The 225,330-nt window shown below is 63.3% G+C and carries 218 protein-coding genes, 1 tRNA gene and 1 riboswitch (2 of these 220 only partly in view); of the genes, 135 read left to right on the top strand and 84 right to left on the bottom strand.

Annotated elements, in window-relative coordinates; translation table 11 throughout:
- The 4 genes in view from NCS00_RS01075 to NCS00_RS01090 are tightly spaced (at most 34 nt apart) and all read right to left on the bottom strand, a layout consistent with a single transcriptional unit that may run on beyond the window.
- A protein-coding gene (locus NCS00_RS01075) for an acetyl-CoA C-acetyltransferase (protein ID WP_250438851.1) crosses the window boundary here: on the bottom strand, positions 1-1,145 show its 5' portion. It extends 49 nt beyond the left edge of the window; 1,145 of the gene's 1,194 nt are visible here — the first part of the coding sequence; it begins with the start codon at positions 1,143-1,145; the stop codon falls past the left edge of the window.
- Entirely contained in the window at positions 1,138-1,917 is a 780-nt protein-coding gene (gene can, locus NCS00_RS01080) for a carbonate dehydratase (RefSeq protein WP_008351926.1), read from the bottom strand. Before can ends, NCS00_RS01075 begins: the two co-directional genes overlap by 8 nt.
- Before the next feature lie 30 nt (positions 1,918-1,947).
- Positions 1,948-3,750 (bottom strand): bifunctional isocitrate dehydrogenase kinase/phosphatase, encoded by a 1,803-nt coding sequence (gene aceK / locus NCS00_RS01085; protein ID WP_008351924.1) that lies wholly within the window; start codon positions 3,748-3,750, stop codon positions 1,948-1,950.
- 34 nt (positions 3,751-3,784) lie between these two features.
- Positions 3,785-4,207 carry a MerR family transcriptional regulator gene (locus NCS00_RS01090; protein WP_008351922.1) on the bottom strand — a complete coding sequence of 141 codons (423 nt, stop codon included), beginning with the start codon at positions 4,205-4,207 and terminating at the stop codon, positions 3,785-3,787.
- Positions 4,208-4,312: 105 nt separating this feature from the next.
- Here NCS00_RS01090 and NCS00_RS01095 point away from each other — a divergent pair, with 105 nt between their 5' ends.
- Entirely contained in the window at positions 4,313-5,386 is a 1,074-nt protein-coding gene (locus NCS00_RS01095) for an MBL fold metallo-hydrolase (RefSeq protein WP_250438853.1), read from the top strand.
- A 6-nt stretch (positions 5,387-5,392) separates the two neighbouring features.
- Here NCS00_RS01095 and NCS00_RS01100 read toward each other — a convergent pair whose 3' ends face one another.
- Positions 5,393-6,988: an ABC transporter substrate-binding protein gene (locus NCS00_RS01100; RefSeq protein WP_250439060.1), complete on the bottom strand. Its 1,596-nt coding sequence runs from the start codon at positions 6,986-6,988 to the stop codon at positions 5,393-5,395.
- 163 nt (positions 6,989-7,151) lie between these two features.
- Positions 7,152-7,327: riboswitch (yybP-ykoY riboswitch) on the top strand.
- 88 nt (positions 7,328-7,415) lie between these two features.
- Here NCS00_RS01100 and NCS00_RS01105 point away from each other — a divergent pair.
- Positions 7,416-8,426: a sodium:calcium antiporter gene (locus NCS00_RS01105; protein ID WP_034470401.1), complete on the top strand. Its 1,011-nt coding sequence runs from the start codon at positions 7,416-7,418 to the stop codon at positions 8,424-8,426.
- Positions 8,427-8,570: 144 nt separating this feature from the next.
- Here NCS00_RS01105 and NCS00_RS01110 read toward each other — a convergent pair whose 3' ends face one another.
- The 7 genes from NCS00_RS01110 to NCS00_RS01140 form a co-directional block, all read right to left on the bottom strand.
- A complete protein-coding gene (locus NCS00_RS01110) occupies positions 8,571-9,422 on the bottom strand; it encodes a class I SAM-dependent methyltransferase (protein WP_250438855.1) in 852 nt (283 codons plus the stop codon).
- Positions 9,419-10,540, bottom strand: coding sequence for an ATP-grasp domain-containing protein (locus NCS00_RS01115; protein ID WP_250438858.1), 1,122 nt, complete (start codon positions 10,538-10,540; stop codon positions 9,419-9,421). Before NCS00_RS01115 ends, NCS00_RS01110 begins: the two co-directional genes overlap by 4 nt.
- Positions 10,541-10,573: 33 nt before the next feature.
- Complete coding sequence (gene vioA / locus NCS00_RS01120) at positions 10,574-11,722, bottom strand: dTDP-4-amino-4,6-dideoxy-D-glucose aminotransferase VioA (protein WP_250433479.1); 1,149 nt, start codon at positions 11,720-11,722, stop codon at positions 10,574-10,576.
- Between the two features lie 2 nt (positions 11,723-11,724).
- Complete coding sequence (locus tag NCS00_RS01125) at positions 11,725-14,079, bottom strand: tetratricopeptide repeat protein (protein ID WP_250438864.1); 2,355 nt, start codon at positions 14,077-14,079, stop codon at positions 11,725-11,727.
- 169 nt (positions 14,080-14,248) lie between these two features.
- Complete coding sequence (locus NCS00_RS01130; RefSeq protein WP_250433483.1) at positions 14,249-14,548, bottom strand: flagellar protein FliT; 300 nt, start codon at positions 14,546-14,548, stop codon at positions 14,249-14,251.
- Positions 14,549-14,566: 18 nt separating this feature from the next.
- The gene (gene fliD, locus NCS00_RS01135) at positions 14,567-16,129 is read right to left on the bottom strand and encodes a flagellar filament capping protein FliD (protein ID WP_250433492.1); all 1,563 of its coding nucleotides are present in this window, start codon (positions 16,127-16,129) and stop codon (positions 14,567-14,569) included.
- A 202-nt stretch (positions 16,130-16,331) separates the two neighbouring features.
- Positions 16,332-17,492: a flagellin gene (locus NCS00_RS01140; protein ID WP_250433509.1), complete on the bottom strand. Its 1,161-nt coding sequence runs from the start codon at positions 17,490-17,492 to the stop codon at positions 16,332-16,334.
- A gap of 243 nt (positions 17,493-17,735) precedes the next feature.
- Between NCS00_RS01140 and NCS00_RS01145 the strand changes: the two genes are divergently transcribed.
- Together NCS00_RS01145 and rpsU are read left to right on the top strand one after the other, a co-directional pair.
- A complete protein-coding gene (locus NCS00_RS01145) occupies positions 17,736-18,686 on the top strand; it encodes an aldo/keto reductase (RefSeq protein WP_250433518.1) in 951 nt (316 codons plus the stop codon).
- Positions 18,687-19,035: 349 nt separating this feature from the next.
- Complete coding sequence (gene rpsU / locus NCS00_RS01150) at positions 19,036-19,248, top strand: 30S ribosomal protein S21 (protein ID WP_008351904.1); 213 nt, start codon at positions 19,036-19,038, stop codon at positions 19,246-19,248.
- Between the two features lie 114 nt (positions 19,249-19,362).
- Here rpsU and NCS00_RS01155 read toward each other — a convergent pair whose 3' ends face one another.
- The 3 genes from NCS00_RS01155 to NCS00_RS01165 form a co-directional block, all read right to left on the bottom strand.
- Complete coding sequence (locus tag NCS00_RS01155; RefSeq protein WP_239294315.1) at positions 19,363-19,740, bottom strand: hypothetical protein; 378 nt, start codon at positions 19,738-19,740, stop codon at positions 19,363-19,365.
- Between the two features lie 16 nt (positions 19,741-19,756).
- Positions 19,757-20,182 (bottom strand): hypothetical protein, encoded by a 426-nt coding sequence (locus NCS00_RS01160; RefSeq protein WP_250438874.1) that lies wholly within the window; start codon positions 20,180-20,182, stop codon positions 19,757-19,759.
- A gap of 461 nt (positions 20,183-20,643) precedes the next feature.
- Positions 20,644-21,249, bottom strand: coding sequence for a DNA-3-methyladenine glycosylase I (locus NCS00_RS01165; protein WP_034470421.1), 606 nt, complete (start codon positions 21,247-21,249; stop codon positions 20,644-20,646).
- Between the two features lie 114 nt (positions 21,250-21,363).
- On the opposite strand from NCS00_RS01165, the gene NCS00_RS01170 reads away from it, so the two are divergent.
- Complete coding sequence (locus NCS00_RS01170; protein ID WP_250438876.1) at positions 21,364-22,281, top strand: glucosamine kinase nucleotide-binding domain-containing protein; 918 nt, start codon at positions 21,364-21,366, stop codon at positions 22,279-22,281.
- 33 nt (positions 22,282-22,314) lie between these two features.
- Complete coding sequence (locus NCS00_RS01175) at positions 22,315-23,151, top strand: Cof-type HAD-IIB family hydrolase (protein WP_008351897.1); 837 nt, start codon at positions 22,315-22,317, stop codon at positions 23,149-23,151.
- Between the two features lie 46 nt (positions 23,152-23,197).
- On the opposite strand, the gene NCS00_RS01180 is transcribed toward NCS00_RS01175, so the two are convergent.
- From NCS00_RS01180 to NCS00_RS01190, 3 genes are all read right to left on the bottom strand, one after another.
- The gene (locus tag NCS00_RS01180; RefSeq protein WP_008351896.1) at positions 23,198-23,485 is read right to left on the bottom strand and encodes a hypothetical protein; all 288 of its coding nucleotides are present in this window, start codon (positions 23,483-23,485) and stop codon (positions 23,198-23,200) included.
- A gap of 339 nt (positions 23,486-23,824) precedes the next feature.
- A complete protein-coding gene (gene aqpZ, locus NCS00_RS01185) occupies positions 23,825-24,523 on the bottom strand; it encodes an aquaporin Z (RefSeq protein WP_008351895.1) in 699 nt (232 codons plus the stop codon).
- 246 nt (positions 24,524-24,769) lie between these two features.
- A complete protein-coding gene (locus NCS00_RS01190) occupies positions 24,770-25,834 on the bottom strand; it encodes a glycosyltransferase family 4 protein (protein WP_250438878.1) in 1,065 nt (354 codons plus the stop codon).
- Positions 25,835-26,471: 637 nt separating this feature from the next.
- Here NCS00_RS01190 and flhD point away from each other — a divergent pair.
- The gene (gene flhD / locus NCS00_RS01195) at positions 26,472-26,795 is read left to right on the top strand and encodes a flagellar transcriptional regulator FlhD (RefSeq protein WP_008351892.1); all 324 of its coding nucleotides are present in this window, start codon (positions 26,472-26,474) and stop codon (positions 26,793-26,795) included.
- An 18-nt stretch (positions 26,796-26,813) separates the two neighbouring features.
- Entirely contained in the window at positions 26,814-27,368 is a 555-nt protein-coding gene (gene flhC / locus NCS00_RS01200; RefSeq protein WP_008351890.1) for a flagellar transcriptional regulator FlhC, read from the top strand.
- 19 nt (positions 27,369-27,387) lie between these two features.
- Here flhC and NCS00_RS01205 read toward each other — a convergent pair whose 3' ends face one another.
- Complete coding sequence (locus tag NCS00_RS01205) at positions 27,388-27,798, bottom strand: hypothetical protein (protein WP_502801568.1); 411 nt, start codon at positions 27,796-27,798, stop codon at positions 27,388-27,390.
- 310 nt (positions 27,799-28,108) lie between these two features.
- Here NCS00_RS01205 and motA point away from each other — a divergent pair, with 310 nt between their 5' ends.
- The 13 genes from motA (at position 28,109) to NCS00_RS01270 (ending at position 41,338) form a co-directional block, all read left to right on the top strand.
- A complete protein-coding gene (motA, locus tag NCS00_RS01210; protein WP_008351887.1) occupies positions 28,109-28,969 on the top strand; it encodes a flagellar motor stator protein MotA in 861 nt (286 codons plus the stop codon).
- Positions 28,970-28,994: 25 nt separating this feature from the next.
- On the top strand, positions 28,995-29,993 hold the full coding sequence (motB, locus tag NCS00_RS01215) for a flagellar motor protein MotB (protein WP_250433526.1): 999 nt from the start codon (positions 28,995-28,997) through the stop codon (positions 29,991-29,993).
- A 67-nt stretch (positions 29,994-30,060) separates the two neighbouring features.
- Positions 30,061-30,438 carry a response regulator gene (locus tag NCS00_RS01220; RefSeq protein ID WP_008351883.1) on the top strand — a complete coding sequence of 126 codons (378 nt, stop codon included), beginning with the start codon at positions 30,061-30,063 and terminating at the stop codon, positions 30,436-30,438.
- A 51-nt stretch (positions 30,439-30,489) separates the two neighbouring features.
- A complete protein-coding gene (gene cheA, locus NCS00_RS01225) occupies positions 30,490-32,790 on the top strand; it encodes a chemotaxis protein CheA (RefSeq protein WP_250438889.1) in 2,301 nt (766 codons plus the stop codon).
- Positions 32,791-32,807: 17 nt separating this feature from the next.
- Positions 32,808-33,326: a chemotaxis protein CheW gene (gene cheW / locus NCS00_RS01230; protein WP_008351879.1), complete on the top strand. Its 519-nt coding sequence runs from the start codon at positions 32,808-32,810 to the stop codon at positions 33,324-33,326.
- Positions 33,327-33,354: 28 nt separating this feature from the next.
- Positions 33,355-35,175 carry a methyl-accepting chemotaxis protein gene (locus tag NCS00_RS01235; RefSeq protein WP_008351877.1) on the top strand — a complete coding sequence of 607 codons (1,821 nt, stop codon included), beginning with the start codon at positions 33,355-33,357 and terminating at the stop codon, positions 35,173-35,175.
- Between the two features lie 138 nt (positions 35,176-35,313).
- Positions 35,314-36,237: a CheR family methyltransferase gene (locus NCS00_RS01240; RefSeq protein WP_033536589.1), complete on the top strand. Its 924-nt coding sequence runs from the start codon at positions 35,314-35,316 to the stop codon at positions 36,235-36,237.
- Entirely contained in the window at positions 36,234-36,959 is a 726-nt protein-coding gene (gene cheD, locus NCS00_RS01245; protein ID WP_033536555.1) for a chemoreceptor glutamine deamidase CheD, read from the top strand. Before NCS00_RS01240 ends, cheD begins: the two co-directional genes overlap by 4 nt.
- Positions 36,956-38,047, top strand: coding sequence for a protein-glutamate methylesterase/protein-glutamine glutaminase (locus tag NCS00_RS01250; protein ID WP_008351872.1), 1,092 nt, complete (start codon positions 36,956-36,958; stop codon positions 38,045-38,047). The genes cheD and NCS00_RS01250 overlap by 4 nt, the downstream gene beginning before the upstream one ends.
- A gap of 49 nt (positions 38,048-38,096) precedes the next feature.
- Entirely contained in the window at positions 38,097-38,492 is a 396-nt protein-coding gene (gene cheY, locus NCS00_RS01255) for a chemotaxis response regulator CheY (protein WP_008351870.1), read from the top strand.
- Between the two features lie 2 nt (positions 38,493-38,494).
- Positions 38,495-39,211 carry a protein phosphatase CheZ gene (cheZ, locus tag NCS00_RS01260; RefSeq protein ID WP_008351868.1) on the top strand — a complete coding sequence of 239 codons (717 nt, stop codon included), beginning with the start codon at positions 38,495-38,497 and terminating at the stop codon, positions 39,209-39,211.
- A gap of 256 nt (positions 39,212-39,467) precedes the next feature.
- Entirely contained in the window at positions 39,468-40,001 is a 534-nt protein-coding gene (locus NCS00_RS01265) for a DUF2844 domain-containing protein (protein ID WP_239294313.1), read from the top strand.
- 17 nt (positions 40,002-40,018) lie between these two features.
- The gene (locus NCS00_RS01270; RefSeq protein ID WP_034470435.1) at positions 40,019-41,338 is read left to right on the top strand and encodes a DUF3443 domain-containing protein; all 1,320 of its coding nucleotides are present in this window, start codon (positions 40,019-40,021) and stop codon (positions 41,336-41,338) included.
- Positions 41,339-41,399: 61 nt separating this feature from the next.
- On the opposite strand, the gene NCS00_RS01275 is transcribed toward NCS00_RS01270, so the two are convergent.
- The 4 genes from NCS00_RS01275 to argS form a co-directional block, all read right to left on the bottom strand.
- On the bottom strand, positions 41,400-42,173 hold the full coding sequence (locus NCS00_RS01275; protein ID WP_250438901.1) for an SDR family oxidoreductase: 774 nt from the start codon (positions 42,171-42,173) through the stop codon (positions 41,400-41,402).
- A 15-nt stretch (positions 42,174-42,188) separates the two neighbouring features.
- On the bottom strand, positions 42,189-42,836 hold the full coding sequence (locus tag NCS00_RS01280) for a thiol:disulfide interchange protein DsbA/DsbL (protein ID WP_034470441.1): 648 nt from the start codon (positions 42,834-42,836) through the stop codon (positions 42,189-42,191).
- A 124-nt stretch (positions 42,837-42,960) separates the two neighbouring features.
- A complete protein-coding gene (locus tag NCS00_RS01285; protein WP_008351857.1) occupies positions 42,961-43,722 on the bottom strand; it encodes an SPOR domain-containing protein in 762 nt (253 codons plus the stop codon).
- Positions 43,723-43,851: 129 nt separating this feature from the next.
- Positions 43,852-45,636, bottom strand: a complete 1,785-nt coding sequence (gene argS, locus NCS00_RS01290; protein ID WP_008351855.1) for an arginine--tRNA ligase — start codon at positions 45,634-45,636, stop codon at positions 43,852-43,854.
- Between the two features lie 259 nt (positions 45,637-45,895).
- Between argS and NCS00_RS01295 the strand changes: the two genes are divergently transcribed.
- Positions 45,896-46,222 carry a DUF1840 domain-containing protein gene (locus NCS00_RS01295; protein ID WP_008351853.1) on the top strand — a complete coding sequence of 109 codons (327 nt, stop codon included), beginning with the start codon at positions 45,896-45,898 and terminating at the stop codon, positions 46,220-46,222.
- Positions 46,223-46,325: 103 nt separating this feature from the next.
- Here NCS00_RS01295 and NCS00_RS01300 read toward each other — a convergent pair whose 3' ends face one another.
- The 7 genes from NCS00_RS01300 to NCS00_RS01330 all read right to left on the bottom strand — a co-directional run bounded on the left by NCS00_RS01300 (position 46,326) and on the right by NCS00_RS01330 (position 54,053).
- Positions 46,326-46,532, bottom strand: coding sequence for a hypothetical protein (locus NCS00_RS01300; protein ID WP_008351852.1), 207 nt, complete (start codon positions 46,530-46,532; stop codon positions 46,326-46,328).
- Positions 46,533-46,678: 146 nt separating this feature from the next.
- Complete coding sequence (gene metH / locus NCS00_RS01305; protein ID WP_275445841.1) at positions 46,679-49,420, bottom strand: methionine synthase; 2,742 nt, start codon at positions 49,418-49,420, stop codon at positions 46,679-46,681.
- The gene (locus tag NCS00_RS01310) at positions 49,417-50,478 is read right to left on the bottom strand and encodes a homocysteine S-methyltransferase family protein (protein ID WP_008351850.1); all 1,062 of its coding nucleotides are present in this window, start codon (positions 50,476-50,478) and stop codon (positions 49,417-49,419) included. The genes metH and NCS00_RS01310 overlap by 4 nt, the downstream gene beginning before the upstream one ends.
- A 222-nt stretch (positions 50,479-50,700) precedes the next feature.
- Positions 50,701-50,958 (bottom strand): BTH_I0359 family protein, encoded by a 258-nt coding sequence (locus NCS00_RS01315; RefSeq protein WP_008351849.1) that lies wholly within the window; start codon positions 50,956-50,958, stop codon positions 50,701-50,703.
- A gap of 137 nt (positions 50,959-51,095) precedes the next feature.
- Positions 51,096-51,884: an alpha/beta fold hydrolase gene (locus NCS00_RS01320; RefSeq protein ID WP_008351848.1), complete on the bottom strand. Its 789-nt coding sequence runs from the start codon at positions 51,882-51,884 to the stop codon at positions 51,096-51,098.
- 55 nt (positions 51,885-51,939) lie between these two features.
- On the bottom strand, positions 51,940-53,142 hold the full coding sequence (locus NCS00_RS01325; protein ID WP_250438902.1) for a DUF3108 domain-containing protein: 1,203 nt from the start codon (positions 53,140-53,142) through the stop codon (positions 51,940-51,942).
- 98 nt (positions 53,143-53,240) lie between these two features.
- Complete coding sequence (locus tag NCS00_RS01330; RefSeq protein WP_250438904.1) at positions 53,241-54,053, bottom strand: IclR family transcriptional regulator; 813 nt, start codon at positions 54,051-54,053, stop codon at positions 53,241-53,243.
- A 109-nt stretch (positions 54,054-54,162) separates the two neighbouring features.
- Here NCS00_RS01330 and NCS00_RS01335 point away from each other — a divergent pair, with 109 nt between their 5' ends.
- From NCS00_RS01335 to rfaE2, 7 genes are all read left to right on the top strand, one after another.
- On the top strand, positions 54,163-55,149 hold the full coding sequence (locus tag NCS00_RS01335) for a fumarylacetoacetate hydrolase family protein (protein ID WP_175979741.1): 987 nt from the start codon (positions 54,163-54,165) through the stop codon (positions 55,147-55,149).
- Positions 55,150-55,246: 97 nt separating this feature from the next.
- Positions 55,247-56,425 (top strand): ABC transporter substrate-binding protein, encoded by a 1,179-nt coding sequence (locus tag NCS00_RS01340; protein ID WP_250438915.1) that lies wholly within the window; start codon positions 55,247-55,249, stop codon positions 56,423-56,425.
- An 18-nt stretch (positions 56,426-56,443) separates the two neighbouring features.
- On the top strand, positions 56,444-57,271 hold the full coding sequence (locus NCS00_RS01345) for an enoyl-CoA hydratase/isomerase family protein (protein ID WP_250438924.1): 828 nt from the start codon (positions 56,444-56,446) through the stop codon (positions 57,269-57,271).
- A gap of 36 nt (positions 57,272-57,307) precedes the next feature.
- Positions 57,308-58,078: a PhaM family polyhydroxyalkanoate granule multifunctional regulatory protein gene (locus NCS00_RS01350; RefSeq protein ID WP_250438926.1), complete on the top strand. Its 771-nt coding sequence runs from the start codon at positions 57,308-57,310 to the stop codon at positions 58,076-58,078.
- A 238-nt stretch (positions 58,079-58,316) separates the two neighbouring features.
- Entirely contained in the window at positions 58,317-59,318 is a 1,002-nt protein-coding gene (locus tag NCS00_RS01355) for a MerR family transcriptional regulator (protein ID WP_250438935.1), read from the top strand.
- 395 nt (positions 59,319-59,713) lie between these two features.
- On the top strand, positions 59,714-60,589 hold the full coding sequence (locus tag NCS00_RS01360; RefSeq protein WP_250438937.1) for a ferritin family protein: 876 nt from the start codon (positions 59,714-59,716) through the stop codon (positions 60,587-60,589).
- A 119-nt stretch (positions 60,590-60,708) separates the two neighbouring features.
- Positions 60,709-61,191 carry a D-glycero-beta-D-manno-heptose 1-phosphate adenylyltransferase gene (gene rfaE2 / locus NCS00_RS01365; RefSeq protein ID WP_034470462.1) on the top strand — a complete coding sequence of 161 codons (483 nt, stop codon included), beginning with the start codon at positions 60,709-60,711 and terminating at the stop codon, positions 61,189-61,191.
- Positions 61,192-61,206: 15 nt separating this feature from the next.
- Here the strand turns inward: rfaE2 and NCS00_RS01370 are convergent, their stop codons facing one another.
- The 5 genes from NCS00_RS01370 to relB are packed head-to-tail and all read right to left on the bottom strand — an operon-like array spanning position 61,207 to position 63,712.
- Entirely contained in the window at positions 61,207-61,446 is a 240-nt protein-coding gene (locus NCS00_RS01370) for a hypothetical protein (RefSeq protein ID WP_008351832.1), read from the bottom strand.
- 34 nt (positions 61,447-61,480) lie between these two features.
- The gene (locus NCS00_RS01375; protein WP_008351830.1) at positions 61,481-62,302 is read right to left on the bottom strand and encodes a type III pantothenate kinase; all 822 of its coding nucleotides are present in this window, start codon (positions 62,300-62,302) and stop codon (positions 61,481-61,483) included.
- On the bottom strand, positions 62,299-63,195 hold the full coding sequence (locus tag NCS00_RS01380) for a biotin--[acetyl-CoA-carboxylase] ligase (RefSeq protein WP_175979745.1): 897 nt from the start codon (positions 63,193-63,195) through the stop codon (positions 62,299-62,301). Before NCS00_RS01380 ends, NCS00_RS01375 begins: the two co-directional genes overlap by 4 nt.
- 51 nt (positions 63,196-63,246) lie before the next feature.
- Entirely contained in the window at positions 63,247-63,564 is a 318-nt protein-coding gene (locus tag NCS00_RS01385) for a type II toxin-antitoxin system RelE/ParE family toxin (protein WP_350029715.1), read from the bottom strand.
- The gene (gene relB, locus NCS00_RS01390; RefSeq protein WP_008351825.1) at positions 63,521-63,712 is read right to left on the bottom strand and encodes a type II toxin-antitoxin system RelB family antitoxin; all 192 of its coding nucleotides are present in this window, start codon (positions 63,710-63,712) and stop codon (positions 63,521-63,523) included. The genes NCS00_RS01385 and relB overlap by 44 nt, the downstream gene beginning before the upstream one ends.
- A 182-nt stretch (positions 63,713-63,894) precedes the next feature.
- On the opposite strand from relB, the gene NCS00_RS01395 reads away from it, so the two are divergent.
- From NCS00_RS01395 to NCS00_RS01425, 7 genes are read left to right on the top strand one after another with little or no spacing between them, the layout of a single operon-like run.
- A complete protein-coding gene (locus NCS00_RS01395; RefSeq protein WP_008351824.1) occupies positions 63,895-65,022 on the top strand; it encodes an MlaE family ABC transporter permease in 1,128 nt (375 codons plus the stop codon).
- Between the two features lie 5 nt (positions 65,023-65,027).
- A complete protein-coding gene (locus NCS00_RS01400; protein ID WP_250438941.1) occupies positions 65,028-65,906 on the top strand; it encodes an ABC transporter ATP-binding protein in 879 nt (292 codons plus the stop codon).
- Positions 65,907-65,936: 30 nt separating this feature from the next.
- A complete protein-coding gene (locus tag NCS00_RS01405) occupies positions 65,937-66,896 on the top strand; it encodes an MlaD family protein (protein WP_175979746.1) in 960 nt (319 codons plus the stop codon).
- Between the two features lie 13 nt (positions 66,897-66,909).
- Entirely contained in the window at positions 66,910-67,536 is a 627-nt protein-coding gene (locus tag NCS00_RS01410; protein WP_008351820.1) for an ABC-type transport auxiliary lipoprotein family protein, read from the top strand.
- 34 nt (positions 67,537-67,570) lie between these two features.
- Complete coding sequence (locus tag NCS00_RS01415; protein ID WP_008351818.1) at positions 67,571-68,743, top strand: VanZ family protein; 1,173 nt, start codon at positions 67,571-67,573, stop codon at positions 68,741-68,743.
- A 58-nt stretch (positions 68,744-68,801) separates the two neighbouring features.
- Complete coding sequence (locus NCS00_RS01420) at positions 68,802-69,131, top strand: (2Fe-2S) ferredoxin domain-containing protein (RefSeq protein WP_008351817.1); 330 nt, start codon at positions 68,802-68,804, stop codon at positions 69,129-69,131.
- Complete coding sequence (locus NCS00_RS01425; protein WP_008351815.1) at positions 69,128-69,754, top strand: alpha/beta hydrolase; 627 nt, start codon at positions 69,128-69,130, stop codon at positions 69,752-69,754. The genes NCS00_RS01420 and NCS00_RS01425 overlap by 4 nt, the downstream gene beginning before the upstream one ends.
- A 12-nt stretch (positions 69,755-69,766) precedes the next feature.
- Here the strand turns inward: NCS00_RS01425 and NCS00_RS01430 are convergent, their stop codons facing one another.
- A complete protein-coding gene (locus NCS00_RS01430; protein WP_144403732.1) occupies positions 69,767-70,090 on the bottom strand; it encodes a hypothetical protein in 324 nt (107 codons plus the stop codon).
- 33 nt (positions 70,091-70,123) lie between these two features.
- On the opposite strand from NCS00_RS01430, the gene NCS00_RS01435 reads away from it, so the two are divergent.
- Genes NCS00_RS01435 through NCS00_RS01445 form a run of 3 tightly spaced genes read left to right on the top strand, consistent with a single transcriptional unit; the run spans position 70,124 to position 72,568 of the window.
- Positions 70,124-71,326 carry a D-alanyl-D-alanine carboxypeptidase family protein gene (locus NCS00_RS01435; protein ID WP_033536586.1) on the top strand — a complete coding sequence of 401 codons (1,203 nt, stop codon included), beginning with the start codon at positions 70,124-70,126 and terminating at the stop codon, positions 71,324-71,326.
- A 10-nt stretch (positions 71,327-71,336) separates the two neighbouring features.
- Positions 71,337-72,248 carry a D-amino acid aminotransferase gene (locus NCS00_RS01440; protein WP_008351813.1) on the top strand — a complete coding sequence of 304 codons (912 nt, stop codon included), beginning with the start codon at positions 71,337-71,339 and terminating at the stop codon, positions 72,246-72,248.
- A gap of 11 nt (positions 72,249-72,259) precedes the next feature.
- Positions 72,260-72,568: a DUF493 family protein gene (locus NCS00_RS01445; protein ID WP_034470775.1), complete on the top strand. Its 309-nt coding sequence runs from the start codon at positions 72,260-72,262 to the stop codon at positions 72,566-72,568.
- On the opposite strand, the gene NCS00_RS01450 is transcribed toward NCS00_RS01445, so the two are convergent.
- The gene (locus NCS00_RS01450) at positions 72,552-73,505 is read right to left on the bottom strand and encodes a transcriptional regulator GcvA (RefSeq protein WP_008351810.1); all 954 of its coding nucleotides are present in this window, start codon (positions 73,503-73,505) and stop codon (positions 72,552-72,554) included. The two genes, NCS00_RS01445 and NCS00_RS01450, sit on opposite strands and share 17 nt — an antisense overlap.
- A 123-nt stretch (positions 73,506-73,628) precedes the next feature.
- On the opposite strand from NCS00_RS01450, the gene NCS00_RS01455 reads away from it, so the two are divergent.
- From NCS00_RS01455 to NCS00_RS01480, 6 genes are all read left to right on the top strand, one after another.
- Positions 73,629-73,955 carry a DUF2917 domain-containing protein gene (locus tag NCS00_RS01455; protein WP_033536549.1) on the top strand — a complete coding sequence of 109 codons (327 nt, stop codon included), beginning with the start codon at positions 73,629-73,631 and terminating at the stop codon, positions 73,953-73,955.
- Positions 73,956-74,038: 83 nt separating this feature from the next.
- Positions 74,039-74,803, top strand: a complete 765-nt coding sequence (gene lipB, locus NCS00_RS01460) for a lipoyl(octanoyl) transferase LipB (protein ID WP_175979751.1) — start codon at positions 74,039-74,041, stop codon at positions 74,801-74,803.
- Positions 74,800-75,801, top strand: coding sequence for a lipoyl synthase (gene lipA, locus NCS00_RS01465; protein WP_008351805.1), 1,002 nt, complete (start codon positions 74,800-74,802; stop codon positions 75,799-75,801). The genes lipB and lipA overlap by 4 nt, the downstream gene beginning before the upstream one ends.
- A gap of 408 nt (positions 75,802-76,209) precedes the next feature.
- Positions 76,210-77,499 carry a dicarboxylate/amino acid:cation symporter gene (locus tag NCS00_RS01470; protein ID WP_008351804.1) on the top strand — a complete coding sequence of 430 codons (1,290 nt, stop codon included), beginning with the start codon at positions 76,210-76,212 and terminating at the stop codon, positions 77,497-77,499.
- Positions 77,500-77,524: 25 nt separating this feature from the next.
- Positions 77,525-79,519: a sensor histidine kinase gene (locus NCS00_RS01475; protein ID WP_034470486.1), complete on the top strand. Its 1,995-nt coding sequence runs from the start codon at positions 77,525-77,527 to the stop codon at positions 79,517-79,519.
- Positions 79,520-79,539: 20 nt separating this feature from the next.
- Positions 79,540-80,883 carry a sigma-54-dependent transcriptional regulator gene (locus tag NCS00_RS01480; protein WP_008351801.1) on the top strand — a complete coding sequence of 448 codons (1,344 nt, stop codon included), beginning with the start codon at positions 79,540-79,542 and terminating at the stop codon, positions 80,881-80,883.
- A gap of 49 nt (positions 80,884-80,932) precedes the next feature.
- Here NCS00_RS01480 and NCS00_RS01485 read toward each other — a convergent pair whose 3' ends face one another.
- Entirely contained in the window at positions 80,933-81,469 is a 537-nt protein-coding gene (locus tag NCS00_RS01485) for a peroxiredoxin family protein (RefSeq protein ID WP_008351800.1), read from the bottom strand.
- Positions 81,470-81,607: 138 nt separating this feature from the next.
- Here NCS00_RS01485 and NCS00_RS01490 point away from each other — a divergent pair, with 138 nt between their 5' ends.
- Complete coding sequence (locus tag NCS00_RS01490; RefSeq protein ID WP_034470777.1) at positions 81,608-82,210, top strand: hypothetical protein; 603 nt, start codon at positions 81,608-81,610, stop codon at positions 82,208-82,210.
- Positions 82,211-82,590: 380 nt separating this feature from the next.
- On the opposite strand, the gene NCS00_RS01495 is transcribed toward NCS00_RS01490, so the two are convergent.
- Both NCS00_RS01495 and NCS00_RS01500 read right to left on the bottom strand, forming a co-directional pair.
- A complete protein-coding gene (locus NCS00_RS01495) occupies positions 82,591-84,135 on the bottom strand; it encodes a YifB family Mg chelatase-like AAA ATPase (protein ID WP_034470488.1) in 1,545 nt (514 codons plus the stop codon).
- 94 nt (positions 84,136-84,229) lie between these two features.
- Positions 84,230-84,493 carry an accessory factor UbiK family protein gene (locus NCS00_RS01500; protein WP_008351796.1) on the bottom strand — a complete coding sequence of 88 codons (264 nt, stop codon included), beginning with the start codon at positions 84,491-84,493 and terminating at the stop codon, positions 84,230-84,232.
- Between the two features lie 393 nt (positions 84,494-84,886).
- On the opposite strand from NCS00_RS01500, the gene NCS00_RS01505 reads away from it, so the two are divergent.
- From NCS00_RS01505 to ptsP (NCS00_RS01535), 7 genes are all read left to right on the top strand, one after another.
- Positions 84,887-85,225, top strand: a complete 339-nt coding sequence (locus NCS00_RS01505) for a P-II family nitrogen regulator (protein WP_008351794.1) — start codon at positions 84,887-84,889, stop codon at positions 85,223-85,225.
- Between the two features lie 31 nt (positions 85,226-85,256).
- Positions 85,257-86,717, top strand: coding sequence for an ammonium transporter (locus tag NCS00_RS01510; RefSeq protein ID WP_034470490.1), 1,461 nt, complete (start codon positions 85,257-85,259; stop codon positions 86,715-86,717).
- 275 nt (positions 86,718-86,992) lie between these two features.
- The gene (gshA, locus tag NCS00_RS01515) at positions 86,993-88,282 is read left to right on the top strand and encodes a glutamate--cysteine ligase (protein ID WP_033536547.1); all 1,290 of its coding nucleotides are present in this window, start codon (positions 86,993-86,995) and stop codon (positions 88,280-88,282) included.
- Positions 88,283-88,334: 52 nt separating this feature from the next.
- Positions 88,335-89,291 carry a glutathione synthase gene (gene gshB / locus NCS00_RS01520; protein ID WP_008351790.1) on the top strand — a complete coding sequence of 319 codons (957 nt, stop codon included), beginning with the start codon at positions 88,335-88,337 and terminating at the stop codon, positions 89,289-89,291.
- 297 nt (positions 89,292-89,588) lie between these two features.
- A complete protein-coding gene (locus NCS00_RS01525; RefSeq protein WP_008351788.1) occupies positions 89,589-90,077 on the top strand; it encodes a PTS sugar transporter subunit IIA in 489 nt (162 codons plus the stop codon).
- A gap of 37 nt (positions 90,078-90,114) precedes the next feature.
- A complete protein-coding gene (locus tag NCS00_RS01530; protein ID WP_008351787.1) occupies positions 90,115-90,384 on the top strand; it encodes an HPr family phosphocarrier protein in 270 nt (89 codons plus the stop codon).
- 221 nt (positions 90,385-90,605) lie between these two features.
- Complete coding sequence (gene ptsP / locus NCS00_RS01535; RefSeq protein ID WP_008351786.1) at positions 90,606-92,366, top strand: phosphoenolpyruvate--protein phosphotransferase; 1,761 nt, start codon at positions 90,606-90,608, stop codon at positions 92,364-92,366.
- 372 nt (positions 92,367-92,738) lie between these two features.
- On the opposite strand, the gene NCS00_RS01540 is transcribed toward ptsP (NCS00_RS01535), so the two are convergent.
- From NCS00_RS01540 to gpmA, 3 genes are all read right to left on the bottom strand, one after another.
- Entirely contained in the window at positions 92,739-93,509 is a 771-nt protein-coding gene (locus NCS00_RS01540; protein ID WP_034470779.1) for a HesA/MoeB/ThiF family protein, read from the bottom strand.
- Positions 93,510-93,611: 102 nt separating this feature from the next.
- On the bottom strand, positions 93,612-95,195 hold the full coding sequence (locus NCS00_RS01545) for a S41 family peptidase (RefSeq protein WP_008351783.1): 1,584 nt from the start codon (positions 95,193-95,195) through the stop codon (positions 93,612-93,614).
- Between the two features lie 248 nt (positions 95,196-95,443).
- On the bottom strand, positions 95,444-96,190 hold the full coding sequence (gene gpmA, locus NCS00_RS01550; protein WP_008351782.1) for a 2,3-diphosphoglycerate-dependent phosphoglycerate mutase: 747 nt from the start codon (positions 96,188-96,190) through the stop codon (positions 95,444-95,446).
- A gap of 182 nt (positions 96,191-96,372) precedes the next feature.
- Here gpmA and NCS00_RS01555 point away from each other — a divergent pair, with 182 nt between their 5' ends.
- From NCS00_RS01555 to NCS00_RS01575, 5 genes are all read left to right on the top strand, one after another.
- The gene (locus NCS00_RS01555) at positions 96,373-96,798 is read left to right on the top strand and encodes a rhodanese-like domain-containing protein (protein WP_008351781.1); all 426 of its coding nucleotides are present in this window, start codon (positions 96,373-96,375) and stop codon (positions 96,796-96,798) included.
- Positions 96,795-97,055, top strand: a complete 261-nt coding sequence (gene grxC / locus NCS00_RS01560; protein ID WP_008351780.1) for a glutaredoxin 3 — start codon at positions 96,795-96,797, stop codon at positions 97,053-97,055. The genes NCS00_RS01555 and grxC overlap by 4 nt, the downstream gene beginning before the upstream one ends.
- A 70-nt stretch (positions 97,056-97,125) precedes the next feature.
- Positions 97,126-97,596 carry a protein-export chaperone SecB gene (gene secB / locus NCS00_RS01565; protein ID WP_008351779.1) on the top strand — a complete coding sequence of 157 codons (471 nt, stop codon included), beginning with the start codon at positions 97,126-97,128 and terminating at the stop codon, positions 97,594-97,596.
- Between the two features lie 27 nt (positions 97,597-97,623).
- Positions 97,624-98,622 (top strand): NAD(P)H-dependent glycerol-3-phosphate dehydrogenase, encoded by a 999-nt coding sequence (locus tag NCS00_RS01570; RefSeq protein ID WP_250438963.1) that lies wholly within the window; start codon positions 97,624-97,626, stop codon positions 98,620-98,622.
- Positions 98,623-98,634: 12 nt separating this feature from the next.
- Positions 98,635-99,156, top strand: a complete 522-nt coding sequence (locus tag NCS00_RS01575) for an O-acetyl-ADP-ribose deacetylase (protein ID WP_034470502.1) — start codon at positions 98,635-98,637, stop codon at positions 99,154-99,156.
- Here NCS00_RS01575 and trmL read toward each other — a convergent pair.
- Both trmL and NCS00_RS01585 read right to left on the bottom strand, forming a co-directional pair.
- Complete coding sequence (gene trmL, locus NCS00_RS01580) at positions 99,153-99,623, bottom strand: tRNA (uridine(34)/cytosine(34)/5-carboxymethylaminomethyluridine(34)-2'-O)-methyltransferase TrmL (protein WP_008351775.1); 471 nt, start codon at positions 99,621-99,623, stop codon at positions 99,153-99,155. The two genes, NCS00_RS01575 and trmL, sit on opposite strands and share 4 nt — an antisense overlap.
- Positions 99,624-99,645: 22 nt before the next feature.
- On the bottom strand, positions 99,646-100,431 hold the full coding sequence (locus NCS00_RS01585; protein ID WP_034470781.1) for a ComF family protein: 786 nt from the start codon (positions 100,429-100,431) through the stop codon (positions 99,646-99,648).
- Positions 100,432-100,580: 149 nt separating this feature from the next.
- Between NCS00_RS01585 and NCS00_RS01590 the strand changes: the two genes are divergently transcribed.
- The 8 genes from NCS00_RS01590 (at position 100,581) to NCS00_RS01625 (ending at position 107,569) form a co-directional block, all read left to right on the top strand.
- On the top strand, positions 100,581-101,561 hold the full coding sequence (locus tag NCS00_RS01590; protein ID WP_034470505.1) for a methyltransferase domain-containing protein: 981 nt from the start codon (positions 100,581-100,583) through the stop codon (positions 101,559-101,561).
- A 232-nt stretch (positions 101,562-101,793) separates the two neighbouring features.
- Positions 101,794-102,267: a DUF2244 domain-containing protein gene (locus NCS00_RS01595; protein ID WP_008351769.1), complete on the top strand. Its 474-nt coding sequence runs from the start codon at positions 101,794-101,796 to the stop codon at positions 102,265-102,267.
- A gap of 42 nt (positions 102,268-102,309) precedes the next feature.
- Positions 102,310-103,923 (top strand): cytochrome c oxidase subunit II, encoded by a 1,614-nt coding sequence (gene coxB, locus NCS00_RS01600; RefSeq protein ID WP_008351767.1) that lies wholly within the window; start codon positions 102,310-102,312, stop codon positions 103,921-103,923.
- Between the two features lie 97 nt (positions 103,924-104,020).
- Complete coding sequence (ctaD, locus tag NCS00_RS01605; protein ID WP_008351764.1) at positions 104,021-105,631, top strand: cytochrome c oxidase subunit I; 1,611 nt, start codon at positions 104,021-104,023, stop codon at positions 105,629-105,631.
- A 63-nt stretch (positions 105,632-105,694) separates the two neighbouring features.
- A complete protein-coding gene (locus tag NCS00_RS01610; protein WP_008351762.1) occupies positions 105,695-105,835 on the top strand; it encodes a cytochrome oxidase small assembly protein in 141 nt (46 codons plus the stop codon).
- 9 nt (positions 105,836-105,844) lie between these two features.
- Entirely contained in the window at positions 105,845-106,417 is a 573-nt protein-coding gene (locus NCS00_RS01615; RefSeq protein ID WP_008351760.1) for a cytochrome c oxidase assembly protein, read from the top strand.
- 5 nt (positions 106,418-106,422) lie between these two features.
- A complete protein-coding gene (locus tag NCS00_RS01620; protein ID WP_008351758.1) occupies positions 106,423-106,626 on the top strand; it encodes a DUF2970 domain-containing protein in 204 nt (67 codons plus the stop codon).
- Between the two features lie 85 nt (positions 106,627-106,711).
- Positions 106,712-107,569: a cytochrome c oxidase subunit 3 gene (locus NCS00_RS01625; protein WP_008351755.1), complete on the top strand. Its 858-nt coding sequence runs from the start codon at positions 106,712-106,714 to the stop codon at positions 107,567-107,569.
- A 206-nt stretch (positions 107,570-107,775) separates the two neighbouring features.
- Here the strand turns inward: NCS00_RS01625 and NCS00_RS01630 are convergent, their stop codons facing one another.
- A complete protein-coding gene (locus tag NCS00_RS01630) occupies positions 107,776-107,985 on the bottom strand; it encodes a twin transmembrane helix small protein (protein WP_034470507.1) in 210 nt (69 codons plus the stop codon).
- A gap of 125 nt (positions 107,986-108,110) precedes the next feature.
- Between NCS00_RS01630 and NCS00_RS01635 the strand changes: the two genes are divergently transcribed.
- The 5 genes from NCS00_RS01635 to NCS00_RS01655 are packed head-to-tail and all read left to right on the top strand — an operon-like array spanning position 108,111 to position 112,203.
- The gene (locus NCS00_RS01635) at positions 108,111-108,863 is read left to right on the top strand and encodes an SURF1 family protein (RefSeq protein ID WP_034470509.1); all 753 of its coding nucleotides are present in this window, start codon (positions 108,111-108,113) and stop codon (positions 108,861-108,863) included.
- Positions 108,864-108,893: 30 nt separating this feature from the next.
- Positions 108,894-109,544 (top strand): SCO family protein, encoded by a 651-nt coding sequence (locus NCS00_RS01640; protein WP_034470511.1) that lies wholly within the window; start codon positions 108,894-108,896, stop codon positions 109,542-109,544.
- A gap of 32 nt (positions 109,545-109,576) precedes the next feature.
- Entirely contained in the window at positions 109,577-110,701 is a 1,125-nt protein-coding gene (locus NCS00_RS01645; protein ID WP_008351746.1) for a COX15/CtaA family protein, read from the top strand.
- A 9-nt stretch (positions 110,702-110,710) separates the two neighbouring features.
- Positions 110,711-111,616 (top strand): heme o synthase, encoded by a 906-nt coding sequence (gene cyoE / locus NCS00_RS01650; protein ID WP_008351745.1) that lies wholly within the window; start codon positions 110,711-110,713, stop codon positions 111,614-111,616.
- Positions 111,613-112,203, top strand: a complete 591-nt coding sequence (locus tag NCS00_RS01655; protein WP_008351744.1) for an SCO family protein — start codon at positions 111,613-111,615, stop codon at positions 112,201-112,203. The genes cyoE and NCS00_RS01655 overlap by 4 nt, the downstream gene beginning before the upstream one ends.
- Before the next feature lie 34 nt (positions 112,204-112,237).
- Here NCS00_RS01655 and NCS00_RS01660 read toward each other — a convergent pair whose 3' ends face one another.
- On the bottom strand, positions 112,238-112,537 hold the full coding sequence (locus NCS00_RS01660; protein ID WP_034470513.1) for a YciI family protein: 300 nt from the start codon (positions 112,535-112,537) through the stop codon (positions 112,238-112,240).
- Between the two features lie 201 nt (positions 112,538-112,738).
- Here NCS00_RS01660 and NCS00_RS01665 point away from each other — a divergent pair, with 201 nt between their 5' ends.
- Positions 112,739-113,551, top strand: a complete 813-nt coding sequence (locus NCS00_RS01665) for a MetQ/NlpA family ABC transporter substrate-binding protein (RefSeq protein ID WP_034470515.1) — start codon at positions 112,739-112,741, stop codon at positions 113,549-113,551.
- Between the two features lie 58 nt (positions 113,552-113,609).
- Here NCS00_RS01665 and NCS00_RS01670 read toward each other — a convergent pair whose 3' ends face one another.
- Positions 113,610-114,536, bottom strand: coding sequence for a bifunctional helix-turn-helix transcriptional regulator/GNAT family N-acetyltransferase (locus NCS00_RS01670; protein ID WP_008351741.1), 927 nt, complete (start codon positions 114,534-114,536; stop codon positions 113,610-113,612).
- A gap of 315 nt (positions 114,537-114,851) precedes the next feature.
- On the opposite strand from NCS00_RS01670, the gene NCS00_RS01680 reads away from it, so the two are divergent.
- The 5 genes from NCS00_RS01680 (at position 114,852) to nagE (ending at position 122,331) form a co-directional block, all read left to right on the top strand.
- Complete coding sequence (locus NCS00_RS01680) at positions 114,852-115,586, top strand: GntR family transcriptional regulator (protein WP_008351740.1); 735 nt, start codon at positions 114,852-114,854, stop codon at positions 115,584-115,586.
- Positions 115,587-115,748: 162 nt separating this feature from the next.
- Positions 115,749-116,852: an N-acetylglucosamine-6-phosphate deacetylase gene (gene nagA, locus NCS00_RS01685; RefSeq protein WP_008351739.1), complete on the top strand. Its 1,104-nt coding sequence runs from the start codon at positions 115,749-115,751 to the stop codon at positions 116,850-116,852.
- Positions 116,845-117,852, top strand: a complete 1,008-nt coding sequence (locus tag NCS00_RS01690; protein ID WP_008351738.1) for an SIS domain-containing protein — start codon at positions 116,845-116,847, stop codon at positions 117,850-117,852. Before nagA ends, NCS00_RS01690 begins: the two co-directional genes overlap by 8 nt.
- Positions 117,853-117,864: 12 nt before the next feature.
- Positions 117,865-120,453: a phosphoenolpyruvate--protein phosphotransferase gene (gene ptsP / locus NCS00_RS01695; protein WP_167561842.1), complete on the top strand. Its 2,589-nt coding sequence runs from the start codon at positions 117,865-117,867 to the stop codon at positions 120,451-120,453.
- Between the two features lie 87 nt (positions 120,454-120,540).
- Positions 120,541-122,331 (top strand): N-acetylglucosamine-specific PTS transporter subunit IIBC, encoded by a 1,791-nt coding sequence (gene nagE / locus NCS00_RS01700; RefSeq protein ID WP_034470518.1) that lies wholly within the window; start codon positions 120,541-120,543, stop codon positions 122,329-122,331.
- 131 nt (positions 122,332-122,462) lie between these two features.
- Here the strand turns inward: nagE and rpoH are convergent, their stop codons facing one another.
- Positions 122,463-123,398: an RNA polymerase sigma factor RpoH gene (gene rpoH / locus NCS00_RS01705; RefSeq protein ID WP_250439062.1), complete on the bottom strand. Its 936-nt coding sequence runs from the start codon at positions 123,396-123,398 to the stop codon at positions 122,463-122,465.
- 363 nt (positions 123,399-123,761) lie between these two features.
- On the opposite strand from rpoH, the gene NCS00_RS01710 reads away from it, so the two are divergent.
- On the top strand, positions 123,762-124,328 hold the full coding sequence (locus NCS00_RS01710) for an acyloxyacyl hydrolase (protein WP_034470522.1): 567 nt from the start codon (positions 123,762-123,764) through the stop codon (positions 124,326-124,328).
- Positions 124,329-124,373: 45 nt separating this feature from the next.
- Positions 124,374-124,757 (top strand): nuclear transport factor 2 family protein, encoded by a 384-nt coding sequence (locus NCS00_RS01715; protein WP_008351729.1) that lies wholly within the window; start codon positions 124,374-124,376, stop codon positions 124,755-124,757.
- A gap of 16 nt (positions 124,758-124,773) precedes the next feature.
- Here the strand turns inward: NCS00_RS01715 and leuA are convergent, their stop codons facing one another.
- The gene (gene leuA / locus NCS00_RS01720) at positions 124,774-126,426 is read right to left on the bottom strand and encodes a 2-isopropylmalate synthase (protein ID WP_008351725.1); all 1,653 of its coding nucleotides are present in this window, start codon (positions 126,424-126,426) and stop codon (positions 124,774-124,776) included.
- Between the two features lie 417 nt (positions 126,427-126,843).
- Positions 126,844-127,836, bottom strand: a complete 993-nt coding sequence (gene ybiB / locus NCS00_RS01725) for a DNA-binding protein YbiB (protein WP_034470525.1) — start codon at positions 127,834-127,836, stop codon at positions 126,844-126,846.
- Positions 127,837-128,162: 326 nt separating this feature from the next.
- Here ybiB and NCS00_RS01730 point away from each other — a divergent pair, with 326 nt between their 5' ends.
- From NCS00_RS01730 to NCS00_RS01740, 3 genes are read left to right on the top strand one after another with little or no spacing between them, the layout of a single operon-like run.
- Positions 128,163-128,861 carry a fumarylacetoacetate hydrolase family protein gene (locus NCS00_RS01730; protein WP_008351720.1) on the top strand — a complete coding sequence of 233 codons (699 nt, stop codon included), beginning with the start codon at positions 128,163-128,165 and terminating at the stop codon, positions 128,859-128,861.
- A 10-nt stretch (positions 128,862-128,871) separates the two neighbouring features.
- Entirely contained in the window at positions 128,872-129,516 is a 645-nt protein-coding gene (gene maiA, locus NCS00_RS01735; RefSeq protein WP_008351718.1) for a maleylacetoacetate isomerase, read from the top strand.
- Positions 129,513-130,130: a LysE/ArgO family amino acid transporter gene (locus tag NCS00_RS01740; RefSeq protein WP_008351716.1), complete on the top strand. Its 618-nt coding sequence runs from the start codon at positions 129,513-129,515 to the stop codon at positions 130,128-130,130. The genes maiA and NCS00_RS01740 overlap by 4 nt, the downstream gene beginning before the upstream one ends.
- 32 nt (positions 130,131-130,162) lie before the next feature.
- Here the strand turns inward: NCS00_RS01740 and ftsY are convergent, their stop codons facing one another.
- Positions 130,163-131,398 (bottom strand): signal recognition particle-docking protein FtsY, encoded by a 1,236-nt coding sequence (gene ftsY, locus NCS00_RS01745; RefSeq protein WP_034470527.1) that lies wholly within the window; start codon positions 131,396-131,398, stop codon positions 130,163-130,165.
- Between the two features lie 231 nt (positions 131,399-131,629).
- Here ftsY and rsmD point away from each other — a divergent pair, with 231 nt between their 5' ends.
- The 3 genes from rsmD (at position 131,630) to NCS00_RS01760 (ending at position 133,200) form a co-directional block, all read left to right on the top strand.
- On the top strand, positions 131,630-132,256 hold the full coding sequence (gene rsmD, locus NCS00_RS01750; protein ID WP_034470529.1) for a 16S rRNA (guanine(966)-N(2))-methyltransferase RsmD: 627 nt from the start codon (positions 131,630-131,632) through the stop codon (positions 132,254-132,256).
- Between the two features lie 99 nt (positions 132,257-132,355).
- A complete protein-coding gene (coaD, locus tag NCS00_RS01755) occupies positions 132,356-132,862 on the top strand; it encodes a pantetheine-phosphate adenylyltransferase (RefSeq protein WP_008351711.1) in 507 nt (168 codons plus the stop codon).
- A 77-nt stretch (positions 132,863-132,939) separates the two neighbouring features.
- Positions 132,940-133,200 carry a YfhL family 4Fe-4S dicluster ferredoxin gene (locus NCS00_RS01760; protein ID WP_008351708.1) on the top strand — a complete coding sequence of 87 codons (261 nt, stop codon included), beginning with the start codon at positions 132,940-132,942 and terminating at the stop codon, positions 133,198-133,200.
- Here the strand turns inward: NCS00_RS01760 and hisC are convergent.
- The 8 genes from hisC to NCS00_RS01800 all read right to left on the bottom strand — a co-directional run bounded on the left by hisC (position 133,197) and on the right by NCS00_RS01800 (position 140,286).
- Entirely contained in the window at positions 133,197-134,264 is a 1,068-nt protein-coding gene (gene hisC, locus NCS00_RS01765) for a histidinol-phosphate transaminase (RefSeq protein ID WP_008351706.1), read from the bottom strand. The two genes, NCS00_RS01760 and hisC, sit on opposite strands and share 4 nt — an antisense overlap.
- A gap of 13 nt (positions 134,265-134,277) precedes the next feature.
- Positions 134,278-134,880, bottom strand: coding sequence for an aminoacyl-tRNA hydrolase (gene pth, locus NCS00_RS01770; protein ID WP_008351704.1), 603 nt, complete (start codon positions 134,878-134,880; stop codon positions 134,278-134,280).
- A gap of 105 nt (positions 134,881-134,985) precedes the next feature.
- Positions 134,986-135,603 (bottom strand): 50S ribosomal protein L25/general stress protein Ctc, encoded by a 618-nt coding sequence (locus NCS00_RS01775; RefSeq protein WP_034470532.1) that lies wholly within the window; start codon positions 135,601-135,603, stop codon positions 134,986-134,988.
- A 151-nt stretch (positions 135,604-135,754) separates the two neighbouring features.
- Positions 135,755-136,708 (bottom strand): ribose-phosphate pyrophosphokinase, encoded by a 954-nt coding sequence (locus NCS00_RS01780; protein ID WP_008351701.1) that lies wholly within the window; start codon positions 136,706-136,708, stop codon positions 135,755-135,757.
- Between the two features lie 50 nt (positions 136,709-136,758).
- Positions 136,759-136,835: transfer RNA gene (locus tag NCS00_RS01785), tRNA-Gln, on the bottom strand.
- Between the two features lie 53 nt (positions 136,836-136,888).
- Complete coding sequence (gene ispE / locus NCS00_RS01790) at positions 136,889-137,770, bottom strand: 4-(cytidine 5'-diphospho)-2-C-methyl-D-erythritol kinase (protein WP_034470535.1); 882 nt, start codon at positions 137,768-137,770, stop codon at positions 136,889-136,891.
- Positions 137,771-137,800: 30 nt separating this feature from the next.
- Positions 137,801-138,430 carry a lipoprotein insertase outer membrane protein LolB gene (gene lolB / locus NCS00_RS01795; protein ID WP_008351698.1) on the bottom strand — a complete coding sequence of 210 codons (630 nt, stop codon included), beginning with the start codon at positions 138,428-138,430 and terminating at the stop codon, positions 137,801-137,803.
- Positions 138,427-140,286, bottom strand: a complete 1,860-nt coding sequence (locus tag NCS00_RS01800; protein WP_008351697.1) for a tetratricopeptide repeat protein — start codon at positions 140,284-140,286, stop codon at positions 138,427-138,429. The genes lolB and NCS00_RS01800 overlap by 4 nt, the downstream gene beginning before the upstream one ends.
- Positions 140,287-140,371: 85 nt before the next feature.
- Here NCS00_RS01800 and mutM point away from each other — a divergent pair, with 85 nt between their 5' ends.
- Both mutM and mutY read left to right on the top strand, forming a co-directional pair.
- The gene (gene mutM, locus NCS00_RS01805; protein ID WP_034470538.1) at positions 140,372-141,202 is read left to right on the top strand and encodes a bifunctional DNA-formamidopyrimidine glycosylase/DNA-(apurinic or apyrimidinic site) lyase; all 831 of its coding nucleotides are present in this window, start codon (positions 140,372-140,374) and stop codon (positions 141,200-141,202) included.
- 6 nt (positions 141,203-141,208) lie between these two features.
- Positions 141,209-142,270 (top strand): A/G-specific adenine glycosylase, encoded by a 1,062-nt coding sequence (gene mutY / locus NCS00_RS01810; protein ID WP_034470540.1) that lies wholly within the window; start codon positions 141,209-141,211, stop codon positions 142,268-142,270.
- Here mutY and NCS00_RS01815 read toward each other — a convergent pair.
- The 11 genes from NCS00_RS01815 to kdsD form a co-directional block, all read right to left on the bottom strand.
- Positions 142,267-142,899 carry an LON peptidase substrate-binding domain-containing protein gene (locus tag NCS00_RS01815; protein ID WP_008351694.1) on the bottom strand — a complete coding sequence of 211 codons (633 nt, stop codon included), beginning with the start codon at positions 142,897-142,899 and terminating at the stop codon, positions 142,267-142,269. The genes mutY and NCS00_RS01815 overlap by 4 nt on opposite strands.
- A gap of 57 nt (positions 142,900-142,956) precedes the next feature.
- Positions 142,957-143,829, bottom strand: a complete 873-nt coding sequence (rapZ, locus tag NCS00_RS01820; RefSeq protein WP_008351693.1) for an RNase adapter RapZ — start codon at positions 143,827-143,829, stop codon at positions 142,957-142,959.
- A 63-nt stretch (positions 143,830-143,892) separates the two neighbouring features.
- Positions 143,893-144,861 carry an HPr(Ser) kinase/phosphatase gene (gene hprK / locus NCS00_RS01825; RefSeq protein ID WP_008351692.1) on the bottom strand — a complete coding sequence of 323 codons (969 nt, stop codon included), beginning with the start codon at positions 144,859-144,861 and terminating at the stop codon, positions 143,893-143,895.
- A 174-nt stretch (positions 144,862-145,035) separates the two neighbouring features.
- The gene (gene ptsN, locus NCS00_RS01830) at positions 145,036-145,491 is read right to left on the bottom strand and encodes a PTS IIA-like nitrogen regulatory protein PtsN (RefSeq protein ID WP_008351691.1); all 456 of its coding nucleotides are present in this window, start codon (positions 145,489-145,491) and stop codon (positions 145,036-145,038) included.
- A gap of 414 nt (positions 145,492-145,905) precedes the next feature.
- Positions 145,906-146,265 (bottom strand): ribosome hibernation-promoting factor, HPF/YfiA family, encoded by a 360-nt coding sequence (gene hpf / locus NCS00_RS01835; RefSeq protein WP_008351690.1) that lies wholly within the window; start codon positions 146,263-146,265, stop codon positions 145,906-145,908.
- Positions 146,266-146,449: 184 nt separating this feature from the next.
- Positions 146,450-147,967, bottom strand: a complete 1,518-nt coding sequence (locus tag NCS00_RS01840) for an RNA polymerase factor sigma-54 (RefSeq protein ID WP_034470542.1) — start codon at positions 147,965-147,967, stop codon at positions 146,450-146,452.
- Between the two features lie 153 nt (positions 147,968-148,120).
- Entirely contained in the window at positions 148,121-148,888 is a 768-nt protein-coding gene (gene lptB, locus NCS00_RS01845; protein WP_085955336.1) for an LPS export ABC transporter ATP-binding protein, read from the bottom strand.
- A gap of 11 nt (positions 148,889-148,899) precedes the next feature.
- On the bottom strand, positions 148,900-149,586 hold the full coding sequence (gene lptA, locus NCS00_RS01850) for a lipopolysaccharide transport periplasmic protein LptA (protein WP_033536543.1): 687 nt from the start codon (positions 149,584-149,586) through the stop codon (positions 148,900-148,902).
- A gap of 30 nt (positions 149,587-149,616) precedes the next feature.
- Positions 149,617-150,219 carry an LPS export ABC transporter periplasmic protein LptC gene (gene lptC, locus NCS00_RS01855; protein WP_008351682.1) on the bottom strand — a complete coding sequence of 201 codons (603 nt, stop codon included), beginning with the start codon at positions 150,217-150,219 and terminating at the stop codon, positions 149,617-149,619.
- 4 nt (positions 150,220-150,223) lie between these two features.
- On the bottom strand, positions 150,224-150,763 hold the full coding sequence (locus NCS00_RS01860) for a KdsC family phosphatase (protein ID WP_034470545.1): 540 nt from the start codon (positions 150,761-150,763) through the stop codon (positions 150,224-150,226).
- Positions 150,763-151,746 carry an arabinose 5-phosphate isomerase KdsD gene (gene kdsD / locus NCS00_RS01865; protein ID WP_008351678.1) on the bottom strand — a complete coding sequence of 328 codons (984 nt, stop codon included), beginning with the start codon at positions 151,744-151,746 and terminating at the stop codon, positions 150,763-150,765. The genes NCS00_RS01860 and kdsD overlap by 1 nt, the downstream gene beginning before the upstream one ends.
- A gap of 160 nt (positions 151,747-151,906) precedes the next feature.
- On the opposite strand from kdsD, the gene NCS00_RS01870 reads away from it, so the two are divergent.
- Genes NCS00_RS01870 through purU form a run of 5 tightly spaced genes read left to right on the top strand, consistent with a single transcriptional unit; the run spans position 151,907 to position 156,888 of the window.
- On the top strand, positions 151,907-153,904 hold the full coding sequence (locus NCS00_RS01870; RefSeq protein WP_008351676.1) for a monovalent cation:proton antiporter family protein: 1,998 nt from the start codon (positions 151,907-151,909) through the stop codon (positions 153,902-153,904).
- A gap of 60 nt (positions 153,905-153,964) precedes the next feature.
- Positions 153,965-154,531 carry an adenine phosphoribosyltransferase gene (locus tag NCS00_RS01875; protein WP_008351675.1) on the top strand — a complete coding sequence of 189 codons (567 nt, stop codon included), beginning with the start codon at positions 153,965-153,967 and terminating at the stop codon, positions 154,529-154,531.
- A gap of 1 nt (position 154,532) precedes the next feature.
- Positions 154,533-155,147, top strand: coding sequence for a LysE family translocator (locus NCS00_RS01880; RefSeq protein WP_008351673.1), 615 nt, complete (start codon positions 154,533-154,535; stop codon positions 155,145-155,147).
- A gap of 3 nt (positions 155,148-155,150) precedes the next feature.
- The gene (locus NCS00_RS01885; protein ID WP_034470547.1) at positions 155,151-155,996 is read left to right on the top strand and encodes an NUDIX hydrolase; all 846 of its coding nucleotides are present in this window, start codon (positions 155,151-155,153) and stop codon (positions 155,994-155,996) included.
- A 22-nt stretch (positions 155,997-156,018) separates the two neighbouring features.
- The gene (gene purU / locus NCS00_RS01890; protein ID WP_008351670.1) at positions 156,019-156,888 is read left to right on the top strand and encodes a formyltetrahydrofolate deformylase; all 870 of its coding nucleotides are present in this window, start codon (positions 156,019-156,021) and stop codon (positions 156,886-156,888) included.
- A gap of 52 nt (positions 156,889-156,940) precedes the next feature.
- On the opposite strand, the gene NCS00_RS01895 is transcribed toward purU, so the two are convergent.
- Complete coding sequence (locus NCS00_RS01895; RefSeq protein ID WP_008351668.1) at positions 156,941-158,032, bottom strand: AI-2E family transporter; 1,092 nt, start codon at positions 158,030-158,032, stop codon at positions 156,941-156,943.
- Positions 158,033-158,144: 112 nt separating this feature from the next.
- A complete protein-coding gene (gene uvrA / locus NCS00_RS01900) occupies positions 158,145-161,018 on the bottom strand; it encodes an excinuclease ABC subunit UvrA (protein WP_034470549.1) in 2,874 nt (957 codons plus the stop codon).
- Between the two features lie 342 nt (positions 161,019-161,360).
- Here uvrA and NCS00_RS01905 point away from each other — a divergent pair, with 342 nt between their 5' ends.
- The 6 genes from NCS00_RS01905 to NCS00_RS01930 all read left to right on the top strand — a co-directional run bounded on the left by NCS00_RS01905 (position 161,361) and on the right by NCS00_RS01930 (position 167,822).
- Positions 161,361-162,563, top strand: coding sequence for an MFS transporter (locus NCS00_RS01905; protein ID WP_075583486.1), 1,203 nt, complete (start codon positions 161,361-161,363; stop codon positions 162,561-162,563).
- Between the two features lie 118 nt (positions 162,564-162,681).
- Complete coding sequence (locus NCS00_RS01910; RefSeq protein WP_008351662.1) at positions 162,682-163,212, top strand: single-stranded DNA-binding protein; 531 nt, start codon at positions 162,682-162,684, stop codon at positions 163,210-163,212.
- 562 nt (positions 163,213-163,774) lie between these two features.
- Entirely contained in the window at positions 163,775-165,112 is a 1,338-nt protein-coding gene (ltrA, locus tag NCS00_RS01915) for a group II intron reverse transcriptase/maturase (RefSeq protein ID WP_186215135.1), read from the top strand.
- A 546-nt stretch (positions 165,113-165,658) separates the two neighbouring features.
- The gene (locus NCS00_RS01920) at positions 165,659-166,306 is read left to right on the top strand and encodes a response regulator (protein WP_034470552.1); all 648 of its coding nucleotides are present in this window, start codon (positions 165,659-165,661) and stop codon (positions 166,304-166,306) included.
- 125 nt (positions 166,307-166,431) lie between these two features.
- Entirely contained in the window at positions 166,432-167,112 is a 681-nt protein-coding gene (locus tag NCS00_RS01925) for a response regulator (protein WP_033536541.1), read from the top strand.
- 59 nt (positions 167,113-167,171) lie between these two features.
- The gene (locus NCS00_RS01930; RefSeq protein ID WP_008351659.1) at positions 167,172-167,822 is read left to right on the top strand and encodes a response regulator; all 651 of its coding nucleotides are present in this window, start codon (positions 167,172-167,174) and stop codon (positions 167,820-167,822) included.
- Between the two features lie 134 nt (positions 167,823-167,956).
- On the opposite strand, the gene NCS00_RS01935 is transcribed toward NCS00_RS01930, so the two are convergent.
- Positions 167,957-168,124 carry a hypothetical protein gene (locus tag NCS00_RS01935; protein ID WP_160172875.1) on the bottom strand — a complete coding sequence of 56 codons (168 nt, stop codon included), beginning with the start codon at positions 168,122-168,124 and terminating at the stop codon, positions 167,957-167,959.
- A 90-nt stretch (positions 168,125-168,214) separates the two neighbouring features.
- Between NCS00_RS01935 and NCS00_RS01940 the strand changes: the two genes are divergently transcribed.
- Positions 168,215-171,373 (top strand): ATP-binding protein, encoded by a 3,159-nt coding sequence (locus NCS00_RS01940; protein WP_034470558.1) that lies wholly within the window; start codon positions 168,215-168,217, stop codon positions 171,371-171,373.
- 12 nt (positions 171,374-171,385) lie between these two features.
- Here the strand turns inward: NCS00_RS01940 and NCS00_RS01945 are convergent, their stop codons facing one another.
- Positions 171,386-172,321 (bottom strand): LysR family transcriptional regulator, encoded by a 936-nt coding sequence (locus NCS00_RS01945; protein ID WP_008351657.1) that lies wholly within the window; start codon positions 172,319-172,321, stop codon positions 171,386-171,388.
- Between the two features lie 440 nt (positions 172,322-172,761).
- Here NCS00_RS01945 and NCS00_RS01950 point away from each other — a divergent pair, with 440 nt between their 5' ends.
- The 3 genes from NCS00_RS01950 to NCS00_RS01960 all read left to right on the top strand — a co-directional run bounded on the left by NCS00_RS01950 (position 172,762) and on the right by NCS00_RS01960 (position 175,509).
- Positions 172,762-173,925 (top strand): porin, encoded by a 1,164-nt coding sequence (locus NCS00_RS01950; protein WP_034470561.1) that lies wholly within the window; start codon positions 172,762-172,764, stop codon positions 173,923-173,925.
- A 180-nt stretch (positions 173,926-174,105) separates the two neighbouring features.
- Positions 174,106-174,552: a CHRD domain-containing protein gene (locus NCS00_RS01955; RefSeq protein WP_008351655.1), complete on the top strand. Its 447-nt coding sequence runs from the start codon at positions 174,106-174,108 to the stop codon at positions 174,550-174,552.
- Positions 174,553-174,564: 12 nt separating this feature from the next.
- Positions 174,565-175,509: an alpha/beta hydrolase gene (locus tag NCS00_RS01960; protein WP_034470564.1), complete on the top strand. Its 945-nt coding sequence runs from the start codon at positions 174,565-174,567 to the stop codon at positions 175,507-175,509.
- On the opposite strand, the gene NCS00_RS01965 is transcribed toward NCS00_RS01960, so the two are convergent.
- The gene (locus tag NCS00_RS01965) at positions 175,479-176,327 is read right to left on the bottom strand and encodes an EcsC family protein (protein ID WP_008351653.1); all 849 of its coding nucleotides are present in this window, start codon (positions 176,325-176,327) and stop codon (positions 175,479-175,481) included. The two genes, NCS00_RS01960 and NCS00_RS01965, sit on opposite strands and share 31 nt — an antisense overlap.
- Positions 176,328-176,432: 105 nt before the next feature.
- On the opposite strand from NCS00_RS01965, the gene NCS00_RS01970 reads away from it, so the two are divergent.
- Positions 176,433-178,028 carry an MFS transporter gene (locus NCS00_RS01970; RefSeq protein ID WP_034470566.1) on the top strand — a complete coding sequence of 532 codons (1,596 nt, stop codon included), beginning with the start codon at positions 176,433-176,435 and terminating at the stop codon, positions 178,026-178,028.
- Positions 178,029-178,040: 12 nt separating this feature from the next.
- Positions 178,041-178,511 (top strand): MarR family winged helix-turn-helix transcriptional regulator, encoded by a 471-nt coding sequence (locus NCS00_RS01975; RefSeq protein ID WP_008351651.1) that lies wholly within the window; start codon positions 178,041-178,043, stop codon positions 178,509-178,511.
- Here NCS00_RS01975 and NCS00_RS01980 read toward each other — a convergent pair.
- Positions 178,508-179,782 (bottom strand): amino acid deaminase, encoded by a 1,275-nt coding sequence (locus NCS00_RS01980; protein WP_034470788.1) that lies wholly within the window; start codon positions 179,780-179,782, stop codon positions 178,508-178,510. The two genes, NCS00_RS01975 and NCS00_RS01980, sit on opposite strands and share 4 nt — an antisense overlap.
- 134 nt (positions 179,783-179,916) lie before the next feature.
- Between NCS00_RS01980 and NCS00_RS01985 the strand changes: the two genes are divergently transcribed.
- From NCS00_RS01985 to NCS00_RS01995, 3 genes are read left to right on the top strand one after another with little or no spacing between them, the layout of a single operon-like run.
- A complete protein-coding gene (locus tag NCS00_RS01985) occupies positions 179,917-180,804 on the top strand; it encodes a MurR/RpiR family transcriptional regulator (RefSeq protein WP_034470568.1) in 888 nt (295 codons plus the stop codon).
- 2 nt (positions 180,805-180,806) lie between these two features.
- Entirely contained in the window at positions 180,807-182,291 is a 1,485-nt protein-coding gene (locus tag NCS00_RS01990; RefSeq protein ID WP_250438966.1) for an N-acyl-D-amino-acid deacylase family protein, read from the top strand.
- A gap of 34 nt (positions 182,292-182,325) precedes the next feature.
- On the top strand, positions 182,326-182,706 hold the full coding sequence (locus NCS00_RS01995) for a RidA family protein (RefSeq protein ID WP_008351642.1): 381 nt from the start codon (positions 182,326-182,328) through the stop codon (positions 182,704-182,706).
- 56 nt (positions 182,707-182,762) lie between these two features.
- Here the strand turns inward: NCS00_RS01995 and queF are convergent, their stop codons facing one another.
- The 3 genes from queF to ilvA are packed head-to-tail and all read right to left on the bottom strand — an operon-like array spanning position 182,763 to position 186,025.
- Entirely contained in the window at positions 182,763-183,587 is an 825-nt protein-coding gene (gene queF, locus NCS00_RS02000; RefSeq protein WP_034470572.1) for an NADPH-dependent 7-cyano-7-deazaguanine reductase QueF, read from the bottom strand.
- On the bottom strand, positions 183,584-184,495 hold the full coding sequence (locus NCS00_RS02005) for a 5'-nucleotidase (RefSeq protein WP_008351638.1): 912 nt from the start codon (positions 184,493-184,495) through the stop codon (positions 183,584-183,586). Before NCS00_RS02005 ends, queF begins: the two co-directional genes overlap by 4 nt.
- A 6-nt stretch (positions 184,496-184,501) precedes the next feature.
- Complete coding sequence (ilvA, locus tag NCS00_RS02010; protein ID WP_008351636.1) at positions 184,502-186,025, bottom strand: threonine ammonia-lyase, biosynthetic; 1,524 nt, start codon at positions 186,023-186,025, stop codon at positions 184,502-184,504.
- Between the two features lie 494 nt (positions 186,026-186,519).
- Between ilvA and NCS00_RS02015 the strand changes: the two genes are divergently transcribed.
- The 18 genes from NCS00_RS02015 to NCS00_RS02100 all read left to right on the top strand — a co-directional run bounded on the left by NCS00_RS02015 (position 186,520) and on the right by NCS00_RS02100 (position 208,970).
- The gene (locus NCS00_RS02015; RefSeq protein WP_034470575.1) at positions 186,520-190,614 is read left to right on the top strand and encodes a DUF3683 domain-containing protein; all 4,095 of its coding nucleotides are present in this window, start codon (positions 186,520-186,522) and stop codon (positions 190,612-190,614) included.
- A gap of 36 nt (positions 190,615-190,650) precedes the next feature.
- Complete coding sequence (locus NCS00_RS02020) at positions 190,651-191,085, top strand: HIT family protein (protein WP_008351633.1); 435 nt, start codon at positions 190,651-190,653, stop codon at positions 191,083-191,085.
- 9 nt (positions 191,086-191,094) lie between these two features.
- On the top strand, positions 191,095-191,502 hold the full coding sequence (locus tag NCS00_RS02025) for a gamma-butyrobetaine hydroxylase family protein (protein ID WP_008351631.1): 408 nt from the start codon (positions 191,095-191,097) through the stop codon (positions 191,500-191,502).
- 84 nt (positions 191,503-191,586) lie between these two features.
- Entirely contained in the window at positions 191,587-192,318 is a 732-nt protein-coding gene (ubiE, locus tag NCS00_RS02030; RefSeq protein WP_175979785.1) for a bifunctional demethylmenaquinone methyltransferase/2-methoxy-6-polyprenyl-1,4-benzoquinol methylase UbiE, read from the top strand.
- A 25-nt stretch (positions 192,319-192,343) separates the two neighbouring features.
- Entirely contained in the window at positions 192,344-193,354 is a 1,011-nt protein-coding gene (locus tag NCS00_RS02035) for a Tim44 domain-containing protein (protein ID WP_008351625.1), read from the top strand.
- A gap of 125 nt (positions 193,355-193,479) precedes the next feature.
- Complete coding sequence (locus NCS00_RS02040; protein WP_051996412.1) at positions 193,480-194,184, top strand: ubiquinone biosynthesis accessory factor UbiJ; 705 nt, start codon at positions 193,480-193,482, stop codon at positions 194,182-194,184.
- A 22-nt stretch (positions 194,185-194,206) separates the two neighbouring features.
- Positions 194,207-195,778: a ubiquinone biosynthesis regulatory protein kinase UbiB gene (gene ubiB / locus NCS00_RS02045; RefSeq protein WP_008351622.1), complete on the top strand. Its 1,572-nt coding sequence runs from the start codon at positions 194,207-194,209 to the stop codon at positions 195,776-195,778.
- Positions 195,779-195,789: 11 nt separating this feature from the next.
- Positions 195,790-196,407, top strand: a complete 618-nt coding sequence (locus NCS00_RS02050) for a methyltransferase (RefSeq protein WP_034470581.1) — start codon at positions 195,790-195,792, stop codon at positions 196,405-196,407.
- A gap of 149 nt (positions 196,408-196,556) precedes the next feature.
- A complete protein-coding gene (locus NCS00_RS02055) occupies positions 196,557-196,928 on the top strand; it encodes an FmdB family zinc ribbon protein (RefSeq protein ID WP_008351617.1) in 372 nt (123 codons plus the stop codon).
- Positions 196,929-197,062: 134 nt separating this feature from the next.
- A complete protein-coding gene (locus NCS00_RS02060; protein WP_008351614.1) occupies positions 197,063-197,725 on the top strand; it encodes a DUF502 domain-containing protein in 663 nt (220 codons plus the stop codon).
- 91 nt (positions 197,726-197,816) lie between these two features.
- Entirely contained in the window at positions 197,817-199,619 is a 1,803-nt protein-coding gene (gene aspS, locus NCS00_RS02065) for an aspartate--tRNA ligase (protein ID WP_008351612.1), read from the top strand.
- A gap of 109 nt (positions 199,620-199,728) precedes the next feature.
- Positions 199,729-200,205 (top strand): dihydroneopterin triphosphate diphosphatase, encoded by a 477-nt coding sequence (nudB, locus tag NCS00_RS02070; protein ID WP_250438987.1) that lies wholly within the window; start codon positions 199,729-199,731, stop codon positions 200,203-200,205.
- Positions 200,202-201,491: a phospholipase D-like domain-containing protein gene (locus NCS00_RS02075; RefSeq protein ID WP_034470584.1), complete on the top strand. Its 1,290-nt coding sequence runs from the start codon at positions 200,202-200,204 to the stop codon at positions 201,489-201,491. Before nudB ends, NCS00_RS02075 begins: the two co-directional genes overlap by 4 nt.
- 272 nt (positions 201,492-201,763) lie before the next feature.
- Positions 201,764-202,438, top strand: coding sequence for a TetR/AcrR family transcriptional regulator (locus NCS00_RS02080; protein WP_008351607.1), 675 nt, complete (start codon positions 201,764-201,766; stop codon positions 202,436-202,438).
- A 69-nt stretch (positions 202,439-202,507) separates the two neighbouring features.
- Positions 202,508-204,295 carry an acyl-CoA dehydrogenase C-terminal domain-containing protein gene (locus tag NCS00_RS02085; protein WP_034470792.1) on the top strand — a complete coding sequence of 596 codons (1,788 nt, stop codon included), beginning with the start codon at positions 202,508-202,510 and terminating at the stop codon, positions 204,293-204,295.
- A 221-nt stretch (positions 204,296-204,516) separates the two neighbouring features.
- Positions 204,517-206,937, top strand: coding sequence for a 3-hydroxyacyl-CoA dehydrogenase/enoyl-CoA hydratase family protein (locus tag NCS00_RS02090; protein ID WP_034470587.1), 2,421 nt, complete (start codon positions 204,517-204,519; stop codon positions 206,935-206,937).
- 15 nt (positions 206,938-206,952) lie between these two features.
- Positions 206,953-208,152 (top strand): acetyl-CoA C-acyltransferase, encoded by a 1,200-nt coding sequence (locus tag NCS00_RS02095; RefSeq protein ID WP_034470589.1) that lies wholly within the window; start codon positions 206,953-206,955, stop codon positions 208,150-208,152.
- 53 nt (positions 208,153-208,205) lie between these two features.
- Complete coding sequence (locus NCS00_RS02100) at positions 208,206-208,970, top strand: enoyl-CoA hydratase (RefSeq protein ID WP_008351601.1); 765 nt, start codon at positions 208,206-208,208, stop codon at positions 208,968-208,970.
- Positions 208,971-208,976: 6 nt separating this feature from the next.
- Here the strand turns inward: NCS00_RS02100 and fdhD are convergent, their stop codons facing one another.
- On the bottom strand, positions 208,977-209,804 hold the full coding sequence (gene fdhD, locus NCS00_RS02105; protein ID WP_034470591.1) for a formate dehydrogenase accessory sulfurtransferase FdhD: 828 nt from the start codon (positions 209,802-209,804) through the stop codon (positions 208,977-208,979).
- 190 nt (positions 209,805-209,994) lie between these two features.
- On the opposite strand from fdhD, the gene NCS00_RS02110 reads away from it, so the two are divergent.
- A complete protein-coding gene (locus NCS00_RS02110) occupies positions 209,995-210,474 on the top strand; it encodes a nitrate reductase associated protein (RefSeq protein WP_008351596.1) in 480 nt (159 codons plus the stop codon).
- A 176-nt stretch (positions 210,475-210,650) separates the two neighbouring features.
- Positions 210,651-213,773 carry a sensor domain-containing protein gene (locus NCS00_RS02115; RefSeq protein WP_034470593.1) on the top strand — a complete coding sequence of 1,041 codons (3,123 nt, stop codon included), beginning with the start codon at positions 210,651-210,653 and terminating at the stop codon, positions 213,771-213,773.
- 10 nt (positions 213,774-213,783) lie between these two features.
- On the opposite strand, the gene NCS00_RS02120 is transcribed toward NCS00_RS02115, so the two are convergent.
- Positions 213,784-214,179 carry an acyl-CoA thioesterase gene (locus NCS00_RS02120; RefSeq protein ID WP_008351593.1) on the bottom strand — a complete coding sequence of 132 codons (396 nt, stop codon included), beginning with the start codon at positions 214,177-214,179 and terminating at the stop codon, positions 213,784-213,786.
- A gap of 237 nt (positions 214,180-214,416) precedes the next feature.
- Between NCS00_RS02120 and NCS00_RS02125 the strand changes: the two genes are divergently transcribed.
- Entirely contained in the window at positions 214,417-216,300 is a 1,884-nt protein-coding gene (locus tag NCS00_RS02125; protein WP_008351592.1) for an ABCB family ABC transporter ATP-binding protein/permease, read from the top strand.
- Positions 216,301-216,310: 10 nt separating this feature from the next.
- Here the strand turns inward: NCS00_RS02125 and NCS00_RS02130 are convergent, their stop codons facing one another.
- Positions 216,311-217,699: an MFS transporter gene (locus tag NCS00_RS02130; protein WP_034470596.1), complete on the bottom strand. Its 1,389-nt coding sequence runs from the start codon at positions 217,697-217,699 to the stop codon at positions 216,311-216,313.
- A 275-nt stretch (positions 217,700-217,974) separates the two neighbouring features.
- On the opposite strand from NCS00_RS02130, the gene NCS00_RS02135 reads away from it, so the two are divergent.
- From NCS00_RS02135 to NCS00_RS02160, 6 genes are all read left to right on the top strand, one after another.
- Positions 217,975-218,946, top strand: a complete 972-nt coding sequence (locus NCS00_RS02135) for a LysR family transcriptional regulator (protein ID WP_034470598.1) — start codon at positions 217,975-217,977, stop codon at positions 218,944-218,946.
- 108 nt (positions 218,947-219,054) lie between these two features.
- Entirely contained in the window at positions 219,055-220,368 is a 1,314-nt protein-coding gene (locus NCS00_RS02140; protein WP_008351589.1) for a Glu/Leu/Phe/Val family dehydrogenase, read from the top strand.
- A 273-nt stretch (positions 220,369-220,641) separates the two neighbouring features.
- A complete protein-coding gene (locus NCS00_RS02145; protein ID WP_008351588.1) occupies positions 220,642-221,535 on the top strand; it encodes a glutamate/aspartate ABC transporter substrate-binding protein in 894 nt (297 codons plus the stop codon).
- 68 nt (positions 221,536-221,603) lie between these two features.
- Positions 221,604-222,344, top strand: coding sequence for an amino acid ABC transporter permease (locus NCS00_RS02150; protein WP_008351587.1), 741 nt, complete (start codon positions 221,604-221,606; stop codon positions 222,342-222,344).
- On the top strand, positions 222,345-223,022 hold the full coding sequence (gene gltK, locus NCS00_RS02155; protein ID WP_008351586.1) for a glutamate/aspartate ABC transporter permease GltK: 678 nt from the start codon (positions 222,345-222,347) through the stop codon (positions 223,020-223,022).
- Entirely contained in the window at positions 223,019-223,744 is a 726-nt protein-coding gene (locus tag NCS00_RS02160) for an amino acid ABC transporter ATP-binding protein (RefSeq protein ID WP_033536539.1), read from the top strand. Before gltK ends, NCS00_RS02160 begins: the two co-directional genes overlap by 4 nt.
- Positions 223,745-223,794: 50 nt before the next feature.
- Here the strand turns inward: NCS00_RS02160 and NCS00_RS02165 are convergent, their stop codons facing one another.
- Complete coding sequence (locus tag NCS00_RS02165; protein WP_075583487.1) at positions 223,795-224,697, bottom strand: class II glutamine amidotransferase; 903 nt, start codon at positions 224,695-224,697, stop codon at positions 223,795-223,797.
- A gap of 180 nt (positions 224,698-224,877) precedes the next feature.
- Between NCS00_RS02165 and pyrC the strand changes: the two genes are divergently transcribed.
- Positions 224,878-225,330, top strand: partial view of a dihydroorotase gene (gene pyrC, locus NCS00_RS02170; protein ID WP_034470601.1) — the 5' end (the start) only. It continues 612 nt past the right edge of the window; only the first 453 of its 1,065 coding nucleotides appear in the window; the start codon lies at positions 224,878-224,880; the stop codon falls past the right edge of the window.

Consider the following 225,330-nt stretch of genomic DNA (forward strand, 5'->3'; position numbering starts at 1 on the left):
AAGCTCGCCACCCCGCGTTTCAGCCCACGCGCCCTCAACGCACCGAGCAGCGTCACAAGAATCCGCGCGCCCGACGCACCGATCGGATGCCCGAGCGCGCACGCGCCGCCGTTCACATTGACCTTGTCATGCGGCAGATCGTGCTCACGCATCGCGGCCATCGTCACGACGGCGAATGCTTCGTTGATTTCATACAGATCGACATCGCCCGCGCGCCAGCCGTTTTTCTCGAAGAGCTTGCTGATCGCGCCGACGGGCGCCGTCGTGAACAAGGCCGGTTGTTGCGCGAACGTGCTGTGTCCGGCGATACGCGCGATCGGCGTGACGCCGAGCCGCATCGCGGTCGATTCGCGCATCATCACGAGCGCCGCCGCGCCATCGGAAATCGACGACGAATTCGCGGCCGTCACCGTGCCGTCCTTCGCGAACGCGGGCTTGAGCGACGGAATCTTCTCGATGTTCGCCTTGAACGGCTGCTCGTCGCGCCCGATCACCGTATCGCCCTTCCTGCCCTGTTCCGTCACGGGCGCGATTTCCCAGTCGAACGAGCCATCGTCGTTCGCTCGCTGCGCGCGCCGCAACGATTCGACCGCGAACGCATCCTGCGACTCGCGCGAGAACGCATACGACGAAGCGCATTGCTCCGCGAACGCGCCCATCAGACGGCCTTTTTCGTAAGCGTCTTCGAGGCCGTCGAGGAACATGTGATCGAGAACCTGACCGTGACCCATGCGCATGCCGCCGCGCGCTTTCGGCAGCAGATACGGCGCGTTCGTCATGCTTTCCATGCCGCCCGCGACGATCACGTCGACCGATCCGGCCAGCAGCATGTCGTGCGCGAACATCGCCGCGCGCATGCCCGAGCCGCACATCTTGTTGATCGTCGTGCAGCCGGTGGATAGCGGCAAGCCCGCGCCGAGCGCCGCCTGACGCGCGGGCGCCTGACCCTGACCGGCGGGCAGCACGCAGCCCATGATGGCTTCGTCGATCTGCTCGGGTTTCAATCCCGCGCGTTCGACCGCCGCCTTCACCGCAGCAGCGCCAAGCTGCGGCGCGGTCAGCGACGCGAAATCGCCCTGAAACGCGGCCATCGGCGTGCGCGCCGCCGACACGATGACGATCGGATCGTTCCTTGTCTCACTCATGTTTCAGCTCCTTGATGACGCCCTTGATCACTTCGGGAACGTCGCCCAAGCGTTCGGCAAGTGCCGCATCTGACGCGAGGACATCGTTTTCCGCGGAATGCGCGCCGCTGCGAGTCATCGCGGCAACGCACGACTGATAAACCGGATCGATCTCGGCCGGTGCGCCGATCATCATGCCCATGTTGCGCAGGCGGCCGTCGTGCACGCCGTAGGTCCAGCCGTGCACGGTGAGCTCCTGTCCGCGCGCCCATGCGTCCTGAACGACGGTCGTGCGGCACACGTTGATGGTCTGCTCGATCGTGTTCAGCTCCACGAGACGGCGATGGCGCGCGTCGCCCATCGGCCATTCGTCGAGCAGCGCGCCGTGCTTTTCGCGCACGTCTTCGACATGGCGCAGCCAGTTATCGGCGAGACCGACGCGCCGCCCGACGAGCGCCGCGCCCACGCCCGAGCAGCCGTAATGGCCGACGACCATGATGTGCTTCACCTTCAGCAGATCGACGGCGAACTGGATCACCGACAGACAATTGAGATCGGAGTGCACGACGACGTTCGCGATGTTTCTGTGCACGAAGACTTCGCCCGGCGGCAAGCCGATGATCTCGTTGGCCGGCACGCGCGAGTCCGCGCAGCCGATCCACAGATATTCGGGCGTCTGCTGATGCGCGAGGCGCTCGAAGAAAGCGGCGTCTTCGGCGAGCTTGCGTTCGACCCATTCCTGATTGTTTGCGAACAGGTGAGCAAGCGGCGTTTTATCGTCAATGTGGTTCATGTTCGAAAGTCAAAAGCCGGACCGCGCGCTTCACGCGGCGCGCGCGTCCGATCGGCCGGGCTCGTCGAAACGCTCCGGATAACGGATGCAGAATCGGACGTCCCGGTCATAGGGAAAGAAATCGGCGAGTTCGCCGCGCAGCAGTTGTTCCTTGTGATGCTGCCAGAACGCGGGATCGAAAAAATCCGCGTGATGACGCATGAACGCTTCGCGCACGCGCGGATCGCCGAGCAAAAATGTGCCGTACGTTTCGGGAAAGATATCGTGCGGCCCGACGGTATACCACGGTTCGCCGGACAGCTCGTCCTCTTCCGTGCGCGGCGCAGGGACGCGGCGCACGTTGCAATCGGTCAGATACTCGATTTCATCGTAGTCGTAGAACACCACGCGACCGTGCCGCGTCACGCCGAAGTTCTTGTACAGCATGTCGCCGGGGAAGATGTTCGCCTGAATCAGCTGTTTGATCGCGTCGCCATATTCCTTGATGCCGTGATCGACGTCGTCGGCGTTCCCGTTCTGCAGGAAGAGATTGAGCGGCACCATGCGGCGCTCGATATACACATGCCGGATGACGAGCTTGTCGCCTTCGTATTCGATCATCGAAGGCGCTTCCTTTTCGAGTTCGCGGATGAGCGCGTCGTCGAGGCGCGCGACCGGCAGCGCGACGCTCGAATATTCGAGCGTATCGGCCATTCGGCCAACGCGATCGTGCCGCTTCACGAGTTGATATTTGTCCTGAATCTTCTGCCGCGTGGTTTCCTTCGGCGGCGGAAACGCGTCCTTGATGAGCTTGAACACGTAAGGAAACGACGGCAGCGTGAAGACGATCATCACGAGTCCCTTGATGCCCGGCGCGACGATGAACTTATCGCTCGAATGCGACAGATGATGCAGCAAGTCGCGATAGAAATCGTTCTTGCCCTGCTTCTGCAAACCGACCGACGTATAGATTTCGGCCTTCGGCTTGCGCGGCATGATCGTGCTCAGAAATTGCACGAACGCCGACGGCACTTCCATATCGACGAGAAAGTACGAATGCGAGAAGCTGAAGATGATGAGCACCTGCTCGCGCGAGAGCAGCACGGTATCGAGCGCGAGCAGGCCGGGCTTCGTATGCCGGATCGCGATGGCGAAGGGCAGCAGCGCATCGCCGTTGATGATCCGCCCGACGACATACGCCGCCTTGTTGCGAAAGAACAGCGACGAAAGCACATGAATCTGAAAGTTCGGCGCCGGCGTGATATCGCCGAAGGCTTCGCGCAGCGCCTGCATCACGCATTGCACGTCGCGCGGCAAATCCTCGAACGGCGGTTCCAACTGAAAGTTCGTGACGATGCGTTCGAGCGTCGCGGCGAGGCCGTCCTTTTCCGGGTAATACGCGCGATACGTCGGCTTTGCGGCGGGCTCGTCGTTCTCGATGTATTCCGTCGAAATGGCCGGCCGCACAAAGATGAAGTCATTGTTGAAGTACGAGCGATGCAGGATCTTGCAGCACACGGAATTGAAGAACGTTTCCGCGCATTCCGGCTGACGATGCGTCGTCAGCAAGCCGATGTAATGCAGCTTGATCTGCTGCCACACGTCGTCCTCGATATTCTCCGCGTCGTATTCGTCTTCGAGCGCCGTCACGCATTCCGTGACGCGATCGTCATACGACGCGATGCGATCGCGCGCCAGTTGTTGCAACGCGAGCCAGTCGCCGCGCTCGAATAGCTCCTTCGCCTTGATCGCGGCTTCGCGGAACACGCGGTAATGATGCTCGAAGCCTTCGAGTATCGTCTTGGCGACATCGAAGCCGATTTGCGACGAGAGCAGCTTGGGGAAATGATTCATATCGACCCTGCGCTTCCTGTGCGGGCGTCACGCGTTATGCCGCTTTGGGTTTGCGCGCACGCTTTTCCGCGCCCGCCGCGAGCAGCGCGCGGCCCTGTTCCTCATACGCGGAAAGTTCGGCGAGCGTCGTGTTCAAGTCTTCGAGCTGACGCTGCAGCACTTCGCGATGCGCCGCGATCGTATCGACGAAAGCCTGTAGCTGCGTCGCGGTGCCGGTAGGCGAGTCATACAGATCGAGCAGCGTGCGGATTTCCGACAGCGTGAAACCGAGCCGCTTGCCGCGCAGCGTGAGCTTGAGGCGCGTGCGATCGCGCGCCGAATACACACGCCGCAGGCCGTTCGAGCCTTCGCGCTTCGGCGCGAGCAGCCCCTGATCTTCGTAAAAGCGAATGGCGCGCGGCGTAATGTCGAACTCGCGCGCCAGTTCGGTGATCGTGTAATGCGTCGGTTGGGTCATTGCCGGCCGGCAGCGCAAATGCGCGCGCAACGTTAGAATGGACGTTTACGTTATCGTCAACTTGGCCAAATTGCAACGCGGCGCAAACCCGGAGACAGGCACCGAATGAACGCACTCGAACACCAGCTCGACTATGTTTTCGCGGACCGGCTGCCCGAATCGGGCGGCGTCATGGAAGTGGCGCCGGGCGTGTTCTGGCTGCGCATGCCGCTGCCGTTCGCGCTCGATCACATCAATCTGTGGCTGCTCGCCGATGAAATCGACGGTGTGAAAGGCTGGACCGTCGTCGATTGCGGCATTTCGAGCGATACGATCCGCGCGAACTGGGAGCGCGTGTTCGATTCCGTGCTCGATGGAAAGCCGGTGCTGCGTGTGATCGTCACGCATTGTCATCCGGATCATCTGGGACTTGCCGACTGGATCTGCACGGGCGGCGACAAGAATCGATGGAACGTGCGCCTGTGGATGTCGCTCGGCGAATACGCGATGGGCCGCGTGATGGCCGCCGGCGACGGCTCGAACGCGGGCGGCGAGCGAGCGGCGGCGCATTTCGCGGCGCACGGCCTGTCCGACGAAGCGTCGCTCGATGCGCTGCGCAAGCGCGATAGCTATTACCCGACGCTCGTGCCGTCGATTCCGCCGGAATATCGGCGTATCCGCGATGGCGATGTCATGCGTATCGGCGCGCGCAATTGGGAAGTGGTGTCGGGCTACGGCCATTCGCCGGAGCACAGCGCGCTTTTCTGCGCCGCCGACAAGTTGCTCATTTCCGGCGACATGGTGTTGCCGCGCATTTCGACAAACGTGTCGGTGTTCGCGGTCGAGCCGGAAGGCAATCCGCTTGCGCTGTATCTGGAATCGCTCGGCCGCTACGAAACCATGCCCGCCGATACGCTCGCGCTGCCCTCACACGGCAAGCCGTTTCGCGGCGTGCAAACGCGCATCGGGCAATTGCGCGAGCATCATCGCGCGCGGCTGGCGGAAGTGCGCGACGCGTGCGCTCAAAAGCCATGCAGCGCCGCAGACATCGTCCCTATCATGTTCAAGCGCAAGCTCGATATCCATCAGATGACGTTCGCGCTCGGCGAAGCGCTCGCGCATCTGAACCTGCTTTGGCTCGATGGCACGCTGAAACGTCAGACCGGCGCTGACGGCGTGATCCGCTTCACGCCGGCCTGACTTCGCTTACTGCACGGAAACAGCGCCGAAATTCACGCGCCCGAACGGACTCACGTTATAGCCGCTGACGTTCGCGCGCGTGAGCGCCGCCGCCGTCGGATAGACGAGCGGAATCCACAGCGCCTGATCGTGGATGATCTTCTGCCCGTCGACATACGCCTTCGTGCGTTTGGCGACATCGGCGGTCGACTTGCCATCGGCGATGAGCTTGTCCAGTTGCGGATCGCAATAGCGCGCGAAGTTGATGCCCGACTTCACCGCGTTGCAACTGAAAAGCGGCGACATGTAGTTGTCCGGGTCGCCGTTGTCGCCGGCCCAGCCCATGAACAGCATGTCGTGCTGACCCTGCTTCGCCTGCTTGATGAGTTCGCCCCATTCGATCACTTTCACCTGCGCCTTCACGCCGATTTTCGCGAGATCGGCTTGCAGCAATTCCGCGCCCGCCTTCGGATTCGGATTGAGCACGCTGCCGTTCGGGCGTACCCAGATCGTCGTGTCGAAACCGTTCGGAAAGCCCGCATCGGCGAGCAGCTTCTTCGCATCGGCGGATGAATATTTGTACGCCTCGATGCTCTTGTCGTAACTCCACGTATTCGGCGGATACGGGTTCACCGCTTGCGTCGCCGTGTTGTCGAACACGGTCTTCATGTAGGTCGTGCGATCGAAGGCCATGTTGATCGCCTGACGCACCTTCGGATTGTCGAGCGGCTTCTTCTGCGTGTTGAGCGCGACGAACGCCGTCATGAATGCGGGCGCTTCGCTCACCTTCAGCGACTTGTCCTTCTTCGCGTCGATGACGTCCTGCGGCTTCGGCGACAGCGCGATCTGGCATTCGCCCGCCTTGATCTTCTGCGCGCGCACGGCGGCGTCGGGCGTGATCGCGTAGATCAGCCGGTCGATCTTCGGTTTCGCGCCCCAGTACGACGGATTCACGTCGTAGCGGATGACCGAATCTTTCGTGTAGCTCTTCAGCACGAACGGGCCGGTGCCGATCGGCTTGCTGTTCAGATCGACCTGCTGGTTCGCCTTCAGCAGCTTGTCCGCATATTCGGCCGAATAGATCGATGCGAAGCCCATCGTGAGGATCGGCACGAAGGTCGCGTTCGGCTCGTTGAGCTCGAACTTCACGGTATGGTCATCGACTTTCGATACGGCCTTGATGAGCTTCACGAGGCCCATCGACTGCGCGTGCGGAAAGCCGCTCGCGCCCGCGATCTTGTGCCACGGATTGTCGTCCGAGAGCATGCGCGAGAACGTGAACACGACGTCGTCGGCACTGAGCGGACGCGTCGGCTTGAAGTAATCGGTCGTCTGAAACTGAACGTTCGGACGCAGATGGAATGTGTACGTGAGCCCGTCGCTCGTCACGTCCCACTTTTCCGCGAGCGAGGGCACGACCTTCTTCGCGGCTTCGTCGTAGGAGACGAGCGTATTGAAGATGACATCCGCCGATGCGTTGGTCGTTACGAGCGAATTGAATTGCACGACATCGAAGCCGTCCGGGCTCGATTCGGTGCAGACGGTGAGCGGCTTGGACATCGCGAGCATCGGCGCGGCGAACATGGCCATCGCGGCGGCCGCGGCGAAGAGTTTCAGACGCATGAGATCTCCCGTGATCTTCATTTTTGTTCGTGGATGAGCTTGAGCACGCGCAGCAAGCGACGCGCCCGGCGCGGCCAGATTAGCGGATGCATCCGTCGACGACAACGATCCGATCGGCATACGCTTATTCCGCGGGTTGCCGAAACGGGGCGCATCGGGCTAAACTTGCGCCTTCTTTGGGGAGTAGCCTTCCTTCGCGAGCGAAGGAGAACGCGTCAACATCCTCGGCCCTGCTGCCGTGGCGCGTTCGACCGGAACGGTTTGGCGAGACCATCGATGCGCTATGTCGTTCCTGGCCGGACGGCGCGTGGCGCATCGTGGTTCGCTCGACGTCCGGCCGTGGAATCATCGTGTCCCCACAACTACAACATCCCCGTTTCCCGCGCACGCTCGCGCACCCGTCGCATGTTTCGATGCGAGGTGCCGCATGACGATGCTCTTTCTCGAACTCGCGCTGATGCTCGCGATCATCCTGGTCGCGGCGGAGCTATTCACGAATGCGCTCGAACATCTCGGCGAACGGCTCGGCATTTCCGAAGGCGTGACCGGATCGCTGTTCGCGGCGGTCGGCACGGCATTGCCCGAGACGACGGTGCCGATCATCGCGCTGCTCGGCGGCACGACGAGCCGTGCGGTCAACGAAGAGATCGGCGTCGGCGCGATTCTCGGCGCGCCGCTTATGCTCGCGACGCTTTCGACGTGTCTGATGACGTTCGCGATCCTCAAGTCGCGCGGCATGAGCGGGCGCATCGTGCCGGAGCGCAGCGGCTTCGTGCGCGATCTGAACTTCTTTCTGGTCGCGTTTCTCATCGCGTGCGCCGCGATGTTCGTGCCGCATCACGCGTGGCAAGTGCGCGCGTTGTTCGCGGTCGGGCTCGTCGCGCTCTATATCGTTTATGTGATTTCGACGTTCAAGGCTTCGGCGAAGCTCGTCGAGGGCGGACACGGAACGGAAGCGCCCGAGGCCTTGTTCGCTTCGCGTCTCGGTTTGAAAACGTCGCTCGGCACGATCATGCTGCAGTTTTTCTTCGGCATCGTGCTGCTCGTCGGCGGCGCGAAGGGCTTCATTCACGGCGTCGAGGGCGTGTCGCATGCGCTGGGAATTTCGGCGCTGCTGCTGTCGCTCATCATCATTCCGATCGCGACGGAACTGCCCGAGAAAGTGAACAGCATTCTGTGGGCGCGCCGAGGAAAGGACACGCTCGCGTTCGGCAACATCACCGGCGCGATGGTGTTTCAAGGGACGTTGCTGCCGGCCATCGGCATCATGCTGACGCCGTGGGAGCCGCGTATCGAAGTGCTGACGGGCGTGCTCATCACGCTCGCGGCGGCGGCGTGGCTGCGCTTCAATGCGAAGGAGAACGGCGTCGTGCTGTGGGCGCTGCTCGGCAACGGCGTGCTGTACGCGGCCTATCTCGCGTTGACGCTCGGGCGCTGACAAAGCTGCGGCACAAAGAAGAATGCCCGCGCGAGGCGGGCATCGAAGAGCGAAGCAGCGCGCCGAGAAAACCGGCACGTCGTTCTTGTTGTTCTTATAGGGGTTATCGGCACGTGCGCCGATAACTTTAGTGCCGTCCGTCAATTAATCGACGATGTAAATCGCGCGCCGATAAAACTCGCCGATGTGCTGTTCCAGCGCATACGGCGCGAGCGCGTCGGCGAAGAGGCGCAGTTCGGCTTGTCCGTGCTGGCCGTTCAGCGCTTCGATGACGTCCTTGCCGAGATCGGCATAGGCGATCGGCGCGTCGGTCGTCTTCTTCGCGTACGCGAGATCGCGAATGCGCCAGCCGGCGTCCGTCAGCAGCTTCGACACATACGCGAGACGCTCCGCATCGGTCGCGCCCGGCTGCAGCGGATGCGTCTTGTCGCCCCACAGATTGCAGCCGAGCTGGAACACGAGCGAGCGCGACGCCTGACGCAGCTTCTTCAGATAAGCGACCGCATACGCCGGAAAATCGTGCGCGCCGGTCACATATTCGCGGTCGAAATCCGCGCCCGCGTGATGCAGCACATTCAGATGCAAAAGCACGTCGATGTCCGACAGCTTGTCGAGGCCATCGAAGGGCAGCGCTTCGTGATGCACGTCGACATTGCCGATCGAGAAGGCATCGCCGAGTTCGCGCAGGAACTTCGCGTGTTCGGCGTTCGCTTCGATCGCCGTCACGCGCGCATCGGGATGCGCATGCGCGATCGTGTACGTGAAGAAGCCCGTATTCGCGCCGAAGTCGGCCCAGCGCTCGCCGGCTTGCGGCGCGCGATGCGCGAGAATCCAGTCGAGGCGGTTGCGGTCGCCGCGCCATTGGCTCTGAATGGTCTCCTGATAACCGAGCGTACTCGCGACGAAGTCGGGGATCGTCTGATACCCCGAGTGCTTGGAGACTTCTCCGTAGAGTTGAGCGAGCCGCTCCTTGACTGCGGTGGCGCCAGAGGTCATTTCCATAGTTCCTTGTAAAAGATTCGCCAGCTGTCGCTTGCGAGATAGACGTCGCCGGCCAGGGCGCGCAACGCAGCGCCCGCGAGACGCGCTTCGCTGCCATAGCGATGCACGGTCGTCCGGCGCCGGCGCCATGTGTTCACGATGCCGCCCGTCCACAGATACGTGGCGTGGCGTGCGCGCGAAAGGCGCCGGCCTTGATAAGCGGTTGCATCTTCCGTCGCCCAGTCGCCCACGAAAGCTTCGACGATGCCGCAGTCGTGGTTCAGGCACAGGTCGAGCGGTCCCCACGGACGGGGATTCATTTCGATGAAGTACGCGCCGTCGTCCCCGACGATGCATTCGATCATCGCGAAGCCGAAATAGCCGCATTGCGAAAGCGCCTGCCGCAGCTTCACGCCGATATCGCTCGCATGAAAATCGGCGGTGCGCGCGAGCACGATCGACTTGCCGCCGGGCTGCTGCGCGAGGTTTTCCTGCGACGAGCAGAAGACTTCGCCCGTGCGCGCGAAATAGGCGAGCAGATAAAAGCTGCGTCCCGTCACGAAGTGCTGAAAGAAATAGTGCGACGGATCTTCGCTCGCCTTGAAAGCGGCGAGGTCCGCGTCGCTTTTCACGAGCACCGGATAAAGCACGCGCTTGCCGTCGACGTTGCATTTCGGCTTGGCGACGAAAGGCACCACGGCATCGTCGATGCCCGCGTATTCGGGCGGCGGCGCGATGCCTTCGCGCGCGAAGAACTCGGTGGCGCTCGCCTTGTTCGTGAGCTTCGCGTACAGCGACGGATCGACGAGCGGCACATGCACGCCGTCGATGGATTCCAGCGCTTCCTTGTGATCCAGCAGGAAGGTGTTGAAGAATTCGGAGATCGGCACGAGCGTCACGCGGCGCGCGCCGAACTTCGCCTTCGCCTGCGCGATATAACCGGCGAGCAGCGGGACCGAGAGCGTGTCGTTTTCGCGCACGGCGACCACGAGATCGCGATACGCGCTCGACAGAACCTGATCGGCGGCCGAACGCGCGATCACCGCCGCCTGTTGCCCGAGCTTGCCGATCGCGCGCAGCAGCGCGACGACGGCGCGATCGTTGGTGCCGCTGAAGAGAAGAAACACGTGCATGGGTCGATCCTGCGTGCGCCGGGCTGCCGGGCCTTAGACGTTGGCCGCGCGGATCACGTCCACGACGCGCTCGACGTCGCGGTCCGCGAGCGCCGGATAGATCGGCAGGCACAGCACCTTGCGCGATGCTTCCTGCGCGTTCGGCAGTCGGCTCGGCTGCGCGGAGGGCAGGCCGCGATACATCGGGAAATCCGAAATCAGCGGATAAAAATAGCGGCGGCCGAAAATCTCGTGATCGCGCAGACGCTGATACAGCTCGTCGCGCGTCAGCTTGTAGTCGCTTTGCACGAGCACCGGGAAATACGAGTGGTTCGTCGCGCCGCCCGCGAGACCGGGCAGTGGCACGATGCCGTCGACGTCGGCGAGCAGGGTGCGATACAGCGCGTCGATCTCCTGACGGCGCGCGAGCGCGCGATCGATGTGCTGAAGCTGCAACAGGCCGAATGCCGCATTGATTTCGCTCATCTTGCCGTTGATGCCGGCCGCGACCACGGTCGTCTCGTTGACGAAGCCGAAGTTCTTCAGATGGTCGATGCGCTGCTTCACCTTCGCGTCCGGGCAGACGATCGCGCCGCCCTCGAACGTGTTGAAGACTTTCGTCGCGTGGAAGCTCAGCACCGACAGGTCGCCGTGCGTGAGGATGCTGCCCGCCTCGTTGCGCACGCCGAACGCGTGCGCGGCGTCGTAGATCACCTTCAAGTTGTAGTTGTCGGCGATCGCCTGGATCGCTTCGACGTCGCACGGCTGGCCGTAGCAGTGCACCGGCATGATCGCGGTGGTCTGCGGCGTGATGGCGGCTTCGATCTGACGCGGATCCAGATTCAGCGTGACCGGGTCCACGTCGACGAACACCGGCTTGATGCCGTTCCACAGCAGCGAATGCGCGGTCGCGACGAACGAATACGGCGTGGTGATCACTTCGCCCGTGATGCGCAGCGCCTGCAGCGCGGTGACGAGACCCATCGTGCCGTTCGAGAACAGCGCGAGGTGCTGCACGCCGAGGTATTCGCACAGCGCCTGTTCGAGCTGCTGATGAAACGGGCCGCCGTTGGTCAGCGTCTTGTTTTCCCAGATCTTCTCGAGATACGGAACGAATTCGTCGAGCGGCGGCAGATGCGGCTGCGTGACGAAGATACGCTCGTCGATGGCGGGCTGCTCGCGAAAGAGAGGAATGGCGCTCATGATCAACCTTGCGTGGTGGCTGCTGAATTCGCTGCGGCGGGCGCGGCGGCGAGGAGTTCGGTATCGAAAGATTCGGCGGGCAGGCCGGCGCACCAGCGCTGCCACATGTGACGAAGCGCGTGGCTCATGCTCGCGGCGATCACGTCCGGACGGAAGCGCGCCGATTCCGAGCAGCGCTCGCGCATGCCGGTGCGCAGGGCCGCGAGCGCATTCAGATCGCTTGCGTACGCGACGCCCTTCGCGACGAATTCATCCGCGTCGCGTGCGATGAACGATTCGAGTCCGACCTGGCTCATCAACGTGCCGCCCGCGCGGCCGGGCATCGTGTCGCCGAGCAGCGTCAGCGTCGGCACGCCCATCCAGAGCGCGTGCAGCGTCGTCGTGCCGCCCGCATACGGGAAGGTGTCGAGACACAGATCGACCTGATGATGCTGCTGCAGATACACCGACACGTTCGAGCGCTTGAGCAGCGCAAGCCGGTCCGCGGCGATGCCTTCTTCGGCGAACCACTTGCCCAGTTCGGCGACGGCGCTGTCGTCGGGCATCGCGCCCATCAGCATCTTCGAATCCGGCACGGCGTGCAGCACGCGCGCCCACAGCGCGATTACCTCGCGGCGCAGCTTCGACACGCGGTTGAAGCTGCCGAACGTGACGTAGCCCTTGTGGAGCGCGGGCAGCAGATTGACCGGCGGCGAATTCGCATCGGGCAGGAACGGCGCCGCCGCCGGCAGGTACGCGATCTTTTCGACGAACTGGTCGTCGATCGGCGAGAAATGCGGCGTGCGGTTCGCGAAGTAATAGTCGATGGCGCTGACGCCGGTCGTCTGCGGATAGCCGATCCACGACGCCTGGACCGGCGCGGGCTTGCGTGCGAAGGCGCGCAGGCGGTTGCGGCCGGTATGGCCCGACAGGTCGATCAGGATATCGATGCCGTCGGCGCGCACTTTCTCGACGAACGCATCGTCCGACAAGCCCGAGACGACGTTCCAGCGTGGCGCGTGGCCGCGCAGGCGCTGCGTCGTCGAATCCTCGCGCGCATGGGTGCTGTAGACGTGAATCTCGATGCCCGGATCCTTCGCGAGCAATGCGAGCACGGGTTCCAGAAACGATGCGACGGCGTGGCGGAACAAGTCGCCGGACACGAGACCGACGCGCAGCGTCTTGTGCGGATCCTTCGCGTTCTCGTGCGCGCGCCACAGGCGGCGCGCCGGATCGCCGTGACGGCGGTCGAATTCGCGATGTTCGTCGAAGAGCGCGACGGGCGTCAGATCGGTACGGTGCGTGAGGCAGAACAGCAGATTGCTGTGCGAAATGAAGTCGATCGGGTTGCACTCGAGCGCCTTGCGGAAGGTGCCTTCGGCGCGCGCGATCTGACCGTCGTCCATCAGCACGACGCCGAGCGCGCCGTGCATGTCGCCGTTTTTCGGCGCGAGCTCGATCGCCCGTTCGCAGGCTTCGATGGCTTCGGCGTGACGGCGCATCGCCGACAGCGACACGCCGAGCACGCGATGCGCTTCCGCGTGATTCGGGTCGCGCGCGATCACCAGACGGCACTGCCGCTCGGCGCCGACGTTGTCGCCATGAACCTGCAGCGCGCTCGCGAACAGCATGCGCGAATGCTGGTCCGCGGGCTCCAGCTCGACCGTGCGGCCGAGCGGCTCGATGGCTTCGACGAAGCGGCCGTGCGAGTACAGCGCCAGGCCGAGCGAACGCTGCGCGCCGACGTGATGCGGATAACGTTCGACGAGCACGCGCGCCAGCTTGATCGCTTCGTCGTGGCGGCCCTTGTTGTAAAGCGACGCGAACTGGTTCAGGTCCTGCGGCGTGGGATTGCCGCGCTTGCCGGCGGTCGATTGCGACGCGTCGTCCGCGCTGCCATCGACGGTCTTCGGCGCGAGGCGCGCGAGCTGCGAGGCCTCGGCGAGCACGGCCGCCGCGTAGCCATTCGGGTGCGACAGGCGCTCGATCAGGCCGTCCATCGCCGGACCGCGCGCGCCGCGCTGCTGCGCCATTTCAACCGCGAACCAGGCAGCCTGCGTCTGATTGGTGCGCGCGAGCGCGTCGATGTACGAGACCCAGTACTGGCCGTTGTCCGGACGCAGGCCGAGCACGGATTCGAACAGCGGCACCGCGTCGTCCGGACGTTGCGTCTGGATAAAGAGAACCGCGAGGTTGTACAGCACGTCCGCGTGATCCGGCTTGTGATCGAGAATCGCGCGATAGAGCGCTTCGGCGTCGGCATGATTGCCGGCGTGATGATTCTCCAGCGCCGACTGCATGACGGTCGCGATGTCCTGCTCGAACTGTTGCTCCGGCGTCAGCGTCGTGGCGTCCGGAACCTGTAGGGAAATGCTCATGATCTTCGGCGTGCTCCTTGCGATTGAACTGATTATCCAAGCGAGGCCGCCAAACCGAAGCGCGGAGATGAGCGGGAAAGCCGCCGTAATTCGGGGGATCGCCAGCGGGCGAAAAAATGCCCGCGTGAAGCGGGCATCGGGGGAAAACTGAAGCGAAAGCGCGGTGTTTCTAGAACCGCGCGCCTTGCTGGTAGCGGTTGACGGCGTTCACGCGCTTCATCGCCGCGTGATATTCGGCGGCGAGACCGGTGCGGGTCGCGCTCGCGTCCGCGAGCACGGCAGCGTCGATACCCTGGATTTCGCGGATTTTCGCGAGCGCCTGCGGGCTCTGCTCGCGCGTCAGCGCCTGCAAAAGCGGCGTGCGCGCGGCATCGAGCTCCGCTGCGCGCGGCCAGTCCGCGAGCGTGGCCGCCGTTTCCATGTCTTTCGTCAGTGCGAACAGTTGTTCGACGAGAGCGTCCTGGTTCATCGTGCCGGTTCTCCGCTTTTAGGACTTGTTGGTCGCCATCGCGCCTGCGCTGTTCGTGCCGCCGAAGAGCGCCGTCAGATATTGCGTGTTCTGGTTCATGCTCGCCATCAGCGTATTGAGCGCCGTGAACTGCGCGTTGTAGTCCGACGTGAGCTGCGCGGCGTAGTTGGTCAGCGTCGTCTGCTGCGTCGAGATGTTGGCGAGATCCTTGTTGATCGAATCCGTCTCGGACGTGAGCAGGCCGCCCGTGCTCAGATAGCTCGAAATCTTGTCGGTCAGCTGCGCGCCGACGCCGTTGATCGCGTTGAAAAGCTGCGACACGCCGGTTGCGTTGTTCGTCAGCGCGTCGGTGAGCTTGTCGCTGTCGATGGTCAGCGTGCCGGCCGGCTGCTCCGCGGTCGCATCGAGCGACGAAACCTGGCTGATGCCGAGCGACGCCAGCGAGATCGAGCCGCTGCCCTTGCCGACCGCGCTGCCGATGATCGCGGAAAGCTGATTCTTGATCGTGTTGACCGCCGAGTTGCCGAGCAGCACGCCGCCCTGCGAGCCCGCGGACGCGCTGCTGTTGAACGACGTATAAGAGTTGATCGTCGAGACGACCGTGTTGTAGAGGCTGACGAAGTTCGAAATCGCGCTCGAAATCGACGACGTGTCCTGCGAGATCGTGACCGTCTGCGTGCTCGCCGGGGTCGTCACCGCCGCCGCCGTCAGGTTCAGCGTCACGCCCTTGATCGCGCTCGTGACCGTGTTGCTCGAACTCGTGCCCGCGACGCCGCCGACCTTGTACATCGCGTCCTGCGCGGTCGCGCTTTGCGACCAGCCGTTGGTGACGGAATCGTCGGAAATCGTGGACGCCGCGCCGTTTGCGCCGGCCGTCGACGAGACCCCGAGCTTGTTCAGGTCGCTGCCGCTGGCCGCGCCGGTGATCGTGGTCGAGATGACGTTCGACGCGCCCGTCGTCGTGGAGTTGAGCACCAGATGCTGGCCGTCCGTGCCGGTCACGATCGTCGCGCTCACGCCCGGATTGCCGGACGCGTTGTTGATCGCGGCGGCGATGCCCGAAAGCGTGTTGTTGCTGCTCGTGATGTTGATCGACATCGACTTGGAGCCGACGCTGATCTGCATCGTGCCGGTGCCGAGCTTTTCGTCCGTCGCGAAGCCGGTCGACGTCAGCGATTGCGCCTTCGCGATCTGCGAGACCGTCACGTCGTAGCTGCCCGCCACGGCGCCGGCGGCGCCCGATGCGGTGATGCCGGTGCCCGTCACGTTGGTCGTGAAGGTCGACATCAGCGAGCCGTCGGTCAGGCTCGTCATCGTAGTTTGCAGCGTCGAGAGCGCCGACGACAGCGTGCCGATCGCCGAGAGCTTCGTGTTGTCGTTCGATTGCGCGGCGGCGAGCGATGCGCTCTGGCCGGCCGTTTTCGCGTTGACCATCGCGGTAACGAGCGCGTTGACGTCCATCGACGAGTTGCCCGTCGCGCCGCTGATGATGGATTGCGCTGCTTCGGCAAGCGCCGCGTTCGCGGACGCCTGGGTCTGCGCGGCGGTCGCCGCCGTGGTGGCCGTACTGATCGTGGACATCGGGTAACTCCGTGTATCGCGCTGTCGCCTGATTGCGCGTGATCGCAGTCAACTGCTCGTTGCGGGAAACAAACTCTTGCGTGTGCGCTCGTGAACGCGGGCGCACACGCAAGAGATCGAAACGTGGTTTCGTCGCCGGGACGGCCCGACGCCGGATCTTCGGGATGAAGATCCGGCGTCGGGTGCTACCTTGGCGTACCGCTTAGCCGAGGAGCTTCAGAACTTGCTGCGGCAGGGAGTTCGCTTGCGCGAGCACCGAGATACCAGCCTGTTGCAGCACTTGAGCCTTGCTGAGGTTCGCCGTTTCCTGCGCGAAGTTCGCGTCGGTGATCTGCGACTGAGCCGACGACAGGTCGGTCGATTCAGCTTGCTGCGACGAAGCGATTGCGCTCAGACGGTTCTGGGCTGCACCCAGCGTTGCCTGCACGTTGTTCAGCGTCTGCAGTGCGTTGTCGATCGAGACCAGCGCGACGTTGGCGCCCGTCGTGGTGCTGATGTCGAGGTTCGCGACCGTGTCCGGCTTGTTGATCTTGTTGATCGACGCGTTGAGGGTGGTGATCGCGGAGCTCACGGATGCGCCCATCGAACCGGCAATGCTCGTGCTGAACGTCAGCGTGTTTTCGTGCGGTGCTGCAGCCGTGCCCGTGCCTGCGGTGCCCGAGCCGAAGATGGCCGTGACGGCCGTCGAGCTCAGCGCGACGTTGTTCTGGTCGGTGAACGAGAAGCCGCCCTTGCCGTCCGACAGCACGTTGATCGAGGTGATCGTCGCGCCGGAAGAGGCGTAGGCGCCGCTCGACGACAGCGACAGGTTCGAGAACGTGCCGAGCGTGTTGCCCTTCTGCACCATGCCGCCGCCGAGCGAGTTCGCGCCCATGTCTTGGCTCAGGTCCAGATTGATCGTCTGACCGACGTTCGCGCCGACCTGGAAGCTCAGGCTGCCAGCCGAACCGTCAAGAATGTTGCGGCCGTTGTACGTCGTTTGCGAAGCGATACGGTTCACTTCGGCGATCTGCTGCGAAACTTCCTTCTGCAGCGAAGCCTGGTCGCTCGACGAGAGCGAGCCGCTCGCGGCTTGCACGGCCAGCGTACGGATACGCTGCAGGCTGGAGGTCATCGACGAAAGCGCGCTCGAAGCCGTCTGGGCAATCGACACACCGTCGTTCGCATTCGAAACGCCCTGGTTCAGGCCGTTGATCTGCGTTTGCATCCGGTTCGAGATCGCGAGACCTGCTGCGTCGTCAGCAGCGCTGTTGATGCGCTTGCCCGACGAGAGGCGGGTGATCGCCGAAGACAGCGCGCTTTGCGTGCCGTTGAGGTTCTGCTGTGCAACCAGCGAGTTGATGTTGCTGTTGATACCGATCATTTTGTTCTCTCCTGGGAGACTGTATCTGGCTTTGGCTAAAGCACCGAGTAAGTTGCCTGGCGGTCCTGCGCTCGGTGATAGCCGGCCGCCTACTTGTGGTTATCGGGCCCCTCGAAAAAAACTTAAGGCCCGCGCAAACGATTTGTGTAACGAATTCTGTTGCGAGGCCGCGAAGCCTTGCCCGGCAAGGCGCCGATTTCGCGCGTATGCTTTTTGGTCCCTCTAGACGCATTCGGAGCGCACATGCAGACACGCAATATCGGCACATCGGAACTGAAAGTTGCGCCGCTCGTCTTCGGCGGCAACGTGTTCGGCTGGACTGCCAACGAGCGCACGTCGTTCTCGATCCTCGACGCGTTCGTCGACCACGGCCTGAATTTCATCGATACGGCCGACGTCTATTCCGCCTGGGTCGACGGGCATCAGGGCGGCGAATCGGAGACGATCATCGGCAAGTGGTTCAGGGAAAGCGGCAAGCGCCACCAGGTCGTGCTCGCGACGAAAGTCGGCAAGCTGTCCACGCGCGCCGGGCTCTCGGCGGCGAACATCGCGGCGGCCGTCGACGATTCGCTGCGGCGTCTCAAGACCGATTACATCGACGTCTATTTCTCCCATTACGACGACGAAACCACGCCGCTCGACGAAACCCTCGACGCGTATCAGACGCTCATCAAGGCGGGGAAGGTGCGGGTGATCGGCGCGTCGAACTACACGGGCGAGCGGCTCGAAGAGGCGTTGAAAGTCGCGAAGGATTCGGGCTTGCCGGCGTATCAGATTCTGCAACCCGAATACAACCTCTACGACCGCGAGGGCTACGAGACCGGTCTCGAACCGGTGGCAGAACAGCACAAGATCGCCGTCGTGCCGTATTACGCGCTCGCGAGCGGCTTTCTGTCGGGCAAATATCGGTCGAAGGCGGACACGCAGCACAAGGCGCGCGGCTCGCGCGTCGAAAAGTATCTGACGCCGCGCGGCCTCGAGATTCTCGACGCGCTCGACGAAGTCGCGAAACGCAACGACACGACGCCCGCGACGGTCGCGCTCGCGTGGATGATCGCGCGCCCGAGCGTGACGGCGCCGATCGCCAGCGCCACGTCGGTCGCGCAACTGGAGAGCTTGGCCGCCGCGACGCGCCTGCAACTCGCAGCCGACGATATCCATCTGCTCGACGAAGCCAGCGCGTGGCAGAAATAGTTCTGTTGCATCAATGAGTTGGCCGGCGCGCGGGAGTTGGCAATGGCGCGGTGTTCTGGTAACATCGCGCCCGAATCGAGAAATGTGCCCGATTTCCTGCCTTCGCCGCTGAAAATGACAACGTCAACCAACAGCGGCGAACGGCTCTGAAACGCGCCTTCGTGTGGTTCTTTCGAAAGCGCCTGCCGCTTCCGCGGCTGAATCTCAACGCTCTCTTTTCCGGCCTCCGTGGCCGCTTTGCTCGTGTCCGTCGCGCCGTTCTCACGTCCGGCGGACGATCGGAGTGCCGGGGCGCGGCAACTCGCAGTCGTCGCGCGCTTGAAAATACGTTTAGCAAACCAGGATTTACATGACCACTATCGTCCTCAAAGAAAACGAGCCGTTCGATGTCGCGATTCGGCGTTTCCGCCGCACCATCGAGCGCAATGGCTTGATCGCCGAACTGCGCGAGCGCCAGTCGTACGAAAAGCCGACCACCGAGCGCAAGCGCAAGAAGGCCGCCGCTGTCGCGCGCCTGCGCAAGCGCCTGCGCAGCCAGATGCTGCCGAAGAAGATGCACTAAGCGTCTTGTTCGGGCGAGGGTTTTCGGATCCTCGCGCCGAACGGCAAAACGGCGGTGCGACCCGTAAGGGCGCACCGCCGTTTTCGTTTCTATTGCCTTTTTTAGCGAGGGCGTTCAGACGAACGCGTGACGCCTGCCAAGCGCCGCGAGCAACGCCGGCCACTCTTCGATTTCGGCGTAGTCGTGAACTTCCTCCAGCTCGATCAGCAGATCGATGATGTTCGGATCGTAGGCATTCACGTTCGATGCGTAGAGCGCCCGCAGCAGACCGCCGTCCCGCGCATGCCGATAGTAGGAAATGCCGACGCCTTCCAGCTCCGGCTCGTACACATCGTCGCGCACGAGCGACCCGATCGCGCACTTGCGGCCTTCCGGACTGCGAAGCCTGCACGAACCGTTGTCGTCTTCCGAGACCGCGCGCTGCGTCAGCAAGTGCTCGCTGACGCGCTCGTAAATGTCCTTCGGGCTCAACATCGTAATAGGGCTCAACATCACAGCACCTGCAATATCACGCGGCCGTTTTAAGAAGTTCGGCTGACAACCCGAACTGACGCGCGATCGACGTCAAACGCTCGCGCCATTCCCGTTTGCCGAAGACGTCATGCACGTTCTGCAGGCACGACAACAACTCGACGGTGTTGGGATCGAACACGTTGATGCGCGAACGGAGCAGCGCGCGCTTCAGCGCCACGACGCCGACATCCATGTACGCCGGCACCTGCTCGGGCGGCTTCGCGATGAAGCGAATGGGCACGCCTTCCATCGCGGTGACATAGTCGCGCGGCTTGATGAAGCTCCCGACAGGGCAGCCGCCGCAGTATCCGCGATAGGCGCCGCCGCCCCGCGGCAGCAAAGCCGCTTGCCCTTGTCCGAAAAGATGCTGGACTGCGCTGTTGAAAATCTCCTGATGCGTCAGGAAGTTCAAGCTTTTCATGATCTTCTCCCCTGCGCCCCTGCGCAGCGGCCATACGTTTAAGTATTCGAGAACCTGCACCTGCTTACCGAAAGCGGCAGCGTCGTTGCAAATATGGCGCAACAGAATCGACGCTCGCCGCCCGGCCTCTGCTCCGAGCACGGCGGTTTTCCCGGCCTGGGCGTGTGGTCTGACTGCGCCCTGTGTGCTCGCGTCGGATTTCTACACTCAGTGACGATCCGTACACCGTCAGTTATAACGGTTCGGAACGGTAAAAAGGTGCGCCAGCGCACGCGAGGAAGCCATTTTTACACGGCTCGTACGTTCGTGCAGTGCGGAAAACCCGGCCAAAAGCCTTGCAGTTCGGGCAATTGCGCGTGCTTCACTGCAAAAAAACGTCATCTATAAGGATTTACCCTAGATCGCGTAAATTACGCTATACGATGTTGTCAAAAGGCAAAATTTTTCCGCATAGGAATCGATCAAAGCGGGGTTTTTGCAACGGTCTTCCGTTTTGTCTTAGGTTTTTCTCGCGACATGCAACCCACGGCGTGATCGTTGACCATGCCGGTGGCCTGCATGAACGCGTAGCAAATCGTCGTGCCGACGAACTTGCAGCCGTATTTCTTGAGCGCCTTGCTGAGCGCGTCCGATTCCGGCGTGGACGCGGGCGTGGGATTTTTCGCATCGCGCGGCGTGTCGATCGTTTTGCCGTCGACGAACGACCAGACGAAATCCGCGAACGAGCCGTGCTCCTGCTGGATCTGCTTCACGGCGCGTGCATTGAGCACCGCCGATTCGATCTTCGCCCGGTTACGCACGATGCGCGCGTCCTGCACGATCCGCTCGACGTCCTTCTCGGTGAAGCGCGCCACCTTGTCGATGTCGAAGCCCGCGAAGAGCGCGCGATAGCCCTCGCGCTTGTTGAGGATCGTCGACCAGGAAAGGCCCGCCTGCGCGCCTTCCAGCACCAGCATTTCGAACAGATGCCGGTCGTCGTGCGACGGCACGCCCCATTCGCCGTCGTGATATTCGATCATCGCGTCGGTCGTGGCCCAGGCGCAGCGGGTGTGTTCGGCGTCTGCCATTGCGAGTCCTCATCATTATTTTGAATCGCGTCAGCATAGCGGATCGCCCGTATCGCGCCATCTATGCCATTCGGCCAATTGGCGCGCGTCGCGGCCGCCGGTAAGCTTGCGCCCATGACTACATCTTCGACTTCGGCATTTGACGGCTTCCTGCTCGGCATCGACGGCGGCGGGAGCGGCACACGCGTGATTCTCGCCGACGCGCACGGCAACGAACTGGCGCGCGCGAGCGGCGGACCTTCGGGGCTCGGGCTCGGGGTGGCGCGCGCGTGGCAATCGATCGGCGACGCGTGCGCGTGCGCATTCGAGGCCGCCGCGCTGCCGTTCGACTGGCGCAACTGCGCACTCGGCTGTGGCCTGGCGGGCGTCAACAACGCGGACTGGCTCACCGCGTTTCTCGGCGCGGCGCCGGACGTGCGCGCGTTGAGCGTGGAAAGCGACGCCTATACGACCGTGCTCGGCGCGCACGGCGGGGAATCCGGCGTGATCGTCGCGCTCGGCACGGGCAGCATCGCGGCGTCGCTGGACGAATCGGGCGTTTGCCGAATCGCGGGCGGCTACGGCTTTCCGAGCGGCGATGAAGCCAGCGGCGCGTGGCTCGGCCTGCGCGCGGTGGTGCATCTGCAGCGCGTGCTCGACGGCCGCGCGCCCGAAGATGGCTGGTCGCGCGCGATGCTCGCCCACACTGGCGCGACGGATCGCGACAGTCTCGTCGTCTGGCTGTGCGCCGCGAATCAAACCGCTTTTGCGACGCTTGCGCCCACCGTGTTCGAGTTCCGCGACCATCCCGAGGCCGCGCGTCTGCTGGATCAGGCGGGGCAGGAAATCGCGAAATTCGTCGCGGCGCTCGATTCCGCCGGCGTGCTGCCCGTCGCGCTGTGCGGCGGGCTGGCCGCGCCTTACGAGCCATTCGTGCCGGCCATGTTGCGCGAACGCATGCGTGCGCCACGCGCCGATTCCGCAGCGGGCGCGCTCGAACTGGCGCGACGCGCGGCGTCCGCTTTCGCGGCTGCGGACGGTGCGGCGCGATAAAATACCGACCTTCGCGGCACCACAAAGGCAGTCATGTATTCGGTTATCGCTACTGATCTCGACGGTACGCTTCTCAACAGCGACCACCAGCTCGATCCCTTCACCGCCGAAACCGTGCGCGCGCTCGCGGCGCGCGGCGTGCCTATCGTCATCGCGACGGGCCGGCATTATCGCGACGTCGCCGGCATTCGCGATGTGCTCGGCGTCGACGCGTATCTCATCACGTCCAACGGCGCGCGCGTGCATACGCCGGCCGACGAGCGCATTTATTCGCGCGACCTCGAGCCCGCCGCCGTGCGCCGTCTCGTGCAGCCCGAGATCGCGGGCAGCGAGCGCGTCATCGTCAATCTTTTTGCCGACGACGCCTGGCTCATCGACCGTCACGCGCCCGAGTTGCTGGTCTTCCACCAGGATTCCGGCTTCAAGTACGAAGTGATGGATCTGCGCGAGCATGATGGCGAGAACATCGCGAAAGTGCTGTATATCGGCGATCCGGCCGATCTGAAGGTGACCGCCGCGAACCTCGAACGGGAGTTCGGCGATTCGCTCTACGTCACGTATTCGCTGCCGGACTGTCTGGAAGTGATGACGTCGGACGTATCGAAAGGGCGCGCGCTGCGTTTCGTGCTGGAGCGGCTCGATGTCGATACCGCGCAGTGCGTCGCGTTCGGCGACAACATGAACGATATCGATCTGCTCGAAACCGCCGGGCATCCGTTCATGATGAACAACGCGAACCCCGATCTGATCAAGCGCCTGCCGAACGTGCCGCGTATCGGGTACAACTTCGAGGCGGGCGTCGCGCATCAGCTGCGCAAGCTGTTCGACATTCGCGACGAACTCGCGTCGCCGGGACAGACGCCCGACTGATATCCGTCACGGCGGGCCGCGGACCTCGATCCGCGGCCGGTCCCGCTTATCCGCGATGGCCCCAGTTGTTGCCGTAGCCGCCGTGGTTCCAGCCCGCGCGGTCGTATCGGCCATAGTCGCGATGATCGCGGCCATACCAGCGCGGCGCTTCGTGGCGATAGTACGGCGCGCGATACGCCGGAACCGCCGGACGCACGTACACCGGAGCCGGCGCCACATAAGCCGGCGCGCCGAGCGAGACGCCGATGTGCAGATCGCTGTGAGCCTGAGCCGCGCCGACAGCACCGATAGCAAGACCAGTCGCGACAAGCATGTGGGTGACGATGCGCTTCATTGTGTTTCTCCTTTAAGGCGACGTGTGTCGCATGAGTCCAATTTAAGCGCCCGCCGTCTTACATGCTTCGAGGACTTGTTACCGTGTGCAAGGACGGCGTAAGGGAGTTCGCAAGCGCGGCGGCGCCGTCGACATCGCTGGAAGCCTTATCCTTCAAGCCTTCGGCGGCGCGCGAAATGATCCTTGACATCGCGTGACGCAAATTCATAAGCAGGCTGCGTAATTCGGCATTACATTTGTCGCGCGCGTTTAATCTTTCGTATGCGCGCTGTGGCGCAAAAACAAAAACGGGCGCATTTCGCGCCCGTTTTGCTTGCCGCCGTTTGCTGCCGCCGTGACTTACTTCTGACGCGTCAGCAACGGATAAAGCACGCCCGCGAGAATCGCGCCGACGATCGGCGCAATCCAGAACAGCCACAGCTGATCGAGCGCCCAGCCGCCGACGAAGAACGCCTGGCTCGACGAGCGCGCCGGATTCACCGACGTATTCGTGACCGGAATCGAGATCAGATGGATGAGCGTCAGGCACAGGCCGATGGCGAGCGGCGCGAAGCCTTTCGGCGCGCGCTCGTCGGTGGCGCCGAGGATCACGAAGAGGAAGAAGAACGTCATCGCGATTTCGGCGATGAGCGCGGCGGCCATCGAGAAGTGCCCCGGCGAGTGCTCGCCGAAACCGTTCGCGGCGAATGCGCTCGACGCGAAGTCGAAGCTCGGATTGCCCGTGGCGATCAGATAGATTACCCACGCGCCTAGCGTCGCGCCGATCACTTGCGCCGCGATGTACGGCACGAGATCGCGCACCGGAAAGCGGCCCGCCGTCGCAAGCCCGATGCTCACGGCCGGGTTCAGGTGGCAGCCCGAGACGTGGCCGATGGCGTAGGCCATCGTCAGGACGGTGAGACCGAATGCCAGCGAAACGCCGGCGAATCCGATGCCGAGTTCAGGAAAGGCCGCGGCGAGCACGGCGCTTCCGCAGCCGCCCAGCACGAGCCAGAAAGTACCGAAAATTTCAGCGCCGAGACGCTTCGACAAATGCATGATTCTGCCTTCGTGAAAAAGATGAAAAGCCGTTGATTTCAAACAAGAACGCGTGACGCGCTTTTGCGCAGCGCAGTTTAAGCGCGGTGTCTTTGGCGAACTGTCAAAAATGGTCGATCGGCTCTCAATTCACGGGCATTGCACCGAAACTTCGGATCATTCCTTAGCGAATGTCTTAACAAGCGCGCAAAAAAATGCCGCCCGGCAAGCGGGCGGCAGTTCCAGCAATTCTGGTCAGGAAGGCAATCAGCCCACCGCGACCTGACGCAACACCGGGCGCTTCGCGGCCTGAAGCATCGCCGTGTAGCTTTCGACGTAGTTCTGCGCCATCGTCTGCGCGCTGAAGCGGCGCTCGAACTGCGCGCGGATTTCCGTGCGCGACAGCTCGTCGAGACGTTGCAGCGCGCCGACCGCGCCTTGCACGTCCTCGCAGATGAAGCCCGTCACGCCGTGGTCGATCACTTCCGGCACCGAACCGCGATTGAACGCGATCACCGGCGTGCCGCAGGCCATCGCCTCGATCATCACGAGGCCGAACGGCTCGTTCCAATCGATCGGGAAGAGCAGCGCCTTCGCGCCCGACAGAAATTCCGGCTTCTGCGCTTCATTGATCTCGCCGATGAACTCGACGTGCGCCTGCGAAAGCAGCGGTTCGATCGTCGACTTGAAGTATTCCTGGTCGACCTTGTCCACCTTGGCGGCGATCTTCAGCGGCAGACCGCTCTGGGCCGCGATCTTGATTGCGAGATCGGCGCGCTTTTCCGGGCAGATGCGGCCCAGGAACGCCAGATATTCCGGCTTCTTGTGGGGCTGCGGCGTCAGCAACTGGCTCGGCAGACCGTGATAAACGGAGTTCAGCCAGTTCGCCTGCGGCAGCGGCCCGCGCTGATTATCCGAGATCGAAATGACGTTCGCCTTCGTGAACGTGTTGAAGATCGGCTGCAGTTCCGGCAGATCGAGCCGGCCGTGCAGCGTCGTCACGAACGGCGTGTCCATCTGCGTGAACAGCGGGAACGGCATGTAATCGAGGTGGAAGTGCAGCACGTCGAACTCGTGCGCGCGCTGGCGGACGGTTTCGAGCAGCAGCATGTGCGGCGCGAGCGCGTCGCGCACGGTCGGATCGAGACGCAACGCACGCGGCCACACGGGTTCGAGCGTCGCCTTGGTTTGCGAATCGCCGCTGGCAAACAACGTTACATCGTGGCCGAGTTCGACGAGCGCATCCGTCAGATAAGACACGACGCGCTCAGTGCCGCCGTAAAACTTCGGAGGAACTGCTTCGTGCAACGGTGCAATTTGTGCGATTCGCATAACGTGACTCTCCATGTAGGTAAGGCATTGCAGTCACGCTCCGGTCGAGCGCTCAACGCATGCCATTCGGGCGGGCCGCGTGTGGTTGGACGCCGCCCGAGACAGGCCCGGAGATGAAAAAACATCGCGACCGGGTTATCCCTTACCGATCATTATCGGGATCGAGACCGGCATTTCACTTCATTTTTCAATCGCTTATCGTTGTTACAGCGCGATACATGTGCTGTTACGAAGTCAGAAATTGCATCGATGGCGGCGATGAGGGCGGATTTGAAGCGTCGGACGCGCCGGGCGGCATGAATGAGCAATTCGCGTTCCTGCGGCCTGAAAGGCGCGACAGCGCGCGCCCGTCGTAAAAATACGGGGCGCGGCTATTAAGTCAGACGAATACGTGCCGATAACGCATGTCTGCCGAGCGGCATCGAAGCGGCCGGCTTGTAAGAAATTTTCCTACACGATTCTTCGCGAAACTCCGTCGCAGCGTCGGATGCTTTGTCCGACAGGCGCGGCCGCGGGCATCGGCGACAATCGAATCGACAACAGACAACACGCGCGGGGCCGCATTCGCGTTTCTTTGCGAATTCGAGCAAACGTTCCCGCCGGGCCTGACCAGCCACGTTTCGATTCGGGGAAAAAGATGACGACCAGCACTACGAGTACGCTCGCGGAAATCCGCGAGGTGAACCTGTCGTACTTGCTCCTCGCTCAGCGGCTTCTTCAGGAAGACCGCATCTCGGCGATGTATCGCCTGGGCCTTTCGGAGCAGGTTGCGCAAGTTCTGGCTTCGCTGACGCTCGCGCAGGCAGTGAAAGTGGCGTCGTCGAGCCATTTGCTGTGCCGCTTTCGTTTCGATGACCACGCGATCCTTTCGTCGCTCGCCGACAAGGACCGCAGCGCGGCGCTCGCGCACGCCCACGCGGCGATTGTGCTGGCGGACAGTCCCGTCGAGCAGATCGGCTGACGCCGCGCGCGAAGCCCGATGGCGACGAAAAGCGTGGTCGCGGAGGTCCGCGAAATCACTTTGGCGATCGAGCTGATCGAGCTCGGCGCGCGCCTGCAACTGCTCGAAGCGGAAACGAGCCTGTCGCGCGACCGTCTCATCAAGCTCTATAAGGAACTGAAAGGCGTGTCGCCGCCCAAGGGCATGCTGCCGTTCTCGACGGACTGGTTCATGACGTGGCAGCCGAACATCCATTCGTCGCTGTTTCACGGCATTTATCGCTTCATGGCGGCCAACGACAAGAGCCAGCCGACGATTCACGCGATCGTGAAAAGCTACCGCCTCTATCTCGAACACGCGGCGCTGTACGGCGACGAACCCGTGCTGTCGCTCACGCGCGCGTGGACGCTCGTGCGCTACTTCGAATCCGGCATGCTCCAGACCAACGTCTGCACGCGCTGCCGCGGACGTTTCGTCGCACATGCGTACGAACTGCGCGCCGGTTACGTGTGCGGCCTCTGCCAGCCGCCATCGCGCGCGGGCAAGACGCGCAAGGCGGGCGCGGACCGCGAAGCGGGGCGGATCGCCGCCTGATCCGCGCGCCCGCGTCCGTCTAAAAGCGATCGTGGTACGAAAGCCCGACGGTCATCCCGTGCGGCGTGCGCTGATACGGGATCGCCCAATGCGTCACCGATGCGCCGATCCACGCACCGAGCGCGTCGGCGGCCAGATCCTTGTAGGAGAAGCCGTCCGTGCGGCAGGTTCCGTCGACGATTTCCTTCACCAAGCCCGGCGCAGTGCCGATCAACGTGCCGTAGACGACCGGATGGTCCGAGCCGCGCGTCAAATAGGCGCCGAGCGCGCCGAACGGCGCGGACGCGGCCACGTGGGCAAGTTTGTCGGAGCCGGTCCAGCTATCCGATGTCTGCATACGCCAGCCGCCGCGCGAACCGCTGCAGTCGAAACCCGCATGGGCGAATGAACTCGCGGTCACTGTCAGCGCGAGCGCGCTGGCCTGTTTCATTGCTCTTGTCATCGTTCTCTCCGATTTCACGACTTCGCGTCTCCAACAAAACTGAACGCGCGTTCGTATTATCGGCAGGAAATGTGATGTTTCGTGTCGAACGGGAAAATTTTGTTTCGCCGTTAGGAAAAGTTCGATATTTGGTTGCCGTAAATCAGCGATTGAGACGCAGATTTTGCGAAACAGCGAGAAGGTCGCGCGGCAAACCGCACGGAACGTACAGTGGTTTGACCGTGCCCCAAAGTTTTCCAGTCGAGTGCCGTAAACCACTTAACGGCGGTCTTACCGCATCAAACGTGAGGACTCGACTGTGCTGATTTTCATTGGATCGCTCGTGACATTGCTGTCCGTCTTCGGCGGCTATGCCATCGAAGGCGGCCACCTTGGCGCGCTCATGCAGCCGGTCGAAATTCTGATGATCGCGGGCGCGGGCGTCGGCGCGTTCATCCTCGGCAACAACGTCAAGACCATCAAGGCGACGATTCAGGTGCTGCCGACGCTCTTCAAGGGCGCGAAGTACGACAAGAGCATGTACATGGAGCTGATGGGCCTGCTCTACGTGCTGCTCGCGAAAGCGCGCAAGGAAGGCACGCTCGCGCTCGAAGCGGATATCGAAGATCCGGCGAAGAGCCCGGTGTTCAGCCAGTACCCGAAGATTCTCGCGGACCATCACATCGTCGAATTCCTGACGGATTACCTGCGCCTCATGGTGAGCGGCAATATGAACGCGTTCGAGATCGAAAGCCTCATGGACGAGGAAATCGAGACGCATCACGTCGAAGGCGAAGCGCCGGCGCACGCGCTCACCAAGGTCGGCGACGCGATGCCCGCGTTCGGCATCGTCGCGGCGGTGATGGGCGTCGTGCACACGATGGCCTCCGCCGATCAGCCGCCCGCGATTCTCGGCGAGATGATCGCGCAGGCGCTCGTCGGCACCTTCCTCGGCATTCTGCTTTCGTACGGCTTCATCGGACCGCTCGCGAACGTCGCGGAACAGCGCGTCGCGGAGCAGACCAAGATGTTCCAGTGCATCAAGGTGACGATCCTCGCGAGCCTGAATGGCTACGCCCCCGCGATCGCGGTGGAATTCGGCCGCAAGGTGCTGTTCTCGACGGAGCGCCCGTCGTTCTCCGAGCTGGAAGAACACGTGCGCAAGGTCAAGTCGAAGTGACTTCCGCCATAGTCGAGACACAGCGATGAGCAACGATACCGATCGCCCGATATTCATCAAGCGCGTCGTCGCGGGCAAGAAAGGCCATCACGGCGGCGCGTGGAAACTCGCCTACGCGGACTTCATGACCGCGATGATGGCGTTCTTCCTGCTGATGTGGCTGCTTTCATCGACGTCGCCGGTGCAGCGGCGCGGCATCGCCGAATATTTTCAGATGCCGCTCAAGGCCGCGATGGTCGGCGGCAAGACCGTCGGCATGGACAACAGCATCATCATGGGCGGCGGCCGCGACATTTCCAGCACCGACGCAGGCGCCGCGCGCAAGACCGATGGCGCCACGCAGCTCGCGCAGCGCGCCTCGTCCGACACCGACGAGGAACTGCTCAAGTCCGCGCAGGGCGAGCTCGAACGGCGCGAGCAGGTGCGCCTGCACGATCTTCAGGTGAAGCTCATGGCCGCGATCGAGGCCAATCCGACGCTGCGCCAGTTCAAGCAGCAGATCCGCATCGAATCGACGCAACAGGGCTTGCGCATCGAAATCGTCGATACCCAGAAGCGCCCGATGTTCGCGCTCTCCAGCGACGCCGTGCAGCCGTACATGCGCGACATCCTGCGCGAGATCGGCCGCTCGCTCAACGACGTGCCGAATCACATCGTCGTGCAGGGACATACCGACGCCGTGAAGTACGCGGGCGGCGACAAGGGCTACAGCAACTGGGAGCTGTCCGCGGACCGCGCGAACGCGTCGCGGCGCGAGCTGGTCGCGGGCGGCATGGACGAAGGAAAGGTGATGCGCGTGCTCGGACTCGCATCGACGCAAAACCTGAACAAGAAAGATCCGCTCGATCCGGAGAACCGGCGCATCAGCGTGATCGTGCTCAATCGCAAGACGGAGCTGTCGATGCTGCGCGACGACGGCTCACGCGGCGCGACGCTCGACAACGGCACGGACGCGAACGGCAATCCGTCGTCGGCGCTCGGCCAGCTCATTCCCGGCGTCGCGGTGAGACCCGTGGCGAAGTGAGCAAAAACCTCGAAAAAGACGCTCAAGTGTCGACACGTTTCGACCGTCATCCCGGCAAGAGACAAACATGATCAAACACATTCTGGCAATCGACGATTCAGCCGCGATGCGGCAAATCCTCTCGGCGACGCTGGCGGCGGCGGGTTACCAAGTGACCGTTGCGTCGGACGGCGACGAGGGGCTGGAGTGGGCGCTCGCGGAGCGCTTCGATCTCGTTCTGACCGATCAGCACATGCCGGGCAGAAGCGGGCTCGATCTGATCGTGGCGCTGCGCGGAAATCCCGCATACAAGGCGACGCCGATTCTCGTGCTGACGACCGAAGGCGGCGAGCCGTTCAAGGACGCGGCGCGCTCGGCGGGCGCGACAGGCTGGATCGAGAAGCCGCTCGATCCGGACCTGCTGACGGAACTGGTCGCCGCGCTCTCCGAAGAAACGCAGCACTAAAGCGAACGCACAAGACAACTCGCGCACGCACGCGCCGATGGTGACTCAAGCATGACACTCGACATTACCCAGTTCTACCAGACCTTCTTCGACGAAGCAGACGAACTGCTCGCGCAGATGGAGCAACTGCTGCTCGTTCTGGACATCGCGAATCCCGATCCGGAAGACCTCGCGGCGATCTTCCGCGCGGCGCACTCGATCAAGGGCGGCGCGGCGACGTTTGGTTTCACCGCGCTCACCGAAACGACGCACATCCTCGAATCGCTGCTGGACCGCGCGCGCAACAACGAACTCGTCCTGCGCCGCGACATGATCGACACGTTCCTCGCGACGAAGGACGTGCTGTCGGATCAGCTCGCCGCGTATCGCGCGAGCGCGGAGCCGGATGCGGCCGCGGCCGCCGCGATCTGCGCGAAGCTCGAGCGTCTGAAGAACGAACAGGCCGAAGGCGCACCGTCCGGCCGGATCGAGCCGCCCGCGCTGCCGGGCGCCGACGCGAACGTCGCGTCCGCCGCGAGCGCGAACGCCGCGCCGGCCTACGACGGCCCGAATGCGCCGCCCGCCCACGTGCTTTCGCAGGCGATGGACGCGATCGAGGACGACGGCAACTGGGACGGCGCGTTCGAGCTCGCCGATGGAACGAATGCAGGAACCGCTGCCGCGACGCCGGGACACACCGGCGCGCCGCACGCGGAAGTTGGACCCCACCTGAAAATTACGCTACGGGGGGTGGGCGAGAAGGACCTGGCGACTCTGATCGAGGAGCTGGGGAACCTGGGAAGCATCGTCGGAGAAAAGAAAGCGGACGCCGAGTACGTGGTATGGCTCGACTCGGACGTCCCCGCCGACGATATCGTCGCTGTGTGCTGCTTCGTGATCGATGAAAAGCAGATCACGATCGGCCGCGGCGATGCAGCGGCGCAATCCGCAGAAGCCCAGCCGGCGCGCCTGGAAGCGACGGCCACGCAGATTGCGCAACCCACGATACACGAAGAGCCGAAGCAATCGCAGGCGCACGCGGCGCCCGCATCCGCCGCTGGCAAGGAAGCAGTGAAGGAAGAAGCGGCGACGGCGGCGGGCTCGAAAGACCCGTCCGCCGCTCAGCCGGCAAAGTCCGCAGCAAGCGACGCCGACAAGAAAGCGCGCACCCAGGCTGCGGCATCGGCGGAAGGCAGCTCGATTCGCGTCGGCGTGGAGAAGGTCGATCAGCTCATCAACCTGGTGGGCGAACTCGTCATCACGCAGGCGATGCTCGCGGAAACCACGAGCACGTTCGATCCCGCGTTGCACGACCGCCTGTTCAACGGCATGGCGCAGCTCGAGCGCAACGCGCGCGATCTGCAAGAGGCCGTCATGTCCATCCGCATGATGCCGATGGATTACGTTTTCAGCCGCTTCCCGCGCCTCGTGCGCGACATCGCCGGCAAGCTCGGCAAGGAAGTGGAACTCGTCACGTTCGGTCAGGCGACCGAACTCGACAAGAGCCTGATCGAGCGCATCATCGATCCGCTCACGCACCTCGTGCGCAACTCGCTCGATCACGGCATCGAGACCGTGGAAGCGCGCCGCGCGGCGGGCAAGTCGACGACCGGCCAGCTCGTGCTCTCGGCGGCGCATCACGGCGGCAACATCGTGATCGAAGTGAGCGACGACGGCGCGGGCCTGCGCCGCGACAAGATTCTCGCGAAGGCGCAGAAGCAGGGCATGCAGGTTTCCGAATCGATGAGCGACGAAGAAGTCTGGCAACTCATCTTCATGCCGGGCTTCTCGACCGCCGAACAAGTGACGGACATTTCCGGCCGCGGCGTCGGCATGGACGTGGTGAAGCGCAACATCCAGTCGATGGGCGGCCACGTCGAAATCATGTCGCGCCAGGGCGCGGGCACGACGACGAAGATCGTGCTGCCGCTCACGCTCGCGATTCTCGACGGCATGTCGGTGAAGGTCGGCAACGAGATCTTCATTCTGCCGCTCAACTTCGTGATGGAGTCGCTGCAACCGGTCGCCGAGGACATCTACACGGTCGCGAACGGCGAGCGCGTCGTGCGCGTGCGCGGCGAATATCTGCCGCTCGTCGCGCTGCATCGCGTGTTCGATGTCGAAGGCGCGCGCACCGAGCCGACGCAGGGCATCGTCACGATCATGCAGACGGAAGGACGCCGCTTCGCGATGCTGATCGACGAGCTCGTCGGCCAGCAGCAAGTCGTCGTCAAGAACCTCGAAACGAATTACCGCAAGGTGCACGGCATTTCCGCCGCGACCATCCTGGGCGACGGAAGCGTCGCGCTGATCGTCGACGTGGCCGCGCTCAACCGCGAATCGCGCGCACAGCACGGCGCGCACGCTCACTAATACCGAAGGAGTCTTTCATGGCAGACGTTCAATCGATTCAAACCGCTGCGCCTTCGCGTCGTGACACGCAAAACACGGAAGCAGCCGGACAGGAATTCCTCGTGTTCACGCTCGGCGCCGAGGAATACGGCATCGACATCCTGAAAGTGCAGGAGATCCGCGGCTACGACAACGTTACACGCATCGCGAATGCGCCCGGGTTCATCAAGGGCGTGATCAATCTGCGCGGCATCATCGTGCCGATCGTCGACATGCGCATCAAGTTCAATCTGGGCCGCGTCGAGTACGACAACCAGACGGTCGTCATCATCCTGAACGTCGCGCATCGCGTGGTCGGCATGGTCGTCGACGGCGTGTCGGACGTGCTCACGCTCACGCAGGAACAGGTGATGCCCGCGCCGGAATTCGGCGGCACGCTCGCGACCGAATATCTGACGGGCCTCGGCACGGTCGACGGCCGCATGCTGATCCTGATGGACATCGAGAAGCTCATGACGAGCCGCGAGATGGAGTTGATCGACTCCGTCGGCGCATAAAAACGTATTCAGGAAGCAGGAAGAAGCCATGCTGAAGAAGTTGTCGATCCGCACGACGCTCACGCTCGTCGGCTTGTTGTTCGTCGGTTGCGCGGCGCTCATCGGCGCACTCGCGCTCGTCGGACTGAACTCGGCCAATGCGTCGCTCGCGTCGCTCGCGCAGGAAGACATGGTCGCGATGCGCGCGCTTTCAGAAACGTCGTCGTATCTGCTGCGCTCGCGCGTGACGCTCGACCGCGTGCGTTCGCTCGCCGAAGCGGGCAATACGGAAGAAGCGAAGAAGGCGATCGATCGCGGCCAGTATCTGCTCGACAAGAGCAACGAGAACTGGAAGCTCTATCTCGATACGCCGAAGCCGATGCTCCCGAAGGACACGCTCGATGCGCTCGTCGCCCAGCACGAGACGCTCGTGAAGACCGGCGTGGAGCCGGAATTCACCGCGATCCGGGCGAACGACCTGGCCGCGTATCACGCGATCGCGGACACGAAGATCAGCCCGATGTTCGTCGCGTTCGATCAGGCCGTGACGGCTGCGGTCGCGTCGCATCAGGCGCACGCGGAAAGCTCGCGCGTCAGCACGTCGTCGAATATCGCGGCGCTCAACATGACGATCGGCGCGGTGCTCGTGCTCGCGGTGCTGATGCTGATCGGCACGCGCATGGCGCTCTCCAGCCTGATCGTGAAGCCGATCAACGAGGCCGTCGATCACTTCGACCGCATCTCGCGCGGCGATCTCACGCAGTCCGCGCAGAGCGAAAGCGGCAACGAAATCGGCCGCCTGTTCGCGGGTATCGAGCGCATGCGCGGCAATCTGACGACGATGGTCGGCGCGGTACATCGCGGCGCGGAATCGATCGATGTCGGCGCGCATGAAATCGCGAGCGGCAACACGGATCTGTCGCAGCGCACGGAAGAGCAGGCGGCGTCGCTGCAGGAAACGGCGTCGAGCATGGAAGAGCTCACGAGCACGGTGAAGCAGAACGCCGACAACGCGCGCCAGGCGAGCCAGCTCGCGGTGAACGCGTCGGATATCGCTTCGCGCGGCGGTGAAGTCGTCGAGCAGGTCGTCGAAACGATGCACGCCATTGCATCGAGCTCGAACAAGGTCGTGGACATCATCGGCGTGATCGAAGGCATCGCGTTCCAGACCAACATTCTCGCGTTGAACGCGGCCGTGGAAGCGGCGCGCGCGGGCGAGGAAGGGCGGGGATTCGCGGTCGTGGCGGGCGAAGTGCGCTCGCTCGCGCAACGCAGCGCGGCGGCGGCGAAGGAAATCAAGGCGCTCATCGGCGATTCGGCCGCGAAGGTCGACAGCGGCACGGAACTCGTCGCGCGCGCCGGTCAGACGATGAGCGAGATCGTGCAGGCGGTGCGCCGCGTGACCGACATCATGGGCGAGATCAGCGCGGCGTCGGAGGAACAGTCCGATGGCATCGAGCAGGTCAATCGCGCCGTCACGCAGATGGACAGCGTGACGCAGCAGAACGCCGCGCTCGTCGAGCAGGCGGCCGCCGCTGCGGCATCGCTCGAAGAGCAGACGCGTCAGCTGAAGGACGTGGTCGCGCAATGGCGCGTGCAAGGCGCGGCGGCAGCGCCGGCGCGCACGAGCGCATCGACGGCCGTGGCGCGTCTTGCGCCGGCGGCGCGCGTCGAACCGTCGACGTCTTCGGTTGCAGCGAAAGCGAAAGCTGTCGAGACGCCAAAAGTTGCGCCGGAAGCGGCCGTTAATAAGGAAGCAGTCAAGGAAACGGTCAAGCCGGCGATCAAGCCGGCGAGCGTTGCCAAGCCCGCTGCGGCACCGCGTGCGAAAGCGACGACCGCCGACGACGGCGACTGGGAAACCTTTTAACCGGACCGGAACGAAAACGGCCATGCAGGCATCGCGCACCACGATCGACACGCAGGAAAAGCGCGAGTCCGCATGGTCGAGCGCGACGAACACGCCACATCGGACGTCGGGGACGACGTCAAGGAAGCACGAAACATCATGATGGCAACGCGCAACGCGCGCGTCGACTTGCCCGCCAATGTGCGCGGCACGGAAGTCGAGCGCGATTTCGAATTCACATCGGCGGATTTCGCCCGCATTCGCGAGCTGATTCATCGCCGCGCAGGCATCTCGCTGTCGGACCACAAACGCGACATGGCGTACAGCCGCCTCGCGCGCCGGCTGCGCGCCTGCGGCATCGATACGTTCAAGCAGTATCTCGACCGTCTCGAAACCAACGACGACAACGCCGAATGGGAAGCGTTCGTCAACGCGCTGACCACGAACCTGACGGCGTTTTTCCGCGAGTCGCATCACTTTCCGATTCTCGCGGACTTCGTGAAGCGCCGGCAGCAGCCGTTCTCGGTGTGGTGCTCGGCGGCGTCGACCGGCGAGGAGCCGTATTCCATCGCGATGACGCTCGTCGAAGCGTTGGGCGAACACGCCGCGCGCCAGTGCACGGTGTTCGCGAGCGACATCGACAGTCAAGTGCTCGCGAAAGCCGAAGCGGGCGTGTATTCGCTCGATCAGGTGAAGGCATTGCCCGTCGAGCGTCTCAAGCGCTTCTTCCTGAAGGGCACGGGCGCGCACGCGGGTCTCGTCAAAGTGCGCCCCGAGTTGCGCGCGATGGTGAACTTCGGCCGCGTGAATCTGACCGAAGCGCGCTACGACGTGAAAGGCCCGTTCGACGCGATCTTCTGCCGCAACGTGATGATCTACTTCGACAAGCCGACGCAGGGCCAGGTGCTCACGCGCTTCGAGCCGCTGATGAAGCCGGGCGCTCTGCTCTTCGCGGGGCATTCGGAGAACTTCACGTATGTGTCGCAGGCGTTCAGGCTGCGCGGCCAGACCGTGTACGAACTCACGCGCGATACGAAGGTTGCGAGCGGATCGAAGCGCGCGCTCGCGGGAGAGCCGGCATGAGCGGTCTGCCAATGGCGTCGAATCTCTATTTCGACAATCACTTCAAGAAGCAGGGCGTGAAGCTCCTGCCGAACGAGTTCTACATGACGAGCGAAGACATGGTGCTCGTCACGGTGCTGGGTTCATGCGTGGCGGCGTGCATCCACGATCGCACGGCGGGCATCGGCGGCATGAATCACTTCATGCTGCCCGATGACGGTTCCGACGCGTCGCACGCATCGTCGGATTCGATGCGCTACGGCGCGTACGCGATGGAAGTGCTCATCAACGAGCTCATCAAGCGCGGCGGACGGCGCGAGCGCTTCGAAGCGAAGGTGTTCGGCGGCGGCGCGGTGCTCGCGGGCATGACGACCATCAACATCGGCGATCGCAATTCGGAGTTCGTGCGGCGTTATCTCGCGCTGGAAAAGATTCGCATCGTCGCCGAGGACTTGCAGGGCGCGCATCCGCGCAAGGTCGCGTTCATGCCGCGCTCGGGTCAGGTGATGGTCAAGAAGCTGAAGACGGCGCATGACCCGGTGGTCGTCGAGCGCGAGCAGGCGCTCGTGCAGCGCACGCCGGAAGAGCGCGCGGAGCGGCTCGCGAAAGCGCGTGCGCGCGTCGAGCTGTTTCAGTCGAACGCGAAACCGCGTGCGGAGTCGTTCACGACGAATGCATCGGCGGCGAAGCGCCCGCGCGTCGAGTTGTTCACGTCGCGTCTCAAGACCGTGGAGGAAGCATGAACACAGCGCCAAAGATCAAAGTGCTGTGCGTCGACGATTCGGCGCTCGTGCGCAGCCTGATGACCGAGATCATCAACGCACAGCCCGACATGCACGTCTGCGCGACCGCGCCCGATCCGCTCGTCGCGCGCGAGCTCATCAAGCTGCATAACCCGGACGTGCTCACGCTCGACGTCGAAATGCCGCGCATGGACGGCCTCGACTTCCTGGAAAAGCTGATGCGCCTGCGACCGATGCCGGTCGTGATGGTGTCGTCGCTGACCGAGCGCGGCAACGAAATCACGCTGCGCGCGCTGGAACTCGGCGCGGTCGATTTCGTCACGAAGCCGAAAGTCGGCATTCGCGACGGCATGCTCGATTACGCGGAAAAGCTCGCCGACAAGGTGCGCGCCGCATCGCGGGCGCGCGTGAAGCAGACGACGCACGCGGCGAGCGCGCCGGCGAACGCGGCGACGCACAAGCCCGCGCCGCATTTCAACAATCCGCTCGTGTCGACGGAAAAGCTCGTGATCGTCGGCGCTTCGACGGGCGGAACGGAAGCGATCCGCGAAGTGCTCGTGCCGCTGCCGCCCGATGCGCCCGCGGTGCTCATCGCGCAGCACATGCCGCCGGGCTTCACGAAGTCGTTCGCGCAGCGCCTGAACGGGCTGTGCCGCATCACCGTGAAGGAAGCCGAGCACGGCGAGCGCGTGTTGCCGGGCCACGCGTACATCGCGCCCGGCCACGCGCATCTGGTGCTCGCGAGGAGCGGTGCGAACTATGTCGCGCATCTGTCGGATGCGCCGCCCGTGAACCGGCATCGGCCTTCGGTCGACGTGCTGTTCCGTTCGGCGGCGCAGCACGCGGGCAAGAACGCGATCGGCGTGATCCTGACCGGCATGGGCCGCGACGGCGCCGCCGGTCTTCTGGACATGCAGCAGGCGGGCGCTTACACGCTCGCGCAGGACGAAGCGAGTTGCGTGGTGTTCGGCATGCCGCGCGAAGCGATTGCAATGGGCGGTGCGAGCGAAATCGCGCCGCTCTCTGAAATGAGCCGGCGCGTGATGGCGCGGCTTGCCTCGATGGGCGAACGCGTACAGCGCGTCTGAACTTTGGATTTAAGCGGCGCCGCCGCATTGAGAACACACTGGAGTCATGATGGACAAGAACATGAAGATCCTCGTCGTCGACGATTTTCCGACGATGCGCCGTATCGTGCGTAACCTGCTCAAGGAGCTGGGCTACGGCAACGTCGACGAAGCCGAAGACGGCGCGGCGGGCCTCGCGCGTCTGCGCGGCGGCGGCTTCGACTTCGTGATCACCGACTGGAACATGCCGAACCTCGACGGCCTGTCGATGCTTCAGCAGATCCGCGCGGACGCGACGCTCTCGCATCTGCCGGTGCTGATGGTGACGGCCGAGTCGAAGAAGGAAAACATCATCGCGGCGGCGCAAGCGGGCGCGAACGGTTACGTGGTGAAGCCTTTCACGGCCGCCACGCTCGACGAGAAGCTCACCAAGATTCTCGAGAAGATGGCCAAAGCGGGGAGCTGATCTTGAACGATCTGACCACTGAACTCGCAGCCGCGGTCGCCGCGGTTGCCGAAAGCGAAGGCGATCCGTCGAGCGACCGCATTCTCGCGCGCATCGGCCAACTGACGCGCACGCTGCGCGATTCGATGCGCGAGCTCGGCCTCGACAAGCAGGTCGAAGCCGCCGCGCAAGCCGTGCCCGACGCGCGCGACCGCCTGAAATATGTCGCGACGATGACCGAGCAGGCCGCCGAGCGCGCGCTCAACGCGATCGAGCTTGCCAAGCCGATGCAGGAATCGCTGCAAACCGAAGCGCAGGCGCTCGACGCGCGCTGGGCGAAGTGGTACGGCGCGCCGCTCGCGCAGGGCGAGGCGGGGGAACTGCTCGCGCAGACGCGCTCGTTCCTGCAGAGCGTGCCGGAGCGCACGCAGGCGACCAATGCCCAATTGCTCGAAATCATGCTCGCGCAGGATTTCCAGGATCTGACCGGCCAGGTCATCAAAAAGATTACGGACGTCGTGTATCTGATCGAGCAGCAATTGCTGGGCGTTTTGCTCGAGAACATCGCGCCGGAACGCCGCGAGCAGTTCGCTGCATCGGCGGCGGCGCTGATGTCGGCAGTGTCGACCGGCAGTCCGGAAAGCCTGCTGAACGGTCCGCAAATCAATCCCGAAGGACGCAGCGACGTCGTGCAGGATCAGTCACAAGTGGACGATCTGCTCGCCAGCCTGGGATTTTGAGGGTGATTTTGTAAGCCTTCGTAACTTAGGCCGGCCTCGAAGTTGCGAGATGACGCGAAGCGCATACCATTGCGCTTCGCGTTTTTTATTTCGTGCGCTTGCGAACGTTAGGACGGTTCCACCTGGCTGGCATACTGACGATGTTCGCGCCCGCACGATTTTGGGGCGAAAGGCGGTGGCGCATCTGTCACTCAATCGTCAAGCACCGGTCTCTGAATCAAGTGGCGGGGCCGGCGGATAACCGATAGGAGGCCCAGTGAAGGCACCGAAGCAATCCCGTCATGGGCATCTCATGAGCGCGTTGGCAATCGTTGCCGGCGCGCTCGGCGTGAGCGCGGCAGCGCCCGCCTACGCCGTGCTCGGCGGCCAGCCGATGGCAGCGCCGCAAGGCGCCACGGCGGAATCATCCACGGCCGCGGTCGCGCGTGCGGCCGTCGCAAGCGGCGCATCGAGCGCATCGACGACATCGGCGTCGAACTACACCGTTCGCACGACCACGCTCGCGAGCGGAACGGTCATCAACGAATATTTGTCGACGGAAGGCGTCGTGTTCGGCATCGCGTGGCACGGTCCCCGCATGCCGGATCTCGCCAGCCTGCTCGGCAGCTATTTCCCGCAGTATCAGCAGGGCCTGAAGGCGCAACGCGCCGCGCGCGGCGGCCGCGGGCCGGTCAGCGTGCAGGATTCCGGACTCGTCGTGGATTCGGGCGGTCACATGGGCTCGTTCGCGGGCAGCGCGTATTTGCCGCAATCGTTGCCTGCCGGCGTGTCCGCCAGCGACATCCAGTAAGCGACGGGAGACTCAGTATGCATAGAACGACACTCGGCCATCCCGCTCTCTCTTCGTCCCGGCGCGGCGGGCTTGCCCGCTGGCTCGGCGTGCTCTGCCTTTCCGTCATGCTCGCGGCCTGCGGCGGTGGCGGCGGCGACGACTCCAGTTCCAGCAGCGGCGGCGGTTCGTCGGGCGGCTCCGGCGGCTCGGGCGGTTCCAGCGGCGGCGGCTCGACCACCAGCACCGCGAACGCGCAGCCGATCGCGCCCAACGGCACGAACGCGGTGGCGATCAACGTCAACTCCGGCGCCGCGGGCTTCGTCAACATTCCGAACGTATCGGTGACGGTGTGCGCGCCGGGCTCGTCGGTGTGTCAGACGATCGACAACATTCAGGTCGACACGGCGTCCTTCGGCCTGCGCATTCTCGGATCGGCGGCGCAGAACGTGCTCGGCAGCCTGCCGACCTCGCGCGCGTCGAACGGCGGGCAGCTCGCCGAATGCGCCGGTTTCGCCGACGGCTACACGTGGGGCACCGTCCGCACGGCCGACGTGAAGATGGGCACGGAAGTGGCGTCGGGCGTGCCGATTCAGATCATCGGCGATCTGAGTGCATCCGCGGCGCCGACCGGCGACAACGGCTGTCCGTCCGGCAGCGACGAAAATTCGACCGCCGACATCGGCGCGAACGGCATTCTCGGCATCGGCCCGCAGGCCTACGACTGCGGCGACGGCTGCGCGAGCACGGCGCTCAACGCGATGTACTTCTCGTGCACCAACGGCGCGAATTGCTCGGGTGTCGCGGTGCCGCTGGCGCAGCAAGTGACGAATCCGGTCACCAAGTTCGCGGTCAACAACAACGGCGTGATCGTGCAATTGCCGCCCGTTGCCGATAACGGCGCGGCCACCGCGACCGGCGTGCTGATATTCGGCATCGGCACGCAGAGCAACAACGGGATCAGCAACGTGACGAAGTACGGCACCGATCCCTATGGCGACCTGACCGGCACGTACAAGGGCAAGACGTACAAGACGTTCTTCGACACCGGGTCGAACGGCAACTTCTTCCAGGATAGTTTTCCGCTGTGCAACGGATCGTCGGCGTTCTATTGCCCGAGCGCGACGCAGTCGCTGTCGACCACGATCAAAGGCAGCGAAGGCAACAGCGCCACCGTGCCGTTCCTGCTCGCCAACGCGAGCACGCTGACGCAAGGCAAGAACAAGTTCGCCTTCAACAGTCTCGGCGGTCAGTTGGGCATGTCGAACTTCTTCGACTTCGGCTTGCCGTTCTTCTTCGGCCGGCATGTCTACGTCGGATACCAGTTGCCGAACAGCTCGGCCTACGTGGCGTTCTGACCGTTCGGACGTTCGCCCGATAAAAAACCGGCTGCGTTTGCGCGCAGCCGGTTTTTTTACGTCATTCGTCCGCGCGTGGTTTGCGTGGCGCGCGTTCGGCGAGCGCGTCGTAGAGCCAGCGCGGCAGGACGTGCATCAGCATGCCCGCGACGCGCATCTGCCATGGAAACGTCGCGTAGCGCACCTTGCGTTCGATCGCGTCGGCGGCTTTCGCGGCGAAGCGGTCGGCGTCCATCAGGAACGGCATGCGATACGGATTGTGCGCGGTCATCTCCGAGCGCACGTAGCCCGGCGCGATCGTGACGACGGCCACGCCGAGCGGGCGCATCTCCACGCGCAACGATTCCAGATATTTCGCCACCGCCGATTTCGACGCGCTGTACGCGCCGCCGCCGGGCAGCCCGCGCACGCCCGCGACGCTCGCGATGCCGACGAGCGTGCCGCGCCGCGCGGCCGTCATCGACGCGACGAACGGCTCGAACGTCGCGACCATGCCGAAATAGTTCACGTCCATCACTGCACGGAAGGTGTCGAGATCGCCGTGGCCCGTCAGCGCGCCGCGGCTCATGCCCGCGTTCGCGATGACGACATCCGCCGTGCCGTGCTCCGCGATGAAGCGGCGCGCGGCATCGGCGAGCGCGTCGGGGTCGCGCACATCGGCGGGATAGATCGAGATGGAGCTTTGCGGATGACGGGCCGCGAATGCGGCGAGGGAATCGGCGCGGCGGGCGACGAGGCCGAGGATGGCCCCGCGCTTCACATACTCTTCGGCCATTGCAAGGCCGATGCCGCTCGACGCCCCGGTGATAAAGACCTTCAAACGAACTGCGGTCATGCGGAGCGTCGGTGCTTACAGCTTCTTGTCGCGGACTTGCTGGACGAGGAAGTCCATGACCTGCGTCGTCCCCGGCAGGCTGTTGGTCATCGCCGGGCCGGTTTCGTACTTGCCCTGCACGACGACCGTCGGCACGCCGTCGATCTTGTAGTCCTGCAGGAGCTTGGCGTCGCGCTGCACGGCGCTTTGCGTCGAGAACGAGTTATACGCGTCCATGTATTTCTTCGGATCGACGCCCTGCGTCTTGAGGAAGTCCGCCTGCGCCTGCGGCGTCAGCAGATAGTTCTTCTTCACGTGGATTTCGTTGAACACGGCCGGCGTGACCTTTTCCGCGACGCCGAGCGCGTCGAGCGCGTGATACATCTTCGAGTGCGGAATGAAGTCGTCGCGGAATGCCACCGGCACGCGCTTGAACACGACGTCCGGACCTTGCTTCTTCGCCCATGCCTCGATGTACGGCTCGAACTCGTTGCAATGCGGGCAGCCGTACCAGAAGAACTCGATGACCTCGACCTTGCCCGCAGGCGCGGCGATCGGCTGAGCCGCCTGCAGCACGGTGTAATCCTTGCCGGCGGTGGGCGCGGCCATCGCGGAATTCGCGACGCTCAGGGATGCGGCTGCGATGCCGAGGGAGAGAGCCAACGCGCTAAAGATTTTTTTCATGATTGAAGAGATACGCAATGGAAACGCGACGGAACAAAAGCAGGCCCATAAGTGGGACATACGACGCTTAAGCCACGCTTAAGCGTCGCGGCGCTTCGACTTCGTTTGCTGCGTTATTGCTTCGTTATTGCTTCGAGAAACGGATGACGGCGGTATCGACGCCCGCATCGGACAGCCGCTGGCGCGCGGTGTTCATGTCCTCGAACTTCGCGAACGGCCCGATCCGCACGCGATAGTACGTGACGCCGCCTGCATCGCGCTGCGTGACCTTCGATTCGAAGCCCTGGAAGCCGAGACGCGCGCGCTGCTGTTCGGCATCCGCCTGCGTCTTGTACGCGCCGACTTGCAGGAAGTAGCCCGTGTTCGGCTCGCCGGGCGCGGGCGGCGTGGTCTTCGCCGTCGTGGGCGCCGAGCCGCCCTTCGGCGGCGTGGCGTTCGCGTTGCTCGTCGCGGCGGGCGCGCCCGGTGCGGCTTCGGGCTTCTTCGCGGGCGCCGTGCTCGCGGTCTTCGGAGCCGATGCCGTTGCGCCCGACGGCGGTACTTCGACGATCTGCGGCTCGTCGAGCATGCCCGACGACTGCGTCTGATTGTTGGTCTGGCCCGGCGCGGTGTTGGGCGGCGTGGGCTGCGCGGCTTGCGGCACCGCCTGGCCCGGCGTCTTGCCTTGCAGCGGACGATTCGGATCGTACGGTTGCGCGGCGGCAGGCGCGGAGTTGGCCTCGGACGGCGGCGGCGCGACCTTCGCCACGAATGGCGTGGGCGCACGCGTGATGTACAGCGCGACGATTACGGCAATCGCGAGGCCGACGATCAGGCCCAGCACGATACCGATAAACGTTCCCCCCGTTTGCTTCGACTGCTTCGATGTGCGGCGTGGTTTTGCCATCGTATGAATCACCTGCGAGAAAGTCTTCTGGTTGGGCGACGATTATAGCGGCGGCTCAAGACAAGCCCGCGCCAGGCATCTGCTTGCGCACGCCGAAAATTCTGAATTCGTGCGTGCGCGGCAGAAGGGTCACATCTTTTGAGGAGCGGAAACGCCGATGGTCGCGAGACCGTTTTCGAGAACCTGACGCGTCGCCGCGAGCAGCGCGATGCGCGCGGTGCGTTCCTTTTCGTCGTCCACGAGCACGCGCTCCGCATTGTAGAACGAGTGAAATTCGCCAGCGAGATCGCGCAGATAGAACGCGACGGCGTGCGGCGCGAGTTCGTCGGCGGCGTGCGCGAGCATTTCGGGGAATTCGGCGAGCTTGTTGAGCAGCGCCATTGCGCGGTCGCTCGACAGCGGCGAGAGATCGGCCTGCGCTGCCTTCGAAATGTCGCCGCCGAACTTCTCCTTCCAGTCGTTCAGGATCGTGCAAATGCGCGCGTGCGCGTATTGCACGTAATAGACCGGATTCTCGTCGTTCTGCTTGAGCGCGAGGTCGATGTCGAACACGAATTCGGTGTCGGCCTTGCGCGAAATGAGGAAGAAGCGCACGGCATCGCGGCCGCGGCGGATGGTGTCCTCGTCGATCTGATCGGGCGCGGTTTCGTGGCCCGGCGTGAGTCCGCCCGACCATTCGATCAGATCGCGCACCGTCACGTAGCTGCCCGCGCGTTTGGAGATTTTCACTTCCTGGCCGTCGCGCATGACGGTGACCATCTTGTGCAGCACGTAGTCGGGATAGCCCTTCGGAATGCCGATGCCGAGTCCCTGCAAGCCGGCGCGCACGCGCGCGATCGTGCCGTGATGGTCCGAGCCCTGGATGTTGATGACCTTTGTGTAGCCGCGTTCCCACTTGGTCACGTGATACGCCACGTCCGGCACGAAGTACGTGTACGTGCCGTCGGACTTCTTCATGACGCGGTCCTTGTCGTCGCCGTCGTCGGTGGTGCGCAGCCACAGCGCGCCGTCCTGCTCGTACGTCTTGCCGGCATCGACGAGCGCCGCGACCGTCTTCTCGACACGGCCTTCCTTGTACAGCGACGACTCCAGATAGAACTGGTCGAACTTCACGCCGAACGCGGTGAGATCCATGTCCTGCTCGTGACGCAGATACGCGACCGCGAAATGACGGATGGCTTCGAGGTCCTCGACGTCGCCTTTGCCCTTCACCGGTTCGCCGTCCTTCGCCGCGACGGTTTCGCCCGCCATGTAGTCGCGCGCGATATCGGCGATGTACTCGCCGTTGTACGCCGCTTCCGGCCACTGCTCGTCGCCCGGCTTGAGGCCGCGCGCGCGCAGTTGCGTGGACGTGGCGAGATTGCCGATCTGCACGCCCGCGTCGTTGTAGTAGAACTCGCGATGCACGTCGTAGCCCTGCGTTTCGAGCAAGTTCGAGAGCGCATCGCCGAGCGCCGCCTGACGGCCGTGGCCGACATGCAGCGGGCCCGTCGGGTTCGCCGATACGAATTCGACGAGCACGTGCCTGCCGGCGTCGCGCGTCGAACGGCCGAACGCGGCGGCTTCGCCGAGCACGGCCGGGATCACGTCTTGCTTGGCCGTCGCCGAAAGACGCAGATTGATGAAGCCCGGACCCGCCACTTCGGCGCTCTCGACGAGACCCTTCGCGGCCGGCAGGCCGAGCACCGCATCGACGATCTGCTGCGCGAGCTGACGCGGATTCGCGCGCAGCGGCCTGGCGAGCTGCATCGCGACATTCGACGCCACGTCGCCGTGCGCCGCGACCTTCGGTCGTTCGAGGACGATCGTGGGCGTGACGAAGGCCGCTTCGCTGGCGCCTTGTGTGGCTTGCGCGACCTGCTTGACCGCGTCGGTGATGAGCGTTTCGAGAGTGTGTTTATGTGCGGGCAGCATGCTGAATGTGATCCAGTGGAGCGAGGGCTGACGGGGCGCGTTCCGGCGTGCATGCCGGCTCGGAAGGACGTCTTCGCGACGCGTTGGCCCCGCATGTGGTGTTGGCAGGCGAACGGAACCGGCCACCACATAAAGTGGGGATTTTAGCAGGTGCTAATATGTCGAATCAGGGTGTCGTCATGTTGTCAGGGAGACCGGCTCGTCTGCGCGTTTCGTTTGCAAACCGCCTATGACCCAACATAAACAAAAGGACCATGCCATGCTGATCACATTCAAATCCCCGGCCGCACCGGATGTCATCATGCTCGAGAACCTCGCGGAGTACTTGCTCGGCATCATCGGCAAGCAGCTCACGGCGCGGGGCGTCATCACGCACGATGAAATTCCCGCCGCCATTCAGAAGCTCGAAGCGGCGGTCGTCACCGACAAGAGAGAGCGCGCCGAGCACGACGGCCGTTTTCATGAAGGCGAAGAAGGACATGAGCCGCACGAGCTTCCCATCGGGCTCGCGCAGCGCGCGTTTCCTTTCCTCGACATGCTTCGCCTAGCGCAAAAGCACGACAAGGACATTCTCTGGGGCGTCTGAGGCGCGCGATTCGCAGCGACACAAAGAAAAACCCGCATCGTTTCCGATGCGGGTTTTTTTCTTCCGACGAAACGTCTGACGGCTTCAGTCGCGCTGCGGCGTGTTACTGCGACTGGCCGCCTTCCGGCCCGGCGGGTTTCGCGGGCGGATGTTGCTTCTTCGGCTTCTTCGGTTTCTTCTTGTGCTCGGTTTGCGGCGGCGAGTACGACGAAGCCTCGGTGCTGCTCGCCTGCGCGAAAGCGGCGGTACTCGACGCGGCGAGCAAAGCCGCGGTGATCGCTACGGTTACGGCGGACGTCATCTTCTTCATGCGACTTTCTCCGTTGACGAAAAGAATGCGTTGGCCGTCATGTCGACGGCTTATCGCGCTGACAAGTCTACGGAATTCAAAAATTTCCCGCCTGTTCCGTGCATATTCCGGCTATCAGTTGCGCGATATGTCGTTTTCACGATGCCTTAGCGCAACGGCGCGAGCGCGCGTTCGGCGTCGGAGGTCGAGATCGCCATGCGTTCGGCGTAGCTCGCGAGCTGATCGTCGCCGATCTTGCCCACCGAAAAGTACGTGCTGTCCGGATGCGCGATATAGAAGCCCGAGACGCTCGCGGCCGGCAGCATCGCGAGCGATTCGGTCACGCTCATGCCGATCTCGTTCGCTTGAAGCACTTCGAACATGTCGCGCTTGACGAGGTGATCCGGGCACGCCGGATAACCCGGCGCCGGACGAATGCCGACGTACTTCTCCGCGATCAGCGCATCGTTGTCGAGCGTCTCGTTCGCGGCGTAGCCCCACAATTCGCGGCGCACGCGCGCATGAAGCGCTTCGGCGAAGGCTTCCGCGAAACGGTCGGCGAGCGCCTTCAGCATGATCGCGCTGTAGTCGTCGTGATCGGCTTCGAACTGTTGTTCCTTTTTATCGACGCCGATGCCCGCCGTCACCGCGAACATGCCGATGTAGTCCTTCACGCCCGAATCCTTCGGCGCGATGAAATCGGCGAGCGAGCGGTTCGGGCGCATCACGCCATCGACGACCGGACGCACGCTTTGTTGACGCAGATTGCGCCACGTCATCGCCACTTGCGAGCGCGATTCGTCCGTGTAGATCTCGATGTCGTCGTCGTTCACGGTGTTGGCGGGCAAAAGCGTGATGACGCCGTTCGCCGTCAGCCAGCGGCCCTGAATGAGGCGCGAGAGCATCGACTTGCCGTCGGAGAACACGCGCCGCGCCGACTCGCCGACGATCTCGTCATTGAGAATCGCGGGATAGGGACCGGCGAGATCCCACGTCTGAAAGAACGGACCCCAGTCGATGTAATTCGCCAGTTCCGCGAGGTCGTAGTTCTTGAACACGCGCCGCCCGATGAAGCTCGGCTTCTTCGGCGCGTAGGCGCTCCAGTCGATCTTCGTCTTGTTGGCGCGCGCTTCGTCGTACGTGACCATCGGCTGCGCTTTGCGGTTCGCGTGCTGCGTGCGGATGCGCTCGTAGTCGCTCTTGAGTTCGTCGAGATACTTCGCCGCGCCTTCGTCCGACAACAGGCTCGACGCCACCGACACCGAACGCGACGCATCCGGCACGTACACGACCGGCCCTTCGTAATGCGGCGCGATCTTCACGGCGGTATGCACGCGCGAAGTCGTCGCGCCGCCGATGAGCAGCGGCGTCTGCTTGCCGCGGAAGTATTCGTCGCGCTGCATTTCGGACGCGACATAAGCCATCTCTTCGAGGCTCGGCGTGATCAGTCCCGACAGCCCGATGATGTCCGCGCCTTCTTCCTTCGCCTTCTGCAGGATGGTCGCGCAGGGCACCATCACGCCCATGTTGACCACTTCGAAGTTGTTGCACTGGAGCACGACCGACACGATGTTCTTGCCGATGTCGTGCACATCGCCCTTCACGGTCGCGATGACGATCTTGCCCTTCGGCCGCACGTCCGCGCCGGCATCGGCGAGACGCTTCTTCTCTTCTTCGATGAACGGGATCAGGTGCGCGACCGCCTGCTTCATCACGCGCGCCGACTTCACGACTTGCGGCAGGAACATCTTGCCCGCGCCGAACAGGTCGCCGACGATGTTCATGCCGTCCATCAGCGGGCCTTCGATCACGTTGATCGGACGACCGCCGGCCTTGTCGATCTTCTGCCGCACTTCTTCCGTATCTTCGACGATGAAGTTCGTGATGCCGTGCACGAGCGCATGCGACAGACGCGCCTCGACCGGCTGATTGCGCCATTCGAGGTTTTCTTCCTTCTTCGCGGCGCCGGTCTTGAACTTGTCCGCGATTTCGAGCAGACGGTCGGTGCCGTCCTCACGACGATTCAGCACGACGTCTTCCACGCGCTCGCGCAACTCGGCGTCGAGATCGGCATACACGCCGAGCTGGCCCGCGTTGACGATGCCCATGTCCATGCCAGCCTGAATCGCGTGATACAGAAACACGGTATGGATCGCCTCGCGCACCGGATCGTTGCCGCGAAACGAGAACGACACGTTCGACACGCCGCCGCTCACTTTCGCGTGCGGCAGGTTCTGCTTGATCCAGCGCGTCGCTTCGATGAAATCGACCGCGTAGTTGTTGTGCTCTTCGATGCCCGTCGCGATTGCGAAGATGTTCGGATCGAAGATGATGTCTTCGGGCTCGAAGCCGACTTCGTTCACGAGAATGTCGTAAGAGCGTTTGCAGATTTCCGTCTTGCGCTGAAACGTGTCGGCCTGGCCTTGCTCGTCGAAGGCCATCACCACCGATGCCGCGCCGTAGCGGCGAATCAGCTTCGCGTGATGAACGAACTGCTCCTTGCCTTCCTTCAGCGAGATCGAATTGACGATGGCCTTGCCTTGCACGCATTTCAGGCCCGCTTCGATCACGTCCCACTTCGACGAGTCGATCATGATCGGCACGCGCGCGATATCCGGCTCCGACGCGATCAGATTCAGGAAGCGCACCATCGCGGCTTTCGAATCGAGCATCGCTTCGTCCATGTTGATGTCGATGACCTGCGCGCCGTTCTCGACCTGCTGGCGCGCGACGGCGAGCGCTTCGTCGAACTGGCCGTTCAGGATCATGCGCGCGAACGCCTTCGAGCCGGTCACGTTCGTGCGCTCGCCGACGTTGATGAAAAGCGAGCCGTCGGTGACGTTGAACGGCTCGAGGCCGGAAAGACGCATCGTGTGATCGGTCATGTCTTGTTCTCTTCTCTGATTCAGGCGGCGTCGCGGTATTGCGAGGGGAAAGCGCGCGGCTTCACTTCGGCGAGCGCCTTCGCGATTTCCGCGATGTGCTCCGGCGTCGTGCCGCAGCAGCCGCCCGCGACGTTGACGAGCCCGGCGGACGCGAATTCCTTCAGCAATCCGGACGTTACGTCCGGCGTCTCGTCGAAGCCGGTGTCGCTCATCGGATTCGGCAGGCCCGCGTTCGGGTAGCAGGACACGTAGGTATCGCACAGCTTCGCCAGCTCGGCGATGTACGGACGCATCAGCGCCGCGCCGAGCGCGCAGTTCAGGCCGAACGTGAGCGGCTTCGCGTGACGCAGCGAGTTCCAGAACGCCTCGACCGTTTGCCCGGAGAGAATGCGGCCCGATGCATCGGTGACGGTGCCGGAGATCATGATCGGCACGAGTTCGCCGGTGTCCTCGAACAGTTGATCGAGCGCGAACAGCGCGGCCTTTGCATTGAGCGTGTCGAAGATCGTTTCGACGAGGAACAGATCGCAGCCCGCATCGAGCAGCGCCTTCGCCTGCTCGTAGTACGCGTCGCGCAGTTCGTCGAAGGTCACGTTGCGCGCGCCCGGATCGTTCACGTCGGGCGAAATGCTCGCGGTCTTCGGCGTCGGTCCGATCGCGCCCGCGACGAAACGCGGCTTGTCGGGCGTCGAGTATTTGTCGCAGGCTTCGCGCGCAAGCTTCGCCGACTCGATGTTCATCTCGGCGGCGAGGTCTTCCATGCCGTAATCGGCTTGGGCGACACGCGTCGCGCCGAACGTGTTCGTTTCGAGGATGTCCGCGCCCGCAGCCAGATACTGCTCGTGAATCTCGCGGATCACCTGCGGCTGCGTGATCGACAGCAGTTCGTTATTGCCCTTGATGTCGCGGCCGTAGTCCTTGAAGCGCTCGCCGCGATACGCGGCTTCGTCGAGCTTGTAGCGCTGGATCATCGTGCCCATCGCGCCGTCGAGAATCAGGATGCGCTTTTGCAGCAGCGCGGGCAGCGCGGCGCCGCGCGTATAGGCGCGCGCGGGGGCTTTCGGAATGGCGTTCTGGGTCATGACGGACGGGGCCTGCACCAAATGTGAAATAGCCTGACATTGTAGCCGCAGCGCGCAACGGTCGCTCCCGATGGGCGGGCGCGTGCGCGATTCCGGGCGGGCAAAAAAAGAACCCCGCCTGGCGCGGGCGGGGTCTTTGGGAAGTGGCGAGTGTCGCCTGTGCCGCTGGTCCGGGCGGCGGCGGGCGCGAGCGGCATGGCGCCGCACGCGCGCGTGCATGCATCAGTGAAGCACGACGGGTTGATTCATCAAGATATCGAACTGGCCGAGGAATTCATCGACATCCTCGAGCGACGGCTCTTCAGCGATCAACTGTTGCACGTGCTCGCGAAACTTCGCCGCGAGCGCGCCGTCGATGAAGATCTCCCGCTGCGTGTTCTTGTCGACGATCTCGTAGCCGCCCGCCTTCATGGCGAGGTGGTTGTCTTGCGGCGGAAATTCGACGACGCAATAGTTGGGGCTGTTGTAGATCATTTGCATGGCGACACTCCTTATTCCTTGTTTGCTCCGTGGCAATCCTGAATCGTAGTTGGAGCGATTGGGTTGGAATTCAAGGGGTGGCCTCGACGTGATGCCGGTTGTATCGAGGCTTTCTTTTGCAACAAAAACAGGAAGAATCAACTCGAACCGCGCAAGAAGTTCCCCAATAAAGCGGAGAAGCGCTGCGATTCCTCCACCGGTGCAAGGTGCGCGGCGTTAAGTAATTCGAAGCGTGCGCCCGGCACCGTGTCTGCGACAACCTTTGAAGCAGCATGCGGCGTGCCAACATCCTTTTCACCCGCGACGACGAGCGTGCGCTGCTTCACGGAAGCCAGTTTGTCTCGCGCATCGAAACGGCTGATCGCCTCCGCCGCGCGCGCGAAACCCTCGACGGGCGTGCGCGCGATCGTGTCCGCGATCGGCTCGGTCACTTCAGGGTGCGCCTTGCGGAACTCCGGCGTGAGCCAGCGTTCGAGCGTGGCTTCCACGATACTCGCTGTCCCGTGTTCGCGCACGGATGCTGCACGTTGCGCGAATGTCGGACGCGCGTCCTCGGGAATAAAGGCGGGCGCGCCCACGACCGTCAGCGAATCCACTTTGTCGGCATGGTTGATCGCGAATTTCTGCGCGACCATGCCGCCTATCGACAGCCCGACCACATGTGCCGAAGGCGCGCCGAGTTTGTCGAGCAGTTGCGCGAGATCGTCGGCGAGATCGTCGATCGTGAACGAATCCGGCGACACGGTCGTTTCGCCGTGTCCGCGCAGGTCGTAGCGCAACACGGTGAAGTCGTCGCGGAAGTAGCCGGCCATCTGATCCCAGATCGAAAGATCGCCGGCGAGCTGATGGATGAAGACGAGCCAGGGACCGCCGCCTTCGTTGTCGAGAACATAGCGTGTATCGATGCGATTGATCGTCAACTGCATATCGGCTCCGTAAAGAATGCGCTCGTGCCTGACATGACGGAGTGTGACGGCCCCGTTACGGTTTGTCCGCGGCGGGCGTGCTCGGCATGGCGGGCGCGGATTCATCAGACGCAGCTTGCGTGCCCGAGGTGACATCCTGTGCCGCCGCCGGCGGCGCGGCGAGCTTGCCTGCCCAGAGCAGTTCGATTTGCATTCCGTTCGGCTCGGTTTGCAGAATCCGCACGGGCAGCCAGCCGATCGACGGCGCGAGCCAGATATCGAGCTTGCGGCGGTCGCCTTCCTTGCGCGGCAGGCGCGTGAAGTGGCGCGCCGTCGTAAAGCCGCCGCGCGCCTCCACGGTTTCGTCGCCGACGGTTTCTATCGGCCAGATTTCGTTGCTGTCGTTATCCGCGACGCTGAATTGCCGCGTGACGCCCGGCTTGTACTTGTCCGGCGCGCCGCGCACGAGGCTCGCCAACTGCATGACGACGCTGAAGCGGTCCTGCGCGCCGTCCGCGAGCGGCTGGCTTTGCGGCGTTTTCGTGTAGACGATCTGCTTCGTTTCGCGATTGAAGATGGCGATATCGGCGGCACGGCGGCCGCGCTGTTCCGAATACTGTTCCGGCGCGATGCCGAAGCCGTCGATATGGCCTTTGCTCGAATACACATACGGACCGACGAAAGGCAGCGGGATCGAGACGATCATTTCGTAATGCTGGCCGTCGTTGCTCCAGTGAATCGTGCCGGTCTGATTCATCATGCCGTTCACGAGCGTGTCGTAACGTAAATCGCCCGTGGGCGGGACGCTGAACTTGTCGCCCGATGCGGCGCTGGGTTGCGGCGCGGTCTGCGAAGCGGGCGACGGCGCTTGAGCCTGCGGCATTTGCGCGGGAGCGGAAGCGGCTGCGGGCGCGTCGGACTCTGGCGTCGCAGCGCTCAGCACCGGAGCGGGCGAAGGCTTCGGCGCAGGCGCGGCGAGCTTCGGAGACGCGACGGGTTCCGGAGACGCGGCCGGTTTCGGCGGCGCGGGCGGCGTCGGCGCGGGCGGCGCGATCGGCTTGGGCGTCAGCAATTCCACCTGCACGGGCGGCGTTTCGGGCGGCGCGTTCGCCGGCTGACGGTTGTGCTCGATCCACCGCATCGCGCTCAGATGCAGGCCCGCAACGACGAGCACGGCCAGCACCCAGCGTCCCCAGCGGCGGGGCGCGGCGGATTCGATAGCGGCATCGGGCGGCTCGCCGGACGCGGGGCGAGGACGGCGGAATTGAAACAGTGACATCGTGGAAAGCGTGAAAAGCGCGTGTTACGGACGATCGGGCGAAAGGCATAAGACATGCGCGAGGGAAACGATGTTCCTGGCCCCAACGACGGACATTTTCAGCGCTCGCTCGCCTTGTGCCCCAATTCGTACGACAGGCCCCGTGCGCACTCGCGCAAGGCAGAGTCGATTTCGCCGCCCCAGCGCGTGTCGAACGTGCCTTCGTGCCCGAGCGCGATGAGACCGAGCGCGAGTTCGCCCGTCGAATCGAAGACCGGCGTGCAGAACGCGTGGATCGTCGGCAGCAGCATGCCTTCGACGCGCGCCGCGCCGTGCTCGCGCACTTCGGCGAGAAGCGGCTCGACATCGGCCATCGTCTGCTTCATTGCAGCGAGCTCGCGATCGAGCATCGGCTGCGTCTTGCTGCGCGGCAGATACGCGGCGAAAAGCAGACCCGTCGCGGATGAAAGCAGCGGCATCACGTCGCCCAGCTTGAGCGATGCCTTCGCCGGATGGCTCGATTCCATCCAGTGCACGACGGTCGGCCCCTGATTGCCCCACACCGCGATGCCGACCGTCTGATCCAGCCGGTCGCGCAGTTCCGCGAGCGCGATGCGCGCCAGCCGCACGCCATCGACGCGCGCAAGCCGCGCGAGGCCCATTTGCAACGCGAAACCGCCGAGTTCGTAGCGCCCGGAAACCGGATCCTGCGATGCGACGCCGAGCCGCAAAAAACTCACCAGATAGCGATGCGCCTTTGCCGGGCTCATGCCCGCGCGTTGGGCGAGATCGCGCAGCATCATCGCGCGCGGCTCGTTGGTGAGGACGTCGAGCAGCCGGAAGCCGACTTCGATCGACTGAATGCCGGAGCGCGTTTTTTCTTCGGCGGCGTCGCTGGTGTCTTCGTCGTCGGTGAGAGAGGTGGATTGCATGTGCGAAAAGGCCTATGCCGTTCGGCCGAGTGCCGGCGGCGGATTCACCATCGTAAAATACATTTCCTTTAACGTCACCCGCGTCACCACGCTCACCCGGCACTGCTCCATGAAACTTGCAACCTTGAAGGACGGCACGCGCGACGGCCAGCTGATCGTCGTCTCGCGCGACCTGCGCACGGCCGCAATCGCCGATGGAATCGTCTCGACGCTGCAACGCGCGCTCGACGACTGGACCTTTTACGCGCCGCAACTCATGGAAGTCTACGAAGCGCTGAACGCCGGCCGCGCGCGCAACAGCTTTTCGTTCGATCCGAAAGCCTGCATGGCGCCGTTGCCGCGCGCGTTCCAGTGGGCGGACGGCTCCTCGTACGTGAATCACGTCGAGCTCGTGCGAAAGGCGCGCAAAGCGGAAATGCCGCCCGAATTCTGGACCGATCCGCTGATGTATCAAGGCGGCAGCGACGACTTCATCGGCCCGACGGACGACATCGTGTGCGCGACGGAATCGTATGGCATCGACTTCGAAGCGGAAGTCGCCGTCATCACGTCCGACGTACACATGGCCGCGATGCCCGACGAAGCGCTTCGCAGCGTGCGCCTGCTGATGCTCGTCAACGACGTCTCGCTGCGCAATCTCATTCCCGCCGAACTTGCGAAGGGCTTCGGCTTTTTCCAGAGCAAGCCCGCGACCGCGTTCTCGCCGGTTGCCGTGACGCCCGACGAACTCGGCGACGCGTGGCGCGAAGGGCGCGTGCATCGCCCGATGATCGTGCACTGGAACGGCAGGAAAGTCGGTCAGCCGGACTGCGGCACCGACATGGTCTTCCACTTCGGCCAGCTCATCGCGCACGCGGCGAAGACGCGCAATCTGCGCGCGGGCTCGATCGTCGGCTCGGGCACGATCTCGAACAAGGACACGAAGCGCGGCTACTGCTGCATCGCCGAGAAGCGCTGTCTGGAGACGATCGAGCACGGCGCGCCGCAGACAGAGTTCATGAAATTCGGCGACAGCGTGAAGATCGAAATGTTCGACGAAGAAGGCAAGTCGATCTTCGGCGCAATCGATCAGGCGGTCGTGCAACCGGAGCATTGAACGGGTTTCGCCCGATGCGGCGCGCCCAAGCCTCGCCTTACACTTTGCCGGGCTGCTCTTCGGGCAGCACAAGAACGATCAAAAAAAGGAGACTTCGATGGCGGCAGGCAAGTGGAAATTTCTGGCGGGCGCGGCATTCGCGCTCGCCGCCGCGACGGTGGCAACGGCGGCATTCGCGCAGACGGCGCAGCACGTGAAGATCGGTCTCGTGCTGTCGCTTACGGGGCCGGCCGCGTCGCTCGGCATTCCCGCGCGCGATACCGTCGCGCTCTTGCCGAAGGAAATGGGTGGCAAGCCCGTCGACTACATCGTGCTCGACGACGCCTCCGACACCACGCAGGCCGTGCAAAGCACGAAGAAGCTCATCAGCGAGGATCAGGTCGATGCGATCATCGGCTCGTCGATCACGCCGAACTCGCTCGCGATGATCGATGTCGTCGCGCAAGGCCAAACGCCGATGATCTCGCTGGCGTCGTCGGCGAAGATCATCGAGCCTGTCGACGACAAGCGCCGCTGGGTCTTCAAGACGCCGCAAACCGACGCGATGATGGCCTCCGCGATCATCGCGCATGCGAGCAATCATGGCGTGAAGACGCTTGCGTACATCGGCCAGGCGGACGCGCTCGGCGAGACCTTCTACGCCGAAGTCGCGAAGTTCGCGCAGCTGCACAAGATCGAAGTGGTCGCGAATGAACGCTTCAATCGCACCGATCCGAGCGTGACCGGGCAGATCCTGAAGATTCTCGCGGCCAAGCCCGATGCGGTGGTCGTCGGCGCGGCCGGCACGCCCGCCGCGCTGCCGCCGAAAACGCTCGCGCAGCGCGGCTTCAAAGGCAAGGTCTATCACAATCACGGCGTCGGCAACCGCGACTTCCTGCGCGTGTGCGGCGCGGATTGCAACGGCACGTTCCTGCCCGCGAGCCCGGTGCTCGTCGCCGCGCAGTTGCCCGACGACCATCCGGCCAAGCGGCTCGCACTCGAATACATCAAACTGTACGAGGCGAAGCAGGGCGCGGGCACGGTCTCGGCGTTCGGCTCGTATGCGTGGGACGCGGGCATGCTGCTCAATCGCGCGGTGCCTATCGCGATGAAAGCGGGCGCGCCCGGCACGCCGGCGTTTCGCGCCGCGCTGCGCGATGCGCTCGAAGGCACGAAGAATTTCTCCGACACCAACGGGCAGGTCAACATGTCGCCCAACGATCACATCGGCCTCGATCAGCGCGCGCGCGTGATGGTCGAGATCCGCGACGGCAAGTGGGTCTATCAGCCGCGCTAACCTTCAATCGACGAGACCATGAGCGATCTATCCATGTATTCGGGCTATAAGTCGCTCGAACTGCGCCGCCATCCGCATGGCGTGCTCGAAGTCGTCATGCCCGGCGCGGGCGCGAACAACAGCGGCCTGTCCACCGCCGACGCCAACATGCATCGCGAGCTCGCGGATATCTGGCGCGACATCGATCGCGATCCGGACACGCGCGTCGCGCTCATTCGCGGCGAAGGCAAGGGCTTTTCGGCGGGCGGCGATCTCGGGCTCGTCGAAGAGATGGCGAACGATTTCGACGTGCGCGCGCGGGTGTGGCGCGAGGCGCGCGATCTCGTCTATAACGTGATCAACTGCGGCAAGCCGATCGTCTCCGCGATGCACGGTCCGGCGGTCGGCGCGGGGCTGGTCGCGGGCTTGCTCGCCGATATTTCGATCGCGTCGAAGTCGGCGCGCATCATCGATGGGCATACGCGGCTCGGCGTCGCGGCGGGCGATCACGCGGCGATCGTCTGGCCGCTGCTGTGCGGCATGGCGAAGGCCAAGTACTATCTGCTGCTGTGCGAGCCGGTGAGCGGCGAGGAGGCGGAACGCATCGGGCTGGTGTCGCTCGCCGTCGACGAGAACGAACTCATGCCGAAGGCAATCGAAGTGGCGAACCGTCTGGCGCAAGGTTCGCAGACCGCGATTCGCTGGACCAAGTACGCGCTCAACAACTGGCTGCGCTCGGCGGGGCCGACTTTCGATACGTCGCTCGCGCTCGAATTCATGGGCTTCGCGGGGCCGGACGTGCACGAAGGCATGCGCTCGCTGCGCGAACGGCGCGCGCCGGATTTCCCCGGCGGCGCGCCGTTCTGAACCGCGCGAACCTCACACGAAAACAAGGAGAGTCGAATGACCGATAACGCCGGCGGCACGCCGCCCTACACGATTCCCGGTTTTCCCGGATTCGGCCAGGCCGACATGATGGGCAAGATGTGGGAACTGATGCGCCTGAATCCGTTCGCCGCCGCGATGCCCGGCGGCGGGCAGGGCATGGGCCCCTCGCTCTCGATGATGTCCGATATGCTCGCTCCGCTCACCAACATCGAAGAACTCGACAAGCGCGTGACCGACATGCGCGCCGTCGAGCACTGGCTGAAGCTCAATCTCAACATGCTGCAATCGGCGATTCAGGCGCTCGAAGTGCAGCGCGCGACGCTCGCGACGCTGCGCGCGTTCGGCGCGTTCGCTCAGACGTCCGTCGAGAGCGCGCACACCGCGGCGGCGGAGAATGCGAAGGCCGCGTCAGCCGGATGGCCGATGGGCGGCGCGGCGAAGACCGATGCCCCGAAGCAGGAAGCGTCGGGCGCCGGGCCCGCGAGCGAGGCATCGGCTGAAGGCGAAGACGCTTCGGGGCAGACTTCAGCGCCGCCGCCCGGCTTCGATCCGACCGGCTGGTGGAACGTGCTGCAATCGCAGTTCAATCAGCTTGCGCATCTCGCGATGATTCAGCCCGGCATGAGCGGCCCGCTCAACCCGATGGGCGCCGCGGGCGCGCAGCCGGCCGCCGCTGGTGAGAACGCCGCGGAGCAGCCCGCCAACGACGCCGATGAAAGGCCCGACGCGGCGGCCGCGAAGAAGGCGGCCGCGCGCAAGACGGCGCCGCGCAAGAAACCCGGCTGACTACGCGCGTTCCGGCGCGCTCACTTCCCTCACTACGACCGGCGGCGCGCATAGCGCCGCCGCGCTCGCCAATTCCCCTCGACGCGCACATTTCCGTAGCCGAAACGCATCTCAGCACCGACGCACATTTCGATTTTGTCTATGATGAAAGCTTGACGGTGCGGAATCTTTGTCCATCTATCGGCGTTGGGCACGCAATCTGCATCGAATGCGATATTTCGTTCGAACCGATCTGTCCATGACAAACTCATCAGAACAAGATTTCGATTCGGATTCGATCTCCGATGGCCCCGAGCGTCCGGAACCCGTGCCGCCAAGCGCCGCAACGGCGGGCGCGACCGGCATAGGCATCGGCGCGATCGCTCAGGAGATTGGTCTGACGAAGGACACTTTGCGTGTCTGGGAGCGCCGGTATGGATTTCCGCAGCCGATGCGCACTTCCGGCGGGGAGCGGCTGTATCCGCAGGAACAGGTGACGAAGCTGCGGCTCGTGAAGCGATTGCTCGACGCGGGACATCGGCCGAGCAAAGTGCTCGGGCAATCGATCGATGCGCTGCAGCAACTGGCCGAAAGCTCGGGCGTCGGCCAGGACGCGCCGGACGCCGAGCTCGACCATCTGATCTCGCTGCTGCGCGCGGGCGCTTATGACGATTTCCGCTTCGGCCTGCTGAAGCGCGCAACGCGCGACGGCCTCGAACGCTTCGTGCTGGATGTCGCGGCGCCGCTGTCGGCGCGCATCGGCAATGCGTGGGCGGCGGGCACGTTGCAGGTCTATCACGAACATCTGTTCAGCGAGGCGATCCAGTCGACGCTGCGCACGCTGATACGTCCGCTCTCGGATGCCGTGCGCGGGCGCAACGGCCGTCCGCGCGTGCTGCTCACGACGCTTTCCGGCGAAGGTCACGGCCTCGGCATCCTGATGGCCGAGGCGATGTTCACGCTATCCGAGTGCGAATGCGTGCAACTGGGATTGCAGACGCCGCTGCACGATATCGTCGATGCCGTGTCGGTGCACAAGATCGATATCGTCGCGCTGTCGTTCACGGCGGTGCTGCCGGCGCAGTCCATTTCGACCGGGCTGACCGACCTGCGCAACCTGCTGCCGCCGCACGTCCGCATCTGGGTTGGCGGCAGCAGCCCGGCGCTGCGCCGCAAGTTCGACGACGGCGTGCATCACATCGCGGGGTTGACCCCGATCGATGAGACCGTCGCGGATTGGCGTCAATCCACCGTGCTATGATCGACGACGCCCGAAACGTCGGGCATTGGCGCGGAAATCCGCATCAAGCGCGCATCGCATCGTTGTCATGCGCGCACGTCATACTGCGCGGCCGGCGCGGTTCCGGCGGCAGTTCGGCGCCACTTGAACATACCTCAGGCACAGGTTTCGCTCCTCACCCACGGTAGAACAAGACGCACAACAGCAACATTTGCACGGGGAGTGCAGTGTTTACGCGGGACGCGACGCGTTGCCGCAGCGCCAAATGTCGCGCTTCGTTGTCGCATTTCGTCTTCGGCCGACCGAATCCCGCGTAAAATTGAAAGCTTGGCTGCTCGCGTGCAAGGCATGTCTGCACGTTCCGGCCGAAAGTCAATACAGATATAACGTCGCATAAGTGGCATCAGGGGTGGACTATGAACACCATGCTTTATCCGGAACTTTATAAATCGCTGGAATCCGTCCGCTGGGATATGGAGAAGGACATTCCCTGGGACAAATTCGATGCTTCCCTGCTCACCGACGAGCAGGCCAAAACCATCAAGATGAACGCGATCACCGAATGGTCCGCTCTTCCCGCAACCGAAATGTTCCTGCGTGACAACCACCACGACAGCGATTTCTCCGCGTTCATGAGCGTGTGGTTTTTCGAGGAGCAGAAGCATTCGCTAGTGCTGATGGAGTATCTGCGGCGCTTCAAGCCCGACATGGTGCCGAGCGAAGAAGAGCTGCACGCGGTGCGCTTCGAGTTCGATCCGGCGCCGCCGCTCGAAACGCTGATGCTGCATTTCTGCGGCGAAATCCGCCTGAATCACTGGTATCGCCGCGCGGCCGAGTGGCACACGGAACCCGTCATCAAGCACATTTATGAAACCATTTCGCGCGACGAAGCCCGTCACGGCGGCGCGTATCTGCGTTACATGAAGAAGGCGCTCGTCAACGCCGGCGACACCGCGCGTGCGGCGTTCGCGAAGATCGGCGTGCTCATGGCGTCCGCGCGCCGTACGGAAAAGCCGCTGCATCCGACCAACCTGCATGTGAATCAGGCGCTCTTCCCGCGCGACACCGTGCAGTCGCGTTTGCCCGATCCCGAATGGCTCGAGCGCTGGCTGGACGACCAGATCCGCTTCGACGACAGTTGGGAGAAGAAGGTCGTCGAGCGCATTCTGCACAACCTGTCGATTCTGTTCGAGCGTTCGTTCGTGACCGCGCAGGAACTGAATCGCTATCGCAAGGAAGTGACGCAGCGCCTGCAGGCCGCGCCGGGCGACGGGGCTGAACAGCCGGCCTGAGTTTCGGCTTCGATGAACGGACGGCTCGCCGGTCAGCACCGGCGAGCCGTTTTGCATTTTTCCCGTGCGAAGCGCCGTGGCACAATGCGCGCTTTCAGCACATCGCAACGAGCGCCGTCATGCCCGCTATTTTCGAACGCAAGATCATCACGCGCGAAGCGCTCGCCGCGCGCCGTCCGACGCTCGCCGGTCCCGTCGTTTTCACCAACGGCGTCTTCGACATCCTTCATCGCGGCCACGTGACCTATCTCGCTGATGCCAAAGCGCTCGGCGCGACGCTCATCGTCGGCGTGAACAGCGATGCGTCGGTACGCACGCTAGGCAAGGGCGACGATCGCCCGATCAATCGGGAAGATGACCGCATGGCGCTGCTCGCCGCGCTGGAGAGCGTCGACTGGGTCGTGAAGTTCGAGGAAACGACGCCGCTGCAATTGATCGAAGCCGTGCACCCCGACGTGCTCGTGAAGGGCGGCGACTACGACATGGACAAGCTGGCCGAATCGGCACTCGTGCGCGGCTGGGGCGGCAAGGCGCTCGCCATCGCGTTCGAGCACGATCGATCGACGACCGCGCTCCTCAAGAAAGTCCGCGCGCAGAGCTGATTCGCACGCGCGCGATCACTGCCCGAGCGGCGCGGTCTGCACGTTGGCGGCAGGCGCGGGTCCGCCGACGCGCGGCTGATCGAACGCTTCTTCGGGACTCAGCGGGCGCGTCGCGAGCGCCTCGGGATGAACCTGCTGCAATAAGTGATGCGGTTCGCGCACGCCGGCCGCGGGAAGCGGGCCGAACATGCCGCGCATGACCGCGAACATCAGCAAGTTGGCGAGAATCAGAAGGGCGATCAGCCAGCGCAGCATTCTTGGGCTCCGTCCGTCAATCAAATCAGAAAAGTCAGGATGAGTGGCGCGCCGTCGCGTCGCGCGCGATGAGCGCGAGGCCGGACAGCACGAGGGAATCGTGTCGGGTGTGCGGCACGTCGAGCGCGCCCGCGATTTCATTTGCCGCGCCGCCGCCGAGCACGAGCCGGACGTCGGCGCGCCAGTCGGCCTTGAGGTCGCGCCACGCACGCTCAATCAGGCTCGCCTGCGCGAGCAGGCATCCGGCGGATAGCGCGGCGGCGGTGTCGGTGGCGAAAAGACTGCGCGTCTGACTCAGCGCCTCACGCGCCGATGCCGCGTCGAGCGTGGGCAATTGCGCCGTATGGCTGCCGAGCGATTCCATCATCAGCGACCAGCCGGGCGCGATGAGGCCGCCGGTGAACACGCCGTCGGCGCGCAGTGCTTCGAGCGTCGTCGCCGTGCCGAAGGTCGCGACCAGCAGATGCTCGCCCGGATACGCCGCGCGCGCTGCGATCATGCCGGCCCAGCGGTCGCTGCCGAGTCGGGCCGGATCGGCATAGGTGTTGATGACGCCGCACTGCTCGGCGCGCGCGCGGACCACGGTGCGCGGCAGCGTCGGCCAGCGCGCGTCGAGCAGGCGCTGGATGCGGTTCTGTACCGGCATGCCCGCGACGTTCGAAATCCACGCGCTCGCCGGCGCGGGAAGTTCGGACCAATCGTCGAGCGCGGCGTCGTCGGCGACGGTCGAGTGATGCGCGTGCTCGAATGCGCCGTTCGCGAGCGACGCGCCGGCTTCATCGACGAGCGACCATTTGATGCGGCTGTTACCCGCATCGATGAGCAGATACGGCGCCTCGGTTCCCGACGCGTTCACGGACGTTCCTTCGCAAGGCGCAGCGTGAGTTCGCCGGTCGTGACGGCGCGCGGGCCTTCGGGCGCGTCGATCAGCAACTGGCCGCCCTCGTCGACGCCCGATGCGATGCCGCGCGTCACTTCCATGCCCTGGTCGATCAGCGCGACTTCACGTCCGGCCCACGCGTGCGCGTCGAGCCAGCGCTGGCGGAACGGCCTGAAGCCCTCGGCTTCGAAGCGCGGCAGCGCTGCGTCGAGCGCGTTGAGGAGCGCGGCGAGAGTGTCGGTGAGATTGGCGTCGGGCCATGCCCGCGCGAGCGCTGCCGGCGCGGCGCCGGGCGCGGATTGCGCGGCGAGCCGGTTGGCTTCGTCGACCTGCGCGGCGAGTTGTTCCGCGCCGTGCAGATTCATGCCGATGCCGATCACGACCGCGGTCGCGTCAGGCGTGTTCCACGCGGTTTCGATGAGAATTCCGGCGAGCTTGCCGTCGTCGAGCAGGACGTCGTTCGGCCATTTCAGCGCAGGACGCGCGGATGGCGTGAGCGGCAGACGCGCGAGCGCATCGAGGACGGCGGTGCCGATGGCGAGACTCAGACCCGACAGCCCTTCGATCGGCCGCCGCAGCACGCAGCCGACCGACATCAGCAGCGCATTGCCCGGTTCGGCGAGCCACGCGCGCCCGCGCCGCCCGCGACCGGCGGATTGCGAGTACGCGACGCGGACGACGGGTGCAGGCGTGCCGTCGCGTCGCGAGGCGCGCAACTGCTCCAAAACGTCGGCGTTGGTGGAGCCCGTTTCGTCGACGATGTCGATGGTCCAGTCGCGAGCGGGCCGCTCGGCAAGCGTCGCAAGCCGCGAGCGGTCGATGCGCCAGGGCGCGTCGGGGGCGAAGGGGGCGAAAGGAGAGGGGGTCATGGCGGGTATTGTAGCCGTGGGATGCGTGTTCGAAGCCCGTGAAACTCCGCTTCAGCGCGTGTTGTCGCTCGGATACCGCCGCCGTGCATGCAGCGAGTCCAGTACGGTGACGCGGTGCGTCACACGGTAAACCACCAGGTAATTCGGATGAACCATCATCTCTCTGGTATTCGAGACCCTTCCGTGACGATAGATGTATGGAACATCCGCTAACGTCCGGGCTGCTTCCCTGTTCATCGAAAGTAGATTGTCGGCCGCTTGCGGATCACGCTCTTCAATGTATTCGTAGATTTCCCTGAGTTGTCTCCGTGCGCGCGGCCGCCAATCAACGAGCATTCCGTGCCTTTCGCTTGGCCGCCACGAGCGCATCCATTTCCGCGAATACTTGATCGTTGGGAATCGACGGCTCCGGGTCCGCAAGTGACGCTTCTACCTCCGCGCGGAACCAGGCGTCATACAGTTCAGCCTCTTCGAGCGAATCGAGTTCGGAAATAAGCGGATCGAGTCGTTTGTCCATTGCGGTTGCACCGGAGTTCTCGAAACCATGATAGGTCAGCGACTCAAGTGCACCGCAACACGGAAATTCCGATCCTTGCGCCTTCCAGCCGAAACCCGCCTGCCACCATCCCCGCGTCCTCCCGACACTCTTCGCTACAATGTCCTCTCCCCTTTAACCGCGTCTCATCGCGCCATCGATCCTTGGACTTCGACACGCCGCCGCGCCTAAGAGTGGAAGCCGGTCTGCAGGGCAAGGTGGTCCGGCTATCGGGCCAGTGGACCGCGCTCGCGCTCGCTCGCGATCGCGCGAAGAGCGGCGTCACGCGGCGTCTGCGCGCCATCGGGCGCGAGGCGATCAGCCAGTGGGATCTGCTTTCCGTCGAGCGGCTCGATCACGTCGGCGGCCAGGCGCTCTGGCGCGTGTGGGGACGCAAGATGCCCGCGACCATCGCGCTGTCCGACACGCAGCGCGAAATCTTCGAGCGCGTCGCGCTGCTCGACGCCGAACGCGAGGAACCCGAAGCCGTCGATCGCGTCGATCCGGTCACGCGGCTCGGCCAGCTCATCTTCGGTTTCTTCGATCACCTGTACGGCGGCCTCGCGATGTTCGGCGCCTTCGTGCTCGATCTCATCGGGCTGGTGCGGCGCCCGCAGCGCATTCCGTGGACGGAAATCTCCGCGAACATCTACAGCGCCGGCGCGCAGGCGCTCGCGATCACCGCGCTCGTCGCGTTCCTGATCGGCATCGTGTTGAGCTACTTGTCCGCGCAGCAGTTGCAGGCGTTCGGGGCGAACCAGTACATCGTCAATATTCTCGGGCTTTCCGTGATCCGCGAGCTCGGGCCGGTGCTTTCCGCGATTCTCGTCGCGGGCCGCTCGGGTTCGGCGATCACCGCGCAGATCGGCGTGATGCGCGTCACCGAAGAACTCGACGCGATGCAGGTCATGGGCATTCCGCATAGCCTGCGCCTCGTGCTGCCGCGCGTGATCGCGCTCGGCATCGCAATGCCGCTGCTCGTCATGTGGACCAACATCATCGCGCTGACGGGCGGCGCGCTCGCGGCGAAGCTCGTGCTGTCCATCGACATGAACTTCTTCATTCGCTCGCTGCCGTCGGTCGTGCCGATCGCGAATCTGTGGATCGGGCTCGGCAAGGGCGTCGTGTTCGGCATGCTGATCGCGCTCGCCGCGTGTCACTTCGGCTTTCGCATCAAGGCGAATTCGCAGAGTCTCGGGGAAGGCACGACGACGTCCGTGGTGACGTCGATCACCATCGTGATTCTCGCGGACGCCGTCTTCGCGATCCTCTTTCAGAACGTCGGACTCTGACCGCCATGTCGACCACGCTCGCCACCGCCGTTCGTCATCAGCCGCCGCCCGTCATCGCGGAACCGGTGATCGAAGTGCGCGATCTCACCAAGCGCTACGGGCGCACGGTGATTCACGAGCATCTGAATCTGGATGTGCGGCGCGGCGAGATCGTCGCGTTGCTCGGCGGTTCGGGCTCGGGCAAGACCACGCTCGTGCGGCAGATTCTCGGCCTCGAGTCGCCGACATCGGGCACCATTCGCGTGCTCGGCGAGGAATGGGCGCAAATGGACGACGAAACCGCGAAGATGCTGCGCACGCGCTCCGGCATGATGTTTCAGCAAGGCGCGCTGTTTTCGTCGCTGACGGTATATGACAACATCGCGCAGCCGTTTCGCGAACTCGGCAAGATTCCCGAGGACCTGATCCGCGAATTCGTGATGCTGAAGCTCGAAATGGTCGGCCTGTCGTGCAAGCACGCGAGCAAGATGCCGTCCGCGTTGTCGGGCGGAATGGTGAAGCGCGTCGGCATCGCGCGGGCGATCGCGCTCGAGCCCGAACTGCTGTTCCTCGACGAACCCACGGCCGGTCTCGATCCGAAGGCATCGGACGAATTCGTCGATCTGATCGCGACGCTGCATCGCGCGCTCGGTCTGACGGTCGTGATGGTCACGCACGATCTCGACACCATGGTCGCGCTGTCCACGCGCGTCGCGGTGCTGGCGGATCGTCGCGTGCTCGTCGCGGCGCCGGTGGAAGAGGCGTGCGCGGTGGATCATCCGTTCATCCGCGAGTACTTTCTGGGGCGACGCGGCCGCCGCGCGTTGCAGGCATTGCCGTCCGAGCGCCGCGCGAAGCTGCCGCCGGCCGCGCTCGAAGATGCGCCGATCGCCGTGAACAAGTAAGCGCGAAGCGAGCGCCAAAGGAACCTGCCGATGGAAAACAAATCACACGCGTTCTGGACCGGGCTTTTCACGATCGTGCTCGTGCTGGCCATCGCGTTCGCCGTGTTCTTCTTCAACGTCGATCGCACCGTGCGCGTGCCGTACGATCTGATCGCGCGCACCAACGTGACCGGCCTCTTCACGGACGCGGCCGTGCGCTATCGCGGCCTGGGCGTCGGCAAGGTGCAGTCGATCAGCTTCGACAAGTCGCATCCGGGGCAGATCCGCATCCGCATTGTCGTCGACAAGAACGCGCCGATGACGCATTCCACGTACGCGACGCTCGGCTTTCAGGGCGTGACGGGCATCGCGTTCGTGCAGCTCGACGACACGGGCACCGATACGGCCGCGCTGGCTTCGTCGCCGCAGCACGTCGCCGAAGTGCCGATGCGTCCCGGTCTCTTCGAGCAGTTGCAGCAGCGCGGCGACATCATCCTGAAGAAGTTCGAGCGCCTTTCCGACGACGCCGACAAGTTCCTCTCCGACGACGTGCGCAATCAGCTCATGGCGACGACGAAGAGCCTGCAAACCGCCGCCGACGGCATCGCGACGCTCGCGAGCCAGGTGCAGCCCGCGACGGCGCAGTTGCCGCAGACGCTCAGGCAGATCAACACGACGCTCGCCTCGACGCATCAGCTCGTGCAGAACCTGAATCGTCCGGACGGCCCGCTCGTGTCCAACTTGAACAAGGCGGGCAAGGCCGCCGAAGACGCGGGCGCGGCGCTCGCGGACATGAACGAATCGCTGCGTTTCATCACGGCGCGCGTCGGTTTCGAGGCGTTGCCGCGCTTCTATTCGTTCAGCGACGACGTGAGCGCGGCGGCGCGTTCCGTCGATCGCGCCGCCGACGCGTTCAGCACCAATCCGCGCAGCGTGCTCTTCGGCGCGCCGCAGAAGGAGCCGGGACCGGGCGAGCCGGGCTTCGCGTGGCCGGCGAAAGCGGCGCATTGATCGGGGAAAAGATATGACGGACATCGACATGAAAGGAGCGGTCGCGGCGTTCGCGCTCGGCTGCGCCGCGTTGCTCGCAGGTTGCGGATCGACGTCGACCGCGATGCCGAACGCGCATTACGACCTCGGCGCGATACCGGCTGCCAACGCAAGCGCCAACGCCGCGCCGATGCCGCCGGTCAAAGTGCTCGCGGTGGGCGCGCCGCGCAGTCTCGAAACCGATTCGTTCGCGTATCGGCTCAGCTATGTCGATGCACAGCGCACCGGCAACTATTCGAACAGCCACTGGACGATGCCGCCCGCGCAGTTGCTGACGCAACGCCTGCGCGATGCGCTCGCGGCGCGCGGCCCGGTTCTGTCGGGCGCCGATCCGGTGCGCGCCGTGCCGCTGCTCGAAGTCGAGCTGACGAGCTTCGAACAGGTCTTCGATGCGCCCGAGCAAAGCCGCGGCCTCGTGTCGGTGCGCGCGACGCTCACGCAGCAAGGCCGCGTCGTCGGCCAGCGCAGCTTCGCCGCGAGCGCGCCCGCGCCGAGCGCCGATGCCCCCGGCGGCGCGCGGGCGCTCGCGGCTGCATCGGACGATGTGATCGCGCAACTTTCCGCGTGGCTCGCCGCGCAGCCGCTCTCCGCGTCACGATGATCTTCCGCCCAGCATCGAAGCGTCCGGGCGGCTCATGACGATCAAGCAATGGCAGCGTCGCCCGTCGGCGTTCTCCCGGCAGGCGCTCGCCGCGTATGCGGCGCTCGTCGTCTACGGTTCGCTTTATCCGTTTTCCGGCTGGCGCTCGCTCGGATTGAGCCCGCTCGCGTATCTCACCGATCCGCTGCCGCAATATCTGACCGTTTTCGATGTCGTGACCAACGTGCTCGGCTACATGCCGCTCGGCGCGCTGATCGTGCTCGCGCTCTATCCGCGTCTGCGCGGCACATTCGCGGTCGGCGCGGCGCTCATCGGCGGCGCGCTGCTCTCCGGCGCGATGGAAGCGATCCAGACGTATCTGCCGACGCGCGTCGCCTCGAACCTCGATCTCGCCGCGAACGCGTTCGGCGCGCTCGTCGGCGGCATGCTGATCGCGCCCGCGACGAGCGCGCTGCTCGATCGCGGCCTGTTGCGGCGCATCCGCTTTACGTGGTTCGAGCGCGACGCGGCGTATGTGCTCGGGCTGACGGCGCTCTGGCCGTTCGCGGCGATGTTCCCCGCGCCGTATCTCTTCGGCGGCGGCGATCTTCCGCGCGTGCTGTGGGACGAGCTCGACCCGGCGATGCAGGACGCGATTCTCGCGTGGACGCCCGCCGCGTGGGACATCGAAAGCTGGCCGGACCGGCTCGGCGCGCTTCTGCCGGACGACGCCTGGGAAGCGCTGATCACATCGACGAGCCTGTTCGCCGCGCTCGTGCTCGCGACGCTGCTCACGCGGCAGCGCGCGCCACGCATCCGGCTGATGCTCGGCCTGATCGCGATGACGATCTTCGCGAAAGCGGGCGCAAGCTTTCTGCAGTCGCGCGCGGGCCTGACCTTCGACTGGGCGACGGACGGCGCGCTGGAAGGCATCGCCATCGCGACGATCGCGGGCGTGCTGTCGGTCGCGTTGCCGCGCGGCTTGCGCGCGGCGCTCGCGGGCGGGGCGCTCGTGATCTCGCTCGCGCTCATCAATCTGCTGCCGGTGAATCCGTATTTCGACATCGTGCTCGCCGACTGGCGGCAGGGCCGCTATCTGCATTTCAACGGGCTCGCGCACTGGCTCGCGTGGGTGTGGCCGTACGCGGCGCTCGGCTGGCTCGCTTCGGCGGCGGAGCGCGCGTGGCTCGCGCGGCGGCGCGCGCGCAAGGCGGGGCGCTCGGCCTGATACGGCGGGCACGAACATCGCTGGCTATAATCGACCGACACTCTCATCGCACCCGCTCATGGATTCCTTCTACAAGTACCACGTGTTCTTCTGCCTGAACCAGCGCGAAGCCGATGCGGCGCGTCCGAGCTGCGCGAACTGCAACGCGCAGGCCATGCAGGAATACGCTAAAAAGCGCGTGAAAAAACTGGGTCTCGCGGGCGAAGGCAACGTGCGGATCAACAAGGCCGGCTGCCTCGACCGCTGCGAACTCGGGCCGGTCGTGGTCGTGTATCCGGAAGGCACCTGGTACACGTATGTCGATGAAACCGACATCGACGAGATCGTCGATTCGCATCTCGCCAACGGCAAAATCGTCGAACGTCTTCTGATCGATCAACCCGCATGAACGCGCAAACCGAAAAGTTTCTCATCGACGGTCCGGTCGGCAAGATCGAATGCGCGCTCGACAAGACCGACAGCGCGCCGCGCGGCATCGCGCTCGTCGCGCATCCGCATCCGCTTTTCGGCGGCACGATGGACAACAAGGTCGCGCAGACGCTCGCGCGCACGTTCGTCCAGCTCGGCTACACGACGTATCGCTCGAACTTTCGCGGCGTCGGGCAGACGGGCGGCGAGCATGACAACGGCATCGGCGAACAGGACGATCTGCTCGCGCTGATCGATCACATGCGCGCGCAGCCGGGTCAGGCGGACGTGCCGATCGTGCTCGCGGGCTTTTCGTTCGGCACCTTCGTGCTGTCGCACGTCGCGAAGCGCATGCGTGATGCCGGCAAGGACATCGAGCGCATGGTGTTCGTCGGCACGGCGGCGAGCCGCTGGGAAGTCGCGCCCGTGCCCGACACGACGCTCGTGATCCACGGCGAAGTCGACGACACCGTGCCGATTCAATCCGTCTACGACTGGGCGCGGCCGCAGGAACTGCCCGTCGTCGTGATTCCGGGCGGCGAGCATTTCTTCCATCGCAAGCTGCATATCCTGAAGCGCGTGATCGTCGACGCGTGGCGTTGAGCGCATCGCTCGTCATCGATCGGCAAAAGCGGCTAAGCGCAGCCTGAAAAACGTTAAAACGAGCGGCAACCGCGCAGATTCCAAGGAAAACGGAAGCGGCCCGCGCGTATAATGGCGCAGAATTTTTTCACGGATTCCGGCCGCGCGACGTTGCATTCGACGTATCGCGGCCGTCGAAACCCCGGCTTCTGAGAACCGTTTTTGCGTCCGTCTGTCGAACGAGCGCTTTTCGCCGCGGCGCCGCGCGTGCCGCTGTCCTGGCGAAATGCCCGACCGACAGCGACGGTCAGCCTGTTCAACCCGTGCTTCGCCGATCATCCGATCCTCGATCGTCATCGTCGCAGCGTGCTTTTTCCGCCGATCGATCCTATGCGCTTTGTCCCTTCCGGCCTGTCTTTTCCTTCCGTTTCCGTTTCCGCAAAAGCCGTTTTCGTTCTGCCCGCCGTGCTGGCGGCGGCGAGCGCTTTCGCCCAGGTTCCGCCGCCCGACGTGACGGCACGTTCGTGGGTGCTCGTCGACGCCACCAGCAATCAGGTGCTCGCCTCGGGCAATCCCGATGAGCGCGTCGAGCCGGCATCGCTCACCAAGCTGATGACCGCGTATCTCGTCTTCGATGCGTTGAAGTCGAAGAAGATCAACATGGATCAGACCGTCATGCCGAGCGAGGCCGTGCGCCGCGTGCGCACCGACGAGTCGCGCATGTTCATCGAGGCGAACAAGCCCGTCACCGTGCACGATCTCGTGTACGGCATGATCGTGCAGTCGGGCAACGACGCGGCCATCGCGCTCGCGGAACTCGTCGGCGGCAGCGAAGGCAACTTCGTCACGCTGATGAACGCGGCGGCGAAGCGCATCGGCATGACGCACACGAATTTCGCCGATGTGAACGGCATGCCCGATCCGCAGCACTACACGACCGCGGGCGATCTCGCCGTGCTGTCGACGCGCCTGATCCGCGACTTCCCCGAGTACTACAGCATCTTCTCGGTGAAGGACTTCACGTACAACAAGATCAAGCAGCCGAACCGCAATCGCCTGCTGTGGCTCGATCCGACCGTCGACGGCCTCAAGACCGGCCACACGAAGGCCGCCGGCTACTGCCTGATCGCGACCGCGAAGCGTTCGCTCGTCGGCGTGCCCGACGCGAGCCGCCGCCTCGTCGCCGTGATGATGGGCGAGCCGAAAGAACACAACCGCGTGCAGGACAGCCTGAAGATGCTGAACTACGGCTACACCGCGTACGACGCGCTGCGTCTGTACAAGGCGAATCAGGTGATCGATTCGCCGCGCGTGTACAAGGGCGCGGCCGACAACGTGCAGGCGGGCGTCACGACGGATCAGTACATCACCGTGCCGAAGGGCTTGGGCGAGAAGGTCAAGCCGACGGTCACGCACGACAATCTGATCGTCGCGCCGATCAAGAAGGGCCAGCAGATCGGCAGCGTCAAGATGATGGCCGATGGCAAGGAAGTCGCGCAGTTCCCGCTCGTCGCGTTGCAGGATGTGCCGGAAGCGGGCATCTTCGGCCGCCTGTGGGATTCGGCGCTGCTCTGGTGGCAAAAGCGTAAGTAAGGAGCCTGTGATGAGCCAAGCCGAAGCATTCGATCCGACGGTCTATCTGAACGGCGAGTGGGGACCGCTTTCCGAAGCGCGCATTCCCGTGCTCGATCGCGGTTTCATCTTCGGCGACGGCGTGTACGAAGTCGTGCCGCTCTACGCGCAAGCCGACGGCGCGCGTCTGCCGTTCCGCCTGAAGCAGCATCTGGCGCGGCTCGATCGCAGTCTCGGCAAGATTCGCATCGGCAATCCGTTCGATGACGCCGGCTGGCGCGCGCTGATCGATCGCGTCATCGCGGAGAACGCCGGCGCGGGCGATGCGCTCGTCTACATCCAGGTGACGCGCGGCGTCGCCAAACGGCGCGGGCACGCGTTCCCGGCGGGAATCGTGCCGACCGTGTTCGTCATGCTCGGCCAGCTCGTGTTCCCGAGCGCGGCGGATCGCGCGCGCGGCGCCGTCGCCGTCACCGCCGAAGACAAACGCTGGCTGCATTGCGACATCAAATCGGTGTCGTTGCTCGGCAACGTGCTGATGGCGCAGCACGCCGCCGAAAACGACGCGCTCGAAACCATTCAGTTGCGCGACGGCTTGCTTACCGAGGGTTCGTCCTCAAATGTGTGGATCGTGAAGGGCGGCACGCTGCTGGGCGCGCCGCGCGGACCGCGCATTCTCGAAGGCATCCGCTACGGGCTCATCGAGGAACTGGCGCGCGAGGCGGGTATCGCGTTCGAGGAGCGCGACATCACCGAAGCAGAATTGCGTTCGGCGGACGAAGTCATGATCAGCTCGGCGACGAAAGAAGTCATGCCGGTCACGACGCTCGACGGCAAGAGCGTCGGCGACGGCCGCCCCGGACCGGTCTATGCTGCACTGTACGACGCCTACCAGCGGGCCAAAGCGCGCGAGTTCGCCGAAGAGGCCAAGCGCGGCAAGTGAAGGAGAAAGTCATGACTGACAAGCCACAAGCCACCGATCCGACCGACAGCGCCAAGCACAGCGCCGACGAGCTGTTCGATTTTCCCTGCGATTTCCCGATCAAGGTGATGGGCAAGACGCATCCGGAATTCCACGACACGATCGTCGATGTGCTCAAGGCTTTCGACAAGGATTTCGACGCGTCGCGTGTGGAGTCGCGCCCGTCTTCGGGCGGCAACTACACCGGTCTCACCTGCACCGTGCGCGCGCAGAATCGCGCGCATCTCGACGATATCTATCGCGCGCTCACCGGCCATCCGATGGTCAAGGTAGTGCTTTGATCTTGCCCGCGGGCGCATCGCACACCGCCGGCGTGCGCTCGTAGAGCAGCCTGAACTGCTCCGCTTCCTCGAAAACCCACTCCCTGAACGCGTGGACGCGCTTCGTCTGAAGCAGCGCGGTCGGGCACACGAAGTAATACTTCCACGGACTCGGCCCTTCGACATTGAAAAGCCGCACGAGCCGTCCCGCGATGATTTCCTGCATCGCGAGCGAGCGGCGCACGAGCGCGATGCCCTGACCGTCGATCGCCGCCTGCAGCAAATTCGACGAATCCTCATAGAGGACGCCGCGCTTCGGTTCGGGCAGATCGGTGAGTCCCGCGGCGTCGAACCACGGACGCCAGAGCTCGTCGTCCGAGCGCAGAAGCGGCAGCTTTTCCAGATCGCGCGGCACGCGGGGCAGCGCGCCGCCGCGAAAGTTCGGTGAGCACGCCGGGAAAAAAACCTCGTCGAGCAATTCCTCGGTGTGCAGACCCGCGTACTTGCCGTAGCCGAAACGCAGCGCCACGTCCGCGTCGTCGCGGTTGAAATCGATGAGCGAGGCCGTCGTCAGCAGTTCGAGATCGATATCCGGATGCTGCTCGATGAATCTGCCGACGCGCGGCGTCAGCCAGCGGGCGGAAAACGACGGAATCGTCGATACGATCAGCCGCCGGTCGCGATCGCCGGAGCGGATGCGGCGCGTCGATTCCGCCAGCGCGACGAGCGCCGAGCGCACTTCCGCCGCGTACTGCCGGCCGCGATCGGTGAGACGCACGCGTTTGCCGTCGCGCGCGAACAGCGACACGCCGAGCTCCGACTCCAGCGCGCGAATCTGATGACTGACCGCGCCGTGCGTGACGAAAAGCTCGTCGGCGGCGCGGGAAAAGCTCTCGTGACGGGCGGCGGCTTCGAAGGCGCGCAGCGCGTTCAGGGCGGGAAGCTGGCGGAGGTCCATATGGATTGTCGGCGGTGTCGTTGTCAATACAGCTCACATAGCAGTGAAAATTGATCGTTTTGCCTGATGCCTTGTCACGCCTAGGATTGTAGTCATCGAAACGTTCCCTTGGCGGAGTGGATCATGCGAGAAATATCAACAAGCGTCACCTTTGAAATCAAGCCCGGCGAAACCGTGCCGATGAGAATTGCGCGCGGCACGCGTCTCATGGTCCACGGCAGTCCCGTCTGGGCGACGCGAAGCAACGACATCGAGGATTACTGGCTCGTGCCCGGCGACAATCTCAAGCTGCGCGAGCGCGAGCGGCTCTGGCTTTCCGTCGAGGGCGACCGTCCGGCCTATGTCGTCTTCACGATCCTGCCGCGCTGCGACGAACGCGCGATGCACTGGGTTTCGACGCGCATCGAGCGTCTCGCACAGCGGTTGCGCTCCGGATGGAGAACCGTCTGACCCCAAGTATTCGCATTTGCCATCGAAGGCATGCGAATTCACCATCGGCGGGCATGGGGCTATTTCGGTAAACTACCGGCACCATGTCCGCCACACCGCTCGCCATCCCACAAGCAATCCACGACGCGCCCGCCACCGTGCTCAGTTCCGGTGACTTTCCGGTCGCGTTGCGCTGGCGCGGTCTCGAACCGTACAGCCAGAGCTTCGACGCGATGCGCACCTTCACCGACGCTCGCACGCCCGAAACACAGGACGAAATCTGGCTCGTCGAGCATCCGCCCGTCTTCACGCTCGGTCTCGCGGGTGATCCGGCGCATCTGCTGCTCGCCGAAAGCGGCATTCCGCTCGTCAAGGTGGATCGGGGCGGACAGATCACATATCACGGGCCGGGGCAGATCGTCGCTTATCTGCTGATCGACCTGCGCCGCCGCAAGCTCATGGTGCGCGAGCTGGTGCGGCGCATCGAAGAGGCCGTGATCGAAACCCTCGCGACGTATAATCTCGCGACCGACCGCAAGGCCGGCGCGCCCGGCATTTACGTGGCGCGGCATCCTCAAGGCGCGAACGATCGTACGCAGGCGCATGAAGGCGCGAAGATCGCCGCGCTCGGACTCAAGATTCGCAACGGCTGCAGTTATCACGGCGTGAGCCTCAATGTGCGAATGGACCTGCAGCCGTTCCTCGCAATCAACCCGTGCGGCTACGCGGGGCTCGAAACGGTCGACATGGCGACGCTCGGCGTCGCGGCCGACTGGCGCGACGTAGCTCTCGTGCTGGCCGAACGGCTGGCACTTCAAATCGGCGGCCTCCCCGCAATTGCCGCTGCAACAACCGGATCGACCGAATGACTGACGCAACCGCAAACCTGGCTGGCGACACCGCCGCTTCTGCTTCGTCGCCCACCGCTTACGACGCCACTGCAAAGCAGAAGGCACAGGCGAAGACATCGCGCATTCCTATCAAGGTCATTCCGATCGAGAAGCTGAAGAAGCCGGAGTGGATTCGCGTACGCACCGCGACGGGCAACTCGCGCTTCAACGAGATCAAGAAGATCCTGCGCGAGCACAGTCTTCATACGGTTTGCGAGGAAGCGAGCTGCCCGAACATCGGCGAATGCTTCGGCAAGGGCACCGCGACGTTCATGATCATGGGCGACAAGTGCACGCGCCGCTGCCCGTTCTGCGATGTCGGACACGGCCGCCCCGATCCGCTGGACGCCGACGAGCCGCTGAATCTCGCGCGCACCATCGGCGCGCTGAAGCTGAAATACGTGGTGATCACGTCCGTCGATCGCGACGATCTGCGCGATGGCGGCGCCGCGCACTTCGTCGAGTGCATCAGGCAGGTTCGCGAGCATTCGCCGGAAACGCGCATCGAAATTCTGACGCCGGACTTCCGCGGGCGTCTGGATCGCGCGATCGGCATTCTGACCGCCGCGCCGCCCGATGTGATGAACCACAACCTCGAAACGGTGCCGCGTCTCTACAAGGAAGCGCGTCCGGGTTCGGATTATCACCATTCGCTGAAGTTGCTGAAGGACTTCAAGGCGCTGCATCCGGAAGTCGCGACGAAATCGGGCCTGATGGTGGGTCTCGGCGAAACGGAAGAGGAAATTCTTCAGGTGATGCGCGACCTGCGCGCCCACGACGTCGACATGCTGACGATCGGGCAGTATCTGCAGCCTTCGGAGCATCATCTGCCGGTGCGGGCGTACGTGCATCCGGATACCTTCAAGATGTACGAGGAAGAGGCGTACAAGATGGGCTTCACGCACGCGGCGGTCGGCGCGATGGTGCGTTCGAGCTATCACGCGGATGTGCAGGCGCATGGGGCGGGCGTGGTTTGACGCCGGTTTCGCCCTTCCGCTGAGAGAAAGCCCACCGGAGACGGTGGGTTTTTTGTTTCTCGTAATCGAGGCGCTAACCGTCCAGAACCCCGGACGCCCGCATTCCGGATTTCCGGAATCCCGGATTCGAAGCCGCCAGCCGATCAGAAAACTCCCATAGAATCATCGGCTTAAGCGAAACTTAAACCTGGCATTGCCCTTGCGATACAAACGGCACGGCCCATGAGCCGCCCATAAAAGTCAAGGAGACAAGCCGATGACCCCTCTCGCATCCAAACGTCCCTGATCCGTCGACGAAGCGGCTATCGCCCATCGACGCGTTCAGACGTGCCCACACACGCCCGCCCCGCGTCAACGCTCGCCGCTGGCCGTACTTCCGCCAACTGCTTGTTATCGCCTGGAAACATCGTGAAAAAACCCATCCATAAAGTCCTGTACGTGCAGGTGATCGTCGCGATCATCATCGGCATCGCGCTCGGGCACTTCTATCCCTCGCTCGCCACCGACATGAAGCCGCTCGGCGACGGGTTCATCAAACTCATCAAGATGGTCATCGGCCCGATCATCTTCTGTACCGTCGTGACCGGCATCGCCGGCATGGAAGACATGAAGAAGGTCGGCCGCGTCGGCGGCAAGGCGCTGCTGTACTTCGAAGTCGTGTCGACGTTCGCGCTGATCCTCGGTCTCGCCGCGACGCACCTCCTGCGGCCGGGCGTCGGCTTCAACGTCGATCCTTCGACGCTCGACCACAAGGCCGTCGATTCCTTCGCGACGAAGGCGCACGGCCAGAGCACGGTCGATTTCTTCCTGCACATCATCCCGGACACGCTGGTGTCGGCGTTCGCGCAGGGCGAAATCCTCCAGATCCTGCTGATCGCGCTCCTGTTCGGCGCGGTGCTCGCGCATATCGGCGAGCGCGGCAAGGTCGTGACGACGTTCATCGAAGGTCTGTCGAGCATCCTGTTCGGCATGGTCGGCATCATCACGAAGCTCGCGCCGATCGGTGCGTTCGGCGCGATGGCGTTTACCATCGGCAAGTACGGCATCGGTTCGCTGCTGCCGATGCTCAAGCTCATCGGTACGTTCTATCTGACGTCGATCGTCTTCGTCGTCGTGGTGCTCGGTGCGATTGCGCGCATGGTGGGCTTCAACATCCTGAAGTTCATCGCGTACATCAAGGAAGAAATGCTGATCGTGCTCGGCACGTCGTCGTCGGAAGCCGCGCTGCCGCAACTGATGCTCAAGCTCGAAAAGCTCGGCTGCTCGCGTTCGGTCGTGGGTCTCGTCGTGCCGACAGGCTACTCGTTCAACCTCGACGGCACCAACATCTACATGACGATGGCCGTGCTGTTCATCGCGCAGGCGACCAACACCGATCTCTCGTGGGGCCAGCAACTGACGCTGCTGGCCGTGACGATGCTCACGTCGAAGGGCGCTTCCGGCGTGACCGGCGCAGGCTTCATCACACTGGCCGCGACGCTCGCCGTCGTGCCGACGATTCCGCTCGCGGGCATGGTGCTGATTCTCGGCATCGACCGCTTCATGTCGGAATGCCGCGCGCTGACGAACATCGTCGGTAACGGCGTGGCGACGGTCGTCGTGTCGGCATGGGAGAAGGAGCTGGATCGCAGCAAGCTGAAGGCGGCGTTGTCGCGCGACGTCGACGTGACCGACGCCGAAGAAGCGAAGTCGGTCTGAATCCGCACTGAAGCCGGAAGCGATCATGCAAGCGGCGAAGCCTCAGTCCGCGAGTGCTTCGCCGCAGTCGTTTCCGGCGCCTGATTCGCCACAAGCCTATGACACAATGGCAGATCCTCTTTCGCGGGAATCTGCTCACGTGTCGCGCCGCATCGTCGTGTTCTTCGCGCTTTTCGCCGCGCTCGTGGCGTGCTGCGCGCTCACGTGGCATCTCGCGTGGCAAAGCGGCATCGACGAGTTGAGGCTCAACGCCGCCGCGCGCGTCGATCGCACGACGAACACGCTCAAGAGCACGCTCGACCGCTACGAATATCTGCCTTATCTGCTGTCGCGGCATCCGGTCGTGCAGGACGCGCTCGATCATCCGGATCGTGCGAACGTCGAGCGCGCGAACCGTTATCTCGAAGACCTCAACGCGCGCTCGCACGCCACCGTCACGTATCTGATCCGCGCAAACGGCATCGCGGTTGCCGCGAGCAACTGGAACGCGACGGACAGTTTCGTCGGCGTGGACTACAACTTCCGGCCGTATTTCATCGACGCGATGAAGGGCAGCACCGGCCGTTTCTTCGGCATCGGGACGATCTCGACCGAGCCCGGCTACTACATCTCGCAACCGGTCTATCGCGAGGGCACGAAAGAGATCATCGGCGTCGCGGTCGTGAAGCTGAATCTCGAATGGCTGCAAGGCGCGGATGCATCCGAGCCGCTCATCGTCACCGACGATCACGGCGTCATCTTTCTCTCGTCCGTGCCCGCGTGGAAATATCACACGGTGCGGCCGCTGCCGCAGAACGTCGAGGCGTCCGTCTATGCGACGCGCCAATACGCGCAACAGGCGATCACGCCGCTGCCGATGACTGTCGTAAAGACGCTCGAGGGCGGCGCGCAGATCGTGCGCGTCGGCGGCGGCGGGCGAGACGGACACCATGCGCCGGCGTTTCTCGCGACGCATCGCTCCATCGGCGAACCCGACTGGCAACTGATCACGATGGCCGCGCTCGATCCCGTCGAGAGCGGCGCGCAGATCGCGGTCATCGTCACCGCGCTCGTATTCGTCTCGCTGTGCCTGCTCGCGTTCTACTGGCGCATGCGGCGCGCGCGCGTGCGCGAGATGATCCGCAGCCGGGAGATGTTGCAGACCGCGTATGCCGAATTGAATCAACGCGTCGCGGAGCGCACGGCGGATTTATCGGAAGCGAACGCGCAACTCACGAAGGAAGTGAACGAGCGCACGCGCGCCGAACAGGATCTGCGCGCCGCGCACGACGAGCTCATTCAGGCGAGCAAGCTCGCCGCGCTCGGCCAGATGGCGGCGGGCATCACGCATGAACTGAATCAGCCGCTCGCCGCGTTGCGCAGTTTTTCCGACAACACTCGCGTGCTGATCGATCGCGGCGATCAGGCGGCGGCGCGCGAGAATCTCGAAGCGATCGCGTCGCTGACCGAGCGCATGGGCAACATCACGAATCAGCTGAAGTTGTTCGTCACGAAGGCGCGGCCGAAGAATGCGCGCGCCGACGTCGCGCGGGCGCTGCGCCAAGTGTTCTCGATGCTGCGTCCGCGCATGAAGAACGTCGTCATCGATATCGCGCCGGAACTCGCCGAAGGCAGCGCGCCGATCTTCGTGCGTTGCGAGGACTTGCGGCTGGAGCAGGTGCTCATCAACCTGATCGGCAACGCGCTCGATGCGGTCGCGTCGTGCGACAGGCCGCGCATCGTCATCGAACTGAATGGCCACGCGGATACGATCGAGCTCATCGTGCGCGACAATGGTCCCGGCATTCCCGTCGATGCGCTGCCGAAACTCTTCGAGCCGTTCTTCACGACGAAGGAAATGGGGCAGGGACTGGGCCTCGGGCTTGCGATTTCATCGGCGATCGCGCGCGATTACGGCGGCACGCTCGTCGCGCGCAATCGCGAGGCGCCGATCGTCGCGGACGGTCCCGAAGGCGGCACGCAGGCGGACGCCGATCATTCGCACGGCGCGGAGTTCGTGCTGACTTTGCGGCGCGCTTGAAAACACAGTTGGAGCAACACATGACCACCGGTTTGCAGGTGATCTTCATCGAGGACGACGAACTCGTGCGCCGCGCGAGCGTGCAGAGCCTGCAACTCGCGGGCTTCGACGTGATCGGGCACGGCAGCGTCGAATCCGCCGCGCGCGCGATCGACGCGAGTTTCCCCGGCGTGATCGTGAGCGATATCCGCTTGCCCGGCGCGAGCGGCCTCGATCTGCTCGCGCAATGCCGCGAGCGTGCGCCCGAAGTGCCGGTAATTCTCGTCACCGGCCACGGCGACATCTCCATGGCCGTGCAGGCGATGCGCGACGGCGCCTACGACTTCATCGAAAAGCCGTTCGCGTCCGAGCGCCTGATCGAAGCGGTGCGCCGCGCGCTGGAGCGCCGCACGCTCGTGCTCGAGAACCAGGCGCTGCGGCGCGAGCTGGCGGGCGCGGGGCAGAGCCGCATCATCGGGCGCAGTCTCGCGATCGAGCAGGTGCGCCGGCTGATCGCGAACATCGCGCCGACGGATGCCTCCGTGCTCATCAACGGCGATACGGGCGCGGGCAAGGAACTCATCGCGCGCAGCCTGCACGACATGTCGCCGCGTCGCGACAAGCCGTTCATCGCGGTGAATTGCGGCGCGCTGCCGGAGCAGATGTTCGAATCGGAGATGTTCGGCTACGAGGCAGGCGCGTTTACGGGCGCGCAGAAGCGGCGTATCGGCAAGCTGGAACACGCGTCGGGCGGCACGCTCTTTCTCGATGAAATCGAGAGCATGCCGCTGTCATTGCAAGTGAAACTGCTGCGCGTATTGCAGGACGGCGTGCTGGAGCGGCTCGGCTCGAATCAGCCGGTGCGCGCGAATCTGCGCGTCGTCGCGGCGGCGAAGGGCGACATGAACGAACTCGTCGCCGATGGCACGTTCCGACGCGACTTGCTGTATCGGCTGAACGTGGTGACGATCACGCTGCCGCCGCTCAACGAGCGGCGCGAAGATATCGTGCCGCTCTTCGAGCATTTTCTGCTCGATGCGGCCGTGCGCTACGAGCGGCCCGCGCCGCTCATCACGGATCGTCAGCGCGCCGAACTGATGCAGCGCGACTGGCCGGGCAACGTGCGCGAGTTGCGCAACGCGGCGGATCGCATGGTGCTCGGCATTCTCGACGACAGCGGTGCGGCGGCGGCGCTCGACACATCGACGCAATCGCTCAAGGAACGCACCGAGCAGTTCGAGCGCGCGGTGATCGGGCAGGCGCTGGAGCAGTGCGGCGGCGCGGTCGCGGTGGCGGCGGATCGGCTGCAGCTCGGCAAGGCGACGCTGTACGAGAAGATCAAGCGATACGGAATCGTCGTGAAAGGCGATTCGTCCGAGCGATAAAAAAGCCCGCTGGTTGTCGCCAGCGGGCTGCGTGTTTGCGTAAAGGCGTTCAGGCCGAACCGAGCGCCTTGTCGAGCAGTTGATCCAGTTCCGCGAACGTCGGCTCGCCGACATAGCGCTTCAAAATCTTCCCGTTCTTGTCGATGACGAAGGTCGTCGGCGTCAGTTGCACGTTGCCGAACTGCTTGGCGGCGCTGCCGTCGTCCATCGCGACCTTGAACGGCAACTTGCGCGTCTGCGCGTAGTTGTTGACGTACATCGGCGCGTCGTAGTTCATCGCGACCGCGACGAACTCCAGGCCGCGGCCCTTGAATTTGTTGTACGTGTCGATCATCTGCGGCATTTCCTTCATGCATGTCTCGCAGCTCGTCGCCCAAAAATTGACGAGATAGACCTTGCCCTTCAGATCGCCCGACGTCGAAATCTTCTGTCCCGAAAGCAGCGTGAAGGTCGCGTCCGGCACTTTCTGCTGGCCGCCGAAGGCGAAATACCCGGTGCAGGCGATCACGCCCGCGACGAGCGCCATCACGATGTAACGCAGCGGACTCTTCGCGCGCGTGGATGTTTCTTGCGTGGCTTGGGACATGGGAACCTCGGATGGCGCTCCGGCGAACGGAACGGAGACTGCTGCGTATTTTAGCGCCAATTTCGGGATGCGTTCGTGACGCGCCGATAAGCCCGGCATCGCAGCGCGATAATGATGGTTTTCACGCAGCGATTCCTCATGAAACGAGTTTTCCCCGTGTTTCCTGTCCGTTTGCGGCGCGCGGCCGCGCGCTTTCTTCCGAATATTGCTTCCGCCAACAAGCTGATGTGCGCAACTGTCACATGCGGCGCATTGCTCGCGTGCACGCCCTCATACGACTGGCGCACCGTGACGAACAACGACGACGGCTACGAAGTGACGCTGCCCGCGAAGCCGCGTTCCGAGGAGCGCAAGATCGACATCGCAGGCCGGTCGATGACGATGCGCATGCAGACCGCAGAAGCCGGCGACGCCGTGTTCGCCGTCGGCACGGTCGTGCTGCCGAGCGCCGATCCGCAATTGCAGCGCGCGACACTCGATTTCCTCCAGCAAGGTCTCGCGCGCAACGTGAATGCGAAGCCCGAGGCGCGTGCGACGCAGATCGACCTCGCGGCGGGCGGACGCGTGTTGGGCAGCGAGATCGAGGTGAAGGGCGAAGGGGGGGAGAAGCGCGAGTCGCGGACGATTCACGCGCGCTTCGTGGCGCGCGGCGCGCACGTCTATCAACTGGCGATCGTGTCAGACAAGACGACGCCGACCGAGCAGGCCGAGCAGTTCTTTTCGTCCTTCAAACTGTTTTAGAGGAAGGCCTCGAATTCTGCAGGCACTAACTTAAGAAGTGTCTTAGTGTGTCGGAAATAGCCGAAGTTCCTTCAGAAGTTTACGCGCTAATTCTCGGATTCATATGGACTTTTTGCGCTATCCACAATGTCTGTGGATAACTTTGTGGAAAACAGTGTGTGGTAGCGCTCAAAAGCCCGACTCATGCGGTTTACGTTAGTTTGCCTTCGTTCGCGGCAAGTTAAATAATTCAATAAAATCAATGGTCTGTGAAATGTGGCCAAAACCGGGGTTTGATCAGACGAAGGACCGCCCCGGATCGCTTCAGTGTGCATAAGTCAAGTCTTGACAAGTAATTTTCCGCTTAGCATCGCGTGGACCACCCCGCGTCCGCGCTGGCTTCAGGCGATCGACAGCGCCCGGCGGTACTGAACGGCTTCCGCGACATGGGACGCGTCGGGCATATCGGCGCCGGCGAGATCCGCGATCGTCCGCACGACCTTCAGCACGCGGTAGTACGCGCGCGCGGACCAGCCGAAGCGCTCGCCCGCAGCGCGCAGCAAGGCTTCGCCGGCGGAATCGGGGCGGCAGACGGCGTCGGCTTCGCGGCCGTCGAGATCGCGGTTGATCTTGCCCTGACGCTGCGTCTGTATGTCGCGGGCCGCCGCGACCCGCGCCGCGACGACGGCGCTCGACTCGCCGCGCTCGGTGCCGCGCGCCGACAGTTCCGCGGGCGAGAGCGCCGGCAACTCGATCTGAATGTCGATGCGATCCATCAGCGGACCCGACAGCTTGCGCAGATAACGCGCGGCGACATCGGGCGAGCAGCGGCAGCGCGCGCTCGGGTCGCCGCGCCAGCCGCACGGACATGGATTCATCGCGGCGACGAGCTGGCAGGCCGCCGGAAATTCCGCCTGCTGTGCGGCGCGCGAAATCGTGATCTGGCCGACTTCGAGCGGCTCACGCAGGGTTTCCAGCACTTTTCGGTCGAATTCGGGCAGCTCGTCGAGAAACAGGACGCCGAGATGCGCGAGCGTGATCTCGCCTGGCTGCGGCGGATTGCGCCCGCCGACGAGCGCCGCCGCGCTCGCCGAATGATGCGGCGCGCGGAACGGCCGTCGCCGCCACTGCTCGGGCGTAAAGCCGAGCGAACTCGCCGAAAGGATCGCGGCGGAGGTGAGCGCTTCGTCGTCGTTCATCGGCGGGAGCAGGCCGGCCAGGCGCGCGGCGAGCATCGACTTGCCCGCGCCGGGCGGACCGACCATCAGCAGATGATGACCACCCGCAGCCGCCACTTCGAGCGCGCGGCGGGCGGCGGGATGGCCGATGACATCGGCGAGATCCGCGGACGGCGCGGCTGTCGAGGGAAGCGGAGCGGCTTGCACGGGTCGCAGACGGGCGCCGGGGACATCGTTCAGATGCGCGCAGAGCGTGGGCAAGTCCGCCGCGCCGAAGACCTCGATGCCCGGCACGAGCGCCGCTTCCGCCGCGCTTGCGAGCGGCACGTAGATTTCGGGGATTGGCGGGGCTGCATCGCGCATCGATGCATAGTGGCGCGCCGCGCCGCAGACCATTGCGAACGCGCCGCGCATCGGACGCAGCGCGCCGGTCAGCGAAAGCTCGCCCGCGAACTCGCGATGTTCGAGCGCTGCAGCCGGAATCTGTCCGCTCGCGGCCAGAATGCCGAGCGCGATCGGCAGATCGAAGCGGCCGCTTTCCTTCGGTAGATCGGCGGGTGCGAGATTGACGGTGATTCTGCGGACGGGGAAATCGAAGCCGCAGTTCTGCAGCGCGGCGCGCACGCGCTCGCGGCTTTCGCGGACTTCGAGATCGGGCAGACCGACGATGGAAAACGACGGCAACCCGTTGGCGAGATGGACTTCGACGACGACTTCGGGCGCGCGCCCAGGAGCGGGCGCGCGGCTGCGTACCACGGCAAGCGACATGATTTCACCTGAAACGGCGCATGGACCGCGCCGGCAATAAAACTAGAAACTCACGGCTCGCTAGCCGAGGTACGCGATAGGCAGTGCTGGCGCCTCAGTCCTGCGCGGCCGTATTTCCGCCCGCGAGACGCTGCTCCAGCTGCGCGACGCGCTTTTCGAGTTCTTCGAGACGAGCGCGCGTGCGGACGAGCACTTGCGTCTGCGTGTCGAATTCCTCGCGCGTCACGAGATCGAGCTTCGAAAAGCCTTGCGAGAGCATCGCCTTCATATTCCGTTCGACGTCTTTCGCGGGCGAATTCTTGAAGAGATCGCTCATCTTCTGCTGCAAATCGTTGAAAACGTCGTTGGGCTGCTTCATCGTTTCTCCCTTCTTGCACAAAAAAAGTGCATTCATTGTTAGGTCAGTGCCCCGAATTATCGAATGTTCGATATTGGTGCGCGCCGCCGAATGCGCGAACGCGCGTCGAAGCACCTTTGAGGCGCCGCGATTTTAGCGCCGCCGCGCGCTCGCGTTGTCCGCCCATGCCCCTTTTTGCGGGACCTCTGGACCACTCTAGCAATGAACCTACCCCGACGCCAGCACGCGCGGCCCGCGTTAGCCGTTCGGCCGACCCTTCGTGCGATTGTTTCGCGAAATCGCGCAAAGCCGCATGGATGCTCGCATGGCATACGAGTTGCATAAGTGGCGCGACCTTTTCTGCACGCTTCAATGGACGGCATCGAAGGATCAGCACACCACAGCGAGGGATACATGAAGCTCATTACCGCAATCATCAAGCCGTTCAAGCTGGACGAAGCGCGTGAAGCGCTCTCGGCCATCGGCGTCTCGGGCATCACCGTGACCGAGGTGAAAGGCTTTGGCCGACAGAAGGGGCACACCGAGCTGTATCGGGGCGCGGAGTACGTCGTCGACTTTCTGCCGAAAGTGAAGATCGAGGCGGCCGTCTCGGACGACATCGTCGATCAGGCGATCGAAGCCGTCGAACGCGCCGCACGCACGGGAAAAATCGGTGACGGAAAGATCTTCGTCACCTCAATCGAACAGGTGATCCGCATCCGCACCGGCGAGACCGGCGCCGACGCGCTCTAACAAGAAATTGGCGATAAGAGGAACCAGAAGAATGCGTAACTTTTTGATGTCACTGTTGGTGGCGGGCGCGCTGATCGGCGCGAATGTCGGCACCGCTCTCGCCCAGGATGCGTCCGCTCCGGCCGCAGCCTCGGCACCCGCTGCAAGCGCGCCCGAAAGCGCCAACACGGCGATGGCGTCGTCGGCTCAGGCGGCATCGGCGGCAGAAGCCGCATCCGCCGCGTCCGATGCCGCGCCGGCCGCACCGACCGAGCCGGTCATGGTCGATTCGTCGAAGATCAGCTCCGGCGACACCGCGTGGATGCTGACTTCGGTGGCGCTCGTGCTGTTCATGACGATTCCCGGCCTCGCGCTCTTCTACGCGGGCATGGTCCGCAAGAAGAACGTGCTCGCGACGGTCATGCAGAGCTTCGCGATCTGCTGTCTCGTGACGATCCTCTGGACGGTCGTCGGCTACAGCATCGCGTTCACGCCGGGCGGCTCGTTCCTCGGCGGCTTCTCGCGCGTGTTCCTGCACGGCATGGCCTACATCAAGGGCGACAAGGCGACGACGCTTACCGTCAGCCATCTGGCCGTGACGATCCCCGAGTCGGTCTATTTCGCATTCCAGCTGACGTTCGCGATCATCACGCCGGCGCTCATTACCGGCGCGTTCGCGGATCGCATGAAGTTCTCGGCGATGCTCGTGTTCATGGCGCTGTGGTCGCTGATCGTCTACTCGCCGATCGCGCACATGGTCTGGGAACCTACCGGCTGGCTCGCATCGGCTGGCGTGCTCGACTTCGCGGGCGGCACGGTGGTTCACATCAACGCCGGTATCGCGGGTCTGATGTGCTGTCTCGTGCTCGGCAAGCGCGTCGGCTATGGCCGCGAAGTGATGGCGCCGCACAACCTCGTGCTCTCGCTGATCGGCGCATCGATGCTGTGGGTGGGCTGGTTCGGCTTCAATGCGGGTTCGGCAGTGGCGGCTGACGGCCGTGCCGGTTTCGCGATGCTCACGACGCAGATCGCCACCGCGTTCGCCGCATTCGGCTGGATGTTCGCGGAGTGGATCACGAAGGGCAAGCCGTCGGTGCTCGGCATCATCTCGGGCGCGGTTGCGGGTCTGGTGGCGGTGACGCCGGCGTCGGGCTTCGTCGGCGTGACGGGCGCGATCGTGATCGGCATTGTCGCGGGCGTGGTCTGCTTCTGGTCGGCGACGTGGCTCAAGCACAAGTTCAACTACGACGACTCGCTCGACGCGTTCGGCGTGCACGGCGTGGGCGGGATCATCGGCGCGCTGCTGACGGGCGTGTTCGCGGTGAAGGACATCGGCGGCTTCGACGGCAGCGTGCTCGTGCAGGCGAAGGGCGTGCTCGTCACGCTCGTCTACAGCGGCGTCGTCAGCTTCGTTTTGCTGAAGATCATCGACATGACCATGGGCCTGCGCGTCACGGAAGAACAGGAACGCGAAGGTCTCGACGTCACGCTGCACGGCGAGCACGTCGAGTAAGTCTTACGCCGCAACCGGCGCGCCGCGAGAGCGCGTAGGCTGCGAGCAAGGAACGAGCGCAGCGACTTCGCCCGCCTTATGGCGGGCATTTTTTTTGGTGCGCCATTTCCGTCCGGGTTTCGTCGAAGGCGGCGCCCAAACCTATTGAAGCGACAGGCGGAAAAGTGCGTGGAAGCGGCGCGGCGCGGGCCGCAAAACCTTGTCAATTGGCGGTTGATACCCATTTAGGCAAAGCAATTGCTCTACAATCTTTTGTCTTCTTCCGCGAGTAATACATGGTTCCGCACCTTGTTACGGCGTTAAGTGGCCCGCTGCTCGATCTCGAGCGGAAAATCCTCGAGGCCATGCCCGCCATCGAGCGCTGGTTCCGGCTCGAATGGCAGGAGCACACGCCGCCGTTCTACTGTTCCGTCGATCTGCGCAACGCGGGGTTCAAGCTCGCGCCCGTCGACACCAATCTCTTTCCCGGCGGTTTCAACAATCTGCCGCAGGAAGTGTTGCCGCTCGCGGTGCAGGCAGCGATGGCGTCCATCGAAAAAATCTGCCCGGACGCGAAGAATCTGCTCGTCATTCCCGAGCGCCATACGCGCAACGCGTTCTATCTCGAGAACGTCGCGCGCCTCGCGCTCATCATGCGGCAAGCGGGGCTCAACATCCGCTTCGGCACGCTGGACGAGAATATCCACGGTCCTGTAACCATCGCGCTCGCCGATGGCCAGAAAATCGTGCTGGAGCCGCTCGAACGCACGCCGCGGCGCCTCGGCCTGAAGAACTTCGATCCCTGCTCGATCCTGCTCAACAACGATCTTTCGGCCGGCATTCCGCCCGTGCTGGAAAATCTGCACGAGCAGTATCTGCTGCCGCCGCTGCACGCCGGCTGGGCGGTGCGCCGCAAGTCGACCCATTTCTCCTGCTATGACGACGTCGCTAAGAAGTTCTCGAAGCTCGTCGAGATCGATCCGTGGATGGTGAATCCGTACTTCGCGCATGTGGAAGGCGTCGATTACGAAGCGCGCACGGGCGAACAAGCGCTCGCGGAAGCCATCGACGGCGTGCTCAAGAAGATCGCGAAGAAGTATCGCGAGTACGGCATCAGCGAGCGTCCGTATGTCGTCATCAAGGCGGATGCCGGCACGTACGGAAAGGGCGTGATGACCGTCCACGACGCGAGCGAAGTCGCCGCGCTGACCAAGCGCGAACGCACGAAGATGAACGACGCCAAGGAAGGCCTGCAAGTTCACGACGTGATCGTGCAGGAAGGCGTGCATACGTTCGAGCGCGTGGAAAATGCGGTCGCGGAGCCGGTCGTGTACATGATCGACCGGTATGTCGTCGGCGGGTTTTACCGCGTGCACGATTCGCGCGAGCGCGATCAGAACCTCAACGCGCCGGGCATGCATTTCGTGCCGCTCGGCTTCGAGCACACGGCGTTGCCCGACACGCACGCGAAGCCCGGCGCCGCGCCGCCGAACCGCTTCTACATGTACGGCGTGGTGGCGCGGCTGGCGCTGCTGGCGGCATCGGTCGAGCTCGAAAAGACCGATCCTGAAGCCATTCAGGTGTGAGTTCGCGGCTTGCGGTAAGCTCGCAGGCCGCGCACCGAACTAGCAAATCGTCATGAACATCCTCTTTATCGCCGACCCGCTCGATCGCTTCAAGATCTACAAGGACACGACCTACGCGATGATGGCCGAAGCCGCGCGGCGCGGCCACGTGCTCTATGCGTGCGAGCCGCAGCATCTCGCGTGGACCGGAACGAAGGTCGAGGCGAGCGCGCGGCGCATCGCGATCGTCGGCGACGAGGCCAACAGTGACCGCTGGCCGTGGTATGCCGCCGAGCAGGCCGAGCATCTGCCGCTCACGCATTTCGACGCCGTGCTGATGCGCAAGGATCCGCCGTTCGATCTGGAATACGTGAACGCGACGTGGCTGCTGGAGATCGCCGAGCGCAACGGCGCGCGCATCTTCAACAAGCCGCAGGCGATCCGCGATCATTCCGAGAAGCTCGCCATCGCGGAATGGCCGCAGTTCGTCACGCCGACGCTCGTCACGCGCGATGCCGCGCGCCTGCGCGCTTTCCACGCCGAGCACGGCGACGTGATCCTGAAGCCGCTCGACGGCATGGGCGGCATGGGCGTGTTCCGCGTGAAGGCGGACGGGATGAATCTCGGCTCGATCGTCGAGATGTTGTCCGAGGACGGCGCGCGCACGGTGATGGCGCAAAAGTTCATCCCCGAAATCAAGGATGGCGACAAGCGCATTCTCGTCATCGGCGGTCAGCCGGTGCCGTATTCGCTGGCGCGCGTTCCGCAGGGCAGCGAAGTGCGCGGCAATCTCGCGGCGGGCGGGCTCGGGCGCGCGCAGCCGCTGTCGGCGCGCGATCGCGAAATCGCCGAGACGCTCGGGCCGGTGCTGCAGGCGCGCGGCCTGCTGCTCGCCGGGCTGGATGCGATCGGCGACTATCTCACCGAAGTCAACGTCACGAGTCCGACGTGCTTTCGCGAAATCATGGATCAGACCGGCTTCGACGTTGCGGGCATGTTTATCGACGCGCTCGAGCGCGCGGCGCACTGAGTCTGCCAGCCAACGAAACGCGCGCGGACAGCGCGCCAAACTCACCTCGGCGGGACTGTTAGAATTGACTTTCCCGCGCCCGCGTTTCTGGGGCGCGATCGCGTCTAAAAGTGCGCTTAAAGTTCGCTTAAGCATCGACGCGCAGGCTTGGGGTAATGAAGCTGGAAGGCGGTTGATTTCGTTGTAACGGCATCCACTTTAGAGTTGTGTTCCGCGCCGCTCGCGCGCTTTCGAGCGAACTCCGACGTATTTGTCCGATTTTTCGTCGTTGATTTGTCGCTGAGGCAATTTCCTGACATGGCTGGCATTCTGATCATCGCGCACGCACCTTTCGCCACCGCGCTACGCGAGTGCATCGCACATATTTACGGTGGCTTGCCGGCGCGCATCGGCGTCATCGACGTGATGCCCGACTGCGATCCGGTCGAAGTTCGCGCGTTCGCGCGCTCCGAAATCGATCGCCTGAAAGAAGAAAACGGCGCGATCGTGCTCACCGACGTGTTCGGCGCGACGCCCGCGAACATCGCGGCGAGCCTGCACGACACCGATGTGCGCGTGCTCGCCGGCTGCAATCTGCCGATGCTCGTGCGCGCCGTCTGCTACCGCGCGACGCCGCTCGACACGCTCGCCGAAAAGATTCTTCAGGGCGGCTCGAAGGGCATCCAGGAACTGGATTCGTCCACGCCGCTCAACCCCTGCGCCCTCGCGACGAAGGCCGCCGGCTCGCCCGATCCGGCATGCTCGGCGAGCGCCGATCTCATCAGCGCGAAGGCCGCCAGCCACTGACGCCGCTCATTTCATCCATCTAGCGCTTCGGAGCATCATGCTGCAACAAGAAACAACAATCGTGAACAAGCTGGGGCTCCACGCACGCGCTTCGGCCAAGCTCACACAACTGGCGGGCAATTTTCAATGCGAGATCTGGATGAGCCGCAACGGGCGCCGGATCAACGCGAAAAGCATCATGGGCGTGATGATGCTGGCGGCGGGCATCGGCAGCACGGTGACGATCGAAACCGAAGGCGCAGACGAAGCCGAAGCGATGCAAGCCATTCTCGCGCTCATCGCCGATAAATTCGGAGAAGGGCAGTAAGCGTTTCGCCGCAGTGTCCGTCAGTGAAAAGCCGCGCATCGACGCGGCTTTTTCGTATCCGCATCACGCTTTCGCGTAACGTCGTGCAACCGTTCCGGCCCTGTCGTCACCGGGTGTTCAGGGACTTGTGAGCACGATCGAACATATAATGGACGCGCGGTTTGTGCCCGTCGAGGGGGCGCCTGGCAGACCGCGACATTCAAAGAACTAGAGGAGGGCGCGTGTCCTTCACGCTGCATGGAATTCCCGTCTCGCGCGGCATCGCCATTGGGCGCGCGTATCTGATCGCGCCGGCGGCGCTCGACGTAGACCACTATCTGATCGAGCCGGATCAGATCGACGCGGAAATCGCCCGATTCCACGCGGCGCAGGCGGCCGTCCTCGCCGAACTCGAAGCGCTGCGCGAAGACCTTTCCGCCGATGCGCCGAGCGAAATGGGCGCGTTCATCAACGTCCATACGATGATCCTGAACGACGCCATGCTCGTGCAGGAAACCATCGACCTGATTCGCACGCGCCGCTACAACGTCGAGTGGGCGCTCACCGAGCAACTGGAAATCCTCGGCGGTTATTTCGACGAGATCGAAGACGAATATCTGCGCGAACGCAAGGCGGATGTCGAGCAGGTCGTCGAGCGTCTTTTGAAAGCGTTGGCCGGCGCGCCGACGGCCGCGTCGCTCGTCGTGCATACGGCCGCCAGCAACGGGCACAACGAAATGATCGTCGTCGCCCACGATATCGCGCCGGCGGACATGCTTCAGTTCAAGACGCAGGCGTTCAAGGGCTTCGTCACCGACCTCGGCGGCCGCACCTCGCATACGGCGATCGTCGCGCGCAGTCTCGGCATTCCGGCGTCCGTCGGCGTGCAGCAGGCGAGCGTGCTGATCCGCCAGAACGATCTCATCATCGTCGACGGCGATCATGGCATCGTGATCGTCGATCCGGCGCCGATCGTTCTCGAAGAGTATTCGTATCGTCAGAGCGAGAAACTGCTGGAACAGCGCAAGCTCCAGCGCCTGAAATTCTCGCCGACGCAGACGCTCTGCGGTACGAAGATCGAACTGTGCGCGAACATCGAATTGCCGGAAGACGCGCAAGTCGCCGTCGAAGCGGGCGCGATGGGCGTCGGCCTGTTCCGCACCGAATTCCTCTTCATGAATCACAAGGACCAGTTGCCGGAGGAAGAGGAGCAGTTCGAGGCATACAAGCGCGCCGTCGAGTTGATGAACGGCAAGCCGGTGACGATCCGCACGATCGATGTCGGCGCGGACAAGCCGCTCGATTCCATGACCGGAAGCGATGGCTACGAAACCGCGCCGAATCCCGCGCTGGGCTTGCGCGCGATCCGCTGGAGCCTGTCCGAGCCGCAGATGTTCATCACGCAACTGCGCGCCATTCTGCGGGCGTCGGCGTTCGGGCCGACCAAGATTCTCATTCCGATGCTCGCGCACGCACAGGAAATCGACCAGACGCTCGATCTGATCCGCGAGGCGAAGCGTCAACTCGACGACGAAGGCGTGGCGTACGACCGTCAGGTTCAGGTCGGCGCGATGATCGAGATTCCGGCGGCAGCCATCGCCGTGCGGCTGTTCCTGAGCCGGCTCGATTTTCTGTCGATCGGCACGAACGATCTGATCCAGTACACGCTCGCGATCGATCGCGCCGATAACAGCGTCGCGCATCTTTACGATCCGCTGCATCCGGCGGTGCTGAACCTGATCGCGTTCACGTTGCGCGAGGCGAAGCGCGCGGGCGTGCCGGTGTCGGTGTGCGGGGAAATGGCGGGCGATCCCGCCGTCACGCGTCTGTTACTCGGCCTCGGGCTCACCGAGTTTTCGATGCATCCGAGCCAGTTGCTGATCGTGAAGCAGGAAATTCTGCGCTCGAACCTGAAGGCGCTGGAAAAGCCGGTCGCGGATGTGCTTGCGGCCTACGAACCCGCTGAATTGCAGGCCGCGCTCACGGCGTTGCAGAAGGTCTAGGCCAAGCCGTGATCCGCAATCAGTCGATCCACCCGAGCGATGACCTGCTCGGGTGAGATCGCCGAAGTGCATTGAAAGCGGCTGGGCTTGCCGCGCCGGCGCGGACACCACAGAAAATCGCGGTTGTCGAAGTCGCACGTCGTGTCGTTGAAGCAACTATTGCATGCGTGGAAATTGATCACGCGATACGGCGTGCGGAACTCCGTGTGCGGGGGATTCGCGGAAGCGACGGCCGCGCGAACGCGCTTTGCGTGAGCCCGCGTTGCGCGCTCGCCGGCGAAGTGATGGTGCTCAAAGAACGATCCGCCCTGCGATTGAAGAATCGATGAGCTTAAGCGGACCGTCCGGTCGACGGCGTAAGACGCGACCGATTTAGCGCGCTGCTTCGCGGCTTCCGGTGTTTCCGCAGACAGCGCAATCCGGCTGCCGCGCGATTCGCATCGTGTTCCATTCCATGCGCAGCGAGTCGAGCATCATCAGCCGGCCCGCGAGCGTCTCGCCGAAACCGCCGATCACGCGCAGCGCCTCCGCCGCCTGCATCGCACCGATGATGCCGACCGTCGGCGCGAACACGCCCATCGTCGAACACGCGACTTCCTCGAACGGCTGATCCGGCGGGAACACGCACGCGTAGCAGGGCGAATCGGGTGCGCGGAAGTCGAAGGTGCTGATCTGCCCGTCGAAACGCAGCGCCGCGCCCGACACGAGCGGCACGCGATGCGTGACGCAGGCCGCGTTGATCGCGTGACGCGTCGCGAAGTTGTCACTGCAATCGAGCACCACGGTTTTACCGGGCATGTTGATGTCGAGCCACGCGGCGTCGGCGCGCGCGTTCACCGCGATGACGTCGATGTCCGGATTCAGCGCGCTCAACGTCTCGCGTGCCGATTCCACCTTGGGCGCTCCGACCGATCGCGTCATGTGCACGATCTGCCGCTGGAGATTCGTGAGATCGACAGTATCGGCATCGACGAGCGTGATTTTTCCGACACCTGACGCCGCGAGATACATCGCCGCGGGCGCGCCGAGTCCGCCCGCGCCGATGATGACGGCGTGCGCGTCGAGAAAGCGCTGCTGCGCCTCGATGCCGATTTCATCGACGAGGATGTGGCGGGAATAGCGAAGGAGTTGGTCGTCGTTCATCGCGGAAAGAATCGGCTTGCTCGAACGAAGCATTCTAAGCGCGAAAAGAAGAAAGGCTTCGCAACGTTACGCTGCGAAGCCTTTGCGGGGACTACGGAAAAGTTACTTCGACTGCTGCGCGGTAGGCGCCGATGCCGGCTGCGCGCCCGACGCCGGCGCGGAACCCGGCGTGGCCGGCAGCGCAGGCGGTGCAACCACCGGAGCGGACGCCGAACGTGCCGGCTTGTTCTGCGCGAGCTTGCGTTCGCTGTACGACTTGGACTCCACGACCTGCTTGCCTTCCAGCTTGTTCAGACCTTGCTGGAGCATGAAGTCGTCCGCGCTGCCGAACTCGACCGGCTTGCGCTCGCGGTCCTTGCGGCGCTGCTCGGGCGTCTTCTTGTCGTTCTGCTCTTCGAGAATGCGCAGTTGCTCCAGACGATCCGCCTCGCGCTGCTCCTGTTCCTTCTTCTCGTTCGGATCCTGCGTGTTCGCGAGGTGGTTCGAGTAATCGACTTCGCGCGTGACGAGCGCGTCGTCCGGATCGCCGTCCGCGTATTGATCGACCGGCACGTCGGGGCGCACGCCCTGATTCTGGATCGACTTGCCGCTCGGCGTGTAGTAATAGGCCGTCGTCAGGCGCAGGGCGCTGTCGGCGGTCATCGGACGCACGGTCTGCACCGAGCCCTTGCCGAACGTGGTCTTGCCGACGATCAGCGCGCGATGATGATCCTGCAGCGCACCCGCGACGATCTCGGAGGCCGACGCCGAATACGCGTTGGTCAGCACGACCATCGGCACCTTCTTGAAGATTTCCGGCACGCTCTTCAGCGGATCGGAATCGAAGGACGGCAGGCGATAGTTGTCGTAGGTGTCGCGGAACGTCTGCTTCGCGTCCGCGATCTGGCCGTTGGTCGACACGACGACGGCGTTATCCGGCAGGAACGCGCCCGCGACGCCGACCGCGCTTTGCAGCAAGCCGCCGCCGTTGTTGCGCAGATCGAGCACGAGGCCCTTCAGATTCGGTTGCTGGCGCGCGAGATCCTGCAGCTTCGACGCGAGATCCGGCACCGTGCGCTCCTGGAAGCTCGTGATGCGGATGTAGCCGTAGCCCGGCTCCGGCACCTTCATCTTCACCGACTGCACGCGGATCACGGCGCGCGTCACGGTGAGCGGGAACGTGCGGTCGTCGCTCTTGCGGAAGATCGTGAGCGTGACCTTCGTGCCCGGCTCGCCGCGCATCTGCTTCACGGCTTTATCCAGCGTCATGCCGCGCACCGGCTTGTCGTTGATGCGCGTGATGAGGTCGCCCGGACGAATACCGGCGCGGAACGCTGGCGTGTCTTCGATCGGCGAAATGACCTTGATGAGGCCGTCTTCCGAAGAAATCTCGATGCCGAGGCCCGCGAATCGGCCCTTGGTCTGTTCCTGCAGTTCTTCGTAATCGGTCTTGTCGAGATAGGACGAGTGCGGGTCGAGGCTCGACACCATGCCCTTGATGGCGGCGGTGAGGAGCTTTTTGTCGTCGACCGGTTCGACGTATTCGTGCTTGATCTGACCGAAAACTTCGGCGAAAAGCCGCAATTGTTCGAGCGGCAGAGGCGAGGAAGCAGCTTGCTGTGCGGATGCGGAGATCTGCAGGGTGGCGAGTGCGCCGGCAGCAACGCCAACGGCTACCAGGCCGAAGTTTTTCAGGTTCTTTCGCATAGAGAGTGCGGTCGGAATCGGATGGGCTGCATCGTTGGTGACGGGCCAGTATACCCGCTCGCCTTGATTGGCGACTTAAACGCAACTTAAATGCCTGAGGCTTTCATCCGTTGAAGCGATGGCTCGCGCACGTTTCGACGCGATCCTGTCGATGCCGCTCGCGGTTCGTCAGCCGGGCGCCATGAACGCCGCGAGGGGCGCCCGTTATGGCGCCCTCGTGAGGCGAAACATCTGCCGGACAGCCGGAATCAGCCCGCTTTGCCTTGCTTGGCGACAGCGGCCTGCGCGGCCGCGATGGCTTCGGGATCGCCCAGATAGTAGTGCTGGATGGGCTTCAGGTTTTCATCGAGTTCGTACACGAGCGGCACGCCGTTCGGGATGTTCAGCCCGACGATGTCCTGATCGGAGATGTTGTCCAGATACTTGACCAGCGCGCGGATCGAGTTGCCGTGCGCCGAAATCACGACCTGTTTGCCGGACTTGATGGCGGGTGCGATCGATTCGTTCCAGATCGGCAGGACGCGCGCGACCGTGTCTTTCAGGCATTCGGTGAGCGGCAACTGTTCGCGCGGCACCTTCGCGTAACGCGGATCGTTGTACGACGCACGCTCGTCGCCCGGTTCGAGCGCGGGCGGCGGCGTGTCGTAGCTGCGGCGCCAGACGAGCACCTGATCGTCGCCGTACTTCTTCGCGGTTTCTGCTTTGTTCAGGCCCGCGAGCGCGCCGTAGTGGCGTTCGTTCAGGCGCCACGAATGCACAACCGGTATATACATCTGATCCATCTCGTCCTGGACGTGCCACAGCGTGCGGATGGCGCGCTTCAACACCGACGTATACGCGATGTCGAACTGGTAGCCCGCCTCCTTCAGCAGCACGCCTGCCTGGCGCGCCTCACGGTTGCCCTGCTCGGTCAGGTCGACGTCGACCCAGCCGGTGAAGCGGTTTTCCTTGTTCCACGTCGATTCGCCGTGGCGGATGAGCACTAGCTTGTACATGATTTCGGTCGGTCAGTTGGAAAAGCGGTGCGCCGATCGCACCCCGTCATGCTGCCCGAACGGGCGGGGTGTCGCCATCGGCCGGACGGCAGAGGCCATCGCGGGAAACGGTTATTTTATAATGCCCCGATTGCGCCCATTTCCCTTTCTTCCTTTCCTACTAAATTTCGGCGGCCCTCGACGTGAAGTTTTTCACTGATTACACGAATATTGCACTTATCGTCATCGCGCTGGTTTCCGGCGCACTGCTCCTTTGGCCCGCCGTCACGCGGCGCGGGCGCGGCGGCATTTCGGCCGCCGAAGCCACGACGCTCATCAACCGGCGCAACGCCGTGGTCGTCGATTTGCGGCCCGCCGCGGAATTCGCGAAGGGACATCTGCCGTCTGCACGAAATATCGAAGCCACGGAGCTTCAAGCAAAAATCGGCCAGATCGCGAAGAATAAGAGCAATCCGGTCGTGCTCGTTTGCCAAACCGGTCAAGAATCGCAGCGTGCGAGCCGCACCGTGTCCGAGGCGGGTTACGCCGAGGTCCACGTTTTGCAAGGCGGAGTGGACGCCTGGCAAAAAGCCGGCATGCCGGTGGTGAAACAAGGAGCAGTCAAGTGAAAAAAGTGGTGATGTACAGCACGGTCGTGTGCCCGTATTGCCAGATGGCCGAACGTCTTTTAAAGTCCCGCGGCGTCGAAACGATCGAGAAGATCCTGATCGATCGCGAGCCGGGCCGGCGCGAGGAAATGATGACGCGCACCGGACGGCGGACCGTGCCGCAGGTGTACATCGGCGAGACGCACGTCGGCGGCTACGACGATCTGTCCGCGCTCGATCGAAAGGGCGGCCTCGTGCCGCTGCTCGAATCGGCCTGACACATGCATACTCGCGGCGCGCGATTCGACACGAACGCGCGCCGCATACCGGATTACCTAGGAAATCAAAATGTCTGACGAGAACAACCAGCCGTTTTTCAACATCCAGCGCATCTATTTGAAGGACATGTCGCTGGAGCAGCCGAATTCGCCGGCTATCTTCCTCGAGCAGGAAATGCCGTCGGTCGAAGTCGAAGTCGACGTGAAGGCCGACCGCCTCGCGGAAAGCGTCTTCGAAGTGCTGGTCACGGGCACGGTCACGGCGAAAGTCACCGACAAGGTCGCATTCCTGATCGAAGCCAAGCAGGCAGGCATCTTCGACATCCGCAACATTCCGGCGGAGCAGATCGATCCGCTCGTCGGCATCGCGTGCCCGACCATTCTGTTCCCGTACCTGCGCTCGAACATCGCCGACGCGATCACGCGCGCCGGTTTCCCGCCGATCCACCTCGCGGAGATCAACTTCCAGGCGCTGTACGAGCAGCGTATCGCCCAACTCGCGAGCGCCCAGGAAGGCGCGGCGAACGGCGCGACGCACTGACCTGACTCTGCCGGACCGGAGCCGAGCATGAAAGTAGCCGTTCTCGGCGCCGGCGCATGGGGCACCGCGCTCGCGGGCCACCTCGCGACCCGGCACGACACGAAGCTCTGGGCGCGCGACTCCGCGCTCATCGAATCACTTTCCCGCACGCACGAAAACACGCGCTATCTCGAAGGCGTGACGCTGCCGCAGGCGCTCGCATTCGAGACCGATTTCGCCGCGGCGCTCGCGCATGCATCGGCGGATGAAGCGCTGTGCGTCGTCGCGACGCCGGTCGCGGGCCTGCGCGCGCTGTGCCGTTCGATGCGCGACGCCGGCGTCGTACCGGCGCATATCGTCTGGCTGTGCAAAGGCTTCGAGGCGGATACGCAGTGTCTGCCCAACGAGGTCGTCGCGGCCGAATTGCCCGAGCATCGCAGCAACGGAACGCTGTCCGGACCGAGCTTCGCGCGCGAAGTGGGACAAGGCTTGCCGGTCGCGCTGACGGTCGCGAGCGCATCGGCGGAACTGGGCGCGCGCACGGTCGCGGCGTTCCATCATGGCGCGATGCGTATCTATACCGGCGACGATGTCATCGGCGTCGAAGTCGGCGGCGCGGTGAAAAACGTGCTCGCAATCGCGACGGGCATTTCCGACGGCCTCGGTCTCGGCCTGAACGCCCGCGCCGCGCTCATCACGCGCGGGCTCGCGGAGATGTCGCGCTTAGGCGTCGCGCTCGGCGGCCGCGCGGAGACTTTCACCGGGCTAACCGGCCTCGGCGATCTCATCCTCACCGCGACGGGCGATCTGTCGCGCAATCGCACTGTCGGCATGCAACTCGCCAGCGGACGCACGCTCGAGGAGATTCTCGCGGCGCTCGGCCATGTCGCGGAAGGCGTGCGATGCGCGCGCGCCGTGCTCGGGCTCGCGCATTCGCGCGGAATCGAGATGCCGATCACGCAGGCGGTATGCCGCGTGCTCTTCGATAACGTGACGCCGCGCGATGCCGTGCAGGCGCTGCTCAGTCGGGACGCAAAAGCAGAGTAATCGGAGGCGTGTGTGCGTAGGCCCAAGCTCGAAGCGCTGAAAGTCGATATCACCACGCTCGAAGTCGATGCCATCGTCAACGCGGCGAACAAATCGCTGCTCGGCGGCGGCGGAGTCGACGGGGCGATTCATCGCAAGGCCGGCAAAGGCCTGCTGCGCGAGTGCGAGACGCTCGGCGGCTGCGAAACCGGCGACGCGAAAATCACGCGCGGCTACGATCTTCCCGCGAAGCACGTCATTCATGCGGTCGGGCCGCGCTGGAGCGGCGGCAAGAAGAACGAGCCCGAATTGCTCGCGAGCTGTTACCGGCGCTCGCTCGAACTCGCTCAGGAAGCGGGCTGCGAGTCGATTGCGTTCCCGGCCATCAGTTGCGGCATCTATCACTTTCCTCACGATGAAGCCGTGAAGATCGCGGTGCGCACGGTCATCGACACCTTGCCTTCCACGCCCGCCGTTCAGCGTGTCGTCTTTGCATGCTTTCAGGACGACATGCTCGCGCTCTATCGAACCGAACTCGAAGCGGCAAAGGCTTAAGCGCCGCCTTCGAATCCCGCCTGACGCCACGCCTCGAACGTCACGATCGCCACCGTATTCGACAAATTCAGGCTGCGATTACCCGGCCGCATCGGCAGGCGCACGCGCTGTTCCGTCGCAAAGTGCGCCAGCAATTCGGGCGCGAGGCCGCGCGTCTCCGCGCCGAACACGAACCAGTCGCCCGGCCTGAACGCGTGATCGAAGAACGGCGTCGAGCCGCGCGTCGTGAACGCGAACATGCGCGTGGCGTCGGGTGTTTCCTTCGCGATGAAGGCATCCCAGTCCGCATGCACGTTCATTTCGGCGTACTCGTGATAGTCGAGGCCGGCGCGGCGCATCTTCGCGTCGTCGAGCGGAAAGCCGAGCGGCTCGATCAGATGCAGACGCGCGCCCGTGTTCGCGCACAGGCGGATCACGTTGCCGGTGTTCGGCGGGATTTCGGGTTCGACGAGTACGACGTTGAACATGGATTGCTTCTAATAAAGGTGATTAATCTTTAGGCGTGCGCAGCGCCACGAAATTGCTGACACGCCGCGCGCCGGCGAGCTTCAGCGTGCGAGCAAGCGCGTCGAGCGTCGCGCCCGATGTCATCACATCGTCGACGACGCCGACATGCGTGCCGCGCACATCGCGCGAGACGGCGAACGCGCTCGCAACATTGCGGCGGCGCGTTTCGCGATCGAGCCGCGATTGCGCCGACGTATGCCGGACCCGCGCGATCATCGATGCGTGGGCGGGCACGCGCATCATGCGTGCGAGCGGACGCGCGATGGCCCACGCCTGGTTGTAGCCACGCGCGATGAGCCGTTCGCGCGAGAGAGGCATCGGCACGATCACATCCGGCGCGGGCAGATCGCTGTCCTCGAAACGCGCATGCAGATGCCGCGCGAATGCCTCGCCCGCGGCGAGCCGCGCACGAAACTTCAACTCGACGGCGAGCGTGTCGAGGGGCGCGCGATAGTCGGCGAGCGCGAGCGTGTCGTTGAACGCGGGCGGCGCTTCGAGGCACGCGGCGCAGTGCACGCGCAGGTCTTCGCGCTCGCGTCGCATCGCGGATGCCGCCAACGGCAGCGCGCACGTCGCACAGCGCAAGCGCGGCTCATTCCAGTACTGCGCGTCGCAACCATCGCACAGCAGTGCTTGCGACAAATTGCCGCATAACGCGCACTGGCTCGGCAGCGCGCACGCGACGAGCCGTTTTGCCGCCGACGCGAATCCGCGAGCGCGTGCCGTGACGGGCGTCCGGAAGGGAAGGCGAATGCTGTCGGCTTTCATGACTGCTGAATCGGAAAAATCGCGGCTCGATGCGCTAAACACGCGCATTCATTGCGCCTCACGAAGCGTTTATGCCTCGTATCAGCACTTCGCATGGGTCGTTTTCGAGACGACCGAGTATACTTCGCACTCTCCGCAAAAAGATCGACATGTCCCCGACATCCCCTAAAACTAGCCGTCCGGCCTATGATCCGCGCCGTTTGCGCGCGATCTTCGACGGTCGCGCCGCCGCCTTCGACGAGGTCGCGTTCCTGCCACGCGAGATCGCGGAGCGCATGCGCGAGCGGCTCGAATACATCAAGGTTGCGCCGATGCGCGTCCTCGATGCGGCGTGCGGCGCCGGGGCGGACCTGGCCGGTTTGCGGGAACGCTTTGCAGAGGCGTCGGTGACCGGCATCGACATCTCGTCCGCGATGCTCGCGCGCGCGCGCGCCGCCGAAGCCACGGACGCGGACAACGGCGCGGGATGGCGCCGCTTTCTTCCTTCGACGCTCGCGAAGGCGTTCGGCGCACGCGGCCCGCAACTCGCGCAGGCGGATTTTTCCGCGCTGCCGTTCGCATCGGGCGCGTTCGAACTTTTGTGGTCGAATCTCGCGCTGCACTGGCATGCGCGGCCCGACCTCGTTTTTCCCGAATGGCAGCGCGTGCTCAAGGTGAACGGCTTGCTGATGTTCAGCACGTTCGGCCCCGATACGCTGCGCGAGCTTCGCGCCGCGTATCGCGAAGCGGAGCGGACGCTCGGGCTCGCGCCGCAAGCGCATACGATCGATTTCGTCGACATGCACGATCTCGGCGACATGCTCGTCGAAAGCGGCTTCGAAATTCCGGTGATGGATCAGGAAGTGCTGACGATCACGTACAAATCGCCTGAATCGCTGTTCGCGGACGTGACGCGCTGGGGCGCGTATCCGTTCGAGCGCGCGTTCGACGAAGGCCATGCGGACGCCAAGGCCGTGCGCGGCGCGGTGCATCAGGCGCTCGAAGCGCTGCGCCGCGACGACGGCACGATCCCGCTGACCTTCGAAGTGATCTACGGGCATGCGTGGAAGGCAGTGCCGCGCACGACAGCGGACGGGCACGGCATCGTCCGTCTTCAAGACATTGGACGAGGCTCGAGACCGAAACGCTGAATCGGTAAAGAGCACAGTTGTTATGTCTGAAATTTGCGCAAGAAAAGCGCGCAAAAAGGTGCGTCAAAAAGGCGCAGAAGCTTGTGGCGCTTGGCTTTGCGAGGTTACGACCCTTGCTTGTGGATGCCACCCAAGACGCCTATAATGCGTCAGTTTGTCGCCCGGACCGACACAAATTTGGGCGAAATCCGAGCAAATGTGTGTGATTGCGTGCGGATTGATGGAGGCAGCGATGCAAGCCAGCCAGACGCTGACGGAGTCCGAGCCGGTCATCAAGGACTGGCTGATGAAGCGAAACTGCTCGGTCTCGCCGCGTCAGTTCGTGGGCTTCTATGTGTCGCTTGCGCTGTTTTCGCTGGCAATCGCAACGCCGCTGTTTCTGAACGGCGCCTGGCTGGTGCTGCCGTTCACCGGAATCGAGTTGGCGGTCGTGGGCATCGCGTTTCTGATCTACGCGCGCCATGCGGTCGACTACGAACGGATCCGGCTGTATCAAAACCGGTTGTTGATCGAACAGATGAACGCCGAAGAGCTGACGCAGTTCGAGTTCAATCCGCGTTGGGTGCGGGTCGAAGCGGGCGCGACGCCGAGAGAGCCGCTCACGATCGTATCGCGCGGTCAATCGGTGAAAATCGGACAACACCTTGCACAGCATCGTCGCAAACAATTTGCTGCCGAGTTACAGGCGTCGCTGAGACGTCTATGAGAGGAGCCGGCGGGTGCGATGCCACGGGGGTCGAGGGTTTGAATGGAAAATTTGGGTAAGGATGCTATGAAAACAATCAAGCGAGCCCTCTCGGGCGTGCTGGCGGCAGGCGCACTGCTTTCCGCCGGTGCAGCCCTGGCGGTCGAAAACAGTCCAGGCGGTCCCGCTGTCAACGAGATCAACTTCCAGCAGCCTGTGACGAAGATCGCCGAGGAGCTCTACGGCCTCCATATCTTCATGCTCATCATCTGCACCGTCATCTTCATTGGCGTGTTCGGGGTGATGTTCTATTCGCTCTTCAAGCATCGCAAGTCGAAAGGCTTCAAGCCGGCCAACTTCCACGAAAGCACCACGGTCGAAATCATCTGGACGATCGTGCCGTTCATCATCGTCATTCTGATGGCGCTGCCGGCAACCAAGGCCGTCGTCGCGATGAAGGACACGTCCAACGCCGATCTCACCGTCAAGGTCACGGGCTATCAGTGGAAGTGGGGCTACGACTACGTGAAGGGTCCGGGCGAAGGCATCAGCTTCCTCTCGACGCTCTCCACGCCGCGCAGCGAAGTGAACGGTCAGAAGCCGATCTCGACGCTGTATCTGCAGGAAGTCGACAACCCGCTCGTCGTGCCGGTCGACAAGAAGATCCGCATCATCACGACGGCGAACGATGTCGTTCACTCGTGGTACGTCCCGGCATTCGGCGTGAAGCAGGATGCGATTCCGGGCTTCGTGCGCGACACGTGGTTCAAGGCCGAGAAGGTGGGCACGTATCGCGGATTCTGTACGGAACTGTGCGGCAAGGAGCACGCGTACATGCCGGTGGTCGTCGAAGTGCTGTCGGCCGATGACTACGCAAAGTGGGTCGACGGGCAAAAGAAGAAGATGGCCGCCGGCCAGGACGATCCGCTCAAGACGTACACCAAGGACGAACTGATGGCGCGCGGCCAGCAGGTTTACACGTCGAACTGCGCGGTCTGCCACCAGCCGACCGGCAAGGGCGCGGGCCAGTTCCCGGCGCTCGACGGCTCGAAGATCGCGAACGGTTCCATCGCCGAGCATCTGAATATCGTGCTGCACGGCAAGGCCGCGATGCCGCCGTGGCAAGGTGTGTTGAACGACGTCGAGATCGCGTCGGTCGTCACGTTCGAGCGTAATAGCTGGAGCAACCACACCGGCGATCTGCTGCAACCGAAGCAGGTCATCGACGCCAAGGCGGGCAAGATGCCCGAAGGCGGCGGCAATGCGGCGGCGGCATCGGCGCCGGAAGCGGCGAGCGCCGCGCCCGCGGCGGCCGAAGCGAGCGCGCCGGCTGCATCGGGTGCGCAGGCGTCGCAAGCCGCCGGTCTGCCCGCCAGCATCTATTTCGAGACGGGCAAGGATTCGCTGCCCGCCGACGCGAAGAGTGCGGTGGACGCCGCGGCGGCCTACGCAAAGGCGCATCCGGACGCGAAGATCGCGTTGTCGGGATTCACCGATGCGACCGGCAACGCCGACCAGAACGCCGATCTCGCCAAGCGCCGCGCGCAAGCCGTGCGCGACGCGCTGAAGGCAGCGGGCGTGTCGGAAGACCGCATCGTGTTGAAGAAACCGGAAACCATCACGGGCGGCGCCGATAACAAGGAAGCGCGTCGCGTGGAAATCAGTCCGGCTGCTTGACGTGCCGAGCGTGGCGCTTTCCTTCGCCGGACGGCAACGGAAAGTCCCACGCGTCATTGCCAAGTGCCCCGAGTATTCGCTTTAGGAGATGATTGTCATGTCTAGCATCGGACACGATGTAGGCGCAGGTCACGACCACGCGCACGACCATGCGCACGAGACGCCGCATGGCTGGCGCCGGTGGCTCTTCGCTACCAACCACAAGGACATCGGTACGCTGTACCTGTTGTTCTCCTTCATCATGTTCCTCTCCGGAGGCGTGATGGCGCTCGGCATCCGTGCCGAGCTGTTCGAGCCGGGCCTGCAGATCATGCGTCCCGAGTTCTTCAATCAGCTGACCACCATGCACGGCCTCATCATGGTGTTCGGCGCGATCATGCCGGCGTTCGTCGGTTTCGCGAACTGGATGGTGCCGCTGCAGATCGGCGCATCGGACATGGCGTTCGCGCGGATGAACAACTTCAGCTTCTGGCTGCTGCCGGCTGCCGCGGTGCTGCTCGTCGGCTCGTTCTTCGTGCCGGGCGGCGCAACCGCCGCGGGCTGGACGCTGTACGCGCCGCTCTCCACGCAAATGGGCCCCGGCATGGACTTCGCGATTTTCGCGGTCCACATCATGGGCGCGTCGTCGATCATGGGCGGCATCAACATCGTCGTGACGATTTTGAACATGCGCGCGCCGGGCATGACGCTCATGAAGATGCCGATGTTCGCGTGGACGTGGCTCATCACCGCGTACCTGCTGATCGCCGTGATGCCGGTCCTGGCGGGCGCGATCACGATGGTGCTGTTCGACCGTCACTTCGGCACGTCGTTCTTCAACGCGGCGGGCGGCGGCGATCCGGTGATGTACCAGCACATCTTCTGGTTCTTCGGTCACCCCGAGGTGTACATCATGATCTTGCCGGCGTTCGGGATCGTGTCGCAGGTGATTCCGGCGTTCTCGCGCAAGCCGCTGTTCGGCTATAGCTCGATGGTGTACGCGACGGCATCGATCGCGATCCTGTCGTTCATGGTGTGGGCGCACCACATGTTCGCGACCGGCATGCCGGTGACGGGCCAGCTCTTCTTCATGTACGCGACGATGCTGATCGCGGTCCCGACGGGCGTGAAGGTGTTCAACTGGGTGGCGACGATGTGGCGCGGCGCGCTGTCGTTCGAAACCCCGATGCTGTTCGCGATCGGCTTCCTGTTCGTGTTCACGATGGGCGGCTTCACGGGCCTGATCCTGTCGATGGCGCCGCTCGACATCCAGATGCACGGCACCTATTACGTCGTGGCGCACTTCCACTACGTGCTGGTGGCGGGTTCGCTCTTCGCGTTGTTCGCAGGCTGGTACTACTGGGCGCCGAAGTGGACCGGCTGGATGTACAACGAGATGCGCGGGAAGATCCACTTCTGGGCGTCGATGATCTTCTTCAACATCACGTTCTTCCCGATGCACTTCCTGGGTCTCGCCGGCATGCCGCGCCGTTATGCGGACTACCCGGCGCAGTTCACGGACTTCAACCAGGTCGCGACGATCGGCGCATTCGGCTTCGGCCTCGCACAGGTGTACTTCCTGTTCGCGGTCGCGCTGCCGACGTATCGTGGCGGCGGCGAGCTGGAGAAGGCATCCGACAAGCCGTGGGATGGCGCGGAAGGCCTCGAATGGACCGTGCCGAGCCCGGCGCCGTTCCATACGTTTGAAAATCCGCCGACGGTCGAATAAATAGCATCGAGGTTTGCAAGGCTTCCGCCACGGAAGTCTTGCAGCCGGCAAGCAAGAGAAAGCATGGCCCCGAATCCACAAAAAAGACGCACGCCCGAGGAAATACGCGCGGGTAACAAGCGGCTCGGAATCATCATGGTGTTGGTTGCCGCCGTCTTCTTTCTGGGTATCGTCGTCAGGCAATACCTGTTGTCGCGAGGGTAGGAAAGCAACGTGTCCACTCAGCAGGAAAATTCGCATGTCGACCGGTCGTTCAACCGGTCGATGCTGGTCAAGCTCTTCGTCGTCGCCGCGCTGATGTTCGGCTTCGGCTTTGCGCTCGTGCCGATGTACCGCGCGATCTGCCAGATCACCGGCATCAACAACCTCGTGCAGAAGGACGTCGGCGCGCGCGAGGCGAAGAACACGCAAGTGGACATGAGCCGCTCGATCTCGATCGAATTCGATGCGAACGCGCGCGGCCCGCTGAAGTTCAAGCCGGAGCAGAACTCGCTGGACATCCATCCCGGCGAAGTGATGACGGTCATGTACGACGTGACCAACGAGCAGAATCGCACGGTGAACGCGCAGGCGATTCCGAGCTATGCGCCGAAGCAGGCCACCGAGTATTTCAAGAAGATCGAATGCTTCTGTTTCACGCAGCAGACGCTCGCGCCGAACGAGACCAAGCGCATGCCGGTCGTGTTCGTCGTCGATCCGAAGCTGCCGAAGGATGTGAAGACGATCACGCTGTCGTACACGTTCTTCGAGCTGAACACGCCGAAGTCGGTGGCGAAGGGCTCGTGACGGCCATGAGCGCGGATACGCCGAAAAAGGGCGGTTTCTTCAAGCTCATCAAGGCGGTGTGCTGGTCGTTTTTCGGCGTGCGCCGCCGGGCCGACCTGGAGAGCGACGCCGCGCAGTTGAATCCGCTGCATCTGATCGCGGCGGGCATCATCGGGGCGGTGCTGTTCATCGTCGTGTTGTTGCTGATCGTGCGCGCGGTAGTGGGATAGACGGAAAACGCCGGGCGTCGCGCGAAGCGCTGCTGCCGGCGGCAAAAGAAAATTCAAGCAACTGGATCGAAGTGGAGAATCAACAATGAGCGGTCAAAACGAGAGCCCGTACTATTTCGTGCCGCATCCGTCGCGGCATCCGGTGATGGCTGCAACTGGCTTGCTGATCATGCTCGCCTCGCTGGCGTCGTGGGTGAACGGCCATAGCTTCGGGCCCGCCGGCACGTTTATCGGCTTGCTGTTCGTGCTGTTCGTGCTGTGGCACTGGTTCGGCGACGCCATCTCCGAATCCGAAGGCGGCATGTACGGCAAGCGTGTCGATGTGTCGTACCGCTGGAGCATGAGCTGGTTCATCTTCTCCGAAGTGATGTTCTTCGCGGCGTTCTTCGGCGCGCTGTTCTACGCGCGCGCCATCGCGATGCACGAACTCGGCAGCCTCGACTACAAGCTGATCTGGCCGGACTTCACCGCCGTGTGGCCGAACAACGGCCCCGCCGCGCTCGTGCCGCATTTCCGCGCGATGGTGCCGTGGCCCCTGCCGACCATCAACACGGCGCTTCTGCTGTCTTCCGGCGCGACGCTGACGGTGGCGCACCACGCGCTGCGCGAAGATCATCGCAAGAAGGCGATCATCTGGCTGGGCGCGACTGTTCTGCTCGGTATCATCTTCCTGTTCTGCCAGGGCTACGAGTATTTCCACGCGTACAACGAACTCAACCTGACGCTCAACTCCGGCGTGTACGGCTCGACGTTCTTCCTGCTGACGGGCTTCCACGGTTTCCACGTGTTCCTCGGCGGCACGATGCTGGCAGTGGTGATGTTCCGGCTGATTCGCGGTCACTTCACGGCGGAGCACCACTTCGCGTTCGAGGGCGCCGCGTGGTACTGGCACTTCGTCGACGTCGTGTGGCTGGGTCTGTACGTCGTCGTCTACTGGCTGTAAGGAATATCGACGCGGGCGCGCGCGATGCGCCGTCGGCGATGCAAGGCCGGCGGCGACGCCGGTCCGAGAGCATAGAAGCAGTGATCAACACGCCGCCCTCGATGTCTCAAGGGGCGGCGTTGTCGTTTGAAGAGGCGGTGCGTTTTAGCGCCGCGCGCGACAATTCGCCTCGCGGGGCGAGGCGCGCGTTGCGCGTATCGTCGCGATCAGCGTCCGATGGGAACGCCCGACGTTTGAAGCCAGCCCATCCAGTGAGCGAACAGGATGAAAAGGAAGAGCGAGATGGACAGCCCGACGCGCGCGGCGAGCGACCACACCATCCGCTTCGTCCTGCCCCGGTCGGTCATCATGAAATAGAGCGCCGAGCCCAGGCTGCCGATGATAAGGATGAATGCGATAGCAACGAAGATGTGCATGAAACCAGCCAGCGATTTTGCTCAGGAACGACGGTGAGCAGTATGAATTTGGACTATCTCATTATCTCACTCGACGGAACCCGGCGTGTAGCGGCCGGCCGGATGCCGACGGTTAGGCGTTCGGCATGAAGATCCGGTTCTGGCCCGCGCTCCTGATTCTGATCGTCGTCGCGATCACGGTGCGCCTCGGCTTCTGGCAGCGCGACCGCGCGCATCAGAAGGAAGCGCTCAACGCGCAGATCGTCGCGTTCGAGAATGCGCCCGCGCGCGAAGTCGGCGTCGAGCCGATGCCGCTCAAGTCGATCGAGTTCCATCGCGTGGAGGCGCGCGGCGAGTTCATGCCGGAGCGCGTCGTGTATCTGGACAATCGTCCCTATAACGACCAGCCAGGCTTTTATGTCGTGATGCCGCTTAAACTCGAGGGCGGCGGCTATGTGCTCGTCAATCGCGGATGGCTGCCGCGCAACATGGCGGACCGCACGGGCATCGAGCCGTATGAGACGCCGAAAGGCGTCGTCGAGGTGAAGGGGATCGCGCGCGCGAATGCGTCGCAGGCGTTCGAACTGGGCAGCGGCGGATCGGCTGCGCACAAGGAGATCCGCCAGAACCTGGATATCAGATCGTACGCGGCCGAAACCGGGCTGGCGTTTCAGCCGTTCGTGATCCAGCAGACGAACGATACCGGCGACAGGCTCGTGCGCGACTGGCCCGCGCCGACGCTCGGCGTCGAGCGCAATTACGGCTACATGTTCCAGTGGTGGGGCATGGCGGCGGCGGCCATCGGGTTTGGCCTGTACGCCGCGCGCCGCGCCGGGAAGAAGCGCGATGCAACCGACATAGGCGGCGAATCCGACGATGAAGCCGAGCATCACGCCTGAACACTGACGAACAGAGACACATTTTCACCGATGCAATCACAACGCTCCGCTGCCACCGACAAGACACGCACGCAGCAAGGAAACGCGAAGAAAGGCTCCTGGATCAGCGGCCGCTGGATGCTTTTGCTGCTCGCGCTCGTGTGCGCAGCGCCGGTGATCGCGTCGTATCTGATGTACTACGTGTTCAAGCCCGCGGGCGGCACATCGAGCTACGGCACGCTGATCGATCCGCAGCGCCCGATTCCGGCGCGGCTCGTCGTCACCGATGAAAAAGGGCAGACCCTGCCGTTCAAGTCGCTCGAAGGCAAATGGCTGATGATCACCGTCAACGGCAGCGACTGCGACGAGCAATGCGCGACGCGCCTCTATTTCATGCGGCAAGTGCGCGTGTTGCAGAACGCCGAGCGCGAGCGCGTCGTGAACGTGTGGCTGCGCACCGATGACAAGCCGGTCGCCGACGTCATCAAGTCCGCGTATCCGCAGCCGGACACGCGCATGCTCGTCGCCGACGAGAAGGCGATCGCGGCGTGGCTGCCGGTGAATGACGGCACAAAGCTCACGGATCACATCTTTCTCGTCGATCCGAACGGCAATCTGATGATGCGCTTCCCGAAAAATCCCGATCCGAAGAAGATCAACGGGGATGTGGCAAAGCTCCTGAAGTGGTCGCGCATCGGCTAAAGCGCGGCTAATACGCGGTTTGAAGGTTAAACATGAGTTATGTATTGCAACTGGGCCTGATCGGCATCTGCATCGCGCTGCTGCCGCTCTCGTACGTATGGGTGAAGGCCGATGACGACAAGTTCAGGAAACTCGTCTGGCTGACCACTTTCCTGACGCTCGATCTCATCATGTTCGGCGGCTTCACGCGTCTGACCGATTCCGGCCTCGGCTGCCCGGACTGGCCCGGCTGCTACGGGACGTCGTCGCCGTTCATCGCCCATGCGCAGATTTCAGCCGCGTATCAGGCGATGCCGACCGGTCCCGTCAGCATGGTGAAGGCGTGGATCGAGATGCTGCATCGCTATTTCGCGATGGCGATCGGCGTGCTCATCATCGCGCAGGTGATCATCGCGTGGACGGCGCGCATCAAGAAGCGTCCGCTGCACGTGTCGCCGTGGTGGCCGACGGGCATTCTGCTGCTTATCCTGCTGCAAGGCGCGTTCGGCGCGTGGACCGTCACACTGAAGCTGCAACCGGTGATCGTCACGACGCACCTGCTGCTCGGACTCGCGCTGCTCGGCGTGCTCGGCTGGCTGGCGGCGCGCATGACGCCGATTCCATCGCTCGACTCGGTTTCGAATGCCGCCGCCGCGCGCTGGATGCCGGCCGCGGCATTCGGCTTGCTGGTGCTCGTCGTGCAGATCGCGCTCGGCGGCTGGGTCAGCACGAATTACGCGGTGCTCGCGTGCACGGACTTTCCGCTGTGCAACGGCCAGTGGGTTCCGCCAATGAATTTTGAGCACGGCTTTCATCTCTGGCGCGCGCTCGGCATGACCGGCGACGGTGACGTGATCTCGCAGGACGCGTTGGTGGCGATTCACTGGACGCATCGCACGTTCGCGGTCGTCGTCGTGATTTATCTGCTGTGGCTCGCGCTGAGACTGCGACGTTTCGAATCGCTGCGAAAGCCCGCAAACGGCGTATTGTTGATGATCGTCCTTCAGTTCCTGACGGGCATGTCGAACATCGTGCTGCAGTGGCCGTTGCCGGTCGCGGTGGCGCACAACGGCGGAGCCGCGATCCTGTTGCTGCTACTCGTTATGCTAAACTTTCGAATCTCTTCCAGCCGTCCCGGCCGCGCCGCAGTTCCCGCGCGCGACGTCGTTTCAGCGTGACTCCACATCATGGATAGCACGACACTCAACTCCCCACTCGGCAGCCGCGCATCGCAGTATCTCGCGCTGACCAAGCCGCGCGTCACGCAGCTCGCCGTTTTCTGTGCCGTCATCGGCATGTTTCTGTCCACGCCCGGCATGGTGCCGTGGGACAAGCTGATCGGCGGCGCCGTCGGCATCTGGTTGCTGGCCGGCGCGGCATTTGCAATCAATTGTCTCGTCGAGCAAAAAGTCGATGCAAAAATGCGCCGCACCGCGTGGCGACCGTCCGCGCGCGGCCAGATCACGTCCACGCAGATTTTGACGTTCTCCGCGTTGCTCGGCGGCATCGGCATGTGGACGCTCTACACGTTCACCAATCCGCTTACGATGTGGCTCACCATTGCCACGTTCGTCGGCTACGCGGTCATCTACACGCTGCTGCTCAAGCCTTACACGCCGCAGAACATCGTGATCGGCGGTGCGTCGGGCGCAATGCCGCCGGCGCTCGGCTGGGCCGCGGTCACGGGACACGTGCCCGGCGACGCATGGATTCTCGTGCTGATCATCTTCGTGTGGACGCCGCCGCATTTCTGGGCGCTCGCGCTGTATCGCCGCAAGGATTACGAGAACGCCGGCCTGCCGATGTTGCCGATCACCCACGGCGAGAAGTACACGCTGCTCAACATCTTCCTCTACACGCTCGTGCTGTTCGCCGTGACGCTGATGCCGTATATCTCCGGCATGAGCGGCGTCGTGTATCTGGCGAGCGCGATCGCCCTCGGCGCGGGTTTCATCGGCTACGCGTGGAAGATGTATCGCGACTATTCCGATGCGCTCGCGCGCAAGACCTTCCGCTATTCGATCGTGTACCTGTCGCTGCTGTTCGGCGCGCTGCTCGTCGATCACTACGTGCGTACGGTGATCGGCGCATGACGGCCATTCTTCGTCGCATCTTCGCGCTGCTGTTTTTCGCGGCGCTGCTTTCGGCGTGCGAGAAAGCCCCGGATTTCAAGAATCTCGACATCACCGGGAACAAGCAATTCGGCAGCGATTTCGCCTTGCCCGATACGCACGGCAAGACGCGCACGCTCGCGGACTTCAAGGGCAAGGCCGTGGTGCTGTTCTTCGGCTATACGCATTGCCCCGACGTGTGCCCGACGACGCTCGCCGAGCTCTCCCAAGCGATGCAGCAACTCGGCGACAAAGCGAAAGACGTGCAGGTGCTGATGGTCACCGTCGACCCGGCGCGCGACACGCCCGATCTGCTCGGTCAGTACGTGGCGGCGTTCAACTCGTCGTATGTCGGTCTGCGGCCCGCCGACGATGCGCAACTCGCGAAGCTCGCCAAGGACTTCCGCGTCTACTATGCGAAGTCGCAGGGCAAGACGCCCGACGACTACACGATGGATCACACCGCCGCGAGCTACGTGTTCGACAAGGACGGCAAGCTGCGTCTCTTCGCGCGCGACGGGCAGGGCGTCGAGCCGTGGGTTCACGACCTGAAAATCTTGATCGACTGATCGCGAAAGTGGCCCGAACGGGCCACTTCTTTTTTCAGCCGTCCAGCGACGGCTCAGGCAGATTCAGACCCGGCGCGAGCCGCGTCGCCTTGAATTCGATGATGTCGTAGTGCGCGAGCCCTTGCTGCGCGAACGGATCTTCCGCGACGATCGCATCTAGCCGATCGCGCTCGATGCCTGACGCCACGATGACGCCGCCATCCCGCGGCACCTTCGGTCCCGCCATCACGAAGACGCCCGCCGCGAAATAGCGCTCGAGATAGGCGCGATGCGCGTCGAGCGCGTCGTCGATCTCGGCAAGCGCGCCTGTGTAGCGAAGATTGATGACGTACATGGTGAGATGCGCCTCCGGCTCGCGAGATTTGTGATGTTCTGTTGTTGATTCTAGCCGTACCCCGTGGCAGCGGATATTCACATGAGCAATCTGTATTTCACGTCGCACCAATGCTGTGCGAACATCCGTCACCCGGTCTGATCATCGATCGGAGACGAATCAGGCAATCCAGCAAGCACGCATCATCGAAACAGGAACACCATGCAGCGCAGAAATTTGCTTAAAGCCATTACCGCAGTCGCGGCCTCCGCCGCGTTGTTCACGAGCCTCGCCGCTCACGCCGACGACAAGGTGATCAAGGTCGGCACCATCAGCGGCCCGGACGCGCAAATCTGGCAAGTCGTGCAGAAGGTCGCGAAGCGCGAAGGGCTCAACGTGAAAGTGATCGAGTTCAACGACTACGTGCAGCCGAACGCAGCGCTCGACGCCGGCGATCTCGACGCAAACAGTTTCCAGCATCAGCCGTATCTCGACAGTCAGATCAAGCAGCGCGGCTACAAGATCGTCAACGCAGGGCTGACGTATATCTCGCCGCTCGGGGTCTATTCGAAGAAACTGAAGTCGCTCAAGGATCTGCAGCAAGGCGCGAAGGTCGCGGTGCCAAACGATCCGTCGAACGAGAATCGCGCGCTGTTGCTGCTGCAAGCGCAAGGCGTCATCAAGCTGAAGGCGGGCGCGGGCGCGAACGGCAACAACGCGACGGCGCTCGACGTGGCGGAGAATCCGAAGAAGATCAAGCTCGTCGAACTCGACGCCGCGCAATTGCCGCGCACGCTCGCCGACGTCGATGCCGCCGCGATCAACACGAACTTCGCGCTTGCCGCGGGCCTGCAGCCGACGAAGGACGCAATCGCGCTCGAAGACGTGCATAGCCCGTACGCGAACCTGATCGCGGTGCGCGCGAAGGACAAGGATCAGCCGTGGGTGAAGAAGCTGGTTGCGGCTTACCAGTCGGAAGATGTCCGCCAGTTCCTGAAGAGCGAGTTCAAAGGCTCGGTCGTGCCTTCGTTCTGAATGTCATCGCTTGAGTTTCGAAACGGCGTCCTGCGGGACGCCGTTTTCCTTGGCGCAATCAGTCGACGCAAATCTGCTGCAACTGCCGCTGCCAAAGAATGCCCGTGCTCCCCTCCTGCACCGGCGTGAAACCGGTTCGCATGAAGAGTCCGCAGAAATCTTCGTAGGGCTCGTCCAGCCGGCAGATCACCTGTTCGTAGCGAGCGCCGTGCGCGAAGTTCGTGCACGCCGCGACGAGCCGCTCGCCGAGTCCGCGACGCCGCGCGCCCGGTTCGACGAACAACATGTCGATGCGTGCGCGGCTTTCGGAGTCCGCAGTAAGTATCGCGGCACCGACGCGCGTCGCGTTGTTCTGCTCCGCCACCCAACACGCGATGCGCGGGGTGTTCGCCTGCATCTCCGCGAGAAAGTTCGCGACCATGTTCGCCGCCCATGCCTCGCTGACCAGCTTCGGCCGCTCGCCGCTATATAGATGCGCCTGGCGCTCGATCATCCAGCCGAAGTCTCCGGCGCGCGGGCCGCGCAGTCGCGTTTCTCCTTCGGCGTTCGGCGGCGAGAGCAGACGCTCGACGTCCGCCATTGCCGTGCAGAGCTGATCGATTTCGGCAGCGGTCAGCCGCTTGAGCAGCGCGGCGGCCTCGGCCGATACGTGCAGATCGATCTCATCGACCTGGGCTTTCGCTTCGGGCGTGATATGAAGCAGATGCGCTCTGCCGTCCGATTCGTTCTTTCGCCGTACCACGAGGCCGTTCTTCTGGAAATTGTTGATCAGGCGACTGAGATAGCCCGTATCAAGTCCAAGGTTGCGCGATAAATCGGCCGCCGTGGCAGCCCGGTCCTGCGCCAACTCATGCAGGATGCGAACTTCAGTTAACGAAAAGCAGCTTTTATGGAGCCGCTCGTGGAGTGCGCCGGTATGGCGTGCATAAAAACGGTTGAAACGGCGCACCGCTTCGACGGCCCGGCTCGGATCGGAACTGCCCATCGCTCTAGTCTCTCGTTTTGTTGAAATTAATTGTGAATCCGAATTAATACATGCATTGTGCCAAAGAAGAACGACCGTGCGAATACGAAAATGCCCGAAAAATGGGTTATCAGGCAATTAAGGAACCAATTCGGCAAGTGGACTACGTGTACGGGTAAGTCCCAATAGCAGACATGTTCCGAATCGAGCCGCTAAACATTTTTTAACTCATTGATTTAGCGAGAAATTTGACGTTCGTCCTGAGACGCCGCTTTAGCGTTGACTGGTATTATGTTGGTTATATAATGGGCTCCACTTTTGAGGTGAGAGCTTTCGATGGAGCATCGCTGGCAGGACCTGACACCCGACGCGCGGAGCGACACGCCGCTCTATCTTCAGTTGGCGTCGCGCCTCGCCACGGCGATCCACGCGGGCAACTGGTCGGCTGGCGAGGCGCTGCCGTCCGAGCGCACGTTGTCGGAAGGTGTGGGCGTGTCGCGGATCACCGCGAGAAAGGCCATCGCGCTGCTGGTCGAGCAAGGTCTGATCCGGCGCGTACGAGGCGCGGGCAGTTTCATCACGCCGCGCGTCGAAGATCCGCTTTCCCGTCTCACCGGTTTCACGCGAAAGATGGAGCAGCGCGGCTTCACGCCCGATTCGATCTGGCTAGAACGCGGACTGCGCGCAGCGAATCGCGATGAAACCGTGCGCCTCGGTCTGGCGCCGGGCGCGGCTGTTGCAAGCCTGAAGCGGTTGCGGCGCGCGGACGGCATCGTGATGGCGGTCGAGCATTCAACGTTGCCGGTCGCCGCGGTGCCCGATCCACTCGCGATCGGCGCTTCGCTCTACCGGTATCTGGAGGCGCGCGGGCTGTCGGTGGTGCGTGCGTTGCAGCACTTTCGCGCGGTGAACGCCGGCGCGGAGATCGCGCGGCTCATGGGCGTCGCGCCGCGTGCAGCGCTGCTCGTGATCACGCGCATCGGCTATTCGGCGGATCAACGCGCGATCGAATTGACGGACACCTACTGTCGCGACGACTACTACGACTTCGTCGCGGAACTGCATCGATAAGCGTCGGCACAGACGCGCTTAATCCGGACGCATCAAGAGAGCAAACAGAGAACGAGAGGACCCAAGGACGCCGTTCGCTTCTTTCGCGACGAAAGCCTGCTCGCAGCACGGCGCGGACGGCACTGAACCTCATCCATGCATCGCGTACTTCCAGAGAAATTCATGCTGAAAGGAAACATACTCACGACCGATGGCTGGATCCACGGCACGGTCCGCTTCGAGAACGGCCGCGTGACGGCGCTCGAAGGACATATCGCCGATCCGCTCGCCAACGACGCGCCCTACATCCTGCCGGGCTTTATCGATCTGCACGTTCACGGCGGCGGCGGGCGCGACATCATGGAAGGCGGCGACGCGGCGGACACCGTTGCCCGCCAGCACGCGCAGCACGGCACGACGAGCCTGCTCGCCACCACGATGACCGCGCCGCGCGACGAACTCATGAGCGTCGTCGCGGGTCTCGGCGAACAGGCCAAACACCGCGCGGCGGGCGGCGCGCGCATGCTCGGCGTGCACCTGGAAGGTCCGTACATCAATCCCGGCAAGCTCGGCGCGCAGCCGGACGCGGCCGCCGTCGCGGTGCGCGACGAAGTGCTGAAGTATCTCGATCTCGCGCCGATCCGCGTCGTCACGATCGCGCCGGAAATCTCCGGTCATCTCGACATTATTTCGGACCTCGCGGCGCGCGGCGTGCGTGTGCAGCTCGGCCATTCGCTCGGCACATACGACGACGCCGTGAACGCGCTCAAGCACGGCGCGCGCGGCTTCACGCATCTGTTCAACGCAATGTCGCCGCTGCATCACCGTGACCCGGGCATGGTCGGCGCGGCGCTCGCGCATGCCGAATACGCGGAACTGATTCCTGATCTGCTGCACGTTCATCCGGGCGCGATTCGGGCCGCGATGCGCGCGATTCCGCGTCTCTACGTCGTGACCGACAGCACCTCGGCGGCCGGTATGCCCGACGGCGAATATCGCCTCGGCAGCCAGCACGTCACCAAATGCATGGGCGGTGTGCGCCTCGCGGACGGCACGCTCGCCGGCAGCACCCTGACGATGGATCAGGCGCTGCGCAATCTCGTCTCGCTAGGCATTCCGCTCGCGGACGTCTCGAATCGCCTGTCGCGTTTCCCCGCCGACTATCTCGGACTCGAAGACCGCGGCCGCATCGCGCGCGGCGCTTGGGCCGATCTCGTCGTGCTCGACCGGGAGCACGCGCTGACCGCCACGTACGTCGAAGGAGAATCAATTGTCGAATATGCTTAATGAGGCGCTCGAGTCCGCCGACGTCGTCGCGGCCCAGCTCGCCGATACCTCGCGCATCGAAGAACTCGCGGAAAAGCTCAAGGAACAGCCGCGCAATGTCGCGCTCACGGTCGCGCGTGGCAGTTCCGACCACGCCGCCAGTTATTTCGCAAGCCTGACGATGAGCCGCATCGGCGTGCCGGTCGCATCGCTGCCGATGTCCGTCGCGACGTTGCAGCAGGCGCCGCTGCGTGTCTCGGGCCAACTGGCCGTCGCGTTCTCGCAGTCGGGCAAGAGCCCCGATCTCGTCGGCACCATGCAGGCGCTGCGCGACGCGGGGGCGTTCACCGTCGCGGCCGTCAACGTCTCCGGTTCGCCGCTCGAAAGCGCGTGCGAATACTTCCTGCCGCTGCTCGCCGGTCCCGAACTGTCGGTTGCCGCGACCAAGAGCTATATCGCGATGCTGTCGCTTTCCGCGATCGTGATCGCGCACGTTCAGCGCGACGTCGAATTGCTGAAGGCGCTCGATTCGCTGCCCGAGAAGCTGCGCGCCGCCGGCAAGCTCGACTGGACGCGCGCCGTCGACGAACTGAAGAGCGTCGATCGCATGATCGTGATCGGGCGCGGCCTCGGCCTCGCCATCGCGCAGGAAGCCGCGCTCAAGCTGAAGGAAACGTCGGGCATTCAGGCCGAAGCGTTTTCCAGCGCAGAAGTGCGTCACGGTCCGATGGAGATCATCGACCGCGACTATCCGCTGCTCGTGTTCGCGCCGCGCGGGCCGGAGCAGGCGGGTCTCATCCAGCTTGCCGCCGATATGCGTGCCCGCGGCGCGCGCGTGCTGCTCGCAGCCCCAGCCGACGTCGCCGAAGCGGAACTGCCGCTCGTCGCCACGGACCATCCTGCGCTCGATCCGATCGCCGCGATTCTTTCGTTCTACGTGATGGCCGCGGGTCTGGCCGCCGCGCGCGGGCGCAATCCCGACGCGCCGCGCCACCTGAACAAGGTCACCGAAACCCATTGAGTGAGATAGCCGATGCGCCGTGCCGAGGAGTCACTGTTGAACCATTCCATCGATAACCCGAACGACGTCGTGCTGCTCGCGCCGTTCACCGGTCCCGTCGTGCCGCTCGCCGACGTGCCGGATCCCGTGTTCGCCGAGGGCATGTTCGGCGACGGCATCGGCATCGATCCGCTCGATAACGTGCTCGTCTCGCCCTGCGACGGCACCATCACGCATCTGGCGCGCACGCATCACGCCGTGACGCTGCGCACGAAGGAAGGCGCCGAGATTCTCGTGCATATCGGCATCGACACGGTCGAGCTGGGCGGCAAGGGCTTCACGCCGAAGATCCAGCAAGGCGCGACGGTGCGCGCGGGCGAGCCGCTGATCGAGTTCGATGCGGATTTCGTCGCGCAGCACGCGCCGAGCCTCGTTTCGGTAATCGCGATCGCCAACGGCGATGCCTTCGATATCATCGATCGCGCCGGCCGCGGCGTGCTGAAAGCGGGCTCGCGCCTGCTGGTTCTGCGCGCCAAGGACGGCGAGAAAGCCGAGACGGCGCGCGCGGGCGCGGTCGTTCTCGACGAAGCGCGCCGCAGCCTGACGCTCTCCCATGCGGGCGGCCTCCATGCGCGTCCGGCGGCGCGGGCACGCGAAGCTTCCCGCGGTTTCGACGCGAAGGTCGAAGTGCGCTACGAAGGCAAGAAGGCGCCAGTGGAAAGCGTCGTTGGCCTGCTCGGCCTCGGTGCGGGCGAGGGCGCGACCATCGAGCTCGTCGGCATCGGCGTGCAGGCGCAACAGGCGGTCGAAGCGGTCGCGGTGGAATTGGTGCGCGCGGCGCAAGGCGAAGTCGAAGAATCGCCCGCGCGCGAGAAGTCGCCCGCGCCGGTCGTGCAAGCCACGCGAACGGGCGAGCCGTTGCCGCCGAACACGCTCGCGGGCGTGTGCGCGGCGCCGGGCATCGCGATCGGCAAGCTGGTGCGCTGGGACGATCAGGAAATCGTGCCGCCGGAACAGGCGAGCGGCGCGTCGGCGGCGGAAAGCCGCGCGCTCGATAAAGCCATCGCCCAGGTCGATGCCGAACTCGGCGAAACCGTGCGTACCGCGTCGCAGCGCGGCGCGGTCGGCGAAGCGGGCATTTTCGCGGTGCATCGCGTGCTGCTCGAAGATCCGACGCTTCTCGACGCCGCGCGCGATCTCATCAGCCTCGGCAAGAGCGCGGGCTTCGCATGGCGCGAGGCGATCCGCGCGCAGATCGCGCTGCTCTCGAACGTGCAGGACGAACTGCTCGCCGAGCGCGCGGCCGATCTTCGCGACATCGAAAAGCGCGTGTTGCGCGCGCTCGGCCTCAACAACACGGCGGCGCTCGAGTTGCCTCAGGAAGCCGTGCTCGCCGCCACGGAATTCACGCCGTCCGATCTGTCGTCGCTCGACCGCACGCGCGTCACCGCGCTCGTGATGGCGCGCGGCGGCGCGACCTCGCACGCGGCGATCATCGCGCGGCAGATCGGCATTCCGGCGCTCGTCGCGATCGGCGATGCGCTGCACGCGATTCCCGAAGGCACGCAAGTCGTCGTCGATGCATCGGCGGGACGCATCGAGCATGCGCCGACCGCGCTCGACGTCGAGCGCGCACGCAACGAGCGCGAGCGGCTCGCGGGCGTGCGTGAAGCGAACCGCAAGCTGTCGCGCGAAGCGGCATCGACGAAGGATGGCCGCGCGATCGAAGTCGCCGCGAACATCGCGACGCTCGACGACGCGAAAGCCGCCGTCGAAAACGGCGCCGATGCGGTCGGCCTGTTGCGCACCGAACTGCTGTTCATTCATCGCCAGTCGGCGCCGACGGTCGCGGAGCACGCGCAAAGCTATCAGGGCATCGTCGATGCCTTGCAGGGCCGCACCGCGATCATCCGCACGCTCGATGTCGGCGCGGACAAGGAAGTCGATTATCTGACGCTGCCGCCCGAGGAAAATCCGGCGCTCGGGCTGCGCGGCATCCGGCTCGCGCAAGTGCGCCCCGATCTGCTCGATGACCAGTTGCGCGGCCTGCTCGCCGTGAAGCCGGCGGGCGCGCTGCGAATCCTGTTGCCGATGGTCACCGATTCCGGCGAACTGCAGCGCTTGCGTGCGCGCATCGACGAACTGGCGCGCGAAGCGGGCCGCACCGATCCGGTCGACGTGGGCGTGATGATCGAAGTGCCGTCGGCGGCGCTGCTTGCCGACCAACTGGCGAAATACGGCGATTTCCTCTCGATCGGCACCAACGATCTCACGCAGTACACGCTCGCGATGGACCGTTGCCAGCCCGATCTCGCCGCGCAATCCGACGGCCTGCATCCGGCCGTGCTGCGTCTCATCAAGGCGGCGGTGCAGGGCGCGGAGAAGCACGGCAAGTGGGTCGGCGTGTGCGGCGCGCTCGGCGGCGATCCGGTCGCGGCGCCCTTGCTCATCGGACTCGGCGTGACGGAATTGTCGGTCGATCCGGTGTCGGTGCCCGGCATCAAGGCACGCGTGCGCAATCTCGATTACCAACTGTGCCGTCAGCGCGCCGAGGATTGCCTCGCGCTCGAATCGGCTCAGGCAGTAAGAGCGGCAAGCCGCGAAATCTGGCCGCAGGACTGAACGTCTTCCCTGCAGCCAGCTTCACGGATGCCTTTTCAGCAATCCCCGAAGCAGCAAAGACAAGACCTATATTTTTTGGAGAACCCGATGGACGCCAACCCGTTTGCAAAGATGCAGCGACTAGGCCGCGCGCTGATGCTGCCGATCGCCGTACTACCGGTGGCCGGCCTGCTTTTGCGTCTCGGCCAGCCCGATGTCTTCAACATCAAGATGATCGCGGACGCCGGCGACGCGATCTTCACCAATCTGCCGCTCTTGTTCGCGATCGGCGTGGCGGTGGGCTTCGCGAAGGACAACAACGGCACGGCGGGTCTCGCCGGCGCGATCGGCTACCTCATCGAAGTGGCCGTGATGAAGGACATCAACGACAAGCTCAACATGGGCGTGCTGTCGGGGATCATCGCCGGTATGGTGGCCGGCTATCTGTATAACCGATACAAGGACATCAAGCTGCCCGAGTATCTGGCATTCTTCGGCGGCAAGCGCTTCGTGCCGATCGTGACAGGCGTCGCGTGTCTGGTGCTCGGCATCGTCTTCGGCTACATCTGGCAGCCGGTGCAGGCGGCCATCGACGGCGCGGGCAACTGGCTGACGACCGCCGGCGCGCTCGGCACCTTCGTGTTCGGCGTGCTGAACCGCATCCTGCTGGTTACGGGTCTGCATCACATCATCAACTCGCTCGCGTGGTTCGTGTTCGGCTCGTTCACGCCGCCCGACGGCGGCGCGATCGTGCACGGCGACCTGCATCGCTTCTTCGCGGGCGACAAGACGGCGGGCGGCTTCATGACGGGCTTCTTCCCGGTGATGATGTTCGGTCTCCCGGCCGCGTGCCTCGCGATGTTCCATGAAGCGCCGAAGGAGCGCCGCGCGATCGTCGGCGGCCTGCTGTTCTCCATGGCCCTGACCGCATTCCTGACGGGCGTGACCGAGCCGATCGAATACTCGTTCATGTTCCTGGCTCCGGTGCTCTACGGCATCCACGCAGTGCTGACGGGCCTGTCGCTCGCCATCTGCTCGGCGCTCGGCATCCATCTGGGCTTCACGTTCTCGGCGGGCGCGATCGACTACGTGCTGAACTACGGTCTGTCGCAGCGCGGCTGGCTGGCGCTCGTGGTCGGTGCGGTGTACTTCGTCATCTATTACGGCCTGTTCCGCTTCTTTATCCGCAAGTTCAACATGGCGACGCCGGGCCGCGAGCCGGCCACGACCGACGCCGAAACCGACGTGGCGCAAACCGTCGATGGCGGCCTGATTCCGCCCGTGCCCGGCGCGGCAGCAGCCGTGTCGAACACGCGCGCTGCGAAGTACGTCGCGGCGCTCGGCGGCGCATCGAATCTGACGCTCGTCGATGCCTGCACGACGCGTCTGCGTCTGTCGGTCGTGGATTCGGAGAAGGTGTCGGAGCCGCAGTTGAAGAGCATCGGCGCGCGCGGCGTGTTGAAGCGCGGCGCGACCAACGTCCAGGTGATCATCGGGCCGGAAGCCGATCTGATCGCCGATGAAATCCGCAGCGAACTCGAGCATTCGTCGACGCGCGGCGCAACGCCCGCATCGTCGACGCCGGCGCAACCGGTCGCGGCAGCGGTGAGCGGCGACCAGACGCCCGGCCCGCTCGATCCGGACCCGTTCCGCTGGCTCGCGGTGTTCGGCGGCGCGACCAACGTGGTATCGCTCGACGCGGTTGCGCAGACGCGCCTGCGCGTGGTCGTGCGCGATCCGTCGTCGGTGGATCGTCAGCGTTTGTCGTCGCTGGATGTGGCGTGGGTGTCGGCGGATACGTTCCACATCGTCGTGGGCGCGGCGGCGCAGCGCTATGCGGCGCAACTGTCCACGCGCTTGTCCGGCAACGGCGGCGGCGCTGCACCGATGCCTGCCTGAAGCGGTAATCGAAGCTCGATAACAAACGGCGCCCGCGGGCGCCGTTTGTGTTTTCAGCGAAGTGCCAAAGAAAAAGCCCGCCGTCTCGTCGACGGCGGGCTTTGCAATTTCTGCAATGGCACAGTCAATTGTTACGCGTAGTCATGCAACGCCGAGCGCATCTTCTTCATCGCGCTCGCCTCGATCTGGCGAATGCGCTCCGCCGAGACGCCGAACTCGTCGGCCAGTTCATGCAGCGTCTTGCCGCCCGAGCCGTCGTCCTGCACGTCGAGCCAGCGCGCCTTGATGATGCGGCGGCTGCGTTCGTCGAGCGATTCGAGTGCATCGGCGAGGCCGTCGCTTTGCAGCCTGTCGTGCTGCCGCGCGGCGATGACGTTAGTCGGCTCGTTGTGCGAGTCGGCCAGATAGGCGATGGGCGCGTACGCTTCCTCGCCATCCTCGACGTGGCCTTCGAGCGCGATATCGCCGCCCGACAAGCGCGTTTCCATCTCCGCGACTTCCTCGCGCTTTACGTTCAGCTCGCTCGCGAGACCTTCGATCTCGTCCGGCGTGAACGCGGAATGGCTGGTCTTGTGACTGCGCAGATTGAAGAACAGCTTGCGCTGCGCCTTGGTCGTCGCGACCTTCACCATGCGCCAGTTGCGCAGGATGTACTCGTGAATCTCGGCCTTGATCCAGTGCATCGCATACGACACCAGGCGCACGTTTTGCTCTGGGTCGAAGCGCTTCACCGCTTTCATCAGACCGATGTTGCCTTCCTGGATCAGGTCGGCGTGCGGCAAGCCGTAACCGAGATAGTTACGGGCGATCGACACGACGAGGCGCAGGTGCGAAAGCACCAGCTGGCGCGCGGCGTTCAGGTTGCCCTGCTCGCGGAATTCGGTGGCGTACTGTCGTTCCTCCGCCTGCGAAAGCATCGGAATACGGTTCACTGCTTGTATGTATGAATCGATGTTGCCGATCTGGCCGGTCAGCATCGACGACTGCGCGTACGTCAGCGCGCCTGCCGAAGATGCCTTGGCAGGTGCCGAGCTCACAACATTCGGAAGGGTCATCGCATTGGTCACGCTCATAAGCTCCTTATCAACAATTCACGTGCCGCTTAACGACCGCGGCAAGTCAGACACGATATTAGCACTCCAGTCCATCGAGTGCTAAGTGTTAGAGCAGAGGGGAATGTGGGAGTTCCCACAAAAACTATCGAATTTGCGGGTCCAATAGGACGGACTGTTGCGCGAGCAGCGGAAGAAACTACCGGAGGCTGAAACGTTTTCGCATCATTTACCTTACTTGCCCACTGTCGCGATCAGAAATTCTACAAACGGGGGCGCGCTGATGCGATTTCTGCAAATGTTTTAAAACGTCACTAGAATCGCCAAGCGACAGCAATTTACGAAACACACCCGCTATCCGAGCAAATTGGGGTGCAAATGCATAAAAACAAGAGTTCGTGGCCCCGCCCGCTAGCGCGCGTGGCGGTTTGTACTGCATTGGGTCTCGCGTCGGCGGCGGCTCATGCCGACCGATTCGGTGTCCAGATCGCCGGCGGCGTCGCCGACCACGACATCAAGAAGGCCGATCTCGGCCTGTCCTGGGATCCGGGCCTCACCTGGTGGGAGATCGGCGGTTTTCACTTCACGCTCATCGGCGAAGGTCACGTGTCCTACTGGCACACGACCGAGGACAACGCCGTGCATCCGAACATATGGGAATTCGGCATTACGCCAGTGCTGCGCTTCGTGAAGAGCTCGGGCTACTTCCGGCCGTTCATCGAGGCGGGCGTCGGCGTGCGGCTGCTCTCGCACACGCGCATCACCGAGGATTTCAGCGTCGGGTCGGCGTTCCAGTTCGCGGACATGGTGGGCGTCGGCATGATCTTCGGGTCGAAGCAGAGCTATCAAGCGGGATTTCGCTTTCAGCATCTGTCGAACGGCGGTATCAAAGAGCCGAATCCTGGTATAAATTTCAGCCAGCTATATCTGCAATACAACTTCTGACGAGGCGCCGGCGCATCGGTTCCTCGACACAAGGGGAATCGACAGATGCCGGCAAAAACCATTGAGGCCATCCGCGGCCTCGAGCGCGATCGCTTCCGTGCCATGGTCGAGGGCGACGGCCCGGCGCTGGACGCGCTGCTGGCCGAGAACGTCAGCTACGTCCACACGAACGGCAAGCGGGAGACGAAGCGCCAGTTCATCGACGCGATCACCGCGGGCCGCCGCCGCTATCGGCAGATCGAAATTCAGTCGCAGGATGTGCTGCCCGCCGGCCGCGATACGTGCCTCGTGTCGGGCCGTGCGCTGATCGAGATGGAATCGAAGAACGGCGCGCTGCTGTTTCCGATCGCCTACACCGCCGTCCATGTGCAGACCGAAGGCCAATGGCAGCTGCTGGCCCTGCAGGCGACGCGCGTGGCGCTCGAATAGCCACGCGCGCCGCCCATCACGCTTCCACGGCTTCGTCTTGCCGCAGGTTGTCCACGACGCGCCCGGAGCGGTTGACCGCGCTCACGACGGCATCGGCGACCGCGAGCGCCGGATTCGCATGCACCGCGACGCCGAAGCGCGTCGGCCCGTCTCCGACACGACAGCCGACGAACGCCGCCGTGTCGCCGTTCGCCGTCACGGACGTCTCGAACCAGTTCACGCTCGCGTCCACGCCGAGCGCGGCGGCGACCGCCTGCGCGTGAGCGTCGCCGCTCGTCGCAGCCACTACGGCCGGTAATGCGACGCGCCTTTCGAATACCGTAAGCGTCGAAACGTCGATGCGCGATACCGGCCCGCCCGCATCGAAATACTCGCGCTTGAAGAGCTCGCAGATCGCTTCGCCGCTGATTTCCGCGCCGGATGCATCGGTGACTTTCTGGACGGCGTGGCTGAATTCGATCTGCACGCGGCGCGGCGGCGTGAAGCCGAGACCGCGTTCGAGCAGATACGTCGAACCGCCCTTTCCGGACTGGCTGTTCACGCGGATCACGGCGTCGTAGCTGCGGCCGAGATCAGCCGGATCGATCGGCAGATAGGGCACTTCCCACACCGTGCCCGGCACGCGCTGCGCGAAGCCCTTGCGGATCGCGTCCTGATGCGAACCCGAAAACGCGGTGAACACGAGATCGCCCGCGTACGGATGGCGTGGATGCACCGGAATCTGATTGCAGCGCTCGACGACGCGGCGCACGGCGTCGATATCGGAAAAATCGAGGCCCGGATCCACGCCTTGCGTGTAGAGATTCATCGCGAGCGTCACGAGATCGACATTGCCGGTGCGCTCGCCGTTGCCGAAGAGGCAGCCTTCGATGCGATCCGCGCCAGCGAGCAACGCCATTTCCGCCGCCGCGACGGCCGTGCCGCGATCGTTATGCGGATGCACCGACAGCACGATGCTGTCGCGAAAGCCCATGTTGCGGTCCATCCACTCGATCTGATCGGCGAAGACGTTGGGCGTTGCCGCTTCGACGGTCGCGGGCAGATTCACGATCATTTTGTGATCGGGCGTCGGACGCCACATTTGCGCGACGGCATCGCAGACTTCGCGCGCGAACGACAGCTCCGTCATGCTGAAGGTTTCGGGCGAGTACTGATAGATCCAGTGCGTGTCCGGCCGCGCCGCCGCGCATTCCTTGATGATGCGCGTGCCTTCGACCGCCAGCGCCTTCACTTCGTCCTTCGACTGGTTGAACACGATCTTGCGGAACGACGGCGCGATCGCGTTATAGAGATGCACGATCACCTTGCTCGCACCTTCCACCGCTTCGAACGTGCGCTCGATCAGTTCGCGGCGCGACTGCACGAGCACTTCGATGGTCACGTCGTCCGGAATGCGCTTTTCGTCGATCAGCTTGCGCACGAAGTCGAAATCCGTCTGCGATGCCGACGGGAAGCCCACCTCGATTTCCTTGAACCCGATTTTCACCAGCATCTCGAAGAACTCGAGCTTCGCTGCGATGCTCATCGGCTCGATGAGCGACTGGTTGCCGTCGCGCAGATCGGTGCTCATCCAGACGGGCGCTTTTTCGATCGTGCGGTTCGGCCAGCGGCGGCCATTCAGACGGACTTGCGGAAACGGACGGTATTTCTCGGCGGGGTTCGGCATCATGATCGTCGATCTCTCTTCGGACGGTTTGCGTAGCGTCTGCGAGAGAGGCCGTGTCCGGCGGCTGGCCGGGCGTGGCGGCATGCACGTAAGACCGGGCGGCGCGCGCGTTCACACGAATCACGGGCGATGGTGACGCCTGCGACCAACGTGAACGTGCGCGAAGCAGCGTGCATGTGACCCTCGCGTTTCCGTTTCGCGGGATGCGCGAACGAAAAGCTGACGACTACAGGTTGGTAAGAAAAGGTACTGCGGGAAACTTCTGGAGGACCGCGCGACTTGCGAACGCACGGCGCTACGTCTGGCGACTTACGCTAGACGTAGCGATAGGGGCCGCGCTAGGCGGCCCGAAATAATTCGGAGGGAGGAAAACTGGGTCAAGCGCATGCGTTCGACTTTAAACCAGCGTTGAATAGTGTGTCAAACGGGATTTTCCTGACCGGCGACCGGCTTGCGCACCACATTGGCGATGACTTCAACCTGGCGCGCGACCGCGGGCGGCACCGGCACATCGCCGCGCAGCACGGATTCGATCCAGCGCGCGGTGGTCGCGGCGTCGAGCGTCTCGGGCAGCTCGACACGCGGGGCGTCCGGCTGCGAATGCTCGGGCGCGATCAGCGTTTCGGCGTGGCCGTCGTGAAACCAGTCGACCTGCACCTGGCGGCGCGTGTCCGCGACGGCTTCGCCTTCCGTGCCGCGCGCGAGCAGTGCGCCGCCCGCCGCCGCGTCCGGATGCGCGGTGAAAAGCCCGGTGAGACTCTCGCGATATTCGGGATGCGTGTAGTTGACGAGCCGCAGGCCCGGGTCCGCGAACGGTTGAAGGATCTTCACGAGCGTATGTGTCGAATTGCGCACGCCCATGCGGCGTCTGAGCGTGAGCAATCGCGCGAGCTTCGGCGCGAGCACGGTGATCGGCGCGAAGGAGAGGCGGCGCGAGGCGAGGCTGTCTTCGATTTCATCGTGCGAAGCCGCGTGCGCGATGCCCAGTTCGGCGAAGATTTCGGCGCTCGTCACGCGGCCGGGATCGCCGGTGACACCGTGCACCAGGACCGGTACGCCTTCGCGCGCGAGCAGCAGCGACAGGAGCGGCACGAGATTGGGCGTCTTGCGTGCGCCGTTGTAGCTCGGGATCGAGACGGGCCGTGCGTGCTCGCGGCCATCCTGGACATGCAGCGGCTCGAACGAGCGATGCGCGGCGGAAAGCATCGCGGCAAGCTCGGCGGCGGTTTCGCCCTTGACGCGATAGGCCAGCAGCACCGCGCCCAGTTCGAGTTCGGGCACGCGATCGTCGAGCATCGCTTCGTAGAGCGCGTAAGTATCCTCGTGCGAAAGTGCGCGCGCGCCATTCGGCCCGCGGCCGATTTCCTTGATGTAGCGTGCGCAGGCGAAAGTGGGGGAAGCGGAGTCGGTCATCGGAGAGGTGCGCGATCGGGCGCTCAATTCCGTAATCTGAGCGATGCCGTTGCGCTTTTTAAGGTGCAGGAATGCTATTGAGTACCGCATTTGAGGAGCGCTGGCAAGGTTTGCCCATCGAACGTTTCGCGCGCTTTTCCGCCGATGCTTACTAAAACCACCGCGCCAGCCGCAGCTCCGAAGGCCGGTCGAAAGCTCGCTGAGCCAAGCCCGACAAGCTTCGCCACGATTTGTGCGCGCACGTTACACTCCTTGTTCTCGCCGGCCGTGAACGCCGACGCATTCGTCCGGAAATCTGCAAATCAAAACAGCATCAGGAGAGCGGGATGAGTTATGTGTTTCCTCCGGCGCCGGCAGCAGCCGTGCCCGTCGATGGTTCGAACGAGCAGTTTCCCGTGCGCCGCATCTACTGCGTCGGGCGAAACTACGAAGCCCATGCGCGCGAAATGGGCCACGATCCGGATCGCGAGCCGCCGTTCTTCTTCAGCAAGCCCGCCGATGCCGTGCTGAACGTTGCGCCGGGCTCGACTGCGGAATTCCCGTATCCGTCGCAGACGAAGAATCTGCACTTCGAGATGGAACTCGTCGCCGCGATCGGCAAGCAGGGCAAGGACATTCCCGCCGATAAGGCGCTGGACTACGTCTACGGCTACGCGCTCGGGCTCGACATGACGCGCCGTGACCTGCAAGCCGAAGCGAAGAAGCTCGGCCGTCCGTGGGACACGGCGAAGGGTTTCGACCGCTCCGCGCCGATCGGCCCGATTCATCCCGTATCGAAGGTCGGGCATCTGGAAAAGAGCGCGATCTGGCTGACGGTCAACGGCGAGGAAAAGCAGCGCTCGGACATCTCGCAACTGATCTGGTCGGTCGGCGAGACGGTCGCGTATCTGTCGACGCTCTTCGAACTCTTCCCCGGCGATCTCATCTTCACCGGCACGCCCGAAGGCGTCGGCGCGGTCGTGAAGGGGGACGTGCTGAAGGGCGGCGTCGACGGCATCGGCGAATTCTCCGTGCGCGTCGTCTGAGTCCGCGACCATGAAGCTCTACAGCTATTTCCGCAGCTCGGCGGCGTATCGCGTGCGTATCGCGCTGAATCTGAAGGGGCTCGATTACGAGTACGAGGGCGTGCATTTGCTGCGCGACGGCGGCCAGCAGTTGAAGCCCGAATATCGCGCGGTGAATCCGGACGGCATTGTGCCGGCGCTCGTCGATGGCGACGACGTTCTCACGCAGTCGCTCGCGATCATCGAGTATCTCGAGGAGACGCATCCCGAGCCGGCGCTCCTGCCGAAGAATCCGTCCGATCGCGCGTTCGTGCGTTCGGTCGCGATGCAGGTCGCGTGCGAGATTCATCCGCTCGACAATTTGCGCGTGCTCAAGTACCTGAAGCATCAGGTGAAGGTGCCGGATGACGTGAAGGACGCGTGGTATCGGCATTGGGTCGAGATGGGTTTCACGTCGCTCGAAACGCGGCTGGCCGCCGACAGGCGCGTCGGCGCGCTCACGTTCGGCGACACGCCGACCGTTGCCGACCTGTGCATCGTGCCGCAGGTGTTCAACGCGCGGCGCTTCGGCATCGACGTGAGCGCTTATCCGACGATTTCGCGCATCGCCGATCACGCCAGCACGATCGACGCCTTCGCGCGGGCCGCTCCCGCGCAGCAACCGGACGCCGAATGACGGCCGATTTCCCGAGCTTTCTGTCGGGGGCGGGATTGGGCGCGAGCCTGATCGTCGCGATCGGCGCGCAGAACGCCTTCGTGTTGCGGCAGGGTTTGAAGCGACGTCACGTAGGAATCGTCGTGTCGATCTGCGCGTTCATCGACGTGATGTTGATCGGGCTCGGCGTCGGCGGCATGGGGGCGCTCATTTCGCGTGCGCCCGTCCTGCTCGACGTGATCCGCTGGGCCGGCGCGATCTTCGTGTTCCTGTACGGCTTGCGCGCGTTCATCGCGGCGTGGCGCGGGCCGGGGCATCTGGACGCATCGGATGGCGATTCGCAGACGGCGGTGGGCGCGGCATCCACGGTGCTCGCCTTGTCGCTGCTCAATCCGCACGTTTATCTCGATACCGTCGTGCTGCTCGGCGGCATCGGCGCGCAACGCGGCTGGCCGGGCGACGCGTGGTTCGCGGCCGGCGCGATGTCTTCGTCGATCGTCTGGTTCACGGCGCTCGGCTACGGCGCGCGTCTTCTGGAACCGTGGTTCGAGAAAGACGTGTCGTGGCGCGTGCTCGATGTGATCGTCGGCTGCGTGATGTGGTGGATCGCGGCTTCCTTGCTCTTCGCGCGATAAAAAAGAGCGCCACGCGGGCGCTCGTTTCACGTTCAGCCGAGCAACGCGTCGGCGAATTCTTCGGCGCTGAACGGCTGCAAGTCCTCGACTTTCTCTCCCACGCCGATGAAATACACCGGCACCGGCCGCTGACGCGCGATGGCCGCGAGAATGCCGCCCTTCGCGGTGCCGTCGAGTTTCGTGACGACGAGGCCGGTGAGACCGAGCGCGTCGTCGAACGCCTTGACCTGCGTGAGCGCGTTCTGACCCGTGTTCGCGTCGATGACGAGCAGCACTTCGTGCGGCGCATCGGGCATTGCCTTCGCGATCACGCGGCGCACCTTGCGCAGCTCTTCCATCAGATGCAATTGCGTCGGCAGACGTCCGGCGGTGTCGGCCATCATCACGTCGATCTTGCGTGCGCGCGCCGCGCCGACCGCGTCGTAGATCACGGCGGCGGCGTCGCCGCTTTCCTGCGCGATCACCGTCACGTTGTTGCGCTCGCCCCAGACCGTCAGCTGTTCGCGCGCGGCGGCGCGGAACGTGTCGCCGGCGGCGAGCATCACCGACTGATTGAAGCGCTGCAAATGCTTCGCCAGCTTGCCGATGCTCGTCGTCTTGCCGACGCCGTTCACGCCCGCGATCATGATGACGAGCGGTTGCGCGCGTCCGAGCATCAGCGATTTCTCGAGCGGGCGCAGCAGATCGACGAGCAGTTCGCGCAGCGCCTTCTTGACCTGCGAGGCGTCCGTCAGGCGTTCCGCGCGCACCTTCTCGCGCAGTGATTCGAGCAGGAATTCCGTTGCATCGACGCCGGCGTCGGACATGAGCAGCGCGGTTTCGAGCTCTTCGTAGAGATCCTCGTCGATCTTCGCGCTGACGAAAATCCCCGTCAGATTGGAGCTCGTCTTCGAAAGACCGTGCCGCAGACGCGAGATCCACGATTTTTTCGCGGCCGCATCGAGCGTCGGCGGCGGCACGACTTCCTCGCTCGCCTGATCCGTCTCTGGGCCGCGCGCCCATTGCGATTGCGTGCGCCCTTGCCAGTATTCCTTCGATTCCTCCGAGGGCGGTGCGGCGGGCGGCGTGGGCGCAGCGGGAGCGACGGGTTCCGCGGGCGCCGGTTCCTCCGGCTGCACTTCCTCCGACGGCGTTTCGGCGGAAAGCGCCTGACGTTCCAGCTCGGCGTCGGAGATTTCTTCGTCTTCGGCCGCCTCGACGGATTCGTCCTGAGGCGCGTCGAGCGGCGCATCAGCCGGCTTTTTGAATTTCTTGAAGAAGCTGAACATGGATGTGTGACGATGATGCGCGCGTGATCCGATGGCCCTGTGCGCGCTTTCGAGTCGTTTTTGCGCGAGGCCCGCGCGATGGGATGGAAGCGGCATATTTTATCAGGCGCTGCCGTGCGCGCCCGTGCGGCTCCCGTCATGGCGTGCGTGTGGTAACGTTGGCTTTCATTGCTCGCGCCATCCGATCTCAAGCAAAAACACGCCGGCGCGCCCGACTCCCACCTTCCTTTTATGCCTCGCTCGTCCGCTACCCGCTCCGCCCTGACCAGCCACACGCCATCGCGCGGCGGCAAACCGCACACGATCCGCATCATCGGCGGAGACTGGAAGCGCACGCCGCTGCCCGTGCTCGATCTCGATGGCCTTCGGCCCACGCCGGATCGCGTGCGTGAGACCCTCTTCAACTGGCTCGGCCAGGATCTCTCCGGACAGCGTTGTCTCGACATGTTCGCCGGTAGCGGCGCGCTCGGTTTCGAAGCCGCGTCGCGCGGCGCGGCGCGCGTGCTGATGATCGAACGAAGCGCGAAGGCGGCCGCTCAGATCCGCGCAAATCAGGCCAAGCTCGGCGCGCGCAACATCGAGATCGCGGAGGCCGATGCGCTGCGGCTCGTCGCGAGCCTCGCGCCCGGTTCGTTCGACGTGATCTTTCTCGATCCGCCTTTCGGCGATCACGCGTTGCTATTGCGGGCGCTCGAGCTGACGGCGCCGCTCGCTTCGCCCGATGGCGCGATTTACGTCGAATGCGGCGATGCGCTGGACATGTCCGGCATCGATGCGCTCGCCGGCTGGAGCGTCGTGCGCGAGGGCAAGGCGGGCGCCGTCCGCTATCATTTGCTGCGCCGCGAAAATGAGGAATAATGCGCGTTCCCGATTTCGACGCAGCCGATTTCGCGGGAAACGAGGCAGAGCTGGTCGTCGCAGCCACGCGGCCCAGTGTAAATAGAAGAGGAGAAGCTCATGGTTGTCGCCGTGTATCCGGGTACGTTCGACCCGCTCACCCGCGGGCATGAAGACATCGTGCGGCGCGCATCGAGCATTTTCGATCAGCTCGTCGTGGGCGTCGCGGACAGCCGCGCGAAGAAGCCGTTTTTCTCGCTGCAGGAACGGCTCGATATCGCGCACGAGGTCCTCGGGCATTATCCGAACGTGCAGGTGAGCAGTTTCACCGGGCTATTGAAGGATTTCGTGCGTAAGAACAACGCGCGCGTGATCGTGCGCGGATTGCGCGCCGTCTCCGATTTCGAGTATGAATTCCAGATGGCCGGGATGAACCGCTATCTGCTGCCCGATGTCGAGACGATGTTCATGACGCCGTCCGATCAATATCAGTTCATCTCCGGCACCATCGTGCGCGAGATCGCGCAGCTTGGCGGCGACGTGAGCAAGTTCGTGTTCCCGTCGGTGGAAAAGCGGTTGATGGACAAGGTCGGCGAGCAGACGCAGAAAGATCCGGCGGCGCCTTGAGACGCCGGGCCCGCGCACTTATCTGCGAAGGTGCGCGGGTTTATGCCGGAAGCCATCCGGCAAGAAGAGAGTGAAGCATGTCCCTGATCATTACCGACGAGTGCATCAACTGCGACGTTTGCGAGCCCGAGTGCCCGAACGACGCAATTTCGATGGGTCCCGAGATTTACGTCATCGACCCGAACAAATGTACGGAATGCGTCGGCCATTTCGACGAGCCGCAGTGCCAGCAAGTGTGCCCTGTGGAATGCATTCCGCGCGATCCGGCGCACGCCGAATCGCCCGAACAGTTGATGGCCAAGTACCACGCGCTGATGGCCGCGAAGGGCAATTCCTAAGCGACGATCTCCGTCAATGCAGCGACGAGCGCATCGCATTCGGCCGGCGTGCCGATGGAAATGCGCAGATGCTGATCGATGCGCGGCAGTTTGAAATGGCGCACGAAAATTTCCTTCGACTTTAGCGCCGCGGCGAGCGTCGCGGCATCGTGCGCGGGATGTTTCGCGAAGACGAAGTTGGCTGCGGACGGAACGACATCGAATCCAAGCGTCTGTAGCTGCGCGCTCAACTTCTCGCGGCTCGCGATCACCTTCGCGCAACCTTCCTCGAACCACGCCTGATCTTCGTACGACGCGATTGCCGCGACTTGCGCGAGGCGGTCGAGCGGATACGAATTGAAGCTGTCCTTCACGCGCGTGAGCGCCTCGATGAGCGCCGGATCGCCGAACGCAAAGCCGACGCGCATACCCGCCAGCGAACGCGCTTTCGACGTCGTCTGCACGACGAGCAGGTTCGGATAGGCGTCGATCAGATTCACGGCCGATTCCGCGCCGAAGTCCACATACGCTTCATCGATGATGACGGGTGCATCCGGATTCGCCTTCAGCAGCACTTCGATTTCCGACAGCGGCAGGGCGCGGCCCGTCGGCGCATTCGGATTCGGCAGCAGCACGCCGCCGCATGGCGCGCGGTAATCGTCGACATCGATGGCGAAATCGGCGTTCAGCGGCACGGTCTCGTATTCGACGCCGTAAAGCTGCGCGTACACGGGATAAAAGCTGTAGGTTATGTCGGGAAAGCGGATCGGCTTGTCGTGCTTGAGCAGCGCCTGGAACGCGTGCGCGAGCACTTCATCCGAACCGTTGCCCGCGAAAACCTGCTCGATGCGCAATCCGTGATGGTTCGCGACGGCCTCGCGCAATGCACGCGCGGTCGGATCCGGATATTTGCGCAGCGACGCGCCGTCCGCGCCGAGCTCGTGGCGGATTGCATCGACGACGCGCGGCGACGGCGGATACGGATTCTCGTTGGTGTTCAGCTTGACGGGATGCGCCAGCGCGGGCTGCTCGCCCGGCACATACGGCGTCAGACGATGGACGATATCGCTCCAGAAACGGCTCACTGTCGGCTCCAAATCAAGAATTGCGGTGCAGGTTCATCATCGCACGCTCGGTTTCGCCTGCGACGACGAACGGCATCACGGCGAGCGCGCGCTCGATCGACTGATCGATCACGTCCTGTTCCTCGCGGCGCGGCGGCTTGAGGACGAAGTTCGCGACATCGGGTTTCGCGCCCGCGCGCGCGCCTTCGGGAATCAGATCACGCGGATGCCCGATCCCGATGCGCAGCCGCCAGTACTGCTGCGACGAAAGATGCGCGGAGATGTCCTTCAGGCCGTTGTGTCCGCCGCTGCCGCCGCCGAGCTTCATCTTGACGGTGCCGGGCGGAAGATCGAGTTCGTCGTGCGCGACGAGAATTTCGTCGGGGAGAATCTTGAAGAACTGCGCGAGCGCAACGACCGATTGCCCTGAGCGATTCATGAACGTCTGCGGTTCGAGCAGATGCACTTCGTGGCCGTGCAGACGTCCCTTGCCGTAGAAACCGTGGAAACGGCGCTCTTCGCGCAACGTGGCGCCGGCGTCGCGTGCGAACTGGTCGACGAACCAGAAGCCCGCGTTATGCCGCGTCGCCGTGTATTCGGCGCCCGGATTGCCCAGGCCGACGATCAGCTTGATCATGTCGAGTCTTGTAGAACGAAAAAAAACCCGCCGGGGCTTGCGCGCCGGCGGGTCACGTCGACCGTTCTTGCGAACGGATCGAGAGGATAGCGATATTCCGCGTGCTTACTCGGCTGCCGGCTTGTCGCCTTCAGCTTCGCCAGTCCCTTCCGACACGACGGCAGCCGGAATGGTCGCCGAAGCCACCACCGGATTTTCCGCCTCGACGGAGATCGTCAGGCTCACGCCCTTCGGCAGCGGGATGTCCTTCGCGTGCATCGTCTGGCCGGCTTCGATCTTCGCCAGATCGATTTCCAGGAACTCAGGCAGGTCTGCCGGCAGGCATTCCACTTCCAGTTCCGTCACGACGTGCGAGATCACCGCGCCCGACAGCTTCACGGCCGGGTTGGTTTCCTGGTTCATGAAATGCAGCGGCACCTTGGTGTGCAGCTTCTTCTTCGCGTCGACGCGCTGGAAGTCCACGTGCAGCACGAGCTGCTTGAACGGGTGGTATTGCACGTCGCGCAGCAGAACTTGTTGCGACTTGCCGGCCACTTCCAGGTCGAGAATCGACGAGTGGAAAACTTCTTTCTTCAGGGCGTGCCACAGGGCGTTGTGGTCGAGTTCGACCAGTTGAACGTCCGTTTCACCGCCGTACACGATACCCGGGGTCTTGCCCGAGTTACGCAGGCGGCGGCTCGCACCCGTACCTTGCTTGCTACGCTCGAAAGCGACGACTTTCATATTCGACTCCTATATCTGCCCGCGACCAGGCAGGGAAACCGGGATCATCGAAAACGTGTGATCCCACAACAAGCGACGCGAACCTTCGTCCGTTCGCGCCGATCATGCAAAAACGCGAAGCCTCTGCTTCACGTTCCTTGCTCGATTCTAATTAACCTTCGGCGAAGAGCGACATCACCGAGTCGCCGCGCCGGATTCGGGAGAACGTCTCCGCGAGCAAACCCGCGCTCGACAGCGGACGGATCTTCGCGCACGCGAGCGATTCGGCCGAAAGGGGAATCGTGTCCGTGACGACGAGTTCGTCCAGCTCCGACGCCGTGATGCGCGCCGCCGCGCCGCCCGACAGAACGGGGTGCGTCGCGTATGCGAAAACCTGTTTCGCGCCACGATCCTTCAATACTTGCGCGGCCTTGCACAGCGTGCCGGCGGTGTCGACCATGTCATCCATGATGACGCAGGTGCGGCCTTCCACTTCACCGATGATGTTCATCACTTCAGCGACATTCGCCTTCGGACGGCGCTTGTCGATGATCGCGAGGTCCGTGTTCAACTGCTTGGCGAGCGCGCGCGCGCGCACCACGCCGCCGACGTCCGGCGACACGACCAGCAGATGGTCATGGTTCTGCTTGCGCAGATCGCCGAGAAGAACGGGTGTTGCGTAGATGTTGTCGACGGGGATGTCGAAGAAGCCTTGAATCTGGTCGGCGTGAAGGTCCATGGTGATCACGCGATCGACGCCGGCAATTTCCAGCATGTTCGCGACGACCTTCGCCGAGATGGCCACTCGCGCGGAACGCGGACGGCGGTCCTGGCGCGCATAGCCGAAGTAGGGGATGGCTGCGGTGATCCGGCCTGCGGATGCGCGCTTGAGCGCATCGACCATGATCATCAGTTCCATCAGGTTGTCGTTCGTGGGAGCGCAGGTGGACTGCAGAACGAATACGTCTTTGCCCCGAACGTTTTCCTGAATCTCGACCATGATCTCGCCGTCTGAGAAGCGGCTGACCATCGCTTTGCCGAGAGGAATACCAAGGATTTTGACGACTTCCTGTGCAAGCGCGGGATTAGCGTTGCCAGTAAAAACCATCAGGCCGTCACTGCTCATCGTGCACCTGTCTGCGGCTGGAGGCGAGAGGAAAAACGCGAGAAAAGGAATGGCAGGGGAGGAAGGACTCGAACCCTCGCATGCCGGAATCAAAATCCGGTGCCTTGACCAACTTGGCGACTCCCCTACACAACTCTGAGTCTCGCCGGGAAGTGTAGGACATACCCGGCAAAACGAAACCTATGACGCGAAAGCGAAGAGAGGATGAGAATCCAGACTTGCCGTTACCACACTCTTCCAGCTTGCCGGCAGTTTGGCTTGCGCCATTTCTGCTTCGGCTCGGCTGGCGAAAGCGGCAAACACGCTTGCTCCAGATCCGGTCATTCGCGCCGGTGCGAGATTGGAAAACCACTCGAGCACCTTTGCAACTTCCGCGTACTTTCCTGCAACCACAGCCTGCATGTCGTTTCGACCGAAGCTGTCTGGCCAGTTTGTGTCTGACCTTTGCTGTGCAAGAAAGTCCATCATTGTGACGACTTTCGTATCCCGTGTCAAGCTTTTTTCGGAGAAAATCGCCGCGGTGGGGACGTGAGCATCAGGCGTTACTACGAGGAAGAAACGTTTCGGCAGATCGACTGCCTGGAGCGCCTCACCTACACCTTCTGCGAAAGCATTTTGCCCGAAGACAAAAAACGGCACGTCCGCGCCGAGTTGCAGGCCGAGATTCTGCAGAATCTCACGCGAAAGATCAACACCCCAGAGACGATTTAACGCTAAAAGAGTTGTCGCCGCGTCGGAACTGCCTCCGCCGAGGCCCGCGCCCATTGGCAAACGCTTGTCGATCTCGATCTCCGCGCCGAACTTCGTCCGCGTGTGCTGCTGGAGCAAACGTGCGGCCCGCACGACGAGATCGTGTTCTTCGGGCACGCCCGGCACGTCGGTCTTGCGCATGATGACGCCGTCGTCGCGACGCCTGAAGTGCAGATGGTCGCCCCAGTCGAGCAACTGGAAAACGGTCTGCAGCGAATGGTAGCCATCCGGACGGCGGCCCGTGATGTGAAGAAAAAGATTCAGCTTCGCGGGCGCGAGGCAGTCACGAAGCGTTTCGTTCGATGAGGACATGCGTGATGCTTTGAACCGAAAGCGGCTGAGTTATTGATCGAGCACGAGCTTGATGTCGAGCGGCGGTTCGCTGCGCGTGAGATTCACGCGCTTCACGCCGGTTCCCGGCGCGTCGGCATAGGCGAGATAGTCGATCGTCCATCCGTCCTGCTTGATTTCTTTCGGACGGCCGTTGTCCGCGCCCGGATCAAGCGTGGTCTGTGCACGCGAGCTAGGCGCGGCCGACGGCTGGAGCCAGTAGCGCAACCCTTCGACCGGCAGCGCGAAGCCGAGCGTGTTCTGCATGAGTTGAGATACGTTGTCGGCGCTGACGGGTTGCCGGTTCGGCAATTCGAGCGTCGCGAGCGACGGCGATGAAGTCACGATCGCCATCGTCTGGCCGAGCGGATTGCGCAACTGCAGCGTGACGGTGTCGCCCGTCTCCTGCCAGTCGAAATTGCCGTAGGCGTTGCGCGGCGTGCCGTTCTGGTCGTTGTACTGCACGGCGAAGCGTCCGTGATACATGCGGCTCGTCTGCGTCGCGAGCGACGTGGATGCGTTCGTCGTCGTGGGAACGCGCGGTTCCAGCGCGCAACCGGACATTACCAGCGCGGCGGCCGCCGCGATGCCGAGCGCGCCGCGTCGAAGCGATGCGCCGGCGAATGAATCGAATGCGATCAAAGGTCGTTCACCTGAAGTCGTTTCAGCGTTTTGACGAGCGTGTCGTTGTCAGGTTCGAGCTTCTGCGCTTGCCGCCATGTGGCGCGCGCCTGATCCTGCTGCCCTGACTTCCACTGCACCTCGCCCAGATGCGCGCCGATTTCGGCGTTCGGCTGAAGGTTGTAGGCGTTCTTGAGGATCTTCTCCGCCTCGGCCGCATTGCCCTGACGGAAGCGCGCCCAGCCGAGACTATCCATGATGAACGCGTCGTTCGGGGCGAGCGAAACCGCTCGTTCGATCAGCTTCACCGCTTCGTCGAGCCGCTGATTGCGATCGACGAGCGAATAGCCCAGCGCGTTGTACGCTTGCGGGTTGTTCGGCTGCGTCCGCATCAAAGTGCGAAGCTGCGTTTCCATGACGTCGTAGTGACCGTTCTTCTCGGCGGCCATTGCGTAGTCGTACGTCAGATCGGGATCGTCGGGGAACGCGGCGACCGCCTTCGCGAGATTCGCCTCCGCTTCCTTGTAGCGATGCGCCTCGAAAAGAATCGCCGAATCGGTGCGTGCGAGCAGCGCCAGATCGCGCGGATCCGAGCTTTGCAGATTGCCGATCAGCGCGCGTGCATCGTCGACCTTGCCTTGCTTCGCGAGCAGTTGCGCGCGCGTGATCTGCGCAGGCAAATACTGCTGGCTCGTGCGCGGAATCTTGTCGAGCCACTGGCTCGCGGCGTCGTCGTTCTTTTGTTCCAGCGCCAGTTGCGCGAGATAGATATAGGCCTGACCAGGATCCGCGCCCGGCGTGTTTTCCGCCGCCTTCGCGTATTGGTTCAAGAAGTCCTGCGCCTTGTCGAACTGCTTTTTCTGGATGTTGATGAGCGCGAGCGCCATCAACGGCGTCAGGTCCTTCGGGTCGTTCTTGCGCATGATCTCGAACTGCTTCTGCGCGTCGTCGAGCCTGTCGGCGGACAGATACAACTGCGCGAGCGCGAGCCGCGCGTCATGCGATTTCGGATTCTTGTCGACGTATTTCTCGAACGACGCGATGCCTTCCTTGCGCTCTTCCGGACCCATGCGCGCAAGCGTCAGCGCGGCGGGCAGGTAGTCCGGCTTGAGTTGCAACGCCTTTTCGAGCGATGCCTTCGCGCCCGGCGGATCATCCGCGACGAGCTGCTGACGTGCGAGCGCGAGTTGCGCTTCGGGCCGGTTCTGATCGTTTTGCGTCAGGTCCTTGAGCACGTTCAGGCCACCGACACGATTCGGCCCGCGCGCGAGTAAGGTCTGAAGAGAAAGTATGGCGTCGCCGCGCTGGTCCGGTGCCACCTTCGCGAGTTCGCGTTCGAGCGTCGGCTTCGCGTCTTCGGGCTTGCCGCCGACGATTAGCAGCGATGCGCTCAACTGCGCCGCGCGATCGGAATGCGGCGCGAACTGCTGCCAGAGCTGCGCCGACGTGAGCGCGTCGTTCGGGCTTTGCGCGGCGATCGCGATTTCAGTCGCGCGCTGCGCGAAACGCGGATCGTGCGTGTCGCGGGCCAGCGCGAGATAGGTCTGGAATGCGGGCGCGGGCTGGCCGCGCTGCAATGCGACTTCGGCCGCCAGAACCTGGAACACGATCTGGCTCGACATTGTCACATTCGGCAGATCCTGTGTCTCCGCGCCGCTGACGGGCGCGGTCAGCAGATCGGCGGCGTTTTGCGCGTCGGCCTGATCGTCGGCGCTCGGAACGGGCGTGGCGTTCTGCGCCTGGGCGTGCGCGGGCGCGAACGCGAGCGCGGCCATCGCGAGCGCAACGGCGCCGGCGATTCGCGACATTGGCACGGCGAACGAATGCGTCGAACTGGACTGACGCTTCGCAAACAGCTTCATGACGAACGAGTTCATGGAAATCCAGACGATGTTTCAGTCGATTGTAACGCGGTCGCTAAAATACCGGCACAAACGCCAGAGCAAGTCTCTCTCCAGAAAAATGCCCGAACTGCCGGAAGTCGAAGTCACTCGCCGCGGAATCGAACCCTATGTCGCCGGACGGCGCGTCGAGCACGTCGACGTGCGTACGCCCGCGCTGCGCTGGCCCATCCCGAAGCATCTTCCGAAGACGCTCGGCCATCTGAAAATCGACAAAGTAGAGCGGCGCGGGAAGTATCTGCTGTTCGAAACCGTCGAAGGCTGGCTGATCGTCCATCTCGGCATGACCGGCACGCTGCGGGTGCTGCGGCATGTGCCGCAGCCGCCCGAGGCGGCGAAGCACGATCACGTCGATATCGTATTCGACGATTTCATTCTCCGTTTTCGCGATCCGCGCCGATTCGGTGCGATTCTCTGGCATCCGCGCTCGGACGGCGACGTGCTCGAACATCCGCTGCTCGCGAGCCTCGGCGTCGAGCCGTTTTCGCCGGAGTTTTCGGGCGCGCTGCTGTTCCGCGAGACGCGCGGGCGCAAGGTGTCGGTGAAACAGGCGCTGCTCGCGGGCGGGATCGTGGTGGGCGTCGGCAATATCTATGCGTCGGAGAGCCTCTTTCGCGCGGGCATCCGGCCGACGACCGCCGTCGGGCGCATCTCTCTCGTGCGCTATGACCTGCTCGCGGACGCCGTGCGCGTGACGCTCGCCGCCGCCATCGACAAGGGCGGCAGCACGCTGCGCGATTTCGTCGGCAGCAACGGCGAGTCGGGCTACTTCCAGCTCGACTATTTCGTCTATGATCGCGCGGGCCTGCCGTGCCACGTCTGCGGCACGGCGATCAGGCAAATCGTCCAGGGACAGCGCTCGACGTACTTCTGCCCGCGCTGCCAACGCTAATATCCGATGCTCGCTCTCACCGATTTTTCGTCGCGCCTCATCGCGTGGCAACGCATTCACGGCCGTCACGACCTGCCGTGGCAGAACACGCGCGATGCTTACCGCATCTGGCTGTCGGAGATCATGCTGCAGCAGACGCAGGTTTCCACCGTCATTCCGTACTACGCGCGATTTCTCGAACGCTTTCCGACGGTATCGGCGCTCGCCGATGCGCCCATCGACGACGTCATGGCGCTCTGGGCCGGGCTCGGTTACTACTCGCGCGCGCGCAATCTGCACCGCTGCGCGCAGGCCGTCGCGCACGAGCACGGTGGCGCGTTTCCGCAGACCGTCGACGAACTCGCGCTGCTGCCGGGCATCGGACGATCGACGGCAGCGGCGATCGCGTCGTTCGCGTTCGGCGCACGCGCGACGATCCTCGACGGCAATGTGAAGCGCGTGCTCGCGCGCGTATTCGGCGTCGAAGGTTTTCCGGGCGAGAAGAAAGTCGAGAAGGCGATGTGGACGCTCGCGGAATCGCTCTTGCCGGAAGCCGCGAACAACAACGATGTGACCGCTTACACGCAAGGCCTGATGGACCTCGGCGCGACGCTGTGCGTGCGCGGCAAGCCGGACTGCGCGCGCTGTCCGTTCGCATCGGATTGCGTGGCGAAGGTCGAAGGGCGTCAGCGCGAGTTGCCCGCCGCGCGCCCGAAGAAAGCCGTGCCGACGCGCAAGACATGGATGCTGGTCCTGAGGGACGGCGATTCGATCCTGCTGCAGAAGCGTCCGTCGATCGGAATATGGGGCGGATTGTGGAGCCTGCCCGAAGCGGCGGACGAAGCCGCGCTAGCGCAAGTCGCGCAGCGTCTCGGCGCCGATGAACATCTGCAGCGACTCGCGCCGATGTCGCACGCATTCACGCACTTCAAGCTGGATATCGAGCCGCGGCTCGGCGAGGCGCGCCAGGCGCCGCGCGACTTGATGGACCTCGAAACCGTCTGGGCGTCGCTCGCGAAGATCGACGCCTATGGCGTGCCCGCGCCGGTGCGCAAGCTGCTCGACGCGCTGACAGGCACGCTTCTCTAAAGCAGTTGATGATGCTGCATGTAGTGATGCACGACGTCGATGCGCGCGCCGGCGTCCATCAACTCCATGAGCTTCTGGCGTGCGCGCATCGGGATCGGCAGGATTTCGGCGAGGCGGTTGGAGACCCAGGTGGGATCGTCGTATAGAAAGGGCTCGACGAAGGGCAGATTCTGCGGCTCGCGTTCCTTGATCGTGTCGATGATGCGCTCCAGCACTTCTGCGCACGCGCCGAATTTCGCGAGCGCCTCGGCGCCCTGCAGCGGCTGATCTTCACCCAGCAACTCGGCCGTGCCGACGATCAGATTGCTCGGCTCGACACGATGATCGGTGAGCCGGAAACGATCGGTTCCGCGTGCCTGCACGAGCAGGAGACCGAAGGTATCGACATCGCATTCCGCGATTTCAGCCAGGCAGCCGATGCTTTCCGGCACCGACGGATCGCCCGGCGAGGCGACTTCGTGCCCGCTCTTGAGCAGGCACACGCCGAACGGCGTCTGCTCGCGCAGACACTCGCGCGCCATGTCCAGATAGCGTGCCTCGAATATCTTGAGCGGCAGCAGGCCGCCGGGAAAAAGCACGGTGTGAAGCGGAAACAGCGGCAAGTCGGCCAGAACAGGATTCGCGGACATCGCGTCCCTCCAGGATGGACCGCCGGCGCGGGCGATCAGGTTCGCGTGTGGATCGCGCTACCCGGCGGGGATGGGCGCGTCACGATGCCGCACGATCACATTTGCCGTCTCGCAAAAGCGCGCGGCGAGCGCCTCCGCGATGAACACCGAGCGATGCTGGCCGCCCGTGCAGCCGATCGCGACAGTGAGATAGCTGCGGTTGTCGTCGCGAAAACGCGGCAGCCATTTGCCGACGAACGCGCCGATATCGTCGATCATCTCGCCGACCAGCGGCTGCGCGGTGAGGAAATCGATGATCGGTTTGTCGAGGCCCGTGAACGGGCGCAATTCGCGGTCGTAGTACGGATTGGGCAGCGTCCGGACGTCGAAGACGAGATCGGCGTCGAGCGGCACGCCGCGCTTGAAGCCGAACGATTCGAACATCAGCGTGAGGTCGGCGGCGTCGGTTTCGACGAAGCGCTTGACCCACGCGCGCAGAACGTTCGCGCGCAAATTGCTCGTGTCGATCTGATGGCCGTATTCCGCGAGGCCCGCGACCAGTTCGCGCTCGCGTTCGATCGCTTCGGCGAGCGAGTTCAGCACGCCGACATCGGCTTCGCGCATCGGCGGGCCCGACAGCGGATGACGCCGGCGCGTCTCGGAGAAACGCTGGATCAGCGACTGCGTGCTCGCGTTGAGGAACAGCACGCGCAGATCGAAGTCCTTCGAGAGCTTGTCGATGATGGACGGCACTTCATCGAGCGAGAGACTCGAACGCGCGTCGATCGCGACGGCGAGGCGCGTCTGGCCTTCTTTCGCGAGATAGTCGGCGAGTTCGGGCAGAAAGCGCGGCGGCAGGTTGTCGACGCAATAGTAGCCGCCGTCTTCAAGCGCGTTCAGCGCAACGGACTTGCCGGAACCGGAGATGCCGGTGATCAGGATGATACGCATGGGTCTCGGGAAATTCGCTTTTCCTAAGCTTAGCACCTGCGCCCGATTCGTTTCGGCGCGCGCTCAGATCAGCTTGCCGGGAAACTGGCTGTCGGGATCCTGCATCGCAAGGCGTTGGCGATCCATGAAGTCGCGCAAGGTATCGATGCCGCGCAGTTGCAGAATCGTGTTGCGCACCGCGGCCTCGACCAGCACGGCGAGGTTGCGGCCCGCGGCGACCTGAATCGTCACCTTGCTGATCGGCAGGCCGAGCACGTCGACGGTCTGGCTTTCCAGCGGCAGGCGCTGGAATTCGCCGTCCGGCCGGCGCACGAGTTGCACGATCAACTTGAGCTTCATCTTCCGGCGCACGGCGGTTTCACCGAAGATCGTCTTGATGTCGAGCAGTCCGAGGCCGCGCACTTCGAGCAGATTTTGCAGCAGCGGCGGACAGCGGCCTTCGACGAAATCGGGGCCGAGGCGCACGAAATCGACGGCGTCGTCGGCGACGAGTCCGTGGCCGCGGCTGATGAGCTCCAGACCGAGCTCGCTCTTGCCGAGACCGGAGTCGCCGGTGAGCAGCACGCCCATCCCGAGGATGTCGATGAACACGCCGTGCAGCGTCGCGCGCGGCGCGAGAATGCGCGACATGTACGCGCGCAGGCTGTCGATAACGGCCGCCGCCGACATGCGCGTCGTGAAGAGCGGCGTCGACGAGCGCGTGCAGCGCAGAACGAGCTCCGGCGGCGCGCCCACTTCGCCCGCGACGACTAGAAACGGCGGCTCGAGCGCGATCAGCTCGGCCATGTGGCGCGATCGGTCTTCGTCGGACTGGCGCTGGTAGTAGTTGATCTCGGCGTCGCCGAGCACCTGGATACGGTTCGGGTGAATCAGGTTCAGGTGACCGACGAGGTCGGCGCTCGACGTCGCGTTGGCGACCGTCTCGCTCGAAAAGCCGCGTTCCCAGCCTTCATGCCCGGTGAGCCAGCTGAGCTTAAGAGCGGCGGCGTTGTCGTCGAAAATGCTTTGGGCGTTGATGCTGGACGTATCCATGAGACCGGAACTCCGTTGGAAGCCGGGAGCAGCCTTTGCGTCACGACGAAGCGGGTCGCTTCGATACGCTGCATGGCGCTGCGTTTGACCGATTGTGCCCCAGAAGCCTTGCGTAAGCGAGGCGCGCCCGGCGCGGAGGCGGCACGGACGCGCAACGCTATGTTCGGGTGGCTATTACGGTTGCCATTGCGTGAGCACCTGATAGAGCGCGTCACGATCTTCTTCCTTGTGCAGACGCTCGCGCGCCTCGGTGTCGGAGAGCAGTTGGGCGATCTCGGACAGAATTTCAAGATGCTGCTGCGTCGCCTGTTCGGGCACAAGCAGGAAGATGAGCAGAGAGACCGGCTGGCCGTCGGGGGATTCGAACGCGACGGGTTCGGCGAGACGCACGAAGGCGGCGAGCGGTTGCTTCAGCCCCTTGATGCGGCCGTGCGGAATGGCGACGCCTTCGCCGAGGCCGGTCGAGCCGAGGCGCTCACGCGCGAAGAGGTTGTCGGTGACGGTGCTGCGAGCGATGCCGTTCTGGTTCTCGAAAATCAGGCCCGCTTGCTCGAATACGCGTTTCTTGCTGGTAACGGACAGTCCGAGAACCACGTTCTCGATGGGAAGAAATTTGGCTAAACGATTCATGTTGGCAGGCGAAAGCGTGGCCTGATAGCTCCTCATCGTGGCCGCTGTCTGAAAGCGCTCACGGCGATGGTGAAACGGAAAGTGCGCTGGCGGCGTTGCCTGCAGCGTGCCTGTCGTGCGACCCCGAAAATTACCGGACCATTATAGAACAGGGCACTGCCCGATGGTGCGCCGCGCAATGGCACGGTTTTCAATTCAATGTGCAGGACAAAGCCCTGAAAATCAATGGCTTGTATCACCTAGCGGCAGAAATCCAACAAAAAAGCCGCCAGTCGGGGCGGCTTCGGTTCGGTGCATGCGCCGATCCATCGTTTCCGGATATTCGAGGACTCCCTCCAATCAGTCCCGCCGTCCTGTGGCGGCGGGTTTTGCTGTCATCCGGCGATCAGACTTCGTGCATGCCGTGCTTCATGCTCACGGCGACGGCGCTTCCATCTCATGCGACTCGCCGCGGTACTTCACGGATTCATGGGCGTGGCCCTGGATCTTGTCCTTGTGCTTGATGACCTGCCGATCCAGCTTGTCGACCATCAGGTCGATGGCCGCGTACATATCAGCGTCACAACTCTCGATGAAAATGTCCTTGCCCTTCAGGTGCAGGTTGATTTCCGCCTTCTGCCTCTTTTCCTTTTCCCTATGATTGTCGACCGAGAGGACCACGTTGCCGTCGATCACTTGATCGAAATGACGGAGCACCCTGTCCAGTTTCGTGATCACATACTCGCGCAACGCAGGCGTCAATTCGAGGTGGTGTCCACTGATCTTCAGATTCATAGTTGCTCTCCAAGCTAATGGCCGCTAGGCCACGTCGGCTCGTCCGATACCGGTCGGCAATGTGTCCCGCCGGCGCGTCATCCTGGCGCGCTTGACAAACGGGGCGCATCGGCCGGCACGTCCGCGCTTTCGCGTTGCGGCCGGTAAACGCCCATCGCAACACGCGATGGACTACAGAGACGGGTCATAGAGACTTGCGCAGATTCACTGCCGGGATCTTGAGGGCTTCGCGGTACTTGGCTACGGTGCGCCGCGCTACCACGAATCCTTGTTCCGCCAGCAGTTCGGCGATGCGGCTGTCTGAAAGAGGAGTTTTGGGGTCTTCCGCTCCTATCAGTTGCTTGATGAGGGCCCGGATCGCCGTTGACGATGCCGCGCCTCCTGTGTCGGTCGAAACGTGCGATCCAAAGAAGTACTTAAATTCAAGCGTCCCGAATGGGGTGAGCATGTACTTGCCCGTGGTCACACGAGAAACCGTCGACTCGTGTAAACCCAGCGTATCAGCAATCTCCCGCAAAACCAAGGGGCGCATGGCGATTTCGCCATGTGCAAAAAAGTTCTTCTGACGCTCGACAATTGCCTGCGCGACACGCAGGATCGTCTCAAACCTCTGCTGAATGTTCTTGATGAGCCAGCGCGCTTCCTGAAGCTGCTGACGCAACGAACCGCTGCCCGGATCGCCGCGATTGTTGCGCAGGATGTTCGCGTACAAATGGTTGATGCGCAGCTTCGGCACGATCTCCGGGTTGAGTTCAGCCGTCCAGCCGCCCGACGTCTTGCGCACGAGAATGTCCGGAACGACGTAGTCTGCTTCGCTCTTGCCATACGCCGCGCCCGGAAACGGCTCCAGCGACTTGATCAGCAAATGTGCGTCCCGGAGGGCGTCGTCGCTTGCCTTCAACTGTTTGCGCAGGCGCGTGAAGTCGCGCGCGGCGAGCAATTCCAGATGATTCGTGACGATCTCGAGCGCCAGCGTGCGCGTTGGCGAGCCATCGAGCCGCAGCAACTGCAGTTTCAAGCATTCCGATGCCGAGCGTCCGCCCACGCCGGGCGGATCGAAACTCTGCAGCAACGCGAGTGCCGCGCTCAGTTCGTCGAGATCGACTTCGAGTTCTTCGGGAAGATCGGTTTGGACTTCGTCGAGCGATGCCGTGAGATACCCGTCCTCGTCCAGCGACTCGATCAGAAACGTGACGAGCGCCCGATCGCGCTGATTCGCCGCGGTCATGCGCAACTGCGCCGTCAGATGGTCGCGCAGCGTCGTGGTCGATTCGTGGATTTGCAGCGGCGGCAGATCGTCGTCGTCGGAAGCGTTGTTAGAACGGCCGTAGTCTTCCAGATTCCATGAACTCGAGTCCTGACCGCTGTCCGAGCCCAGGCCGTTGTACTCGTCGACGCCTTGCGGCTCGCTGTTTTCCGAACGCTCGGAACTGGAACTGCTCGACGTGGAGCCGTTGCTCATCATCGAATCGGGCGGCGCGCTCGATGTGGCCGGCGCCGCGATCAGCGAACCGTCCGCGGCGACGCGCAAAGGGCTCGCAATCCAGTCGTCGTCGTTCTCGAGCAGCGGATTCTGAGCGATGGCCATCGCGACTTCCTGCTGCAGTTCGAGCGTCGACAACTGCAGCAGCCGGATCGACTGCTGAAGTTGCGGGGTCAGCGCAAGATGCTGCGAGAGGCGGAGTTGGAGGCTGGCTTTCATGGCAAAGTTTTAATCATTGTAGAGAGTTTGCCACGCGCGCGAAACCTCGCGGGGATTCCAAAAAAGCGCATGCCGCCCACGGGGGCGGCACGTAAGTTTTGCAACTTTCGCATGATGCGGCGCACTATCAATGCGGCCTTTGCGACGGTGCGCTCACATGCGGAAATGCTCGCCGAGATAGACGCGGCGCACGCTTTCGTTCTCGATGATTTCGCTCGGCGCGCCCGCCGCGAGCACGGTGCCGTCGCTGATGATGTACGCGTGATCGCAAATGCCGAGCGTCTCGCGCACGTTATGGTCGGTAATCAAAACGCCGATGTTGCGCTGCTTCAGAAACTTCACGATTTTCTGGATTTCCAGCACCGCGATCGGATCGACGCCCGCGAAGGGTTCGTCGAGCAGGATGAAGCTCGGGTTGGTCGCGAGCGCCCGCGCGATCTCGACGCGACGGCGCTCTCCGCCCGACAGCGACAGCGCCGGATTCTCGCGAAGATGCGCGATCTGCAACTCGTCGAGCAAGGCTTCGGCGCGCTGTGTTATGGCGTCTTTTGACAGGCGTTTGCCCGACGCATCGGTTTGCAGTTCCAGCACCGCGCGGATGTTCTGCTCGACAGTGAGCTTGCGAAACACCGATGCTTCCTGCGGCAGATACGACAGGCCGAGGTGCGCGCGCTGGTGGATGGGCAGAAGGCTGATCGAGTTGCCGTCGAGATCGATTTCGCCGGCATCGAGCGGCACGAGACCGACGATCATATAGAACGACGTGGTCTTGCCCGCGCCGTTAGGGCCGAGCAACCCGACCACTTCGCCGCTCTTCACATCGAGCGACACGTCCTTCACCACGGTGCGCGAGCCGTAACGCTTCTTCAGATTGCGGACGACGAGCGAACTCGACTCGCCTTCCGGCTTACGGTGGGGCATGGCGGGCGAATTCACTGCTGCGGCGTTCCTTGAATGGTATTCGACGGAGAAAGCGTGGCAGGCGAACCGTTCAGCGGCGCGGCGCCGCCTGAACGCGGCGCGAGCATCGCGCGCACGCGGCCGCTCGGATTGCCGGGTCCGGCCTGGTCCTTGCCCGCGCTCGCCGTGTAGAAGTCCTTCTGGCCGTCATAGGTGATCACGCTGCCGTGCACTTCGTCCTGCACGGTCGTCAGGCCTTGCAGGCGGCGCACGACCGCGCGCGTCGTGAGCTTCGTGAAGTCGTTCTTGCCGTCGTAATCGATTCGCACCGCGTTGCCGTCGATGTACTCGTTCAGACCGTCACGCTTCTGACGGAAATACGAGAGATTGTTGCCGGTCGACGTGCCGGTGGCGTACTGATAACCCTGCGGGTCTTGCGTCACCTCAACGCGGTCGGCCTTGATCACGATCGTGCCTTTCGTCGCGACTACGTGACCGGTGAAGATGTTCTTCTGATTGAGATCGTCGTACGACATGTTGTCCGCTTCGATGTTGAGCGGCTTGTCGCGGTCGGCCTTTTCGGCGTGCGCCGGCAGCGCGGCCAGCGCGACCGCGATGGTCAGGGCGGCAGCGAGCCCGGCCCGCACGGCGTGCGTGGCACGGCGCGCGAGCATTGCGCGCGCAGGGCCGCCATCGGGACGAGGGAACCTTTCGTTCATGCAGTCACAATTCGGATGGGAGTGCCGGGATTACTTGGACGAACCGCCGTTGATATCCGTGGCTGCGATCGCGCCGCGCACGTTACCGAACAGCTTCATCACCCGGGTCACGTTGTTGTAGTTCATGCCAGAGGCCGTCATCACCGACGGGCCGCGCTGAAGTCTAACCGGTTTTTCCGTTTCGATGACATCGTCGTTCACCAGCACGCGAAAATGCTGGGAATCCGCCTGCATCTGCGGATCTCCGTAACCGGCCGCGCGCACGATGCGCGCGTCGTCGTAGAGATCGACGATCGAGACGTCGCCATTGACCGTGCCGCGCTGGGCCGTCGCCGTGACGGTCGGCTTCATCGGCTGGAACATTCGCATCGCGGGCAGCGTGAGCTCGCTGATCTCGTCGTCTTCGTAATGCACCATCGACTTCGCCGTCAGACGATATTGCGTCGTGCCGGTGGCGTCGAGCTCGGAAACCGAAAAGTTGTTGGCGAAGTAGTCGGGCGTGTGGCGCTTCTCGGGCGCGGGCGCCTGCTGTGCTGGAGGCAGCGTGGCCTGCAGCAGCCAGTAGGTGATGCCGGCCAGCGCCGCCACCGCGAGAAGCGGCAGGAGCGAGGCGAGCTTTCCGGGGCGCGGCATGGCCTCAGCCTCCGAGCGCTGCGGCGAGCAGTTCGTCGTAGCGATGTTGCGCGCGCAGGATCGCGTCGCAGACTTCGCGCACGGCGCCGTGGCCGCCGCGCGCTTCCGCGACCCAGTGCACGCGCTGAATTACTTCGGGATGCGCGTTCGCGGGCGCGGCCGCAAAGCCGCAGCGGCGCATCACCGCGAGATCCGGCCAGTCGTCGCCCATGTAGCCGCATTCGTCGGCCGGAATGCCGGTGGCTTCGAGAAGTTCGGCGAGCGCGACGGTTTTATCGCCGACGCCCTGATAGAGATGGGTGATGCCCAGTTCGCGCGCGCGCGCCGCGACGATGCCCGATTGCCGTCCCGTGATGATCGCCGTCTGCACGCCGACCGACTGCAGCATCTTCACGCCGTGGCCGTCGAGCGAATTGAACGACTTCATCGCGTCGCCTTCGGCGGTGAAATAGAGACTGCCGTCGGTGAAAACGCCGTCGACGTCGAACACCATCAGCTTCAGACGGCTCGCGCGTTCGGCGGCGGTGAGAGGCTTCTGCGCCATCAAATTACCTTCTTGGAGAAGAGGTCGTGCATGTTCAGTGCGCCGATCAGCGTCGCATCGGCGTCCACGACCAGCATCTGATTGATGCGAAAGCGCTCCATCAGTTCCACGGCTTCGACCGCGAGATGATCCGGCGCAATCGTGCGCGGATTACGGGTCATGACATCGGCGAGTTTCAACGCGCGGAAATCGCCGTCGCGCTGCAGGATGCGGCGCAGGTCGCCATCGGTGAAAATGCCGTGGACGTGACGATTTTCGTCGATGACCGCGGTCATGCCCATGCGCTTGTCGGTGATCTGGAAGAGCGCGTCCGCAACGGTTGCGTCGAGCGAAACGACCGGCACTTCGTCGCCTACGCGCATCACGTCGCGCACATAGGTGAGCAGGCGCCGCCCGAGCGCGCCGCCCGGATGCGAGCGCGCGAAGTCGTCGGGACCGAAGCCGCGCGCGTCGAGCACGGCGACGGCGAGCGCATCGCCGAGCGCCATGGCGGCGGTCGTGCTGGCCGTCGGCGCGAGATTCATCGGACACGCTTCCTTTTCGACGCGTGCATTCAGATGCATGTCCGCCAGTTGCGCGAGACTCGATTCGGGACGGCCGGTGATCGCGATCAGCTTTGCCCCAAGCCGCTTGATGAGCGGCAGAATGGCGACGAGTTCCTCGGTTTCGCCCGAGTTCGACAGCGCGATGAAGATGTCGTCGGCGGTGACCATGCCGAGGTCGCCGTGGCTCGCTTCGGCCGGATGCACGAAGAACGCCGGCGTGCCGGTGGAGGCGAGCGTCGCGGCGAACTTGCGCGCGACGTGGCCCGACTTGCCGATGCCCGAGACGACCACGCGGCCGCGGCAGCCGAGCAGCGTTTCGACCGCGTTCGTGAAGTTGTCGTCGAGGAGTTCGGAGAGCCCGCGAACGGCGTCGGCTTCGATCTGAATTACGTTGCGAGCCAGCGCCAGCGCCCGGTCGCCATTGATTTTCGCTATCATGCGCGGAGTATAGCAAAGGCGATTCCGGGCCGCCCCGTACGGAGCCCGGTGCGCCGCCGTCTATCCGCCCCCGCAAGCCCTGTCGTCAGGGGCCTTTTTAAGATGCCGGAGCGCCCGATTCACGCGCCTCGGAACGCTGACGAACGAGGACGCTAGTCGGATGCCGATTTCTCCGCTCGAAATGACGCTGTTGCTGCTGCTCTGCTCCGTGGCAGGCGTCGTCGTATTTCGCTATTTCAACCTGCCGCCGATGCTCGGCTATTTGACGGTCGGCATCATCGTCGGGCCGCACGCGGCGGGCATCGCGCCGGACACCGACCGCGCGCAGCATCTCGCCGAATTCGGCGTCGTGTTCCTGATGTTCTCCATCGGGCTCGAGTTTTCGCTCTCGAAGCTGCGCTCGATGCGGCGCATCGTGTTCGGACTCGGCGCGAGCCAGGTCGGTGCGACCATCGCGCTCGCGATGATCTTCGGCTGGATCGCCAATTTCTGGATCGGCATGTCGTGGCAGGCGAGCTTCGCGCTCGGCGGCGCGATGTCCATGTCCTCGACCGCCATCGTCAGCAAGCTGCTCGCCGAGCGGCTCGAGCTCGAATCCGAGCACGGCCGCAACATCTTCGGCGTGCTGCTGTTTCAGGATCTGGCGGTCGTGCCGCTGCTCATCATCATCGCGGCGTTCGGCAACGGCCAGTCGTCGCAGCTCGCGATGTGGCTCGGCATCGCCGCGGTGAAAATCGTCATCGCGTTGACGGTGCTGCTTTTCATCGGCCAGAAGTTCATGACGCGCTGGTTCGACCTCGTCGCGCGGCGCCGCTCGCAAGAGCTGTTCATGCTGAACCTGCTGCTCGTGACGCTGGGCGCGGCGTTCATCACCGACAAGTTCGGTCTGTCGCTTGCGCTCGGCGCGTTCATCGCGGGCATGCTGATCGCGGAGACGCCGTATCGGCATCAGGTGGAAGAGGACATCAAGCCTTTCCGCGACGTGCTGCTCGGTCTGTTCTTCGTGACGACCGGCATGCTGCTGAATCCGCGCGTGATCTGGGAGCATCCGTTTCTCGTGCTCGGCTTTTTCGTCGTGCCGATCCTGCTCAAGGCGGTGATGATCACCGGTCTCGCGCGCGCCTTCGGTGCGACGCCGGGCGTCGCGATGCGTACGGGCCTCGGTCTCGCGCAGGCGGGCGAGTTCGGCTTCGTGCTGCTGAATCTGATTCTGGATTCGCATCTCGTCGATTCCACGATCCTGCAAGCCATTCTTTCCGCGATGCTGCTCTCGATGCTCGCCGCCCCGTTCATCATCCAGAACGCGGACCGGATCGTGCTGCGGCTCTCGTCGACGGAATGGATGCTGCAATCGCTGCAAATGACGAAAATCGCGACGCAGAGCCTGAAGCAGAGCGGCCACGTCATCATCTGCGGATACGGCCGCGCCGGACAGAACCTCGCGCGCATGCTGGAGCAAGAGGGCATTTCGTATGTCGCGCTCGATCTCGACCCGGATCGCGTGGCGGCGGCAGCGGCGGCGGGCGAATCGGTCGTGTTCGGCGATGCCGGACGGCGCGAATCGCTGCTCGCGGCGGGCCTTCATCGCGCGGCGACGGTCGCGATCACGTACGCGAACACGCCGTCCGCGATGCGCGTGCTGCACAACATCCACGAACTCGCGCCGACTTTGCCGGTGATCGTGCGCACCGTCGACGACGCCGATCTCGAAAAGCTCACCGCGGCGGGCGCGACGGAAGTGATTCCGGAGATCGTCGAGGGCAGCCTGATGCTCGCATCGCACACGCTCGTCCTGATGGGCGTGCCGATGCGCCGCGTCGTGCGGCGCGTGGAGGAAATGCGCGATGCGCGCTACAGCCTGCTGCGCGGCTATTTCCACGGCGCCGACGACGTCGACGACGACGATGGCCACGAGCAGGTCCGGCTACAATCCGTACCCATCGACGCAAATTCCGAAGCCGTCGGGCATTCGCTCGACGATCTCGGACTCGTCGGCAACGGTGTCGAAGTGACCGCGATCCGGCGCCACGGCATCCGGGGCGTCGCACCGGACCCCGAAACCAAGCTGCGCGCGAACGATATCGTCGTGCTGCGCGGCCTGCCCGAAGTGCTGGCGCAAGCCGAGGAACGGCTCTCGCGCAATCGCCGGGCAGCCTAGCTTCCCTCTTTTGTCACCAAGGCGAACGCGCGGCCTCACGGCGCGGACTCCGGAGAAGTCATGTCCATTACCCCCTCGCACGCCCAGCTCGACGCCGCGCGTTTCATCAAGGAGCGCGTGCGCACCGTCGATAACTGGCCGCAGCCCGGCGTGCAGTTCCGCGATATCACGACCATCCTGCAAGACCGCAAGGCGCTGCGCATGCTGATCGACCTGTTCGTGCAGCGCTATATCGACGAAAACGTGAACGTGATCGCCGGCATGGACGCGCGCGGCTTCATCATCGGGCCGATTCTCGCGTACGAGCTGAGCCTCGGTTTCGTGCCGATCCGCAAGAAGGGCAAGCTGCCGTACAAGACGCTCGAACAGTCGTACGAGCTGGAATACGGCCGCGCGACCGTCGAGATTCACGAGGATGCGTGCAAGCCGGGCGACCGCGTCGTGATCGTCGACGATCTCGTCGCGACCGGCGGCACCATGATGGCCGGCAAGATTCTGCTGGAGCGGCTCGGCGCGCAAGTAGTCGAGGCGGCGGCGATCATCGATCTGCCGGATCTCGGCGGCTCGAAGCTGCTGCGCGAAAATGGCGTGCCGCTTTATACCGTTTGCGAATTCGCCGGACATTGACATGCCCAACTTTCTGCTCTTTCTCGCGGCTTCCGTCGCGATCACCGTCGCGCCGGGGCCGGACAATCTTCAGGTGCTCGCGCGCGGCATTTCGCAAGGACGGCTCGCGGGCGTGGTCGCGGCGTGCGGGTTCGCATTCGGCGTGATCTTCCATACGACGCTCGCGGCGCTCGGGGTTGCAGCACTGCTGCGTTCGTCGCCGATGGCGTTTCAGGCGGTGAAACTGGCGGGCGCGGCGTATCTCGTGTGGATCGGCATCAAGGCGCTGCGCAGCCACGGCCTCGCGACCGCGCACGCGCGCCCGAGCCAGCCGCTTACGACCGTGTTCCGCCAGAGCGTGATCGGCAACATGTTGAATCCGAAAGTGACGCTGTTCTTCATCGTGTTCCTGCCGCAGTTCGTCGATCCGCACGGCGCGCAAAGCGTGATGCTGCAGATGTTCGAACTCGGCGCGCTCTTCATGCTGCAGACGGTCGTCGTGTTTTCGCTTTTCGGCATCGGCGCGGGAATGATCGGCGCGTGGCTGAAGCGCCGTCCGCGCGTGGGCGTGTGGCTCGACCGGCTCGCGGGTGTCACGTTCATCGCGCTCGGCATTCGCGTCGCGCTCAAGGACTGAGAGATGCCGCTCGCTTCGATCGTTGCCGCACGCCGCTTCGACGCCGCCGCGCACCTACCGTTCTTTATCGGCGATGAACGCGTCGGCTGGACTCGCCGATCCGACGTCGACGCGCTGCGCCGCTGGCCGGACGTCTTCGTGATCGACGCCGCTTCGGTTCGCCTGCACGCAGCGCTCGCCGATGTGAACGCGCGCAGCGCCGCGCTCGGCGCGGTCATCGGCGCGCTTTTCGCCGAAGGCAAGATTCCCGGTTGGCGCGACGAAACCTACGCGATCCGCAACGGCTTCGACGCCGCGCCGCTCGCGTTCATCGAGCGTGCGGCGTCGCGCTTCTTCGGCACGATGACCTACGCGGTGCATCTGAACGGCATCGTAAAATACCGGGATAAGGCGCCGCAGTTGTGGATCGCGCGCCGCAGCGACACCAAGGCGACCGATCCCGGCATGCTCGACAACGTCGTCGCGGGCGGCATCGGCTGGGGTTTCGCACTCATGCCGACGCTCGTGAAGGAATGCTGGGAAGAGGCGGGCATGAGCGCCGAACTCGCCTCGACGGCGACGCCCGGCCGCACGTTTCATGTGCTTCAGTCGCTTCCGGAAGGCACGCAGGCCGAGCAGATCTTCGTGTACGACGTCTCCCTGCCGCCCGATTTCGCGCCGCACAATCAGGACGGCGAAGTCGGCGAGCATCGCCTTGCGCGCATCGAGGACGTCGCGCGCTGGATCGAAGAGGGCAAGCTCACCGTCGATGCGAGTCTCGCGACGCTCGATTGCATGCTGCGTCATCAGTGGATCGACGAAGACGCGTGCGAAGGCATCGACGCGCTGTTCGAAGCGCCGCAAATTTGAAAGAACCGAACGAGGAAAGGTCATGTCGACCGAACATAGTTTTTATCTGAAGTTGTCGTGCCCGGACCGGCCGGGAATCGTGCATGCCGTGTCGGGCTTCCTGTTCAATCTCGGCGCCAATATCCTCGATTCCGCGCAGTTCGGCGACAGCCGCACCGGCGAGTTCTTCATGCGCGTGCATTTCCAGCAAGTCGGCGGCGATCCGGGCCTCGACGCGCTGCGCAAGTCGTTCAGCGATCTCGCCGATGAATTCGGCATGCGCTGGGAACTGCACGACGCATCGGTCAAGCCGCGCGTCGTCATCATGGTGTCGAAGATTGGCCATTGCCTGAACGATCTGCTGTTCCGCTATCGCACCGGGCAATTGCAGATCGAGATTCCGGCGATCATCTCGAATCACAAGGATTTTTATCAGCTCGCGGCGAGCTATGACATCCCGTTCCATCATCTTCCGCTGCTCAACGCGACGTCCGAAGCGAAGGCCGCGCAGGAAGCGCGCGTGATGGAAATCGTCGATCAGCACGACACCGATCTCGTCGTGCTCGCGCGCTACATGCAGATTCTGTCGCCGGATTTGTGCGCGAAGCTGTCGGGACGCGCGATCAACATTCATCACTCGTTCCTGCCGAGCTTCAAGGGCGCGAAGCCGTACTATCAGGCGTTCGATCGCGGCGTGAAGCTGATCGGCGCGACCGCGCACTACGTCACGTCCGATCTCGACGAAGGCCCGATCATCGAGCAGGAAGTGGAGCGCGTCGATCACAACATGACGCCGGATCAACTGACGGCGATCGGCCGCGACGTCGAATGCGTGACGCTCGCGCGCGCGGTGAAGTGGCATGCCGAGCATCGCATTCTGCTCAACGGACACAAGACGGTCGTGTTCCGCTAAATCGCGCTTTCGGAAAGACAAAGCCCGCCGGTTCAGGCGGGCTTTTTTACGCTCAGACGAGCCGCAGATAAATCAGCTCGCGCTTGATATATCCGTAGAAAATCGGCGCGGCGATGACGCCGGGAATGCCGAACGCGGCTTCCATTGCGAGCATCGCGAGTAGCAGTTCCCACGCGCGCGCCTCGATCTGCCCGCCGATGATGCGCGCGTTCAGGAAGTATTCGAGCTTGTGGATCAGGATCAGGAACGCGAGCGACGCGACCGCGGTGCCGAACGACACCGACAGCGAAATGCCGACGATGATCGTGTTCGAAATGAGATTGCCGATAACCGGCAGCAGTCCGACGATGAACGTGACGAGCACGAGCGTTTTCGAAAGCGGCAGCCGTTCGTGAAAGAGCGGCAGTGCGACGAGAAGATACAGCGCGGTGAAGACTGCGTTGATCGCTGAAATCTTGATTTGCGCGAACACGATGCGGCGGAAGGCATCGGAAAAGCGCGACACGCGCGCGACGAGCGCGGTGGAAAGCGGCAGCCGATGGTGCGTCGCCCGCGGCGCGCTCACCGCGATAATCGCGCCGACGATCATGCCGATTACGATATGACCGAAGCCGCGCGCCATCTCCTTGCCGCCTTGCTGGAGCATCTCGGCGTGCTTGTGCATCAGCTCGGTGGCTTTGTCCTTCATCTGCACGGTGTCCACGGGCAGGTAATTCGCGAGCCAGTCGGGCACGGACAGCCGCGCGCTCGACGTGATGCTCATCAGCTGATCGAGCAATTTCTGGACGCTCGGGAAGTCGCGCTCGAAATGTTCGATGGTGGCGATGGTCGCACCCGTCAGCCCGCCGACGATGATCGCCGAAATCAGCCCGACCGCGATGAGACGCGCGCCCCGGCTGACCACATGCCGCTCGATCAGCGGCGCGATCATGTGCGTAAGCTGAAAAACCAGCATGCCGGCGAGCAGGCCGCCGAGCAATTGCAGCCTGAGCGTGAGATACAGCGCCAGCAGCGCAAGGACGTAGCTGCCGATCTCGACCGCCGACAGCTTCGGCAAGCTCATGTCGCTCGTCAGCCTGACGTGGCGCGTGGGCAGGTCCCGTACACGCGCTTCCTCGTTGGCCGCTTCGTTGCGCTTCGCCATGACTGCGTTCCTTTTCCCCTGCTGCGTACGACGGTTATTCGTGCCGCGGCGCGCGCGGCGCATTTCGACGGTCCGGCTGACAGCGCTTCGGCAGCCAGACCGGCGCCGTGAATCAGGCCGCCGATTTGGCTCGTTGCAACAAGGGTGCCAGATATCTGCCGGTAAAGCTCGCCTTCGACTTCGCAACCTGCTCCGGCGTCCCCTGGGCGATGATCTGCCCGCCGCCGGCGCCGCCTTCCGGACCGAGATCGATGACCCAGTCGGCAGTTTTGATTACGTCGAGATTATGCTCGATGATTACGACAGTATTACCCTGATCGCGCAATCGATGAATCACTTCGAGCAAAAGCGCGATGTCGTGGAAGTGCAAACCGGTCGTCGGCTCGTCGAGGATATATAGCGTCCGACCGGTATCGCGCTTGCTCAGTTCCAGCGAAAGCTTGACGCGCTGGGCCTCGCCGCCCGATAGCGTCGTCGCGGACTGGCCGAGCCGGATATAGCCGAGACCGACGTCGAGCAGCGTTTTCAGCTTGCGCGCCACCACCGGCACCGCCTTGAAGAACTCGTGCGCGGCCTCGACCGTCAGGTCCAGCACTTCGCTGATGTTCTTGCCCTTGTACTGGACTTCCAGCGTCTCGCGGTTGTAGCGCTTGCCGTGACACACGTCGCAGGGCACGTAGACATCCGGCAAAAAGTGCATTTCTACCTTCAGAACGCCGTCGCCCTGACAGGCTTCGCAGCGGCCGCCCTTCACGTTGAACGAGAAGCGGCCGGGGTCGTAGCCGCGCTCCTTCGCCGCCGGCACGCCTGCGAACAGTTCGCGGATGGGCGTGAACAGTCCGGTGTAAGTGGCCGGATTGCTGCGCGGCGTGCGGCCGATCGGCGACTGATCGACGGCGATCACTTTGTCGAAGTGTTCGAGACCTTCGATCGACTCGTACGGTGCGGGCTCCGTCGCCGAGCCGTACAGATGCTGCGCGACCGCGTGCTGCAGCGTGTCGTTGATGAGCGTCGACTTGCCAGAGCCTGACACGCCCGTCACGCAGGTCAGAAGTCCGACGGGCAAATCGAGCGTCACGCGCTTCAGATTGTTGCCGTACGCCTCGACGATGCGCAGCATGCGCTCGTCCGGCGCGGTGCGCTCGGCGGGATAGCTGATCGTGCGCTTGCCGGACAGATACTGCCCGGTAATGGAATTCGCGTCCTTTTGCACCTGCACCGGCGTGCCTTGCGCGACGATCACGCCGCCGTGCTCGCCCGCGCCCGGTCCCATGTCGACGACGTAATCGGCCATGCGGATCATGTCCTCATCGTGCTCGACGACGATCACCGAATTGCCGATATCGCGCAGATGCTTGAGCGTGTCGATCAGCCGGTCGTTGTCGCGCTGATGCAGGCCGATCGACGGCTCGTCGAGCACGTACATCACGCCCGTAAGGCCGGAGCCGATCTGCGACGCGAGCCGGATGCGCTGCGCCTCCCCGCCCGAAAGCGTCTCCGCGCTGCGTTCCAGCGACAGATAATCCAGCCCGACGTTGTTCAGAAACGAGAGCCGCGCGACGATTTCCTTGATGACCTTGTCGGCGATTTCGCCCTTCGCGCCCTCCAGACGCAGCGTCTGGAAATAGCCGAGCGCATCGCGTAGCGGCCAGCCGCTGATTTCATAGATGCCGCGCGCCTGTTCTTCTGCGCCGACTTTCACGAAGCGCGCTTCGCGCCGCAGACGCGTGCCTTCGCACGCCGGGCACGGCTGATTGTTCTGGTATTTCGCGAGTTCTTCGCGCACCGCCGCCGAATCGGTCTCGCGATAGCGCCGCTCCAGATTCGGGATGATGCCTTCGAACGCATGCTCGCGGACCGACGCGCGCCCGCGCTCGTTAATGTACGAAAACGGAATCGCCTGCTTGCCCGAGCCGTACAGAAGAATCTTGCGCACTTTCTCGGGCAGATCCTCGAACGGCGCGTCGATTTCGAATTCGTAGAATGCCGCGAGGCTCTGCAGCATCTGGAAATAGAACTGATTGCGCCGGTCCCAGCCCTTTACCGCGCCCGCCGCGAGCGACAGCGACGGATGCGCGACCACGCGCTTCGGATCGAAGAACGTGATCTGTCCGAGACCGTCGCATTCCGGGCACGCGCCCATCGGATTATTGAACGAGAAAAGACGCGGCTCCAGTTCCGGCAGCGAATACGAGCAGATCGGACACGCGAATTTCGAGCTGAAGAGCTTCTCCTTTTCGGTGTCCATTTCGAGCGCGATCGCGCGGCCGTCGGCGAGACGCAGCGCGGTTTCGAACGATTCCGCGAGGCGCTGCTTCATGTCCGGCCGCACTTTGAGACGATCGATCACGACGTCGATCGTGTGCTTGTCGTTCTTCTTGAGCTTCGGCAGCGAATCGACTTCGTAGATTTTCGCGACGCCTTCGTTCGCCGTGCCGCCGCCAGAGCGGATGCGAAAGCGGATGAAACCCTGCGCCTGCATTTCCTCGAACAGCTCGACGTGCTCGCCCTTCCGATCCGCGACGACCGGCGCGAGGATCATCAGCTTGGTTTCTTCAGGCAGCGCGAGTGCGGCGTCGACCATTTGCGAGACGCTTTGCGCCTCCAGCGGAATCAGATGATCCGGGCAATACGGCGTGCCGACGCGCGCGTACAAAAGACGCAGGTAATCGTGAATTTCAGTGACGGTGCCGACCGTCGAGCGTGGATTGTGCGACGTGGCCTTCTGCTCGATCGAAATGGCCGGCGACAAACCTTCGATCAGATCGACGTCCGGCTTTTCCATCAGCTGCAAAAATTGCCGCGCATACGCCGAGAGGCTTTCCACGTAACGGCGCTGGCCTTCCGCATAGAGCGTGTCGAACGCGAGCGACGACTTGCCCGACCCCGACAGCCCCGTGATCACGATCAACTTATGGCGCGGCAAGTCGAGATTGACGTTCTTCAGATTGTGGGTGCGAGCCCCACGAATACGAATTTCTTCCACGAGTTCGTTCCGGCGTTTTTCGGGTGCTTTCGGATGTTTTCAGCGGCGCTTTCATCTGTCCGGACGGGCCACGAAGCCATTGCCGGGCGGAAAGAGAGGGGGCCAAACCTGCTACTATAACGACTTTTAAAGGGCGCAGCGCCCGAGCCCGAGGGCCGGATGCGCGTCGATCGGCCGGCGCGGGGACTTGCCGGCCAAGTACGCGAGAGCGCCGACGCATCGAGCGGCGCGCTTTTAGCCGTGCGATTCCATATAGTGCCGTTTCGAGCAAGAACAAGGCGGCCGCGCCTGGCTGCGCCGCAGGCCAGGCCAGACGCGACCCTCATCCTTTTCCCGTTTCTGATGTCCAATCCGTCTGCCACGTCCACACGTCTGTCTGCGCCGGAGTTGCGCGCGACCGTGTCGCTCGCTGCCATCTTCGCGCTGCGCATGCTCGGTCTTTTCATGATCATGCCGGTGTTTTCGGTGTACGCGAAAACCATCCCCGGCGGCGACAACGTGCTGCTCGTCGGCATTGCGCTTGGCGCCTACGGCGTCACGCAGTCGATGCTCTACATCTTCTACGGCTGGATTTCCGACAAGCTCGGGCGCAAGCCGGTCATCGCGTTCGGCTTGCTCGTCTTCGCGGTGGGCAGCTTCGTCGCGGCCGCCGGGCATTCGATGACGTGGATCATCGCCGGGCGCGTGATCCAGGGCATGGGCGCCGTTTCGTCCGCGGTGATCGCGTTCATTGCCGATCTCACGCACGAGGAAAACCGCACGAAGGCGATGGCGATGGTCGGCGGCAGCATCGGCGTGTCGTTCGCGGTGGCGATCGTCGGCGCGCCGATCGTGTTCCACTGGGTCGGCATGAGCGGGCTTTTCACGGTGATCGGCGTCCTGTCGATCCTCGCGGTGGGCGTGGTGTTCTGGATCGTGCCCGATCCGCCCGCGCATCCGGTTCACGTCAAGGCGCCGTTCGCGGAAGTGCTGCACAACGTCGAGTTGTTGCGCTTGAACTTCGGCGTGCTCGTGCTCCACGCGACGCAGACCGCGCTTTTCCTCGTCGTGCCGCGCATTCTGGTGGACGGCGGGTTGCCGGTCGCATCGCACTGGAAGATTTACCTGCCCGTGATGGCGCTCGCGTTCGTGCTCATGGTGCCGGCCATCATCGCCGCCGAGAAACGTGGAAAAATGAAGAGCGTGATGCTGAGTGCGATCGGGCTTATCCTGATCGGCCAGTTGTTATTGGGCGCGGCTCCCCATACGCTGTGGTCCGTGGCAGCCATTCTGTTCGTGTACTTTCTCGGCTTCAACGTGCTGGAGGCGTCGCAGCCGTCTCTGGTGTCGAAGCTTGCGCCGGGCACGAGAAAGGGCGCGGCGGCGGGCGTGTACAACACGACGCAGTCGATCGGCCTTGCCCTCGGCGGGGTGATCGGCGGCTGGCTGCTGAAGCTCGACGGGCCGAGCGCGGTTTTCTTCGCGTGTTCGGCGCTGGTGTTGGCGTGGCTCATCGTCGCTGCATGGATGAAGCCGCCACCGCGCAGAACAGAGCGCGCGGCCTGAGAGAAATTGGAATCATCGAATCGAGCCGACAGGGTGCAACCGAATCCACGTCTGAAGACGAGATCGGTCCAATCGCATCTTTCGGCTGACAGTTAGCAAGGAATCTACCGGAGAAATCATGGCATCAGTCAACAAGGTCATTCTCGTGGGCAATCTGGGCGCCGACCCGGAAACCCGCTACCTCCCGAGCGGCGACGCCGTGGCCAATATTCGTCTCGCGACGACGGACCGCTACAAGGACAAGGCCTCCGGCGAATTCAAGGAACTCACGGAGTGGCATCGCGTGGCGTTCTTCGGCCGGCTCGCCGAAATCGTCAACGAATATCTGAAGAAGGGGTCGTCGGTTTACATCGAAGGGCGTATTCGCACGCGCAAATGGACCGATCAATCGGGCCAGGAGCGCTATTCGACCGAAATCGTCGCGGATCAGATGCAGATGCTCGGCGGTCGCGGCGGCGCCGGTGCCGGCGATGATGGCGGCTACAGCCGCAGCGCGCCGATGGATCGTTCGGGCGGCGGTGGCGGCGGCGGCGGACGCGCGCCCGCGGGCGGTCGTGCGAGCGGCGGCTCAGCAGGCGGCGGTTCCAGCCGCCCGAGCGCGCCGGCAGGCGGCGGCTTCGACGACATGGACGACGATATCCCGTTCTGAGCGGTTCGGTAAGCTGCTCAGTGTCTAACAGGTGCGAGTCCTGTCGCAGTAGTTGGTTAGTTTGACTGCGTAGCGATGGCGTACATGTGGATGGCGACTGAAACATGGGAGCAACGCCGGATAAACGTGTCCCCCGACCCAGTCAGTGGGAGCGCGCAAATATGCAGCCCGTAACGAAAGTGAACCTGAACAAGCCTCGTAAATGTCAGCCACACGAGTATGCTGGGAGTGGTGTGGTGTAGGGTGGTTCCGCCGAGCCTCTAGAACGGGGGCGAAGGCCAGCGAGTCATGGTGGATTAACTAACCACTTGAAGCCATGATAGGAACTCGGGGTATTGAGGATGGGATGCATATAAAGCACTGAGCGGAACGAACGAGATCTCTACCCGTCGTGGCTTAACCCGCCACGTAATCGACGATATAAGGTAACCGCCGAAGTTCGGGGAAACGCGGGATAGAGAAGTCGGAGGAGGTCATAGTACTGTTGATGGCAAGGACAACATAACCTTGCCGGAGGGAAGGGCCTCTGCTTCTGTCATGCTCTTTTTGTAGGAGGCACTGCGTGATTGCGAGAGCTAAAAACACGCCGTTAGAAAGTGTGCGAGTACTGCAACGAAAGCTATACCAGGCAGCCAAGACGAATCCGACGCGGAAATTCGGTGCGTTATATGACAAAGTGTGCCAGAGCGATGTGCTGTGGTCGGCATACCAACAGGTGAAAGCCAACAAAGGTGCCCCTGGCATCGACCGACAAACCTTCGATGTAATTGAAGAGGAAATCGGTCTTGGTGATTTTCTGGACGGAATTCAATCACGGCTCAAAGCGAAGCGGTACAAGCCTCTGCCGGTCAAACGGGTGTATATCCCTAAGGCTGATGGATCGCAAAGACCGCTGGGCATACCAGTTATCGCAGATCGCGTAGTTCAGGCGGCAGTGAAGCTTGTTATCGAACCCATGTTCGAAGCGAGTTTCAAGGATTTTTCGTATGGCTTTCGCCCTCGAAAGAGTGCGCAACAGGCTCTGCGGGAAGTCTACAAATGGCTGAATTTCAAATGCCATTGGGTTGTGGATGCGGATCTGAAGGCTTATTTCGATACGATTCCACACGACAAACTGCTGCTGTCAGTGCGATCCAAGGTCATAGATCGATCCGTTGTAAAACTGATTGAGATGTGGCTCAAAGCGGGTGTGATGGAGGATATGCGAGTCCGGACGGAAACGACCGGGACACCACAGGGGGGAGTTATCTCTCCTCTGCTCGCAAACCTCTACTTGCACTGGCTGGATCACACATGGGTGAAGAAGGCGTTTGCTAATCGGCCGTACGATGCTCACATTGTGCGGTACGCCGACGACTTCGTAATTCTGTGCAACAAGAACCCCGAGTTCTATCTGGGGGAGGCCAAGAAAGTGCTGGATCGTCTTGGTCTCACGCTCAATGCGCAGAAAACACGGATAGTAGATGCCCGGGAGGAGCCGTTCGACTTTCTGGGTCACCGATTTGTAGCCCAACCGTCGAAGGTGACGGGCAAGCTCAAGTCGTACTACTACCCCTCGCCCAAGGCGATGAAATCGGTCAAGAAGAAGATTCGGGAGGTTGTCCGAACAGGACAGCACTGGAATCTGCCGCAGCTCATCAAGGAGAGGGTCAATCCGATCCTTCGCGGTTGGGGAAACTACTTCAAGACGGGTAACTCAAGGAAGCACTTCTTGAGCATCGCGAACTACACGACGTGGACGCTCTGCATCATGCTTCGGAAGAAGCACAAGAAGCGAGCTAAGGGGTGGAGGGACCACCCGCCATCTTGGTTCTACGATTACCACGGGCTCTTCAAGTTGTATGGCCTGTCGGTGACCGGAGAAGAATCAAGCAGGTATGCACGCCCTGTGCCGTTGTAACGCTGCTGGCTGAAGGCAGTCGGAAAGCCGTGTGCGGGAAAACTGCAAGCACGGTTTGACGAGAGGTCGCTGGGGAGATCACTTCAAACTTGAGACCTACTCTACAAAGAATCACCGACAATTCGCGCATCGGAAGATGGGCCTCTGGCTGAAACAGCCTGAGGCCCATTTTTTTTGAGTCGGCGAGGCGCTTCCTGATTGCGGTGTGATCTATTGCTCGCGCCGGAGCCTATTCAGCGCTCGGCGCCTGGTAGTCGCGCTCGTACGCCATCAAGTGCACACCAACTATTCCGCAGTCTAATCGGATTTATCCTATGGCCTGCAAATTGGTCACATTCTATTTTTGAGGCGATTATCCGAGAAAATAAACGCAATCTTTATTTGCTTGTCGTCATCTAATTGAGGTTTTTGAAGGTTTGCGGTTTATGTGTTTCTGGTAAACGCGAATCGGAAAGCCGTGCTTAATCGTGCCGCGTGGATTAATCCGTTGCGCGCCGTTGCAGCCCACAAGCATTTTCACCGAGACCAAGAATAACCGGGGGCCTCTTGAAGCTTCGAATAGTACTGGCTGACGATCATCCTTTCGTTCTCCTTGGGATGAAGGCCATCTTCGCCGCCGCAGACGGATTAGAGGTCGTCGGCGAGGCAAATAATGCGAGCACTTTGTTGGCAGAACTCGCGGTCAAGCCGTGCGATGTGCTGGTCACGGACTTCGCCATGCCCGAGCCGGGAGCGGATGCAAATGACGGTCTCCGTCTCATTCGCAAGGTGCGCCAGGATTTCCCCGACCTCTGCATCGTCGTGCTCACCAGCGTGAGCAACGTCGCGATTTTGCGCTCCATCCTGAATGCCGGCGCGATGAGCCTCGTCAACAAGGCCGAACCCATCGAACTCGTGGTGACGGCCGTGCGGCATGCGAGCGTCGGACGCCGTTTCGTGAGCGCCTCGTTTGTCGCGGCGCTTGCGGAAGCGGGCACGGAGACCGAATTTTCGCCGGAGGAGCCGCGCCTGTCCGTGCGAGAGATCGAAGTCGTCCGCCTGTTTGCCAAAGGCCATTCGATTACCGAAATAGCAAAAGAACTCGATCGCGATGTTCGCACGATCAGCCGTCAGAAACGTGATGCGATGAATAAGCTAGGCGTAAGAAACGATCCCGGGTTATTCGCGTTTGTACGCGCACGCGGATTAGGATGAGTTTTTGGCGCACTGAAATGGTTTCGGATGCATCTTATGTATCTAAATTTTTCGATGCCGGATGATCGACCTTCTCTTTTTTGGATGTGAATTCTGGTCCGCAGGACTAGAAGGGGTTTGAGGCAATGGAGTTCTGGAACGGGAACCAGGTGTTCTCGCACGCTAAACGGATAAGGCTCGCAATAGCGGATGATCATCCTCTCGTCATCCTCGCCGTCGAGCGACTCGCTGGGAATTTTCCCAATGTAGAGGTGGTAAGTCGTCACGCTAATTCGACCCAACTCGAAGAGTCGCTTGCTCGCGGCGAGTGCGACGTCGTCGTCATCGACTATTTCATGCCGGGCGGACGTTACGGCGACGGCGTCGAGCTGATTCAGCATGTGGCGAACCAGTATCCGGAGGTCAGGATCGTCGTCATGTCGCGCAGTGGCGACGCCGCGCTCGTCAAGCAGGCGCTGGAAGCGGGAGCCCACGCGTTTCTAAGCAAGGAAGACCGGCTCGAACTGATCTACGTCGCGATTGTTTCGGTCATCGCCAATGAAACCTATCTCGGGCCCGCAATACGCCGCACGCTCGCGCTCGCGGATTCCGAAAGCCACGCGCGTTTCATTCGTCAGCGGCTCACGAGCCGCGAACTGGAAGTGATCGAGCGCTATGCACGCGGCGCGAATGTCACCGAGATCGCGAAGGAACTCGATCGCAGCGTGAAGACGATCAGCGCCCAAAAATGCGCGGCCATGCGAAAGCTCGATTTATCGACAGACGCGGATTTGTATCGATTTATCGCGGACAGTGGCTTGATCTAGACGCATCGCATAGCGCGCACGCCGCGCAAGCCCTGAGGCCAGCAAGAACGCATAACAGAATGAGAACAAGAACGCCGAAACGCGCCATCGTTGCGGATGACCATCCGGTCGTCATCAAGGGTATTCAAACCCTGCTCGAGCGAGATGGCGCGGTGCGCGTGGTCGCCACCGCGTGCGACACGCTGGAACTTGCCGAAGCAATCGATACCACGCCGTGTGACTTCATCTTCTCCGACATCGGTATGCGCGGTATCGACGGGGAAAGCAGCTCGATCACCTTTCTCAGGCGTCTGACCTGGCAGGAAAAGCGGCCGAAGATCATCGTGCTCACGATGATCTGCCAAACGCGAATGCTGGCCGGGCTCGTTCAGCTCGGCGTAGACGGCGTGATCGACAAGCGCGACGGACTCGAATGCCTGCACGACGCGATATCCGTCGCTGAAGCCGGCGGCTGTTTCCTCTCCCCAACCGTGGAGGCGGCCGTGCGCCATTTGCCCGCGACATCGCCGGCGCGCGTGGGCGTACTGAGCCGACGCGAATGGGAGGTCTTCCAGCTCTACGCTCGCGGTCTTCTGGTCCATGAGATCGCTGAGCACTTCGGACGAAGCCGCAAGACGATCGCGACGCAGAAGCGTGCCGGCATGCGCAAGCTGGGACTCGATAGCGAGGAGGAGCTGGTCGCCTACTTTCAGCAAGTCGGCCTGGTCTGAAGTGGTGTAGCCGTCGCCGATGCCCGGTTTAGGAGCAAATTGGGACGGTTCTGATTCGATCCTGATACGCAGCGGCTCAGACTCAAGACATTTGCACTCGACAGGCAAGCACGAAGCGCGGCGACTCGTAGCGGTCAAAAGCCGTGAATCGGCGTCATCGAGTTCTTGCTCAGACGGCGCAGCAACGGTCCTTGCCGCGCCGGCCCGCATCCGAAGGATTCGAATTGAGATTTCTGTTCGCGCGTTGTTTGCTCCTTTTCAGCCTGATCGCGCCATCGTTCGGCAATGCGGCCGACCCGCATGCCTACGCTTCCCAGCCGACTTCTGGACTTCGAAAAAATACAAACGACGCAACGGCCAGCGCCCAACTCGATGAGCCCGAGCGCGGTTACTTGCGCACGCTGAGTCCGATCGCCGTCGGCTTGATAGAAGCGTCACGCGGTCGTCCGGATCAGCCGCTTCAGCCGCCGGAAGTCGCGCTCGCCAAAATCGAACAGTCCCTCGGCGTCACGTTCGAGCCGAAGCGATTCAACGACTGGCCCACGGCCGCATCGGCGTTTCAACGCGGCGAAATCGAAATGATCGTCGCACCGAGCCCGCCCGGAACCTTGAACTACGCGATGCATTCCGATTTGCAGCCGCTCGACCTGTTGATCAAGCGGGCGTTCAGGCAAGCCGAGACGCAAGCCGTCGCCAGGCAGGCGGCATCCGCGACCACGCATATCTCCGCGTTGCGCTTGCTGCCTGCGCTCATCGGCATCGCAGCCGTCTTGTTCGTGACGCTGCGCGCTTTCGTCCGATTGCAGCAGGAAATGGGACGGCGCATGGAGACCGAGCAGCGTCTGGCTACGCAACTCAGTTTCCAGCAGACCATGATGGAGGTGGTGCCGTATCCCCTCGTCGCGAAGGACATGCAGAATCGCTACATCGCGGTGAATCGTGCCTTCGAAGAAGCGCTCGGCGTTCGACGCGGAGACGTTCTCGGACGCACGAGCGTCGAAGTCACGGCGTGGGGAGACGCGCACAGCCGCGTGCTTCACGAGTTGACCAGCACGACGCTCAAAACGGGTCAACGTCAGGAAGTCGAAGCGGAATTTGCCGACAACAGCAATCACTCGCGCTGCGGGCTTTTCTGGACGGGCGCGTTCAATGCGTCGAACGGGGAGCGAGCGGGCGTCGTCGGCACGATGATCGACATCACCGATATTCGCGACGCCGAAACGCGCGCGCGGCAAACCGAGCGGCGTCTTCACGACGTGACGCGATCGCTGCCGGCGGTCGTGTTCCAGTTGCGCCGCGCGAGCGACGGCACGTACAGCCTTCCTTATATCGATGGCGATACGCGTCAGTTGCTCGGTCTGGACGTCGCCGCTCTGGCCGACGATCCGATTCACGCGCTGACGCACGTCCACGACGAAGACAGCGCCCGGCTTCTCGCGGAAATCGAAACTTCGGCGCGGACACTCGAGCCGCTGCACACCGAGTTTCGTTCGACGGTGGAAGGCGTGCACCGCTGGATTCGCGCGGATCTCGTCGCGCACCGCGAAGACGACGGCGCCGTGGTCTGGAGCGGCTATTGGGCCGACGCGAGTGTCGAGCACGCCCGCGCCGACGAACTCGCCCGCGCGCGCGACGCCGCCGAAGCCGCATCGCGCGCGAAGGACGACTTCCTCGCGATGATGAGTCATGAAATCCGTACGCCGATGAACGGCGTGCTCGGGCTCGTCGAAGTGCTCGAAAATACGCGTCTGAACCCCGACCAGTCGCAAATGCTCGGCATGATTCAGGATTCGGCGAGCGCGCTCCTGCAGATTCTGGACGATCTCCTCGACTATTCGAAGATCGAGGCCGGCAGGCTGACGATCGAGTCCACGCCGATCGATTTGCGCGAACTCGTCGATAGTGCGGTGGGCCTGCTCGCCGCAAGAGCGCACGAAAAGGGCCTGCGCGTGCGCGTCGACGTGGCGCCCGAAGTGGCCGCGGCGGTCAGGGGCGACAGCGTGCGGCTCAGGCAGGTTCTCTTCAATCTTATGAGCAACGCGATCAAGTTCACGATCAAGGGCGATGTCGCGCTGCACGTTCGCGCGGTCGAGCACACCGAGTCGGCGCAGGTGATCGAACTGTGCGTGAAAGACACGGGCATCGGGATCGCTCCGGACGCGCAGCGAAGCCTCTTCGAGCCGTTCGTGCAAGCTGAAACCTCCACGACGCGGCGCTTCGGCGGCACCGGGCTCGGCCTGACGATCTGCAATCGTCTCGTCGCGCTGATGGGCGGCGCGATGAGCCTTGAAAGCGCGCTGGGCGTCGGCACGGCAATGACCGTTCGTCTCACGATGCCCGTCGAGACCTTGCATTATCAGATCGACGGATTGCGCGGCAAGCGAGGCATCGTGGCGATCGACGACGATCGCGTCGCGGCGGCCCTCGTGCACTATGGCGAGGCGCTTGGTCTGCAATTGCTGCGCTACACGCCCGACGAACTCGCGCGATCAGAACACGAGTTGCTCGAAGACATCGAGATCGTCTTTCTGAGCGATACGCACAAGCACGCTTCGCCATCCGCTTCGCGTGTGATCCACGTAACCGAAAAGCCGAAGCCGACGGGATACCGCATTCTCGAAGACGACATCCGCGTGAGCGTCAATCCGATTTCATGGCACGGCCTCGGCGCGGCCTGCGTCGCCGCATTGACAGGCATGCCGCAGGTCGCATCGGGCGTCACGCATTCGCACGAAGCGAAGATGGTGGCGCCCGACCGGGAAGACGCGCTGCGCAGCGGCAGGCTCGTGCTCGTCGCCGAAGATCATCCGGTGAATCAGGAGCTGATTCGAAATCAGCTTACCCTGCTGGGTTTCGCGTGCGATGTCGTGCACGACGGCGCCGAGGCATACGCTGCCCTCGCTGACACCCGATACGGATTCCTGATTACCGATTGCCACATGCCGAACATGACGGGCTACGAACTGGCTCGACGCATCCGTTCGGATGAAGCCGGCGCGTCGCGTCGCTTGCCGATCCTCGGCGTCACGGCGAGCACGGCGCCCGACGAATTGCGCAAGTGCCGTGAGGCGGGCATGGACCACTGTCTCGTGAAGCCGACCCGGCTCGCTACGTTGCGGGAGCATCTGAACCGATGGTGGATCACGAATGAACGCACGCCCGAAGCCGAGACACATTCCGCTCAGGGAACCGATGTGCCGGCCCGCTACGATGACGAACTCGATCTGAGCGCCATGGCGCAACTATGGGGCAGCGAAGCGACCGTCAAGGCATTGCTGGATGCGTTCGTGTCGTCGTTCCGCGAGGATCTCGTGGCGCTTCGGCAATTGCTCGATCGCGGCACGGTCGATGATCTGCGGGACTGGCATCATCGCGTCGTCGGGGCGGCGAGCGTGTTGCAGTATCGGCCGCTGCTCGGCGCGCTGGAGGAGTTTCGTCGCGATCTGCATGTGAAATCGCGCGACGTGCGCCGTCGCGAGGGACTTGCGTTGATCGCGCGATGCGAGCAGCTCGTGGACCGTATCCACGCGCAAGGCGCCGCAATTCTCTGACCGGGCGCGTTCTTATTCCGTAGGTGTGCAGGGACTCGCATCGGCGAGTTCGCCATCGCGGAAATAGGCGAGCGCGAAATCGACGAACGCGCGTGTCTTGGCCGAAACGTGCCGGCGTCCCGGGTAGACGATGGACACTTCCTTGTCAGCGTCCTTGAGCGTATGGCCGGGCAGCAGTCGCACGAGCGAACCCACCTCGATATCCTGCGCCACGTAGCTCTCCGGGAGCACCGCGATTCCCATTCCGGAAAGCGCCGCCTGCCGCAACATGTGCGAACTGTTCACGCTGTATGCCGGATCGAGTTCGACGCTTTCCGTCTCTCCCGACGGTCCGATGAAGGACCACGTCGATCCATGGATATCCGAAGACGGCGCGAGAAACTCATGTGACGCCAGCGATGCCGGCCCGACGGGCGCGCGGCGTTGCGCCAGATAAGCCGGTGCGGCGACGAGCACCGCCGCGACTCTCACCAACGGGCGGTTGATCAGCATGCCGCTGTTCACGAGATGCGGCACGACGATGCCGACGTCGAAGCCCTCCGCGACGAGATCGACCGGACGATGCAGCAGCGTCAAGCGCAACTTCACGTTCGGGTATCGCTCGCGGAATCCGCGCAGCATTGGCGTGAGTCCGAGCAATGAGAATGATGCCGACGCGACGAGCTTGAGCGTGCCCGAAGGATCGACCGAACTGTTCCCCACTGATGCTTCGATCGTCTCGATCTGTTCGATCACTGCACGGCAGCCGTCCGCATAGGCGCGACCGGCCTCGGTTAGCGACACGCTGCGCGTCGTGCGGTTCAGCAAGCGCGTGTTGAGATGCGCCTCGAGCAACGAGACGTAGCGCGTTATCACGGCGTTGGATAGATCGAGCGCGTTGGCGGCACGGCCGAACGATTCGGTTTCCGCCACTTTCAGGAAGACGCGCATCGCCTGGAGTTGATTCATTGAGCGATCGATGTGAGAAGCGCATTTCGAACGCTTCGAGTATGCCGATAAATGCCGGCGGCTAAAGCGCGGCCTCGCGTGCGCGATGTTAGAGCGCGATGACATGCTGGGGAATCGGAGTGTTCTGATCGGAGACGAATGTCTCAATGCGACCACTGTGGCATGAACGCAACTCGTGTCCATAGGCGCGTTCGCACGGCGCTAATCGGATGACGCGTAAGTCCATGCGGCCTAAGCGTTAACCCATCCCGAAATTGAACTTTTCGAATTATTCGAAAAGGTTTTTGTGATTCCTTTGGCGGTTTCTCAAAAATAGCGGGCAATAAACTTTGCCGTGCCGAATATCGGTGCTGAACAAGACGAGCGAAGACGGGAGTCCGAACTCGACAGGCGTTTGGCCTGAAGCAACCCATCGAGTCTCAAGACTCAAAGGAATACACATGAAAAAGACTCTGATCGTAACGGCCGTCGCCGCTCTGGCCGGTTCGTTCGCAACTGCTGCAAGCGCGCAAAGCAGCGTCACGCTGTATGGTCTGGTCGATGCGGGCCTGACGTACGTCAACAACGTGCAAGCTCCGTTCGGCGCAGGCTACGAAAAGGCAAGCGCGTGGGGCGTGACCAGCGGCAATCTGCAGAACAGCCGTTGGGGCTTGCGCGGCGCTGAAGACCTCGGCGGTGGCATGAAAGCCGTCTTCACGTTGGAAAACGGTTTCAACATCGCGAACGGCACCAGCGATGGTCGCCAGTTCGGCCGTCAGGCTTACGTCGGTCTGTCGATGGCGCAAGCGGGTACTCTGACGCTCGGTCGTCAGAACGACGCTGTTGCCGACTATCTCGGCCCGTTGAGCGCGACCGGCTCGTGGGGCGGCACGTACTTCGCGCACCCGGGCGATCTGGACAATCTGGACGGTAACGCTTTCCGCATTAACAACTCCATCAAGTTCGTGAGTGCGAACTATTCCGGCCTGTCGTTCGCTGGCGCATACGGCTTCTCGAACACCGCGGGCAGCTTCGCCGCAAACCGGGCATACAGCCTCGGTGCGGGCTATGCGAATGGTCCGTTCAAGTTCGGCGCGGCATACACGCAAGCGAACGGTTACAACTCGAACAACGTCGGCGCGATCACGGAGGTTCCGGTAACGCTGTTCACTCCGGCCGATCAAGACACAGCACGCGTGCGTACGTTCGGTGCGGGCGGTAGTTTCACGACCGGTGCTATGACGTTCGGTCTGGTTTGGACGCAGATCCGCCTCGACAACAATAGCAACGCCGCGCTTGATTCTTCGTCGATTACCAATAACTACGAAATCAACGGCCGCTACGCACTTAGCCCGGCACTGTCGGTTGGTGCGGCTTACACCTTCACGTACGCCAAGACCGAAGTTCCGCTGGATGAGTCCAGGCGCGTTCGCCGTCACCAGTTCGGTTTGCAGACGGACTATGCATTGTCCAAGCGCACCGACATCTATGCTGAAGGCGTTGTGCAGATCGCGAGCGGCGGTGGAGACGGCGTGTACCCGCGCGCTGCTATCAGCGGCGCAGGCGACGCTTCCTCGAGCAGCCGTCAGGTTCTCCTGACGACGGGTATCCGTCACCGCTTCTAAAGCGGTCAGAGCAGTACCAAGCTGTTGTAGCTAGCTAGAGAAGGGCGCCGCGAGGCGCCCTTTTCGCATGGGCGCGCCCGCTTTCATCGAAGGGAAATGCGTCACGCATTTGAATTGATCTACCATGGCGATGCGGTCCTCCCAGCAAAACGCGCACTGACCGCGACCAGGAGAGCAATGATGATCTCGACATGCCGACCACATGTCCGCTGGATACCCATTCTGCTGCTCGCGACGCTCGCCGCGAGCCCCGCTCACGCCGACTCCGTCGCGCTAAAAGCGAACCTCCAGCCTTCGAGCGAAGTTCCGCCGCGCGTGAGCAAAGGCCACGGCATCCTCGACGCCACTTTCGACACCGACACTAAAGTGCTGACTTGGACCGCGACTTATGCGGAGCTATCGGGTCCGGTGACGATGGCGCATTTCCACGGCCCCGCGCCGGTCGGACAGAACGCGAAGGTGCAAGTGCCCGTCGACAAGAAAGCGCTCGCGAGCCCGATGAAAGGACAAGCGACGCTGACGGACCCGCAAGTCACCGATCTCATGGCGGGTCAGTGGTATTTCAATATTCACACGCAGGAGAACCCGACCGGCGAGATACGCGGTCAGGTGGTGCCTGCCGATTGACGCTCGGCGACGATGAGTTGGCAAAGCGCCTTCGCGTGCTGGGTCGTAGCGAAACGCGTGCGTCCGCACAGCGCGCATCCCACGCTCGACGTCGAACTCGCGCGCGACTACGCGTCGCGCCGGCTCTGGTCGCCGCGCGTGCCGAAAGGATGGCGGCTCGACATCCGCGAGACAATCGGCGATGCACCGCTGCGCGGCGAATGGCTCATCCCGCCGACAACGCCGCGCGCAACGATTCTTTATCTGCACGGCGGCGGTTATTACTTTTGCTCGCCCCGCAGTCATCGAGCGATTACGTTCGGATTGGCGACCCGCGCGAATGCCAGCGTTTTCTCGCTTGATTATCGTCTTGCGCCGGAACATCGCTTTCCAGCGGCGCTCGACGATAGCGTCGCGGCCTATCGTCGGTTGCTCGAAAACGGGGTGCCGGCGCAATCGATCGTCATCGCGGGCGATTCCGCGGGCGGCGGCCTCGCGCTCGCGACGCTTCTCTCGCTGCGCGACGCAGGCGATCCGCTTCCGGCCGCAGCCGTGCTGTTTTCACCGTGGACGGATCTGACGTCCAGCGGCGAGTCGATGCGAACCAACGACGGCCGCGATCCGATGTATCACGCGTCGGCGTTTCCCAAAGTGGCCGAGCAATATCTCGGCGCGGCGGACGCGCGCAATCCTTACGCGTCGCCCGTTTTCGGGGATTACGAAGGCTTGCCGCCGCTCTTCGTCCAGGCCGGCGATACGGAATTGCTCCTCGACGACGCGACCCGCGTCGCAGCCAAAGCGCGCGCGGCGGGCGTGCGCGTCGAAATGGAAATCTGGCGCGGCGTGCCGCACATCTTCCAGATCTGGGCGCCGTTCATGCCCGAGGCGCGCGAAGCGCTCGCGCACGCCGCCGCATTCATCGAATCGACGGCGGCGGCGACGAATGCTCATCGCCCGCCCATGACCTCGATCGTCTGATACGCGCGCTCGACCGCCGACGCGCCGTATCGACGCTCGAGTCTGCGCACGGTGAAGTGCCCATGCGCCATCTGCTGGAAATGGTCGATGAACACGGTGTTGACCATCGCGCCGAGCACCGCGCCGATCGCCGGAATCGACTTCGCCGCGACCTGCTCGCTGACCTGCACCGAAAACCGCGATGCGACCGTCTGCAGGAACTTGAGCAGCGCCGTCGATCCGTGACTGCTCAGACCCTTGGCGGCGATCTCGTTTGTCGCGCGCGAGACCGACTGCGCAAGCGCGCCGCGCACGATGAAATAGCCGAGATCGGCGTTGTCGTCGTCGGTTTTGGTGCCGCCCATGCCGAGCACCATCATGCATTGCAATTGCGCCTCGACTCGATGCACGTCCTCGCCTTCGCTGCGCGCGATATCGCAGATCGAGCGGAACATCAGCGTCGTCGTAACGGGCAACTCGACAGGCAACGCGAACAGTCCGAATGCGCCGCCCGCCGCGCCGGTCGTCGCGACGGCGAGTTTGTGCATCAGGTTGTGCGGCTTGTCGGGCGGCGGCGCGAGTAGCGAATCGGAGGGCGCGCTCTTGCCGAGCGTGCGCAGCGCGACCTGAAGGCATTTCTTCAGCGCGAGCTGCGTCGCGTCGTCGACTTTTTCCTGCGCGGCGGCCGGCAAGCGGCCCATCAGCTTTTCGATGGGCGCGCCGACGACACTCGCCAGCTTCATCGTCAGCGACGGGCTTTCCAGCAATTCCTTCGCGCGGGCAAGGGCCGCGAAATCTTCGGTCGTAAGCGGCGAGGTGATGATCGGCGTCGGTTCCATGCGAGGGTTCTATCCGGGAAAAGGTAAGTTGACACGCAGAATTAGAGTGCGCGCCCGTGCTATGATTCCATTTCCGTTGACTAGTCAATCATTGCGCTTACAAAGATGGCCGTTCATACAGCCGCGCATCATTCCAGCGGGCAGGTGCTGCCTTTTCGCGAATCCCTCATGGCGATGCTGGGCGTTTCGTTCGTCACGATGCTCGTCGCGCTCGATCAGACTGTGGTCGGCACCGCGCTGCCGACGATCGTCGCGGAGCTTAAAGGCTTCGATCTCTACGCGTGGGTCGCCACGTCGTATCTTCTGACTTCCGTCATCACCGTGCCAATTTTCGGACGCCTCGGCGATTACTACGGCCGCAAGCCGTTCGTGATCGCGTCGATCGTCGTGTTCACCGTCGCCTCCGTGCTGTGCGGGCTCGCCAACCGCATGATGTTCCTCGTGCTCGCGCGCGGCTTGCAAGGCATCGGCGGCGGGATGCTCGTCGGCACGGCGTTCGCGTGCATCGCCGATCTTTTCCCCGATAACGTCGTGCGCCTGCGCTGGCAAGTGCTGATGAGTTCCGCGTTCGGCATCGCGAACGCGGTCGGGCCGTCGCTCGGCGGCTTCCTCACGCAGTATTACGGCTGGCGTTCGGTCTTCTACGTCAATCTGCCGGTGGGCATCGTGTCGCTCTTTTTCGTGTGGCGCTTCCTGCCGCATCTGCGGCACGTCGCGCATGAAGGCAAGATGCGCCTCGACTGGCCGGGCGCCGCGCTGATCGCGGTGGCGCTCGGCGCGCTGCAATTGTTCGTCGAAATGCTGCCGAAACACGGCTTCGGCGCGGAATCCGTCGCGCTGCTCGCGATGAGCGTCGCCGCCGGCTTCGCGCTGTGGAAGTGGGAAATGCGCTGCGATTACGCGATCCTGCCCATCGACATGTTTCGCAACAAGGCGCTCGCCGCGCTCTTCACGCTCGCGATTCTCGGCGGTTTCACGATGTTCTCGCTGCTCTTCTATGCGCCGCTGCTGTTCCAGGGCGGCTTCGGCATGTCGCCGAAGGACGCGGGCATGATGATTACGCCGCTCGTCGTGTTCATCACGATCGGCAGCATCGTGAACGGGCGCATCGTCACGCGCCTGAAGAACGCCAATCTGATGCTGTACGTCGGTTTCGCGCTGCTCGCGGTGTCGTGTCTCGGCACCGTCGTCGCGACGCACAACATGCCGCGTTCGCTGCTGCTCGTCATCATGCTGCTCGGCGGACTCGGCCTCGGCTTCGTCATGCCGAATCTCACCGTGTTCGCGCAACAGACCGCGGGCCGCGCGCATCTGGGCATCGCGACGGCGCTTTTGCAGTCGCTGCGCATGATCGGCGGGATGATCGGCACGGCGCTCACCGGCACGCTTGTCGCGCATCTCTATGCGAGCGGCGTGAATCTCGCGCTGGAAAAAGATCACGCGATGCATTGGGCCGCTGATCTCTCCGATCCGCAAATCCTCATCAATCGCGAAGGTCAGGAGACGCTGCTTGCGCAACTGAGCGCGGCGGGGCATAACGGCGCGATGCTGCTCGAAGCCGCGCGCGAAGCGCTCGTCGCCGCGATCCACATTGGTCTCGCGCTCGCGGCGGTGATCGCGGTGGTGTCGTTGTGGCAGTCGCGCCGCGTTCCGCCGGTGCGACTGAAAGGGCCGCAAGAGCCGGTCATCCTCGCCGAATGATAGAGAAAGAGCATGAATGAACAGGACCGTATCGCCGTGGTGCAGCAATTCGGGCGCACATATCGCGCGTTCATGTCGGCGTTCGAGACGGCCGTCGGCCAGCCGATGCCGCGCTGGCGCATTCTGCTCGCGTTGCACGAGCACGCGGGCGTGCTGTCGCAGAAGCGGCTCGTCGAGCATCTGAAAGTCGACCCGGGCGCGCTGACGCGTCAGCTAAAGACGCTGGAAGGACTCGGCTGGATCGTGCGCAGCGTCGATGCACGCGACAATCGCGTGTCGAATGTCGCGCTGACGGCGCAAGGACGCGCCATCGCGGAAGATGGTTTGCCGCGACGCAATGCGTTCCTTCACGACACGATGGCTTCGCTGCCCGACGAGGCCATCGAGGCCTTGTCGAGCGCGCTGCACATGTTCGAGGGACGCCTTCAGGAAGTGGCGGCCGCGAATGCCGCATCGGCGGCCGCGCTCGAAGAAAAGGCTTAGAAGAACGTTTCGATCACTTCGGTGACGCGATACTTCGGGTCGACGACCAGAATCTGACGCCACTTGTCGAACGTCAGGCACGGATGCGAGATATCGAACGCGATCATGTCGCCGACTTTCACGTCGTCGCCCGGCTTGATGCGCAAGTACGCGTGCTGATCCATCAGGCCGAAAATCTCCCAGCCTTCGTCGGGCGATACGTCACGCGGCGCTTCGTTGCCCGGACGATAATGCTTCGCCGGCTCCGGCATGCCCGCATCGAACGCGGAATCGCGCTTGCCCAGACCGATGATCGCGCGGTCCGGTTCCGGAATCGACTGCACGTACGCCCATAGTTGCAGCGCCGGCTTCAGACCTTGGCCCGTCTTCTTCGCGATAGGATTGCGCGCGAAAATCTCGTTCTGCGCTTTCTTGTAGATGCCGACGTCGTGCGTCAGATAGCAGCCCGGCCGCAGCACGACCTCGATCGCATCGCTGTTGGCCTTCGCGAACTCGTCGGCGACGACGTCGTACCACGCCGATCCCGCGCCCGACAGAATCGCCGGCTTGCGCGCGATCTTGCCTTCGCCGATCAGCTTGCGCGTGACATCGACCGCGCTCTTCAGAAACTCGCGCACCTTGGTTTCGTCCTGCAGCACGCCTTCATACAACTCGATGCCCGCGAGTTCGATCGTGCCGTTCCAGCGCGCGATCGCGGCGAGCACGGCATCGCGCTGCGCGTCATCGCGCACGCCGGTGCGTCCGCCCGGCACCCCGAGTTCGATCAGCACGTTCAGCTTCTTGCGCACCGAGCTGAAAAATTCGCCGAGCTGATCGACGCCATCGGCTGAATCGACGAGACAGAAGAACTCGAAACTCGCGTCCGTGAGCAATTCGGCGATCATGCCCATGTTGCGTTTGCCGACGAGCTGATTCGCCATCAGGACGCGATGCACGCCGCCGCGATACGCCGCGCGCACCTGATGCGCGGTCGCGAGCGTAATGCCCCACGCGCCGGTGTCGAGCTGACGGCGGAAAAGTTGCGGCGCCATCGTCGTCTTGCCGTGCGGCGCGAGCTTCACACCGTATTCGCCGACAAAATCCTGCATCCACTTCAGATTGTGTTCGATGCGATCCGAATAGAGGACGGCGGCGGGCAGACTCACGTCCTCTTCGAGCAGATTCCATTGCAGGCGCGACGCGTCGTTCAATTGGATGCCCGTGCCGGGCACCATTCCGAGGCCCTTGCCGAACGGGTCGATCGTCGCGTTCTGATAGTTTGTAACTTTCATGTGCTGCCACTCCATCGTCCGTTTAAATAAACCCCGCGCGCAGTGCGATGTGCGTCAAGGTTGACGGTGCCATGTTAACCAAAGTAGCATCCGGGAAGGAAATGTTATTTAGTAACACGGGCTCATCGTAAACCATGAACGGCCACGCCGACACGCTCAGTTTCGACATCGTCGCACGCATCGCGGAGCGGGCGCCCGAGTTGCGCGGGGCCGAGCGCAAGGTAGCCGCGCTGATTCTCGACGACATCGTGAGCGCGTCGCGCGCGAGCATCGGCGCGCTGGCGGACAAGGCCGAGGTCAGCGTCGCGACGGTGACGCGTTTCGCGAAAGCCGTCGGTTGCGAGGACGTGCGCGAACTGAAGCTGCGGCTCGCGCAGGCGGCGGGCGTCGGACAGCGTTTCTTCCGGCGCGACGCGGACGCCGTGCCCGATTCGCTCGCCGCGCGCATCTTCGAGGAAGTGCAGGCGACGCTCGCGCAGAATCAGGGCGCGCTCGCCGCCGCGCCGATCGCCGAAGCCGCGGATGCGCTCGCGGCCGCGTCGATGATCTACGTGTTCGGCATGGGCGGCGGCTCCACGGCGCTCGCCGACGAAATGCGCTTTCGCCTCGTGCGGCTCGGGCGGCCGGTCGCGTCGTATCAGGACGGGCTGTTGCAGCGCATGGTGGCGTCGACGTTATCGAAGGAACATGTGGTCGTCGCGCTTTCGGTGACGGGGCAGACGCCCGAGATCGTCGAAAGCTGCGCGCTGGCGAGGCAGTACGGCGCGCGCGTGATCGCGCTGACCGCGCCCGCATCGCCGCTCGGCGCGCTCGCGGACTGGCTGATTCCGGTCATCGCGATCGAAACGGATTTCATCTACAAGCCCTCGTCGTCGCGTTACGCGATGATGATGGCGCTCGATTTGCTCGTCACCGAACTGGCCGTCAAGCAGGCCGATCACAGCCGCGAACTGTTGCGCCGCATGAAGCACGCGCTCGATTCGCATCGCGGCGGCGGCGAGCGTCAACCCTTGGGAGACTGATCATGGAATCGTTGAAGGCCGACACGCTGATCGTCGGCGCGCGCGTGATCGACGGCACGGGCGCGCCCGCCGTCGAACGCGATGTCGCCGTGCGCGACGGACGCATCGTTGCGATCGAGGCGCCGGGCGGTCTCGCGGACTGGACCGCCGACGACGTGTTCGACGCGCAAGGCAAAGTGCTCGCGCCCGGTTTCATCGACGTCCACACGCACGACGACACGCACGTGATCCGCTCGCCGCAGATGATGCCGAAGATCACGCAGGGCGTGACGACGGTGATCGTCGGCAATTGCGGGATCAGCGCGTCGCCGGTGACGCTGAAGGGCGATCCGCCCGATCCGATGAACCTGCTCGGTGACGCCGCCGCGTTCGCGTACCCGACTTTCGCGTCTTACGTCGATGCCGTGAATGCCGCGCGCCCGACGGTGAATGTCGGCGCGCTCATCGGCCATACGGCGCTGCGCAACAATCATATGGACCGGCTGGATCGCGGCGCGTCCGCCGATGAAGTCGCCGCGATGCGCGCGCAGCTCGAAGAAGCGCTGGGTAACGGCGCGCTCGGATTGTCGAGCGGATTGGCGTATGGCTCGGCGTTCAGCGCGCCGCCCGAGGAAGTGCAGGCGCTCGCCGAGCCGCTCGCGAAAGCGGGCGCGCTCTACACGACGCACATGCGAACCGAGTTCGACGCCATTCTCGACGCGATGGACGAGGCGTATCGCGTCGGGCGTCATGCACGCGTGCCGGTGGTGATTTCGCATCTGAAGTGCGCGGGGCCGTCGAACTGGGGACGCAGCGCGGAAGTGCTCAAGTCGATCGAAGCGACGCGCGACGGGCAGCCGGTCGGATGCGATTGTTATCCGTATAACCGCAGTTCATCGACGCTGGACTTGAAGCAGGTGACGGGCGATATCGACATCACGATCACCTGGTCGACGCCGCATCCGGAGATGGCCGGCAAGCTGATCCGCGAAGTCGCCGACGAATGGAAGGTGACGCAGCAGGAAACGGCGAAGCGCTTGCAGCCGGCGGGCGCGGTGTATCACAACATGTCGGAAGACGACGTGCGGCGCATTCTTTCGCATCCCGCGACGATGGTCGGTTCGGACGGCTTGCCGAACGATCCGCTGCCGCATCCGCGTTTGTGGGGCGCGTTTCCGCGCGTGCTCGGCCACTATGCGCGCGACGAAGGCGTGCTGACGCTAGAAGAAGCCGTGCGCAAGATGACGAGCCTGTCGGCGCGGCGTTTCAGCATCGCGGAGCGCGGCGAAGTGAAGGTCGGCTATCACGCGGATCTGGTCGTGTTCGATCCGGAGCGCGTGATCGATTCGGCGACGTTCGCGAATCCGCAGCAGGCGGCGGACGGCATCGACGCGGTGTGGGTGAATGGCGTTTTGACGTATCGCGAGCAGGCCGTGACCGGCGCGCGAGCGGGACGTTTCGTGGCGCGCGGTTCGGCATCCAAGCTGGATGCGGCCGGCGCGTTTTGAGCACTGGTTCGAGTCAGGAAAAGGAGTCTGAAAGATGAAGCGTTATGGCGTGGAAGGTGGCAAGGGACAAGGCGGCGCGCATATGCCGTTCGCACGCGCGGTCGAGGCCGATGGCTGGCTGTTCGTGTCGGGCCAGACGCCGATGGAAGATGGCGAAGTGATCAACGGCGGCATCGTCGAGCAATCGCACAAGGCGATTCAGAACGTCATCGCGATTCTGAAGGAGGCGGGTTACGGCACCGAGCACGTCGTGCGCTGCGGCGTGTGGCTGGACGATCCGCGCGATTTCGCGTCGTTCAACAAGGTGTTCAAGGAGTACTTCGGCGCGAATCCGCCGGCGCGGGCTTGCGTGGTGTCGTCGATGGTGATCGACTGCAAGGTCGAGGTGGATTGCGTGGCTTATAAGAAGGCGTAAGAAGGCGAACATGCGATCGCGGCTCTGATTCCTGTGAAGCAGAGCCGCGTCGTTATTCACTGCCGCGCCAGCCGCGCATTATCCGGCATCGGCAAGTTGAAATTCGTTCTGAACGGATTGATATCCAGCCCGCCGCGCCTCGTATAACGCGCATACACCGCGAGCCGTTCCGTTTTGCACTCCCGCATGATGTCCATGAAGATGCGCTCGACGCATTGCTCATGAAACCCCGTATGTTCGCGGTAAGACACGATATACCGCAGCAATCCCGCGTGATCGATCTGCCCGCCGTAATAGCGGATCTGCACGCTGCCCCAGTCCGGCTGTCCCGTAACCGGGCAATTCGATTTCAACAGGTTCGAAAACAACGTCTCGTCGACGGGCGCTTCATCGTGCGCGGCCTTCAATAACGAAGGATCCGGCGAGAAAACATCGCAATCGAGATCGAGCCGGTCGAGCGACAAACCATCGAACTCTTCCATCGTGAGCTTGCCGAAATCGGCCGGCGCGGCGAGTTGCACCGAAACGGTCGCGCCGCAGACGGCGGACACATCGCGCTTGATTGCCGCGCGCACGTCGTCGATCGAATCGAATTGCGTCTGCGCGAACGAGCCGAGATACAGCTTGAACGACTTCGATTCCACGATGTTCGGCGAATCCGCCGGCACGAAGAACGTCGCGACCGCGATCTGCGGCTTGCCGCGCTTGTTCAGCCACGACAGCTCATACGCGTTCCAGATATCCGTGCCGAAGAACGGCAGACGCGCGGGCACGGCGATCGCATCGCGCGCGCGCTTGCGGTCGATCGGAAACAGCAGCGACGCATCGTACTGTTCGGTGTAATGGACGGGCTTGCCGAGCGGAGATTGATCGGGTGTCATGATGCGTTCGCTATGCCGCTGAGAACGTGCCCCGTCGCGGTGACGACGCGAGCCGATTCGCAGTGGCGAATTTGATCGTCGAAGAAAAAGTCGGGCTCGAATTCGCGCAGGAATTCTCCCTTGTCGAGTCCGCCGAGAAACATCGCTTCGTCGATTTCGATGTTCCACGCCATCAGCGTGCGGATCGCGCGCTCGTGCGCCGGCGCGGACCGCGCGGTGACGAGCGCCGTGCGGATGTGCATCGGCTGATCGTCGTGATCGTCGGCGATGCGCTGCAATTTGTTGAGCGCGGCGAGCAGCGGCTTAAGCGGACCGTCCGGCAGCGGCGACTCGCGTTTGTCCAATTCATGCCCGACGAACGCATGCAAACCATCGCTTTGAAACACGCGCTCGGCTTCGTCGGAAAAGAGCACGGCGTCGCCATCGAACGCGATGCGGATTTCGTCCGCGTAACGGCTCGCGGCGCGCGGCGTTTCCGGCAGCACGCGCGCGGCGGGAAAACCGGCGGCGAGCGCGTCGCGCACATCGTCCGGATTCGCCGATAGAAACAGCGACGCCCGCAAGGGTTTCAGATACGCAAACGGCGAACGGCCGCGCGTGAACACGCCGCGCTCGATCGCAAGTCCGTGTTCGCGGCACGAATGAAACGCGCGCAGCCCGCTGATCGGATCGCTGCGCGACAGGATCACCACTTCGACGCGCTGTTCATCCGCGTTCAGCGCGAGCAGCTTGCGGATCAGCCCGAACGCGACGCCGGGTTTCGCGGGCGTGTCGAGCCGCGAGCGTTGCAGCGCTTCGTATTGCGCGAGATCGCCGGTCTCGAAGACGCGGTTCTCTTCCTCGAAATCGAACAGCGCGCGCGACGAAATCGCGACGACGAGCTTGTCTTCGAGCGTGAACTTCGGCATTTCGATTTACGCCAGAAACAGCTTGTAGACCGGATTCGCGCCTTCGTCCCACCACGGATAGCCGAGCGTCGCGAGGAAGCGCTCGAACTCCGCGTTGTCCGACTGCGGCACCTGAATGCCGACGAGAATCGAGCTGTAATCCGCGCCCTGATTCCGGTAATGGAACAGGCTGATGTTCCAGTCGGGCGCCATCGACGAAAGGAACTTCATCAGCGCGCCCGGACGTTCCGGAAACTCGAAGCGCAACAGACGTTCGTCGCGCGCGAGCGGCGAATGTCCGCCGACCATGTAGCGAATGTGCTGCTTCGAGAGCTCATCGTGCGAAAGGTCGACGGTCGCGAAACCATGCTCGATGAACGACGACATCATCTGCGCGGTTTCCTTGCGCGACTTGATCTGCACGCCGACGAAGATATGCGCGGCTCTTTCATCGGCGATGCGGTAATTGAACTCGGTCACGCTGCGTGTGCCGACGAGCTCGCAGAAGCGCCGGAAGCTGCCGCGCTCTTCGGGAATCGTCACGGCGAACACGGCCTCGCGCGCCTCGCCGACTTCCGCGCGCTCCGCGACGAAGCGCATGCGGTCGAAGTTCATGTTCGCGCCCGACGTCACCGCGATGAGCGTCTTGCCCTCGATGCCCTCGCGCTCCGCGTACAGCTTCGCGCCCGCGACCGCGAGCGAGCCGGCGGGTTCGAGCACGCTCCGCGTGTCCTGGAAGACATCCTTGATCGCGGCGCAAAGGGCATCGGTATCGACGGTGATGACTTCATCGAGCAACTCGTTGCACAGCCGGAACGTTTCCTCGCCGACGAGCTTCACCGCCGTGCCGTCCGAAAACAGGCCGACTTCGGAGAGCGTCACGCGCTCGCCCGCCTTGATCGACTGCGCCATCGCGCAGGAATCCTCGGTCTGCACGCCGATCACCTTGATCTCCGGGCGCACCGCCTTGATGTACGCCGCGACGCCCGCAGCCAGCCCGCCGCCGCCGATCGGGCAGAAGATCGCGTGGATCGGACCCTGATGCTGGCGCAGGATTTCCATCGCCACCGTGCCTTGTCCGGCGATCACGTCCGGATCGTCGAACGGATGCACGAAGGTCAGGCCGCGCTCTTCCTGAAGCTGCACGGCGCGCGCGTAGGCGTCGCTGTACGACTCGCCCGCGAGCACGATTTCGACCGTCGGTCCGCCGTGCGCGCGAATCGCGTCGATCTTCACTTGAGGCGTGGTCGTCGGCACGGCGATCACCGCGCGGCAGCCGAGCCGCGCCGCCGACAGCGCCACGCCCTGCGCGTGGTTGCCCGCCGACGCCGTAATCACGCCGCGTGCGAGCACGTCTGCCGGGAGCTGCGCCATCTTGTTATAGGCGCCCCGAATCTTGAACGAGAAAACCGGCTGATTGTCCTCGCGCTTGAGGAACACGGAGTTGCGCAGGCGCGCGGACAGGTTGCGCGCGGGTTCGAGCTCGCTTTCACGCGCGACGTCGTACACGCGCGCGGTCAGCACTTTTTTCAGGTAGTCGGGATGTGTCATGCGAGAAATCGTCAGGCGGCCGCGATGCGCGCAGGTTTTTGAGAGCGAAAGCATCAATGATAGCGCCATCCGCGCGCGTTCCGGGCGCGCCGTGTGCTTCGACCGTCCGGACGGTCGTGTAAAAAAGCGTCGAAAATGACATGAACGCGTCGCGAATCCGCACGCAAAAGCCCCTTCTCGCTGCTAGCGCCCGCAAACGCGCGTTTGCCCGATGGGTTAGAATTTCCTTTTACGAATCAGCAATCAGGATCGGCAGATGCACCGGCAGCTTCGGATCGATTTTCTGGCGCATGTTTCCCGCGAGTCGCATCCCGCGGCGGAAAGGCATGCGCGCCACGCGCGATCGTGGCGTTGATCCAGGGCACACCGAAGGCGCTGTGACGAGCCCGGCGGCCTTCGCCAAGAGAAGTTTCATTCGAAAATTTGCGCCCCCACGCGCATCGCCGGCATTTCCGCTTTTCTAGCGCGAGCGCCGGCACACCGAACCGTCGAACATGAACGCACCTCAAGCCTTCGATCCGAACGGCGCCCATGCCGCCTTGGCGCTCGATATCGAGCCGCGTCTCCGCGAAATTCCCTATAACTACACGTCGTTTTCCGATCGTGAAATCGTCATGCGGCTCCTCGGCGACGAAGCCTGGGCCGTGCTCGACGAACTGCGCAACGAGCGCCGCACCGGCCGTTCGGCGCGCATGCTGTACGAAGTGCTCGGCGACATCTGGGTCGTGCGGCGCAATCCGTATCTGCAGGACGACCTGCTCGACAATCCGAAACGCCGGGCGCTGCTCGTCGAAGCGCTGAATCACCGTCTCGCCGAAATCGAAAAGCGCCGCAGCGCCGATCTCACCGCGCATAGCGACGAAGCCGGCAGCCGCGAACGCGCCGAGCGCGTGCAGTTGCTGGTCGCCGCCGCGCGCCGCGCCGTCGATGATTTCGCCGCCGAGTTCGGCCGCATGGCCGACTTGCGCCGCCGCGCGTCGCGTGTTCTGGGCAAGGAAACGCAGAAGGACAACATCAAGTTCGACGGCCTGTCGCGCGTCGCGCACGTCACCGATGCAACCGACTGGCGCGTCGAATACCCGTTCGTCGTGCTGACGCCGGACACCGAAGCCGAAATCGCCGGACTCATCAAGGCGTGCTTCGAACTCGGGCTTACCGTTATTCCGCGCGGCGGCGGCACCGGCTACACCGGCGGCGCGATTCCGCTCACGCCGTTTTCGGCGGTCATCAACACGGAAAAGCTGGAACAGCTCGGTCCCGTCGAAATGACGGATCTGCCGGGCGTCGATCACAAGGTCGCGACGATTTTCTCCGGCGCGGGCGTGGTCACGCGGCGCGTCACCGAAGCGGCGGAGCAGGCGGGCTTCGTGTTCGCCGTCGATCCGACTTCGCTCGATGCGTCGTGCGTCGGCGGCAATGTCGCGATGAACGCGGGCGGCAAGAAGGCGGTGTTGTGGGGCACGGCGCTCGACAACCTCGCGTGGTGGCGCATGGTCGATCCGGAAGGCAACTGGCTCGAAGTCACGCGTCTCGATCACAACTGCGGCAAGATTCACGACGTCGAAGTGGCGCGTTTCCGGCTCGACTGGTTCGACGGCAATCGTCCGCCGGGCGAGAAGCTGCTGCGCACCGAAAGCCTCGACATCGCCGGGCGCACGTTCCGCAAGGAAGGGCTCGGCAAGGACGTCACCGATAAATTCCTCGCCGGGCTGCCCGGCGTGCAGAAGGAAGGCTGCGACGGTCTCATTACGTCCGCGCGCTGGATTTTGCACAAGATGCCCGCGCATACGCGCACCGTCTGCCTCGAATTCTTCGGCCAGGCGCGCGATGCGATTCCGAGCATCGTCGAAATCAAGGACTATCTGTTCGAGACGTCGAAGCAGGGCGGCGCGATCCTCGCCGGCCTCGAACATCTCGACGAACGCTATCTGCGCGCGGTCGGCTACGCGACCAAGAGCAAGCGCAACGCGTTTCCGAAGATGGTGCTGATCGGCGATATCGTCGGCAATGACGCCGATGCCGTCGCCGCCGCCACATCGGAAGTCGTGCGCATGGCGAACGGCAAGAGCGGCGAAGGCTTCGTCGCGGTGAACGCCGAGGCGCGCAAGCGTTTCTGGCTCGACCGCTCGCGCACGGCCGCCATCGCGAAGCACACGAACGCGTTCAAGATCAACGAAGACGTCGTGATTCCGCTCAATCGCATGGGCGAGTACACGGACGGCATCGAGCGCATCAACATCGAGTTGTCGCTGAAGAACAAGCTGCAACTCGTCGACGCGCTCGAAGCGTTCTTCCGCAACGGCAAGCTGCCGCTCGGCAAGTCCGACGACGCGAACGAAATTCCGAGCGCCGAACTGCTCGAAGACCGCGTGCAGCAGGCGCTCGATCTGCTGAAGCGCGTGCGTGAGCGCTGGACGTTCGTCGGCGACAAGCTCGACATGTCCTTGCGCGAGGCGCAGCACTATCTCGTCAATCTCGGCTACGAAGCGCTCGCGGAAAAGTTCGCGGATCGCGTCGACATTCAGCCTGACGCCAACGTGTTCCATGTCGCGCAGGACCGTACGGTGCGCGTGTCGTGGAAGCAGGAAATCCGCGCGGAACTGCGCCAGATCTTCAACGGCGGCGAGTTCAAGCCGATCCTCGACGAAGCGCAGGCCATCCACAAGCAAGTGCTGCGCGGGCGCGTCTTCGTCGCGCTGCACATGCATGCGGGCGATGGCAACGTGCACACGAACATTCCCGTCAACTCCGACAATTACGCGATGCTGCAGGACGCGCATCACGCGGTCGCGCGCATCATGAAGCTCGCGCGTTCGCTGGACGGCGTGATCTCGGGCGAGCACGGCATCGGCATCACGAAGCTGGAATTCCTGACCGAAGACGAAATCGGCGATTTCCGCGCGTACAAGCAGCGCGTCGATCCGCATGGCCGCTTCAACAAGGGCAAGCTGTTCGACGGCGCCGATCTGCGCAACGCCTACACGCCGTCGTTCGGGCTGATGGGCTACGAGTCGATCATCATGCAGCAGTCGGATATCGGCGCGATTTCCGAGTCGATCAAGGACTGCCTGCGCTGCGGCAAGTGCAAGCCGGTCTGCGCGACGCACGTGCCGCGCGCGAACCTGCTCTACAGCCCGCGCAACAAGATTCTCGCGACGTCGCTGCTCGTCGAAGCGTTCCTGTACGAAGAGCAGACGCGCCGCGGCGTGTCGATCAAGCACTGGGACGAGTTCAACGACGTCGCCGATCACTGCACGGTCTGTCACAAGTGCGTGACGCCGTGTCCGGTGAAGATCGATTTCGGCGACGTGTCGATGAACATGCGCAATCTGCTGCGCAAGATGGGCAAGAAGAAGTTCAACGCCGGCAACGCGGCGGGCATGTTCTTCCTGAACGCGACCAATCCGCAGACCATCAATCTCGCGCGCAACGTGATGATGGACTTCGGCTACAAGGCGCAGCGTTTCGGCAACGATGTGCTGAAGAAGATCGTCAAGAAGCAGACGGCGCAGCCGCCCGCGACGGTCGGCAAGCCGCCGGTCGTGACGCAGGTGATCCACTTCGTCAACAAGAAGATGCCGGGCAATTTGCCGAAGAAGACGGCGCGCGCGCTGCTGGATATCGAGGACAACAAGATCGTTCCGATCATCCGCAATCCGCAGACGACCACCGTCGATTCGGAAGCCGTGTTCTATTTCCCCGGCTGCGGCTCGGAACGTCTCTTCTCGCAAGTCGGGCTCGCGACGCAAGCGATGTTGTGGGAAGCGGGCGTTCAGACCGTGTTGCCGCCGGGCTATCTGTGCTGCGGCTATCCGCAGCGCGGTTCCGGCCAGTACGACAAGGCCGAGAAGATCGTCACCGACAATCGCGTGCTGTTCCATCGCGTCGCGAATACGCTGAACTATCTCGATATCAAGACCGTGGTCGTGTCGTGCGGAACGTGCTACGACCAGCTCGCGGGCTATGAATTCGAGAAGATCTTCCCGGGCTGCCGGATCATCGACATTCACGAGTTCCTGCTCGAGAAGAACATGAAGCTCGACGGCGTGACCGGCACGCGCTACATGTATCACGATCCGTGTCACTCGCCGATCAAGACGATGGACCCGGTCAAGCTCGTCAACGATCTGATGGGTTCGCAGAACGACGGCTACAAGATCGAGAAGAACGATCGATGCTGCGGCGAATCGGGCACGCTGGCGGTCACGCGTCCGGACATCTCGACGCAAGTGCGCTTCCGCAAGGAAGAAGAGATTCGCAAGGGCGCGGCCAAGTTGCGCGGCATTCCGCTCGTCGCGGAAGCGGGCTCGAACGCGATCAATCCGATGAACGCGTCTGCGGGCTCGGCCGGCGCGGCGCCCGGTTCGGTGCTCTCCGCAGGCGATGGCGCGCAGACCAACGGCACGGACGTGAAAATCCTGACGAGCTGCCCGTCGTGCCTGCAAGGTCTGTCGCGCTACAACGAGGACGCCAACGTCGAGGCGGACTATATCGTCGTGGAAATGGCGCGCAAGGTGCTCGGCGAAAACTGGATGGAACAGTACGTCGAACGCGCGAACAATGGCGGTATCGAGCGCGTGCTGGTGTAATAGCGAAATCGAGGTTTGATTCGCTAGAGGTATGAGATGGACTGTGTGTTTTGCCGTGAAGACGGCGGCGAAGTGCTGTGGTCGGACGACACGTTGCGCGTCGTCCTTGCCGATGAGCCCGACTGGCCGGGCTTGTGTCGCGTGATCTGGGGCGCGCACGTCGCCGAAATGTCCGATTTGCCGGATGCCGACCGCGTGCGCGTGATGACCGCCGTCAACGGCGTCGAGCGCGCGATGCGCCGCGTGCTCGTGCCGGAAAAGATCAATCTGGCAAGTCTCGGCAATCAGGTGCCGCACGTCCACTGGCACGTCATTCCACGCTTTTCCAACGATTCCCGCTTTCCTCTGCCGATCTGGGCGCCGCGCCAGCGCACGGTGTCCGAATCGCAGCTATCGAAGCGCCGCGCGCAGGCCACGCTTTTGCGCGAACAGGTGCGCAACGAGCTGAACCAGGCCTTCGGCCATCAATAAGACGAGATCATGAGCGGACTCACTTCCACGACGCCGATTCCCACCGGCGTCGTCGTGCATTCGAAATCGCGCGTGCTGGAGCTGCAATACGGCGACGAGTCGTATCGCGTGCCGTTCGAGCTTCTGCGCGTCTATTCGCCGTCCGCCGAAGTGCAGGGCCACGGCCCCGGACAGGAAACGCTGCAGACGGGCAAGCGCGAGGTGACGATCATCGGCGTCGATCCGGTCGGGCACTATGCGCTGCAACTCAATTTTTCGGACGGTCACAATACCGGCATCTATTCCTGGGACATCCTGCACGACCTGGCGACGCGTCAGGACGAACTGTGGCGCGAGTATCTGGCGAAGCTGGAAGCCGCCGGCGTGGACCGAGACGCGCCGATGGCCGCAAAACCATCCGGCGGACACTGTCACTGAGCAATAGGGCTGCGGCATAACGCCGCATAGCCGGCGCGAGTTTTGCGCAGACATAGAACGAACAACAGGCGAGGAAAACGCGCGATGAGCAAGACCCACTTCGGATACGAAACGGTCGAAGAGCAGGACAAGGCGAAGAAAGTGGCGGGCGTGTTTCATTCCGTCGCGGGCAACTACGACTTGATGAACGACCTGATGTCCGGCGGACTGCATCGGATCTGGAAACACTTCACGATCGGGCAGGCCAAGGTGCGGCCGGGCTACAAGGTGCTGGACATCGCCGGCGGCACGGGCGATCTCGCGATGGCGTTTGCCAAGCAGGCCGGCGAGACCGGCGAAGTCTGGCACACGGACATCAACGAATCGATGCTGCGCGTAGGCCGCGACCGGCTGATCGACAAAGGCGTGCTGACGCCCGCGCTGCTCTGCGACGCCGAAAAGATCCCGTTCCCGGACAATTATTTCAATGTGGTTACAGTTGCCTTCGGTCTTCGTAACATGACGCATAAGGATCGCGCGTTGGCCGAAATGACGCGCGTGCTGAAACCTGGTGGAAAGCTGCTCGTGCTGGAATTTTCGAAAGTATGGGAGCCGCTAAAGAAGCCGTACGATGTCTACAGTTTCAAGATTTTGCCGTGGCTTGGCGAAAAAGTGGCCAAAGATGCGGATAGCTATCGGTACTTGGCCGAGTCCATCCGCATGCACCCGGACCAGGAAACTCTCAAAACAATGATGGAACAAGCGGGCCTGGATCGAGTCGAATATTACAATTTGTCAGGTGGCGTGGTAGCGTTACACGTCGGGACCAAATTTTGATGTTCCACTCTCTTAAGGATTCGATATGTTCGATTCGCGCAAACCCCAATCCCGGGGTTTCCTGAACCTCTTCTTCAGGAAGGCCGGAATCTTGGCGCTGGCTGGCGTTATTGCGGCCGGCGCAATCTTCGCGGAAACGGCGGAAGCCAAGCGCATGGGCGGCGGCCGCAGCATGGGCCGTCAGTCGGCCACGGCAACGCAGCAGCATCAGGCGACGCCGCCTTCGCAGTCTCAATCGATGCAGCAGAACAACGCAGCGCAGGCACAGCGCGCGCCGGCCGCGCCGGCCGCACCCGCCGCGGCGCAACCCGCGCGCAATCGCTGGCTCGGGCCGATCGCCGGTCTCGCGGCGGGTCTCGGCATCGCGGCGCTCCTGTCGCACTTCGGGCTGGGCGAGGCGTTCGCCGGCGCGATGGCCAACATGATCATGATCGCGTTGATCGTGCTGGCGGCCGTCATGCTGTTCCGCTTCATCATGCGCAAGCGTCAGGGCAACAACACGCCGGCATACGCGGGTGCCGGATCTGCTTCGGGTTCGCCGTACGGCGCGGCCGCGCGCCAGAGCCTGAATCAGGAACCGCCGCAAATGCCGCAGCAGCCGACCGGTTTCGGTGCCAACTACATCGAATCGCCGGCGACGCAAGCGGTCGCGAATCCCAACGTGCCGGCGGGCTTCGACACCGAAGCATTCGTGCGTAACGCGAAGGTCTACTTCGTGCGTTTGCAGGACGCGTGGGATCGCGGCAACGTCAACGACATCCGCGAGTTCACGACGCCCGAGATGTTCGCCGAGGTGAAACTCGACGTCGACGCACGCGGCAGCGCGCCGAACCGTACCGACGTGGTTCAGCTCAACGCCGATGTGCTCGGTGTCGAGGACCGTGCGTCCGAGTATCTCGCGAGCGTGCGCTTCCACGGCCTGATCCGCGAGTCGGAAGGGGCGGCGGCGGAACCGTTCGTCGAGGTCTGGAACCTGTCGAAGCAGAAGTCGGGCAACGAAGGCTGGCTGCTGGCGGGCATTCAGCAGGTCAGTTGAGCTTGACCATGCCCTTGGCCGAATGGCCAGGGCGCCGGCAACCGTCGGTGTGATGGCCGGTTGCGAAGGTAGAATAGAAACCCGCGCGAGAAGTGTCCCGCGCGGGTTTTTTCATCTCACAGCCGATGACGAACGCAGACGAATCCGCCCGTCCCGCAGCAAATCCCGCCTTGAAGACCGCGTCCAGTGGATTCGCGGCCGCCGTGAACCATCTGCTCGTGCGCGAGCCCTGGGCGCTCGAGCGGCTCAAGCCTTATGCAGGCAAGCGCGTGAAGCTGTCGTGCGGGCCGGTTTCGATCGCGCTCGTCGTGCAGCCGGACGGTCTCTTCGCGGCAACCACGGAAGCGGAAGCGGGCGCATTCGACGTGACGATCGCCGTGCCGCTCGACGCGCTGCCCGCGTTCGTGCAAGGCGGCCAGGCGGCGGTGATGAAACACGTTCGCATCGAGGGCGACGCCGAATTCGCGACGACGCTCGCCAAGCTGGCCGAACATCTGCGCTGGGATCCGGAAGAGGATCTGGCGCGCGTAATCGGCGACGCGCCCGCGCATCGCGTTGGCATCATCGCGCGGGCGGTGCAGGAGCAGGCGCAGCGCACCGGGCGCAATCTTCTTGACACCTTCACCGAGTATTTCCTCGACGAGCGCCCGCAACTCGTGCGCAAGAGCGCGCTCGACGCATTCAACGCCGAGCTTTCGAAAGCGCGCGATGCACTGGCGCGCGTCGAAAAGCGCATCGAAAGAATCGAACGGCAAACCGAACAATCCCGGCCGGCGAGCGGCGCCTCAGCGCGATCCGGCGGCGAGTCTGTGCGCGACTCGCACGAATAACGAGCTGAAGCAAATTCGAACCATGCGTTTTCTGCGTTTCCTCAAGATTTTTTTCACGATCGTCCGATTCGGTCTCGATGAGCTGGTGATGAGCGGCATCGACGATCGTCGCGTGCGCTACCTCATGCGTATCACGACGTTCGGCCGCAGGTTCGACGTCGAGCGCGGCATCCGCTTGCGGCTCGCGCTGGAAAGCCTCGGGCCCATCTTCGTGAAGTTCGGGCAAGTGCTGTCGACGCGGCGCGATCTTCTGCCCGTCGATGTCGCCGACGAGCTCGCCAAGCTTCAGGATCAGGTGCCGCCGTTCGATTCGGCGGTGGCCGTGTCGATCATCGAGAAATCGCTCGGTGCGCCCATCGACGAATTGTTCGACGATTTCGAGCGCGTGCCGGTGGCGAGCGCGTCCATCGCGCAGGTGCATTTCGCGAAGATCAGGAACGGCGAGCACGCGGGAAAGGCCGTCGCGGTGAAGGTGTTGCGCCCGGGCATGCTGCCCGTGATCGACTCCGACCTCGCCCTGCTGCGCGACATCGCGACGTGGGCCGAGCGCCTCTGGGCGGACGGCCGGCGTCTGAAACCCCGCGAAGTGGTCGCGGAGTTCGACAAATATCTGCACGACGAGCTCGATCTGATGCGCGAGGCCGCCAACGGCAGCCAGTTGCGCCGCAATTTCCAGGGGCTCGATCTGCTGCTCGTGCCGGAGATGTACTGGGACTTGTCCGCGCCGACGGTGCTCGTCATGGAGCGCATGGTCGGCGTGCCGATCAGCCAGGTGGAGACCTTGCGCGCCGCGGGCGTCGATATTCCCAAGCTGGCGCGCGAAGGCGTCGAGATTTTCTTCACACAGGTGTTCCGCGACGGCTTCTTTCACGCCGACATGCATCCCGGCAACATTCAGGTGAGCCTCGATCCGGCGACGTTCGGGCGCTATATCGCGCTGGATTTCGGCATCGTCGGGGCGCTTTCGGACTTCGACAAGAACTACCTCGCGCAGAACTTCCTCGCCTTCTTCAAGCGCGACTATCACCGCGTCGCGACGCTGCACCTCGAATCCGGCTGGGTGCCGCCGAGCACGCGCGTCGAGGAACTGGAAAGCGCGATCCGCGCGGTCTGCGAGCCCTATTTCGATCGCGCGCTGAAGGACATTTCGCTCGGGCAGGTGCTGATGCGCCTTTTCTCGACGTCGCGACGCTTCAATGTCGAGATTCAGCCTCAACTCGTGCTTCTGCAAAAGACGATGCTCAACGTCGAAGGACTCGGGCGCTCGCTCGATCCGGAGCTGGATCTGTGGAAAACGGCCAAGCCGTATCTCGAGCGCTGGATGAACGAGCAGATCGGCTGGCGCGGCTGGTACGAGCGGCTTCAAATGGAAGCGCCGCAGTGGAGCAAGACGATTCCGCAGCTGCCGCGGTTGATTCACCATATTCTGGCGGAGCGCCACGACGCGCCGAAAAGCGGCAGCGACGAACTGATGCGAATGCTCCTTGCGGAGCAGAAGCGCACGAACCGCCTGCTCGTCGCGGTGCTCGTTGCCGGTGTCGTCGCGATGGCGGGCGCGGGCTTCGTAATCGCGCAGTTCTGGCTCCATCCCTGAGGGCGCGCAGCATGAGCGATCCGACGAACTCAAACGTTCCCGATTTCGAAAACCGCGATCCGAACTCTCCGGGTTTCTGGGATGAACGTTTCGGTCAGCACTTCACGCCGTGGGATCAGGCCGGCGTTCCGGAGATGTTCAAGAGTTTCGTCGCGTCGCGCAGTGCGCAGAGTGTGCTGATTCCGGGCTGTGGCAGCGCGTACGAAGCGCTCCATCTTGCCGAACGCGGCTGGCCGGTCCGCGCAATCGACTTCTCGCCGGCCGCTGTCGAGGCGGCGCGCGCGCAACTCGGCGCGCATGCGGGCGTCGTCGAAGAGGCGGATTTTTTTGCGTATGTGCCGCCGTTTTCGCCGGATTGGATCTACGAGCGCGCGTTTCTCTGCGCGCTGCCGAAGACCCGCTGGCAGGATTACGCCAGCCGGATGGCGGCGTTGCTTGCGCCCGGCGCGCTGCTGGCGGGCTTCTTTTTCATCGGAGCGACGCCGAAAGGGCCGCCTTTCGGAATCGAGCGCGCCGAACTGGATGCACTGCTGTCGCCGCACTTCGAATTGATCGAAGACCGCGAGGTGAGCAACTCGATACCCGTATTCGCCGGCCGCGAGCGCTGGATGACGTGGCGGCGAATCTGAGCCAGCCGGCTTGAAATTCGCCGCCGACGCCCCGAAATATTGCGCGGTTAATCTTGCGCCCGCGGTCCCGAAAATCGCGGGCCAATATCGGTTTGCGGCTATAATTCAAGGCTTTGCAAGCGTCGACAGATCATTGTAGGAAGAGTGCCATGCCGATTTACGCGTACCGTTGCGCCGACTGCGGCCACGAAAAAGACGTGCTTCAGAAACTGAGCGATGCGCCGCTCACGCAGTGTCCCGCCTGCGGGAAGGACACTTTTTCGAAGCAGGTGACCGCCGCCGGATTCCAGTTGAAGGGTTCAGGCTGGTATGTCACCGACTTCCGTGGCGGAAACAGCAATGCCGGCAACAAGAGCAACGCGGCCGCGTCTGACGCATCGGCGGCGAAATCGGACGATGCCGCTTCGGCCGGTTCCGGCAACTCGAATTCGAGCGATAGCGCGACGCCGGCGAGCACGCCATCATCCTCGGATGCCGCCAAACCCGCCGCGGGCGCGTCCGCATCGTCGAGCGCCGCCTGAGCGCCAGACGGCCGGCGCGGCCGGCCACATGCCGCGCCGATGACCTCGTAGACCGCGCTCAGCCGAGCGCGACCCGCCTGCCAAGCCGAATCTCCGACGCACTCGAGAGCCGGCGCAGCCTTCGCCCCGTGTAAATGACCACGAAAAAGACTACGCTGAAAACCGTGTTCCTCACCGGCCTGCTCGTGCTGGTGCCGCTCGCCATCACCTTGTGGGTGCTCGGGCTCGTGATCGGAACGATGGACCAGACGCTGCTTCTGCTGCCGCAATCGTGGCAGCCCGAGCGGATCGTCGGTTTTCATCTGCCGGGCGTGGGCGCGGTGCTGACGCTTGCGTTCATTTTCATCGTCGGGCTGTTGACGCAGAACTTCGTCGGCCAGAAGCTCGTGAAATGGTGGGACGCCATCCTTCGTCACATTCCGGTCGTCGGCCCGTTGTACACGAGCGTGAAACAGGTGTCGGACACGTTGCTGTCTTCGAGCGGCAACGCGTTTCGCAAGGCGCTCCTGATCGAGTATCCGCGCAAAGGCTCGTACACCATCGGATTTCTCACGGGCATTCCGGGCGGCGACGTGCTGAATCATCTCGATGAAGAGCACGTGAGCGTCTATGTGCCGACGACGCCGAACCCGACGTCCGGCTTCTTCCTGATGATGCCGAAAAGCGAAGTCGTCGAACTGGACATGACCGTCGACGCCGCACTGAAATACATCGTCTCGATGGGCGTGGTGGCCCCTTCGCCGAGCGCACCGACACCGGTCGCGCCAGCCCGCCGCCCCACCGAGCCGCCGATGTAATGCCGGCGCGCGCGCAGCGAGAGTCAGCCGCGAGAGAGCATGACCCGAGCGCGCGAGCCGTTGATTAACGAACAACGAAAGACACAACATCATGTCGATGCGATCTGAATACTGCGGTCTGGTGACCGAGGCCCGACTGGGCGAAACCGTCTCGCTGTGCGGCTGGGTGCATCGCCGGCGCGATCACGGCGGCGTTATCTTCATCGACTTGCGCGACCGCGAAGGCCTCGTTCAAGTCGTCTGCGACCCGGACCGCGCCGAGATGTTCAAGGTGGCCGAAGGCGTGCGCAACGAGTTCTGCGTGCAGGTGAAGGGCGTCGTGCGCAACCGTCCGGAAGGCACCGTCAATGCGAACCTCACGAGCGGCAAGATCGAAGTGCTATGCCACGAACTCGTGGTGCTGAACGCATCGGTGACGCCGCCGTTCCAGCTCGACGACGACAACCTGTCGGAGACCACGCGCCTCACGCATCGCGTGCTCGACCTGCGCCGTCCGCAGATGCAGAAGAATCTGCGCCTGCGCTATCGCGTCGCGATGGAAGTGCGCAAGTATCTCGACGCGCAGGGCTTCATCGACATCGAAACGCCGATGCTGACCAAGAGCACACCGGAAGGCGCGCGCGACTACCTCGTGCCGTCGCGCGTGAACGCGGGCCAGTTCTTCGCGCTGCCGCAGTCGCCGCAATTGTTCAAGCAATTGTTGATGGTCGCGAACTTCGACCGTTACTACCAGATCACCAAGTGCTTCCGCGACGAAGACCTGCGCGCCGACCGTCAGCCGGAATTCACGCAGATCGACTGCGAAACCTCGTTCCTCACCGAGCAGGAAATCCGCGATCTGTTCGAGAACATGATCCGCCACGTCTTCAAGGAGACGATGGAAGTCGCGCTGCCCGAGAAATTCCCGGTCATGCTGTACTCGGAAGCGATGCGCCGCTTCGGCTCCGACAAGCCGGATCTGCGCGTGAAGCTCGAATTCGCCGACCTCACGGATGCCGTGAAGGACGTCGACTTCAAGGTGTTCAGCATGCCGGCCAACTCGAAGGACGGCCGCGTCGCGGCGCTGCGCGTGCCGAAGGGCGGCGAGTTGTCGCGCGGCGACATCGACGGCTACACGGAATTCGTGCGCATCTACGGTGCGAAGGGGCTCGCGTGGATCAAGGTCAACGACAAGACCAAGGGCCGCGACGGCCTGCAAAGCCCGATCGTCAAGAATCTGCATGACGCGGCGCTCGCGGCGATCATGGAGCGCACGGCGGCGGAAGACGGCGACATCATCTTCTTCGCGGCGGATCGCGCGAAGGTCGTGAATGACAGCCTCGGCGCGCTGCGTCTCAAGATCGGACATTCGGAATTCGGCAAGGCGAACGGCCTGCTGGAAACCGGCTGGAAGCCGCTCTGGGTCATCGACTTCCCGATGTTCGAGTACGACGAGGAAGAGAACCGCTACGTGGCCGCGCATCACCCGTTCACGAGCCCGAAGGACGAGCACCTCGAGTATCTGGAAACGGACCCGGGCCGCTGCCTTGCGAAGGCGTACGACATGGTGCTGAACGGCTGGGAAATCGGCGGCGGTTCCGTGCGTATCTTCCAGGAAGACGTGCAGAGCAAGGTGTTCCGCGCGCTGAAGATCGGCGCTGAAGAAGCCCGCCTGAAGTTTGGCTTTTTGCTCGACGCGCTGCAGTACGGCGCGCCGCCGCATGGCGGCATCGCGTTCGGTCTGGACCGCATCGTCACGCTGATGTCCGGCGCCGATTCGATCCGCGACACGATCGCGTTCCCGAAGACGCAGCGCGCGCAGGATCTGCTCACGCAGGCCCCGAGCGAAGTGGACGAGCGCCAGTTGCGCGAGTTGCACATCCGTCTGCGTCAGCCGGAGCAGAAAGCGCAATAAGCAGCTTTCGTTGTCGATGTGATGAAAAAGGCGCCGGGTGCGCCTTTTTCGTTTTTTGCGTTACAGTCTTTGGGCATAAACAGATAAAGAAACGCGCGTTCAAAAGCTCATGCAGAAGCCGCCCAAAATTCCCGAATCCGTCCTCGTCGTCATTCATACGCCCGAGCTCGACGTGCTCATCATCGAACGCGCGGATCACAAGAGCTTCTGGCAATCGGTGACGGGCTCGAAGGATCACATCGACGAGCCGCTCATCGAGACCGCCGCGCGCGAGGTGCAGGAAGAGACGGGCATCGTGATAGGCAGCGCGCTCGTGCCCGAGAACGCGCTGCTCGACTGGCATCACAGCATTCAGTACGAGATTTATCCGCAATGGCGGCATCGCTACGCGGAAGGGATCATGCGCAACACTGAGCATCAGTTCAGCCTGCTCGTGCCACATTGTCTCGAAGTGACGCTCGCGCCGCGCGAACACACCGCGCATCTCTGGCTGCCGTTTCGCGAGGCCGCCGACCGATGCTTCTCGTGGTCGAACCGGGAAGCGATCCTGCAATTGCCCGAGCGCCTCGCGGCGCATAACCGATGATCGGACTGCGTCCCCGGCGCAGTTTCAAGCGGCTGCGCCAGGCGCTGTTCTCCGGCCGCCGGCCGCCGCGCTTATGCTTCACGACGGGCAATCACGTCAGGCTCTTCAAAGGTGGCGTGCAGTTCTTTCCGGCGTTGATCGAGCGGATCGACAACGCGCGCAAATCGGTGTCGCTCGAAACCTACATCTTCGCCAACGACGACATCGGTCGCGCCGTCTCCGATGCGCTCGTGCGCGCCGCCGAGCGTGGCGTCACGGTACGCGTGATCACGGATGGCATCGGCACGGAAAGCAATCTGCCGATGTTCGAGCTCTGGAAGGCGCGCGGCGTCGAGCATCGCATCTATAACCCGCATCTGCTGTTCGGTCCGCAAGGCTGGTCGCGCACGCATCGCAAGCTCGCGCTGATCGACGAGACCTTTGCGTTTTGCGGCGGCATCAATATCGTCGACGACTACGACCAGAACGGCACGCGTCTGGAGCGTCCGCGCTGGGATTTCGCGATGGAGGCGCAAGGCCCCGTCGTCAAGGACGTGCGCGAAGCGTTCGATCTCCAATGGCAGCGCATCCGGCTCGGCGTGAAGCCGCGTCAGCCGTCGCAGCCGGGTTGTGAAACGCAAGAGAGCGATCGCGCGCCCGGCCGATGGAACGCCCGTCGCGCCATGCTGGCACGCCGGCGCGCGCGTCTCGGCGAGATTCACGCGGTCGATCGCCCGTGCGTCGCTTTCGTCGCGCGCGACAATCTGCTCAACCGGCGCGCGATCGAAAAGGCGTATCTGCGGGCGATCGCGAACGCCGAGAGCGAAGTCCTGCTGGCGAATCCTTACTTCATGCCGGGTCGCAAGCTGCGGCGCGCGCTTGTCAACGCGGCGGAGCGCGGCGTGCGCGTGTCCCTCGTCATCGGTCGTAAAGAGTTCGTCGCGCTCGATTACGCGACGCCGTTTCTCTACGGCAATCTGCTCAAGCATGGCGTGAGGATCGCCGAGTATGAGAAGACGATGCTTCACGGCAAGGTCGCGGTAGTGGACGCGGACTGGGCGACCATCGGCTCATCCAATCTCGATGCGCTTTCGCTCGTGCTCAACAACGAGGCCAACATGGTGCTCGTCAATCATTCCGAGATCGCGGGGTTGCACGACGCCATTCTTCAGGCTTTTGACGAAGGCCGCCCCATCGATGAAAAACACTATGCGGCGCGGCCCGTTACGGAGCGCACGCTTAATTGGCTGGCTTATAACACGTACCGGCTGATGATGAAGGTGATCACCATCGGGCAGTACGATTAACCTGCCTTTTAGCAGCGATTGCGCAAAAATACATACCGACAAGCAGCGCTGGAGAAGGCTTCCCACGAATCGGGAAATTCGGGCAGTCACTTACAGGCAGTCCGTACATAAAACGCGACAATGAACCCCGACATTGTTGAGATTTATCCTATAGACAAGGCTTGGCGTTTTAGAAATGCGTGTCTAAAAATCTGCTTGTATCACCAACGTTCGGCCATAATAATAGAACGGCCGTTCGATTTTACGGGTCACATAAGAACGGTAGGGACATCATGCGAAAAGGCGAACAGACGCGGGCCGCGATTCTCGACGCAGCGCTGGAGTTGGCAAGTCGGGACGGGCTGGAAGGGCTGACGATCGGCCTGTTGGCCGAACGGATGCAAATGAGCAAGAGCGGTGTGTTTGCGCATTTCGGGTCGCGCGAGGACTTGCAGGTGGAAGTGGTGCGCGAGTACCACAGGCGCTTCGAAGATGAGGTGTTCTTTCCGAGCCTGCGTGAGGTGCGAGGCCTGCCGCGATTGCGCGCGATGATGAATCGCTGGATGGAGAAACGCATCCAGGAAGTGACCACGGGTTGTATCTATATCAGCGGAGCGGTGGAGTACGACGACCGCGCCGCGAGCGCCGTGCGCGAGCAGCTCGTGCATAGCGTGAGCATGTGGCGCGAGGCGCTGCTGCGCGCGATCCGCCAGTCGAAGGACGAAGGGCATCTGAAGGCGGAAACCGATCCGCATCTGATGCTGTTCGAGCTGTACAGCTTTACGCTCGGCCTGCATCACGACGCGCGCTTCCTGCATCTGCCGGAAGCCGTGCAACTGACGCGGGACGCGCTGGAAAAGACGATTCAGTCGTATCAGACGTCGAGTGCGGGCGCGAATGGAAGCGTTGCGCAGCCGACTCCGATCCCGGCCACGAATCTGACATCGCAACAGACCGACAGCCGTTAGCGGCGCCGTTCGAATCGACAAAGGGTTCGGCGGCGCGCAACCAGACGCTTGAAGAAACTGGAGAGACTCATGGGAAAGTACGCCGCCCCCCTTCGCGACATGCAGTTCGTGCTGCACGAAGTGCTGAACGTGGAAGCCGAATTGAAGAGCATGCCGAAGCATGCCGACCTCGACGCCGACACCATCAATCAGGTGCTCGAGGAAGCCGGGAAGTTCTGCTCCGAAGTCGTGTTCCCGCTCAATCAGAGCGGCGACCGCGAAGGCTGCACTTACGAGGGCGATGGCGTCGTGAAGACGCCTGCCGGCTTCAAGGAAGCTTATCGGCAGTACATCGATGCAGGCTGGCCCGCGCTCGGATGCGATCCCGAGTACGGCGGCCAGGGCTTGCCCGCGTTCGTGAACAACGCGCTCTACGAAATGCTCAACTCGGCGAATCAGGCCTGGACGATGTATCCGGGCCTGTCGCACGGCGCCTACGAATGCCTGCATGCGCACGGCACGCCGGAGCAGAAGTCGACGTATCTCTCGAAGCTCGTCTCGGGCGAGTGGACCGGCACGATGTGCCTCACGGAACCGCATTGCGGAACGGACCTCGGCATTCTGCGCACGAAGGCCGAGCCGAATCCCGACGGCTCGTACGCGCTCACCGGCACGAAGATCTTCATTTCGAGCGGCGAGCACGACATGGCCGAGAACATCGTTCATCTGGTGCTCGCGCGTCTGCCCGGCGCGCCGATGGGCACCAAGGGCATCTCGCTTTTCATCGTGCCGAAGTTCGTACCGGACGCGAACGGTGCGGTCGGTGCGCGCAACGACATCAAGTGCGGCTCGATCGAGCACAAGATGGGCATTCACGGCAACGCGACCTGCGTGATGAACCTCGACGGCGCGAAGGGCTGGCTCGTCGGCGAGTCGAACAAGGGCTTGAACGCGATGTTCGTGATGATGAACGCAGCGCGTCTGGGCGTTGGCATGCAGGGTCTCGGGCTGACTGAAGTCGCGTATCAGAACTCGCTCGTGTACGCGAAAGAGCGTCTGCAGATGCGCTCGCTGACCGGCCCGAAGGCGCCGGAGAAGGCCGCCGATCCGATCATCGTGCATCCGGATGTGCGTCGCATGCTGCTCACGCAGAAGGCCTATGCCGAGGCAGGCCGCGCGTTCACGTATTGGGCGGCGTTGAATATCGACAAGGAACTGTCGCATGCGGATGAAGCCGTGCGCGCCGAAGCCGCCGATTTTGTCGCGCTGCTGACGCCGGTCATCAAGGCTTTCCTGACCGATAACGCGTTCGAAGGCACGAACATGGCGATGCAGATCTACGGCGGACATGGCTTCATCTCCGAATGGGGCATGGAGCAATACGTCCGCGATGCGCGCATCAACATGATCTACGAGGGCACGAATTCCATTCAGGCGCTGGACCTGCTGGGCCGCAAGATTCTCGGCGACATGGGCGCGAAGCTGAAGCGCTTCGGCAAGCTGGTTGCGGACTTCGTCGAGCAGGAAGGCGTGAAGCCGGAGATGCAGGAGTTCATCAATCCGCTCGCGGATATCGGCGAGAAGGTGCAGAAGCTCACGATGGAGATCGGCATGAAGGCCATGCAGAATCCCGATGAGGTCGGGGCTGCTGCTGTGCCCTACCTGCGCACTGTCGGGCATCTCGTGTTTTCTTATTTCTGGGCGCGGATGGCGAGGGTTGCGCTCGATCGTGCCTCTGGCGGTGATGCTTTCTATAAGGCCAAGCTGGCCACCGCGCGGTTCTATTTCGCCAAGCTGCTGCCTGAGACCGCTTCTACGATTCGCGCTGCTCGGGCCGGTGCCAAGCCTATGATGGATTACGACGAAGCGTTGTTTTGATGTTTTTGCTTTCGCTTCTGCTTTCGCTTTCGGGTGATCCCGTTTTCGTGTCGGTCTATTAGCTCTGCCCCTGTGCGGGGCGGCAGTGCTAATGGACCGACGCGAAAACAGGATTGCACGAAGGCGGAAGCGAACCCGAGCGAAAGCGAAAGCGAACAAAAAAGCGAAAGCCGCAGCAAGACGAAACCCCAAACATTCACGAACCCCGGAGTGACCCCACCGTGAACGTCAAAAAAGTCGCCGTGCTCGGCGCGGGAGTGATGGGCGCGCAGATCGCCGCCCATCTGATCAACGCCCGCGTCCCGGTCATGCTCTTCGACCTTCCGGCCAAGGAAGGCCCGAAGAACGCCATTGCGCTGAAGGCCATCGAGAACCTCAAGAAGCTGTCGCCCGCCCCGTTCGGCGTGAAAGACGACGCTCAGTACATCGAACCCGCGAACTACGACGACGACATCGAGAAACTGAAAGAATGTGATCTCGTGATCGAAGCCATCGCCGAGCGCATGGACTGGAAGCACGATCTCTACAAGAAGGTCGCACCGCACATCGCGCCGCACGCGATCTTCGCGAGCAACACGTCGGGCCTGTCGATCACGGAGCTGTCGAACGGCTTCTCCGATGAACTCAAATCGCGCTTCTGCGGCGTGCACTTCTTCAATCCGCCGCGCTACATGCATCTGGTCGAGCTGATCCCGACCGCATCCACGAAGCCCGAGATCCTCGATCAACTCGAAACGTTCCTGACGAGCGTGATCGGCAAGGGCGTCGTGCGCGCAAAAGACACGCCGAACTTCATCGCGAATCGCGTCGGTGTGTTCTCGATTCTCGCGGTCATCGCCGAAGCCGAAAAGTTCGGCCTGCGCTTCGACGAAGTCGACGATCTCACCGGCTCGCGCCTCGGCCGCGCGAAGTCCGCGACGTTCCGCACAGCCGATGTCGTCGGTCTCGACACGATGGCGCACGTCATCAAGACGATGCAGGACAACCTGCCCGACGATCCGTTCTTCGCCGTCTACAAGACGCCGCCCGTGCTCGACGCGCTCGTCAAGAACGGCGCGCTCGGCCAGAAGACGGGCGCGGGTTTCTATCGCAAGGAAGGCAAGGCGATCAAGGTTCTCGATCCGAAGACGGCTTCTTATGTCGAGGGCGGCCCGAAAGCCGACGAACTCATCGGCCGCATTCTGAAGCGTCCGCCAGCCGAGCGTTTCAAGCTCTTGCGCGAAACCGACAACAAGCAGGCGCAGTTCCTCTGGGCGATCTTCCGCGACGTGTTCCATTACGTCGCGGTCCATCTGGAATCGATCGCGGACAACGCGCGCGACGTCGATCTCGCGATCCGCTGGGGCTTCGGCTGGAACCAGGGACCGTTCGAAAGCTGGCAAGCCGCGGGCTGGCAGCAGATCGCGAAGTGGGTCCAGGAAGACATCGATGCAGGCAAGGCGCTCTCGAACGCGCCGCTGCCCGCATGGGTGCTCGATGGTCCCGTCGCCGAGAAGAGCGGCGTGCACACGGACGAAGGTTCGTGGTCGCCCGCCGCGCGCCGTTTCGAGCCGCGCTCGACGCTGCCCGTGTACGAGAAGCAGGTGTTCCGCGCGCCGCTCGTCGGTGAGACGGGCGCCGATCCGAAGACCTACGGCAAGACGCTCTTCGAAACCGAAAACGTGCGCGCGTGGCTCGACGACGATCAAAGCGATGTCGTGATCGTGTCGTTCAAGTCGAAGATGAACACCATCGGTCCGGGCGTGATCGAGGGCCTCACGCAAGCCATCGAACTCGCGGAGAAGGAATACCGTGGCGTCGTGATCTGGCAGCCGACTTCGCTGCAACTCGGCGCGCCCGGCGGTCCGTTCTCGGCGGGCGCGAATCTCGAAGAAGCGATGCCCGCGTTCATGATGGGCGGCGCGAAGGGCATCGAGCCGTTCGTGAAAAAGTTCCAGCAAGGCATGATGCGCGTGAAATACGCGAACGTGCCGGTCGTGTCGGCGGTTTCGGGCATTGCGCTCGGCGGCGGTTGCGAGCTGCTGCTGCATTCGGCGAAGCGCGTCGCGCATGTCGAGAGTTATATCGGTCTCGTCGAAGTGGGCGTCGGTCTCGTGCCGGCGGGCGGCGGTCTCAAGGAAGCGGCACTGCGCGCGGCGGAAGCGGCGAGCGCCGTCAACGCGACCAGCGATCTGCTCAAGTTCCTGCAGAAGTCCTTCGAAAACGCGGCGATGGCGAAAGTGTCGTCCTCCGCATTCGATGCCCGCGCGATGGGCTATCTGAAGCCGTCCGACACGATCGTCTTCAACGTGCACGAACTGCTCGACATCGCGAAGAAGGAAGCGCGCGCATTGAGCGCATCGGGCTATCGTCCGCCGTTGCGCGCGAAGCAGGTGCCGGTCGCGGGCCGCTCGGCGATCTCGACGATCAAGGCGTCGCTCGTCAACATGCGCGACGGGCGCTTCATCAGCGATCACGACTATCTGATCGCGAGCCGTATCGCCGAAGCCGTGTGCGGCGGCGATGTCGAAGCGGGCAGTCTCGTCGACGAAGAATGGCTGCTGGCGCTGGAGCGCCGCGCGTTCGTCGAGCTGCTCGGCACGCAAAAGACGCAAGAGCGAATCATGGGCATGTTGCAGACCGGCAAGCCGGTGCGTAACTAAGCGGAGCTGCATAAGATGAGCAAACAACTTCAAGACGCATACATCGTCGCCGCGAGCCGCACGCCGATCGGCAAGGCGCCGCGCGGCGTGTTCAGGAACACGCGCCCGGACGAGCTGCTCGTCCACGCGATCAGGTCGGCCGTCGCGCAGGTGCCGGGGCTCGATACGAACGTGATCGAGGACGCGATCGTCGGCTGCGCGATTCCCGAGGCCGAGCAAGGACTGAACGTCGCGCGCATGGGCGCGTTGCTCGCGGGCTTGCCGAACACCGTCGGCGGCGTCACGGTGAACCGCTTCTGCGCGTCGGGCCTGACGGCGCTCGCGATGGCGGCGGACCGCATCCGCGTCGGCGAAGCCGATGCGATGATCGCCGGCGGCTGCGAGTCGATGAGCATGGTGCCGATGATGGGCAACAAGCCTTCGCTGTCGCCGCATATCTTCGATCGCAACGAAGATGTCGGCATCGCGTACGGCATGGGGCTGACGGCGGAGCGCGTCGCGGAACGCTGGAAGGTGAGCCGCGAGGCGCAGGACGCGTTCGCCGCGGAGTCGCATCGCAAGGCGTTGGCCGCGCAGCAAGCGGGCGAATTCGCCGATGAAATCGCCGCATACACGTTGAACGAGCGCTTCCCCGATCTCGCATCGGGCGAAGTTCGCGTGAACGCGCGCGAGATCGCGCTCGACGAAGGTCCGCGCGCGGATACGTCGGTCGAAGGTCTCGCGAAGCTGCGTCCCGTGTTCGCGAACAAAGGCTCGGTGACGGCGGGCAACAGCTCGCAGACGTCGGACGGCGCCGGCGCGCTGATCGTCGTGTCGGAAAAGATCCTGAAGCAGTTCAACCTCACGCCGCTCGCGCGCTTCGTGAGCTTCGCGGTGCGCGGCGTGCCGCCCGAGATCATGGGCATCGGGCCGAAGGAAGCGATTCCGGCCGCGTTGAAGGCGGCGGGCCTGAAGCAGGACGATCTCGACTGGATCGAGCTGAACGAAGCGTTCGCGGCGCAGGCGCTCGCGGTGATCGGCGATCTCGGACTCGATACGTCCAAGGTCAATCCGCTCGGCGGCGCGATCGCGCTCGGCCATCCGCTCGGCGCGACGGGCGCGATCCGCGCGTCGACGGTCGTGCACGGCCTGCGTCGCCGCAACCTGAAGTACGGCATGGTGACGATGTGCGTCGGCACCGGCATGGGCGCGGCGGGCATCATCGAGCGGCTTTGATGCAAACGGTCCGCGAGTGCCGAAAGCTCGCGGGCCGACAAAGGAGACAGCGGATGGAGATTCAGATCGAACGCGCGGACGGCGTGCTGAGCATCGTGCTCAATCGTCCGGAAAAGAAGAACGCGATCACCGCGGCGATGTATCAGGAAATGGCCGACGGCCTCTACGAAGCCGAGATGGACCCGACCGTGCGCGCGGTGCTGATCCGCGCGAACGGCACGACGTTCTCCGCCGGCAACGACCTCGATGACTTCCTGAACGATCCGCCGAAGGGACTCGACGCGCCCGTCTTCCAGTTCCTGCGGCGCATCGCCGGCTTTCCGAAGCCGATCGTCGCGGCGGTCGCGGGCACGGCGGTCGGCATCGGCACGACGATGCTCCTGCATTGCGACATCGTCTACGCGAGCCCGAACGCGAAGTTCTCGCTGCCGTTTTCGCAACTGGGGCTGTGTCCGGAAGCGGCGTCGAGCCTGCTGCTGCCGCGCACGGCGGGTTATCAGCGCGCGGCGGAAAAGCTCTTGCTGGGCGAAGCGTTCGACGTGAACGAAGCGATCGGCATGGGCTTCCTCAACGGCGCGATCGATGCCGCCGAACTCGACGCCTACGCGTTCGACAAGGCGAAGCGGCTCGCGCTCTTGCCGGCGTCGTCGCTGCGCGTGACCAAGTCGCTGATGAAAGGCGCGCACGCGCACGAAGTGACCGCGCGCATGGAAGACGAAGCCGCGCATTTCTCGCGGATGCTCGTCGCGCCCGAAGCGCGCGAGGCGTTTCAGGCGTTCTTCGAGAAGCGCAAGCCGGACTTCAGCAAGTTCGAATAGCGCGCTTCACTCGACATCGTATTCGACGAAGCTGTTCTCGCGCGCGAAGCTGACGAGCCGCAGGCCCGCCTGCATCGCGATCGAAATGGCGAGCGAGGTCGGCGCGGAAATCGTCGCGATCATCGGCACGCCGACGCGCGCCGATTTGCGCACGAGTTCATAGCTCGCGCGGCTCGACAGGAACACGAAACCTTGCGTCGTGTCCTCGCGGCGCAGGATCAACTGGCCGATGAGCTTGTCGAGCGCGTTATGCCGCCCGACGTCCTCGAAGGCGTAGCGCACTGCGCCGTTTTCGTCGCACCACGCGGCGGCGTGCAGACCGCCCGTCAGCTTCGTCAATTGCTGATGCGCGGGCAATTCGCGCGCGGCGCGTTCGATCGCATCGGGCGCGAGACGATTCAGAAAGCCGGTCTCCGGCACGCGTTCCGGCTGAAGATCGAGCAAGTCGATGCTTTCGATGCCGCACACGCCGCATCCGGTGCGCCCGGCGAGCGCGCGCCGCTTGTCCTTCAGCGACGCGAAAGCCCGCTGCACGACCTGCAGATGCACTTCCGCATGCGGCAACGCGACGCCGTCATCCCGCAAATAAACCTCGATATCGTGGATATCGCTGCCGCGCTCAACTATGCCTTCCGTCATCGAGAAGCCCACTGCGAACGCTTCGAGATCGCGTGGCGTGCACATCATCACCGCGTGCGAAATGCCGTTGAAAACCAGCGCGACGGGCCATTCCTGACCGACGTTGTCAGCGGCGATCGCAACTTCGTTCTTGCGATGCCTGCGCACCTGGCGCTCGACGAAGCCGGGTTGGTCGTCGGTTTCGAGTTGTTCCACTTCAATGCTCCTGACCGCTCACTTCGAGTAAAGTCGGGTATGTGACTTGCTGCCAAAAGTTGCTGTCCGCACGCATCGCGACGCGAACAGCGGCTAGATTGCAATGGTTCCAGCCAGATCCAAGGCCCTACAATAACTTAAGCGGGCATCGCGCGCCGCGCCGCCCGCTTCAATCCAACGAGGCTTCGCTATGGGACTTTACGACGCCGCGCGTCTCTTCGGATTCGAAGTCGAATCCTCTGACAATCTGCGCTTCATTCCGCTTGCCGTGCGCTTCAATCTCGACCGCTTCGGCATGCGCATCTCGCTTGACCAATGGCAGCAGCTTCCTTACGAAGATCGCGCGTTGCTGGCGCGCTTTCCGATCGAAGAAGAGGCCGAGCTCGAGAAGAACTTCGACCTCGCGCTTGAAGAGATGCTGAAGACGCACGCCAATGCCGCGCCCGAAAAGATCGAACGCGACCCCGATCCGGTGTGGATGCACGCCGATGCCGTGCCGGAAACCGTGATCCGTCAAAGCAGCCTCTCCGGGATCAGCGCGCCGAGTCTCGATCGCTGGGGCCAACTCGATCGTTTCCAGCGTTACGCGCTCGCGAAACTCTCGCGCAACACGGACAAGGTCAATCACGATTTCCTGCCCGCGATGAAAGAGTTCGGTCTCACGGAGTGAGCACGCGGCTCGCAAACGTTAAGCAGCCGCTTTAATCAGATTATTTGCGGGTGAGCCCTAAATGTCGGGCGAGATGCGCCGTTAATGGACGTTATCCATTAATCGGGCGTGGAGCCGTTCGCCACGCCGCGCATTGCGTTCGATGTGCGCGCATCAAAGGGATTAGCCCGCTCTTCATGACTCGATTCCTCTCCAGAGGTTTGCTCGTCAACATTGCCGTCGTGCTGGCCGCGCTCGGCGCCAACGCGTTCGTCGCCTGCGAGCGGATCGGCGGTCTGCGTGAAAGCGACGCGCGCACCTTGCGCTCGATGAGCCTGCTGCGCGACCTCGCGAACTATCGCAGCACGCTCGGCGAATCGCTGACGCAACTGAGCCGCTTCGAAGCCACCGGCATCGCGGAAACCGCAGCGGGCCATCAGGAACGCGTGGCGCATCTCGACGCGCTCGAAAGCGGCCTGCGCGCGCAGTTCGAAATGGAGCCCGGCATGATGGGCGCATTCGATGCGCTCGCCGCCCGCGCCGCCGTCATGCGGCACGACGCCGACGTCGCCTTCGAGCGCGCGAAGAACGCGAGCCCCGACGCGTCCCGCGCATGGGCCGATGCGGCGTTCGTTACGCTCGGCGAGGATCAGCAAGGCGTCGACGACGAGCTCGCGGCGGTGCGCTCGCGCATCGACAACGCGACGATCGGCGCGCTCGATCAGTCCGCGCGGGCGTCGAGCGGCGCCATGCTGCTGCTCGTCTTCACGATGCTCGCGGGCAGCGCCGTGCTGATCTGGCTCTTCGCGAGTCGCGAGCGGCAATCGCGCGAGAAGCTCGGCGCGGCGCGCGCGCGACAGCGCAGCAACGAGCGCTTTCGCGGCATGTTCGAGGCGCATCCGGTGCCGATGTGGATCGTCGATAGCGAGACGATGCGCTTCGTTGCCGTGAATCAGGCCGCGATCGAACACTTCGGCTTCAACGAGCCGGAGTTCATGGACATGACGCTGCGCGATCTGCATCATGCGGACGACTTCGACAGCTTCGCCGCGCGTCTTGCGCGCAGCGGCGGCGAAGGCGGCGAGCGGGGCGAGCGCGCTCAGTCGGGACGAGGTTCGGCGGGCGTCTGGCGCTATCGCTGCAAGGACGGATCGATCGTGGGCGCGGACGTGTCGCATCACTCGCTCATCTACTCGAGCCGGCCGGGCATCTTCATGCTGGCGAACGACGTGACCGACCGCATCAACGCGGAAGCCGAAGCGCGCCGCTCGAACGAGATGCTCGAAGCGGTCATCGACAACATTCCGCAGCGCGTGTTCTGGAAGGACCGCGAGCTGCGCTATCTCGGCTGCAACAATGCGTTCGCGCGCGATGCGGGTCTCGCGTACAACGAGCAGGTCATCGGCAAGACGGATTTCGACTTGCCGTGGAGCGCGCTCGCGGATCTGGTGCGCGCGGACGACGAAGAGGTCATCGTCACGACCGTGCCGAAGATGCATCACGAGCGCGACATCGTGATGGGCGACCAGTTGCGCACCGTCGTTTCGAGCAAGCTGCCGTTGCTCGACGGCGAAGGGCAGACCATCGGCGTGCTCGGTTCGTATCACGACGTCACCGATCACAAGCGCGCCGAACTCGCGCTGCGTCTGCAAAGCCGCGCGCTGGACGCGAGCGTGAACGCGATTCTGATCACCGGCGTCGTCGATGGCGCGAATGTGATCGAGTATGCGAATCCGGCGTTCAAGCGCATCACGGGTTATGACCCGAGCGAGGTCATCGGCCAGGATTGCCGCTTTTTGCACGGCCCGGACGGAGATCAGGAAGGGCTCACGTCGATCCGCCGCGCCCTCGATGCGAACATGGAAGCGAGCGTCGTCGTGCGCAACTATCGCAAGGACGGCGCGCTCTTCTGGAACCAGCTCTTCGTCGCGCCGGTGCCGAACGCGCAGGGCATGACCACGCATCACATCGGCATCATCAACGACGTGACCGATCTGATGCGCTATCAGGAAGAGCTCGAATATCAGGCGAATTACGACACGCTCACGCGCCTGCCGAATCGCAATCTGCTGAAAGATCGCCTGCAGCACGCGATAGAAACGGCGCGGCGGCGCGATGCGAAGATCGCAGTCGTGTTCATGGATCTCGACGGCTTCAAGAACGTCAACGACAGTCTCGGCCACAGCGTCGGCGACCGTCTGCTTGCGGTGATCGCGGAGCGGCTCGCGCGCTCGGCGCGTACGAGCGATACGGTCGCGCGTCACGGCGGCGACGAGTTCGTCGTCGTGCTGCCGGACATCACCGACGAAGCCGGTCTCATCGTGTGGATGGAGCGCACGCGCGCGGCGATCTCCGAACCGGTGTGGATCGACGACACCGAGCTGTATGTCGGCTGCAGCATGGGCGCGAGTCTTTATCCGCAAGACGGCGACGACGCCGAAACCGTGATGAAGAAGGCCGACCTCGCGATGTATCGCGCGAAGGACATGGGCCGCAACAACTATCAGTTTTATCAGCCGGAGATGAACGCGAGCGTCGGCGCGCGCATGAATCTCGAACGGCGCTTGCGGCGCGCGCTGCGCGACGGCGAATTCCTGCTGCACTATCAGCCGCAGGTCGACATGTCGACGCGTCAGATCGTCGGCATCGAAGCGCTCGTGCGCTGGCGCGACCCCGAGCAAGGGCTCGTGTCGCCGGCGTCGTTCATTCCGGTGGCGGAGGAGAGCGGGCTGATCGGACCGCTTTCCGAATGGGTGCTGCGCGAAGCGTGCCGGCAGAACAAGGCGTGGCAGGATGCGGGGCTGCCGCCGGCGCGCGTGTCGGTGAACTTGTCGGCGCGGCATTTCCAGCAGCGCGACATCGCCCGGCTCGTGACTTCGGTGCTCGAAGAGACGGGCCTTGCGCCGCGCTATCTCGAACTCGAACTCACCGAAAGCGCGATCATGCGCAACGCCGAGGAAGCGATCACGATGCTCTCGGAGCTATCGGCGCTCGGCATCGGTATTGCAATCGACGACTTCGGCACCGGCTATTCGAGCCTGTCGTATCTCAAGCGCTTTCCGGTGCATCGGCTGAAGATCGATCGCTCGTTCGTCGCGGATATCGGCTCGTCGGGCGACGATGAAACCATCACGTCGGCGATCATCGCGCTCGCGCATTCGCTCGAGATGCAGGTGATCGCGGAGGGCGTCGAAACGCACGCGCAGCACGATTTCCTGCGCGAGCGCGATTGCGACGAAATGCAGGGCTACCTTTTCTCGCGCCCGATGCCGCACGAGGCGATTCCGGGCCTTTTGCAGCAGGGCGTGCTGCCCCACTGATCGATTCTTATCAGTCCAGCGACGGCAGCACGCGCGGGCGGCGATCGCGGTCAGTCGCGACGTAGGTGAGCGTCGCTTCCGTCACCTTGACGACTTCTTCGGCGAGGCTCATGCGCTGCGCCCAGACTTCGACCGACACCGTGATGGACGTGTTGCCCGTCTTGACGATGTCGGCGTAAAAGCTCAGCAGATCGCCGACGAAAACCGGGTGCTTGAACAGGAACGAATTCACGGCGACGGTCGCGACGCGGCCGTTCGCGCGGCGGCTCGCCGGAATGGAGCCGGCGATATCGACCTGCGCCATGATCCATCCGCCGAACACGTCGCCGTGGACGTTGGCGTCGGCGGGCTGCGGCACGACGCGCAGCGCGACGTGTTTCTCAGGAAGATTGGGATGGTCGGTCATGGGAGGCGTTCCGGTTTGCAAGGCGGCGCGAAGGCTGGCGCGCGTGAGCGGCCTCTTGAACCTTCTGCGACAATGCCTATTTATGAATGAGCCCGATTGCGCGCGACGTCGCGCCAGGGCTTGCAGCAAATTGTACGGGAAAGCATCCAGACGAAGTTGCGCCCGTTTCGACGATAAAAACCTTCCCCACGCCGCGCCCGACTCCATTCGCGCGACGCGCTCGAACGATACGAACTCATGCGCCGCTTCCCGAACGCAGAGCCCGGGCCCGCGCAGCAAGGCCCGCGCAACGACTGGCAGACGATCCGCTCGCTGCTGCCTTATCTCACGACGTACAAATGGCGCGTCGCGTTCGCGCTGACGTGCCTCATCGGCGCGAAGGTCGCGAACCTCGGCGTGCCGATCGTGATGAAGCGCATCGTCGACGGCCTCGCTTCCGTGCAGCATCTCACCGCGCTCGGACGCGCGAACGATTCGCCGGGCATCGTGCTGATCGGCGGAATCGGGCTGCTCGTCGTCGCGTATGCGGCCGCGCGGCTTTCTACGTCGCTCTTCACCGAGTTGCGCGAACTGCTCTTCGCCAAGGTCACGGAAAGCGCCGTGCGGCAACTCGCGCTGCAAGTGTTCCGGCATCTGCATTCGCTGTCGCTGCGCTTTCATCTGGAGCGACAGACGGGCGGCATGTCGCGCGATATCGAACGCGGCACGCGCGGCATCCAGCAGCTCGTTTCGTATTCGCTCTACAGCATTCTGCCGACGCTCGTCGAGGTCGGACTCGTGCTCGCGTTCTTCGTGACGAAGTACGAGGCGTATTACGCGATCGTCACGTTCATTGCGCTCGTCACGTATATCGTGTTCACGGTGAAGGTGACGGAGTGGCGCACGCACTTTCGCCGCACGATGAACGATCTCGATTCGAAAGCGAATTCGCGCGCGATCGATTCGCTGCTCAACTACGAGACCGTGAAATACTTCGGCAACGAAGAGTGGGAAACGCGCCGTTACGATGAAAATCTTCAGCGCTATCGCGCGGCCGCGATCAAGTCGCAGCGCTCGCTGTCGATGCTGAACTTCGGGCAGCAGACGATCATCGGCGTGGGGCTCGTTTTCATCCTCTGGCGCGCGACGCAGGGCGTGATGGCGGGGCGTCTGACGCTCGGCGATCTCGTGCTCATCAACACCTTCATGCTGCAGTTGTACATTCCGCTGAATTTTCTCGGCGTCGTGTATCGCGAACTCAAGCAGGCGCTGACCGACATGGATCGCATGTTCACGCTGCTCGGCGCGGGCCGCGAAGTGCCCGATGCGCCGAACGCGCCCGCGCTTGCCGTGCGCGGCGGCGAAGTGCGCTTCGAGAACGTGAGCTTCGCGTATGAGAAGGCGCGGCCGATCCTGCATGGCGTCGATTTCACGATTCCCGCGGGCACGACGACGGCGGTCGTCGGACACAGCGGCTCGGGCAAATCGACGCTCGGCCGGCTGCTCTTTCGCTTCTACGATCTCGATCGCGCGCAGGGCGGCAGCATTCGCATCGACGGGCAGGACATTCGCGACGTCACACAGGATTCGTTGCGCGCGGCGATCGGCATCGTGCCGCAGGACACCGTGCTCTTCAACGATTCGATCTATTACAACATCGCGTACGGGCGTCCTTCGGCGAGCCGCGACGAAGTGATCGCGGCGGCGCGCGCGGCGCATATTCACGATTTCATCGAGGCGTTGCCAGCGGGCTATGACACGGCCGTCGGCGAGCGTGGATTGAAGCTGTCGGGTGGCGAGAAGCAGCGCGTCGCGATCGCGCGCACGCTGCTCAAGAATCCGCCGATTTTGATCTTCGACGAAGCCACGTCCGCGCTCGATTCGAAGTCCGAGCGCGCGATTCAGCACGAACTCGACTCGATCGCGCGCGAGCGGACGACCCTCATCATCGCGCATCGGCTATCGACGGTCGTGCATGCGCAGCAGATCATCGTGATGGATCACGGGCGCATCGTCGAGCGCGGCACGCATGCGGAGTTGCTGCGTGCGGGCGGGCTGTTCGCGCAGATGTGGGCGCTTCAGCAACAGCGCGCCGCCAGCTCCGGCGAAGGAGAGGCGGCGCTGGCGACACTGGGCGAATGACGCGCTGTCCTCACTCCATCGCGTGCGCGCCGCCGATGGCGACGCCATCGTGCGATTGCGAAGCCGTCGACGACCAGCGCAGCCACTGACCGCGCAGCGCGAAGAGCGCGCCGAACGCGCACGTTGCGAGCACGCCGAACGTGGCGAAGCCCATTTGATAGCTGCCCGTGCTTTCCTTCGCGATGCCCATGATGACCGGCAGATAGAACCCGCCGATACCGCCCGCTGCGCCGACGATTCCCGACAGCAATCCCGTCTTGCCCTTCCAGCGATGCGGGACGAGCTGGAACGTCGAGCCGTTGCCCAGGCCGAACGCAATATACAGGCAGATGAGAATCGCGAGACCGCCCGCGACCGGCGGCATCCAGATCGCGAACGCGAAGTCGCCGATGGCGATGGCCGCGAGCAGCACGAGCAGCGCACGCACGCCGGTCACGCGATCGGCGACATAACCGCCGAACGGACGCACGATCGCGCCGAGAAACGCGAGCAGCGACATGAAGAGGCCGGCTTCGAGCTTCGGCATCTGATAAAGCGAGGTAAGCAGCAGCGTCACATACGACGACATGCCGACGAAACCGCCGAACGTGATGCTGTAAATGAGCATGATGACCCACGTATCGCGCTCGCCGAGCACCGACCGATAATGCCGCGGCAGCACCGCGATCGCAATGAGCGCGCCGATCACCGGCAAGAGCAGCACGCCCGCCTTGCCGCCGCCGAACACGCCCGCGTTGACCGCGAGCACCAGCACGATCAGGCTCACGAGCGTCACCGCGAAGCTCGACAGCGCGCGCATCGTGCTGCCGGTTTTCACGCCGGCATCGGACGCCCATGCGAAGAGCGCGACGCCCGTAATCGCGAGCAGCGGCAGCGCGGCGGCGGTCGACATCTGCCAGCCGAAGGCATCGGCGAGATGCGGGAACAGGAAGCCGTCGAGCACCGCGCCGATGTTGCCTGCCGCGGCGAGTCCGAGCACGAGGCCCTGCACCTTCGGCGGATAGTTGCTGCCAGCCATCGGCAACGCGACGGCGAAGCTCGCGCCGCCCATGCCGAGGAACACGCCGAGCACAAGCAACACCGCATACGACGGCACGCCGGGCATGAGCGGCAGCACGATCGACGGAATCGACGAGAGCAGGACGCCCATCAGCGCGACGCGCCGTCCATCGGTCGATTGATAGAGGTTGCCGAGCGTCACGCGCAGAATGGCGGCGGCCAGCACCGGCACCGCGACGAGAAAGCCTTGCTGCGCGGCGGACATCGTCACGTCGCGTCCGATGAACGGCGCGAGCGGCCCATACAGTACCCAGACGGTAAAGCCCGTATCGAAGTAGAGGAAGCAGGCGAGGAGCGAGCGCCAGTTGCCGCTCTTGAGCGATGCGATCAGATTGGACATTGCGGGTTCCGTATATGCGCGTACTGCCGAATGAGCACGCGACGGCCCCGAAAATTGCAAGCATCATGCCAATGGAATGCATATTTACCGATGCGCCGGGTAGCGCAAGGGTCGGCGAGGGATCAGAGCACGCGTGAGGTTCCGCGTCCCGCAAACCGACAGCACCGCGTCCGTGCGTGACCGCATGCGAATGGTGCGCCGCGCCTTCGCACGGCTCATGCGCCCGCTAGAATGCGTTCTTTGCCAAGGAAGCGCCGCGCGCGCCCGAGAAACGCATGGAACTGAAATGGCTGGAAGACTTCGTGTCGCTCGCGGAGACGCGCAGCTTCAGTCGATCCGCCGAGCTTCGGCACATCACGCAGCCCGCGTTCTCGCGACGCATTCAGGCGCTCGAAGCGTGGCTCGGCACGGAACTCATCGACCGGTCGGTGTATCCGACGCGCCTCACGCAAGCCGGCAACGTGTTCTACGAGCAGGCGCTCGCGATGCTCTCGCAGTTCCACGAAGCGCGCACGCTATTGCGCGGACAAGGCGGCGTGCCGTCGGCGACCATCGAATTCGCCGTGCCGCACACGCTTTCGCTCACGTATTTTCCGCGCTGGCTCGAACACATCGAGGCGCGGCTCGGACGCATCCGCACGCGGCTGCGCGCGCTCAATGTGCACGATGCGGTGCTGTCGCTCGTCGAAGGCGGTGTCGATCTCGTGATGGGCTATCACCATCCGAGTCATCCGGTTGCGCTCGATCCCGCGCGCTACGACATGCTCACGCTCGGCGCCGAACCGATCAGCCCGTTTTCCGCCGTGACCAAAGGCGGACGCGCGCGCTTCACGCTGCCCGCGACGGGCGAATCGCCGGTGCCGTATCTGTCGTACACGCCTAATGCGTACCTCGGGCGCATGACGGAAGTCATCATCGCGACCGCGCCGACGCGCCTCTATCTCGACAAGGTCTATGAAACCGACATGGCCGAAGGTCTGAAAGCGATGGCGCTCGCCGGTCATGGCGTCGCGTTCCTGCCGCACAGCGCTGTCGAGGATGCAGTGGAAGAAGGGCGGCTCGTGCGCCTCGATCGCGGCACGCGCGGCACGCCCGCCGGCCAGTTCACGCTGACGATGGAAATCCGCCTTTATCGCGACAAGCTCGCAGCGCAGGGCGAAGAGCCGCGACAGGCATTGATGCGCGCGCTATGGGACGCGGTCGGTGAGGAATTGCTGAAGGCGCAGCCGGAGAAGCCCGCGGCATAAGGCTCGGCGACGTTATGCAACTTTTGCATGACGGGATAAGGAAACGGCATTGGATTTGGAAACGACGTTTTTCGACAATGAGCGAATTCCTTCACCGCTGGAGCATCAATGTCTGCCTCGAAGCAACCTGTGCAAGCGCCGGACGCAAAACACGCTATCCCGTCGTATCTCCATGCCGATGATCTCGGTCCCTGGGGAAACTATCTGCAACAGGTCGATCGCGTTGCCCCGTATCTCGGTTCTCTCTCCCGCTGGCTCGAAACCCTCAAGCGCCCGAAGCGCATTCTCGTCGTCGATTGCCCGATCGAGCTGGATAACGGCACCGTCGCGCATTTCGAGGGTTATCGCGTGCAGCACAACACGTCGCGCGGTCCCGGCAAGGGTGGCGTGCGTTACCACCAGGACGTGACGCTCTCCGAAGTGATGGCGCTGTCCGCGTGGATGTCGGTGAAGAACGCGGCGGTAAACGTGCCGTACGGCGGCGCGAAGGGCGGCATTCGTGTCGATCCGCGCACGCTGTCGCGTGGCGAACTGGAACGCGTGACGCGTCGCTATACGAGCGAGATCGGCATCATCATCGGGCCGAACACGGACATTCCCGCGCCGGACGTGAACACGAACGAGCAGATCATGGCGTGGATGATGGACACCTACTCCATGAACCAGGGCCAGACGGCAACCGGCGTCGTGACCGGCAAGCCGATTTCGCTCGGCGGCTCGCTCGGCCGCAAGGAAGCGACGGGGCGCGGCGTGTTCGTCGTCGGCACGGAAGCGGCGCGGCGCATCGGCATGGAGATCGAAGGCGCGCGCATCGCGGTGCAGGGCTTCGGCAACGTCGGCGGCATCGCGGCCAAGCTGTTCCAGGAAGCGGGCGCGAAGGTCATCGCCGTGCAGGATCACACGGGAACGATTCATAACTCGAAGGGCATCGATACCGTCGCGCTGCTCGATCACGTCGCGAAGAACGGCGGCGTGGGCGGCTTCGCGGGCGCGGATCCGGTACAGGCGGAAGAATTCTGGATGATCGAAAGCGACATCCTCATTCCGGCCGCGCTCGAAAACCAGATCACCGAGAAGAACGCGTCGAAGATTCGCACGAAGATCGTCGTCGAAGGCGCGAACGGCCCGACCACGACCGCGGCCGACGACATCCTCAACGACAAGGGTATCCTCGTGATCCCGGACGTGATCGCGAATGCGGGCGGCGTGACCGTGTCGTACTTCGAATGGGTGCAGGACTTCTCGAGCTTCTTCTGGACCGAGGACGAGATCAATCAGCGTCTCGAGCGCGTGATGCGCGAAGCGTTCGCAGGCGTGTGGCAGGTCGCGAGCGAGCACAAGGTATCGGTGCGCACGGCGGCGTTCATCGTCGCGTGTACGCGCATTCTGCAGGCGCGCGAGATGCGCGGGCTGTATCCCTGATTCGGTGTCAGGCGGTCGTGCCCTTTAATTGATTGCGGGCGGCATTTCATTCGGAATGCCGCCCGCATTTGCATGAAAGCGACAAGTCGGCCGACTCGCTGCATTCGGTCAAGCATGGTCACAAAAACGCCAGTAATATGCGCGGTCGCACCGGGTTGCACCCTTACGGCGACGGCGTCTCAGAAATAAGACGGTCGTGGGTTAACAATCATTCTTTCAGAATAATTACCCTGCTAAACTTGCCCCGGTTTTTCGCCACAGGAGATCGAACACATGAAGGTTAAAAAGGCTGCGCTGCTCGTCGCCGCGCTCGGGTTTCTCGCCACCGGCGCATACGCTCAAGACGCCGGCACGCTGAAGAAAATCAAGGACACGGGCGTGATCTCGCTGGGGCATCGCGAATCGTCCATTCCGTTTTCCTACTATGACGACAAGCAGCAAGTCGTCGGCTACTCGCATGAGTTCGCGCTGAAGGTCGTGGACGCGGTCAAGCAGAAGCTCGGCATGTCCGACCTGAAGGTGAAGCTCACGCCGATCACTTCGCAGAACCGCATTCCGCTCGTGCAGAACGGTACCGTCGATATCGAGTGCGGCTCGACGACGAACAACGCCGAGCGTCAGCAGCAAGTTTCCTTCTCGAACACGATCTTCGTGATCGGCACGCGCCTCATGACCAAGAAGGATTCGGGCGTGAAGGACTGGGCCGACCTGAAGGGCAAGACCGTCGTGACGACCGCCGGCACCACGTCCGAGCGCCTGCTTCGCAAGATGAATCAGGACAAGAACATGGGCATGAACATCATCAGCGCGAAGGATCACGGCGAGTCGTTCCTGACGCTGTCGACCGGCCGCGCCGTCGCGTTCATGATGGACGATGCGCTGCTCGCGGGCGAGCGCGCGAAGTCGAACAACCCGAACGATTTCGTGATCGTCGGTGCGCCGCAATCGCATGAAGCGTACGGCTGCATGATCCGCAAGAACGATCCGGAGTTCAAGAAGGTCGTCGACGACGCGATCGCCAAGGTCGAAACCTCGGGCGAAGCGGACAAGATCTACAAGAAGTGGTTCGAAAGCCCGATTCCGCCGAAGGGTCTCAACCTCAACTTCCCCGAAAGTGAAGACATGAAGGCTCTCTACAAGAGCCCGAATGACAAGGCAATCGACTAACCGGTTCGGTAATCGAACAGACGAAACGGAAGGAGCTTGCTTCTTCCGTTTCTTTTTGGAGTGAGTCCATGTCTTATCACTGGAACTGGGGCATCCTGCTGAGTCCGGTTTCGACCGGCGAGCCCACCACCTATCTCGGCTGGCTGATTTCCGGCTTCTGGGTGACGATCACCGTGTCGCTCGCGGCCTGGGTGATCGCGCTCGTGGTCGGCTCGTTGTTCGGCATCTTGCGCACGGTCCCGAATCGCACGCTGGCGGGCATCGGCACCGTCTACGTCGCGATCTTCCGCAACATTCCGCTGATCGTGCAGTTCTTCGTCTGGTATCTCGTGATACCGGAATTGCTGCCGCCTTCCATCGGCAACTGGTTCAAGCAACTGCCGCCCACCGCGCAGTTCTTTTCGTCGTCGATCATCTGTCTCGGGCTTTTCACCGGCGCACGCGTGTGCGAGCAGGTGCGCTCGGGCATCAACGCGCTGCCGCGCGGACAGCGCAACGCGGGTCTCGCGATGGGCTTCACGCAATGGCAGACGTATCGCTACGTGCTGATGCCGGTCGCGTACCGCATCATCGTGCCGCCGCTCACGTCCGAGTTCCTCAACGTGTTCAAGAACTCGGCGGTCGCGTCGACCATCGGTCTGCTGGATCTGTCCGCTCAGGCGCGCCAGCTCGTCGATTACACGGCGCAGACGTATGAATCGTTCATCGCGGTGACGATCGCCTACATGCTCATCAACCTCGTCGTGATGCAACTGATGCGCTGGGTCGAGGCGAAGACGCGGTTGCCTGGCTACATCGGAGGCAAATAAATGCATCAGTTCAACTGGAGCGGTGTGCTCGCGTCGTGGCCCACGCTGATGACGGGCGCGAAGATCACGCTGCAGATCACCGTGCTCGCCATCGTGGTCGGCATCATCTGGGGCACGATTCTCGCGCTGTTCCGCCTTTCGGGCGTGAAGCCGCTGCAATGGTTCGCGAGCGCGTACGTCACGCTGTTCCGCTCGATTCCGCTCGTGATGGTGCTGCTGTGGTTCTTCCTGATCGTGCCGCAGCTGTTGCAAAACGTGCTCGGACTGTCGGCCGACATCGACATCCGTCTTGCCTCGGCGATGGTCGCGTTCTCGCTCTTCGAAGCCGCGTACTATTCGGAAATCATCCGCGCCGGCATTCAAGCGGTGCCGCGCGGTCAGGTGAACGCGGCGTTCGCGCTCGGCATGACCTACGGCCAGGCGATGAAGCTCGTCGTGCTGCCGCAGGCCTTCCGCGCGATGGTGCCGCTCTTGCTCACGCAGGCGATCGTCCTGTTTCAGGATACGTCGCTCGTCTACGTCATCAGTCTCGCGGACTTCTTCCGCACGGCGACGAACATCGGGGATCGAGACGGCACGTCCGTCGAAATGGTTCTGTTCGCGGGCGCGTGCTATTTCGTGATTTGCGTGGTGGCGTCGGCGCTCGTCAAAAGTCTTCAGAAAAAGGTCGCAAGATGATCTCTATCAAGAATGTTTCCAAGTGGTACGGGCAGTTCCAGGTGCTCACCGACTGCACGACCGAAGTGAAGAAGGGCGAGGTCGTCGTGGTGTGCGGCCCGTCGGGTTCGGGCAAGTCGACGCTCATCAAGACCGTGAACGGCCTGGAGCCGTTCCAGAAGGGCGAAATCACGATCAACGGCCAGTCGCTGACGGACAAGAAGACGAATCTGTCGAAGCTGCGTTCGAAGGTCGGCATGGTGTTCCAGCACTTCGAGCTGTTTCCGCATCTGACGATCACGCAGAACCTGACGCTCGCGCAGATCAAGGTGCTCGGCCGTTCGAGCGACGAAGCCACGCAGAAGGGCATGAAGCTGCTGGATCGCGTCGGCCTGCGCGCGCATGCGGACAAGTTTCCGGGCCAGTTGTCCGGCGGTCAGCAGCAGCGCGTGGCGATTGCGCGCGCGCTGTCGATGGACCCGATCGCGATGCTCTTCGACGAGCCGACGTCCGCGCTCGATCCGGAGATGATCAACGAAGTGCTCGACGTGATGGTCGAACTCGCGCAGGAAGGCATGACCATGATGTGCGTGACGCACGAAATGGGCTTTGCGAAGAAGGTGGCGAATCGCGTGATCTTCATGGATCGCGGGCTCATCGTCGAGGACGATCAGAAGGAAGCGTTCTTCGCGAATCCGAAGTCGGATCGTGCGAAGGATTTCCTCGCGAAGATCCTGCACTGAGTCTCGGCTCGGCAAAGCAAAACGGCGCTTCCGAAAAGAAGCGCCGTTTTTTATTCGATCCCGAGTTCCGATTCCATCGCCGCTGTCGTCCGTATCTCGTCGATCTTCAGCGCGGATCCGATGCACGCCTTCGCGAGCGGCTCGGCCGCTTTCCTCGCCACTTCCTCCGGCACCGGAATATTCGTCGCGCGGGCGAGATCGCCGCACTGGAACATCGCGAGATCGCCGGGGGCGAAGCGCGTCCAGATTTCGTTGTCGGTGAGCGGCGACGTCGCGATCACGGCGACGCGGTCTTCCGGCGTCGTGTACTTGGCGAAATCGATCGACATGTCGGCATCGATCAGATGCGCGGTCGAGAACGGCCAGCTACGCACCAGGTAGTACAAATGCGTCGAGCAGTGCGAGAAGAGCGCCTGCCCGTTCGACATCAGAAAGTTGAAGACGCCGTATTGCGTGATGTCGCGGGTAAGTTCGGCGAGCGCGTCGAACAGTTCGTCGAGCGGCGGCTGCGAGCACGGAAACGCGCGCCGCAAGCCTTGCAGCAGCGCGCAGAAGGCAAGCTCGCTGTCCGTCGTGCCGACCGGCTGATATACGCCGGTGAGTTCGGGTGCGTGGCCTTTGAGGTCGCCGTTGTGCGCGAAGATCCAGTGCCGGCCCCACAGTTCGCGCATGAACGGATGGCAGTTCTCGAGCAGGATATGCCCCTGCGTCGCCTTGCGGATATGCGCGATCGTGTTCTTCGACTTGATCGGATAGCGCTTCACCATGTCCGCGAGCGGCGAACTGGCGGACGACTGATGATCGATGAAAAGCCGGCAGGCCTTGTCCTCGAAAAACGCGATGCCCCAGCCGTCGGCATGATGATCGGTGACGCCGCCGCGCGCCGCGAAACCGGTGAACGAGAACGTCACGTCGGTCGGTTCGGCGCAGTTCATTCCGAGAAGTTGGCACATGATGCTGAGGCGGTCGGCTTTTGGCCTGTTGTTACAATACGTCCGACAAGCATATCACCGAGACCGAATCGAAAAAAACGCGCAAACGCTCGTCGATGCGCGCGTTGTGGAAATTCCACGGCGATTTTTTCCGGTCCTTGCGTGGACTTGCGCCATTCCAACGTTCCCCGTCATCTCGCCATGTCCGCTACTTCATCCTCGCCCAATTCGCTCACGATCGCGCGTCCCGACGACTGGCATCTGCACGTGCGCGACGGCGCGACGCTCGCGGCCGTCCTGCCGCACACGGCGCGCCAGTTCGGCCGCGCAATCATCATGCCGAATCTGAAGCCGCCCGTGACGACGACGGAAATGGCCGCGGCCTATCGCGAGCGCATTCTGGCGGCGCTTCCGAAGGGCGCGCGCTTCGAGCCGTTGATGACGCTCTATCTCACCGACAACACGCCGCCCGACGAAATCCGCCGCGCGAAGGAAAGCGGCTTCGTGCATGGCGTGAAGCTGTATCCGGCGGGCGCGACGACCAATTCCGACGCAGGCGTGACGGATCTGCTCGGCAAATGTGCGAAAACGCTCGAAGCGATGCAGGAAGTCGGCATGCCCTTGCTGACTCACGGCGAAGTGACCGATAGCGAC

This window comes from Caballeronia sp. AZ1_KS37, from assembly GCF_023631165.1.
Taxonomy (GTDB): Bacteria; Pseudomonadota; Gammaproteobacteria; order Burkholderiales; family Burkholderiaceae; genus Caballeronia; species Caballeronia zhejiangensis.

Excerpts from the sequence above, each read along its gene's own strand:
- NCS00_RS01165 (WP_034470421.1), bottom strand. The coding sequence starts at position 21,249 with ATGGCAGACGCCGAACACACCCGCTGCGCCTGGGCCACGACCGACGCG.
- NCS00_RS02050 (WP_034470581.1), top strand. The coding sequence starts at position 195,790 with ATGAGCGATCCGACGAACTCAAACGTTCCCGATTTCGAAAACCGCGAT.
- NCS00_RS02145 (WP_008351588.1), top strand. The coding sequence starts at position 220,642 with ATGAAGGTTAAAAAGGCTGCGCTGCTCGTCGCCGCGCTCGGGTTTCTC.
- NCS00_RS01970 (WP_034470566.1), top strand. The coding sequence starts at position 176,433 with ATGGCCGTTCATACAGCCGCGCATCATTCCAGCGGGCAGGTGCTGCCT.
- NCS00_RS01155 (WP_239294315.1), bottom strand. The coding sequence starts at position 19,740 with ATGTTGAGCCCTATTACGATGTTGAGCCCGAAGGACATTTACGAGCGC.
- ubiB (WP_008351622.1), top strand. The coding sequence starts at position 194,207 with ATGCGTTTTCTGCGTTTCCTCAAGATTTTTTTCACGATCGTCCGATTC.
- NCS00_RS01690 (WP_008351738.1), top strand. The coding sequence starts at position 116,845 with ATGCTTAATGAGGCGCTCGAGTCCGCCGACGTCGTCGCGGCCCAGCTC.
- NCS00_RS01760 (WP_008351708.1), top strand. The coding sequence starts at position 132,940 with ATGTCCCTGATCATTACCGACGAGTGCATCAACTGCGACGTTTGCGAG.
- NCS00_RS01205 (WP_502801568.1), bottom strand. The coding sequence starts at position 27,798 with ATGAAACAGGCCAGCGCGCTCGCGCTGACAGTGACCGCGAGTTCATTC.
- NCS00_RS01105 (WP_034470401.1), top strand. The coding sequence starts at position 7,416 with ATGACGATGCTCTTTCTCGAACTCGCGCTGATGCTCGCGATCATCCTG.
- nagA (WP_008351739.1), top strand. The coding sequence starts at position 115,749 with ATGCTGAAAGGAAACATACTCACGACCGATGGCTGGATCCACGGCACG.
- aspS (WP_008351612.1), top strand. The coding sequence starts at position 197,817 with ATGTCGATGCGATCTGAATACTGCGGTCTGGTGACCGAGGCCCGACTG.
- NCS00_RS01175 (WP_008351897.1), top strand. The coding sequence starts at position 22,315 with ATGTATTCGGTTATCGCTACTGATCTCGACGGTACGCTTCTCAACAGC.
- NCS00_RS01440 (WP_008351813.1), top strand. The coding sequence starts at position 71,337 with ATGAGCCAAGCCGAAGCATTCGATCCGACGGTCTATCTGAACGGCGAG.
- NCS00_RS02020 (WP_008351633.1), top strand. The coding sequence starts at position 190,651 with ATGGACTGTGTGTTTTGCCGTGAAGACGGCGGCGAAGTGCTGTGGTCG.
- NCS00_RS01340 (WP_250438915.1), top strand. The coding sequence starts at position 55,247 with ATGGCGGCAGGCAAGTGGAAATTTCTGGCGGGCGCGGCATTCGCGCTC.
- cheA (WP_250438889.1), top strand. The coding sequence starts at position 30,490 with ATGACACTCGACATTACCCAGTTCTACCAGACCTTCTTCGACGAAGCA.
- NCS00_RS02035 (WP_008351625.1), top strand. The coding sequence starts at position 192,344 with ATGTTCGATTCGCGCAAACCCCAATCCCGGGGTTTCCTGAACCTCTTC.
- ctaD (WP_008351764.1), top strand. The coding sequence starts at position 104,021 with ATGTCTAGCATCGGACACGATGTAGGCGCAGGTCACGACCACGCGCAC.
- pth (WP_008351704.1), bottom strand. The coding sequence starts at position 134,880 with ATGATCAAGCTGATCGTCGGCCTGGGCAATCCGGGCGCCGAATACACG.
- cheW (WP_008351879.1), top strand. The coding sequence starts at position 32,808 with ATGGCAGACGTTCAATCGATTCAAACCGCTGCGCCTTCGCGTCGTGAC.
- motB (WP_250433526.1), top strand. The coding sequence starts at position 28,995 with ATGAGCAACGATACCGATCGCCCGATATTCATCAAGCGCGTCGTCGCG.
- NCS00_RS01330 (WP_250438904.1), bottom strand. The coding sequence starts at position 54,053 with ATGCAATCCACCTCTCTCACCGACGACGAAGACACCAGCGACGCCGCC.
- cheD (WP_033536555.1), top strand. The coding sequence starts at position 36,234 with ATGAGCGGTCTGCCAATGGCGTCGAATCTCTATTTCGACAATCACTTC.
- NCS00_RS01345 (WP_250438924.1), top strand. The coding sequence starts at position 56,444 with ATGAGCGATCTATCCATGTATTCGGGCTATAAGTCGCTCGAACTGCGC.
- NCS00_RS01415 (WP_008351818.1), top strand. The coding sequence starts at position 67,571 with ATGACGATCAAGCAATGGCAGCGTCGCCCGTCGGCGTTCTCCCGGCAG.
- NCS00_RS01945 (WP_008351657.1), bottom strand. The coding sequence starts at position 172,321 with ATGAATCAACTCCAGGCGATGCGCGTCTTCCTGAAAGTGGCGGAAACC.
- gpmA (WP_008351782.1), bottom strand. The coding sequence starts at position 96,190 with ATGTACAAGCTAGTGCTCATCCGCCACGGCGAATCGACGTGGAACAAG.
- NCS00_RS01530 (WP_008351787.1), top strand. The coding sequence starts at position 90,115 with ATGCTGCAACAAGAAACAACAATCGTGAACAAGCTGGGGCTCCACGCA.
- NCS00_RS01090 (WP_008351922.1), bottom strand. The coding sequence starts at position 4,207 with ATGACCCAACCGACGCATTACACGATCACCGAACTGGCGCGCGAGTTC.
- aceK (WP_008351924.1), bottom strand. The coding sequence starts at position 3,750 with ATGAATCATTTCCCCAAGCTGCTCTCGTCGCAAATCGGCTTCGATGTC.
- NCS00_RS01190 (WP_250438878.1), bottom strand. The coding sequence starts at position 25,834 with ATGCGAATCGCACAAATTGCACCGTTGCACGAAGCAGTTCCTCCGAAG.
- NCS00_RS02055 (WP_008351617.1), top strand. The coding sequence starts at position 196,557 with ATGCCGATTTACGCGTACCGTTGCGCCGACTGCGGCCACGAAAAAGAC.
- NCS00_RS01570 (WP_250438963.1), top strand. The coding sequence starts at position 97,624 with ATGAAAGTAGCCGTTCTCGGCGCCGGCGCATGGGGCACCGCGCTCGCG.
- NCS00_RS01220 (WP_008351883.1), top strand. The coding sequence starts at position 30,061 with ATGATCAAACACATTCTGGCAATCGACGATTCAGCCGCGATGCGGCAA.
- NCS00_RS01160 (WP_250438874.1), bottom strand. The coding sequence starts at position 20,182 with ATGAAAAGCTTGAACTTCCTGACGCATCAGGAGATTTTCAACAGCGCA.
- NCS00_RS01910 (WP_008351662.1), top strand. The coding sequence starts at position 162,682 with ATGGCATCAGTCAACAAGGTCATTCTCGTGGGCAATCTGGGCGCCGAC.
- NCS00_RS02110 (WP_008351596.1), top strand. The coding sequence starts at position 209,995 with ATGGGACTTTACGACGCCGCGCGTCTCTTCGGATTCGAAGTCGAATCC.
- ftsY (WP_034470527.1), bottom strand. The coding sequence starts at position 131,398 with ATGTTCAGCTTCTTCAAGAAATTCAAAAAGCCGGCTGATGCGCCGCTC.
- NCS00_RS01235 (WP_008351877.1), top strand. The coding sequence starts at position 33,355 with ATGCTGAAGAAGTTGTCGATCCGCACGACGCTCACGCTCGTCGGCTTG.
- NCS00_RS01325 (WP_250438902.1), bottom strand. The coding sequence starts at position 53,142 with ATGTCACTGTTTCAATTCCGCCGTCCTCGCCCCGCGTCCGGCGAGCCG.
- NCS00_RS01320 (WP_008351848.1), bottom strand. The coding sequence starts at position 51,884 with ATGCAGTTGACGATCAATCGCATCGATACACGCTATGTTCTCGACAAC.
- NCS00_RS01590 (WP_034470505.1), top strand. The coding sequence starts at position 100,581 with ATGTCCCCGACATCCCCTAAAACTAGCCGTCCGGCCTATGATCCGCGC.
- NCS00_RS02165 (WP_075583487.1), bottom strand. The coding sequence starts at position 224,697 with ATGTGCCAACTTCTCGGAATGAACTGCGCCGAACCGACCGACGTGACG.
- NCS00_RS02015 (WP_034470575.1), top strand. The coding sequence starts at position 186,520 with ATGAACGCACCTCAAGCCTTCGATCCGAACGGCGCCCATGCCGCCTTG.
- aqpZ (WP_008351895.1), bottom strand. The coding sequence starts at position 24,523 with ATGCATTTGTCGAAGCGTCTCGGCGCTGAAATTTTCGGTACTTTCTGG.
- NCS00_RS01925 (WP_033536541.1), top strand. The coding sequence starts at position 166,432 with ATGGAGTTCTGGAACGGGAACCAGGTGTTCTCGCACGCTAAACGGATA.
- NCS00_RS01505 (WP_008351794.1), top strand. The coding sequence starts at position 84,887 with ATGAAGCTCATTACCGCAATCATCAAGCCGTTCAAGCTGGACGAAGCG.
- NCS00_RS01405 (WP_175979746.1), top strand. The coding sequence starts at position 65,937 with ATGGAAAACAAATCACACGCGTTCTGGACCGGGCTTTTCACGATCGTG.
- NCS00_RS01815 (WP_008351694.1), bottom strand. The coding sequence starts at position 142,899 with ATGTCCGCGAATCCTGTTCTGGCCGACTTGCCGCTGTTTCCGCTTCAC.
- NCS00_RS02095 (WP_034470589.1), top strand. The coding sequence starts at position 206,953 with ATGAGCAAACAACTTCAAGACGCATACATCGTCGCCGCGAGCCGCACG.
- NCS00_RS01620 (WP_008351758.1), top strand. The coding sequence starts at position 106,423 with ATGAGCGCGGATACGCCGAAAAAGGGCGGTTTCTTCAAGCTCATCAAG.
- NCS00_RS01275 (WP_250438901.1), bottom strand. The coding sequence starts at position 42,173 with ATGACCGCAGTTCGTTTGAAGGTCTTTATCACCGGGGCGTCGAGCGGC.
- NCS00_RS01455 (WP_033536549.1), top strand. The coding sequence starts at position 73,629 with ATGCGAGAAATATCAACAAGCGTCACCTTTGAAATCAAGCCCGGCGAA.
- NCS00_RS01670 (WP_008351741.1), bottom strand. The coding sequence starts at position 114,536 with ATGGGCAGTTCCGATCCGAGCCGGGCCGTCGAAGCGGTGCGCCGTTTC.
- ubiE (WP_175979785.1), top strand. The coding sequence starts at position 191,587 with ATGAGCAAGACCCACTTCGGATACGAAACGGTCGAAGAGCAGGACAAG.
- NCS00_RS01300 (WP_008351852.1), bottom strand. The coding sequence starts at position 46,532 with ATGAAGAAGATGACGTCCGCCGTAACCGTAGCGATCACCGCGGCTTTG.
- NCS00_RS02080 (WP_008351607.1), top strand. The coding sequence starts at position 201,764 with ATGCGAAAAGGCGAACAGACGCGGGCCGCGATTCTCGACGCAGCGCTG.
- NCS00_RS01645 (WP_008351746.1), top strand. The coding sequence starts at position 109,577 with ATGAGTTATGTATTGCAACTGGGCCTGATCGGCATCTGCATCGCGCTG.
- hpf (WP_008351690.1), bottom strand. The coding sequence starts at position 146,265 with ATGAATCTGAAGATCAGTGGACACCACCTCGAATTGACGCCTGCGTTG.
- ptsP (WP_167561842.1), top strand. The coding sequence starts at position 117,865 with ATGCGCCGTGCCGAGGAGTCACTGTTGAACCATTCCATCGATAACCCG.
- mutM (WP_034470538.1), top strand. The coding sequence starts at position 140,372 with ATGCCCGAACTGCCGGAAGTCGAAGTCACTCGCCGCGGAATCGAACCC.
- gltK (WP_008351586.1), top strand. The coding sequence starts at position 222,345 with ATGCATCAGTTCAACTGGAGCGGTGTGCTCGCGTCGTGGCCCACGCTG.
- NCS00_RS01995 (WP_008351642.1), top strand. The coding sequence starts at position 182,326 with ATGAAGCGTTATGGCGTGGAAGGTGGCAAGGGACAAGGCGGCGCGCAT.
- NCS00_RS01115 (WP_250438858.1), bottom strand. The coding sequence starts at position 10,540 with ATGCACGTGTTTCTTCTCTTCAGCGGCACCAACGATCGCGCCGTCGTC.
- NCS00_RS01310 (WP_008351850.1), bottom strand. The coding sequence starts at position 50,478 with ATGACCCAGAACGCCATTCCGAAAGCCCCCGCGCGCGCCTATACGCGC.
- NCS00_RS01145 (WP_250433518.1), top strand. The coding sequence starts at position 17,736 with ATGCAGACACGCAATATCGGCACATCGGAACTGAAAGTTGCGCCGCTC.
- NCS00_RS01430 (WP_144403732.1), bottom strand. The coding sequence starts at position 70,090 with ATGACGATCGAGGATCGGATGATCGGCGAAGCACGGGTTGAACAGGCT.
- NCS00_RS01710 (WP_034470522.1), top strand. The coding sequence starts at position 123,762 with ATGCATAAAAACAAGAGTTCGTGGCCCCGCCCGCTAGCGCGCGTGGCG.
- rfaE2 (WP_034470462.1), top strand. The coding sequence starts at position 60,709 with ATGCCCGCTATTTTCGAACGCAAGATCATCACGCGCGAAGCGCTCGCC.
- NCS00_RS01170 (WP_250438876.1), top strand. The coding sequence starts at position 21,364 with ATGACTACATCTTCGACTTCGGCATTTGACGGCTTCCTGCTCGGCATC.
- NCS00_RS01380 (WP_175979745.1), bottom strand. The coding sequence starts at position 63,195 with ATGACCCCCTCTCCTTTCGCCCCCTTCGCCCCCGACGCGCCCTGGCGC.
- gshB (WP_008351790.1), top strand. The coding sequence starts at position 88,335 with ATGAACATCCTCTTTATCGCCGACCCGCTCGATCGCTTCAAGATCTAC.
- NCS00_RS01540 (WP_034470779.1), bottom strand. The coding sequence starts at position 93,509 with ATGAACGACGACCAACTCCTTCGCTATTCCCGCCACATCCTCGTCGAT.
- NCS00_RS01960 (WP_034470564.1), top strand. The coding sequence starts at position 174,565 with ATGAGTTGGCAAAGCGCCTTCGCGTGCTGGGTCGTAGCGAAACGCGTG.
- NCS00_RS01965 (WP_008351653.1), bottom strand. The coding sequence starts at position 176,327 with ATGGAACCGACGCCGATCATCACCTCGCCGCTTACGACCGAAGATTTC.
- relB (WP_008351825.1), bottom strand. The coding sequence starts at position 63,712 with ATGGACAAACGACTCGATCCGCTTATTTCCGAACTCGATTCGCTCGAA.
- flhD (WP_008351892.1), top strand. The coding sequence starts at position 26,472 with ATGACGACCAGCACTACGAGTACGCTCGCGGAAATCCGCGAGGTGAAC.
- NCS00_RS01370 (WP_008351832.1), bottom strand. The coding sequence starts at position 61,446 with ATGCTGCGCTGGCTGATCGCCCTTCTGATTCTCGCCAACTTGCTGATG.
- NCS00_RS01715 (WP_008351729.1), top strand. The coding sequence starts at position 124,374 with ATGCCGGCAAAAACCATTGAGGCCATCCGCGGCCTCGAGCGCGATCGC.
- NCS00_RS01420 (WP_008351817.1), top strand. The coding sequence starts at position 68,802 with ATGGATTCCTTCTACAAGTACCACGTGTTCTTCTGCCTGAACCAGCGC.
- NCS00_RS02140 (WP_008351589.1), top strand. The coding sequence starts at position 219,055 with ATGTCTGCCTCGAAGCAACCTGTGCAAGCGCCGGACGCAAAACACGCT.
- cyoE (WP_008351745.1), top strand. The coding sequence starts at position 110,711 with ATGGATAGCACGACACTCAACTCCCCACTCGGCAGCCGCGCATCGCAG.
- NCS00_RS01840 (WP_034470542.1), bottom strand. The coding sequence starts at position 147,967 with ATGAAAGCCAGCCTCCAACTCCGCCTCTCGCAGCATCTTGCGCTGACC.
- NCS00_RS01665 (WP_034470515.1), top strand. The coding sequence starts at position 112,739 with ATGCAGCGCAGAAATTTGCTTAAAGCCATTACCGCAGTCGCGGCCTCC.
- NCS00_RS02040 (WP_051996412.1), top strand. The coding sequence starts at position 193,480 with ATGACGAACGCAGACGAATCCGCCCGTCCCGCAGCAAATCCCGCCTTG.
- cheY (WP_008351870.1), top strand. The coding sequence starts at position 38,097 with ATGGACAAGAACATGAAGATCCTCGTCGTCGACGATTTTCCGACGATG.
- NCS00_RS01490 (WP_034470777.1), top strand. The coding sequence starts at position 81,608 with ATGAAACGAGTTTTCCCCGTGTTTCCTGTCCGTTTGCGGCGCGCGGCC.
- NCS00_RS01885 (WP_034470547.1), top strand. The coding sequence starts at position 155,151 with ATGCCGCTCGCTTCGATCGTTGCCGCACGCCGCTTCGACGCCGCCGCG.
- rapZ (WP_008351693.1), bottom strand. The coding sequence starts at position 143,829 with ATGCGTATCATCCTGATCACCGGCATCTCCGGTTCCGGCAAGTCCGTT.
- NCS00_RS02060 (WP_008351614.1), top strand. The coding sequence starts at position 197,063 with ATGACCACGAAAAAGACTACGCTGAAAACCGTGTTCCTCACCGGCCTG.
- NCS00_RS01125 (WP_250438864.1), bottom strand. The coding sequence starts at position 14,079 with ATGAGCATTTCCCTACAGGTTCCGGACGCCACGACGCTGACGCCGGAG.
- NCS00_RS01355 (WP_250438935.1), top strand. The coding sequence starts at position 58,317 with ATGACAAACTCATCAGAACAAGATTTCGATTCGGATTCGATCTCCGAT.
- NCS00_RS01280 (WP_034470441.1), bottom strand. The coding sequence starts at position 42,836 with ATGAAAAAAATCTTTAGCGCGTTGGCTCTCTCCCTCGGCATCGCAGCC.
- NCS00_RS02135 (WP_034470598.1), top strand. The coding sequence starts at position 217,975 with ATGGAACTGAAATGGCTGGAAGACTTCGTGTCGCTCGCGGAGACGCGC.
- NCS00_RS02025 (WP_008351631.1), top strand. The coding sequence starts at position 191,095 with ATGAGCGGACTCACTTCCACGACGCCGATTCCCACCGGCGTCGTCGTG.
- ybiB (WP_034470525.1), bottom strand. The coding sequence starts at position 127,836 with ATGACCGACTCCGCTTCCCCCACTTTCGCCTGCGCACGCTACATCAAG.
- NCS00_RS01110 (WP_250438855.1), bottom strand. The coding sequence starts at position 9,422 with ATGACCTCTGGCGCCACCGCAGTCAAGGAGCGGCTCGCTCAACTCTAC.
- NCS00_RS01680 (WP_008351740.1), top strand. The coding sequence starts at position 114,852 with ATGGAGCATCGCTGGCAGGACCTGACACCCGACGCGCGGAGCGACACG.
- NCS00_RS01485 (WP_008351800.1), bottom strand. The coding sequence starts at position 81,469 with ATGTCCCAAGCCACGCAAGAAACATCCACGCGCGCGAAGAGTCCGCTG.
- NCS00_RS01100 (WP_250439060.1), bottom strand. The coding sequence starts at position 6,988 with ATGCGTCTGAAACTCTTCGCCGCGGCCGCCGCGATGGCCATGTTCGCC.
- NCS00_RS01385 (WP_350029715.1), bottom strand. The coding sequence starts at position 63,564 with ATGCGCTCGTGGCGGCCAAGCGAAAGGCACGGAATGCTCGTTGATTGG.
- lipB (WP_175979751.1), top strand. The coding sequence starts at position 74,039 with ATGTCCGCCACACCGCTCGCCATCCCACAAGCAATCCACGACGCGCCC.
- NCS00_RS02075 (WP_034470584.1), top strand. The coding sequence starts at position 200,202 with ATGATCGGACTGCGTCCCCGGCGCAGTTTCAAGCGGCTGCGCCAGGCG.
- NCS00_RS01775 (WP_034470532.1), bottom strand. The coding sequence starts at position 135,603 with ATGAAAGTCGTCGCTTTCGAGCGTAGCAAGCAAGGTACGGGTGCGAGC.
- NCS00_RS01895 (WP_008351668.1), bottom strand. The coding sequence starts at position 158,032 with ATGGCGAAGCGCAACGAAGCGGCCAACGAGGAAGCGCGTGTACGGGAC.
- rpsU (WP_008351904.1), top strand. The coding sequence starts at position 19,036 with ATGACCACTATCGTCCTCAAAGAAAACGAGCCGTTCGATGTCGCGATT.
- NCS00_RS01525 (WP_008351788.1), top strand. The coding sequence starts at position 89,589 with ATGGCTGGCATTCTGATCATCGCGCACGCACCTTTCGCCACCGCGCTA.
- NCS00_RS01285 (WP_008351857.1), bottom strand. The coding sequence starts at position 43,722 with ATGGCAAAACCACGCCGCACATCGAAGCAGTCGAAGCAAACGGGGGGA.
- NCS00_RS02120 (WP_008351593.1), bottom strand. The coding sequence starts at position 214,179 with ATGACCGACCATCCCAATCTTCCTGAGAAACACGTCGCGCTGCGCGTC.
- lptC (WP_008351682.1), bottom strand. The coding sequence starts at position 150,219 with ATGCCGCGCCCCGGAAAGCTCGCCTCGCTCCTGCCGCTTCTCGCGGTG.
- nagE (WP_034470518.1), top strand. The coding sequence starts at position 120,541 with ATGGACGCCAACCCGTTTGCAAAGATGCAGCGACTAGGCCGCGCGCTG.
- NCS00_RS01635 (WP_034470509.1), top strand. The coding sequence starts at position 108,111 with ATGAAGATCCGGTTCTGGCCCGCGCTCCTGATTCTGATCGTCGTCGCG.
- NCS00_RS01655 (WP_008351744.1), top strand. The coding sequence starts at position 111,613 with ATGACGGCCATTCTTCGTCGCATCTTCGCGCTGCTGTTTTTCGCGGCG.
- NCS00_RS01585 (WP_034470781.1), bottom strand. The coding sequence starts at position 100,431 with ATGAAAGCCGACAGCATTCGCCTTCCCTTCCGGACGCCCGTCACGGCA.
- NCS00_RS01180 (WP_008351896.1), bottom strand. The coding sequence starts at position 23,485 with ATGAAGCGCATCGTCACCCACATGCTTGTCGCGACTGGTCTTGCTATC.
- can (WP_008351926.1), bottom strand. The coding sequence starts at position 1,917 with ATGAACCACATTGACGATAAAACGCCGCTTGCTCACCTGTTCGCAAAC.
- nudB (WP_250438987.1), top strand. The coding sequence starts at position 199,729 with ATGCAGAAGCCGCCCAAAATTCCCGAATCCGTCCTCGTCGTCATTCAT.
- NCS00_RS01450 (WP_008351810.1), bottom strand. The coding sequence starts at position 73,505 with ATGGACCTCCGCCAGCTTCCCGCCCTGAACGCGCTGCGCGCCTTCGAA.
- NCS00_RS01545 (WP_008351783.1), bottom strand. The coding sequence starts at position 95,195 with ATGCGAAAGAACCTGAAAAACTTCGGCCTGGTAGCCGTTGGCGTTGCT.
- NCS00_RS01980 (WP_034470788.1), bottom strand. The coding sequence starts at position 179,782 with ATGAAAGTTACAAACTATCAGAACGCGACGATCGACCCGTTCGGCAAG.
- NCS00_RS01425 (WP_008351815.1), top strand. The coding sequence starts at position 69,128 with ATGAACGCGCAAACCGAAAAGTTTCTCATCGACGGTCCGGTCGGCAAG.
- NCS00_RS01270 (WP_034470435.1), top strand. The coding sequence starts at position 40,019 with ATGCATAGAACGACACTCGGCCATCCCGCTCTCTCTTCGTCCCGGCGC.
- lptB (WP_085955336.1), bottom strand. The coding sequence starts at position 148,888 with ATGCCCCACCGTAAGCCGGAAGGCGAGTCGAGTTCGCTCGTCGTCCGC.
- fliD (WP_250433492.1), bottom strand. The coding sequence starts at position 16,129 with ATGTCCACGATCAGTACGGCCACCACGGCGGCGACCGCCGCGCAGACC.
- NCS00_RS01780 (WP_008351701.1), bottom strand. The coding sequence starts at position 136,708 with ATGAGCAGTGACGGCCTGATGGTTTTTACTGGCAACGCTAATCCCGCG.
- NCS00_RS01360 (WP_250438937.1), top strand. The coding sequence starts at position 59,714 with ATGAACACCATGCTTTATCCGGAACTTTATAAATCGCTGGAATCCGTC.
- NCS00_RS01350 (WP_250438926.1), top strand. The coding sequence starts at position 57,308 with ATGACCGATAACGCCGGCGGCACGCCGCCCTACACGATTCCCGGTTTT.
- NCS00_RS01955 (WP_008351655.1), top strand. The coding sequence starts at position 174,106 with ATGATCTCGACATGCCGACCACATGTCCGCTGGATACCCATTCTGCTG.
- NCS00_RS01500 (WP_008351796.1), bottom strand. The coding sequence starts at position 84,493 with ATGAAGCAGCCCAACGACGTTTTCAACGATTTGCAGCAGAAGATGAGC.
- flhC (WP_008351890.1), top strand. The coding sequence starts at position 26,814 with ATGGCGACGAAAAGCGTGGTCGCGGAGGTCCGCGAAATCACTTTGGCG.
- NCS00_RS01630 (WP_034470507.1), bottom strand. The coding sequence starts at position 107,985 with ATGCACATCTTCGTTGCTATCGCATTCATCCTTATCATCGGCAGCCTG.
- ptsN (WP_008351691.1), bottom strand. The coding sequence starts at position 145,491 with ATGAATCGTTTAGCCAAATTTCTTCCCATCGAGAACGTGGTTCTCGGA.
- NCS00_RS01295 (WP_008351853.1), top strand. The coding sequence starts at position 45,896 with ATGCTGATCACATTCAAATCCCCGGCCGCACCGGATGTCATCATGCTC.
- NCS00_RS01905 (WP_075583486.1), top strand. The coding sequence starts at position 161,361 with ATGTCCAATCCGTCTGCCACGTCCACACGTCTGTCTGCGCCGGAGTTG.
- queF (WP_034470572.1), bottom strand. The coding sequence starts at position 183,587 with ATGACACCCGATCAATCTCCGCTCGGCAAGCCCGTCCATTACACCGAA.
- NCS00_RS01990 (WP_250438966.1), top strand. The coding sequence starts at position 180,807 with ATGGAATCGTTGAAGGCCGACACGCTGATCGTCGGCGCGCGCGTGATC.
- secB (WP_008351779.1), top strand. The coding sequence starts at position 97,126 with ATGTCTGACGAGAACAACCAGCCGTTTTTCAACATCCAGCGCATCTAT.
- NCS00_RS01860 (WP_034470545.1), bottom strand. The coding sequence starts at position 150,763 with ATGGCGCAGAAGCCTCTCACCGCCGCCGAACGCGCGAGCCGTCTGAAG.
- NCS00_RS01495 (WP_034470488.1), bottom strand. The coding sequence starts at position 84,135 with ATGTCGCTTGCCGTGGTACGCAGCCGCGCGCCCGCTCCTGGGCGCGCG.
- NCS00_RS01095 (WP_250438853.1), top strand. The coding sequence starts at position 4,313 with ATGAACGCACTCGAACACCAGCTCGACTATGTTTTCGCGGACCGGCTG.
- trmL (WP_008351775.1), bottom strand. The coding sequence starts at position 99,623 with ATGTTCAACGTCGTACTCGTCGAACCCGAAATCCCGCCGAACACCGGC.
- NCS00_RS01445 (WP_034470775.1), top strand. The coding sequence starts at position 72,260 with ATGACTGACAAGCCACAAGCCACCGATCCGACCGACAGCGCCAAGCAC.
- NCS00_RS01800 (WP_008351697.1), bottom strand. The coding sequence starts at position 140,286 with ATGAACTCGTTCGTCATGAAGCTGTTTGCGAAGCGTCAGTCCAGTTCG.
- NCS00_RS01475 (WP_034470486.1), top strand. The coding sequence starts at position 77,525 with ATGCAAGCGGCGAAGCCTCAGTCCGCGAGTGCTTCGCCGCAGTCGTTT.
- NCS00_RS01930 (WP_008351659.1), top strand. The coding sequence starts at position 167,172 with ATGAGAACAAGAACGCCGAAACGCGCCATCGTTGCGGATGACCATCCG.
- NCS00_RS01660 (WP_034470513.1), bottom strand. The coding sequence starts at position 112,537 with ATGTACGTCATCAATCTTCGCTACACAGGCGCGCTTGCCGAGATCGAC.
- NCS00_RS01875 (WP_008351675.1), top strand. The coding sequence starts at position 153,965 with ATGTCCATTACCCCCTCGCACGCCCAGCTCGACGCCGCGCGTTTCATC.
- NCS00_RS02100 (WP_008351601.1), top strand. The coding sequence starts at position 208,206 with ATGGAGATTCAGATCGAACGCGCGGACGGCGTGCTGAGCATCGTGCTC.
- NCS00_RS01140 (WP_250433509.1), bottom strand. The coding sequence starts at position 17,492 with ATGATCGGTATCAACAGCAACATCAACTCGCTGGTTGCACAGCAGAAC.
- lptA (WP_033536543.1), bottom strand. The coding sequence starts at position 149,586 with ATGAACGAAAGGTTCCCTCGTCCCGATGGCGGCCCTGCGCGCGCAATG.
- NCS00_RS01240 (WP_033536589.1), top strand. The coding sequence starts at position 35,314 with ATGATGGCAACGCGCAACGCGCGCGTCGACTTGCCCGCCAATGTGCGC.
- NCS00_RS01950 (WP_034470561.1), top strand. The coding sequence starts at position 172,762 with ATGAAAAAGACTCTGATCGTAACGGCCGTCGCCGCTCTGGCCGGTTCG.
- NCS00_RS02130 (WP_034470596.1), bottom strand. The coding sequence starts at position 217,699 with ATGTCCAATCTGATCGCATCGCTCAAGAGCGGCAACTGGCGCTCGCTC.
- rsmD (WP_034470529.1), top strand. The coding sequence starts at position 131,630 with ATGCCTCGCTCGTCCGCTACCCGCTCCGCCCTGACCAGCCACACGCCA.
- hprK (WP_008351692.1), bottom strand. The coding sequence starts at position 144,861 with ATGGATACGTCCAGCATCAACGCCCAAAGCATTTTCGACGACAACGCC.
- NCS00_RS01510 (WP_034470490.1), top strand. The coding sequence starts at position 85,257 with ATGCGTAACTTTTTGATGTCACTGTTGGTGGCGGGCGCGCTGATCGGC.
- ilvA (WP_008351636.1), bottom strand. The coding sequence starts at position 186,025 with ATGACACATCCCGACTACCTGAAAAAAGTGCTGACCGCGCGCGTGTAC.
- NCS00_RS02085 (WP_034470792.1), top strand. The coding sequence starts at position 202,508 with ATGGGAAAGTACGCCGCCCCCCTTCGCGACATGCAGTTCGTGCTGCAC.
- NCS00_RS01130 (WP_250433483.1), bottom strand. The coding sequence starts at position 14,548 with ATGAACCAGGACGCTCTCGTCGAACAACTGTTCGCACTGACGAAAGAC.
- leuA (WP_008351725.1), bottom strand. The coding sequence starts at position 126,426 with ATGATGCCGAACCCCGCCGAGAAATACCGTCCGTTTCCGCAAGTCCGT.
- NCS00_RS01740 (WP_008351716.1), top strand. The coding sequence starts at position 129,513 with ATGACGGCCGATTTCCCGAGCTTTCTGTCGGGGGCGGGATTGGGCGCG.
- lipA (WP_008351805.1), top strand. The coding sequence starts at position 74,800 with ATGACTGACGCAACCGCAAACCTGGCTGGCGACACCGCCGCTTCTGCT.
- NCS00_RS01435 (WP_033536586.1), top strand. The coding sequence starts at position 70,124 with ATGCGCTTTGTCCCTTCCGGCCTGTCTTTTCCTTCCGTTTCCGTTTCC.
- ispE (WP_034470535.1), bottom strand. The coding sequence starts at position 137,770 with ATGTCCTCATCGAACGAAACGCTTCGTGACTGCCTCGCGCCCGCGAAG.
- NCS00_RS01610 (WP_008351762.1), top strand. The coding sequence starts at position 105,695 with ATGGCCCCGAATCCACAAAAAAGACGCACGCCCGAGGAAATACGCGCG.
- gshA (WP_033536547.1), top strand. The coding sequence starts at position 86,993 with ATGGTTCCGCACCTTGTTACGGCGTTAAGTGGCCCGCTGCTCGATCTC.
- NCS00_RS01640 (WP_034470511.1), top strand. The coding sequence starts at position 108,894 with ATGCAATCACAACGCTCCGCTGCCACCGACAAGACACGCACGCAGCAA.
- NCS00_RS02150 (WP_008351587.1), top strand. The coding sequence starts at position 221,604 with ATGTCTTATCACTGGAACTGGGGCATCCTGCTGAGTCCGGTTTCGACC.
- kdsD (WP_008351678.1), bottom strand. The coding sequence starts at position 151,746 with ATGATAGCGAAAATCAATGGCGACCGGGCGCTGGCGCTGGCTCGCAAC.
- NCS00_RS01595 (WP_008351769.1), top strand. The coding sequence starts at position 101,794 with ATGCAAGCCAGCCAGACGCTGACGGAGTCCGAGCCGGTCATCAAGGAC.
- NCS00_RS01480 (WP_008351801.1), top strand. The coding sequence starts at position 79,540 with ATGACCACCGGTTTGCAGGTGATCTTCATCGAGGACGACGAACTCGTG.
- NCS00_RS02005 (WP_008351638.1), bottom strand. The coding sequence starts at position 184,495 with ATGCCGAAGTTCACGCTCGAAGACAAGCTCGTCGTCGCGATTTCGTCG.
- argS (WP_008351855.1), bottom strand. The coding sequence starts at position 45,636 with ATGCTGCCCGCACATAAACACACTCTCGAAACGCTCATCACCGACGCG.
- mutY (WP_034470540.1), top strand. The coding sequence starts at position 141,209 with ATGCTCGCTCTCACCGATTTTTCGTCGCGCCTCATCGCGTGGCAACGC.
- vioA (WP_250433479.1), bottom strand. The coding sequence starts at position 11,722 with ATGAGCGCCATTCCTCTCTTTCGCGAGCAGCCCGCCATCGACGAGCGT.
- NCS00_RS01880 (WP_008351673.1), top strand. The coding sequence starts at position 154,533 with ATGCCCAACTTTCTGCTCTTTCTCGCGGCTTCCGTCGCGATCACCGTC.
- NCS00_RS02125 (WP_008351592.1), top strand. The coding sequence starts at position 214,417 with ATGCGCCGCTTCCCGAACGCAGAGCCCGGGCCCGCGCAGCAAGGCCCG.
- NCS00_RS01335 (WP_175979741.1), top strand. The coding sequence starts at position 54,163 with ATGAAACTTGCAACCTTGAAGGACGGCACGCGCGACGGCCAGCTGATC.
- NCS00_RS01410 (WP_008351820.1), top strand. The coding sequence starts at position 66,910 with ATGACGGACATCGACATGAAAGGAGCGGTCGCGGCGTTCGCGCTCGGC.
- coxB (WP_008351767.1), top strand. The coding sequence starts at position 102,310 with ATGGAAAATTTGGGTAAGGATGCTATGAAAACAATCAAGCGAGCCCTC.
- NCS00_RS02160 (WP_033536539.1), top strand. The coding sequence starts at position 223,019 with ATGATCTCTATCAAGAATGTTTCCAAGTGGTACGGGCAGTTCCAGGTG.
- NCS00_RS01400 (WP_250438941.1), top strand. The coding sequence starts at position 65,028 with ATGTCGACCACGCTCGCCACCGCCGTTCGTCATCAGCCGCCGCCCGTC.
- coaD (WP_008351711.1), top strand. The coding sequence starts at position 132,356 with ATGGTTGTCGCCGTGTATCCGGGTACGTTCGACCCGCTCACCCGCGGG.
- NCS00_RS01975 (WP_008351651.1), top strand. The coding sequence starts at position 178,041 with ATGAATGAACAGGACCGTATCGCCGTGGTGCAGCAATTCGGGCGCACA.
- NCS00_RS01730 (WP_008351720.1), top strand. The coding sequence starts at position 128,163 with ATGAGTTATGTGTTTCCTCCGGCGCCGGCAGCAGCCGTGCCCGTCGAT.
- NCS00_RS01985 (WP_034470568.1), top strand. The coding sequence starts at position 179,917 with ATGAACGGCCACGCCGACACGCTCAGTTTCGACATCGTCGCACGCATC.
- NCS00_RS01250 (WP_008351872.1), top strand. The coding sequence starts at position 36,956 with ATGAACACAGCGCCAAAGATCAAAGTGCTGTGCGTCGACGATTCGGCG.
- NCS00_RS02115 (WP_034470593.1), top strand. The coding sequence starts at position 210,651 with ATGACTCGATTCCTCTCCAGAGGTTTGCTCGTCAACATTGCCGTCGTG.
- NCS00_RS01870 (WP_008351676.1), top strand. The coding sequence starts at position 151,907 with ATGCCGATTTCTCCGCTCGAAATGACGCTGTTGCTGCTGCTCTGCTCC.
- purU (WP_008351670.1), top strand. The coding sequence starts at position 156,019 with ATGTCGACCGAACATAGTTTTTATCTGAAGTTGTCGTGCCCGGACCGG.
- NCS00_RS01315 (WP_008351849.1), bottom strand. The coding sequence starts at position 50,958 with ATGCAAATGATCTACAACAGCCCCAACTATTGCGTCGTCGAATTTCCG.
- NCS00_RS01625 (WP_008351755.1), top strand. The coding sequence starts at position 106,712 with ATGAGCGGTCAAAACGAGAGCCCGTACTATTTCGTGCCGCATCCGTCG.
- maiA (WP_008351718.1), top strand. The coding sequence starts at position 128,872 with ATGAAGCTCTACAGCTATTTCCGCAGCTCGGCGGCGTATCGCGTGCGT.
- NCS00_RS01935 (WP_160172875.1), bottom strand. The coding sequence starts at position 168,124 with ATGCGGGTCGGCCGCATTGCCGAACGATGGCGCGATCAGGCTGAAAAG.